This is a genomic window from Candidatus Defluviilinea proxima, from assembly GCA_016721115.1.
Taxonomy (GTDB): Bacteria; Chloroflexota; Anaerolineae; order Anaerolineales; family Villigracilaceae; genus Defluviilinea; species Defluviilinea proxima.
In genome coordinates, this window is sequence record JADKIW010000001.1 from 1,980,662 (window position 1) to 2,211,347 (window position 230,686).

Annotated in this window: 209 protein-coding genes, 4 pseudogenes and 1 riboswitch (2 of these 214 cut by a window edge); of the genes and pseudogenes, 105 read left to right on the forward strand and 108 right to left on the reverse strand. The window is 48.9% G+C overall.

Going from position 1 to position 230,686, the window contains the following annotated elements:
* The 15 genes and pseudogenes from hycH to IPP66_09270 form a co-directional block, all read right to left on the reverse strand.
* Positions 1 to 191, reverse strand: the 5' portion of a protein-coding gene (gene hycH, locus IPP66_09200) for a formate hydrogenlyase maturation protein HycH (GenBank protein MBK9925455.1). Its footprint begins 184 nt before the window's first position; only the first 191 of its 375 coding nucleotides appear in the window; it begins with the start codon at positions 189 to 191; the stop codon falls past the left edge of the window.
* A gap of 3 nt (positions 192 to 194) precedes the next feature.
* Entirely contained in the window at positions 195 to 971 is a 777-nt protein-coding gene (locus IPP66_09205) for an NADH-quinone oxidoreductase subunit B family protein (GenBank protein MBK9925456.1), read from the reverse strand.
* Positions 961 to 1,506, reverse strand: a complete 546-nt coding sequence (locus IPP66_09210; protein ID MBK9925457.1) for a 4Fe-4S dicluster domain-containing protein — start codon at positions 1,504 to 1,506, stop codon at positions 961 to 963. Before IPP66_09210 ends, IPP66_09205 begins: the two co-directional genes overlap by 11 nt.
* Positions 1,507 to 1,614: 108 nt before the next feature.
* Positions 1,615 to 3,345: a hydrogenase large subunit gene (locus IPP66_09215; protein MBK9925458.1), complete on the reverse strand. Its 1,731-nt coding sequence runs from the start codon at positions 3,343 to 3,345 to the stop codon at positions 1,615 to 1,617.
* Positions 3,346 to 3,369: 24 nt separating this feature from the next.
* Positions 3,370 to 4,896, reverse strand: coding sequence for a hydrogenase 4 subunit F (locus tag IPP66_09220; protein MBK9925459.1), 1,527 nt, complete (start codon positions 4,894 to 4,896; stop codon positions 3,370 to 3,372).
* Positions 4,897 to 4,903: 7 nt separating this feature from the next.
* Positions 4,904 to 5,554 (reverse strand): hydrogenase 4 membrane subunit, encoded by a 651-nt coding sequence (gene hyfE, locus IPP66_09225; protein MBK9925460.1) that lies wholly within the window; start codon positions 5,552 to 5,554, stop codon positions 4,904 to 4,906.
* Positions 5,555 to 5,567: 13 nt separating this feature from the next.
* The gene (locus IPP66_09230) at positions 5,568 to 7,010 is read right to left on the reverse strand and encodes a hydrogenase 4 subunit D (GenBank protein ID MBK9925461.1); all 1,443 of its coding nucleotides are present in this window, start codon (positions 7,008 to 7,010) and stop codon (positions 5,568 to 5,570) included.
* A gap of 19 nt (positions 7,011 to 7,029) precedes the next feature.
* Positions 7,030 to 7,981 (reverse strand): annotated as a pseudogene (locus IPP66_09235) (respiratory chain complex I subunit 1 family protein).
* A gap of 10 nt (positions 7,982 to 7,991) precedes the next feature.
* Positions 7,992 to 10,007: a hydrogenase 4 subunit B gene (gene hyfB, locus IPP66_09240; GenBank protein MBK9925462.1), complete on the reverse strand. Its 2,016-nt coding sequence runs from the start codon at positions 10,005 to 10,007 to the stop codon at positions 7,992 to 7,994.
* A 14-nt stretch (positions 10,008 to 10,021) separates the two neighbouring features.
* Complete coding sequence (locus tag IPP66_09245) at positions 10,022 to 10,627, reverse strand: 4Fe-4S dicluster domain-containing protein (GenBank protein MBK9925463.1); 606 nt, start codon at positions 10,625 to 10,627, stop codon at positions 10,022 to 10,024.
* A gap of 358 nt (positions 10,628 to 10,985) precedes the next feature.
* Positions 10,986 to 12,155, reverse strand: coding sequence for an efflux RND transporter periplasmic adaptor subunit (locus tag IPP66_09250; GenBank protein MBK9925464.1), 1,170 nt, complete (start codon positions 12,153 to 12,155; stop codon positions 10,986 to 10,988).
* Positions 12,156 to 12,252: 97 nt separating this feature from the next.
* Complete coding sequence (locus IPP66_09255; protein ID MBK9925465.1) at positions 12,253 to 14,640, reverse strand: ABC transporter permease; 2,388 nt, start codon at positions 14,638 to 14,640, stop codon at positions 12,253 to 12,255.
* Entirely contained in the window at positions 14,637 to 15,350 is a 714-nt protein-coding gene (locus IPP66_09260) for an ABC transporter ATP-binding protein (protein ID MBK9925466.1), read from the reverse strand. Before IPP66_09260 ends, IPP66_09255 begins: the two co-directional genes overlap by 4 nt.
* A gap of 165 nt (positions 15,351 to 15,515) precedes the next feature.
* Positions 15,516 to 16,133, reverse strand: coding sequence for a hypothetical protein (locus IPP66_09265; GenBank protein MBK9925467.1), 618 nt, complete (start codon positions 16,131 to 16,133; stop codon positions 15,516 to 15,518).
* Positions 16,121 to 16,534, reverse strand: a complete 414-nt coding sequence (locus IPP66_09270) for a hypothetical protein (GenBank protein MBK9925468.1) — start codon at positions 16,532 to 16,534, stop codon at positions 16,121 to 16,123. Before IPP66_09270 ends, IPP66_09265 begins: the two co-directional genes overlap by 13 nt.
* Positions 16,535 to 18,869: 2,335 nt before the next feature.
* Between IPP66_09270 and IPP66_09275 the strand changes: the two genes are divergently transcribed.
* Together IPP66_09275 and IPP66_09280 are read left to right on the forward strand one after the other, a co-directional pair.
* Positions 18,870 to 19,655 carry a site-specific DNA-methyltransferase gene (locus tag IPP66_09275; GenBank protein MBK9925469.1) on the forward strand — a complete coding sequence of 262 codons (786 nt, stop codon included), beginning with the start codon at positions 18,870 to 18,872 and terminating at the stop codon, positions 19,653 to 19,655.
* A 1-nt stretch (position 19,656) separates the two neighbouring features.
* Positions 19,657 to 20,175, forward strand: a complete 519-nt coding sequence (locus IPP66_09280) for a hypothetical protein (GenBank protein ID MBK9925470.1) — start codon at positions 19,657 to 19,659, stop codon at positions 20,173 to 20,175.
* On the opposite strand, the gene lysA is transcribed toward IPP66_09280, so the two are convergent.
* The gene (gene lysA / locus IPP66_09285) at positions 20,176 to 21,519 is read right to left on the reverse strand and encodes a diaminopimelate decarboxylase (protein ID MBK9925471.1); all 1,344 of its coding nucleotides are present in this window, start codon (positions 21,517 to 21,519) and stop codon (positions 20,176 to 20,178) included.
* A gap of 14 nt (positions 21,520 to 21,533) precedes the next feature.
* The gene (locus tag IPP66_09290; GenBank protein ID MBK9925472.1) at positions 21,534 to 21,911 is read right to left on the reverse strand and encodes a hypothetical protein; all 378 of its coding nucleotides are present in this window, start codon (positions 21,909 to 21,911) and stop codon (positions 21,534 to 21,536) included.
* Positions 21,912 to 22,063: 152 nt separating this feature from the next.
* On the opposite strand from IPP66_09290, the gene mce reads away from it, so the two are divergent.
* Both mce and tilS read left to right on the forward strand, forming a co-directional pair.
* Positions 22,064 to 22,468 carry a methylmalonyl-CoA epimerase gene (gene mce, locus IPP66_09295; protein ID MBK9925473.1) on the forward strand — a complete coding sequence of 135 codons (405 nt, stop codon included), beginning with the start codon at positions 22,064 to 22,066 and terminating at the stop codon, positions 22,466 to 22,468.
* Between the two features lie 70 nt (positions 22,469 to 22,538).
* Positions 22,539 to 23,966 carry a tRNA lysidine(34) synthetase TilS gene (tilS, locus tag IPP66_09300; GenBank protein ID MBK9925474.1) on the forward strand — a complete coding sequence of 476 codons (1,428 nt, stop codon included), beginning with the start codon at positions 22,539 to 22,541 and terminating at the stop codon, positions 23,964 to 23,966.
* Between the two features lie 39 nt (positions 23,967 to 24,005).
* On the opposite strand, the gene IPP66_09305 is transcribed toward tilS, so the two are convergent.
* The 3 genes from IPP66_09305 to IPP66_09315 all read right to left on the reverse strand — a co-directional run bounded on the left by IPP66_09305 (position 24,006) and on the right by IPP66_09315 (position 28,488).
* Positions 24,006 to 24,905 (reverse strand): site-specific integrase, encoded by a 900-nt coding sequence (locus IPP66_09305; GenBank protein MBK9925475.1) that lies wholly within the window; start codon positions 24,903 to 24,905, stop codon positions 24,006 to 24,008.
* 100 nt (positions 24,906 to 25,005) lie between these two features.
* Positions 25,006 to 26,115, reverse strand: coding sequence for a helix-turn-helix domain-containing protein (locus tag IPP66_09310; GenBank protein ID MBK9925476.1), 1,110 nt, complete (start codon positions 26,113 to 26,115; stop codon positions 25,006 to 25,008).
* 111 nt (positions 26,116 to 26,226) lie between these two features.
* Positions 26,227 to 28,488 carry a hypothetical protein gene (locus IPP66_09315; protein ID MBK9925477.1) on the reverse strand — a complete coding sequence of 754 codons (2,262 nt, stop codon included), beginning with the start codon at positions 28,486 to 28,488 and terminating at the stop codon, positions 26,227 to 26,229.
* Positions 28,489 to 28,607: 119 nt separating this feature from the next.
* On the opposite strand from IPP66_09315, the gene IPP66_09320 reads away from it, so the two are divergent.
* Positions 28,608 to 28,766 (forward strand): hypothetical protein, encoded by a 159-nt coding sequence (locus IPP66_09320; protein MBK9925478.1) that lies wholly within the window; start codon positions 28,608 to 28,610, stop codon positions 28,764 to 28,766.
* Positions 28,767 to 28,842: 76 nt separating this feature from the next.
* A complete protein-coding gene (locus tag IPP66_09325) occupies positions 28,843 to 29,772 on the forward strand; it encodes a polyprenyl synthetase family protein (GenBank protein ID MBK9925479.1) in 930 nt (309 codons plus the stop codon).
* A gap of 18 nt (positions 29,773 to 29,790) precedes the next feature.
* On the opposite strand, the gene IPP66_09330 is transcribed toward IPP66_09325, so the two are convergent.
* The 4 genes from IPP66_09330 to IPP66_09345 form a co-directional block, all read right to left on the reverse strand.
* Entirely contained in the window at positions 29,791 to 30,492 is a 702-nt protein-coding gene (locus IPP66_09330) for a response regulator transcription factor (GenBank protein ID MBK9925480.1), read from the reverse strand.
* 252 nt (positions 30,493 to 30,744) lie between these two features.
* Positions 30,745 to 32,193, reverse strand: a complete 1,449-nt coding sequence (locus tag IPP66_09335) for an LCP family protein (protein ID MBK9925481.1) — start codon at positions 32,191 to 32,193, stop codon at positions 30,745 to 30,747.
* Between the two features lie 3 nt (positions 32,194 to 32,196).
* Positions 32,197 to 32,988 carry a LysM peptidoglycan-binding domain-containing protein gene (locus tag IPP66_09340; GenBank protein ID MBK9925482.1) on the reverse strand — a complete coding sequence of 264 codons (792 nt, stop codon included), beginning with the start codon at positions 32,986 to 32,988 and terminating at the stop codon, positions 32,197 to 32,199.
* 3 nt (positions 32,989 to 32,991) lie between these two features.
* Positions 32,992 to 35,328, reverse strand: a complete 2,337-nt coding sequence (locus tag IPP66_09345; GenBank protein MBK9925483.1) for a GAF domain-containing protein — start codon at positions 35,326 to 35,328, stop codon at positions 32,992 to 32,994.
* Positions 35,329 to 35,443: 115 nt separating this feature from the next.
* On the opposite strand from IPP66_09345, the gene IPP66_09350 reads away from it, so the two are divergent.
* From IPP66_09350 to IPP66_09370, 5 genes are all read left to right on the forward strand, one after another.
* Complete coding sequence (locus tag IPP66_09350) at positions 35,444 to 36,826, forward strand: tetratricopeptide repeat protein (GenBank protein ID MBK9925484.1); 1,383 nt, start codon at positions 35,444 to 35,446, stop codon at positions 36,824 to 36,826.
* Positions 36,827 to 36,908: 82 nt separating this feature from the next.
* The gene (locus tag IPP66_09355; protein MBK9925485.1) at positions 36,909 to 37,553 is read left to right on the forward strand and encodes a hypothetical protein; all 645 of its coding nucleotides are present in this window, start codon (positions 36,909 to 36,911) and stop codon (positions 37,551 to 37,553) included.
* Positions 37,554 to 37,599: 46 nt separating this feature from the next.
* Positions 37,600 to 38,805, forward strand: a complete 1,206-nt coding sequence (locus IPP66_09360) for a DNA replication/repair protein RecF (GenBank protein ID MBK9925486.1) — start codon at positions 37,600 to 37,602, stop codon at positions 38,803 to 38,805.
* A complete protein-coding gene (locus IPP66_09365; GenBank protein ID MBK9925487.1) occupies positions 38,805 to 39,584 on the forward strand; it encodes a nucleotidyltransferase domain-containing protein in 780 nt (259 codons plus the stop codon). The genes IPP66_09360 and IPP66_09365 overlap by 1 nt, the downstream gene beginning before the upstream one ends.
* The gene (locus IPP66_09370) at positions 39,581 to 40,243 is read left to right on the forward strand and encodes an endonuclease III (protein MBK9925488.1); all 663 of its coding nucleotides are present in this window, start codon (positions 39,581 to 39,583) and stop codon (positions 40,241 to 40,243) included. Before IPP66_09365 ends, IPP66_09370 begins: the two co-directional genes overlap by 4 nt.
* A gap of 72 nt (positions 40,244 to 40,315) precedes the next feature.
* Here IPP66_09370 and IPP66_09375 read toward each other — a convergent pair whose 3' ends face one another.
* From IPP66_09375 to IPP66_09415, 9 genes and pseudogenes are all read right to left on the reverse strand, one after another.
* Entirely contained in the window at positions 40,316 to 40,645 is a 330-nt protein-coding gene (locus tag IPP66_09375; GenBank protein MBK9925489.1) for a nucleoside triphosphate pyrophosphohydrolase family protein, read from the reverse strand.
* Positions 40,646 to 40,663: 18 nt separating this feature from the next.
* A complete protein-coding gene (locus tag IPP66_09380; protein ID MBK9925490.1) occupies positions 40,664 to 41,062 on the reverse strand; it encodes a transcriptional regulator in 399 nt (132 codons plus the stop codon).
* Complete coding sequence (locus IPP66_09385; protein ID MBK9925491.1) at positions 41,059 to 41,346, reverse strand: type II toxin-antitoxin system HigB family toxin; 288 nt, start codon at positions 41,344 to 41,346, stop codon at positions 41,059 to 41,061. The genes IPP66_09380 and IPP66_09385 overlap by 4 nt, the downstream gene beginning before the upstream one ends.
* A gap of 108 nt (positions 41,347 to 41,454) precedes the next feature.
* Positions 41,455 to 42,351 (reverse strand): GNAT family N-acetyltransferase, encoded by an 897-nt coding sequence (locus IPP66_09390; protein MBK9925492.1) that lies wholly within the window; start codon positions 42,349 to 42,351, stop codon positions 41,455 to 41,457.
* Between the two features lie 94 nt (positions 42,352 to 42,445).
* Positions 42,446 to 43,051, reverse strand: a complete 606-nt coding sequence (locus tag IPP66_09395; GenBank protein ID MBK9925493.1) for a hypothetical protein — start codon at positions 43,049 to 43,051, stop codon at positions 42,446 to 42,448.
* Positions 43,035 to 44,069: a TIGR03617 family F420-dependent LLM class oxidoreductase gene (locus IPP66_09400; protein MBK9925494.1), complete on the reverse strand. Its 1,035-nt coding sequence runs from the start codon at positions 44,067 to 44,069 to the stop codon at positions 43,035 to 43,037. The genes IPP66_09395 and IPP66_09400 overlap by 17 nt, the downstream gene beginning before the upstream one ends.
* 48 nt (positions 44,070 to 44,117) lie before the next feature.
* Positions 44,118 to 44,615 carry a peroxiredoxin family protein gene (locus tag IPP66_09405; protein ID MBK9925495.1) on the reverse strand — a complete coding sequence of 166 codons (498 nt, stop codon included), beginning with the start codon at positions 44,613 to 44,615 and terminating at the stop codon, positions 44,118 to 44,120.
* A 31-nt stretch (positions 44,616 to 44,646) separates the two neighbouring features.
* A pseudogene (locus tag IPP66_09410) lies at positions 44,647 to 45,697 on the reverse strand (M42 family metallopeptidase).
* Positions 45,698 to 45,719: 22 nt separating this feature from the next.
* Positions 45,720 to 46,145, reverse strand: a complete 426-nt coding sequence (locus tag IPP66_09415; protein MBK9925496.1) for an acyl-CoA thioesterase — start codon at positions 46,143 to 46,145, stop codon at positions 45,720 to 45,722.
* A gap of 174 nt (positions 46,146 to 46,319) precedes the next feature.
* On the opposite strand from IPP66_09415, the gene IPP66_09420 reads away from it, so the two are divergent.
* Complete coding sequence (locus tag IPP66_09420) at positions 46,320 to 47,483, forward strand: WD40 repeat domain-containing protein (GenBank protein ID MBK9925497.1); 1,164 nt, start codon at positions 46,320 to 46,322, stop codon at positions 47,481 to 47,483.
* Positions 47,484 to 47,570: 87 nt separating this feature from the next.
* On the opposite strand, the gene IPP66_09425 is transcribed toward IPP66_09420, so the two are convergent.
* Together IPP66_09425 and IPP66_09430 are read right to left on the reverse strand one after the other, a co-directional pair.
* A complete protein-coding gene (locus IPP66_09425) occupies positions 47,571 to 48,275 on the reverse strand; it encodes a Crp/Fnr family transcriptional regulator (GenBank protein ID MBK9925498.1) in 705 nt (234 codons plus the stop codon).
* A complete protein-coding gene (locus tag IPP66_09430; GenBank protein MBK9925499.1) occupies positions 48,259 to 49,224 on the reverse strand; it encodes an MBL fold metallo-hydrolase in 966 nt (321 codons plus the stop codon). The genes IPP66_09425 and IPP66_09430 overlap by 17 nt, the downstream gene beginning before the upstream one ends.
* A gap of 339 nt (positions 49,225 to 49,563) precedes the next feature.
* On the opposite strand from IPP66_09430, the gene IPP66_09435 reads away from it, so the two are divergent.
* From IPP66_09435 to IPP66_09460, 6 genes are all read left to right on the forward strand, one after another.
* A complete protein-coding gene (locus IPP66_09435) occupies positions 49,564 to 49,800 on the forward strand; it encodes a hypothetical protein (GenBank protein ID MBK9925500.1) in 237 nt (78 codons plus the stop codon).
* Between the two features lie 34 nt (positions 49,801 to 49,834).
* Positions 49,835 to 50,347 carry a CRISPR-associated protein Cas4 gene (gene cas4 / locus IPP66_09440; GenBank protein MBK9925501.1) on the forward strand — a complete coding sequence of 171 codons (513 nt, stop codon included), beginning with the start codon at positions 49,835 to 49,837 and terminating at the stop codon, positions 50,345 to 50,347.
* An 81-nt stretch (positions 50,348 to 50,428) separates the two neighbouring features.
* Complete coding sequence (locus IPP66_09445) at positions 50,429 to 51,292, forward strand: NAD(+)/NADH kinase (GenBank protein MBK9925502.1); 864 nt, start codon at positions 50,429 to 50,431, stop codon at positions 51,290 to 51,292.
* 106 nt (positions 51,293 to 51,398) lie between these two features.
* A complete protein-coding gene (locus tag IPP66_09450) occupies positions 51,399 to 51,926 on the forward strand; it encodes a hypothetical protein (protein MBK9925503.1) in 528 nt (175 codons plus the stop codon).
* Positions 51,927 to 51,950: 24 nt separating this feature from the next.
* Positions 51,951 to 53,681 carry a DNA repair protein RecN gene (recN, locus tag IPP66_09455; protein MBK9925504.1) on the forward strand — a complete coding sequence of 577 codons (1,731 nt, stop codon included), beginning with the start codon at positions 51,951 to 51,953 and terminating at the stop codon, positions 53,679 to 53,681.
* Between the two features lie 83 nt (positions 53,682 to 53,764).
* Positions 53,765 to 55,192: a hypothetical protein gene (locus IPP66_09460; GenBank protein ID MBK9925505.1), complete on the forward strand. Its 1,428-nt coding sequence runs from the start codon at positions 53,765 to 53,767 to the stop codon at positions 55,190 to 55,192.
* Positions 55,193 to 55,254: 62 nt separating this feature from the next.
* Here the strand turns inward: IPP66_09460 and IPP66_09465 are convergent, their stop codons facing one another.
* From IPP66_09465 to IPP66_09480, 4 genes and pseudogenes are all read right to left on the reverse strand, one after another.
* Positions 55,255 to 55,515, reverse strand: a complete 261-nt coding sequence (locus IPP66_09465) for a hypothetical protein (protein ID MBK9925506.1) — start codon at positions 55,513 to 55,515, stop codon at positions 55,255 to 55,257.
* A 4-nt stretch (positions 55,516 to 55,519) separates the two neighbouring features.
* A pseudogene (gene feoB / locus IPP66_09470) lies at positions 55,520 to 57,772 on the reverse strand (ferrous iron transport protein B).
* Positions 57,765 to 58,016, reverse strand: a complete 252-nt coding sequence (locus tag IPP66_09475) for a ferrous iron transport protein A (GenBank protein MBK9925507.1) — start codon at positions 58,014 to 58,016, stop codon at positions 57,765 to 57,767. Before IPP66_09475 ends, feoB begins: the two are co-directional and overlap by 8 nt.
* A 134-nt stretch (positions 58,017 to 58,150) precedes the next feature.
* On the reverse strand, positions 58,151 to 58,804 hold the full coding sequence (locus IPP66_09480) for a metal-dependent transcriptional regulator (GenBank protein MBK9925508.1): 654 nt from the start codon (positions 58,802 to 58,804) through the stop codon (positions 58,151 to 58,153).
* 289 nt (positions 58,805 to 59,093) lie between these two features.
* Here IPP66_09480 and IPP66_09485 point away from each other — a divergent pair, with 289 nt between their 5' ends.
* The 8 genes from IPP66_09485 to holA all read left to right on the forward strand — a co-directional run bounded on the left by IPP66_09485 (position 59,094) and on the right by holA (position 67,704).
* Entirely contained in the window at positions 59,094 to 60,179 is a 1,086-nt protein-coding gene (locus IPP66_09485; GenBank protein ID MBK9925509.1) for an EfeM/EfeO family lipoprotein, read from the forward strand.
* Positions 60,180 to 60,348: 169 nt separating this feature from the next.
* A complete protein-coding gene (locus IPP66_09490) occupies positions 60,349 to 62,694 on the forward strand; it encodes an FTR1 family protein (protein ID MBK9925510.1) in 2,346 nt (781 codons plus the stop codon).
* Between the two features lie 232 nt (positions 62,695 to 62,926).
* On the forward strand, positions 62,927 to 64,231 hold the full coding sequence (locus IPP66_09495) for a BCD family MFS transporter (protein MBK9925511.1): 1,305 nt from the start codon (positions 62,927 to 62,929) through the stop codon (positions 64,229 to 64,231).
* 10 nt (positions 64,232 to 64,241) lie between these two features.
* The gene (locus tag IPP66_09500) at positions 64,242 to 64,481 is read left to right on the forward strand and encodes a hypothetical protein (GenBank protein ID MBK9925512.1); all 240 of its coding nucleotides are present in this window, start codon (positions 64,242 to 64,244) and stop codon (positions 64,479 to 64,481) included.
* 203 nt (positions 64,482 to 64,684) lie between these two features.
* Entirely contained in the window at positions 64,685 to 65,311 is a 627-nt protein-coding gene (locus tag IPP66_09505; GenBank protein ID MBK9925513.1) for a helix-turn-helix domain-containing protein, read from the forward strand.
* 39 nt (positions 65,312 to 65,350) lie between these two features.
* Positions 65,351 to 66,079, forward strand: coding sequence for a hypothetical protein (locus IPP66_09510; GenBank protein ID MBK9925514.1), 729 nt, complete (start codon positions 65,351 to 65,353; stop codon positions 66,077 to 66,079).
* A gap of 74 nt (positions 66,080 to 66,153) precedes the next feature.
* Positions 66,154 to 66,639: a hypothetical protein gene (locus tag IPP66_09515; protein MBK9925515.1), complete on the forward strand. Its 486-nt coding sequence runs from the start codon at positions 66,154 to 66,156 to the stop codon at positions 66,637 to 66,639.
* A gap of 90 nt (positions 66,640 to 66,729) precedes the next feature.
* Positions 66,730 to 67,704: a DNA polymerase III subunit delta gene (gene holA / locus IPP66_09520; GenBank protein MBK9925516.1), complete on the forward strand. Its 975-nt coding sequence runs from the start codon at positions 66,730 to 66,732 to the stop codon at positions 67,702 to 67,704.
* A gap of 40 nt (positions 67,705 to 67,744) precedes the next feature.
* On the opposite strand, the gene IPP66_09525 is transcribed toward holA, so the two are convergent.
* From IPP66_09525 to IPP66_09535, 3 genes are all read right to left on the reverse strand, one after another.
* Positions 67,745 to 68,977, reverse strand: a complete 1,233-nt coding sequence (locus IPP66_09525; GenBank protein ID MBK9925517.1) for a PQQ-binding-like beta-propeller repeat protein — start codon at positions 68,975 to 68,977, stop codon at positions 67,745 to 67,747.
* 100 nt (positions 68,978 to 69,077) lie between these two features.
* The gene (locus tag IPP66_09530) at positions 69,078 to 69,428 is read right to left on the reverse strand and encodes a nuclear transport factor 2 family protein (GenBank protein ID MBK9925518.1); all 351 of its coding nucleotides are present in this window, start codon (positions 69,426 to 69,428) and stop codon (positions 69,078 to 69,080) included.
* Positions 69,415 to 70,425: a zinc-binding dehydrogenase gene (locus IPP66_09535; GenBank protein MBK9925519.1), complete on the reverse strand. Its 1,011-nt coding sequence runs from the start codon at positions 70,423 to 70,425 to the stop codon at positions 69,415 to 69,417. The genes IPP66_09530 and IPP66_09535 overlap by 14 nt, the downstream gene beginning before the upstream one ends.
* A gap of 110 nt (positions 70,426 to 70,535) precedes the next feature.
* Here IPP66_09535 and IPP66_09540 point away from each other — a divergent pair, with 110 nt between their 5' ends.
* Complete coding sequence (locus tag IPP66_09540) at positions 70,536 to 70,919, forward strand: helix-turn-helix transcriptional regulator (protein MBK9925520.1); 384 nt, start codon at positions 70,536 to 70,538, stop codon at positions 70,917 to 70,919.
* Between the two features lie 36 nt (positions 70,920 to 70,955).
* Here the strand turns inward: IPP66_09540 and IPP66_09545 are convergent, their stop codons facing one another.
* The 3 genes from IPP66_09545 to IPP66_09555 all read right to left on the reverse strand — a co-directional run bounded on the left by IPP66_09545 (position 70,956) and on the right by IPP66_09555 (position 73,757).
* Positions 70,956 to 71,789 (reverse strand): SUMF1/EgtB/PvdO family nonheme iron enzyme, encoded by an 834-nt coding sequence (locus IPP66_09545; protein MBK9925521.1) that lies wholly within the window; start codon positions 71,787 to 71,789, stop codon positions 70,956 to 70,958.
* 105 nt (positions 71,790 to 71,894) lie between these two features.
* Positions 71,895 to 72,752 (reverse strand): dienelactone hydrolase family protein, encoded by an 858-nt coding sequence (locus tag IPP66_09550; protein MBK9925522.1) that lies wholly within the window; start codon positions 72,750 to 72,752, stop codon positions 71,895 to 71,897.
* Positions 72,753 to 72,812: 60 nt separating this feature from the next.
* Positions 72,813 to 73,757: a hypothetical protein gene (locus tag IPP66_09555; protein ID MBK9925523.1), complete on the reverse strand. Its 945-nt coding sequence runs from the start codon at positions 73,755 to 73,757 to the stop codon at positions 72,813 to 72,815.
* Positions 73,758 to 73,880: 123 nt separating this feature from the next.
* Between IPP66_09555 and IPP66_09560 the strand changes: the two genes are divergently transcribed.
* Positions 73,881 to 74,456 carry a CGNR zinc finger domain-containing protein gene (locus tag IPP66_09560; protein ID MBK9925524.1) on the forward strand — a complete coding sequence of 192 codons (576 nt, stop codon included), beginning with the start codon at positions 73,881 to 73,883 and terminating at the stop codon, positions 74,454 to 74,456.
* A gap of 177 nt (positions 74,457 to 74,633) precedes the next feature.
* Positions 74,634 to 78,383 carry a TIR domain-containing protein gene (locus IPP66_09565; protein MBK9925525.1) on the forward strand — a complete coding sequence of 1,250 codons (3,750 nt, stop codon included), beginning with the start codon at positions 74,634 to 74,636 and terminating at the stop codon, positions 78,381 to 78,383.
* Positions 78,384 to 78,460: 77 nt separating this feature from the next.
* On the opposite strand, the gene IPP66_09570 is transcribed toward IPP66_09565, so the two are convergent.
* The 9 genes from IPP66_09570 to surE form a co-directional block, all read right to left on the reverse strand.
* Positions 78,461 to 78,937 carry an NUDIX domain-containing protein gene (locus IPP66_09570; protein ID MBK9925526.1) on the reverse strand — a complete coding sequence of 159 codons (477 nt, stop codon included), beginning with the start codon at positions 78,935 to 78,937 and terminating at the stop codon, positions 78,461 to 78,463.
* A gap of 14 nt (positions 78,938 to 78,951) precedes the next feature.
* On the reverse strand, positions 78,952 to 79,335 hold the full coding sequence (locus tag IPP66_09575; protein MBK9925527.1) for an MGMT family protein: 384 nt from the start codon (positions 79,333 to 79,335) through the stop codon (positions 78,952 to 78,954).
* A 69-nt stretch (positions 79,336 to 79,404) separates the two neighbouring features.
* Positions 79,405 to 79,689, reverse strand: coding sequence for a hypothetical protein (locus IPP66_09580; protein ID MBK9925528.1), 285 nt, complete (start codon positions 79,687 to 79,689; stop codon positions 79,405 to 79,407).
* Positions 79,686 to 80,399: a hypothetical protein gene (locus tag IPP66_09585; GenBank protein MBK9925529.1), complete on the reverse strand. Its 714-nt coding sequence runs from the start codon at positions 80,397 to 80,399 to the stop codon at positions 79,686 to 79,688. The genes IPP66_09580 and IPP66_09585 overlap by 4 nt, the downstream gene beginning before the upstream one ends.
* A gap of 16 nt (positions 80,400 to 80,415) precedes the next feature.
* A complete protein-coding gene (gene mgrA, locus IPP66_09590) occupies positions 80,416 to 81,405 on the reverse strand; it encodes an L-glyceraldehyde 3-phosphate reductase (protein ID MBK9925530.1) in 990 nt (329 codons plus the stop codon).
* A gap of 11 nt (positions 81,406 to 81,416) precedes the next feature.
* The gene (locus tag IPP66_09595) at positions 81,417 to 82,094 is read right to left on the reverse strand and encodes a hypothetical protein (protein MBK9925531.1); all 678 of its coding nucleotides are present in this window, start codon (positions 82,092 to 82,094) and stop codon (positions 81,417 to 81,419) included.
* A gap of 27 nt (positions 82,095 to 82,121) precedes the next feature.
* A complete protein-coding gene (locus IPP66_09600; GenBank protein MBK9925532.1) occupies positions 82,122 to 82,583 on the reverse strand; it encodes an ASCH domain-containing protein in 462 nt (153 codons plus the stop codon).
* Positions 82,584 to 82,586: 3 nt separating this feature from the next.
* A complete protein-coding gene (locus IPP66_09605; protein ID MBK9925533.1) occupies positions 82,587 to 83,087 on the reverse strand; it encodes a nitroreductase family deazaflavin-dependent oxidoreductase in 501 nt (166 codons plus the stop codon).
* An 86-nt stretch (positions 83,088 to 83,173) separates the two neighbouring features.
* Complete coding sequence (gene surE, locus IPP66_09610) at positions 83,174 to 83,938, reverse strand: 5'/3'-nucleotidase SurE (GenBank protein MBK9925534.1); 765 nt, start codon at positions 83,936 to 83,938, stop codon at positions 83,174 to 83,176.
* Between the two features lie 73 nt (positions 83,939 to 84,011).
* Between surE and IPP66_09615 the strand changes: the two genes are divergently transcribed.
* The 3 genes from IPP66_09615 to IPP66_09625 all read left to right on the forward strand — a co-directional run bounded on the left by IPP66_09615 (position 84,012) and on the right by IPP66_09625 (position 88,153).
* Positions 84,012 to 85,085, forward strand: coding sequence for a PD40 domain-containing protein (locus IPP66_09615; GenBank protein MBK9925535.1), 1,074 nt, complete (start codon positions 84,012 to 84,014; stop codon positions 85,083 to 85,085).
* A 6-nt stretch (positions 85,086 to 85,091) separates the two neighbouring features.
* Positions 85,092 to 85,793 (forward strand): hypothetical protein, encoded by a 702-nt coding sequence (locus IPP66_09620; GenBank protein ID MBK9925536.1) that lies wholly within the window; start codon positions 85,092 to 85,094, stop codon positions 85,791 to 85,793.
* Positions 85,794 to 85,927: 134 nt separating this feature from the next.
* Complete coding sequence (locus IPP66_09625) at positions 85,928 to 88,153, forward strand: peptidoglycan DD-metalloendopeptidase family protein (GenBank protein ID MBK9925537.1); 2,226 nt, start codon at positions 85,928 to 85,930, stop codon at positions 88,151 to 88,153.
* A 42-nt stretch (positions 88,154 to 88,195) separates the two neighbouring features.
* Here IPP66_09625 and IPP66_09630 read toward each other — a convergent pair whose 3' ends face one another.
* Together IPP66_09630 and IPP66_09635 are read right to left on the reverse strand one after the other, a co-directional pair.
* Positions 88,196 to 89,350, reverse strand: coding sequence for an exo-alpha-sialidase (locus IPP66_09630; GenBank protein MBK9925538.1), 1,155 nt, complete (start codon positions 89,348 to 89,350; stop codon positions 88,196 to 88,198).
* Positions 89,351 to 89,470: 120 nt separating this feature from the next.
* Entirely contained in the window at positions 89,471 to 90,283 is an 813-nt protein-coding gene (locus IPP66_09635; protein ID MBK9925539.1) for a hypothetical protein, read from the reverse strand.
* Between the two features lie 161 nt (positions 90,284 to 90,444).
* On the opposite strand from IPP66_09635, the gene IPP66_09640 reads away from it, so the two are divergent.
* From IPP66_09640 to IPP66_09675, 8 genes are all read left to right on the forward strand, one after another.
* A complete protein-coding gene (locus IPP66_09640) occupies positions 90,445 to 91,200 on the forward strand; it encodes a hypothetical protein (GenBank protein ID MBK9925540.1) in 756 nt (251 codons plus the stop codon).
* Positions 91,201 to 91,292: 92 nt separating this feature from the next.
* On the forward strand, positions 91,293 to 92,210 hold the full coding sequence (locus IPP66_09645) for a transporter substrate-binding domain-containing protein (protein MBK9925541.1): 918 nt from the start codon (positions 91,293 to 91,295) through the stop codon (positions 92,208 to 92,210).
* Positions 92,211 to 92,215: 5 nt separating this feature from the next.
* Positions 92,216 to 97,009, forward strand: coding sequence for a GAF domain-containing protein (locus IPP66_09650; GenBank protein MBK9925542.1), 4,794 nt, complete (start codon positions 92,216 to 92,218; stop codon positions 97,007 to 97,009).
* A 223-nt stretch (positions 97,010 to 97,232) separates the two neighbouring features.
* The gene (locus IPP66_09655; GenBank protein MBK9925543.1) at positions 97,233 to 99,380 is read left to right on the forward strand and encodes a PAS domain-containing protein; all 2,148 of its coding nucleotides are present in this window, start codon (positions 97,233 to 97,235) and stop codon (positions 99,378 to 99,380) included.
* A gap of 27 nt (positions 99,381 to 99,407) precedes the next feature.
* Positions 99,408 to 102,965, forward strand: coding sequence for a PAS domain S-box protein (locus tag IPP66_09660; protein ID MBK9925544.1), 3,558 nt, complete (start codon positions 99,408 to 99,410; stop codon positions 102,963 to 102,965).
* A 112-nt stretch (positions 102,966 to 103,077) separates the two neighbouring features.
* Entirely contained in the window at positions 103,078 to 103,983 is a 906-nt protein-coding gene (locus IPP66_09665; GenBank protein ID MBK9925545.1) for a quinate 5-dehydrogenase, read from the forward strand.
* Positions 103,984 to 104,065: 82 nt separating this feature from the next.
* A complete protein-coding gene (locus tag IPP66_09670) occupies positions 104,066 to 104,941 on the forward strand; it encodes a nucleotidyltransferase family protein (GenBank protein ID MBK9925546.1) in 876 nt (291 codons plus the stop codon).
* Positions 104,938 to 105,498, forward strand: coding sequence for a phosphatase PAP2 family protein (locus IPP66_09675; protein MBK9925547.1), 561 nt, complete (start codon positions 104,938 to 104,940; stop codon positions 105,496 to 105,498). The genes IPP66_09670 and IPP66_09675 overlap by 4 nt, the downstream gene beginning before the upstream one ends.
* Positions 105,499 to 105,545: 47 nt before the next feature.
* Here IPP66_09675 and IPP66_09680 read toward each other — a convergent pair whose 3' ends face one another.
* From IPP66_09680 to IPP66_09690, 3 genes are read right to left on the reverse strand one after another with little or no spacing between them, the layout of a single operon-like run.
* Positions 105,546 to 106,013: a maleylpyruvate isomerase N-terminal domain-containing protein gene (locus IPP66_09680; GenBank protein MBK9925548.1), complete on the reverse strand. Its 468-nt coding sequence runs from the start codon at positions 106,011 to 106,013 to the stop codon at positions 105,546 to 105,548.
* Complete coding sequence (locus IPP66_09685) at positions 106,010 to 106,609, reverse strand: SDR family NAD(P)-dependent oxidoreductase (protein ID MBK9925549.1); 600 nt, start codon at positions 106,607 to 106,609, stop codon at positions 106,010 to 106,012. Before IPP66_09685 ends, IPP66_09680 begins: the two co-directional genes overlap by 4 nt.
* Entirely contained in the window at positions 106,610 to 107,311 is a 702-nt protein-coding gene (locus IPP66_09690; protein MBK9925550.1) for a hypothetical protein, read from the reverse strand. It lies immediately after the preceding gene.
* Between the two features lie 88 nt (positions 107,312 to 107,399).
* Positions 107,400 to 107,492: riboswitch (cyclic di-GMP riboswitch) on the forward strand.
* Between the two features lie 220 nt (positions 107,493 to 107,712).
* On the opposite strand from IPP66_09690, the gene IPP66_09695 reads away from it, so the two are divergent.
* A complete protein-coding gene (locus IPP66_09695) occupies positions 107,713 to 109,935 on the forward strand; it encodes an immune inhibitor A (protein MBK9925551.1) in 2,223 nt (740 codons plus the stop codon).
* A 93-nt stretch (positions 109,936 to 110,028) separates the two neighbouring features.
* Here IPP66_09695 and IPP66_09700 read toward each other — a convergent pair whose 3' ends face one another.
* A complete protein-coding gene (locus tag IPP66_09700; protein MBK9925552.1) occupies positions 110,029 to 110,550 on the reverse strand; it encodes a hypothetical protein in 522 nt (173 codons plus the stop codon).
* Positions 110,551 to 110,727: 177 nt separating this feature from the next.
* Between IPP66_09700 and IPP66_09705 the strand changes: the two genes are divergently transcribed.
* A complete protein-coding gene (locus IPP66_09705; GenBank protein MBK9925553.1) occupies positions 110,728 to 111,120 on the forward strand; it encodes an Hsp20/alpha crystallin family protein in 393 nt (130 codons plus the stop codon).
* Positions 111,121 to 111,228: 108 nt separating this feature from the next.
* A complete protein-coding gene (locus IPP66_09710) occupies positions 111,229 to 112,236 on the forward strand; it encodes a hypothetical protein (GenBank protein MBK9925554.1) in 1,008 nt (335 codons plus the stop codon).
* A gap of 43 nt (positions 112,237 to 112,279) precedes the next feature.
* Here IPP66_09710 and IPP66_09715 read toward each other — a convergent pair whose 3' ends face one another.
* Entirely contained in the window at positions 112,280 to 112,747 is a 468-nt protein-coding gene (locus IPP66_09715) for a response regulator (protein MBK9925555.1), read from the reverse strand.
* Between the two features lie 335 nt (positions 112,748 to 113,082).
* Here IPP66_09715 and IPP66_09720 point away from each other — a divergent pair, with 335 nt between their 5' ends.
* The 11 genes from IPP66_09720 (at position 113,083) to IPP66_09770 (ending at position 122,417) form a co-directional block, all read left to right on the forward strand.
* Complete coding sequence (locus tag IPP66_09720; protein MBK9925556.1) at positions 113,083 to 113,661, forward strand: GNAT family N-acetyltransferase; 579 nt, start codon at positions 113,083 to 113,085, stop codon at positions 113,659 to 113,661.
* Positions 113,662 to 113,711: 50 nt separating this feature from the next.
* On the forward strand, positions 113,712 to 114,281 hold the full coding sequence (locus IPP66_09725) for a GNAT family N-acetyltransferase (GenBank protein ID MBK9925557.1): 570 nt from the start codon (positions 113,712 to 113,714) through the stop codon (positions 114,279 to 114,281).
* Positions 114,278 to 114,850, forward strand: coding sequence for a GNAT family N-acetyltransferase (locus IPP66_09730; GenBank protein ID MBK9925558.1), 573 nt, complete (start codon positions 114,278 to 114,280; stop codon positions 114,848 to 114,850). Before IPP66_09725 ends, IPP66_09730 begins: the two co-directional genes overlap by 4 nt.
* On the forward strand, positions 114,828 to 115,328 hold the full coding sequence (locus IPP66_09735; protein MBK9925559.1) for a GNAT family N-acetyltransferase: 501 nt from the start codon (positions 114,828 to 114,830) through the stop codon (positions 115,326 to 115,328). The genes IPP66_09730 and IPP66_09735 overlap by 23 nt, the downstream gene beginning before the upstream one ends.
* Positions 115,313 to 115,828 (forward strand): GNAT family N-acetyltransferase, encoded by a 516-nt coding sequence (locus IPP66_09740; protein MBK9925560.1) that lies wholly within the window; start codon positions 115,313 to 115,315, stop codon positions 115,826 to 115,828. Before IPP66_09735 ends, IPP66_09740 begins: the two co-directional genes overlap by 16 nt.
* Positions 115,829 to 115,837: 9 nt before the next feature.
* The gene (locus IPP66_09745; protein ID MBK9925561.1) at positions 115,838 to 116,872 is read left to right on the forward strand and encodes a GNAT family N-acetyltransferase; all 1,035 of its coding nucleotides are present in this window, start codon (positions 115,838 to 115,840) and stop codon (positions 116,870 to 116,872) included.
* 88 nt (positions 116,873 to 116,960) lie between these two features.
* The gene (locus tag IPP66_09750; GenBank protein ID MBK9925562.1) at positions 116,961 to 117,365 is read left to right on the forward strand and encodes a hypothetical protein; all 405 of its coding nucleotides are present in this window, start codon (positions 116,961 to 116,963) and stop codon (positions 117,363 to 117,365) included.
* A gap of 124 nt (positions 117,366 to 117,489) precedes the next feature.
* Positions 117,490 to 118,086: an HAD family phosphatase gene (locus IPP66_09755; GenBank protein ID MBK9925563.1), complete on the forward strand. Its 597-nt coding sequence runs from the start codon at positions 117,490 to 117,492 to the stop codon at positions 118,084 to 118,086.
* A gap of 55 nt (positions 118,087 to 118,141) precedes the next feature.
* A complete protein-coding gene (locus IPP66_09760) occupies positions 118,142 to 119,476 on the forward strand; it encodes a GNAT family N-acetyltransferase (protein ID MBK9925564.1) in 1,335 nt (444 codons plus the stop codon).
* 65 nt (positions 119,477 to 119,541) lie between these two features.
* Positions 119,542 to 120,804, forward strand: a complete 1,263-nt coding sequence (locus tag IPP66_09765) for an MFS transporter (GenBank protein MBK9925565.1) — start codon at positions 119,542 to 119,544, stop codon at positions 120,802 to 120,804.
* A gap of 536 nt (positions 120,805 to 121,340) precedes the next feature.
* Positions 121,341 to 122,417 (forward strand): putative metal-binding motif-containing protein, encoded by a 1,077-nt coding sequence (locus IPP66_09770; protein ID MBK9925566.1) that lies wholly within the window; start codon positions 121,341 to 121,343, stop codon positions 122,415 to 122,417.
* Positions 122,418 to 122,475: 58 nt separating this feature from the next.
* Here IPP66_09770 and IPP66_09775 read toward each other — a convergent pair whose 3' ends face one another.
* The 11 genes from IPP66_09775 to IPP66_09825 form a co-directional block, all read right to left on the reverse strand.
* Positions 122,476 to 122,871: a VOC family protein gene (locus tag IPP66_09775; protein ID MBK9925567.1), complete on the reverse strand. Its 396-nt coding sequence runs from the start codon at positions 122,869 to 122,871 to the stop codon at positions 122,476 to 122,478.
* Between the two features lie 6 nt (positions 122,872 to 122,877).
* A complete protein-coding gene (locus IPP66_09780; GenBank protein MBK9925568.1) occupies positions 122,878 to 123,081 on the reverse strand; it encodes a YdeI/OmpD-associated family protein in 204 nt (67 codons plus the stop codon).
* Between the two features lie 27 nt (positions 123,082 to 123,108).
* Complete coding sequence (locus IPP66_09785) at positions 123,109 to 123,573, reverse strand: hypothetical protein (protein ID MBK9925569.1); 465 nt, start codon at positions 123,571 to 123,573, stop codon at positions 123,109 to 123,111.
* A 2-nt stretch (positions 123,574 to 123,575) separates the two neighbouring features.
* Positions 123,576 to 124,148 (reverse strand): DUF4287 domain-containing protein, encoded by a 573-nt coding sequence (locus tag IPP66_09790; GenBank protein MBK9925570.1) that lies wholly within the window; start codon positions 124,146 to 124,148, stop codon positions 123,576 to 123,578.
* 253 nt (positions 124,149 to 124,401) lie between these two features.
* The gene (locus IPP66_09795) at positions 124,402 to 124,554 is read right to left on the reverse strand and encodes a hypothetical protein (protein ID MBK9925571.1); all 153 of its coding nucleotides are present in this window, start codon (positions 124,552 to 124,554) and stop codon (positions 124,402 to 124,404) included.
* Between the two features lie 22 nt (positions 124,555 to 124,576).
* Positions 124,577 to 125,224 carry an MOSC domain-containing protein gene (locus tag IPP66_09800; GenBank protein MBK9925572.1) on the reverse strand — a complete coding sequence of 216 codons (648 nt, stop codon included), beginning with the start codon at positions 125,222 to 125,224 and terminating at the stop codon, positions 124,577 to 124,579.
* Positions 125,221 to 125,943 carry a polysaccharide deacetylase family protein gene (locus IPP66_09805; GenBank protein MBK9925573.1) on the reverse strand — a complete coding sequence of 241 codons (723 nt, stop codon included), beginning with the start codon at positions 125,941 to 125,943 and terminating at the stop codon, positions 125,221 to 125,223. Before IPP66_09805 ends, IPP66_09800 begins: the two co-directional genes overlap by 4 nt.
* Entirely contained in the window at positions 125,940 to 126,680 is a 741-nt protein-coding gene (locus IPP66_09810) for an AAC(3) family N-acetyltransferase (GenBank protein MBK9925574.1), read from the reverse strand. Before IPP66_09810 ends, IPP66_09805 begins: the two co-directional genes overlap by 4 nt.
* A 1-nt stretch (position 126,681) precedes the next feature.
* Entirely contained in the window at positions 126,682 to 127,848 is a 1,167-nt protein-coding gene (locus tag IPP66_09815) for an AGE family epimerase/isomerase (GenBank protein ID MBK9925575.1), read from the reverse strand.
* A gap of 195 nt (positions 127,849 to 128,043) precedes the next feature.
* Complete coding sequence (locus IPP66_09820) at positions 128,044 to 129,003, reverse strand: DUF4434 domain-containing protein (GenBank protein MBK9925576.1); 960 nt, start codon at positions 129,001 to 129,003, stop codon at positions 128,044 to 128,046.
* A 22-nt stretch (positions 129,004 to 129,025) separates the two neighbouring features.
* Positions 129,026 to 129,361, reverse strand: coding sequence for a hypothetical protein (locus IPP66_09825; GenBank protein MBK9925577.1), 336 nt, complete (start codon positions 129,359 to 129,361; stop codon positions 129,026 to 129,028).
* A gap of 90 nt (positions 129,362 to 129,451) precedes the next feature.
* Between IPP66_09825 and IPP66_09830 the strand changes: the two genes are divergently transcribed.
* Positions 129,452 to 129,661 carry a hypothetical protein gene (locus tag IPP66_09830; GenBank protein MBK9925578.1) on the forward strand — a complete coding sequence of 70 codons (210 nt, stop codon included), beginning with the start codon at positions 129,452 to 129,454 and terminating at the stop codon, positions 129,659 to 129,661.
* A 4-nt stretch (positions 129,662 to 129,665) separates the two neighbouring features.
* On the opposite strand, the gene IPP66_09835 is transcribed toward IPP66_09830, so the two are convergent.
* From IPP66_09835 to IPP66_09850, 4 genes are all read right to left on the reverse strand, one after another.
* The gene (locus IPP66_09835; protein MBK9925579.1) at positions 129,666 to 130,286 is read right to left on the reverse strand and encodes a hypothetical protein; all 621 of its coding nucleotides are present in this window, start codon (positions 130,284 to 130,286) and stop codon (positions 129,666 to 129,668) included.
* A 7-nt stretch (positions 130,287 to 130,293) separates the two neighbouring features.
* A complete protein-coding gene (locus tag IPP66_09840) occupies positions 130,294 to 130,968 on the reverse strand; it encodes a hypothetical protein (GenBank protein MBK9925580.1) in 675 nt (224 codons plus the stop codon).
* Between the two features lie 55 nt (positions 130,969 to 131,023).
* Entirely contained in the window at positions 131,024 to 132,013 is a 990-nt protein-coding gene (locus IPP66_09845) for an NERD domain-containing protein (GenBank protein ID MBK9925581.1), read from the reverse strand.
* Between the two features lie 209 nt (positions 132,014 to 132,222).
* The gene (locus IPP66_09850; GenBank protein MBK9925582.1) at positions 132,223 to 134,634 is read right to left on the reverse strand and encodes a hypothetical protein; all 2,412 of its coding nucleotides are present in this window, start codon (positions 134,632 to 134,634) and stop codon (positions 132,223 to 132,225) included.
* Between the two features lie 400 nt (positions 134,635 to 135,034).
* Here IPP66_09850 and IPP66_09855 point away from each other — a divergent pair, with 400 nt between their 5' ends.
* A complete protein-coding gene (locus tag IPP66_09855; protein ID MBK9925583.1) occupies positions 135,035 to 137,032 on the forward strand; it encodes an ABC transporter ATP-binding protein in 1,998 nt (665 codons plus the stop codon).
* A gap of 50 nt (positions 137,033 to 137,082) precedes the next feature.
* Here IPP66_09855 and IPP66_09860 read toward each other — a convergent pair whose 3' ends face one another.
* Both IPP66_09860 and IPP66_09865 read right to left on the reverse strand, forming a co-directional pair.
* Positions 137,083 to 137,877, reverse strand: coding sequence for a phosphotransferase (locus IPP66_09860; protein MBK9925584.1), 795 nt, complete (start codon positions 137,875 to 137,877; stop codon positions 137,083 to 137,085).
* Between the two features lie 24 nt (positions 137,878 to 137,901).
* Positions 137,902 to 138,585, reverse strand: a complete 684-nt coding sequence (locus IPP66_09865; protein MBK9925585.1) for an alpha/beta fold hydrolase — start codon at positions 138,583 to 138,585, stop codon at positions 137,902 to 137,904.
* Positions 138,586 to 138,746: 161 nt separating this feature from the next.
* Here IPP66_09865 and IPP66_09870 point away from each other — a divergent pair, with 161 nt between their 5' ends.
* The 3 genes from IPP66_09870 (at position 138,747) to IPP66_09880 (ending at position 141,704) form a co-directional block, all read left to right on the forward strand.
* Complete coding sequence (locus IPP66_09870; GenBank protein MBK9925586.1) at positions 138,747 to 139,319, forward strand: TetR/AcrR family transcriptional regulator; 573 nt, start codon at positions 138,747 to 138,749, stop codon at positions 139,317 to 139,319.
* Positions 139,320 to 139,376: 57 nt separating this feature from the next.
* Positions 139,377 to 140,189: an alpha/beta hydrolase gene (locus IPP66_09875; protein ID MBK9925587.1), complete on the forward strand. Its 813-nt coding sequence runs from the start codon at positions 139,377 to 139,379 to the stop codon at positions 140,187 to 140,189.
* Between the two features lie 81 nt (positions 140,190 to 140,270).
* A complete protein-coding gene (locus IPP66_09880) occupies positions 140,271 to 141,704 on the forward strand; it encodes a serine/threonine protein kinase (GenBank protein ID MBK9925588.1) in 1,434 nt (477 codons plus the stop codon).
* A gap of 104 nt (positions 141,705 to 141,808) precedes the next feature.
* On the opposite strand, the gene IPP66_09885 is transcribed toward IPP66_09880, so the two are convergent.
* A complete protein-coding gene (locus IPP66_09885; GenBank protein ID MBK9925589.1) occupies positions 141,809 to 141,973 on the reverse strand; it encodes a hypothetical protein in 165 nt (54 codons plus the stop codon).
* 73 nt (positions 141,974 to 142,046) lie between these two features.
* Between IPP66_09885 and rsmI the strand changes: the two genes are divergently transcribed.
* The 3 genes from rsmI to IPP66_09900 all read left to right on the forward strand — a co-directional run bounded on the left by rsmI (position 142,047) and on the right by IPP66_09900 (position 145,587).
* Entirely contained in the window at positions 142,047 to 142,886 is an 840-nt protein-coding gene (gene rsmI / locus IPP66_09890) for a 16S rRNA (cytidine(1402)-2'-O)-methyltransferase (GenBank protein MBK9925590.1), read from the forward strand.
* Positions 142,876 to 143,982: a hypothetical protein gene (locus IPP66_09895; protein MBK9925591.1), complete on the forward strand. Its 1,107-nt coding sequence runs from the start codon at positions 142,876 to 142,878 to the stop codon at positions 143,980 to 143,982. The genes rsmI and IPP66_09895 overlap by 11 nt, the downstream gene beginning before the upstream one ends.
* A 108-nt stretch (positions 143,983 to 144,090) precedes the next feature.
* Complete coding sequence (locus tag IPP66_09900; protein MBK9925592.1) at positions 144,091 to 145,587, forward strand: peptidase S10; 1,497 nt, start codon at positions 144,091 to 144,093, stop codon at positions 145,585 to 145,587.
* Between the two features lie 47 nt (positions 145,588 to 145,634).
* Here IPP66_09900 and IPP66_09905 read toward each other — a convergent pair whose 3' ends face one another.
* A complete protein-coding gene (locus IPP66_09905; GenBank protein MBK9925593.1) occupies positions 145,635 to 150,863 on the reverse strand; it encodes an SH3 domain-containing protein in 5,229 nt (1,742 codons plus the stop codon).
* Between the two features lie 151 nt (positions 150,864 to 151,014).
* Here IPP66_09905 and IPP66_09910 point away from each other — a divergent pair, with 151 nt between their 5' ends.
* Positions 151,015 to 152,079, forward strand: coding sequence for a bifunctional phosphoglucose/phosphomannose isomerase (locus IPP66_09910; protein ID MBK9925594.1), 1,065 nt, complete (start codon positions 151,015 to 151,017; stop codon positions 152,077 to 152,079).
* 162 nt (positions 152,080 to 152,241) lie between these two features.
* On the opposite strand, the gene IPP66_09915 is transcribed toward IPP66_09910, so the two are convergent.
* Together IPP66_09915 and IPP66_09920 are read right to left on the reverse strand one after the other, a co-directional pair.
* Positions 152,242 to 153,204 (reverse strand): aldo/keto reductase, encoded by a 963-nt coding sequence (locus IPP66_09915; GenBank protein MBK9925595.1) that lies wholly within the window; start codon positions 153,202 to 153,204, stop codon positions 152,242 to 152,244.
* Positions 153,205 to 153,231: 27 nt separating this feature from the next.
* Positions 153,232 to 153,627: a MerR family transcriptional regulator gene (locus tag IPP66_09920; GenBank protein MBK9925596.1), complete on the reverse strand. Its 396-nt coding sequence runs from the start codon at positions 153,625 to 153,627 to the stop codon at positions 153,232 to 153,234.
* Between the two features lie 179 nt (positions 153,628 to 153,806).
* Here IPP66_09920 and IPP66_09925 point away from each other — a divergent pair, with 179 nt between their 5' ends.
* On the forward strand, positions 153,807 to 155,486 hold the full coding sequence (locus IPP66_09925) for a DUF2207 domain-containing protein (protein ID MBK9925597.1): 1,680 nt from the start codon (positions 153,807 to 153,809) through the stop codon (positions 155,484 to 155,486).
* 60 nt (positions 155,487 to 155,546) lie between these two features.
* Here IPP66_09925 and IPP66_09930 read toward each other — a convergent pair whose 3' ends face one another.
* The 5 genes from IPP66_09930 to IPP66_09950 all read right to left on the reverse strand — a co-directional run bounded on the left by IPP66_09930 (position 155,547) and on the right by IPP66_09950 (position 159,023).
* On the reverse strand, positions 155,547 to 156,704 hold the full coding sequence (locus tag IPP66_09930) for a glycoside hydrolase family 27 protein (protein MBK9925598.1): 1,158 nt from the start codon (positions 156,702 to 156,704) through the stop codon (positions 155,547 to 155,549).
* 33 nt (positions 156,705 to 156,737) lie between these two features.
* On the reverse strand, positions 156,738 to 157,700 hold the full coding sequence (locus IPP66_09935) for a toll/interleukin-1 receptor domain-containing protein (GenBank protein ID MBK9925599.1): 963 nt from the start codon (positions 157,698 to 157,700) through the stop codon (positions 156,738 to 156,740).
* 186 nt (positions 157,701 to 157,886) lie between these two features.
* Positions 157,887 to 158,126 (reverse strand): hypothetical protein, encoded by a 240-nt coding sequence (locus tag IPP66_09940; GenBank protein MBK9925600.1) that lies wholly within the window; start codon positions 158,124 to 158,126, stop codon positions 157,887 to 157,889.
* The gene (locus tag IPP66_09945; GenBank protein MBK9925601.1) at positions 158,095 to 158,388 is read right to left on the reverse strand and encodes a BrnT family toxin; all 294 of its coding nucleotides are present in this window, start codon (positions 158,386 to 158,388) and stop codon (positions 158,095 to 158,097) included. The genes IPP66_09940 and IPP66_09945 overlap by 32 nt, the downstream gene beginning before the upstream one ends.
* A gap of 41 nt (positions 158,389 to 158,429) precedes the next feature.
* A complete protein-coding gene (locus IPP66_09950) occupies positions 158,430 to 159,023 on the reverse strand; it encodes a lysophospholipid acyltransferase family protein (protein ID MBK9925602.1) in 594 nt (197 codons plus the stop codon).
* Between the two features lie 146 nt (positions 159,024 to 159,169).
* Between IPP66_09950 and IPP66_09955 the strand changes: the two genes are divergently transcribed.
* The 23 genes from IPP66_09955 (at position 159,170) to IPP66_10065 (ending at position 184,212) form a co-directional block, all read left to right on the forward strand.
* Positions 159,170 to 160,018, forward strand: a complete 849-nt coding sequence (locus tag IPP66_09955; protein MBK9925603.1) for a sulfotransferase domain-containing protein — start codon at positions 159,170 to 159,172, stop codon at positions 160,016 to 160,018.
* A 51-nt stretch (positions 160,019 to 160,069) separates the two neighbouring features.
* Complete coding sequence (locus tag IPP66_09960; GenBank protein MBK9925604.1) at positions 160,070 to 160,267, forward strand: hypothetical protein; 198 nt, start codon at positions 160,070 to 160,072, stop codon at positions 160,265 to 160,267.
* Positions 160,257 to 161,642: a class I SAM-dependent methyltransferase gene (locus IPP66_09965; GenBank protein MBK9925605.1), complete on the forward strand. Its 1,386-nt coding sequence runs from the start codon at positions 160,257 to 160,259 to the stop codon at positions 161,640 to 161,642. The genes IPP66_09960 and IPP66_09965 overlap by 11 nt, the downstream gene beginning before the upstream one ends.
* Positions 161,643 to 161,650: 8 nt before the next feature.
* Positions 161,651 to 163,705: a hypothetical protein gene (locus tag IPP66_09970; protein ID MBK9925606.1), complete on the forward strand. Its 2,055-nt coding sequence runs from the start codon at positions 161,651 to 161,653 to the stop codon at positions 163,703 to 163,705.
* The gene (locus IPP66_09975) at positions 163,702 to 164,637 is read left to right on the forward strand and encodes a glycosyltransferase family 2 protein (GenBank protein MBK9925607.1); all 936 of its coding nucleotides are present in this window, start codon (positions 163,702 to 163,704) and stop codon (positions 164,635 to 164,637) included. The genes IPP66_09970 and IPP66_09975 overlap by 4 nt, the downstream gene beginning before the upstream one ends.
* Positions 164,638 to 164,641: 4 nt before the next feature.
* Positions 164,642 to 165,220 carry a hypothetical protein gene (locus IPP66_09980; protein MBK9925608.1) on the forward strand — a complete coding sequence of 193 codons (579 nt, stop codon included), beginning with the start codon at positions 164,642 to 164,644 and terminating at the stop codon, positions 165,218 to 165,220.
* Positions 165,221 to 165,238: 18 nt separating this feature from the next.
* The gene (locus tag IPP66_09985; GenBank protein MBK9925609.1) at positions 165,239 to 165,703 is read left to right on the forward strand and encodes a GNAT family N-acetyltransferase; all 465 of its coding nucleotides are present in this window, start codon (positions 165,239 to 165,241) and stop codon (positions 165,701 to 165,703) included.
* A gap of 57 nt (positions 165,704 to 165,760) precedes the next feature.
* Positions 165,761 to 166,534, forward strand: a complete 774-nt coding sequence (locus IPP66_09990; protein MBK9925610.1) for an alpha/beta fold hydrolase — start codon at positions 165,761 to 165,763, stop codon at positions 166,532 to 166,534.
* A gap of 139 nt (positions 166,535 to 166,673) precedes the next feature.
* Positions 166,674 to 167,339, forward strand: coding sequence for an acylneuraminate cytidylyltransferase family protein (locus IPP66_09995; protein ID MBK9925611.1), 666 nt, complete (start codon positions 166,674 to 166,676; stop codon positions 167,337 to 167,339).
* A gap of 5 nt (positions 167,340 to 167,344) precedes the next feature.
* The gene (locus tag IPP66_10000) at positions 167,345 to 169,306 is read left to right on the forward strand and encodes a hypothetical protein (GenBank protein MBK9925612.1); all 1,962 of its coding nucleotides are present in this window, start codon (positions 167,345 to 167,347) and stop codon (positions 169,304 to 169,306) included.
* A gap of 20 nt (positions 169,307 to 169,326) precedes the next feature.
* Positions 169,327 to 170,292 carry a phosphoglycerate dehydrogenase gene (locus IPP66_10005; protein MBK9925613.1) on the forward strand — a complete coding sequence of 322 codons (966 nt, stop codon included), beginning with the start codon at positions 169,327 to 169,329 and terminating at the stop codon, positions 170,290 to 170,292.
* Positions 170,282 to 171,040 (forward strand): SDR family oxidoreductase, encoded by a 759-nt coding sequence (locus tag IPP66_10010; protein ID MBK9925614.1) that lies wholly within the window; start codon positions 170,282 to 170,284, stop codon positions 171,038 to 171,040. Before IPP66_10005 ends, IPP66_10010 begins: the two co-directional genes overlap by 11 nt.
* Position 171,041: 1 nt before the next feature.
* Entirely contained in the window at positions 171,042 to 171,389 is a 348-nt protein-coding gene (locus tag IPP66_10015) for a hypothetical protein (GenBank protein MBK9925615.1), read from the forward strand.
* Positions 171,386 to 172,201, forward strand: a complete 816-nt coding sequence (locus tag IPP66_10020) for a DUF115 domain-containing protein (protein MBK9925616.1) — start codon at positions 171,386 to 171,388, stop codon at positions 172,199 to 172,201. Before IPP66_10015 ends, IPP66_10020 begins: the two co-directional genes overlap by 4 nt.
* Positions 172,202 to 172,246: 45 nt before the next feature.
* Positions 172,247 to 173,221 carry a glycosyltransferase gene (locus IPP66_10025; GenBank protein ID MBK9925617.1) on the forward strand — a complete coding sequence of 325 codons (975 nt, stop codon included), beginning with the start codon at positions 172,247 to 172,249 and terminating at the stop codon, positions 173,219 to 173,221.
* A 16-nt stretch (positions 173,222 to 173,237) separates the two neighbouring features.
* Positions 173,238 to 174,734, forward strand: coding sequence for a glycosyltransferase family 39 protein (locus tag IPP66_10030; GenBank protein MBK9925618.1), 1,497 nt, complete (start codon positions 173,238 to 173,240; stop codon positions 174,732 to 174,734).
* Entirely contained in the window at positions 174,731 to 175,654 is a 924-nt protein-coding gene (locus tag IPP66_10035; GenBank protein MBK9925619.1) for a sulfotransferase, read from the forward strand. Before IPP66_10030 ends, IPP66_10035 begins: the two co-directional genes overlap by 4 nt.
* Entirely contained in the window at positions 175,654 to 176,466 is an 813-nt protein-coding gene (locus tag IPP66_10040) for a glycosyltransferase (protein ID MBK9925620.1), read from the forward strand. The genes IPP66_10035 and IPP66_10040 overlap by 1 nt, the downstream gene beginning before the upstream one ends.
* A gap of 34 nt (positions 176,467 to 176,500) precedes the next feature.
* The gene (locus IPP66_10045; protein MBK9925621.1) at positions 176,501 to 177,118 is read left to right on the forward strand and encodes a hypothetical protein; all 618 of its coding nucleotides are present in this window, start codon (positions 176,501 to 176,503) and stop codon (positions 177,116 to 177,118) included.
* On the forward strand, positions 177,115 to 178,569 hold the full coding sequence (locus IPP66_10050) for an O-antigen ligase family protein (GenBank protein ID MBK9925622.1): 1,455 nt from the start codon (positions 177,115 to 177,117) through the stop codon (positions 178,567 to 178,569). Before IPP66_10045 ends, IPP66_10050 begins: the two co-directional genes overlap by 4 nt.
* A gap of 85 nt (positions 178,570 to 178,654) precedes the next feature.
* Entirely contained in the window at positions 178,655 to 180,409 is a 1,755-nt protein-coding gene (locus IPP66_10055; GenBank protein MBK9925623.1) for a sensor histidine kinase, read from the forward strand.
* 34 nt (positions 180,410 to 180,443) lie between these two features.
* A complete protein-coding gene (locus IPP66_10060; GenBank protein MBK9925624.1) occupies positions 180,444 to 182,459 on the forward strand; it encodes a hypothetical protein in 2,016 nt (671 codons plus the stop codon).
* Positions 182,460 to 182,502: 43 nt separating this feature from the next.
* Positions 182,503 to 184,212 (forward strand): hypothetical protein, encoded by a 1,710-nt coding sequence (locus IPP66_10065; GenBank protein ID MBK9925625.1) that lies wholly within the window; start codon positions 182,503 to 182,505, stop codon positions 184,210 to 184,212.
* Between the two features lie 63 nt (positions 184,213 to 184,275).
* On the opposite strand, the gene rdgB is transcribed toward IPP66_10065, so the two are convergent.
* Complete coding sequence (rdgB, locus tag IPP66_10070) at positions 184,276 to 184,875, reverse strand: RdgB/HAM1 family non-canonical purine NTP pyrophosphatase (protein ID MBK9925626.1); 600 nt, start codon at positions 184,873 to 184,875, stop codon at positions 184,276 to 184,278.
* A gap of 23 nt (positions 184,876 to 184,898) precedes the next feature.
* Positions 184,899 to 185,951 carry a tRNA epoxyqueuosine(34) reductase QueG gene (gene queG / locus IPP66_10075; protein ID MBK9925627.1) on the reverse strand — a complete coding sequence of 351 codons (1,053 nt, stop codon included), beginning with the start codon at positions 185,949 to 185,951 and terminating at the stop codon, positions 184,899 to 184,901.
* 714 nt (positions 185,952 to 186,665) lie between these two features.
* Between queG and IPP66_10080 the strand changes: the two genes are divergently transcribed.
* Together IPP66_10080 and IPP66_10085 are read left to right on the forward strand one after the other, a co-directional pair.
* Complete coding sequence (locus IPP66_10080) at positions 186,666 to 186,851, forward strand: hypothetical protein (protein ID MBK9925628.1); 186 nt, start codon at positions 186,666 to 186,668, stop codon at positions 186,849 to 186,851.
* A gap of 630 nt (positions 186,852 to 187,481) precedes the next feature.
* Positions 187,482 to 191,279 (forward strand): hypothetical protein, encoded by a 3,798-nt coding sequence (locus tag IPP66_10085; GenBank protein MBK9925629.1) that lies wholly within the window; start codon positions 187,482 to 187,484, stop codon positions 191,277 to 191,279.
* 442 nt (positions 191,280 to 191,721) lie between these two features.
* On the opposite strand, the gene IPP66_10090 is transcribed toward IPP66_10085, so the two are convergent.
* The 12 genes and pseudogenes from IPP66_10090 to trmD all read right to left on the reverse strand — a co-directional run bounded on the left by IPP66_10090 (position 191,722) and on the right by trmD (position 205,490).
* On the reverse strand, positions 191,722 to 192,342 hold the full coding sequence (locus IPP66_10090) for a hypothetical protein (GenBank protein ID MBK9925630.1): 621 nt from the start codon (positions 192,340 to 192,342) through the stop codon (positions 191,722 to 191,724).
* Between the two features lie 23 nt (positions 192,343 to 192,365).
* On the reverse strand, positions 192,366 to 193,103 hold the full coding sequence (locus tag IPP66_10095) for a hypothetical protein (protein ID MBK9925631.1): 738 nt from the start codon (positions 193,101 to 193,103) through the stop codon (positions 192,366 to 192,368).
* A 123-nt stretch (positions 193,104 to 193,226) separates the two neighbouring features.
* On the reverse strand, positions 193,227 to 194,378 hold the full coding sequence (locus tag IPP66_10100; protein MBK9925632.1) for a hypothetical protein: 1,152 nt from the start codon (positions 194,376 to 194,378) through the stop codon (positions 193,227 to 193,229).
* Positions 194,379 to 194,629: 251 nt separating this feature from the next.
* Positions 194,630 to 195,559, reverse strand: coding sequence for a hypothetical protein (locus IPP66_10105; GenBank protein MBK9925633.1), 930 nt, complete (start codon positions 195,557 to 195,559; stop codon positions 194,630 to 194,632).
* Between the two features lie 79 nt (positions 195,560 to 195,638).
* The gene (locus IPP66_10110) at positions 195,639 to 196,778 is read right to left on the reverse strand and encodes a hypothetical protein (protein MBK9925634.1); all 1,140 of its coding nucleotides are present in this window, start codon (positions 196,776 to 196,778) and stop codon (positions 195,639 to 195,641) included.
* Positions 196,779 to 196,998: 220 nt separating this feature from the next.
* The gene (locus tag IPP66_10115; protein MBK9925635.1) at positions 196,999 to 198,090 is read right to left on the reverse strand and encodes an ABC transporter permease; all 1,092 of its coding nucleotides are present in this window, start codon (positions 198,088 to 198,090) and stop codon (positions 196,999 to 197,001) included.
* Positions 198,087 to 199,460 carry an ABC transporter permease gene (locus IPP66_10120; protein ID MBK9925636.1) on the reverse strand — a complete coding sequence of 458 codons (1,374 nt, stop codon included), beginning with the start codon at positions 199,458 to 199,460 and terminating at the stop codon, positions 198,087 to 198,089. The genes IPP66_10115 and IPP66_10120 overlap by 4 nt, the downstream gene beginning before the upstream one ends.
* A complete protein-coding gene (locus IPP66_10125; protein MBK9925637.1) occupies positions 199,453 to 201,006 on the reverse strand; it encodes an ABC transporter ATP-binding protein in 1,554 nt (517 codons plus the stop codon). Before IPP66_10125 ends, IPP66_10120 begins: the two co-directional genes overlap by 8 nt.
* Positions 201,007 to 201,209: 203 nt before the next feature.
* Entirely contained in the window at positions 201,210 to 202,256 is a 1,047-nt protein-coding gene (locus IPP66_10130) for a BMP family ABC transporter substrate-binding protein (GenBank protein ID MBK9925638.1), read from the reverse strand.
* Positions 202,257 to 202,375: 119 nt separating this feature from the next.
* The gene (locus tag IPP66_10135) at positions 202,376 to 203,389 is read right to left on the reverse strand and encodes a BMP family ABC transporter substrate-binding protein (protein ID MBK9925639.1); all 1,014 of its coding nucleotides are present in this window, start codon (positions 203,387 to 203,389) and stop codon (positions 202,376 to 202,378) included.
* 16 nt (positions 203,390 to 203,405) lie between these two features.
* Positions 203,406 to 204,683: an SLC45 family MFS transporter gene (locus IPP66_10140; GenBank protein ID MBK9925640.1), complete on the reverse strand. Its 1,278-nt coding sequence runs from the start codon at positions 204,681 to 204,683 to the stop codon at positions 203,406 to 203,408.
* Between the two features lie 52 nt (positions 204,684 to 204,735).
* Positions 204,736 to 205,490, reverse strand: a pseudogene (trmD, locus tag IPP66_10145) (tRNA (guanosine(37)-N1)-methyltransferase TrmD).
* Between the two features lie 125 nt (positions 205,491 to 205,615).
* On the opposite strand from trmD, the gene IPP66_10150 reads away from it, so the two are divergent.
* The 6 genes from IPP66_10150 (at position 205,616) to IPP66_10175 (ending at position 212,223) form a co-directional block, all read left to right on the forward strand.
* Positions 205,616 to 206,881, forward strand: a complete 1,266-nt coding sequence (locus tag IPP66_10150; protein ID MBK9925641.1) for a tetratricopeptide repeat protein — start codon at positions 205,616 to 205,618, stop codon at positions 206,879 to 206,881.
* The gene (locus IPP66_10155) at positions 206,878 to 208,380 is read left to right on the forward strand and encodes a tetratricopeptide repeat protein (protein ID MBK9925642.1); all 1,503 of its coding nucleotides are present in this window, start codon (positions 206,878 to 206,880) and stop codon (positions 208,378 to 208,380) included. Before IPP66_10150 ends, IPP66_10155 begins: the two co-directional genes overlap by 4 nt.
* Positions 208,381 to 208,529: 149 nt before the next feature.
* On the forward strand, positions 208,530 to 208,832 hold the full coding sequence (groES, locus tag IPP66_10160; GenBank protein ID MBK9925643.1) for a co-chaperone GroES: 303 nt from the start codon (positions 208,530 to 208,532) through the stop codon (positions 208,830 to 208,832).
* A 17-nt stretch (positions 208,833 to 208,849) separates the two neighbouring features.
* Positions 208,850 to 210,496 carry a chaperonin GroEL gene (gene groL, locus IPP66_10165; GenBank protein ID MBK9925644.1) on the forward strand — a complete coding sequence of 549 codons (1,647 nt, stop codon included), beginning with the start codon at positions 208,850 to 208,852 and terminating at the stop codon, positions 210,494 to 210,496.
* Between the two features lie 113 nt (positions 210,497 to 210,609).
* Positions 210,610 to 211,467 carry a peptidylprolyl isomerase gene (locus IPP66_10170; GenBank protein ID MBK9925645.1) on the forward strand — a complete coding sequence of 286 codons (858 nt, stop codon included), beginning with the start codon at positions 210,610 to 210,612 and terminating at the stop codon, positions 211,465 to 211,467.
* Positions 211,468 to 211,491: 24 nt separating this feature from the next.
* On the forward strand, positions 211,492 to 212,223 hold the full coding sequence (locus tag IPP66_10175; protein ID MBK9925646.1) for a hypothetical protein: 732 nt from the start codon (positions 211,492 to 211,494) through the stop codon (positions 212,221 to 212,223).
* A gap of 69 nt (positions 212,224 to 212,292) precedes the next feature.
* Here the strand turns inward: IPP66_10175 and IPP66_10180 are convergent, their stop codons facing one another.
* Positions 212,293 to 213,216, reverse strand: coding sequence for a branched-chain amino acid transaminase (locus IPP66_10180; GenBank protein ID MBK9925647.1), 924 nt, complete (start codon positions 213,214 to 213,216; stop codon positions 212,293 to 212,295).
* Between the two features lie 176 nt (positions 213,217 to 213,392).
* On the opposite strand from IPP66_10180, the gene IPP66_10185 reads away from it, so the two are divergent.
* From IPP66_10185 to IPP66_10195, 3 genes are read left to right on the forward strand one after another with little or no spacing between them, the layout of a single operon-like run.
* Complete coding sequence (locus IPP66_10185; GenBank protein MBK9925648.1) at positions 213,393 to 213,950, forward strand: DUF2087 domain-containing protein; 558 nt, start codon at positions 213,393 to 213,395, stop codon at positions 213,948 to 213,950.
* 1 nt (position 213,951) lies between these two features.
* Complete coding sequence (locus tag IPP66_10190) at positions 213,952 to 214,320, forward strand: GIY-YIG nuclease family protein (protein ID MBK9925649.1); 369 nt, start codon at positions 213,952 to 213,954, stop codon at positions 214,318 to 214,320.
* 6 nt (positions 214,321 to 214,326) lie between these two features.
* Positions 214,327 to 214,884, forward strand: a complete 558-nt coding sequence (locus tag IPP66_10195; protein ID MBK9925650.1) for a metalloregulator ArsR/SmtB family transcription factor — start codon at positions 214,327 to 214,329, stop codon at positions 214,882 to 214,884.
* Positions 214,885 to 214,954: 70 nt separating this feature from the next.
* On the opposite strand, the gene IPP66_10200 is transcribed toward IPP66_10195, so the two are convergent.
* The 4 genes from IPP66_10200 to IPP66_10215 all read right to left on the reverse strand — a co-directional run bounded on the left by IPP66_10200 (position 214,955) and on the right by IPP66_10215 (position 220,930).
* Positions 214,955 to 215,617 (reverse strand): response regulator transcription factor, encoded by a 663-nt coding sequence (locus IPP66_10200; GenBank protein ID MBK9925651.1) that lies wholly within the window; start codon positions 215,615 to 215,617, stop codon positions 214,955 to 214,957.
* A 15-nt stretch (positions 215,618 to 215,632) separates the two neighbouring features.
* The gene (locus IPP66_10205) at positions 215,633 to 219,388 is read right to left on the reverse strand and encodes a GAF domain-containing protein (GenBank protein MBK9925652.1); all 3,756 of its coding nucleotides are present in this window, start codon (positions 219,386 to 219,388) and stop codon (positions 215,633 to 215,635) included.
* A gap of 95 nt (positions 219,389 to 219,483) precedes the next feature.
* Positions 219,484 to 219,894: a c-type cytochrome gene (locus IPP66_10210; GenBank protein MBK9925653.1), complete on the reverse strand. Its 411-nt coding sequence runs from the start codon at positions 219,892 to 219,894 to the stop codon at positions 219,484 to 219,486.
* 1 nt (position 219,895) lies between these two features.
* Complete coding sequence (locus IPP66_10215) at positions 219,896 to 220,930, reverse strand: COX15/CtaA family protein (GenBank protein MBK9925654.1); 1,035 nt, start codon at positions 220,928 to 220,930, stop codon at positions 219,896 to 219,898.
* Between the two features lie 142 nt (positions 220,931 to 221,072).
* Between IPP66_10215 and IPP66_10220 the strand changes: the two genes are divergently transcribed.
* From IPP66_10220 to IPP66_10250, 7 genes are all read left to right on the forward strand, one after another.
* Positions 221,073 to 221,405: a hydrogenase maturation nickel metallochaperone HypA gene (locus IPP66_10220; protein MBK9925655.1), complete on the forward strand. Its 333-nt coding sequence runs from the start codon at positions 221,073 to 221,075 to the stop codon at positions 221,403 to 221,405.
* A complete protein-coding gene (locus tag IPP66_10225; GenBank protein MBK9925656.1) occupies positions 221,380 to 222,477 on the forward strand; it encodes a PD40 domain-containing protein in 1,098 nt (365 codons plus the stop codon). Before IPP66_10220 ends, IPP66_10225 begins: the two co-directional genes overlap by 26 nt.
* 148 nt (positions 222,478 to 222,625) lie before the next feature.
* Positions 222,626 to 223,453, forward strand: a complete 828-nt coding sequence (locus tag IPP66_10230) for an SDR family oxidoreductase (protein MBK9925657.1) — start codon at positions 222,626 to 222,628, stop codon at positions 223,451 to 223,453.
* A 42-nt stretch (positions 223,454 to 223,495) separates the two neighbouring features.
* Positions 223,496 to 224,482, forward strand: coding sequence for a carbohydrate kinase family protein (locus IPP66_10235; protein ID MBK9925658.1), 987 nt, complete (start codon positions 223,496 to 223,498; stop codon positions 224,480 to 224,482).
* 128 nt (positions 224,483 to 224,610) lie between these two features.
* A complete protein-coding gene (locus IPP66_10240) occupies positions 224,611 to 225,771 on the forward strand; it encodes a M20/M25/M40 family metallo-hydrolase (GenBank protein ID MBK9925659.1) in 1,161 nt (386 codons plus the stop codon).
* 27 nt (positions 225,772 to 225,798) lie between these two features.
* Positions 225,799 to 226,302, forward strand: coding sequence for a helix-turn-helix transcriptional regulator (locus IPP66_10245; GenBank protein MBK9925660.1), 504 nt, complete (start codon positions 225,799 to 225,801; stop codon positions 226,300 to 226,302).
* Positions 226,295 to 226,621 carry a hypothetical protein gene (locus IPP66_10250; GenBank protein ID MBK9925661.1) on the forward strand — a complete coding sequence of 109 codons (327 nt, stop codon included), beginning with the start codon at positions 226,295 to 226,297 and terminating at the stop codon, positions 226,619 to 226,621. Before IPP66_10245 ends, IPP66_10250 begins: the two co-directional genes overlap by 8 nt.
* Positions 226,622 to 226,740: 119 nt before the next feature.
* Here IPP66_10250 and IPP66_10255 read toward each other — a convergent pair whose 3' ends face one another.
* Together IPP66_10255 and IPP66_10260 are read right to left on the reverse strand one after the other, a co-directional pair.
* The gene (locus IPP66_10255; GenBank protein MBK9925662.1) at positions 226,741 to 228,444 is read right to left on the reverse strand and encodes a GAF domain-containing protein; all 1,704 of its coding nucleotides are present in this window, start codon (positions 228,442 to 228,444) and stop codon (positions 226,741 to 226,743) included.
* Positions 228,445 to 228,489: 45 nt separating this feature from the next.
* Positions 228,490 to 230,686: the 3' portion of a transglutaminase domain-containing protein gene (locus IPP66_10260; protein MBK9925663.1), read on the reverse strand. 113 nt of this gene lie beyond the right edge of the window; the window shows 2,197 of its 2,310 coding nt (coding positions 114-2,310); the start codon falls outside the window, past its right edge; its stop codon occupies positions 228,490 to 228,492.

The following is a 230,686-nucleotide window of genomic DNA, read 5'->3' on the forward strand; positions in this document are numbered from 1 at the left end:
GGGAGTTGCGAAACCCATTCACGGTACTCATCGAGCGGAACTTCCATCAGGCTTTGGAAACAATCCATCACACCAACATGGTGACCGATTGCAAGCGAGTAATAGACCACCTGTCTGGCGTCCTCTGGGATGTTCTGTTCCTGATTGACGAACTTATGCGTCAACTGATAGAAGACAACCCGCTCGTTCATTTGCTATTGTGCTCCCTGAATTTCTACAAGACGCTTCATGATCTCAGTGAGACGCGGATCGTTTTGCTGATTGAGATGTGCTTGCACATTTTGCTCAATGCTTTTCGGATCGTTCTCATAGATCTCGAAGAATTTTTCTGCGATCTGTTTTCCGTACAGATACCCAGCCATGCGGCGGGACTCACGCTCGACATCCACACGCATCTTTAACGGGACCTCGGGATGCCTCGGCGATACATGCTCATCCTCGCCTTGAATGTGATGCGATGTCTTGAGCTTCTGGCCAAGGATGCCGAGCGCCATGGCGAAGCCATAAATTGTGGCGGCGGGAGTTGGCGGGCAACCGGGGATGTACACATCAATGGGGATGAACTTGTCCGCTCCGCCCCAGACGCAATACAGGTCGTGAAAGATTCCGCCTGAACATCCGCATGCGCCATACGCCACGCAAATTTTTGGATCGGGTGCCGCATGATACGCACGCATCGCAGGGACTCGCATCGAGCGGGTCATCGAGCCGGTGTAGACCAACACGTCCGCATGGCGTGGGGAGGAGACGACCTTGATGCCGAAGCGTTCCACATCGAAGAGAGGTGTGAGGGCGGCGAAGATTTCGATCTCGCATCCGTTACATCCGCCGCAGTCAATGCGGTAGACGTAGATGGAGCGTTGGATATCTTTAAGTAGCTTCCCTTTGAGTTGCGCTGTCTGTTCATCCAAATGGATGGAGTATTTGCTTTTTTCTACAACTACCTGATGGGTGGGTTTATCAATGAGCATCGGAACCCTCCGTTTGGAATAACTTCACCATCTTGGGTACGTCGTTCTTGCGCTTACACTCTGGGCAAATTTCCAACAAGGTGAGCGTGTCTTTTAACGTCTCTTCAGACATATCGCTTTGTTTGAGCAGTGCTGTTACATACTCGATTTCTTTGACCGGGGCAAAGTACGTTCCGCAGACTCGGCAGGCGGCGAGTTTGTAATCAGCCTTTTCGTACAAGTCCTGCTTGTTCATGACAGCTAGTTCAAAGTCTGGGCTGAGCGTGATGGCTCCCGTCGGGCAGACCTCTTCACAGCGACCGCAATAAATGCAACGGCCCATGAAAAGACTCCACGTCTGATATCCCTGATCGAGGTCAGTAGTGATATGCAGGGCGTTTGGCGGACAGGCAATGGCGCAGGCCGCACAGGCAATGCACATTTCAGGGTCGTGGTGCGGCTTGCCTCGAAAGCCCGGCATCTGTTCGATGGGCTCGAACGGATAGGGCAGTGTGGCATTGCCAACCTTCAAAACTTCTCTGATGAGTTTCAGCATAAGTTCTCCTGTCTCGTCATTGCGAGGGCGTTAGCCCGAAGCAATCTCCAAATTGTCGAGGAGATTGCTTCGTCGTCGCTCCGCTCCTCCTCGCAATGACGGGAGAGTTTATTTCTTCAACGGCGAGTCTTTGCGTTCGATGCAGTAGCGTTCCATTTCTTTGTACGGAACGATGGTTGCTTTCTTCTTGCGGACGTCCACAACTGTTACACGTTCGGTGCATGAGTAGCACGGGTCAATGCTGGCGACGATCAATGGCGCATCGGAAATGGTGTTGCCTCGCAACATGTATCGTAACGAGGGCCAGTTGTTGTAACTGGAGGCACGACACTTCCAGCGATATATCTTTTGGTTATCGCCCAACATGCTCCAGTGGATGTCCTCGCCACGAGGGGCTTCCACGTAACCGAGTGCAAATTTATACGGTTGATACTTGAAGCCTTCGGTCAATACCGGACCTTCAGGCATCGAGTCCAGACAACGTTCTACGAGTGAAACCGACTCGAAGAATTCCTCAGCACGGATCAGCGTGCGAGACAGCACGTCACATCCATCTTTTGATACTGTATGCCACGGAACCTTGTCATAGGCGCTATAGGGATGGATGACACGAATATCACGTGCAAAACCAGAGCCACGCAATGTTGGCCCAACGGGGCTGTAGTCACGAGCCACCTGCGTTTCCAACCGCCCAATGTTCTGTGTGCGCTGGACGATATTGGGAGTTTCCAACAACATGTTGACCAGTGTGGTTGCTTCGGCACGCAGTTCTTTTAGAAGTTGTAACGTCGTTGTGCGCTGCTCTTTCAATATGTCACGGCGCACGCCGCCGATCAAGTTGACGCCATAGGTCTTGCGGGAACCTGTCAGCATTTCGGCCATCTTCATCGCCTTCTCACGGACACGGAAGAATTGCATAAAGCCCGTGTCAAAGCCAACGAAGTGACAAGCCAACCCAAGATTCAGCAAGTGACTGTGCAAGCGTTCCGTCTCGAGCAATATCGTGCGGATGAAGTGTGCCCGTACAGGCACTTCAATTCCCAACGCACGCTCTACCGAGTTGGTGTATGCCACGTTGTGAGCATATCCACAAATGCCGCAGATGCGATCCGCAAGGAACGTGACCTGGTCATAGTTCAATCGACTTTCGGCGAGTTTCTCCATGCCACGATGGACATAGAAGAGACGATAGTCCGCATCAACGATGTGTTCACCATCCACATACAAACGGAAGTGACCGGGTTCATCAGAAGTCATGTGCAACGGCCCCAGCGGTACTTGGACGAGTCCTTCGCCCTCCACGTTGATGAAGTCATAGTTCTCGTCCTCAGTAGTCGGTTCAGGGCGGTAGCGGTAATCCATCGAATCTTTGCGCAAAGGATGAAGGTTGTCGGGCCAGTCGTCGGGTAGAACGAGGCGGCGTTCGTCCGGCAGTCCGATGGGTCGCAGGCCGAACATATCCCGCACTTCACGTTCGTACCAGATCGCTGCAGGCACTTTCGGAGTCACCGATGGGAACTCGGGTTGATGGGCAGGTATCTGCGCATGCACCACCACATATGCCTTGTCGTTCACTTCGAGATCGTTTGCGCCTTCCACCGATAAAACATAATAGATCGCAAACTGTCCATTGATCGGGCGCTCGTCATTCGCCACCACGGTCGCAAGCCAGCCGCCCTGTTCGTAATACAACATCTCCACGATATCGGGCACGCTGTTCAACGGCACGGTCACCGTCACCTGATCAGGCGCCTGCCACGCTTCGTCCATGATGGCACTACCAAAACGTGCACGCAGAGCCTCAATGTATTTTGTACCAACCTTCGGTTTCTCTTCCATCAATAAGGTCATAGTGTTTCCTTTCTAGGGCAACAACGATAGGAGATTCGCAGCTTGTCCACCATCTCCCATCAACGTGCTGGCGCCGTTGAGCAATGTCATCAATTGGGATGGGATGTAGAGACCGAGTGCAACGATCAGGATGACCAACACAGCGCCGGGCAGTAACGTTAACCAATTCGCTTCACCCTTGACCGTTGAATCTGGTTTCTGTCCGAAGAGGCTTGGTCCCAGAGCCCGGAAGAATGCCGCAAAAACCACCGTCAGGAACAACAGGCAAAAGACCATCAACCAGATGTGACCGGTGCCAAAGCCCGTTGTGATGATGAAGAACTTGCTGAGGAAGATGTTGAATGGGGGAGTGCCGACCAACGCCATTGCACCGACCATCAACAACACACCGCTGAACGGGATGACCTGTAACAAGCCTTTAACATCATCCAGGTTGCGTGTGCGATATTTGATGAGAATGTTTCCGCTCGTGCAGAACATGAGCGACTTGACCAAACTATGATTGATGGCTTGCAATAAGCCCGCAAAGATTCCAGCCGGTCCGCCGATGCCAAACGCCAGCACGATCAAACCGATATTTTCCATGCTCGAATAAGCCAGCAAGCGTTTGATATCTCGTTGCACGTACATGAAGAACGCCGCCGCACCGATGGAGATCATTCCAAAGACGAGGAAGAGTGTCTGGGCGAATGCAGGTCCAAGCACCAAATTCGAGATCGTCGCAAAACGGAAGACGACCAGCAAGGCGCAATTCAACAACACGCCCGAAAGCATGGCGCTGACCGGACTGGGCGCTTCGCTGTGCGCATCGGGCAACCAGGCATGCATGGGGAACAAGCCAGCTTTTGTGCCAAACCCAACCAGCACAAAGACGAATGCCATCTTGATGAGTGTTGGGTCAAGCGATTGCGTATTCTTGATGATCTCCGTCCACAACACGGCATTATGTGGATTTTGCATCACATTGAATGCATCGGAGTAAACCAACACGGTTCCGTATAAGCCGAACGCCACACCGACCGTACAGATGATGATGTACTTCCAAGCCGCTTCGAGCGAGGCACGATGTCCATAGATGCCCACGAGAAAGGCTGAGCCGAGCGTCGTCGCTTCGATTGCCACCCACATCATGATGATGTTGTTGGCGGTCACCACCAAAAGCATGGTGAACAGGAATAAATTGAAAAGGCTGTAATAGGTGCTTAATTTATTGTCGTCGAACTCGCCAGTTTCCAGATCATGGCGTGTGTACCCGATGGAATAGATACCCACGAGGAAACCCACCACGCCGATGATGAGCAGGAAGATGGCGCTGAGCGCATCCACGTGCAGCCAATCCGCCAATCCAAATATTGGACCTGTTTTGAGCACAGCGCTGACCGTCAATAAAGACATGACTAACACCAAAGTCACACTGATAAGATGCGCCGCTTCTATCAGAATACGTCCCACGCCTTTCAGCCAGCGGGCGGCAAACGCCACCAGCGAGAAGATCAGCGGGATAAGCAACAGCCAGATCAAAACCGTGGTGTCCGTCATATTGCACTTATCCTTTCAACGTGCTCAGGTCGGCGGTATCCAGTGTGCCCAACCGTTTGTATATCTGATAACCGAGCGCCACCATGATGACCACGCCGAAGACTGCGTCGGTGGCGATGCCGATCTCGACGATCTCAGGTGCATTGTAGGCAAGCAGGGCAAGGGTCAGGTGTGAACCGTTTTCCATCAAACAGAAACCGATGATCTGTTTGAACAGGTTGCGTTGGGTCAGGATGCACAACTCGCCGAAGAAGAAGTGAGCCATCGAAACAGCGAGCGCAGGCTTGAACGGTTCCGCCGCCTTGAGTTGGATCTGGTTCACGACGACGAAGGAAACGGTTAACGCAACGGCTGCAAGGAAGAACGAAAGCGTGGTTCCCATCAGGTTGCGAGGTTTTTCAGGGTTGCCCACTTTTGTGAAAGCGGTGTACAGGATCCACGGCACCAAAACGACCTTGGTGACAAAGGCGCTCGCCACCCAAAGATAGAGTTCTTTGGCATCAGTGGCATACGCCAGTGCCGCAAGGATGCCCACCAGCACAAGAGATTGGACTCCATACATGATCGCCGACCAGCGTGGTTGTTTGACCTCGATCACCAGCAATGATGTCAGGATCAATAAGCCACTTAGACTGTTGACAAGGATTACGCTCGACATATCGTGTATCTCCTTAACCCATCCACACTGCGGCAAAATATCCTGAGATGATTGTCAGGACCACCAGTGTTCCAAGAACGAACTGCATTTGGAATGGGAGACGTATTGCCGATGAAACATCAGGCGAGGGTTCGCCGGGCACGGCTTCACCGAAGACCCAGAAGAGCCAGGCAAAACTTCCCACCGTTTCGAGGGCGGCGATCACCATGAGAACCATCAATAACGGTTCAGCCTTTGCCACCATGAAGCCACCCGCCAGAATGCTGAATTTGCTGAAGAATGCGTTGAAAGGTGGCACACCGCTCACCGCAAGGGTTGCAACCGCAAAGCTGATTCCTACCAGCGGCATCTTTTTCATAATGCCTTTGAGCGACGGCAGCATCTTTGTCCCTGCGGCATAACTCAATGCACCCGCCACAAGGAAGAAAAGACTCTTCGCAAAAGCATGGTTGAAGATATGTGCGATCCCGCCATTGAATGCCATTGTGGAACCGAAGATCGAAATGGACAACGCCAGGAAGATATAAGAGAGTTGTGTGATGGTTGAATACGCCAGCAGTCTCTTCATATCTTTTTGCGGGAAGTACATAAAGAAACCATAGAGCATCGTGACGATCGCCATGATCGCTCCAACTGTTCCAACCACCTGAGGCACTTGTCCTGCTGATGCAAGACACCGTGCAAAGATATACACGCCCACTTTCACCATCGAAGCCGCATGCAGGTAGGCACTGATCGGCGTGGGCGCCGACATGGCGTCTGGCAGCCAAAAGTGAAACGGCAACTGCGCCGACTTGCCCCATGCGGCGATCATGACCCCAAAGAAAATAATGAGCTTGACGTTATCGGTCAGGCCTTCCAGCGCCGAGAGATCAAAAGTTTTGCTTGCGAGGAAAAACACCGCTGTTGCAACATACAGTCCCAGCGATGCCACTTGTGTTGTGATGATTGCCTTCATCGCCGCTTTGCGAGCTTTGGCATCATCGTAATAGCCGATCAGTCCCCACGAACAAATGCCGGTTAATTCGAAGAAGATCAACAGCCCAAGCATCGTGGATGAGCACACGACTCCTGCCATGGCTCCTATGAACATCAACAGGAAGAAGTAATACCTGCGCTTCACATCGACTTCGGGATGCTCCAGGTTCTCTGAGCTGAGATACCCTGCTGAATACACCACGATCAGAAAGCCCACAAGGATCACAGCCAGACCGACCAATGCGCTGATCTTGTCGATGACAACGCCGAAGACTGTCACCCCAGCAATGGATGCCAACTCTGCTGTGAAAGGAGCTTGCCGATCCAGCCCCAATTGAATGAGGAGGAGAAGACTGCACACAAAGGCCAGAAATGCCGCACACTGGCTGAAGACCTTGACCCAACTGCGTGGGATGACCAACGTCAACAAGGCGCCCACGAACGGGATCAGAAGACTGGCGAGGAACAATGCGACCATGTTATTTGTTTCTCCTCATCTACACATTGGCCAGATAGAATACGAACGAAAGGATCGCTGCGCCCAAGGCTGTCCACGTGACAGACGATGCTTTCATGAAGCGCACACGGGCCATTGCATTCTCAAACACAGCAATGATGAAATAGAAGGCGATCACTTTCAAAAAGAAAACCGCAATCGAAATTAGTACTGCAAGGATCAAAGGCAATTCAGATTGTCCGGTGACACTTCCAAAAGGCAGGAAGACCGCAATGAACAACGCAACGATGACTACTTGCTTCATATAGATTCCCCACTTCATTAAAGCCAGCGACTTGCCGGAGAATTCCGTCAACGGGCCTTCCTGTAATTCCTGCTCTGCCTCAGCGAGGTCAAAGGGCAGTTTGCCCATCTCCACAAAGGATGCGAATGCAAAGGCTAACATCCCAAGCCACACAGATGTGTATAGCGGGATTTGCCCAGTCGCAACTTTCGTGCTGATCTCGCTCAAATTGGTGGAACCCGCCAGCAAAGCCATCACGAATAACACCAGCACCATTACGGGTTCGATCAAAACGGAGAGGAACAGTTCTCGTCGTCCGCCTATGCCGCCGAACGTACTGCCAGTATCCAAACCCGAAAGGGCAAAGAAGAAGCGGGCGAGAGCGTAGAGATAGACCACAAGGATCAAGTCCCCGACCCATTCGAAGGGTGAGCGGGTCGTAAAGATGGGAATGATCGCCACGATCAACAACATCACAATGAACGAAACATATGGGGTTGCACGGAATACCCAACTGGATTGCTCTGAAATTACTTCCTGTCGTTTCATCAATTTCAAAATGTCGCGATAGTTTTGGAAGATGCTCGGCCCCCTGGCGGCTGTGCATTTTGGCCCGCATCACACGTGAGAAGCCTGCGAACAATGGCGCAAGTATCAGGATCACGAGAGCCTGCAAAAAACCAATGAAGAACATGCTGGTTGAACTCATGGCCTTCTCCCTATTTGAAAACGGCGATCAGAAGAACGATCAACGTCAGGATGATGTACAGGCAGTACATGCGAATGTCGCCCATTTGAAGCGCCTGAATGTGTCGTCCCACATAATCCACAGAGCGTGTCGTCGGTCCCTTGATGATATTTTCCAGAACGGGCTCGGCACGCAAGATCGCATCCCGCACGCGCTTTGACCATGCACCGATTGCATCCAATGGTTTTTGAATAGCCGTGCGCATCTGATAGATCACGCTAAATGTTGTCGTGATGGGTTGGTCAAAGTTGCTGGCCGACACCGACATCTGGCTTGAATATCCATAGCCGCAAGCCCATGGGTCGTTCACCATCTTCGTCCCGGCTTTGCGGTCGCCGTAAATGGCGATCACCACTACAGGCACCAGCAACAACCCGAGCAAAAGGATGGCGATCAACGGTGCAGATAAAACTCCCTGTGCTGTGTTTACATACACCCACGAGCCGTTTGCCACCGTCATGTTTTGGATATGGAATGTGCTTGCAACAACGTTTGCGAGATACGGAGCGATGAGCGGCGTACACAAGCCCAACAGGACGCATCCAATGGCGAGGAACGCCATGCCGCCCAACATTGAATCCGGTACTTCAATTGCCTTGCTTGCCTTTTCGCTTCTTGCTGGACCTGAGAATGCACTGCTGTACATCTTGATCGCCACCATCGCTGACAGCGTTCCGACGAGCGCAAGGATCGCCGCACACAATGGCAGTAATGCACGTATGATGAAATCCTGTCCGTTGCTGGCTGTGAAGAAGGCTTGATAAGTGAACCACTCGCTGACAAATCCATTGAACGGAGGCATCGCCGCAATGGATAAGCCTCCTGCAAGGAACATCAAAGATGTCCACGGCATCAAACGTCCGAGGCCACCCAGTTCATTCAGATTGCGTGTGTGAGTTGAATAATCTATCGAACCAGCTCCGAGGAACAGGAGACCTTTGAAGAAGGAATGGTTCAGGGCGTGGTACAAGGCCGCTAAAAAGCCGATCAGTTCAACGGTCGATTGATGCGTAGCCGTCCCGATCATCCCAGTGCCGATGCCCAGCAGAATGATCCCCACGTTCTCGACACTCGAGTAGGCAAGTATCCGCTTGATATCTTTTTCGGTGAGAGCGTAGAACACACCGATCACGGCTGAGAGTGCGCCGAAAGCAAGTATCAGGATTCCCCACCATAAAGTGGATGCGCCGAGGATCTCCACACAAATGCGCAGGATGCCGTACAGCGCTGTCTTGAGCATCACGCCCGAAAGGAGTGCTGAGACGGGCGATGGGGCGGCGGGGTGCGCGCGAGGAAGCCAGATGTGCAACGGAACCATACCTGCCTTGGCACCGAATCCGAAGAAGGCCAGCACGAAGACTAGGTTGCGAACCACTGGCGAGAGTTGACTCAGACGAAATGATTCAAAATCAAAACTGCCCGTGTTGATGTAGAACACAAAGAACGACAGCATGATCAAGGCGGTACCAGTGTGTGCCACCAGCATGTAGAGATAGCCCGCCTGAACTGATTCTTTTTTCTCGCCTTCAAAGATGACCAGGAAATACGACGCCAGTGTCATCATTTCCCAGAAGATGAGAAAGTAGAAAGCGTTGTCTATGGTCACCACCAGCAACATCATGGCAATGAACATGTTCGTGAAAAAGCCCAATGTGCCAATGTTGCGATCTGGGTAGTGTTTGAAATAGGAGATGGCATAAAAACTTGTCGCCAACCCCAATAGACAGATGATGACCACCATCAAAGTGGAGAGGCCATCCATTTGCAAAGTGAATTGCCCGAAGGGAAGCGGGACGGGTAACTTGAGCGGGGCGGGGGAGTGTGTGATAGCCTGTGCCGCAGAGACAACCCCAGTGAGAGATGCGAGAGTTCCCATCAGCCCGGCAGTAATGCGGGCGGTACGTTGAAACCCGCTGAGTAACAACGAAGCCAGCGCTCCCACCCCGAACAACGACACGGAAAGCAGTAATACCTGAATGGCATCCATACGGACTCCCTCCGCTAAATTTCTTCGAGCAATTTGACAGACTTGATTTCTTCGATGAATTCCTTCGAATGTCCCGACGCCTCATCCACCAGACTCAACGCCTTATGTGGACAGGCGAGCACACAGACGGGACCTTCCGGGCTGAAGTAGCATAGATCACATTTGACGGCGACCGTCTTTTGACCGATGTTCCAGTTCAGAATAGAAAGTTTTTCCTGTATCGCAAATTCACGCAGATACATGGGGTCTGATTGATACGGTGTATTGACATAGGTATATTGCCCCGCATTGAATTCAATCTTTGGAAGTGGCGTGCCTCCCGGTATGATGGCCCCAAATGGGCACGCCAAAGCGCACATCTTACAGCCGATGCACAGGCTTTCGTTCAGAATAACAGAGTCATCACGGGCAGTGATGGCATGCACCGGGCAAACTGCCGCACACGATGGTTCCTCGCAGTGCCGGCACTGAATGGGCATCGTGCCGAGGGGCGGCGTGTGCATGATGTATAGCCTGGGGTATGCCTGTAACCCGACCTTACGATGGCCTTCAACACAACCGGCCACGCAGGCATAACACCCGATACACCGTTTAGGATCAGCGACTACAACGTGTTTCATATTACCTCCGTCGAACTTCGGAGTGCTTCACCGCGTTGGTGTTCAGTTATGTCAACATAGGTAAATGGTTGACCTAACCAGCGGTAAAGATGAATCAGCCTGTAAGACTCTGTTAAATTGTTTAGGGTAAATCACATCCTGTTAGTGAAATTTTTCACTAATTAATTATAAGATAGTTCTTTGGCTAAAGTCAACAGACGAATATCATTGTTTTGTGTACATTTGTAATAGAAGATGAAGAGGATGACAAAATCTCCCCACATGTATGTTCGCGCAAATGGATATATAACATTGCAGGGACAATGGGCAATCATCATTGTCCCTGCATGAATCGGTTTGTTTTCTTTCTTCTAAAGCATCACCCTTCGTCGATTGTTACAGTGGCTGTCATGTTCCATAAAAACCTTGGATCAGACTCGTTGAGCGTGATCGTAACCTTGTAAGTCATGTCACCCAGATATTCAGTTCCGACAGGATCGATCTCCGTCACTGTGCCGAGAAAATCTTCATTGGGAAAAGCATCCAATTTGACCAAAACTGTGTCTCCGATGGTGATATCAGCCATGTAAATTTCGGCGAGATCTTTGGTCTCAACTGTCCAGTGAGATGTATCGGCAAGGAATGCGACTGGCAGGGTCGGTGTGACGGCTTCGCCGACATTCAGGTCGAGACTGAATAATACACCGTTGATGGGTGCACGCAGTTCGTAGAGTTCGATGGCTGCTTCTGCGGCGGTGACATGTGCCTTTGCAGCTTCGAGGCGAGACTCTGCAACGGCGAGTATTTCAGGGTCGAGGTTGGACTCGTCCAGTTTGGATTGCATCTCACGAGCGGCTTCGAGCTCCCCAATAGCTTTCAGCAGGGAAGTAAGTTCTTCATCGAGAGGTTGATCATTTTCAGAGACGGATGTCAACAGATCGGCGTAGGCTTTGGTCAGCGATTCCTTTTCTTTGTTGAAATCTTCTTGGGCATCAATGCGTTCACGATTGGTCTCTTCTTTATCCATCAGTGTATCGAGTTTGTCTCGGGCTTTGGTGTAGTCTTCCTCAGCGTTGACGTAATCATCGAGGGTTAACTCAAGGTCACTGGCTTCATCCGTGTTACCAATATTCCAGCCGTTGGCTTCATTTTCGTAGGAATCCTGTGCATCGAGCAAAGCTTGCTCCGTTTGAGCGGACGTGAGCAGGGCGTTGCGATGAAGTGCATCGAGAGATTGTTGTGCAAGGGTTTGTTCTAATTGGGCGGCAGCAAGCTCTGCCTGAACCGATTCGATGCCGACCAAGCGGGCAATGACATCTCCCTTGGTGACTTTATCACCAGGTTGGACGAGAATCTCCGCCACAATGCCGCCTTGTGCAAAGGCAAGTTCGACAGATGGTGAGGGGATCAATGTCCCTTCGGCGGTGATCGTATTGGGATTGGTTTCCTCGTTTGCTGGTTCTGCTTTTACGATGGGCGTATTTGCGCCACCGCAAGCGGTTAGGAAGATCGAGATAAGAATGATGGTGGAGAGAAGTGCTTTTTTCATGGTGAACTCCTTGTTGTGATTTTCAGTTAATGTAGGGGCGACCCACCCAGCGAGAGTAAAGTACATCAAAGGTATTGAAGGGTCGCCCTTACTGGATTTATTCATATGCCAGTACCTGCGTCACAGTGAGACGCACGGCACGCAGGGCAGGAAAGAGACTTGCAAATATCGAGATGACGATGACGAGAACTGCCCAGATGAGGATCCCGCCAATTGAGAACGAGGCAGGTACGGGGTAGTCCATGAACGAGAGTCCGATCTCACGAGCGAGGAAAGTGCTAATAGGCAGGGAAAAGACAATCGCCAGAACCCAGCTCATCATCCCGATCAAAAGACCTTCGATGATAACGATGCGAAATACTGCCTGGCTTGGTGCACCGAAGGCACGCATCACGCCGATCTCACGGGTGCGCTCGATGACGTTGAGACTCATCGTGCCCATCAAGCCCAGCCCGCCAACCGTGGCAAGCACAACGGTCATGACCATGAGTAGGGCAACGATGATCGCAAAGGCACCGTCAATTTCTTCACGTTCTTCGGCGATGAGGAAGTTCGAGAGCACACGGATGCCCGCACGATCGAACTCCTTTTCAACGGCGCTTGTGACCTGACGTTGTGTTTCGAGATCACGTGCATCGAGCGTGAAGACGATGGCATTGGCACGGTTGGGTTCACGCACATGACGTGCATAGGCGTCGTAATCCATCACGGTGAAATACCCGATGGTGCTGTTGCCCATCATTTGCATCACGCCCGCCACACGATACGTTTCTTCACGTCCTTCGATCTTGATCGTGATGAGACTGCCAATGTGAATGTTCGGTTCGTTGGCGATCAAACCAGGGCTGACAAGAATTGAATCAGCACCGCTTGTTATGCCTTGACCTTCAACAATCGGCGGATCGAGCAAGTCGGTGTTGGCGGGAGGCGCCATGAGATAGAGGTTGTCACTTTCGGATCCATCGGGACGCACGTAACGACCGATGGTGAAACCCCACGCTTCGGCTCTTCCCACGCCTTCAACTGATTCAGCGATATTGATCATCTTCTCCGCTGGGACATGGTCATCCACTGCCAGCCAGGCATCGTAGTTCCAGAAACCAAGCATCTGGTCGAGAGAGTCGTTGAGTGAGGCTTGCAGGTTGACAATGCCCATAAAGATCGCACCTGCGAACGTCAATGTGACGAGTGAGAGGATGAGGCGTCCACGTTTGCGAAATGGATTACGGAGAGCCAGCAACAGGTCACGTGTGAAGCGGGGGAAGCGGTTGAGGATGGCATCCATGAAGCCTGCTCCACGCCAGACTTGGTTGATCCCGTATTCGCTGAGAACTTTTGCAGGTGAAACTTTTGTCCCGCTCAAAATGGAAGGTGCGGCGGCGATCAACGGGACGATCAATCCAACAGCGAATTGGGTCAGCAATGCAGGGAGCGTGTACTGCACTTTGGGTGCATCGAAGTTGACCAACTCGGCTACGAATTTGGCGAGAGCGTTTGCGCCGATATTGCTGAACGGGATGGCAAGCAGACAGGCGGCAAGCCCGAGGAGAATTACCGTGCCGAAATACAAACCGATGATCTGCATGGAACGTGCGCCGATGGCTTTCATGATGCCGATCTGTTTTTCCTGCTGGGCGATCAATGCCGAGATGACGTTGACCACGAGCAAGCCGCTCAGAAACATGGATAACCCAGCAATAAGACCGAGCAAGATCAACATGGTCTCGATGATGAAGTTCAACGGGTGGACTCCCTGATCGGGCATGGTCTTCTGATACACGGGTAAGCCTTCACTTTTGATTCGATCGGAGGCTTTTTCTGCCAACGCACGGACCTCTGTTGGGCTTGTGGCGCTCGCATCAAGATAGAGCTCGTTATAGCCTTCGGGCTGTCCCATCCAGCGGATCGTGTCCATGTTGACGTAGCCATACACCCAACCTTCGATGACAGGTGGAATGCGATACAGATCGTGCACGATGCCTGTCACACGCAATGTATATTTTTTGCCTTCGGGTGTCTTGACCAGAATTTCATCGCCAGGCTCGAGTCCGAGATAGATCATGGTGGCACGTTCGAGCAGGACTTCGCCTTTTTCGGGCGGGTAGTTTCCACTTTGTTCGTAGACTTTCAGCAGGCGTTGGTCTTCGTAATCGGCGAGGGCATACAACGTCAGGTCACGCCATGTTTCGCCTTTGCCGTCGAGTGAGATGCGGAGGGGCAGAGCACGACGACCTTCGGCTTCATCCACACCCTTCATGTGTCGCATGGATGTGACGAAGTCATCGTCGAGCATTGGCTCGGTCTTGAGGATGATGTCTGCGGGGCGCATGTCAGCGTATTGTGCGGCGAGGGAGGTGGTGAGCGCCTGCTGGGTGGAGACGATCATGCCAAGCGCAAAGACGCCGACAGCGATGGAGAGAATCACCAACGTTGTACGTGAGCGGTTGTTCCACAGGTCACGGTAAACTTTTTTCCAGCGGGTCATGATGAAACCTTTCCGTTCACATCGTTCACGATCGCACCATCTGCAATGTGGAGTTGACGCCCTGCACGGCGGGCAAGGTCAGGATCGTGGGTGACCATCAGGATGGTCTTGCCGAGGCTGGTGAGTCGTTCGAAGAGGGAGAAGACAGCAGCGGCGGTTTTCGAATCGAGGTTGCCTGTCGGTTCGTCGGCGGCGAGGATGGGAGGGTCAGTGGCGAGGGCACGGGCAATGGCGACACGTTGTTGTTGTCCACCTGAGAGTTTGGCGGGCAGTTTGTTGGCGTGTTCTTCGATCTCCATCAAGCGGAGGAGTTCCAGTGCCCGATTGCGGCGTTCGGTGAAGATGGGTGTGGCACAGAAGTCCATGGGTAGCATCACGTTTTCGAGTGCAGTCAAGGTGGGAAGTAATTGGAAGAATTGAAAGACCACGCCGATGGTGCGTCCACGCCAGATGGCTAGTTTGTTCTCGCCAAGCCTTTCGACCTTCTCACCACCGACAAGGATCTCGCCATCAGTTGGACGGTCGAGTCCAGTAATCATGTTAATGAGTGTTGTCTTGCCACTGCCCGATTTGCCAACGATCGCCACAAATTCACCTGCGTTGATATGCAGGTCAACGCCTTTGAGCGCCATGAAGAGACCAGCGTCAGTTTGATAAGATTTGGTGACGGCGTTCAGGTCAATGAGAGGGGATGATGTTGTAAGTGCCATGAGTCTCCTTGTGAGAAGTTTTTTGGATTCAAGTAGCTTGCTACTTGCGCAACAGCAAGCTGTTGCATTCCAAACAAAAACTCCTCGGGTGTATCTTTTTGTCTAAGATACTCTCCGAGGAGAAGTTTGTCGGCGCTCAAAAGGAGTAGAAAAGAGGTATTTTTGTTAATCTCCAAATACAAGCTTACAGTAATCTTTATATCCGTCCCATTTTATAAGGTTAGCGTCATAAATTTGGCTTTCGTCAATTGCGTCAACTGCTGTTAATCTTAGTAACAGGACATACTGTGTTTTAGTGATGCCTTTGGATGGCGTGTCAGGATTGTCTATGTGAGCAAAGATACCGTCATCCATAAACCAAAGGTGACTGCCAAGACACTCATTGACGCCATCAACCAGAACATAAGTTGGGTTGCCTAAAACGGATAGTAAATCATCAACACTGATCATTTCGTTCAGAGAAATGTACACCTCTTGAACAACCTCCTTGTTGATACTAAAACTACCTTTGTTTAGCAAATCGTCGTTGTTTGCAGAAAAATCTATCCAATTCTCCTCGATACTAATTCTTTCTTCTCCGTATTTTTCTATCAGTATTTCTTTTGCACTTTCTGAGCTCGTTAGACCAGGTTGAATGCCTTCCCAGCAAAGTGGAATACAGTTATCTGAACGCAGATTTTCCTGCAACTTTAGTGCGCTTTCTGACGATCTCTGACAGGCAGAAATTATCAGAAGTATTCCGACTATCGATAAGATTTTATTGAATGGTTTTACTCTATCCATTCTAATTTCTTTGCCAGCATGACCGCCTGAGTGCGGTTGGCGACTCCCATCTTGGACAAAATATTCCCCACATGTTTTTTGACCGTGTTCAATGTGAGTACACGTTCTTCGGCGATCTCCTGGTTGCTTTTGCCAGCCGCAAGGAGTTGGAGAATGTCGAGTTCACGACGGGTGAGCGGCGAGAGGGGATGGAGTTCAGGTGTTTGATCGGTAGTTGGCAATTGGTAATTGGCAGCTTCCTTGCGAAGAAGATTGGTGATCTCGTCAACGTATATGTGCGGGGCGTGGAGTTTGTTATGGTACTGTTCGAGTATGTGCAAGAGTTGCTTACTCTCATCGGCAAAGACGCGGACGTATCCGCTTTGGGCACCGAGGGTCAACGCGTGAGATAAACTTTCAATTGTGTTCGCATGATCTGATGTGGCATGATACATATACGCTTTCAAAATGGATGCCTCGATAACGGGCGTCACTCGTTCACGACGTTCAGCTTCCGCTATCAGTGTGGATAAAGTTTCGAGAATCGCTGAGGCAGGTTCGGAGTCAGTTTGAAGCGTTGCTATTTTGGCACGCAAAAGCACCAGTTGTGTACATTCCCAAAGATAGGAATATATCCCTCCACTGGTCTTTTCCAGTTCATATGTTTTTATCAATTGCTGTGCTTTGAGCAGATTCCCTTGTAATAGATTCAAACGAGTGAGTTGTATCGCCACAAACGCATCATCGAGTATCGAGACACTGCCTTCTGCAACCTGCATGGCACGTTCGAGTTCATCATATGCTTCATCCCAATTTCCTGTTGCTGCCTTCAAACGAGCGAGCGCTATGCGCCCGTCCATGCTCGAAATGGGTTGCCATACCTGACAATGTGCGATGCCCTGTTCAAGATGACGGGTTGCTTCATCGAATCGATTCAATTCGCGCAACAATTCACCGTAACTGACAAATGGCATGCCAAGTAGAAATGTATGCCTGCCAAGAGTCTCACTTGCGTATTGAATGACCTGTTGGAACATGCGCTCTGCCAACCCTAACGCACCTCGCACTTGCCTCGCCTCACCGATCTGCACCATTGCGACAATGGTCACAAGAATATCGTTTTTGGGCTTGCTGATTGTAACTGTCTCATTGAAGGAATCAAGTGCAAGAGCTGTGTTGCCAAGCATCACATGATGCAAACCGAGATTGAGGTGCAAAAGACTATGAAGCAAATCATCCTGTTCGGCGAGAAGGACGAATGCCTCGGAGATTTCATCTGCTGCGGCAATCCTGCCCGCGAAGATACCTGTCAGGATTCGGAGGGACTTCGCTTCGCCTCTAAGCCGAGGGTTGCTCCCTATTTCATCAAGCGGGATCAGCGCCTCAGCCTTTTCTGCACATGCCTGTGCCTCAGCAGAGTTCAACCCGATGATGCTTGCCCATCCCTTCGCCAACCACAAGCGCGGACGACTCTCCATCAGTGCAGGCGGTAATGTGGACAGCCATTCAAGCAACGCTGAATGTTCGCCACGCTGTACCATATCAAGGTAATGAGCTTCGAGCAAACTGGCGGCACGTTCAAAGTCTTCGGCATGTGTGGCGTAGTGGATGGCTTCATCGAGCAGATTGTTCTCTTCGAACCACAAGCTGGCTTCGTGATACTGTTGGCTTGCCTGTTCGGGCGGAAGCTGGCGACGCAGGAACTCGGTGAAGAGTGCATGATAGCGGAACCATGTGCCTGATGTATCGAGAGGAACAAGGAAGAGGTTGGCACGTTCGATGTGACCAAGAATGTCAGTGGGGGAATCGGTTCTTACATACTGTGTACTGCGTAATACGTAATCCATGACTGATGCACTGAACCGATCGAACAATGCAGAGACTTTGAGAAACTCCTGCACTTCAGCCGACTCGCGTCGGAGAACTTCTTCGGCGAGATAATCAAAGATGTGAGTTTGTCCCGCAGGGATGTTCCAATCAAAAGGCTGACGGGCAAGGGCAAGACCTGCGAGTTGCAGTCCCACCGCCCAACCTTCCGTGGATTGATTCAACCGTTCGACCTGTTCTGGTGTGAGAGATGTTCCCATCTGCTCGAGAAACGCACGGACCTCATCTGCATTGAAACGCAAGTCAACTGAGTTGATCTCCACCACCTGATCGAGCGCACGCGGACGTGTAAGCGAAAGCTCAGGCATCGTGCGTGATGTCACAGCGATATGCATTTGTGGGGGGCAATGCTCCAGAATGGATTGGATGATCGTGTTAACTTCGGCCTCGTTTACAGTGTGATAGTCATCGAGGATGAGGGCAAAGTCGTTTGGTATCTCGCTCAAATCATTGACAAGCGAAAACAGAATGGCTTCCTCACTTATCGCTTGTCCGCCACGTAACATGGCAAGTGTCGTTTGCCCGATTTGTGGGGAAAGTTGTTGCAGTGAGTAAATTACATAGGAAAGAAAGCGTTCGGGTGCGCGGTCAGCTTGTTCGAGTGAGAGCCACGCCACAGGCATGGATGTGTTCCGTGTCCATGTGGCGATGATCGTCGTTTTGCCAAACCCTGCAGGTGCAACGATCAACGTCAACGCACGCTTCATCCCCTCGTTGATGCGCTCGATGAGACGAGGCCGCTCGACACGGTTGGTCCGTGGGGCTGGGATGGATGTCTTGGTGCGAAGAAGCGGGAGCATGGTGGGATTATACATCGCTCGTTACCTTTGTCTGGGTTGGTGTACCCTATGAACTGGTAAAATTCCATCCATGCCGAAGAAGAAAACTCTGTATTACCAAACAGAAAACCTGACCATCCTCAACGATGACATTCTGAAGACAACCACCATTGAGCATGGGTCTGTAGATTTAGTCGTTACGTCCCCGCCGTATAACGTGGACATCCAATACAACTCGCACAAGGACGATGTGTCGTATGCGGAGTATTTGGAGTTCTCCGAAAAGTGGATGACGCAATGTTATAACTTCTTGAAAGATGATGGGCGTTTTTGTTTGAATGTCCCACTTGATAAGAATAAGGGCGGGCAACAAAGCGTGGGCGCGGACTTTACTACGCTGGCCAAGAAAATCGGCTTCAAGTATCACTCCACAGTGATTTGGAACGAAGGCAATATCTCTCGTCGTACGGCCTGGGGTTCATGGATGAGCGCCTCGGCTCCGTTCGTGATTGCGCCAGTTGAGTTGATTATCATCTTCTGCAAAAACACATGGAAGAAAACCAGCGGAAGTAAACAATCCGACGTCACTCGCGATGAATTCATGGCGTGGACGAACGGCCTGTGGACGTTCAACGGCGAAAGTAAAAAGAGGATCGGTCACCCGGCGCCATTTCCGCTTGAGTTGCCAAGGCGTTGCATCAAATTGTTTAGTTATGTCGGAGATACAGTGCTCGATCCGTTCATGGGGAGCGGTACAACGCTTGTTGCCGCAGGAGCGCTTGGGCGTAAGGGGATCGGCGTGGATGTAGATAAAGGCTATTGCAAGCTGGCGCAGGCTCGTATTGAGAAAGAAGCGGGGCTCGTCCAATCAGAATAAGATGTTCACACGAAACAAACGCAACCAGTACGATAAAAAGGATTCGCTTGAGTTGGGGCAAAACGCGGAGAGTCAGTTTGTGTTTGTTGCGCGGCGAAATGGTTGGAAAGTTGTCGAAGCATCGAAAGAGGGGAATATCGAGGATCACTATGATTATGAGATCTCAAAAGACGATCAACATCTCAAAGTCGATGTAAAAAGCAAGAAACGTGTTTCGAGGAAAGAAAACGTTCAAGATGATTTTATTTGGGTTGAATTTAGAACGGTGAGAGATACGAAGGGCTGGCTGTTTGGAAGTGCCGATCTCATTGCTTTTGAAAATCAAAAAGGATTCAAGATCGTCGAGCGTAAAGCATTGGTGCGTCTCATCAATAAGCTTGTAGATGTGGGGGGAGTCAAAGTCAAGTCGCCTGAAGATGCCTTGTATAAAACGTACACGCGTAAGGGACGCCCCGACGAGATGACGTTGATCAAGGCCACAGACCTTGATTCCATTCTTTGGGCCGAGTGGCCTTTATAATTACGCGTCGCGCTTAAAAAGATCGTCTGTTGTTTCCCTTCGCACGATCAACTTCGCATTCCCCTCGTCCAACATCAACACGGCTGGCCTGCGTGCGCCATTGTAATTCGACGACATGCTCAAGTGATACGCACCCGCCACAGGGATCGCGATTAATTCTCCCTCTTCAACTTTTGGCATGGGCAGGTTCTCAAGGATGATATCTCCCGACTCGCAATATGGCCCCGCGATCGACACACGCTCGCTTCTTTCTCTCCCGACGCCTGCTACCGTTAAACAAGAATATCTCGCCCCGTATAACGCAAACCGTGGATTGTCCGCCATGCCACCATCGGTGAGTAGCCAGGTTTTGTCACCACGCCTTTTGATCGCACCAACGCGATAGATCGCTACGCCCGCCCGCGCAATAAGACTTCGCCCCGGCTCTAGATGCAAATGAGGGAGGGAAAGTCCGCGTGCCAGACAGCCTTCAACAACTGCTTCCGCGATTCCGCGCACATAACTTTCAATGGACGGATTGGGCAATTCGTCTTCATGATACGCCACACCCCATCCGCCGCCGGGACAGAAATGCCATTCGCCTTTGAAGCCGATTTCTTTGGCAAGGTCGAGTGCCATGTCAATTGCAGGGATCAATGGTTCCGGGTCGCGGAAGTTGGAACCTTGGTGGAAGTGAATGCCTGTGAGTGGGAGATCGTGCTCTTTGCAATACTTCGCCGCTTCAAGAATCTCTTCTCGCGTCATGCCGAACTTGCTGTCGTGTTGACCGGTCTGTGTATGGGCGTGGTGCGTGGAGACAGCAACGCCCGGCAGAAGGCGAAGCCAGATAGTAATGTCACTCTGAGGGAGCGATTGTTGCGACCGAAGAGTCTCGCTCGTTTTTGGTAGAGACCCTTCGCTACCGCTCAGGGTGACATAAAGTCTTTTAAGCTCTGTTAAATTATCTACAACAATTGTTCCTGCGTACTTGATCGCGGATTTCAGATCGTCAACCGATTTATTGACCCCATGCACAAGGATGTGTTCGCGCGGAACGCCTCCAGCCACTGCTATAGCGATCTCTCCTTCACCGGTGCAATCTACAAAGAGATCGTGTCCCTGAGTCCATTCGGCGATGGCTTTGCAGAGAAAAGCTTTGCCCGCATACGTGATGTGAGAGGGAGCGGGGTAGTAGGCGGACAAGGCGTCCGTGTAGGATTTGACGGAAGAGGCCAGGGTGGATAAATCGTAAATGTATAACGGAGTCAGGTACTGGTCCACGAGAGAGGCGAGATCGTGTCCGGCGATGGTCAGTTTGTCGTTTTGGATTTTGGTCGAGTCGGGGAAGAGCGCAAGGCGATCCATGAATTGAGTCGTTGTTATTTGCCGAAGAAGAGTTCCCACCACGCTTCCCACTCTTGCATGGGTGTTGGGGCTGGGATGGGCGTGCTCATTTCAATGGGTGCGGCGCCGGGCGCTCCCACAGGGACGACCGGTAGATCGCCATCTTTGATGTAATGCCCGTCAGTGCGTGCCCATTCTTCAACAGACAAGGTCGAATTGGCAAATGTCACAGCTACTTGCAGGGCCGCCTGAGTTTGTAGCGCTTGTGTAGCTTGCGCCTGAACAATATGGGCCTGCTCGTTCAGGAGGCTGAGTTCTTCGAGACGGCGGTTAAAGCCCAGAACGACGAAGACCAGCATAACGATACCGATGGCCACAAGCACACGGCGCACATTAATGGGAATGGTTGGCATGTGCCAATCTTAATCGTTATCGAACTCTCTGGCAAGCGACGACACCCAACATGGTCGTAAAGTGTGTTTTTAAATTGTGGGTGCGGATATTATATAATCGGGCCTCGGGAGTTATGGGGAAGCCCAAAGTCTTTGTATTATTGGAGAATAAAATGCCTCAAGTTAAACAGATCAATCATGTGGCCGTTGTTGTAGACAATATGGAAAAGGCGCTTTCCTTCTGGCGTGATGCCTTGGGAATGGAATTACACGAACTCCGCGATGTGCCTGCCGAAAAATCGCAGGTGGCTTTCCTTCCGCTTCCCGGCTCAGAAGTAGAACTGGTCATGCCCACTACAGACGACTCGGGTATCGCCAAATATCTTGCCAAGCGCGGGGCGGGTATGCATCACATCTGCCTCGAAGTGGACGATATCGAAGGCATGATGGCGCAATTGCGCTCGAAGGGTGTGCGCCTCATCAATGAGGAGCCGCGCACTGCCGCCGACGGAAAGAAGTACGCTTTTATCCATCCCGAAAGCACATCTGGTGTCTTGGTGGAGTTGTACCAGATATAAAGTGACCTTGTAACTTATTGACCAAAACAATTAAAGAACCTTTGTTGATTTCTGTGTTGTAATTGATGCAATGTTTGAAAACATCGAATCCGTCTTAAGTGAGCAATGCGGCCTGACCAAAGATCAGCCGATCATTGCAGGTATTTCTGGTGGCCCTGATAGTATGTGTCTCCTTGGTATTCTGCGGGAGACCGGCTACCGGGTTATTGTTGCGCATTTCAACCACAAACTGCGTTCTGATGCAGATGCCGACGCCAACGCTGTTGAACAAGCTGCCAGCCGCATGAACTTTGCCTCCGTGATCGAGAGTGGGGATGTGCATGAGTACGCCCGTACTGAAAAATTGTCCATTGAAGAGGCCGCGCGCAATATGCGCTATCGTTTTCTCTTGGCGCAAGCACGGCGCTTCAAGGCGCAAGCCTTGGCGGTCGGGCACACAGCCGATGACCAAGTGGAAACCGTCCTCATGCATTTCATTCGTGGTGCTGGGCTGGCTGGGCTCAAAGGCATGAACTACCGCACGATCCTCCCGATGTTCGACGAAACGATACCCATCGTCCGTCCGTTGTTGGATATCTGGCGCGAGGAGACAGTGGTGTATTGTGCGGCGCATGGACTTCGTCCGCGTCATGATCCCAGCAACGATTCGCTCGACTTTTTCCGCAACCGCTTGCGTAATCAGCTCATCCCTGTTTTGGAATCTTATAATCCGCGCTTTCGTGATGCCATCTGGCGCACCTCGCGCTCTCTAACGGGCGATCATGAGATTCTTTCCTATGTTTTGGATGATGTGTGGAAGGCTTGTGTTGTCCAACAAACATTGGACTACGTCTCGTTTGATTCGGCCTCCCTGGCCAAGCAATCGCTCGGACTCCAACGACACCTGATTCGGCGTGCTATTGAGCTTCTTCACCCCGAAGGCTTAAACCTGACTTTTGCCACTCTCGAACGTGCCACAAAGTTTATCAACTCTCCTGAACAACAACGCACCGATCTGGCAGGCGGCATGCACCTTTTGCGTGAAGGCTCGTCGATCTATATGCTCGCTGATACTTCTGATCTGCCCATCGAGCGCTGGCCCCAAATGCCTGATGTAAGCAACACGATCCCTTTGCGGCTTCCGAATTCAATCATGTTATCGGGTGGGTGGAAGTTAACTTGCGAACGTTGGAACATCGCTTCTCTGGCCATGGAACAAGCGCATGCGAACAGTGATCCCTTCCAAGTCTGGCTTGACGCCAAGTTGGTCTCCGATGAGCTTGAACTGCGTGCCCGTCACGATGGTGACCGTTTTGAGCCTTTGGGCATGGACGGGCACGAGATGAAGATCTCCGATTTCTTTATCAACGTCAAATTGCCCCATCGTGCACGTGATCGCTGGCCCTTGTTGTGTATGGGATCAAAAGTGGTATGGGTGCCCGGTTATCGCCCCGCGCATTCTTTCCGCTTGACAGAGTCATCCCGGCAAGCGTTGTATTTTTCAATGACACGAGGCTAAAAAAGAGACGGTCACTTTGTGACCGTCTCTTTTTTGATCTTATTCTTTACTTCCCGCTAACTGTTTTAACTTAATGAACAACTCTCGCCACTGGATCTTGGAAACTCCCAGCTTCTGGCGGATTTTATCTGGTTCTTCGCCTGCATTGAAATCGTTCAAGGCGCATGTCCAGCGACACATATCAAAAGAAAGATGTTTTGTCAGACCGGCTTCGTTGCTGATATCTTCAAGTAGATATTCCAATCTACGAGGTGACCAAGGGAAGAGCTTTTCTTCGGGCTTGTATTGGGCAAGATACTCCTCATAGGCGGTTACCCAATCCTCGGGCAGGATCAGCTTTCTCTCTTTGTAACGATTCGCAGGAGTCGGATACTTGATGAATATCTGAGGCCCGTTGGGGGAATCCAATTCAAGGTGTTCGAGCAAAAGCCCCAATGTTTCGCTCTTTTTGATACCGGTGGTCAACAAAAGATATACCAACGCATACGGACGGGCGTCGGGCTTTGTGGCGCGGCGATGGCGGTCTGCGACGAGCAGGACTTCGTCATATTCCTTGGGCGTAAGCACAGTGGGGAGGGGACTGATGGCAGAGCGTTGTGCCACCTTTTCAGCAGGGTCAACGACCAGTACACCGTATTGATGCAACCAGCGGAACAATGACTTGACCGCCGTAATGCGCCGAGCGAGGGTTTTGGGACTGCACGGAACATCGCGCTCTTTTTCCATCCACTCGAAGTAGCGGTTGAGGTCTTTGGTAGTGACCTTGCCGATCGCTACACCATCGGAAAGGAAAGTGGTCAGCAAACGCACATCCGAAAGGAAGGCTTTGATCGTATTGGGTGAACGCCCCTGGTCTGTAAGGAACATTTCCCACGAGTTAATGGCAGAAGTGAGCGAAGTGTTTTGGTTTAGGTGTGAAGTTAACTTGTTATCAGGCATGACATGCTCCAATTCTTTCTTATCTGCTTTCGCATAGTTTAGCGGGAAAGGGAGGAGATGTCAACTGGGTGAATGCCTCACCGCTTGAGAGATTTGATAATTATTTTCCCCTACTCTTGGCTTGTTGTGCTGAAATGAAGATTACCCCCATAACAGCAAGAACGATAATGGTTACGCCCAGAATTGGTGTAAGAAATACAGGGTAATACTCAAGGAAAAAGAAGCCCCACATAGGGCCGATGAAGGCAACGATAAAGAAGATCCAACCGTCTTTGATGGATAATCTTTTATACGCCAACCATAAATTGTGGGGTACTACATGCGCGGCCATGTTCCCTAGAATTAGCACTAAGGTAGCCGCCGCAATTTCCATCCACACCACATGTCCCAGATTTAAGTAATACGATGCCAGACAAAAAGGGAAAATAAGAAAGTATCCCAGATTGAATCCTATACCAGCACCTTGATAGGTATACAGACGAAGCAAGAATGGACTTGCTGTGTTTTGTTGTTTCCAGTATTCATTATTACTGGTATTGACCAATGCCCCTATCAACAGAGGGATTATGAGAGTGGCACATCCATACATGACGATGGCAGTCAATGCTGAATCTCGGTTTGCGAAAGGCCAATGCAATGACGGACCGATCAACCAAATGCTACTTACCCAAACCACACCCCATAGGACCGTTTTTATGGAAAGTGAAAATCGGTCTGTGATTTTTCGGAGCAACGCGGCGAGAATGCGAGGCCAGGAGGGAGGAGGTCCTTCCTTCGCTTTTTCGACAATTTCTCGAAACTCTTCCTTCGAAATGGGAAATATGCTTTGAACGAGAAGCAATGTGAAAGGAATTTCTTGTTCGTTTGCAGGTGAAGCATATTCCGCCTTCCCGAAGATCTTCTGAATTTCTTCGGAATGAAGAGCATGGTAATTTCCTGCTTTTAGCAATTGATCGGCTTGATCAAGAGTTTGTATCCCGCCACATGTATGTAGAACTTGAATTAGTGCGAGCAATACCTTCCTGTCTTGTGCATTGATCGCACTTTCCCCTCGTTCCCAGTCGCTGATTGCCGCTCCACTAAATCCCAGATCTCCCATTTCATGACCTATCAGTTCGCCCAGACGTTCTTGTGTGAGACGCCTATTCAGGCGATCTGGGTCATTGCTGGTTTGCCGAAAGGAGCGGAGCGTATCACCGAAGGTGGTCACTGATGAATCCCTATTTTAGTAAGCACTTAAGAAAATTCAAGTAACGCTTGTGGATTTTTATCTCGTGCAATTGTATAAAGTCTTCAACAACGAAGTTTTGAACTTTAACAATTAAATAGTATCTTTAGCTTCCCACGATACCTGAATGCGAGTGCCGTGCTTTGGTTTTGAATCGATACGGATCGCGGCACCGATCAAGTCTGCACGTTCATGCATTCCAGCCAGCCCGAAATGTTTGTTAGCCAACATATCGTCTAATTTGAGGCTGATCTCGTCTCGGAATCCGATGCCGTCATCGATCACTTTGACCTCGATCCTTTTTTCGAAAAGTTTGCCTTCAATAACGATGGACTTTGCACGAGCATACTTTGATGCGTTTTCGCAAGCTTCCTGCACAATGCGATAGATGTTTTGCTCCACGATTTCGGGGTATCGAGGCTCACCATCCGCCTCGATATCAGCAATGATATTTACCTTGTCGCGGTGCCTTTCTGAAAGGTTATCGGCCAGCCCATTGAGCGCAAACTTTAACCCATATAAAAGCATTGGGGGTCTAAGATCACCAACGATCTCTCGTACACGGTTGATCAATTCATCATATGATAGTTGGAACTCTGGCGGAAGAGACGCTGGGTCAAGTTTCATCTTCATGGCCGCCATCTCGTTTAGAACGCTATCATGAAGATCGTGAGCAAGATTAACCCGTTCCTGTTCATAACGATGGATGTTGGCACCGTAGACCGCTTTGAGATGCTCCGTTTGAATAATGTTACTCAGAGCTACTGCTGTCTGGTTGGCGAGCGATTGTAGGGACGGGAATTCTACTGGTGAATAGTGATCATCAGGATCGCGACGCCCTAATAGCCATATACCGATCAACTCTGAACCGAATTGCAACGGCAAGGTGAGACGGACCCAGTCAAAGGGTGGATTGTGCTTGGAGAATGGGGACAGATTCCCCTTCGATGAAGAAGCGAATAATTCCATCAACGCATCTTCCGTGACCAGATCCTGAGTCACGTTTTCTGACAGTATCACCTCTGCTGACGTCTTCAAATTTCGAACGAAGGCATATTGTCGTATCAGCAAACTTGGAAACACTTCATCGCGTAATAGTTTTAACAATATGGGCAGGGAGTCGCTTGTGATGATGCGAGCAGAGTAGCTCTCAGCCAGACTTTCATTGGGCAGTTTGATGCCTAGAATACGCTTCTCAACAAATGACTGGAACTTGGGAAATGCCAATATGCTGGCAAGTGCGGTAAACAAAGCGATGATAACTGTGGTGATCGCGATCACATCACGGTTAATCAAAGCAATCTTCGAATATCCAATGATTAATAGAAGCACGAAGCCAAGCGTGATCAGAAAGAGATAGATGGAAATCACGCGGTTTGTACGAATTTCCAGTCCGCCTAGGTTGCGCCGATACAAAATGTAAAAGTATGTTGCTGGAAGGATTGGCAGAGGGAGGAGCGCGAGTGGGCCGATCTTTGAGACGTCTCCTCTGATTCCGATCAGACTGATCAGGAACGTAAAGAACGTGGATGAAAAGGCGGCAATTGCCAGAGTCATCACTTCGCGGCGGTGGTTCGGCTGAAGTAGATAGTGCGCAGCCAAGAGAAGGATGCTTCCACCAAATGCAAGTGCAATGGCGAAAAAATATAAACCGCTAAAAGATTGCGAAAACAACTGCCATATGGTGATTCCTCCGCAAATGACGTAAAAGACGTTTTTCAGCCATTGTGGAATACGACGGAATGACTTTGGAAAAATCCAATGGAAATGCAGGTATGTTGGAAGGATTAACCAGGTAACCGCTCGTAGTAGGATGGCGCTACCGAAAACACGCAAAGAGGAGACACTGCCAAGCATAATGAATGCCCCTGTGAGGTAGTTCGCCGCGACAAACAATCGCCATTGTGTATCCTTGGGTCTCATGAACAATTGGGTGGACATGCCAATGAACCAGAATACATAGGCAAGCCACCATATGTTGAAAAAACGGGCTTGGAACTCGCTTGTGTTGTAACCGGGATATTCCCAGAGAATGGTCACGGACTTTTGGTCGCGCAATACCTCGATCTCAATTTGTTGTCCCGCTTGCATTCCGTCAAAAAAGCTGATCCACTTGTTTTGGCGGTAAGTCTCTATGGAAATGGAGCCTACGCGCTGAATGAAATCACCTATTTTGAGAGGGGGATTGGCCGGTTGGTAGATTTCCAGCAACTCGCCGTTTGATGGATTGAAATAAAAACCAGGATAGGGGGTCTTGAAAAGTAAACCGTACGTGTAAAGGAACAAAAAGAAAAGAACGACGTAAGCGATCAGAATGTCATGCAGGCGCCAGCTTTTTAAGGGGGGATTTTTCATGGCGTTACTTTTTGTTCCTAACTCTAAAGGAGGTGGTTCGATTATAGCGTAGGAATAAAATTCTCTTCAAAGTTTGTTAACAAAAAAGTTCGTTCAAAATACCTAATAGGAGATTCCCCATGAATATGCAAGCATTTTACAAAAGGTTGTCAGTCAAGCCGTCTCGCAAACGCGATGCTCGTTTGACCAACCTGACAGGCGTTTCTCGCTCCCAGATTTTGCAGGCCACACAGGCTGGTACCTGGCTGATCTGGGACCCTGAAACGCCCAAAGCCTGATCTATATCAGGTGAAAATCAACCGCCCACAGAAAGCCCTGTTTTCTGTGGGCGGCAAACTTAAACAAGGAGGTAGGATGAATATTTTTGCTCAAATCGGTCAGGAGTTTTCTGTGTTGCCTCATGTCGCGTCCTGGGGAGATGCACAAAACATATTTCAAAATACATTATCTGGCAGACCTAAACATTGGCTCTTACCGGTGCATGCCTGTAAGGCTGTGGGAGGAGAGCCAAAACAAGCTGTTCTTGCTGTGCTGGCAATTGCCTGTGCGCACATTGGAATTTTGCTGGTAGACGATATGTTGGATGCAGATCCACGTGGTGAATATCACAGGCTTGGGATGGCGGCCTCCGCTAACTTGTCGAGCACGTTTCAGGCGGCCGCTGTATATGCTGTTGCTCGCAGTATACGTGATGATGCATCTAAGCTAGTGGCAATCGAGAGCTTCAATGAGATGTTTCTTTCCACCTCATTTGGGCAATTTTTAGATGTGCAATCACCTGTGAATGAATCTGCTTATTGGAAAGTTACCCAGACCAAGAGCTCACCTTTCTTTGGCGTGGCTTTGCAAATTGGAGCATTAGCCGGTGGGAGTTCGTTGGAAACCGCGAAACAATTGAAGCAATTGGGATGTTTGTACGGGGAAATGATCCAACTCCATGATGATATGCATGACTCGATGGAAATCCCAGCCAACCCAGATTGGCTTCAAGGCAGAAAGCCGTTGCCGATTCTTTTCGCGTCGCAAGTGGAACATCCAGAACGGGAACGCTTCCTTCAATTGAGTCAATCCATTATGGATTTGGATACGCTACAGGAAGCACAGGAGATTTTGATCCATTGTGGAGCGATCAGTTATTGTGCCGACCAGTTGATCCGCAAGCACCAAACTGCAATGAACCTCTTGAAGCACGCCTCTTTAATCGACCCTAAGCCTGTCTCTGAATTATTGGACGAGATCATCGCCCCGGTACATGCACTGCTTAAAACAGTAAACGTGGATTAGTGTTCGTTAGTGGAGATATTACGCGTTAACTTTTTGACGTGGAACGGTAGGGTTGGGAGGGGAGATCAATCCCATTTGACGGGCTTTAGTGACAGCGGCGATACGGGTATGTACGCCAAGTTTGATATATGCCCCTGAGAGTAAATTGCGGACAGTGGAGTTGGAGATCGACATTTTCTTTGCGAGTTCTGCTGTAGAACTGTCAGGGTAGGAAAGGCACAGGGACAACACTTCCAACTGTCGTTTGGCGAGAGGCGGTTCATTTCCCACTGTTCCACCTCGCAGGAGGATGTCGTTTGCCTGACGGCTAAGATGGATCCCGCCACTGAAGATAGACGCCACTACATTTTCTAAATCCCGAAGCGTGGATTGATCGTCTTTGAGGACGTAACCACTGGCGCCTGCCTCCATCACAGCGCGGATCAAACCTCGCTCAGCATGCATACTGATGACGAGAATCGCCAGACCGGGATATTTTTGTAATAGATCAGGCATAACGTGCAGAATTGGATAAGGGTTGGGATTGTCTTCTGAAACGGGAACATTTATATCGAGTAGAAGTACATCAGTAGGATGCTTTTCCAATGAGCTTTGTATTTCATCCCCATAGCTGATAGCTGCCACCACTTCCACCCGGGGGCTATTCCCAAGGCGAAAACGATATCCATCGATGATGGACTGATGATCATCCAAAATTGTCACACGAATCTTTTGTCCCATTTTCAACCCTTTTACTAGTGCCTCAAGGTTATCAGAATAGAGGTGGTAATTCAAGCCCTTCGTACAAAAACAGTACAAATGTCTATGCTTGACTTCTAATTGACCGTTGATGACTGTTGCTGTGAAGTATAAAATATATTTATCTTTAAGGGGGCTGCAGGGGGGACGAATTATGAAGGAGTGAGCACCAAGTGTGTTCACTCCTTTTTGTTTGTTGTAATGAATATGTTGGCGTAAGGAATTTAATGATTTTCACTCTACCAACTTCTCTGGTCTAAAGCACGGCTGATAATCATATCCCAAGATCAAAAGATACTGTGCGGTGCTATTTCCATCCGGTGAAGGGATCAATCCTCCGGGCAGGATGCCCATGACGTTCAAAATCGAGTCGCTTACGGAGCGGTCTTGCACAACAGATTTATCGATCAGAACAGAATAGGCATAATCTTGTCTGTCTGATGGGACGATCTTTGTTTCGTAGCCTGCATAGTTGAGACGGGTGGATGCGAGAGTCTCGTAGCCGGGGATGGATGTGCCGTTCATCACTTCGATGGTGACGGCTTGTCTTTGTATCGTGCGTGTGGACGGTGACACTGCTTCCGTGAGCATTTGCCCGAGCAGGTCTTGATTGGGGGAAAGGACATACGCGCCGCCATCGGTGATCCACGATGTGACGTAAGGCGGGCGGATGTAGTAACTGCGGATGTCGGCACTGGTCATTTTGGGGGCGTAGAGGGAGAGTTGTACCATGTCGGCTAGGCCGAGGTCGGTTTCAACGGAGTCTTTGAAGTTGTTGTAGAGTTCTGGGATACGGGTCAATGTTCCGGCTTGGAGTGCTTGCGTGAAGATCGAGCGGAGCACTTCTTGTTGTCTTCTACCACGGTCAAAGTCACTGGATTTTTGACGGGAGCGGGCGTACCAGAGGGCGAGGTCGCCGTCCATGTGGATGACGCCGGGGCTGACCGTGTAAAGTGCCCAGTTGTTTTCGTTTTGCGGATCATAACTCGGATCTATCAAACGCCAATCTGTGTAGGGGCATACAACAGGAACATCTACGCCTCCGATAGTGTCTACGATCTTACGAAAGCCGTCAAAATCTACCATGGCAGTGTGGTCAATGCGGATGCCGAGGTTGTATTGAATGGTGTCTTTGAGCAGACCAGGTCCGCCACCGGGGTAACCGACAGAGATACCGTGTTGATAAGCGGTGTTGATGCGTTGATTTTCCCAACCGGGGATGAACACCCACAGATCGCGAGGGATCGAGATCAGAGAGACTTGTCCCTCGTTGGGGCGCAGAATGGCAATGACCATTGTGTCTGTGCGGAAGGATGTGCCGGGGCGTTTGTCGGAACCGATAAGCAGGAAGTTGATGGTCTCTTGCCCATTATTGAGGATCTGACTGCCAGATGTATCAATGGTGGGAAGTGGCGCAACCGTATTGATAAGGAAGTTCGGATCAATCGTCGGGGCGATTGTTGGAGTCGCTGCGAGGGGAGTGGAGGTCAGGGATGATGAATCAACTATCGGCTGAGAAAGAAGCGAGCCGGTTGGCGTCCATGAAACAGGCAGGAAGGGAGTCGGTGTGGGAGATGGGTTTGGTGCGGATGTCACCATTGCGAAGGGTAAGGGCGCGGGCGCGTTACTTCCGCATCCAGCAAGCAATATTGCCGCGATGATGATTGGCCGTAGTGATTTCATTAGTTATTGAGCTTGTATAGTAGGTAATGGTGTGATGGATGGTGTTTGTGTAGCCGGTATGGGAGAAGCGGTCACCATAAAGGTGGCGGTGACGGTTGAGTAATCGGGCGTGTTGGTGGCGGTATTTGTAGGTGTGGAGTAGTTGACAGTGTTCGTAGCAGTGGCAGTGACGAACGGCGTGAAGGTTGGTATGTTTGGCGCCCAAAGGATTTGGCCGGCAAAGATAGTTACTGATGATCCCATGCAATTACCCGCTTGCAGTTGTGGGTACGTGATGCCATACGAGAGTGCGATGCGATAGAGGTTATCGCCTTTTTGCACTACGTGTCGTTTTACCCAGCCAGCAGGCGGAAGGCATGGGGCAACCACTTTCGTTGGCACGGCCGGTACATGGATGATCGCGCCGGGGGCGGGGTTGAGAAAGTTAAGACAGTTCTTTTCGTTCAGTTCGTCTGTGGTGGTGTTGTATTTTTGTGCGATGGTGTAGAGATCTTCGTTCACACCAACAGTGACCGTGATCCAATTGGCAGGGAAAACACAATTCGTCGCAACCTGCACCTCAGTTGTAGGGCTTGGGATGAGAGTGTCAGTAGGGAGAATGGGAATAAGTTCTACTGTGGGAGAGGGAAACGGTGATGCAAATTCAACTGCAAAATCTGTGGGTATGGGCGATGGTGTGGGCGGTAGGGCCGGGGCAGATGTTTCAGCCAAGGACAATGAAATGCCCCCAATGACAAGTAAGAGCGAGAGTATCCCAATGATGAATCCACTGCCCATTTGGCGCAGGGCTTTCATTGCTTAATGCTCCGAACCTGGTTTATTTGTGCCGATGGGCAACAGTACGCTAAAGGTTGAGCCTTTCCCCTGATCGGTCTCCACCCAGATGCGTCCATTCTGCGCTTCGGTGAGTGTCTTTGCAATGGAGAGACCCACGCCTGTATCGCCAACGCCTTGAATAAGGACGTTATCAGCGCGATACAAACGAGTAAACACACGTGGCAAGTCTTCTGCGGGGATGCCTCCGCCGGTATCGGTCACTTGTAGAAGGATATATTCCTTGCCATCTTCTATTTTTGTTTGGACTTTCAAATGCACGGTTCCCTCATTCGGGGAGGCGGCTCCAGCGTTCTGCAAGAGGTGGATCAAAATTTGTTGCAGAGCTTCGCGGTCGGCATGGATGGATGACATGTTCTTCGGCAGATCCAAATGCATCGAGATGTTTTTCTCGCGCACCTGACTGCTCGTGTATGACATGGCGTTATCAATGATGAGGTTTAGGTCCACGGCTTCTGGCTTGAGTTCGTGAAGCCCGGTTTCAAGCGTTGTGACCTGGATCAGGTCGTTGATCAAGTTGTCAATGCGCTCGGTGGATGATTTGATGCGTTCGACGAATTTTCGTTGCAGTGCACCGAGGATGCCTACGGATTCACCCAACAGCAAGTCGGTGTATCCAACAATGGAAGACATCGGTTGTCGCAATTCTTGTGATATAGACGCAACCACTTCGGCTTGTTCGTTTGAACGTGCGGCCGATTTGCCTTTTTCCGCTTCGATGATCTTGACATTGGCTTCTGCCAATTGATTTTGCAGGCGGGCTACTTCTTCAAGGGTGGAGCGTAATTCCGATTCAACTTGGGTGTTGGCACCGCTCTTGGCTTTGATGCCTTTGGTGGAGCGCAAGTGTTCGTTTTCTGACCTCAACTTATCGACAAGCTTTTGGGTCTCTTCTTGCATGCGAGTCAGTTCAGCCAGATTTTCGGCTTGCGACAACCCCTCTTGGGCATCGGTTTTGACCGCTTCCATTTGTTTGAGTAGGTCATTGTTGCGGCGTTCGAGATCGTTGATGCGGGACTGAGCAATGTCCAGTTCCTGTTTTGTGTGTTCTGACTTGATCTCAAGGGCATTCAACCTCTGTCCACGTTGAATGATGGGGACGAGGGAGTTAGCGATGTTTGCAAGGAAAGCTTGATCTTCGGCGCTCCATAAACGATTGGAGTATGGCGAAAGGACGAGGACGCCACCGATGGCTTCTTTGTCCGGTGTGACGATGGGAACGCTCATCAAGTGACCGGGGTTGGTCAGGCCAAGTAGATCGCTCAGCCCTTTGATGTCTGCTGATGTACTACTCGATGGCAAGCGCAGGGGACGTCCGCGTTGGATGGAGTTCGTGAGCATGGGGATCATGCTCTTGTTCATGCTCCCGCCCTCGAGGTTTTCTTCGCGGATCAGGTCGTAACCGCTGGCAATCTGTAACTGGTTATTGCCATCTGTCATGTAGATGAGGAAAGAAAGATCGGCCAACATGGTCTGTGCGATGGCGCGGGTGATGGCCTGACTGACCTTGTCCACGCTGGATTCGGCGGCGAGCGCCAACAGTGCATGGAAGGTCTTCGGGTCAGTGCTATAGCGACGGCGCTCCTCGGAAGGAGCGACGGGTTTGATCGTTGTTGGTGTGGAGGGAGGGACAGGGAAGCGCTGGGCCAGTGTCATCAAAACGGGGTAAGCCGCCATGTATGCCAAACGTACTGCGCCGGGAAAATCGCCGCTTGTGTGACCAAAGATCAAATGCAGGAGGTGACCCACAAAAGCCAACACAAAGATGACCATGCCATTGCCCCATCCATTCGGGCGACGGACGAGAAGCAGGAACAAACCGAAAACGGCAATGGCGATACTGCCGATCTGCCAGTAACTATCGAAGGTTGTCAGGTTATACGGAGTTGTGGGTGTCTGGGCGTATGTGATCAGGCTCAAGGCGAAGGCGGCGGCCACAAGCAGACTGACCAAGGCGGTCGCCACATCTGCTGGGCGGCTGGGTTCCGGGAAGGTCCAGAGCCAGATCATCCAAACCAGTGCAAAAAGGGTGAGCGCACGATCCACCGGCGGAAGGAAGAGTGACAGGTTGATAAAACCTTCATTCCCCAATGCGCTTAAAACGAAAAGAGCAATTTGTGCTGAAAGCAGGAAACTCAGGCCAAACACCGTACGTCGTGCCTGGGGAAAACCGCTGGCGCGCAGATGAAAGATGGCCGATTGCAATGCGCTGACGATGGAGAATACCAGCACCAAGTGATAGATCACACTCCCCGTTGGTTGTGTGAAGAGATTGAACATTTGAAGCAGAGACTCAACCATAAGCAATGTGATTATACTTCTACTTGAACAAATTTGACCTTACTCATTAATAAAGTGATGGTTTTGGAATGTTCTCGCGCAAATATCCAACGCGAGCATTATATAATGGAACACCATGCGTCCCCTCCTCCGCAATACACTGATCCTTACTTTGATCCTGCTTTCGATCCTCGTGCCTTATATTGCATCGGGATATTCTGAACTACGTAAAGCGGAAACGGCTCGCACACATCTCGAGGCCGCGGAACATTATCAAGCCGCCGCGCTACGCATTCCGTGGCGGGCTGATCTCTATGAACTGGCCGGACATCATTTTTATTATGCCGAAGAATACGTAAAGGCCGATGCCGCATATCAAACTGCATTAAAGAGAAATGCACTTTCTCCGGAAGGGTGGGTAGCGTGGGGTGATGTCACTTATTTGAATGGCGACCTCGAACGCGGCTCTGAAATTTGGGCGCAAGGCATTGAGCAACCTAATTCGTCTGACAAATTGTATTCGCGCCTCGCACAAACCTATCAAGACCGCGGCGAGTATTCGAAAGCCGCAGAATATCTTCAACTATATGTGAACGTTCATACGGAGGATGCCCCCGCTCAATATCGTTTAGGCCTCCTGTTGACTATATCCAATCCGAATGAAGCTTTATCTCACCTGTCGAACGCCTCTCAACTGGACCCTCAATTTGATTCGGCCTTCCAGATCCTTCGCACCGCCTTGAATTTGTCCGCGTTAAGCAACTCGCCCTCTGAGCAAAAGGTGCTCATCGGGCGTGGACTTGGTCTCGTGCAGGAATGGGAGTTGGCGCGTGTCGCGTTCGAGCAAGCCGTCCAATTAGATGAGAAGAATGCTGAGGCATGGGCATGGCTTGGAGAGGCGGATCAGCAAACGGCTAAGAACGATGCGTTGACGTCCCTTGATCGCGCGTTGAGTCTGGATCCCAATTCCGCCATCGTGCATGGCTTGCGCGGACTCTACTTCCAGCGTATTGGGAATCATCGTGAAGCGTTGGCCGAATTTCAAGAGGCCGCAAAACTCGACCCAGAGAATCCATCCTGGTATGTTTCGATCGGACAGGAATTTGCCGGGCTGGGAGATTTAATTCGTGCGGTGCAGGCGTATCAAGTTGCGATCGCGCTCAAGCCAGATAGCGCGGAGTATTATCTTTTGCTTGCGAACTTTTGCGCGCAGAGCAATGCCAATGTGCGTGATGTGGGGATACCTGCCGCGCAGAAGGCCGTGCAAATGGAGCCGACAAATCCATCTGCGTTGGATACGCTTGGCTGGTTGTTGACGTTGGATGGTCGTACCTATGAGGCCGAGAGTTTATTGCAACAGGCTTTGACTCTGGACCCCAAACTTGCCTCGGCACATTATCATCTGGCGTTGTTGTATCTTCAAGCGAATGATTTCGATGCGATGCGTATACACCTCGTTGCCGCACGTGACTTGGGGAGTGCTGAAGCCGAAGCGTTATTGCAACAGTATTTTCCATAAAGTGGAAGTCAAAAGGCTTTTTCTTGGTCAGGTGGCAGAGCCATCTGATTCTAAATCCATGCGCATGATAAAATCTCAGTCTATGAAAAAATCATTCATCCCCTTGTTCTCATTCTTTATCCTTGTTCTTGCCTCCTGCCTTCCCGCCCAGCCCACAGAAAAAGTTACCACGGGCAAATCAGGCGAGATGCTGTACAAGGAGGATTTTTCCAACAACACCTCTGGCTGGGACCGTTTTATCAACGATGGCGGCATCATGGATTATGACAGCGGTGGCTTTCGCATTTTAGTGCGACAACCAAAGGTGAACTTTTGGTCCACGCCTGCGGGAAATTATCAAGATGTACGCGTGGAAGCCGATGTGACCAAGTTGAACGGCCCTGATGCGAACCGTGCGGGGCTCATGTGTCGCTATCGCAACGGCGATTATTACTTCTTTATCATCTCCAACGATGGCTTTTACACCATCGGTAAATTTATCGGCGGTAATGCAATCTTGCTCGGGCAGGAAGCCATGCAACCGACGGAGTTCATCAAGGCTGGCGAAACGAATCACTTGCGCGCAGATTGCATCGGCAGTACGCTGACTCTGTATGTGAACTTCAACCAAGTCGCCTCGGTGCCTGATACTGACTTCCCGACAGGCGGTGTGGGTGTGATTGCCGGTACGTTCGAAGAACCCGGCGTGGATGTGTTGTTCCAGAATTTTGTGGTCTTGCAACCGTAAATTTCAAATGTAGGGTAGGGCAGCTGCCCTACCCCACATAAAAATAATGTATCTCAAACACCTTTCCCTCACGAACTTCCGCAAGTTTACGCGATTGGATATTGATCTTCCAAAACGCGTTGTTTTGCTTACGGGGGATAACGCACAGGGAAAGACCACGGTGCTGGAAGCCATTTATTTCCTCGCGGCATTCACATCCTTTCAAACACATGCAGATCGTCAGATCGTCAACCTTGAAGAAGCAAAGACAGGTTCGCTTACGGTCACACGCCTTGTGGCAGATTATCAACGTGGCAAGAGCAAGCATCGTATCGAAGTGCGACTTATCCTTGAGCCGGTCGGTGTGTTGAATGGTCAACGTTTGCGAAAAGAGATATTGCTCGATGGCGTGAAGAAACCTGCCAATGAGGTGATCGGTCATTTCAACGCGGTCATCTTTGTGCCGCAGATGTCGCAGATCATCGAAGGTGCGCCGGATGACCGTCGGCGATATCTCAATCTTGCGTTGGCACAATCCGTGCCTGCGTATGCGCGTGTGTTGAGCGAATACAACCAGGCACTGACCCAGCGTAATGCGTTGCTCAAAGCGTTGAGCGAGAACGGGGGAAACAGGGACCAGCTCGAAGTGTGGGATGATGCGCTGAGTCGCCTCGGATCACAACTGATTTTGTGGCGCATCCAGGCCATCCAGCGCATCGAACACCTCGCTTCGCGCGTTCATCACGAGCTGACTCACGGAACCGAGATCCTTCGTCTCGCCTATGAGCCTGCTTATGATCCGTTGCCGAAGCCAAGCGGACAGTTGGGATTGAAGATCGATACAGCCGTTGACCGTTCTGGTTTTGAGTTGGACGATATTCAAAATGGTTTCCGTGAGAAGTTGCGTGACCTGCGTAACGAAGAAGTTGCCCGTGGCGTGACCACGATTGGTCCACATCGCGATGAGTTGCGTTTTCTCGCGAACGATATTGATCTGGGTGATTACGGCTCGCGTGGACAGATCCGCACGGCATTGTTGGCGTTGAAACTCGCCGAAGTGAATTGGATGAAAGAACGCACGGGCGAATGGCCTGTGATCTTGCTCGATGAAGTGATGGCCGAACTCGATGTGCAGCGCCGCGCCGACTTGTTGAAATACGTGGGCGAAAGCGAGCAGGTGTTGTTCACGACCACAGACCTGAATTTGTTCGCTCCCGAGTTTGCGGAGAGTGCGGAAGTGTGGAAGGTGGGAAGTGGTAGAGTGGAGAAGTGATGACCCTATCAGACTCATTTATCAAATCCGTCCTTGAAAAAATAGACTCGCCTGATGTCCTTGGTGTGGGCATTGTAGGCAGTTATGCGCGCGGACAAGAGTCGAAGTATAGCGATGTTGACTTCGATATCTTTGTCGGCAAATTACCTGAGAACGAGTATGACCGGTACAGTCTGCAGTATTTGGATGGAAAACTTGTCAGTTTGAAATATGTTCTGTTCGACGATGAACTTTCGACTTTATCGAATCCACGGCAGGCGATCTGGGCAGTGCCGGGCCTAAGTGGGATGAAGATCGTTCTTGATAAAGATGGCTCACTGGCTGAATTACAGAAAATGGCGCAGAAGTTTGATTTCTCCCTGTTCCAGCGCGAAGCGGATGAATATGCCGCAGAAGAGATCATGCGCTGTACTGAAGAAGTGCACAAGATATTGAATGGCCTCACACGCGGACATGAATCAACAGTCCTTTATGCAACGTGGGGATTGGTGAAGAATATATTGGAAGCGATCGCTGTACAGAGAGGCATCATGATCGTCAGCGAGAATCGCTACTTTGATCTGATTCAGGAATCGGTGGGACGTGATACGAAGTGGGTGAGTGCGTTCCGTACAGCTTGGGGACTCGACTCCACCTCGTCACAATATCAATTGCGCGGTTCGGCGGCGTTGACGTTGTACCGTCTCACCGCGGCGATGTTCGATGGCTTGATCCCCGAAAAGCATCGTGAAGTTGTGAAGACCACATTACGGTTGATCAAGGAGTCAGGCATCGTATGAACGAATTAACGCAACGAGCGATAAAAGTCCATGAGAAGTTACTTGAATTTTACGGCGAACCGATATGGCGCAATCCGTTACCGGCCATCGACGAATTGGTCTCGACCATCCTTTCGCAGAACACGAACGATGTGAATCGCGACCGTGCCTTTGATGCGTTGCGCGCGAAGTTTCCCACTTGGGAAGCCGTGCGCGATGCAAGAGAAGATGACGTGGTGGCGGCCATTCGCCCAGCAGGACTCGCAAATCAAAAAGGCCCGCGTATTCAGCAGGTGTTGAATGCCATCACTGCCGAGCGCGGAAGTTTGGATCTATCGTTTCTCAAAGAGATGTCTGTGGATGAAGCACGCAGTTGGCTGACGAAATTCAACGGTGTAGGACCGAAGACTGCCGCTATCGTCCTATGTTTTTCATTGGACATGCCCGCCTTCCCCGTGGATACACACGTCTATCGAGTGACGGGCCGCATCGGACTCCACCCAGATCGGATGACCGTTGAACAGGCCCATCCTCATTTGGAAGCTTTATTTCCTCCCAAAACCTATTACGCCGCACACTTGAACATCATCCGCCTGGGACGTGAAATCTGCACAGCGCGTAAGGCGATGTGTGAGAAGTGCCCGCTGAAGAAGTTGTGTGATTACGGGAAAAGCCATTAGTCTTCTTGTTATCTCGTCCGCTAGTCTCATGCAGGTTTGACTAGCAGACGAGATGACTAACTGACTAGAAGACTATCTATTATCCCCATCCCCCCGGATCTTTCCTCTTTCCAATCGATCATATAACTTAGCGATATTGTACTCAGCGACCTCGTCGAGCGTTAAGCCCAACTCGGTAGTGACCTGCGCAATGTACCACAACACATCGCCGAGTTCGGCTTTGAGCGCATCGCGAGTCTCGTCGCTGATTTGGCCGTCCTTATCGCGGAATACTTTCTTGATCTTGCCTGCCACTTCACCCGCCTCGTTGACAAGTCCCAGCGTGGGGTAAATGATGGGATGTCCAATAGCAGGGTAGCCTGCGGTCTTGCGTGATTTTTGTTGATAGTCGTTGAAATCCATGTTGTTCTGTATGTTTTCCTATACAAACGCCGCAGGGGAAATTTTGAATTTTTTAGCCAGTATACGAATCTGGCGGACATTCAACTCGCGCTTGTTGTTCAATATTTCTGAAACCACACCTTGAGACCCTACTTCTGGCAGGTCGGATTGGGTCATTCCGTTTTCGTCCATGAGGAAACGTAATATTTCCGCACCGGTGGATTCGGGAATCGGAAAGTGTTCTTCTTCGTAGGCGTGGATGAGTGTCCCAAGCGTGTCGAGTAGGCTATAAAGCGGGTGCTTTTCGTTTGTGCCGATCTCATCAAGCAATTCGTTCATCCGTTTGACTGCCGCGTTGTATTCACGTTCATTACGAACGGTGAGAAGGGGAGCGATATTTGTCCAGTGAGCTTGGATTTGGTCATTTACAAGGGTCATTTCTTCCAATCTCCTCGGTCATATTCCGCGTGCGTAAGGACATGCCGAATATAAACCTTGCCACGGTTGAAGTGAACCGACACGATCAACCGATACTTGTTCCCGCCGATATTAAAAACGATCCAATCCTGTACCTTATCTGCTGAAGGGAAAACATCTCGCAACTCTGCAAAAGTGTGAAACTCTGTTGTTTTGACCACTTTAAACCAACGAGACAGGGACGTTTTACTATCGGGATATTTTTCCCAGAATTGGATCAGTGCTTTGCGGGAGATGATATGCACGTAATTATTTTATCTCAATTTGAGATATTTTGCAAGCGCGGGATAATAAATGGCGAGATAGCCCGCTGTCCTGCGTGATTTTTGTTGATAGTCGTTGAAATCCGTGAGTTAATTTATTTCCTTTGAGAACCAGATGGTCGTGTATTCTACTTTAAAGTCGACAGATTCTGCGGTCTTTTGCATGGCGACGTTATCTCCGCTTGTGCCCAAATGAGCGGATGCCATTCCGCGTTCCTTAAGCAATTTCATCCCTGTGAGCAGGAGCGCACGAGCCAGCCCCATACGCTGATAGTTGGGATGAGTGGCAACAGGATCGGTCATGCCGGTCTTTTCCTTTTCGTTGACTGAGCAAGTGCAATATGCGGTGACCGTTCCGTCCGGTGCAATGGCGAGTAGATCCAGTGATGGATCGTATTCGCTTGTATTCATAATGGTGAGACGATTTTCGGTGGTCATGTAATCTGTGCCAAAGGCGGCGCGATGCGTGGATGCGACCGCTTCCGCTTCTTCCATCCCTTGGATCGGGCGGATCGTGAATCCTTGTGGCAGTTTGGGTTCAGGAATTGATACGGAAAGGTCACGTGTCATTGCAATGCTTGTCCCCTCTGTTTGATGAAAGCCATGTCGCTTCAAAAACGAGATTCGCTCTGCGTAATCTTCCCTGCAACTTGCATCCAGCGTATTCGCTTCACCGTCTGTGGACGTCCTTCGAATACAAGACTCTCCCCATGCAACCAACTCCGCGCCGATCAATTCATCGTATTGACTGTCGATCTCCCAACGAAGATTGTTGAAATCATCTAAATAAGCCCAAGCTATAGGTTGACCGTCATTAAACCATATCCGCGTATTTGCTTGGATATTTTCGGCCGCAAGGTTTTCTTCGATATCCACTTTGACAGGATAATCATTGAGATGCTTTGCAGGTCGGAGTTTCGTTAGCAGATCAATGATGGTATGAAAGTCTTTTTCGCCTTCGTAGATGCGGCTTGTGATTTGACTCATAATATGGAACGTGCGGCATTCCGTGATTTTGTTTGGTAGTCGTTGAAGTTCATAAATATAGGTTCCTATACATTTCGTTTATATTCAGAATATGTCAACACCTTCGATAAGGAGGAATTTCATGATGTGTTCTCTTTTGCCCTTGCTTCTGAAGATTAATATCTAATTTTTCATAATAAAGGCGAAAGTATTCCTTCAAAAAATTAATAAAGTCGTCCCACAAATCAGGGCGGCGTAGGTCGAACAATTCAAAAAAACGCAGTCCATAATGTTCCCAAACCATGGCGTGCCTCATAAATTGAAGTTCAACAGAATTGATTTCTTGATGTGATGCTGATACGGAAGCCTCAAAATCTTTATATAGTTTAAGTCGCTCTCGGGAAGTTTTGTATGCTTCTTCCGATGTGAGTCCATCAAGGAATTGGAGAAGTATTCTAGATTCACGAGATTCATTAATCCAGCAAAAATAGTCTTCTCCCATCCACTTTATGGTAGCTTTGTCGTCCGCAGCATGAAGTCGCCCATAGCTGATAAATAAAGATTTATTGTGATGATCAACATTGATATTAAACCGAAGCCGACACCATTGCGAGTTATAAATGAGAAACGAGTCTGTTCGTGCGGATTCTACAAATCCCCATGTCTCGAGTGGCAAGAGACGCTTTGCGAGGCTTTCTACGTAATCAATGTTCAAATCCATTTTTTAATCCCTTCCACCACTCATCCTTCTCGCCCGGCACAAAGGGAGTGTACAACGTCAGGCGGTCGGCGATACCTTCATAGCGTTTCTTCAATTCATCAGCCAATTTGGCTTCTTCTGTCACCAAACAAAATTCGCTTAGCATTTCATCGGTAATAAGCATCGGCATCTCGGACCATTCACCTTTTGCCGCGTGCATGGACAGTGTTTCCGCGATGCCGCTCCAGCCGTGCAAGTCCATGACGGGGCGGTAGGAGGGGGTGGATGCGTAAAACGAGACTTGTGCCCGTGCGAAGTTCATCTCTTCGGGAGAGGTCGCGATGAACGCGCTGACTGAGACGGCAATATCCTTTTTGCTTCTGCCTTCTTTTGTCGCGCCTTCCTCGATGGCTGGGAGAATGACCTCTTTCAAATATCGCACGCTATGAAATGGATGGGCATGGAATCCCTCACACACTTCGCCTGCGAGTTTGGCGAGTCCCGTTTTCACGCCTGCAATGTAAATAGGAATGGGGCCACGAGTCCCCTCTCCCTGTGGGAGAGGGTTAGGATGAGGGAGAGGTCCCGGGTTGAAGAAAGGAGACATAAGAGTTATTTTGTAATACTCCCCGCGATAATTCAGCTTCGTGCCGTTTTGCCAATTATCCCAAAACGCGCGGATGACTTCGATCTGTTCACGCAGTTTCTTGACGGGCGACTCAGGCCACGGTTGACCGAACCTGCGCTCGATGTGGGCTTTGACTTGTGTGCCCAGCCCGAGGATGAAACGTCCATTCGATTGGGCGGCCAGATCCCAGGCGGTGTAAGCCATATTGGCAGGAGAACGAGCAAAGGAAACCGCAATAGCCGTCCCGAAGTTGAGACGCGTTGTATGTTCGGCGATCAAGGCACCCGGGAGAAACGGGTCATGTTGAGTCTCCTGAGTCCATAGAGCGTCGAATCCAATTTCTTCCGCGGCTTTTGCAATTGCGGAAACATCTTTCAATCCAACAATAGGGAGTGCGGCATCGAGTTTCATAGCGCTAGTATACAGCAAATAAAATGCCCCGTTGTGCGGGGCATTGGGTTATTCGTTCAAACTTAGGATGAAGCCGTAAAGCTCGCGGCTTTCCTGCAACCAGATGTTCGGGATGGTGGTGCGTTTGAGATAACGGACGATACCGTATTTATCAACGACCAGTGATGCCGTGCGTTGGAAGAGCAGAAAATATTTTTCCAATTCATACAGGTGATACACGGCGCGGTCTGGGTCGGCAAGGATCGGGAACGGCAGGCCGATCTCCTCTGCATACTTGCGCGATGTTTCAACATCCTCGCCGAGGATGACGATGATCTCTGTGCCAGCATCACGGAATTGGTCGTACATTCTCCCGAGTTGCGCTACATGTGTGCGGCACTGTGGGCAGGTCGTCTCGCGGATGAAGAACACGATCACATTCTTTTTGCCGCGAAACTCTTTCAGCGAAATAGTCTGCCCGTTGGTGGCGGCCAACTTGAAGTCTGGCGCGAGCGAACCGATCTTGGCGTCAATCGAATCAACCGAGTTGTTAGTTTCCATCGTCATGCCTTTCTTGATGGGTGGTTGGTCCCATTCATTACCCTTCCAACAGATATGCAAGGATCCAATTTGTCGTGGCGTTCAAACCATCCATATGGGCGCGCTCGTAGTTGTGCGAAGCGTCGATGCCGGGGCCGATCAACGCCAGCGCCACATCGCCGCCCGCGCGCCAGAATGCTTCACCATCCGAACCATAGAACGGGTACACATCGGTCTTATAGGCAATGTTGTGTTTCTCGGCCAGTGCGCGCAATTTGTTATTCAAGCCAAAGTGATATGGCCCGCCGCTATCTTTGATGCACAATGTCACACTGAACTCATCGGACTCCTGACCTTTGCCCACAACCGCCATATCCACAGTGACTAACTCCGTCACTTCAGATGGGATTCCCGCCGATGCGCCGTGACCGACCTCTTCATAATTGGAGATGTGAAAGTACACGCTTCTTTTCGGACTTTGGCCTGATTCAGCCATCGACTTGATCGCCGCTACAAGATTTGCCACACAAGCCTTATCGTCAAGGAATCGCGAGCGGATGAATCCATTCGTCACTTCAACTCTTGGGTCAAATGCCACGCAATCGCCAATATTGATCCCCAACGCGCGCGTTCCTTTTTCGCTGGTCGTCTTCACATCGAGGCGCACCTCCATATGATCGTCATCGCGTGGAGTCTTTGGCATCTCTGCGCCATGGACATGTCCCGACGCTGTATCGATCAATACCGAACCGCGAACCTTTTCGCCTTTTGATGTGAATACCCATACGCCTTCTGTCTCAACGCTCGGCCATTGAATCCCGCCAACGCGACTCAACTTTAATCGTCCGTTTGGCTTAATCTCTTTGACAACTGCACCAAGCGTATCCACGTGCAGTCAATGCAACGGGAGGCAGTCCATTGTCTACATGCCACTTGGCAACGAGCGCACCTTTACGCGTGCGCGATAATTGCAATTGCTTATATGGCGAAAGCTCTTTTTCAACGAAATCAATGGCAGGGTCCGCGAAGCCGGTGGGGGATGGGATGTTGAGTAAGTCCACGAGAAATTTGGTGAAATGTTCAGTATCGATTTTGGGTAACTGGCTCATTTTGTCTCCAACGTTTTGACGTTCAAACGTTTAAACGTTCGAACGTTGTTATCTTTTTCCTCCACTCCTGCGGAATGGAGATTGTCTTCTCGGCACGATAATCGTATGTGACCATCACAACTTCACCCTTGGCTAATACTTTGTCCGTATTGGCATCCACGATGTTCTGCTCCCAAGTCATGGATTTGTTTCCCAACTTCGCGGCATGAACTCCGATTTTGATGTTCTGTCCAAAGTAGATAGGTTCAAGGTAGGTGATGTGCACATCTGCAAGGATCACGCCAATTTCCATGAAGGACTGATCTTTGGTGAACAACCCCAGTTCGATCATGTAGGCGATGCGTGCCTGCTCGAAGTAGGTGAGATGTTTGGCGTTGTTGACATGTCCCTGCGGGTCCAGATCCCCGTAACGGACTTCGATGGGATGATAGAAGTTGAATTGTGCCATGGCGTGATTATACCGTTAGCCATCAAAGCGCTGACATTGCCTGCTAGCAGAGCTATGAATTGACATAGGAAGAATGTGCTATCTCCTTTTTAGCTTGGTTTTGGAACAGAGATTCAAGTGCATGCGTTACAGTCATTGTTATGAATTATTCAAATTGAAAAGAGAGAGTATGTAATGAAACAAAATAAATGGTTTTTACTAATAGTTGCTAGTGTAGTAGGTTCGCTATTGCTTGGTGCATGCAGTATCTCGGTTGAACTGTTGTCCACGCCCACGGCTTCTGCAACTGCTGTTGCCTCCATTCCTGCAACAGATACGCCAGTACCGGTAGCGTCGTCAGTGCCTGCGACTCCCACGTTGACTCCTACATTCATACCGATCCAGTCGGATACCGCTCAAATGCTCAAGAATTTCATGAGCGTCACAGAAGATGAAGATGTACGTAGTGTAGCTTTTTCACCGGATGGAACCGTCCTTGCTGCGGCGGGAGGAAATGCCAACGATTTCAACGTCCATGTATGGGATGTGGCGACAGGTCAACTTGTAGGCGTGTTGAACGGACACACCGATATTGTTTGGGGTTTGGCCTTTTCGCCAGATGGAAAATTGCTTGCGTCGATATCTCGGGATCATAAAGCGATCATCCGTGATTGGCGTAATGGAGATATCCTAAAGATTTTAGATTTCCCTGGTGAAGTTACCAGCGTAAGCTTTTCACCGGATGGTCAGACTCTGGCAGTGGGCGGAGTCAATAAGCCGTCTGAACAAGGTCACACGGCTGCCATCTGGACCTATTCGGTGAGTACATGGGAACTATCGGTGAAATTCCTTGAGTACATCAACATCACAGCTATGGCGTATTCTCCCAATGGCGATATTCTGATCGGTGGTGGAACTTCACGGAATATTCAGGTATGGAGCGTAAGCGACGGTGCTTCCCTTTTTACCCTCAGCCATACGCACCAAGTTTTAAAAGCTGTCATTTCACCAGATGGCTCCACTCTGGCAACAGGGACATGCACAAAGGTTGTGAACTCTGTATGTGCTGATGGTGGTATCTGGTTGTGGGATTTGCCTACGGGGAAATTGATTAAGAAGTTGAACGGTTTTCCTGACTTTGTGGAGAACCTGGCATTCTCTGCAGATAGCTCATTGTTGATCGCAGGTTCACGTGATGGAACGTTGCATGTTTATGAGACATCGAACTACGGCTCCATCTTTGAAACAAAATCCCCAGATGGAATCAATGCCATGTCCCTTTCATCGGATGATAAAGTCCTTGCCATAGGCACGTATAATGGCGATATTCACTTTTGGCGGATTGAGCCTCGTCCGTAATTCTGTGACTTGATACTACTGAAGTAAAACAAAATTGTCCTGATGTGCTTTTTTCACATCAGGACAATTTATTCATTTGTTGGGTTTTTAGTTGCAATACCTCGCCAAGCCGTCGCCATCCATGATCGAGATTCTCCCGTCTGTATCGTCGAGCAATCCCTGTTCCTTGAACAACACCATCGCCTGATTGACTCGCTTGCGCGAGGCACCGACCAGGTCAGCGATATCACCTTGTGTGAGCGTGATGCGGATCTGGGTCACGCCGTCTTTCTCGCGTCCATATTTCTCAGCAAATGCTAGCAGTTGACGGGCCACACGTCCGTTCACATCTAAAGTGGCCAGCGCTTGAATGAGTTGATCGGATAACCGAACGCGCGCGGAAAGTATCTTCACCAAATTGCGCGCCACCGGCGGGAAGTTATCGAGCATGTACGTGAACGTGGACTTGTCCATCCACAGCATCAGGCTGTTCTCCAAGGTCACTGCGCTGGCTGAGCGGCCAATGCTATCGATCAGGCTCATCTCACCGAGCATATCGCCTGTGCCCAAGATCGCAATGATCACATCCCGTTCGCCCTGCTCGATGTGGATCTTCACCGTCCCATGCAGGATGATGAACACCGCTTCACCGGGCTGTTCAATGGTCATCACATTGCGTCCCGCCTCGAACACGCGGCGATGCGCGTTCTGTGCCACCCAATCCAACTGCGAGGGAGTCAGCCCAACGAACAAGTCAATGTCCGCGAGCAAATTGCGTGTACTGTCTTTCTTTATTTCAACCATTTTGAGCATATTGTACTTCCCTTTCCTTCGCGCTGAGCGGAGCGTTAGCGTAGTCGAAGCGGGGGGATAGCGTAATCTCCAAGCCTTCATGCGCTGCAACCGAATCGGCGAACAGACTCTTCGCGGTCCGCTCCATGCCTGCCAGCATATTATCAGTGTAGGCTGGGTCATGATGGAACAGAACCAGCTGTCCCGCAAGAGAAGAAGCGGCCACTTCGCAGGCCATCGTAACGGTCGAGTGCCCGTATCCTTGCGTGGCGGGGAACCCCTCCAGTTGTCCCCAATAGTGCTCATCCAAATATTGCGAGTCGTGGATCAACACATCCGCATCTTTTGCAAACTTGACGAGACGTTTATCTGTGCCCACGTAGCCTTCTGTGTCGGTCGCGTAAACGATGGATTGACCGTGCCAGGTGATGCGATAGACGAAGACGCCGCCGGGATGTGCATACGATTTGTGAATGCGGATGACGACCGCCTCATCACTTAAGCCGACAGCTGATTCAGCGACACGGACTCCAGCTTCATCCCAAACAATGACCTGCGACTCGCGCACTGCCTGAATCTCCTTCGAAGAAGACATATCGCGCAAGCTGATGGGAAATGTCTCGGAAGACTGGTTGTGCTCCAGTACATTTTTCAACGACTCGTGCGTGCCATCGGGACCGTAGATGTGCAACTTTGCATTCGGCATATAAGCAGGGACGAAGAAGGGAAACCCCTGTGTGTGGTCGTGATGCAAGTGACTGAACAGTAAGAGCAATTCACCTGCGCGCTTTGTGCGTGCCAATTCTCGACCCAACGGAATGATGCCCGTTCCAGCATCGAGGATGATTGTGCGGTTCCCAGCCTGCACTTCTACACTTGGTGTATTGCCACCGTATTTCACCGTCCCTGCCCCGGGCGTAGGATAGCTCCCACGCACACCCCAAAACCTGATTTTCATTTCGTTCGACATCCTGCACCTCCGATATTCATCGCGCTGAGCGGAGCGATAGCGCAGTCGAAGCGTTGCTCGGCTCAACATATTCTCGTTTCAATTTCTACTTGTATTATCCTCACTATAAAAATTCTCTCAAGGAAACTTGTCGCTAGGGGAGTGGGAAATATTTCACAAGAGCTAATCTCCGCCCTGAGCGGAGTGAGCCCGAATGGGCGAGCGCAGTCGAAGGGCACATAACTGAGAATCTAGTGTTCCTATGAAACTCCACCCTTCGACTGCGCTCCTCGTTTCACTCGTCGCTCCGCTCTGGGTGGAGTGACTGGTTTTTAGAAAATTTGTGCTATACTCCGCCGTATGCCCATAATCCGCTCTTCTGACATTGGAACCTACCTCTACTGCAACCGTGCCTGGTGGTACAAGAAGCAGGGAGTTGAATCCATAAATCAGGCTGAACTCGCGGCAGGGACCGAGCTCCACGCCCGGCACGGACGCCAAGTGCTCGCCTCGTCCATCACGCGGACGGTTGGGTTGATCCTGTTGATGGTTGCGTTAATCATGCTCGTGGGATATTGCACGGTGCAAATCGTTTAAACGTTTCAACTTGTAGACCTTCAAACGAAAATCTATGCTTTATTTAGCCCTCGCCCTTCTCTTTTTCGCTTTCGTCTTCTTCTGGCAATCAGGTCGCCAGCGGAAAGCCGCAGGTTTGCCCGGCGGGCGTATCATCTACACCGATACGCGCGGCTGGAACAAGCTTGAGAAGCCTCTCTTCCATGCCGGGCTTGAGTTAACAGGAAAACCTGATTACCTCATCGAAAAAAATGGACAGATCATCCCTGTGGAAGTGAAATCGGGGAAGGCTCCCGATGCTCCGTATGATTCACATATTTATCAACTGGCATCCTATTGTTTGCTGGTGGAAAAGACCTATAACAAACGCCCACCGTATGGGATCATCCATTATGAAGGCCGGGATTTTGCAGTCGATTACACACGTGAGTTGGAATCTTCTTTGCTCGACCTCCTAGCCGAGATGAAAAGAGACGAACGCAAGAAAGAGGTCGATCGGTCGCATGAGCAGGCATCCCGTTGTAAAAGATGCGGGTTTCGAGAGTCCTGTGAGCAGAAACTGGGATAAATCTGGAAACAGGGAAACACGTAGATAAGTCAAACCAGAGAACATGTTTACCTGTGTACCTGTCTACCTTATAATCGAACCATGGCTAATCCCTTTCTCCCCAAACACCCTGTTGTGACCGCTTATCCTCGTATGCCCCAAGCGTTTGCAGAGGCCGAGGCGATGTCTGGGTACCTCAAGGAATTGGGTGTGGATGCGCCTTTTGGCTCGCTGTATGATGAAGGTTTGCGGGCGCGAGTGAATAACCGCGAATTTGACATGTTGATCGTTGCCGGTGGTGATGGGAGCGTTCTGCGGGCAGGACATTTATGTGCCCCTTTGGGAGTTCCCATTCTCGGCGTAAATCTGGGAAGACTTGGGTTCATGATCCAGGTCGACCGGGACGAGTGGCGTGAGTACTTTGATAAGTTGTTGAATGGCGAAGCGTGGATCGAGAATCGCATGATGCTCCATGCAAAACATGTCCGCGCAGACGCCTCGTTGGGAGAGTGGGACGCCTTGAACGAAGTGGTAGTGGGGCGCGGGCACAACCTGCGGCCTGTGCGCCTTTCCGCTTCGGTGGATGGGCGTCACCTGACGAGTTATGTGGCAGATGGATTGATCGCTTCGACCGCTACCGGTTCAACGGCGTACGCGCTCGCGGCGGGTGGACCGATCTTGCCGCCGGAGTTGCGTAATATTTTGCTGGTGCCGATCGCACCGCATCTTTCGGTGGATCGTGCGGTTGTTCTCGCTGAAGGTTCGATGGTGAGCATTCGAGTGAAAGGTGAGAACGCGGTCTTGAGCATCGACGGTCAGCCTGCCATTTCGTTGATGGATGATGACCATGTGGATATCCATGCCGCTGAAGTGACCGCACAATTTGTACGTTTTGGAGACCCGGGTTATTTTTATCGAAACCTGACCGCGCACATGAACGAAAATTCTTTAGGATTGCCGAGATAAAGACTGACCATGGACTATAGACCATAGACGATTACACGTTGCAAATGGTCTATGTTCCACGGTCAATGGTCTGTAATAAAACATAAACTTAATCGGATACTTTGACATGACCGAATCAACAACCAATACACTCTATTGCTATGTTCACCCCAACCGCGAAACATCCCTGCGATGCAATCAATGCGAACGCCCTATTTGTGCTTCGTGTGCTATCCGCACACCGACGGGGTATCGTTGTAAAGAATGCGTAAAAGGACAACAGCAGATATTCAACACCGCTGAGTGGTACGACTATGTTTTGGGCGGTGTCATTGCGGCGTTTCTTTCCGGCATTGCGTCAGGGCTTGTGACAGCGATCAGCGGCATTGGCTTCTTCGGCTGGTTCATCATTGCGGCAGGTGCGCCGACAGCAGGCGTCATCATCGCAGAAGCAGTTCGTTTGGTCACAAAGAAGCGACGTTCCCGTTCATTGTTCATCACAGTGGCGGTTGGCGTTGTTCTCGGTGCCTTGCCTTTGATCTTGTTCAGGCTTTTCTTTTTTGATCCATTTGGAATTCTCTTTCAACTGATCTATCTTTTTCTTGCCACACCCGTTGTATATACACGACTTTCTGGAATTCAATTGTTCAGATAATACAAATTTAAAAACTGGTGAATCATGCTAACTGAACTCCACATTCAAAACTTTGCGATCATAGATAAACTCGATTTGCGCTTTAACTCGGGTCTCATCATCCTCACAGGTGAAACAGGCGCGGGTAAATCCATTATTCTCGATGCCGTGGTCATGCTTATTGGCGGCAAAGCGGATGCCACCTTCGTACGTGCTGAGTCAGAGTCAGCGTTGGTCGAAGGGGTGTTCCAGCTCAAAGGTCCAGAAAGAGAAGCGGTGCATGAAGTTTTGAACCGTGAAGAGCTGATGGACGACCCCGACTATGTGATCCTATCGCGTGAGATCCGCAATGGTGGACGCAGTGTGGCACGCATCAATGGGAGGACGGTCGGCGCTTCTCTCTTAAGGGAGATCGGGTCCATCCTCATTGACATTCATGGACAAGCCGAACATTTATCTCTGCTCGATCCACGCTCACACTTGGGCCTGCTCGATCGCTACGCCGAAGTCGCGAAGCCTCTCAATGAGTATCGCCAGACTTATCATGCATTGCTCAATCTGCGTCATGAATTGAGCGATTTGCGAAAGGCTCAATCAGATGCCGATCGCAAGATCGAGATGCTTACCTATCAAGCCGAAGAGATCGAAGAGGCGCGTTTGAAAATAGGGGAGGACGAAGAACTGCGCAAGGAACGTGACCGATTGGCGAATGCCGAGGCGCTGGCACAGAATGCACAAGAGGCGCTTGCCATTCTTGACGAAGGCTCGCCTGAAATGCCCGCCGCAAGTGACTTGATCGGACAGGCGGCTCAGGCTTTGGGTGCGCTCGCAAAAATCGACTCGGCGCAAAATGAATTATCGAACCAAGCCGAGCTGTTGCTTGATACCATGTCTGATATCGTGCACACGTTGCGCGATTACTTGGAAGAGATCGAATTTAATCCAAAGCGGCTCGATGAAGTGGAAGAACGCATCGACCTGATCCACTCGCTCACGCGCAAATATGGCGGAAGCATCCCCGCTGTCATTGCTTATGGACAGGATGCACGCAAGCAATTGGAAACCATCACGGGTGCGGCAGAACGCATTGACGAACTCGAAATGGAAGAGGCGAAGCTGTTAAACAAACTTGCCAAACAAGGCGGTGCGTTGAGCGAGAAGCGCAAGTCTGCGGCCGTTTCCATGGCAAAGGGAATCGAAACAGAGTTGGGCGACCTGAAGATGTCCTCAGCGAAATTCAAAGCGGACTTCCAAACGAAGACTGACCCGAACGGCGTGCCACTTGAAGATGGAACACGCGTTGGTTTTGATCAAAACGGATTCGACAAAGTGGAATTTCTAATCGCCCCGAACCCCGGCGAAGGGCTCAAGCCCTTGGTCAAGATTGCCTCGGGCGGTGAGACCTCGCGTTTGATGCTGGGATTGAAAAATGTCTTAGCAGGTGCTGACGAAGTCCCATCCCTTATCTTCGATGAGATCGATCAGGGGATCGGTGGCCGTGTGGGTATGATCGTGGGACAGAAACTCTGGAATCTCTCACGTTCGCATCAAGTCTTCTGTGTGACACATCTCCCACAACTGGCTGTCTTTGGTGATGAACATTATCAGGTACAGAAACTTATTCAAACCAACCGCACATTGACGCGCGTTGAGCGTCTCGATGGTGAGGCTCGTTTACTTGAACTTTCGCAAATGCTCGGGGAAGTCGGCGAAGGAACTCTCCGCTCTGCACATGAGTTGTTGCAGGTGGCAAGAGAGATGATCAAAGGAAAGTAAATTCATTGTCGCAGTAGAACATGTAGGTAGCAAAGTAACCCATCCTTGCAGTTACTATTGCGATGATTTAAACAAGGAGAAAAATGAAAACAAGATATACCCCTATTTTATTAGCCGCTGGTGTTTTGGTGCTTGCCAGTCTGGCATGTCAGGCAGCGTCTAGCACAGGACCTGCTGATGACAATACATCGCAGTCCCCAACCTCAGAATCACAATCACCAGCCTCTACAGAGGCTCCATCACAGCCTGCTCTGGAACCCGCGACCATGGAGACTAAAGGCGCTGGTATCTTGTGTGTCGGAACAAAAAATGGTTTGGGTTGTTTGAATGAAAACGGCTGGCAGATCTATACAGATGAAAATTCTGATCTCCCCAATAACTATTTATATGCCGGAGCTATTTGCCCGGACGGTCAGTTCGCGATTGCACATATTAACGGTGTGGTCTTGTTCGATGGCAAAAGCTTTAAACAGATCCCTGAAACCAAAGATTACTCATCCCCAGAAGGCGTTGCTTGTGATGCTGATGGTGGCGTTTGGGTGGCACACTTCCAGGGTGTGAGCCATTACTCCAGCGGACAATGGAAAACCTACGGCGCTGAAAATCTGGCGAGTGGTGCATCTTCCAATGAATTGATCTCTGACGTGCAGGTGGCTCCTGATGGGAAGGTTTGGGTGCTCACTTCACGCAGTGTAGCATTGTTCGAAAATGATACGTGGACTGTCTATCAGGAGGGACAGGGTTTCGATGGAAGTCGATTCTTCGATGCGCTCACACTCGATGCAAAGGGACGTCCATGGGTGGCGCACAGTGGTGGTGTGGATATCTTTGAAAATGGTGCATGGACTTCCGTGGAAAAATCAGATTACAACTCCTCTCAAAGCATAGCCGTGGACGCGAAAGGTCAGGCTTGGCTTGGGACGTTAAGTGATGGCGCGTATGTATTTGATGGCAATACATGGTCTCACTATGACCGCGCTTCTGAAAAATTACCGAGTAATGATGTTAGTTTTATTTCCGCCGATCATGGTGGGCGTGTCTGGATTGGTACTTCCTACGGGCTCACGGTCTTTGATGGCTCGAACTGGCAGAACCTGTTCATGAGCAATTCCGGTTTGCACGATAACGACATTTCATTTTTGATCGTGTCTAATGATGGTCCGGCTCTCCCTGCCGTGGAAGAAAAAGCGAAAGGCTCACTAACCGGTAAACTCATGGATGCGAACAATGCTCCCCTTGCCGATATGCGCGTGGAGATCTGTGTGGAAACACTTGGCACCAGTTACTCTGGCGAAACGCCCTGTTCTGACCAGCCTTTCTCGCTCTCTTCCAAAACGGATTCAACCGGCGTGTTTTTGTTTGAGAATGTTCCTGCTGGTTATTACGTCATTGTGGCAGAGACCGGCACAGGCTGGGCGCAACTCACTGACCAGTACGGTATCGGCTCCGAACGGACGTTGATCGAAGCAGGTGACAAATATGATATCGGAACGCTGACCTTGGAAGAGTAATAACCACAGAAAATAAAAAAAATCCGAAGTTGTACACTTCGGATTTTTTTATTTAGGTTGTATCAAATGACATCAGAAAGAGGTTTGTCCGTTTTGATTGCATATCTCTTCCCTCTCGCCTTGAGTAAATTGCAATCAGACTGAACTCCGCATGTGGTGCAACATTGACCGTCAGGCCCGATCTCGAGTAGCTTCCCTTTTTGTACTAACAGATCAATCATAGAAAGCACTGCAGAAGGCTGAGCCTTCATCTCGCGGCTGATCTCGGAGAGGCTCAAGCCGCTCTCTTTGCCTTCGAGGAGTTGGACTAATTGACTCAGCACAACATTATCCTAATCCGAGCAGGAGTCCGCCTTGGTAGACGATAAAGGCGACGAGCCACGCAACGGCAGTTTGATAGACTGCGGATGTGACTGCCCAGGACGTGCCAAACTCATGTTTGATCGCGCCCAGTGTGGCGACGCAGGGTACATATAACAAAACGAACACTAGAAATGCGGCGGCGCTCAATGGTGTGAAGCGGTCGCGCAATGCAAGGCTCAGAGCAGTATCTTCTCTTTCAGATTCTTCATCGACCAAATTCACACCGGGGATGATGCTCAATAGGATTTTTCCTGAACTGATCGTCGCGTCCACAAATCCCTGACCGATACCGACCAACTCTTTGCCAAGAGTGGTGGGTTCGGATACTTCCGCTTCTTCACCGCCAAGATAGATCTGGCTCATCGTACTGACGACGATCTCCTTCGCCATGAAGCCCGTTACGAGCGCACCACCTGTTTCCCAGCCATCAAACCCAAGCGGGGCAAAGACGGGTGAGATCGCACTACTGACTTTGCCAAAATATGAGTCGCGTTGGTTGCTTACGCCGAATGGCAGATTGAGCAGAAGCCACATCACTAAGGATGCATACAAAATCGTTGTCCCCGCCTTGCGGACAAATTCGCTGGTGTTCTCCCACATGTGGATGAGAACACTCTTCACTGCGGGTTGGCGATAGGGAGGAAGTTCCAGTACAAAAGCGGATGTTGCATCGGGTTTGAGAATTGTTTTCGTGAAGACCATTCCAGCCAACATCGCGATAACGATGCCCAAGGCATACATGGCCCAGATGACTGTCCCTGCACGGGCACCGAAGAAAGCGAGGCCGAAGACAACATACACAGGCAGACGTGCCGAGCATGACATGAGTGGCACAAGCAAGGCTGTCAGAACTCTGTCACGGCGGCTGGCGATGGTACGAGTCGCATAAATGGCAGGGACGGCACAGCCAAACCCGAGGATCATCGGGATGAACGATTTGCCATGTAAACCGACAACGCGCATGAAACGATCCATGACGAACGCGGCGCGGGACATGTACCCTGAGTCTTCGAGTAATGCGAGGAAGAAGTACAAGATCAACAGGCCGGGGACAAAGACCAGCACGCCTCCAACGCCTGCGACGATTCCGTCAATGACGAGAGAATGAATCCACGCGGGAGCAGATATAAGGTCCAGTATGAAGCGGAAGAGGTTGGCGATGGGGCCGTTGATAACGGCATCCGTCCAATCGAGGAAAGGCGATGAGACATCGATCACTAGTCGAAATACGATGTACATCACCGCGAAGAATACAGGCAGGCCGAGCCACTTGTGTGTGACGATGTCGTCGATGCGATCTGTGAGGGTGAGGCGGTCAAGTTGTGGGCGGTGTAGGGACTGGCGCACGATACCGTTGATGTACCCGTAGCGGCGGTCGGCGGTGAGGAGGTCGAAGTCATCGCCAAGCATGGACGAGACATGGTCCGCGCCTTGTTTGGCGAGCGCGATGATCTGTTCGCCTTGGGGCATTTGTTGTACACGGGCGAGGATATCGGCATCGGCTTCGAGAAGTTTGAGGGCCAGCCAACGTTGTGAATACTGACCGGTGTCGAATTTTATTTCTTCAAATGCGGTGATGAGCTTTGCGATCTCGCGCTCGATCTTGCCGCCGTAATCAAGTTTGAATAAAGTGTTTGTTGTAATGGTCATGTCGTTTGTCCTGCCACGGAGATGTAGAGACTCGGTTATTTAAATTTCTCTGCATCTCTGCGGCTAATTTTTTCTCGCCATTCGCACGGCTTTATTGATAAGTTCAGTAATACCTTTGCCTTTGTTTGCGGCTGTTTCCACAACAGGGATGTTCCCAAGCAGTTGTGATAAGCCATCCATGTTGATCTTAGCTCCGTCCCTGTGCAGGTCATCGGACATGTTGAGTGCAAGGATGACGGGCACGTCCAATTCCAAGATCTGAACAGTGAGATACAAATTGCGTTCGAGGTTGGTGGCGTCGATCACATTGATGACGACGTCGGGACGTTCCTGAATGATGTAATCGCGCGCGATGATCTCTTCCGGTGAATAGGCAGTGAGGCTATAGGTGCCGGGCAAGTCCACGATGTTGATGGTCTTGCCATCATGTTCGATCTCACCTTCTTTTTTCTCAACGGTCTTGCCGGGCCAATTGCCTGTGTGTTGACGTAACCCCGTGAGCGCATTGAAGATCGTCGTTTTGCCTGCATTGGGATTTCCTGCAAGTGCGATGGTCATGTCAGCCATTGTCGTTTCCTTGCAGGGAGACTTCGATAAATGCGGCTTCCTCTTTTCGTAGGGCAAGGTGATAGCCTTTGATGAAATATTCCACGGGGTCACCGAGTGGGGCGTTGCGCTCGATCAAGATCGTCTCGCCTTTGACGATTCCCATTTCAACGAAGCGCCTGCGTAATGCACTGGCTCCATTGACCTTGGTGATTGTCGCCCGTTGTCCCGGACGTAGTAAATGTAATTGAGTTGATTCAGACATGGTTTCCTTTTCAAAAATACTTCGTTGGTTGAGTAGGGGCGGGGTCTTTCCGCCCCGTATCGAAACCAACAAGTAACAAGAGTTATTTTGCTTACTGGTGGTTTCGACTGCTTGCGTCTCAACCACCGATATATTTATTCCACGATCACAAACTTTGCCAGCGATAATCCCAGCGCAACTTCTTTTCCTCCCACTTGCAAAGTAAGAGGTCCCTCCATCGGTGCGGCTTCGATCACTTTTATTTTTTGACCGGGCAGAATATTTTTATCTTGCAAATACTTCAACACATCAGTTGCCGTGGCATTCACTGCCTGTACTTTCACTGTCTTGCCGATCTCTACCTCGCTCAACGCTATCCCGCTTAATGGCGTGAACACACCTTTCACGTCAGGGATCGGGTTTCCGCGTGGGCAAGCTTGTGGATGTTCGAGAAACTTTGCCAGCGCCTCGGTCACTTCTGGCGCGGTGGCATGTTCCAGGGAACACGCCAGTTCATACACTTTCGACCACTCGATCTTTAAATGTTCATACAGAAACACTTCCCACAACCTTTGCCGACGGATCACGTTCGAAGCCACCTCGCGTCCTTTTTTTGTCAGCGTCACACCTTTGTATGGTGTGTGGGTCACGAGTCCCTGTTCGCTTAGTCGCCGCATCATCTCGTTTGCAGAGACATGTGTCACGTTCAAACGCTCGGCAAGGCGCGCGATGGCCACATCCCGATCTCCTAATTCAGACATCGCCTTCAGATACATTTCTGTGCTTTCGCTCAAATGTGGAACAGACATAAGGTAATCCTTCGCAAAATGTTATGGCTAACCTTATTATTTCACCGACCCTTAATTCTGGACAATGACTTATGTCACATTTTTGGCGGAAGGAAATACTCCGCTTCTTTTCGCCCTGATAATTGGTTCTGTCGTCATTTATTTTTTTTCACCCTGGTTGAAAACTGTTTTAAACATTAAATAAGACAGATTTCATCCGCATTACTAGATTTTGTTGGCCAACGTCAATATACTGTGCGCCGTAGTAATGCAATAGAGAAATCAAATTACCCAAAGGAGAGAACCAACAATGGTTCGTAAGACAAACATTTTTATCGGTACACTCATTTTCATCCTGCTTGCCAGCGCTTGTGCGCCTGCTGCAACAGAAGCGCCTGCTGTTGAGCAAAATATACCCGCCACCGACTTGAGCGGAATCAAAACATACTTACTTGGTAAATCATCTGAGCTGACAAAGAGCAGTCAGGCATTGAAAGATGCTTCAGATACGTATTATGAGTTGGCAAAAGCCTCGGGCTTTGATTATGCCGCTTTAGCTGAATCAAATTCAGGTGAAGTCAGTGAAGCGCTCACGTCCGCAAAGAATGCGTGGTTGGCGGCGAGTCCTCTGTATGAGCAGATGGAAGGCATCGTGGCGGGAACTCCCAGCCTGGCCGAATATGATGTGATCCTCGACGCAGGCACATCGGGCGAAGAGGACCCCGAAGGTGCAGTGCCATTTGATCTCACATTGCCTGATGGACGTGTATTGGCCAAGCCTGGTAATTTGTTCGGCGTGTTGGAAAGCACATTGTGGGGAACATATGCCGATTTCACTTCAGGCGTTGAAGTTGATTTGGATAGCAACGGCTCAATCGACTTTGGCGAGAAACTGCCCGACGCAAATGTGTTGAAATCTGCCGCCGATGCACTTCATTCTTATTCGACTGAACTTGGTGCTTCAGCCCAGGTATGGGTGCCTACTGAATCAGACGCTTTCACATCGTTGGTTGTGATGGTACCGACCATGAGCGAATACTTCAACTCGTGGAAGAACTCCCGTTTCATTTTGGGAGATGCCTCTGAGCAACGTGACTTTGTTGTGATCTCGCGCCTTGCTGATATTCAAAATATTCTTGGAAGTTTACAAGTGGTATATGGTGAGGTCAAACCGCTCGTTGAAGCAGAAAATGCCGCGCAAGCCGCACAGATCGAAACTTCTCTTGAAGACCTAAAGCAGTTTGTCGCTGATGTATATGACAAAGAGCAGGGTGGCTATCAACACACACCTGAAGAAGCCGATGTGCTCGGTGCCGAAGCGCAGAATCGTGCTACTGCCATTGCAGGCCAGGTGGCGCAGATCGCCGCAAAGTTAAACATTTCGATTGAGGAATAACTGCTCTGGTGGTTGAGTAGCTCTGAGCGATTGTTGCGAAGAGCGTATCGAAACCACTAATAAGAAAAACTATTTACTTGTTGGTTTCGATACGGCGGCGGAGTTCTTACGAGGAAATCTTCTTTTCAAGACCCGCCACCTACTTAACCAACGCACAATACATATGCCTATGAAAAAAATTATATTTGCATTTCTCGTTGCCATGCTTGCGGCTTCCAGTATTTTTGGAGCCGCATTTGCAGTTTCTGAGTCTCCTGCACAAATTGCTGAGTCGATCCGTTCTTCGCTCGTGCAGGCGCAATTGGATTTGACATCTGACCCCGCTTCTTCTGCCCAATTGGTGGCGGACGCAAAAACCTCGTATCAAAGCGGACTTTCAAGCTGGTTCTCCAAATATGACGCTGAGTCTCAACTGCGAATTGGCTCCGCTTTTGATGCGCTTGACGAAGCTGTTACCAACAGGGATGCAGTTTCATTTGCTGTTGCCCGCTCCCAAATATGGACGGGTATTCTTGCTGGCAGTTATGCCATCGTGGAACAATCCATCCAAAGTGGAGACGGGGTCACAGCGCAAACATGGTTGCCTGTGCGTGAGTTCCGTATTGCCAGTCGTTTCTCACGCCCGAATGTAGGAGCGACTCTTGCGGTGCAAGGTTTCATCGCTGGCAATATCTCTGCTGAAGATGCTTTGCAATCGATCCGTGCAGATGTGTTGGATACCTACCAGGCACGCATGACTGAATCCCTGCGTGATTTGGCAACTGCTGACACCAATGGATTTGCATCACGCCGTGCCGAATTGGCAGCGTTGGCGGATGGGTATTTCTTGATCCTTTCACCTGCTTATTTGGAGCAACGTGGCAGTGAATCGCTTTCGGTTGCACAAACAGCATTTGCTGATCTACGGACCTCCGCTGTTGCAACTCCTGAGCTTTTGAGTCAACAACTTTCGACTGTTGAAGCAAACTTGAATAATTTTCGTGCCGCTCCTCTCAGCCCTGCCGAGCAATCCCGCCGTGCGGGACAGTTGCTTCGTTTCCTATCACTCGTGCCCGTAGAGTATGGACGAGGCGTTGTAGATGGACGTGTGACCAAAGACCTTGAGATTCAAGAAGCCATCACATTCCATGCGGGGGCGTACGCCGCATTTACAGACTTGAAGGATTTGCTCGATGTGTTGAACCACGAGCAGACAATGAAGGCGGATGCGTTGTTTACGTCAATGGGGGAGATGCTGATCGAAACAGGAACAGGCAAATCGGTCGCAGGAGTCGAGGTGATCGAGTCTCAGACAAAAGAATTGACCGAAGTGTTGAATATCATGTTGCCCGATGCGTGGCTTAAATCCAGCGCACAAAGCGACTTTGATGTGATCGCGTCCATGTTGGATCAGATGCAGACAGCGGTGCGGAACGGTGAATACGAACTTGCGGAATCGTCACGCCTTGATGCGTATGCCATCATGGAGACGGGACCCGAAGCGAAGCTAATGGTCTTTGCGCCGCAGTTGAAATTACAACTGGAAGAATTGTTCTGGAATGGACAAGGTGAGAATAAAGGCCTTGCGTATTTGATAAAGAACCGTGCGCCATATGCGGATGTAAAATCTTCACGCCTCGCCTTGGATGAACACTTGGAAGAGGCGCAAAACGAATTAGGTCGTAACACCGCGCCCGCCGCCATTGCGACGAATGCAGGCATCATCGTTTTTCGTGAAGGGCTGGAGGCGGTGGTTATCATCGCTTCGTTGATGAGTAGCTTGAAATCTGCTGATGAACGTAAATATCGCCGACCGATGTGGTGGGGCGTGATCCTTGCGTTGATCGTAACGGCGCTGACTTGGTTGTTGGCGCATGAGATCCTTCAATCTTTAGCGCGTTACGGTGAAAAGCTTGAAGCGGTTGTATCTGTCGTTGCGATTGCTGTCTTGCTTCTCATCATGAATTGGTTCTTTCACAACACCTATTGGACAAGCTGGCTGGCAAATTTCCATACGAAAAAGAAACGCTTGTTGTCAGGTGAGGCGGGACTCTTGTTAGGACTCGTCACGCTTGGATTCACCAGTGTGTATCGTGAAGGCTTCGAGATCGTTTTATTCATGCAAGCACTTGTGCTTGAAGGCGGTGTAACGGCCGTCTTGACCGGTGTATTGATCGCGCTTCTCGGTGTGAATCTCGTTGGCTTGATCATCTTCCGTTTGCAAAGAAGCCTGCCGTACATGAAGATCCTTGTTGTTACGGGCATCATGATCGGCGCAGTACTTTTGCAGATGGTTGGTAGTACGGTTCATATTATGCAGGTGGTGGGCTGGCTTCCGATCCATGTGATTACAGGGTTACAAGTTCCATACTGGCTTGGTACGTGGTTTGGCGTGTATCCCACTTGGGAGGGCGTTGTGCTCCAATTCATCGGAGGCTTTTATGTGATCGGGACGTACTATCTTGCTGAAGCCATGCGTAAGAAGAAGATATTTGCACCCAAACAGAAGATGGTGAAATCGGCAGCGGAGTCGTAGATTAGACGGTAAGTATGTAGACAGATAATCAGGTGTCTATGTACTTACCTTTCCCACATTCATCGCTCACATTATTCTAGGGGAATTCTAAGCAAATCTACATTGTCTTACGTAAAATTACATATACAATTACAATCACTAAAGACGAGGGCGTTCCCAACGCCCTCACTTTGTGTAAAAAACTATGCACCTACAACCGACTAAACTACCCAACGAATAAGCCAACTAACCCATGTTCCTCAAACGTCTCCAGCTTGCCTTAATTCACACCGCCGTCGCCATGACGCTCGTGCCCATCAACAGTACGCTCAATCGTGTCATGATCTTTGACCTTGGTATTTCCAAAACCCTTTTCACGCTCCTCGCGATCTTTCCCTATCTGCTTTCCCCAATTCAAGTTGCCATCGGCTCCTTCTCAGACCGCCATCCCATTTTCGGATATCGCCGCACACCATATATCTTTGTAGGTCTCGTCCTTTGCGCTATTGGCGTCGCAGTATCTCCGCAAATTGCCGTACTCATGAGTCTGAATTTCACTCTCGGCATCATTGCTGGTATTCTCGCGTTCGGCGCATGGGGCATGGGGTACAACCTCTCCGCGGTTTCTTATCTCTCGCTGGCATCTGAACTCTCCGGTGAAAAAGAACGAGGCAAGACGATAGCGACCATGTTCACGATCATGGTTATCGGTTTGATAGCGACAGGTATCAGTCTCAGCCGTATGGTCCCGACGTATGATCCCGCTACACTCCAGCGCGCCTTTCTCATCGTCGCCGCCTCAGCCCTGACTTTGGGCCTGCTCAGCCTCATCAAGCTTGAGCCTCGCTTTGACATCTCAGCCTCAACTACCAAAGCGGATACCTATACCGTCAAACAAATGACAGCCGCCATCACAGAAAACCCCATCGCAAAGATTTTCTTCGTCTATTTGTTTTTGCTCCTCGCCGCCATCCTCAGCCAGGATGTGTTGCTCGAACCCTTCGGCGCCCAAGCCTTTGGCATGACTTTGAAACAGACATCGCGCATCGTCTCCATTACCAATACGTTCACGCTCCTGGCCTTCATCATCGCAGGCTTCCTCGATGGACGTGTCAAAAAGAAATATGTGGCTCAATCAGGAAACCTTGGGGCATTGATCGGATTTGTCATTATCGTAGTGAGCGGCATCGTTGCTAATAAGCATGCTTTCTACGTTGGTATTACTTTATTGGGGTTAGGCACGGGTCTTTCCACCATCGCCAACCTCTCGTTGATGTTTGATCTGACCGTCCCCGAAAAAGTTGGTTTGTATATCGGCGCATGGGGATTCTCGAATGGACTTTCCCGTTTGATCGGTTTGCTCATGGCAGGTGTTGTTGCCGATGTCGCTACACAGCTCACGGGCAATCCGCTCAATGGATATCTTGTTGTCTTTGGCATCGAAGCATTGATGATGCTTATTGCTTCCATTATGCTCTATCGTATTGATGTGCCTGCCTTCCAGAAAAAAGCACATGAGCCATCTTTTACAGATAAAGTTGCACTCATTGGAGATTAAATAAGGAACCATGACAGACAAAATTGTATTTAACCCCGAAGGCTCAGGTGGTGGTGACGTTTGCATCGCCAATATCAGCCCGAAAGAACGCCAGATCCGCATGCGGTTTGGTATCACACAATTAGCGATCACCCTTGTTATCTTGACTGTGTTGGTTGCGTTGGATGTCAACCCGCTTTGGCGGTTGCCTCTGTTCTTCATGTTCTCAGCCGCGGCCGCTGGGTACTTCCAAGCCAAGGACAAGACCTGAGTATCTCTTGCCTCACGCAGTTTGCGTAAACTTGGTGATACAGAAGAAAAGATCGAAGATAGTGCCGAACTTCGGCAGGTGAAACGTCAGGCGCTTAAAGTTCAACTCAAAGCCAGTCTCGTAGGGTTGGTTCTGACTGCGCTTGCATTTTTAATCCCATAACAAAACAGGTGTTCAATATCTGTGAATTCTGGATATAAACAATGACTGACGAATGGCTTTCTCTCAGCGATGCGGCAAAACTGCTTGGAGTGCATCCGAGCACGATACGGCTTTGGTCTGATAAAGGATCGATACCTGTCCATAAGACGCAGGGTGGCCATCGCCGCTATAAGCGAGGAGAAATCCTCCTTTGGGCAGAAGCAAATTCAAAGTCCAAGAATGAGGCGATTGAACCTGAAGGCATGATGAATGAGGTGGTGAAGAATGTCCGCATGCAGATCTCAGAGGGACGTCTTCAAGAAGAATCCTGGTATCAGAAATTGGATAATGATGCCCGCATCCAATATCGCATGAGTGCGCGGTCGTTGTTCCAGGGGTTGATGACCTATATGGCGACCAATGGGGCGGAGGCCGTCACCGAGGCCTATGCCATTGGGTATGAGTATGCCTCGCGCGCACGTCGATACCAACTCAGCTATGTGGATGCCGCGAAGGCTTTTTTATTTTTTCGAGATACGTTGGTCGAGTCGGTCATCAAGGTGTATACGGAAGCCAACGTCCCTTCCAAGAAGGCGACTGAGATGTATGCAAAGATGCATACGTTCACGGATGATATTCTGATCAGTTTGTTGGAGACCTATAGCAAATTGGAAAATGCCAATCATTAGTGGATTGGCATTTTTTATTTTGAACATAAGGAGTTCATAATGAACATCATTCTCTACATCCCCATCATTCTCTACATCCCCATCCTCACCACCATTGTTTCATTCTCGTTCACGGTTGCGTTATACAAGCATTGGCAACGCAAGCCAGATGCAAAATACCTCATGTGGTGGACGATTGGCACGCTCTGCTTCGGTGTCGGCACATTGACCGAATCGGTCAATACGCTGTTTGGATGGAGCGTGTTCAACATGAAGGCCTGGTATATCGCAGGTGCATTGCTTGGTGCCTTCCCATTGGCGCAAGGCACAGTTTATCTTTTGCTCAAAAAGAGAACCGCCGATATCCTCACATGGTTCTTCATTGTCTATATTGCCGTCGCGGCTGTCGCGATCACACTCTCGCCTGTGGACATGTCCCTTGTTGACCCTGACCGTTTGACAGGTGCCGTGATGACGTGGCGTTGGGCACGCCTGTTCTCGATCTTGCCGAATACGTATTCGCTCATCTTTCTCGTCGGGGGTGCCGCATGGTCTGCGATCCAATATGCCCGAAAACAGGGGAGTGGTAACCGTGTGCTCGGCAATTGGTTGATCGCCATTGGGGCACTCTTGCCTGGCATTGGCGGCTCCTTTACCCGCATGGGATATGTTGAGGTCCTCTTTGTCACTGAGTTCATCGGTATCATCTTGATCTGGGCTGGTTATCGTGCCATGACCGCGAGCCAGACCGAATCGATTCATGCGACACAAAAATCAGCGGCTGATTAACCCCATCCTTGTTCGAGCATACGTACTGCGTGGCAATTACGTGGTACGTATGACTTTAACGCTATAATCGCTCCATGATCCTCGACCTTCCCCTTATCCTTGAAACAAGACGCAACCATGCGCTTGAACATGCCACACTTCACATTCTTGCGCGCACATATAAGATCCCCATGGCGGGACATTCCAACCCGACAGGTTTTTTTCTGTTGGGCGATATTCAGCTTGAAGATATAGCGATTGCATCCACTGAAGCATTGTCGCGACTCAAAGCCGGTGAAAGTGGACTTGCCGTTCACGAGGGATGTGGCACCAACCTCGTTACTGCGGCGCTTCTCCCTGCGGCTTTTGCCTGGGCGCCGCTTCAAGGAGCAAAATCCACCCGTTGGCGACTCTTCCTCATTCCTCTCGCTGTGGTCTTTGCTGTCTTTGGATATTTTCTCAGCAAGCCGCTGGGTCCCTGGTTGCAAAAATACATCACCACCGAAGCCGACATGGGAAATATGCAAGTCACAAATATTCTCTTCGTCCGCAAAGGTGTGCATCGTATCATCACGAAGTAAATTTGTAGGGGCGGGGTCTCCCCGCCCAATGTTGTTTTATCCAATAATGCGGGGCGAGAGGACCTCGCCCCTACGTGCATAAATAACTTCATGCCCAACATCTACTTCCTCTTCGGTAACGACGAATTCGCCATCAATCGCAAACTCAAAGATTTTGAGTCCGATTTCACCGACCCCACCAGTGCCGACATGAACACGGCGCGTCTCGATGCACGCACCGCCAGCGATAATGACCTCAACAACGCCATCAATGCCATGCCCTTCCTCGCCAAGAGACGTCTGGTATTGTTGTCCAACCCATCTGTGAAATACAACAACGCTTCCTCAAGAAAGAAATTTCTCGAATATATCGAGAAAGCGCCAGATACAACTCGGCTTGTGTTGTATGAATCCGTTGAACCGAAAGAAGCTGAGAAACATTGGCTTAATAAATGGGCTGAGAAGAACGATAAGCTGATTCAAACCAAAGCCTTCATGCTCCCGCGTTTAAAAGAGATGACAGGTTGGATCGTCAACGAGACCAAGAAACAAGAGGGTCAGATTGAGCCGCGTGCCGCCGAAATGCTCAAGGATATGGTCGGTGTGGATACGCGTCAGGCAGGGATGGAGATCGCCAAATTGCTGGCGTATGTCAATTGGGCGCGACCCATCAACACGAACGATGTGGAAGCGGTCTGTATCGTCACCTCGCAACAGTCCGTGTTTGACTTTGTCGATGCGTTATCCAACGGCAATGGTAAATCTGCGCAACATCTCTTATATCGCTTGTTGGAGAGCGAAGATCCATTTTCGTTATGGGGGATGGTCATACGTCAATTCCGTTTGCTGATTCAGGCGCGTGAGATATTGGATGGACGCGGCAACAAAGATGATGTTGCGCGTGCTTTGGGAGTCCATCCCTTTGTAGCAGAAAAAACGACCCAACAAGCGGGTCGCTTTTCCATCGAAATGTTAGAGTATGTGTATCGTAAACTGCTCGCCATTGACGAAGGTGTCAAAACGGGACAATTCACCCTCGAACTTGCATTAGATACGCTGGTAATGGAATTAGCCGGGCAGCGTTAAAATCTGTTTTATTCCGTGAGTCCGTGACAGAGTCCGTTTATTACTTCAGCGCGTACAAATACCCATCCAAACTCCCAAAATAGATCACGCCATCTTTATCCACAAACGGGGATGAAACAATATTGCCGCCTGTCTTGAATCTCCACAGTTCAGTACCTGTCTTGGTGTCTATGGCGTACATATAACCCCAAAGCTTACTGCCATTCTCATCTGTGATGTTGCTGAAGTTCCAATCGCCAACATACAATACATCTTCCACAAGCGCAGGCGAAGACCAGACCGTTTCGCCTGTCGTTTTAAATCTCCACTTCATTTCACCAGTTGTTGCATCCAGCGCGTTGAGATATGAATCGTCTCCGCCGATATACACCATGCCATTTGCAATCGTTGCGGTGGATGTCACCCAATAATAGGTGATGCGATTTTTCCACTTCTCAACACCCGTCTCACTATCAACTGCATAAATGTTCGAGCCGCTATCACCGAAGACCACAATCCCTTCGCCAATCGACGGCGATGAACGAGTGATGGTGATCGCTTTGTATCTCCATTTCTCAGCGCCTGTCTTCCGATCCAATGCAAGGAGTGTGCTCTCGGCAGTGAAGTACACCGTATCACCATCAATCGCAGGCGAACTTCGCACTGCGTTGTATCCCAGTGCATCCACTGTCCATACTTCCGCGCCTGTATCGGCGTTGAGCGCATAGAGTTTGCCATTGTTCCCGCCGATGTACACAATCCCATCTTGCACAGCAGGTGATGAACTGATATTGTCGTAATCCGTGGGTCGTTCGGGGCCAGTATCAACCTTCCACTTGAGTTCACCGCTTTTCGCATCTAGTGCATATGTGAACCCATCGTTGCTTTGGAAATATACAATCCCGTTCGCAACCGATGGTGTGGAGTTAATCGGCTTCTCCGTGTGAAAACTCCAAACTTTCTCACTGTTTTTGTTCACCGCATATAAATTGCCAGTCTGATCGCCAAAGTAGGCGATGTCATCTGCGAGCACAACCGAGGTCGCAATCGCTCCCTCCGCTTTGAACTTCCATTGGACTCCTCCCAGCTCGCGGACCACTGGCGCATCATAGATACCTGTATGATCGAGGCTTCCTCGAAACATGGGAAGCGCCTCACTCTGTAAGGGGACATCTGTCACAACAACAGGGGTTGCTTCCACGCTGACAGTTTCTTGTGTGGCAACAGATGTACATGCCGATAAGAATATAAAAAATATGACGCCGATAATTTGTAATGCTTTTATGGATTTCATAGTGTATAACCTTTCTTGATTGTTAGACGCCCTTCTCTGGTAAGGAGAAGGACTAACCTTCTTGTAACAGAACCAACTTCCAGTTAAGAATGAAGCGACCTTATTTGAATCCCCACAACACATTGACGATCATCCACTCGCCATTGAATTTGCCAATGTGGACATAATCCAAATATTGCGCTGATTCAACTTTGACAGCGGCGATTTCGTTGAACACATCCAGCACTGTAATTTGGATCTGCCTATCACCTGTGAATTTTGCGCCCTCCCGTTTGCGGATGAGGTCGAGCATGTCAACAGTGCCCATGCCGTGAAGTGTGTTGTCAGCGATGAATCTTTTGACGAGCTCAGGGTGAAGTGCTTTGCCCACACGGGACTCGTCACATTCATACCAGCCCTCGATGTAATCAAGCGCGGTTTGACTGATGGCATTCAAGTCAGTTTGTGTCATGTTGCTTTCCGATCTGCATAACTACTTTGCCAAATCGTTCACTGTTCTTTTGGCGCGCGAGGGCTTCATTGATTTTTTCGAGAGGGTGGAGTGAATCGACCACAGGTGTGATGTTGTGTTTGGAAACAAACGCGAGCATATCTGCAAAATCAGCGGGGCTTCCCATCGTGGAGCCGATGATCGTCAATTGCCGCCAGAAAAGGTCCTGCATATCGATATTGGAAAATTGATTCGCTGTACTTCCATAACTGACCAGTCTGCCGCCTCGTCGTAACAAACCCAAACTGCGCGATGTAAATTCTCCGCCAAGGTTATCAACTACAAGATCAACTCCGCCTTCGCCAAGTTGCTCTTTGATTTTTTGATCCCAATCTGAATTGTTCGTGTTGATCGTGATCGTTGCGCCAAGTTCTTGAGCGCGTTGTAGCTTTTTGTCACTTGTTGATGTGGCGATTACCTTTGCACCGATAGCAAGTGCAAATTGCATAGCGAATACTGCCACGCCTCCGCTGATGCCATGGATTAAAACTGTCTCATCCGCTTTCAGGTCCGCTTTTTTGAACAGCGCACGATATGCTGTAAGCCCAGCCAACGGGAGTGCTGCGGCTGAGTCCCATGAAAGGTGAGTGGGCTTTTTGAAAACATTTTCTTCGCGGACCAAGATCGCTTCGGCAAATGTGCCGTTGTTTCCCCACCCTAGAATCACGAATTTATCGCCATAAGCATCCTCGCGCTCACCCCAATGCAGAGATGGGTGGATGATGACCTCATCACCTTTCTTCAATTTTGTAACATGTTCACCGACCGCTTCAACAACTCCACTGCCATCTGAGCCGAGGATGAAAGGTGGTGAATCTTTTTCGTTTTCTACCAGCCAGATTTCATGATGATTGATCGCCGCAGATTTCAAGCGGACCAACACTTCTCCGGGCTTTATAGTGGGTAACGGGACGTCTGATAGGGTTGCTTTAGTTTGTGGAAGTATGAATGCTTTCATAATGACCTTTTGTTTACGGTAAAATCAAATCGTTGGTTCACTATATCAAAGCGAACTTATCACTACAAGAACGCACTTTAAAGTGCCTTGGTTACCCGGAGGAAACCTACATGCTTCAATATAACGATGAGATCAATGTGTTGGACGAGACTTGTCCTGCACGACAGGCATTGAATCTGGTCGCTAATAAATGGACCGTGTTGATCATTTATGCGCTTTCAGGCGGGCCTGTGCGCTTCAACCAACTCCAACGGACAATTGGCGGCATCACGCAAAAAATGTTAACGCAATCCCTTCGTCAACTCGAACAGGATGGCGTGCTGAAGCGCACGGTGTATCCCACTGTCCCGCCACAGGTGGAGTACGAATTGACCGACCTCGGTAAGACATTGATCGGGCCCCTCAATGCGTTATGTAATTGGGCAGAGACGTATTACGCTGACATCGAAAGAAATCGCGATGAGTTTCGAGGGGCGAAACGACTTGACGAATAAAAGAGAGCCAGTTCAATTTGAGCTGGCTCTCACATTTTATGGCGTGACGATACGAAAGCCGATGTGCCCATCTCCATAATCGGGGGCGTCTTCAAAATGGCGATAGGCAGAGCGTGCAACAAATAATGTGCTACCCCACCAACCGCCTTTTTCAACTTTCTTTGCGCCTGTCTCAGGTCCCGTTGGGTTTTCCACTGCGCCCGATGGATACTCACCCAACCAATCGTTGACCCATTCCATGGCGTTCCCTGCCATATCCATAGCGCCAACCCAACTCGCGCCGTTTGGATAACTGCCAACAGGTTTCAAGCTTGTGCTGTCAACCACGTTACAGCGATCGAGATCAAATTCATTGCCCCACGGATATACCAATGATTCAGGGCCTCGTGCCGCGTATTCCCACTCTGCTTCAGTGGGGAGGCGTCCGCCGCGCCATTTTGCATAGGCTTCGGCCTCATACCAGGTAATACATGCCACGGGGTTATCAGGCAGGTTGCCCGCACAATACTGCGGTAGTTGATCAACGAATTGATGGCTTAACCATTCCCAGCCTTCTGCTGACCAATATGTCTGAGTTGTGTATCCGCCATCTTTGACGAAAGACTGAAAGGCTTTGTTGGTGACCTCGTACTTGTCGATCCAATAGCCATTTGTGATGGTCACTTCATGCTGTGGTATTTCACTGAGCATGGCACCTGCCACAAAACTGGGTGGCTTGAGAGCAATCAGTGCATCGACCGTTGCCTGATCGGTTCCCATTTTGAATGAACCTGCTGGCACCCAAACTTGTTCGATCCCTTTTGCATCGGTTCGGGTATCGCCTTGGGATGGTGCGGGAATGGAAGTTACTGTCGGCGGAATAGCGGTCATGGTTGGAGCAGCTCCTGTTGGTGTGCAAGATATCAAAAGTGCTGTTGCCAAAACGAGGAGGATTATTTTTCTACTCATGAGGTTGATATGCTCTCTTTTCGGTATTTATTTCAAATCAAGATGCTCGATGAGCCATTGTTGACGATCTCCCCGTGCGGACTCGCTAAGCATTTGATGGTTATCGTCATACCACTCGATTCTTTTCGGACTGCTGGCTGATTCGTAAAAACGATTTGCCTGCTCCTCAGGGACGGTTTGGTCCCTGCGCCCAAATTGAAAGAAGAGACTCGCAGGGTTTGCATTTGCTACATAGTTGATTGGGTCAAGGTCTGGAACGTTGGACTTGAAATTCCAATACGGATCTAGATCGCCAAAGCTGGGTGAGCCAGCGATCAAGATATAAGTTTGCATACGCTGGTCAGTACCAGCCAAAACTCCGCCGTACAGCGCACCATAGTCGTGACCAATATATCCGAGACGATTTGAGTCGATGTTGGGTTGAGTCAACAGAAAGTCGATTGCGCGGCGCATCTCGATGACTTGCCCCACGATCAAGGGACGATCATCATTATCCTGTGAAGGGAAAGACATCCACGGATAATATCCCTGCGGCAACAGACAGATGACTCCGTGTTGCGCAAGTTGTACAGCTTCCTCTAAAAATTCCTTGCGACTGCTGTTTGTATTGCCCAGCCAGTGCATATAGATCACGCCTGCAAATGGACCATTCCCTTGTGGTGTGATCAGATAGGCGACGGTACGTCCCTGCATGGACACAGAATAGTTCGGGTCATAGCTGGCGTAGCTCAGATCGGTGACAATCACCCCGTCCCGTTCGGTTTGCGAGTTGATCGTTACATCGAACGGGACGGAGCTATCGTAATCAAAAACAGATTTTGGATGTGATGTACAGGCAGATAGAAATAGGAGCAGGCTTGTGATGAAAGTTAGGAGTCGTTTCATGATGCGATTGTACAGAGTGTCGCTCTATTTTATAAGCCTGAACTTTGGTTTCTATCGTATTTACTTTGGTACCGATAATCCAAGTTGCTCTGTTAGCCATGCAAGGCGATCTGCGCTAGCGGTCTCGTTTGCCATCTGGTGGTGATCGTCGTACCATGTGGCTTTCTTAGGTTCACTGGCCGCATCTGCAAATTGATTTGCCATCTCTTCAGAGACAAATTGATCATTCTTGGCAAATTGGAAGAAGATACTGGCTGGCGATGCCTTCGATACATAACGGACAGGATCGAGGTCTTCGATGAACGACAAGTATCCATCAGGAAGCTTGATACCGACTTGCTGGAAATCCCCGAGAGTGGGAACGCCCGCGATCAACACGTATGTTTTTACACGTTTATCGACACCTGCGACTGTGCCACCAAAAACGGCTCCGTAATCGTGCCCGACAAATCCAAGTCGTTGAGGGTCAACATTGGGTTGCGTCAGCAAAAAGTCAACGCCTCGGCTAATTTCTTTGATCTGCCCGAGAATGCGTGGACGATCCGTTTCGTCGAGTGTGGTTACCGTCATCCATGGGTAGTATCCTTGCAATAACAAACTTACTACGCCGTGTTGAGCAAGATTTACAGCTTCCTCTAAAAATTGTTTGCGGCCGCCGTTTGGGCTTCCAAGCCAATGCAGAAACACCACGCCCGCAAAAGGGCCTTCACCTTTGGGCGTGACCAGATAAGCGATGGTACGTCCATTGACTGAAAAACCTGGGTCATGACTGGCGTAGCTCAAATCGGTGATCGTGACGCCATCTTGTTCACTCTGTGAGTTGATCTGTACATCAAATGGGCGTGATGTGTCGTAATCAAATATGGAGGCAGGTTGGGTGGGCGCGGCAAGCGTGGGTGTTACCTCAATGGTTGGCGCAACTGCCTCCGGTGTGGTGGTTGCTTGTGGGGTGCAGGCAGAGATCACCAGTAGCAAACTTATGAGAACAAAAAAATATCGTTTCATTTCTTCAATCCTTTATAACCAGTATGTGTTTTTATAGGGGTTATAGTAATGGATTGTTGCTAACCTGTCAATAGTGATATACTGGTTATATATTCTGACGTCAGAATCTGCATGGAGAAACACATGAGTGAATTTCAAACTTTCTTTGTTGGTGGCGAGTTTTGTCTTGATCTTTGCAATACATTCGATCATTTGCATACGCCTCCTGAACAGGAATTTCTCACGGACAGTAATGTAGCTTTGCGTTGGGCTCAGGCCGCTGGAGTTTTACCAGTGGGGAAGAAGATCGCTCCGCCAGCGGACGGGCAGTCGTTTGAAAAATTATTGCAGACCCGTGCGCTGTTATTTGAATTATTTGCCCCGTTTGTTCGTTCGGCTTCTCCTTCTAAAAAGACTTTGGATTCATTCAATGCGCTGTGGCAGGAAAAGGCGGCAAAGTTAAAAGTCGTTTTCAGCGATAATCAATACTCCATGGCGTTTACTGCTGATGATGCTTTGGAACAGATCGAGTATGAAGCTATTCGCTCCGCGATGGATTTGTTACTGTCCATTACGCCGGGCAAGATCAAGCAATGTGAAGGGTGTGGGTGGTTCTTCCATGATACGAGCCGTACCCATGCCCGTCGTTGGTGTTCGATGGATTTATGTGGAAACCGTGCCAAGGCGCGACGTCATTATGAACGAGTTAAGCAAAAGTGATCGGTAAGCCCATCTGTCAGCTGAGTAAGGGCTTGGGATAGCGGACCCAGCTATAAGTTAAGGATGAGGCGTTTGTTGTCGCGATTCGTAATCTTCTAATTTGGGTGGGGTTTATCGTTTAGGGGGGTATAATTTTGTAGTTCAATTTTTGGTAGTGTGCCAGATAGGAGAGGATGTATGGAACGTAGTGATATTTTCATCTCATATCGCCGTGCTGATGTCGAGTTTGCCAAAAAGTTTTATCATGGCTTGAAAGAAACGGGCCGTAATATATGGGTGGACTGGGAGAATCTGCCGCCGGGTGTGGAGGGCTTTTCTGATGAGATCCAGCGCGGCATTGAGAGTTCTGATGCGTTCATTTGTATCCTGAGCCCGAGTTATTTGGAGTCAGAATATTGTTTGATGGAGTTGCGTGAGGCGCTCAAACTGAAGAAACGGGTGATCCCTGTTGTTTTCAAAAAATTTGAGCCGATGCCTGCGCCTGAGGGGATTGGGCATATCAACTGGGTCTATTTCACGCCTCATGCTGGACAAAAGAATAAATTTGAGGATTCCATTCTCAAGGTGACGCAAGCGCTTGAAGCGGATTATGAACATGCTCGTGAGCATACACGGTTGTTATTGCGTGCTATTGACTGGCAGAAAAACCAACAGGGGAAAAGTTATCTTTTGAAGGACGCTGAAATTGATAAAGCCGAACGTTGGCAGGTTTCTGGGATCGGTAAAAACCCGGCACCTAATGAATTGCAAGGCGAATATATCCTCACCAGCCGAACACATCACCGCCAGCAACAAAGGCGGTTGATGGCAGGGATCGGTATCTTGCTTGCATTCGCTGTGTTTGCGGCGATTGTGGCTGGGTTCCAGTGGCAGGCTTCTGTTCGTAGTGAGAAGACAGCCATCGCGGCGAAGAATGATGCGCTGACCCAAAAGGCCATTGCAGATAATCAGCGCGCTACAGCTGTGGCGGCGGAGTCAACTGCGGTAGCCGCAAAAAATGAGGCGGATACACAAAGAGGAATTGCGGAAGAGCAGGCTCAGAATGCATTGATCTCTGGTTTGGCCGCTCAATCACGGTTGACGCAGAGCCGTCAACTTGGGATTCTGTTGGCCCTTGAATCTTATCGGACCAGTTTGAAAAAAGGAACGATACGACCATCTGTGCAAACTTCTCTGCGTGAATCATTAGTGGGCTTTAGTGGCATTCCCATGCAGACATATTCTTCCATTGCCGGTTTGGCGCTCTTTAGCCCAGATGATCATTGGTTGGTGGGTGTTAGCGACGATGGAGATGTTCAGGTGAGCGACCTTTCCAAGGGATTAAATGTTCAGCCTGTCACCTTGATGTCTAAAGATAGCAGACTAAGTTTAGTTCGTGATTCATATACATCTGACCTGGAAATTGCCTTTAGCCCGGATAGTCAATGGCTGGGAGTGATCTATTACGATAGCGACGCACAAAAAAGTGGAGTTCGGGTTTGGGCGTTGAATGATCTCGAAGCGGGTTCACAAACACTTGATCTACCGGCAAATGTTGGCTTACCAATATCCATGGCCTTTAGTTCTGCCCAAAGCAAACAACCTTTGTTAGCAGTGGGTTTGAATGATGGGAGTATCTATACTTGGAACGTGGCAGACCTGCCGGATGGTCAACCAACCCTTTTCAGCAAGAAGGATAAATTTGGAAGAGGCGCTATACCCATCGTATTTAGCCCAGAAGGTAACTGGCTGGCAGTGGCGTTTCAAGGTCCTTCTACTATCTCTTCTTTTAGCAACTCGAATCCGTCTGCCGGCCCTAGCATGTCTGTATGGAATGTAAAAAATCAAGTGACAGAACCGATCGTAATAGACCTGCTCGGTTCACCGATCACACACCTGACTTTTAGCGATAAGGGGAAATGGTTGGGCGGCTTTTCCACGTCTCAATCGGATGGGTTGAACAAACTCCGCTTGTGGAATATGAGCACGTTGACTAAAAATGCTACATCAGCGAACAGCCTCGATTCCGATACTGGCGGGGGGCTGATTGCATTCAGTTCCGATGAACGTTGGGTGGCATCTGTTGGCGGAATTAGCGCAGAAGTTTGGAGTTTGAATAGTTTTTCCCGAATCAAACTGCCTGGATACAAGGATTCTATATTGACGGTTCGTTTTAGCCCGGATAGTCAATGGCTGGCGACTGGCGATTACGATGGTCAGGTCCGTTTTTGGAAGACAGCGGATTTTGCTGGAAAGACGTTAGTGGAAGCGCAAGCACGCACCTATAACAGCTTTGATGTGATTGTGACTTCGTTGGACTTTAATTCTGATGGTAGTCGCTTGGTGGCGGCTGGTGACCAACAAGTGCGTTTATGGAATTTCCCGGTTCCTTTATCGGCTCCGATCAAGTCCCCTTATGCGGTAGACTATCGCGTCTTTGGGAACTTCATTCTGGTTCAGGATACTCCGGACAGTGTCTATGTAATGGACTTGAGTGGAGATGAACCATCTGTTGTTATGCAGACTACGCAGAAGGGACCACTATCGTATTTCACAAGCACAGATAAACGGTATCTGGTTGTGACCAGTGCAAAACAGATACAGCTTTGGGATATGCAACACCCTGAAAAACCATTGTTCGAGAACACACTGGATAATGGACAATATCTATCGCCGTCTTTTACGAATGATGATCGTTGGTTTGTCTATGTGGTGTATGGTCAGATCTTTGCGCTTGACCTGCAAAACCCAGGCGAGCCCGTCATACTTTCAGGCAATCGGACGGGTGTTCCACTTACAGGCTTGTATCAGATCGATCATTGGTTGATCAGTCAGAGTAGTGTCGAGATCCTTGCCTGGGATACAGCCAAAGGGTTGAGTGATGCGGTGAAGTTATCCAATGTGGCCGGGGCGTATGTTGCGCAAATCCCTGATGCCAAACCAAAATGGTTCTCTATCCAAAGAACAGACAGTTTTGATCTATGGAATGCCGAAAAACTTTCAGAGGCTCCTCTTGTTTTCAATGGTTCCGTCAGTGGGCTTTACCTTGATTCCTGGCTGTTGACGAGCGCGTTGGACGGTACAGTAAAGCTGTGGGCTCTTTCCAAGCCTGACGCGCCAATAGCTGAGTTTTTTAGTTACGGTGTTTCCGAATCGCAAAACACGTTTTATTATTTTGATGACAAGAACATGTTATGGTTGTTGGATTTGAGAAGCCCGGACTCTACGCCGGTCAAAGTGGGTACGTTCGATCAGGGACAATCTCCGATCTTTAGCGCTGATGATCGTTGGATGACGATTTTGTCTAATGATGGGCAGGTTACTCTTCTCTATGATCTGACGGATGGCTTGTCCAAGGCTGAGTTGCCTGATGTGGTGCATTTCAATTTCAGCTCTGGTAGCCGTTGGCTGGCTTTGCAAACCGTCGAGAACAACATGGCGTTATACGACCTTCAGACCCATAAGCAACTGGACGTGAAGTACCCAAATAGTTATGGCTTTCAGCAAAGCAGTCCGGATGGTAGATGGGCAATTGGCGGGTTATCGAGCAATGCAAATACAGATATGTTGTTGATCGACCTCAATGACCCTGAAAAATATTATGTTTTGACGGGGCATACCGATCAAGTGGCTGGGAAACTTTTTACATCTGATGGACGTTGGTTGTTGACGTACGGTTGGGACGGGACGATCCGTATTTGGAACTTGGAGAATCCTGCCGATGAGCCGGTTGTTCTTTCTCATGAGAATCTGGTCTTAAGCACTCAGCTATCCAAAAATGACAAGTGGTTGATCTCTGCCACCGAGAAGAGCGTATACGTCTGGCAATGGGACTTCAACGCCGTACATGATCTGGCTTGTCGCCTGGTAGGACGTAACTTGACACACAATGAATGGAACAAGTATATCGGCGGCGAATATCAAAAGACGTGCGAGCAGTGGCCGTAGGTTGAGTAGCTAAAACCATTAACAAAAAATGGACTGCACATTGTGTAGTCCATTTTTTTTATGACAATGGGTTGGATTTACTTTAGCATGGTTGTGATGTAGCTGTACCGAAAGAAACTCCCATGATCGACCATCTCTGCCAACTCAGGTTTAGAAACCCATTTACAATCGGCCACTTCATCGCCGGGGATGGGCTTGATCGAATCTTTTATGACATTTGCCACCCAAACGTCTTCAACGCGATTGTCGAGAGTGTGTCTATCCATTCGCGTCAATTGTCTAAGGGACAGCTGGATCCCCAACTCTTCTTTTACCTCACGGATGGCTCCATCTATACTTTGCTCGCCAGCCAGTACATACCCTGCTGTAGTTGCCCATATTCCCGGACCTGATTCGAGGTGCCGTCCTCGTTGCTGGATGAGGTAGTTGTTGTGTTCATCCTGAATCCACACTTGGACGACCAGATAGAATTCGTCTGGAGATAATTCAGTGCCGCGCTCAACGATGCGGCCTGTGGGTGTTCCATGTTTATCAAAGATGTCGCAGAGTTCCATGATGATTCTTATTTCTAAAACAACGTTTCTTGTCTTGGCTCATCCGCCTCACTGGGACCTTTCCAGCCGTACTTCTTCATGTCCACCTTGTCTTTGACGAAGATGATGCCCTCTTCCTCGAGTAATTGACGTTGCCGTTCTGCACCAGCGCGTTCGCTGATCTTGCCTTGTGAGTTGATGACTCGTTGCCACGGTACATCGTCGGGGCAGGCCGCCATCGCGCCGCCCACCCAACGCGGACCGAATGTTTTATACGCCTCGAACTCCACACCATTGGGTGGGGGCAACATCAACGCAATTTGACCATACGCCGCAACCTTTCCGTGTGGGATCTGGCGGACAAGGTTCCATACTTGTTCGTAATAGGCTTGTTGATTGGGAGGGGATGAGAATTGCATGATGCCTTTCTGACCATGGACGATGGACCATTGACCGTGAAATATTGTCCATCGTCCATGGTCTATCGTCTATTCCACGAACGTCCCGCCTTGGATCTGTTCATCCATCACAGCGCGTGTGGATGAGAATTTCAATGTCACTTCGATCTGTTGAAAGCACTTGCCGCCACTGCCCATCAATACTTTGCGGGCAAAGTAGACATTGCGATTGTCTTCGAATTCAATGCTTAGATCATTATCGAGGTCGGTGCGACCTTCGATGATCTCGCCGCAACGATTGCATTTGACCTTGAATGTGTAATATCGTTTTTGAGCGGCGGTAGGTGTACTGAATAGTTTTTTGAGAAAACTCATTGGATCTCTTCTCCTAAAGATAATTCTTCTGTGCTATTCAAATGACGAGATGGCAGGTCAATGTGTGCAAGATAATTCTTGCCATTTGAACGATAAATGACTAATAGTGTATTGCCATTTTTAAATGCGGTGCCGAGTAGATCGTCTACATCAGAAATAATTTCAGTATACCCTCTGCCTCCAACATCTGATATGGCGATGGTTTGTTTATCAAGGGATGAAAGTTCCTCATCTTTATCCGTGTCCGCTTTGGCTATGGAGAAAAGCCACCAATCTATAGGCTTGGTCGGTTGCTGTGGATCGGGTTGGTTATTGAAATTCAAAACTGGCTTTGGAAAACCTTCCATGGTAATGATTTCAAAATCATTGGTCGTTAAAAGTGGATACACTTCTTCTGTTGTAATATCAAGAAACACCAAGTTAAATTGGTTGTATCCATACCCACTGCCGTACCATCTACCAGACGAAAATAGCTCGTTAAGAACACTGGAGTCATTATTTTCACCTGTGACAGATGCGATCAGGTAATTCGTTCCATCAATCGAGCGGAAATCCCCGAGAACCTTGGTAATTGGCTCCGCCTCTTTTTTTGCAGGTAAGGTTAATGTGTTCGAGGTTTGTGCTCGTACAAAGAACAACCCCACACAAACAACTCCCACTAACAAGGTTATGGAAACTGCTAACAGTATTTTCTTTGTTCTTGATGACATTTTATACTCTGTGATTTTAGCTTAATATCTTTTCTATATTGTTTAACTCATCAGCGCTGAACTTCAGATTGTTCAACGCGCCGAGACTTTCTTCCAATTGTTTGACACTGCTTGCGCCGATCAATGATGATGTGACAACGGGATTTCGTAACGTCCATGCGATGGCCATTTGCGCGAGGGATTGTCCGCGCTGTTCGGCGAGTTCGTTGAGTTTCTTTACCTTGGGCAAATTCTTTTCAACAGTATCCGACGTCAACCACACACGTTCGGTTTTGCTGGCGCGGGCGTCAGAGGGGATGCCGTTCAAGTATCGCTGAGTTAGCTGTCCCTGCGCGAGAGGCGAGAAGACGATGCATCCGATTCCTTCGTTGGACAGAACATCCAACAGCCCGCCCTCGATCCAACGATCGAACATGTTGTATGACGGTTGATGGATGAGGCAGGGTGTGCCCATCTCTTTTAGGATTTGCGCTGCGCGCCGCGTCTGTTCTGGACTGTAGCTTGAGATGCCAACATATAAAGCTTTGCCCTGGCGGACGGCGGAGTCGAGCGCGCCCATCGTCTCTTCGAGCGGGGTGTCGGGGTCGGGGCGGTGACTGTAGAAGATGTCGACGTACTCGAGCCCCATGCGTTTGAGGGATGCATCGAGGCTGGCGAGCATGTATTTGCGAGAACCCCATTCGCCGTAGGGACCGGGCCACATGTCGTAGCCCGCCTTGGTGGAGATGATGAGTTCATCGCGGTAGGGATGGAAATCTTGTTTGTAGAGTTGACCGAATGTGACTTCGGCCGAGCCGGGAGGGGGACCGTAGTTGTTGGCGAGATCGAAGTGTGTGACACCGAGATCGAAGGCGCGGCGTGCGATGGCACGTCCGTTCTCAAGCTTATCGACGCCGCCGAAGTTGTACCACCAGCCGAGCGATATGGCGGGCAGTTTGAGGCCGCTTTTGCCTGTGCGGTTGTAGGTCATAGTGTCGTAACGGGTGTCTGATGCGAGGTAGGGCATTATTGTTTTCCTTATTGAAGCAATGATATGTCAAGATAAACGTGCAAAATATATTTTGATAGTTTGTGCTGTACGGGTAATCCCAAATAATTTCCTAGCTCATGAATTGATGTTTGCCATTCTGCTTTGCTAGTTGGCCCTTTCATCTCTGTGTCATTGATGAAGTAAAGGAATATAAGATAAGCAGGGATTTGGTTAAGTTCACGCAACAAATAGAGATGTGCAATTCGATTGGTGTATTGATAATATGTGCCAGACCAATCTTTCTCTGGGTTGATGCCAAGAAAAGATTTGACTTCATCTAAACTTTTGCGAATTAATTCCAATGATGATGCACTTGCTCGTGAAGCAGGCGACCTCATTTCAGAGAGATGTGCTTTTGCCTCGACCAACAATACTTTCCCGTCTTCCATTTTTGCTAACCCATCCCATTGTGGCCCCTTACGAGGCCAAAAAGATAACAGGGGGTGGTGAGAAAGTTTGATGTTCAATTGTTCAAGGAATTCATTGTCTCTGTATTCAGCATATTCGTCTGATTTGATTGGAGATACCCAAGTAATAGAACGACGTTCTTTTTCTGGTAAGCACTCCAAAACCTCTGAATCAAGAATAGGCTGTTTTTCATTTATAGCAAATTGAAGCCATTTTTGACTTCCACGGCTTGCAGGGCCTGAAGCAAAACGTGTCATAGATACTTAGCCAATAGAGTTTTTATGTTATTTATATATCACCCGAAACCTCATGCACACCAACGGCATATCTTCTGAAAATTCTTTCCCGATCTTGGGAAGCGTACGTGAAAAGAAATCTTTGTGCAATTCGCGCCAGTATTGCAAAGATAGGTCGCCTTCCGCTTCTTCGCGGGCAAAGTCGGCGTCCACTTCATTGTAGTTACGGATTGCTATTTCCACGGCTTCGATAATGCACAGCGGTTCATCTTGTCCGTTCAGTACAATCGTAATGAGTCCCGCCTGTGGAAGGGGATTCTCTCCCCATTCCCAAACAGAGCCACAAGTTGCGGTCTTTGTCCCTTGAGCGATCAAAGCACCAAGTTCATCTGCCATCTCAGGGCTATCCCCCCAACCTTCGGCAGCGTAACTCTTTGAATGGTAGGGAGAGTCCGCTGGGAGGGTAGATAGGAATTTCTGCCAATAGGCTTGGATAGTTTCTTCGGTCATGGTTTATAACTCTTTGTCCATTATAAAATGAACGATACGATATTCCTTCGAAAGAACATCCAATTGTTCATCGTTCACTTTCTTCGGGTCAATCCCAAACAGCGGAGCTACGAAGCCTGATGCGATGAGCACTTGCCTCAACAAAAACAAACGGTTTTGTGAATCGGAAACATCTTCCGCGTGCGCCTTCCGTTTCCCTTCAGGAAGCCATAATTCTATATCGGGGTTTGCCTGCATATTGCGATACCAATCCGAAATGGATCCGAAGCCTGCCGTGCAATAGATCTCACCGTCAACAATTGCATAGTTGACCGGCGTGAGATACTCCTTGCCGCTCTTTCGTCCGCGATGTTTGATGACCATAATGCGGCCCACCACCGCAGGCCAAGAGTTAATCATCTTTCCCCAGCCCATCTTCCACATCCATACCATGAAGCGATTTAGCTTGTGAAAGACTTTTCGCAGAGTATTCATCTGCTCTTGTGTATAACTTGCGACATTCATGTTCCCTCCCCGGAACTTGATCATGGACCAATGACGGTGGACCGTATTCACTCACAAACGGTCGACTGTCCATTGTCTACGGTCTATTAAAATTTCCATTTCCTCAACACATCCAAAGCCTTGTAACTCGTTAAGTCCAATTGCAACGGTGTGATGGATACGTACCCATCCTGCAACGCGCCGAAATCTGAACCTTCTTCGAATACACCGGTGGGCGCTTCGCCACCGATCCAAAAATAGGGTTTGCCGCGCGGGTCGATGCGTTCATCGAGTGCATCGCGGTAGACGCGCAATCCTTGCCGTGTGACCATATACCCCGCCAGTTCATTTTCTTTTCGATATGGGACGTTGACATTCAACACAACGCCATCAGGCAGCCCATCTGCGATCACTTTTTCCACAACACGCCTGCCCACAATGGCGGCAGTGGAATATTCCAATTGACCTTTGTATCCCTCAGGCGAATCCATTGAGACTGCGATGCCTTTCACCCCAGCAATGACAGCCTCCATCGCGGCAGTGACCGTCCCTGAGTAGGTGATGTCATGCCCGATATTGGCGTTCGGGTTGATCCCCGAAACTACAATATCAATTTCCTCTTGAACGAATCCCAGCAAAAGAATAGCGACACAATCTGAAGGCGCACCGTCCGATGTAAAAGCGGATGTCCCATCTGCGAGCGTCACCTCCTTCACGCGCAACGGACGTTCCATCGTCTTCACATGTCCCGATGCCGACCAGTTCTTATCCGGCGCGAACACGGTCACCTTGCCGAGTTTACGCATTTCCTGTGCGAGAGCCAGAAGACCTGGCGCTAATACCCCGTCGTCGTTGGTTACGAGTATATGCATTTTGATTTCCGATTTTGGATTTATGATTGACGATTAATGATTAGATTATAACCCCGCCTGTATAATATCTTTCATGCGCCGTCAATTACGAATTACGCAATACGCAATACTTTTCCCTTTCCTCTTTCTTCTTTCCTCTTGCAATTCATCTCCACCTCTCACAACCTCCTTAATCCTCTACCGCTTCGACCCTCCTGCCTTCCTCGAATACTCCGCAGACCTTCAACTCACAAAAGAGATTCCCTTTCACATTCCTCCTTCTTGTGGACTCTTCAACACGTTCCCTGCTCCTAGCGGACAGTTTCTCCTCATCGAATTAAATTGTCCCAACGGGCAGACGGTTCTTTTCCTTAACACCGAAACTGATTCTGTTTCTCAACCCATTTCCTCCTCTGATGCCCACTTCCTCGCATGGACGAGTAACGGCAAGTCCGCATATCTAAAAATAGATTCGCTCGGCAGTCCGCAAATCGTCCGCGTGGATACGGATGGCGCACAAGATATTCTGTCCATTCCCGAATTCACCTACGATCTCTCCGCCAAACCTGATTCAAAAGATCTCATCTTCACCCTCTCGCGCGGGCTTGGCGCCGGGAGTGAACTCTACTTTACACGAAACGATGGAAGAACAACACAGTTGCTGTATTCCGATCAATTCAACTATATTTCCTTCGCACGTTTTTCTCCCGATGGAAAACAAATCGCTTTTATCAAAACCCCCGATACACAAACTCCCTTCACAGTAGGGGAGTTGTGGATCATGGATGCCGACGGTGTGAACGCGCGCAAATTGGCCGATGCAGATGCAGGTCACGGATATGCGGCGAACTGGTCACCGGATGGGAAGCAAATTGCGTTCGTCCTACGCGAGAATCCAGAAGACGAAAACGCGAATCGATCCAGCGATGCATTGATAAGCAATATATATATCGTTGATGTCGCAAGCGGGAAGTTGACTCAAGTCACGCATTTAACAGAAGGCCATGCAGAGACTCCGTACTGGTCACCGGACGGGAACACTTTGGTATTCAATATAGTCGTAAATGGTAGAATACTAGTGCACATCGCGGACACAAATTCTGCCAACCTTGAGATAAAGCCTTTCGGAACGGAAGCAACTTGTTGTCCCGCGTGGATGCGAAAGTGAGTCGAATTGATTCGTCGAATCATCATTATCCTGATCCTAACTTTAATGGTTACCTCCTGTGGCTCCGCTGCGGCTCCTACAGAGGCGGCGGTCGCATATACCCAGGCGGTGGAAGCTCCTGCACTGGCAGACGTCACGGCTACGGCTCAGCCTATTATTGTAGAAGATACGCCGACAGCTGAACCTACTCTGACCTTTACACCCGAACCTACATTTACACCTTCTGTCACTCCTACAGAAACATCTTTACCGCCGCTTGAACTGCCAACGGAAAATCCCAACGCGCCCGCACTGCTCGCATGGGACGGCACACCAACATACCTCGGTGATTCTCAACCCGGCTTTGATTTCCGTGTTTTTTATGACCCGCAATTGTGGGCGCTTACGCAAGATCAATTCGGCTACTTTGCCATCGGTCATCGGAATATCCCGTACTGTGTGATCTCGGTCACATCGGGTCGCGGCCTGCCTGCCAACATTTCGGTTGAGCAGGATATGATGTATGGAGATAAAGTCACGTTCTCTGTTGGAACCGCTTTTGAGAATGGAGTAAAAAAGTTCGTGACGTATACAGGCGGCGATGGAAAGATCATCACTGGCTTTCAAGTCTCGTTCGAAGAACAAGTCGATGCATGTATCGCCGACGCGGAAAAGGTTTTGACCACACTTCAGTCCATTCCTTCTTCGCGAGCCACACCGGAACCTTGATGTACTACAATGTAAGGGCGACCCGTCAGGGTGTAGCGATCAGGATTGTTGGCAATGCGCTACTCCAAACGGATATGATGGATGGTATTGAAGGGTCGCCCCTAACAAAAGAAAAATTATTATTTGAGTAACTTGTGACCCGTTCCATCAAAAACTTCTTCACAGCCATCCTCCTTTGCGGAATCCTGCTCAGTGCGCGCGGCGCCTCTGCGGAACGTGACGTTGCGCCTGCACAGGTGGTCACGCCATTTTTATATCCGCCTTACCCGGGCTCGGCTTCACAAGAATCCATCTTCGATCATTCCACTCCCAACTATACCTACGATAACAAAGTCATTGCATACTCTGGTGATGTAGCCAACAAGAATTGTCCATCCCCTCAACCTTCCGGCACTCGTCCACCGCAAAGCGGGGTTTGTAATGCGGGCAGTGGCGGGTACTGGTCGTACAGTCTCGGCGATTGGGTTTATTACGATGGGCACGATGGCGTGGACTATGGCATTTCCTATCGTCCTATTTATGCCGCCGCGGATGCCGATCAGGTTGTTTACGCCGGTTGGTGGGACCCGCAAAATCACAAGACCAACCTCGGCATTTATGTTCGCTTGCATCACTCGAATGGTTACAACACCTACTATGGACACATGAGCTCTGTCGCTGTGCAGGCATGTTCTTCGCCGGGTTGTACGTTCGTTCCGCATGGTGAAATGTTGGGTATTAGCGGCACCACAGGTAACTCATCCGGTCCGCATTTGCATTTGCTTGTGCGCGATGTCAACAACAAATCGGTTGATCCTTATGGTTGGAAGGGGAGCGGATCAAGCCCGTGGGTGCCGCAACAAAAAGAATCCTTATGGGTGGCGTATCCGTCACTTGCATATTATGGTGCGGCCATTTATCCATCAGGCCAGGAATTGGCCTATCCAGCCAGACCCAGTGGCGGCATCATCATCGATGATGGCTCGCTGGAATTCGATGAAACTCCCGATAGTTGTTGGATTCAAACTTCTGCGGGGAGCGCACAGAATGGAAGCATGAGTTATTCCAAGCCGCGCACCTCTGCGGCAACCTGTTCTGCGCAATGGGCATTCCCGCAAGGCTCGCGAGACGGTGTCTATTCAGTTTATATTCGCATCCCTGCCATCAAAGCCACAAGTCAGGGCGCCCTGTATACCATCAGCCATGCAGGCAAAAACGACCAGGTTGTTATCAATCAATCGGTATTTCCGAACATTTACTACGTCACCGATGGATGGGTCTACGTTGGTAAATACAACTTCACAGGTGCAGGAGGCGAATACATTGAGATCTCAAATCGGACTCAGGATGAATCCGCCAGCATCGCCAATTTGGAAGTTGGTGCCGACGCTGTTCGTTTCATCCTCCAGGGAGACGCGACTCCGACTCCGCCCGCGCCTGTCACTGTCACCCCAACTTTTACGCCAACACTGACAAAGACTCCTACGAAAACCTTTACACCGACTGTCACTCGTACGCCGTCCAGCACTCCCACCTCGACAGTGACACGAACGCCGACGAAGACGCCCACGCCTACGGTCACGCGGACACCGACCAAGACACCAACGCCAACGTTCACACGCACACCGACCAAAACCCCGACTGCAACCTTTACACGTACGCCAACACGTACTGCTACATCTTCACGCACGCCTACTAATACGCGTACACCCACTGCAACACGTACTGCGACCAATACCCGTACGCCAACGAAAACTCCAACGCCGACCAAAACTCGAACCCCAACTCGGACAGCTACTCCTTCACGTACCCCTACTGCCACGCGTACGCCAACTGTAACACGCACACCGACAAATACGCGTACGCCTACCGTGACCCGCACACCGACGCCTACTCGTACATCGACATTCACTCGCACGCCCACACGCACACCAACGCCTACACAAACTCGGCGGCCAACCGCTACGCCGTTGTATGTCAAAGTCAATGTGTACTTTGTGGGTAACTATGCTTACACCAACAACATCCCTCCCTTCGAGCGGACCGGAGTCCGTTGGGCGCGGACGAGCAATGTCATTGGTTCAGTACTGGATGAATATTTCAAAGGCCCCGGTGCAACCGAAAAATATACCTACGGCTGGATCAACCTAAAGAATGGCTTCACAGGCTACAGCAAGTTTGAAGTCATTGATAGCGTTGCCCACCTCTACCTCAAAGGGACATGTAACCGCGCTGGTGCCACCTACACCGTCGCTGACTTACTCACCTACAATCTCAAGCAGTTCTCTGAGATCAAGTTTGTGAAAATTTACGATGAAAATGGGTCAACACAAAATCCAGACGGATTGAGTGATTCCATCCCTGCGTGTTTGCAACCGTAAAAAATGTAGGGGCGACCCATTGGGTCGCCCCTACAAAATCTATTAAATGACAGCCGCTTCTACCGATTGGATCGGTGGCAAGTAATCTGCCAACAACTCCCAACTGTCTCCTGAATCCCGCGAGTAAAACAATTGTCCGGTATTTGTGCCAACATATATCCCGGCATCTTCGAATGTGTCGGTTGCCATGGCTTCGCGCAGAACAACCAGATGGGCTTTCTCCGGTAAGCCTTTTGTCATGCGTTCCCACGAATCACCTGCATCTCGACTACGCCACACAGAAAATTTCCCGTCCACGCTCATGCGGTATTCATCGCTTTCTTCAAGCGCAATGTAAATTGTTTTCGGGTCAGTGGGATGTACTGCTATGGGAAAGCCAAATCGAGCCGGTAATTTCCCTTCACCAATATCGATCCAGTCTTCACCTGCGTTGTCACTGCGATAGACACCACAATGATTCTGTTGATAGATCACATTGGGGTTGGATGGGTGCATGTCCATTTTATGCACGCATTGACCGAACTCAGGAAACTTGATCGGCGAAAAATCGGCACGCACATTCTTGTTATAAGGTGCCCATGTTTTTCCACCATCATCAGTACGATAGCAACCTGCGGCAGAGACGGCAATATACATTCGGTTTAGATTTGTGGGGTCCAATAAAATGGTGTGCAAGGTCAAGCCGCCTGCGCCGGGATTCCATTGTCCGCGTTGAGGGTGGTCGAACAGACTCTCGTTCAAAGTCCATGTTTCGCCGCGGTCTTTGGAGACGAAGAAGGACGCAGGTTGTGCACCAGCATATAAAACATTCGGTTCATTTTCGCGTCCGGGCTGAATGTTCCACACCTTGATCATTTTTTCAGGCTTGTCTGCGATGCTCTCACCGCCTTCGGAGCGGAAGGCTTCGTCCACAGTGCTGGCGGGTCTGCCAGAATTTGACGAGCGCGTAAGGAGAGGCACCTGTTTGGCTTGAGTCCACGTTTTGCCAAAGTCATCTGAATAGTGGGTGGTAGGACCATACACAAAGTGACTCGTTGCCGCATGCAAGCGCTGGTCACGCGGGTCCATTTGGATGTGCATCACGTTCCAACTTTTAAATTGAATATCGCTTCTTTGCCACTTCTTGCGTTTCTCGTTGCTTTCGAAGATAAAGCCGCCCTTGCTTGTTCCGACGAAGACCAAAACTTTTTTGCTCATGATCGTCTCCTTTTTAAAACAGAAAAAATGTTCTAAAACATTTTACCATAATCGGAGACGAACTGTCAGATTACGAGATGTGTCAGAAAGCTGAAACAAATCAATGGAAGCGTGAAGCGGCTATTTCACTTCAATCTCTTCATACTTGAAGTTGTCAAAGGCAACGGTCATCGAGTGGAAGCTCATTCCCATCCCTGCACTTGTAGGTGTGGCTGGTTGAGAATACAGAACGTACAGAAGGCCATTGTTGATCGTGAAATAGACATCCACAAGATTGGGCTGGGCAGATGGCTTGACTTCCATCACGATGTTATTGGTAGCCACGCTTGGGTTCAAATATCCGCTGACGTTTCCGTTCAGGTCTGTTAGAAAGCCCTTCTTATAATCGTAATCACGAACTATATACACCTGCCACGTGGATGTGCCAAAGTAGATCACTCGATCAAGGTTATTGGAGCTGGCGCTGATCAATCCCGTGAGACCAAAGTAGCGATCGGTGGGGCCATCTACGTATGTGGCATCCACGCTCACGCGATAGTAAGTATGTTTGCCGCAGGCTTCACAGACGATCAGGCTGAATTGTTCGCCGAGGTTATCTACAGGCTCGAAGGGGCCGAAGACCAACCTGCCATCTTTGACAGTGCATTTATTGCAACTGTAATTGCCGAGCGCGTTGGCGTTGGAAAAGTCATCGCTGAATGAAAATGGCCCTGGGGTGGGGGTGATCGTTGGTGTGTCTGTGGGGATGGGGCTTGGCGTCAACGTTGGTGTTTCTGTCGGGGTGGCGGTTGGTGTCAGTGTTGGCGTAAAGGTGGGTGTCGCGGTAGGGGTATCTGTTGGGAAAAAGCCGCCGATCACGGGCGCAGATTTTAAGTCGCAACTGCTAAGTGTAAGTATGACCATGCATAGTATTAGGATATGAATGCGTTTCATTTTTCCTCCTGCTGAGATAGTGCTATTATACTCAGCGTAATCACATCGTATAAGTTTTTTAAAAGTGAGGCCGTAACCTGTTCCTTGTGTTCTGAACATATCCAAAGAGCTATTGTGGTAAATCCATCAAGTGGTTAAGATTTTGACCCTGCAAAGGAGGAATGATGAGATTTTACTTATGGATTGGCGTGTTCGCTCTGATTTTGACATCCTGTAACTTACAAGCGATCCCCGCGACAACCACGCCTCTTCCCTCGCCGACACTTGATACGCCGACATTAAGTGTCGCTACCCCCACGCTTGTTCCGATCGAGACTCTGCTGGCAGTGGATACGCCTACGATCGCACCATCGCCAACAGCCAATGTGACATTAGCATCTCCCAAAGACCAGCCGGTCAACTGTCGTTTTGGACCGGCTGTTTCGTATGCTGTGACCGGTGCGTTGATCGTTGGCCGTCAGGCGGAAGTGATCGGTAAAAGCATCGACGAGACGTGGTGGTATGTCAAAAATCCCAGTGACCCTTCCAGAAATTGCTGGCTTTCCACTGACTTCGTGACTATTGAAGGAAATATAGCTTCGCTTCCAGTGGTGAGTCCGCCCGAGATTGGGGTGAACGATATCAAGGTCCAGGTTGACCCGGTGTTGATGAATGTGGGGTGTGATGCATTCCCGCAAACGGTCAGCGTGACGGCACAGATCACATCCAATGGTCCAACACTGGTCACATGGAGGTGGGAGACGAGTGCTGGGGATGTTTCAGATGAGAAAGTCTTGTTATTCGAATCAGAAGGGAAGAAAGAAGTCAGAGAGATCATGAACGTGTGGAGTGCGAACGACTATTGGGTCAATCTCCATGTGCTTGTTCCTAACGATAGGAGTGGTGGTGCATTATTCAAAGTGACGTGTGTGCCATAGTGGTGAAAATAGTTTGCTTTGAGCATTAGTATACGTGTTTGCAAGTTTTCCTTTATAGGACATGATATATAATCACTGTCAAGGAGACCTTTATGAGGTATATGTTTGTTTGTATCGCGTTGCTCCTTGCGGCTTGTGTACATCAGAATGGTCAGCCTGTTACTCAGGTAGGTGATAAGCTGACTGAGATCAAGGCAAGAGGCACATTAATTATTGCAACTGATCCAGACTATGCTCCACAGTCACAGTTGTTGAAAGATATGTCTCCCGCTCTGGGGACGAAATGTGAACCGACACAATATACGGCGAACCAATTTATAGGTTTTGATGTAGCGGTAGCCGTTGCTGTAGCCAATCAACTTGGTGTTGAGCCATGCTTTGTGACTCCGCCGTGGAGTCAGTTGGTTGCAGGGAATTGGGGCGATAATTGGGATATCCATGCCGGTTCGATGGCGATCACATTAGATCGTATGAACTCCTTGTATTTTTCACAGCCATATTATGCTCCACCTATAGTAGCCCTTGTACATAAAGAGAATACAACCTATCAAAAACCAGAAGATCTTTCTGGCAAGCGTATTGGCGTATGTGTGGGTTGCACATTCGAAGAGTATTTGAAGGGAACATTAAAGTTACCAGGAGACGGAGTCAAATATCGTATTCGAGATGCGCAGATTATTGGGTATGAAAATGAAGACCCTGCCATCAGAGATTTGCTTCTTGGCGATGGCGCCAAGTTAGATGCCGTGCTTACACTCCTTCCGATAGCAAATCAGGCCATTGCTTCGGGACAATCGGTCAAGATACTGGGTGAGCCATTGTTTTTTGCTTATGCATCCATCACAGTTGACCGTTCCAGCCAAAGGGACTTAACGAGTTTGATGAAAGAGATCGATTTGGCAATCAAGGATCTTCATCAAAGCGGGATACTGAAACAGATGTCTGAAAACTACCATAAACAGGATCTAACCCAGGAAGCCGCCCGTTTCGACCTTTCATCCATCAATTGATTTCTGTGAAAACATTTAATCCTTTTGAAGGCTTTCGAATAACCAAAATACAAACTCGTTTGGTTTGGTATTACATTGTCTTCGCAGTTTTTACTGTGGCACTGGTCACCTATCTGACCTATACTCAGGCGGCCCGGTCGCTTCGCCTTACTTTGGAAGATAAACTAAGTACGATCGCTACCTTGAAAGAAGGCACCCTCAACCAATGGGTGGACGATCAACAGGGAACAGCGATCTTTCTAGCAAGCCTTCCGGAGTTACGCAGACTTGCCGGTATCATGTTAGATCCTGATGTCCCCCCGCAAAATCAGATGTCGGCCCGTGACGAATTGACGGCGCTTGTTACATTGATCGCCCAGCGAGCATCGGACTATAAGGATATCCAGATACTTGACATGAAGGGGAGCATCGTCGTCTCAGTTTCTCCTGGATATCTTGGAGCATCACAAGCAGATCAACTCTTTTTTATAGAGGGCCAAAAAAAGAATTTTGTTCAGAGCTTTTATGAATCTGAACTGTTCGGAAATACAACTCTTACTGTTTCTACACCACTGTTTAATGCAGATAATAAAAGGGTCGGTGTCTTAGCTTTGCATTTCAACATGAAGCGGATCGACGCAATCATTCGCGAGGGCCAAGAACTGGATGGAGATATTCAAAGTTATCTTATTGGCCCGAACGGTCAGATCATTACAGATGATCCCATTATTCTTTCAGGTACACCAATCTTTAAATCGTTCGCAATCGACGCCGCATTGGCTGGGAATAATGGTGTTGCTGAGTATGTTAACCATAACAGCGTGCCGGTTATCGGCAGATATCAATGGATTGGAAAAAGAAATGCAGCTTTTATTATTGAGATCAATGAACGAACTGCGCTTTGGCCTGCGCGTCGCCTCGCAGTGAATGTTGCATTGATCGGACTTCTCTTTTCGATTGGCCTTGTGATCGTTGTAGTCTTCATGGCCCGCCGCATAACCGCTCCTTTGCGGGCCCTTACCCGAACTGTGACCAACATCTCAGAAGGAAATTTGGACGCTTCAGCTCCGGTTCTTTCTAACGATGAAGTTGGTACGCTTGCCCGGGCCTTTAACTCCATGACGGAAAAGCTTCGCCAAACCATGTCTGGGCTGGAATCGGAATTACGTGAACGAAAACAAGCTGAAAGTGCCATGCGCGATAGTGAGGAGAAATTTCGCACCGTTTTTGAATCCAGTCCCATCGCCATTTGTGTCACTGCTATGGAGGATGGGCGCATATTGGATGCCAATTATGCCTTTTGGGATTTGACAGGCCTTACGTCAGAAAAAGCTATTGGCAAGAAAGCTGAAGAACTAAGACTCTGGGACGCCCGCGAAAAACGAGACCAGTTTATAGAGAACTTAAAGCAAAAAGGCTCACTTTATAACTCTGATGACACGATGTTCGATCAGGATGGCAACAAGAAGCACACCATCAGTTTTTTCCGTTCTGTAAAACTTGGTGGTGAAGAACGCGTCATCTCCATGTTCTATGACATGAGCACCCAAAAGCAGACCATGCAGGCACTGCAACAAAGTGAGGCACGGGTCCGTGCCCTGCTTGAAGCCGTGCCAGATATGATCGTCGAATTGTCGCTGGATGGGTTGGTGACTAGCATGATCCCTCCCAAAGGTATGGAGCAAGCCATGCCAGCAGGAGATTTTGTAGGGAAGCAGGTATATGAAATTTTTACAGAGTCTGTAGCTTCGCAAACTCTGTTTGCAGTGGAACGGGCCATACAGACCAATCAGATGAATGTTTTTGAGTTTGAAGTGACCATGGGCGCTACGAAACGGATAATGGAAGCACGTGTGGTGGCGAATACATCAGACACTGCCCTTATGATGGTCCGCGATATTACCCAACGCAAGTGGATCGAAACAGAACGTGAAGAACTTATCAGCCAATTGGAAGCCAAGAACAGGGAATCGGAAACTCTGCGTGAAAGTTTGACCAGTATTGTTACCACTTTCGACCTGAACATCGTCATGGAACGCGTCCTTGACCAGATCAAACTTGTGATCCCCTACGATACAGCTTCCGTTTGGCGTTTAGATGGTGAATTGCAAATAGCGATCACGACTCGTAATCTCCCGCCTGAGATCCCCATTGATACTCTTAAGTTCAGAATCGATCTGGATAACTCGTCACGACCGCTCGTCTATGAAGAAAAAGCTTTTGTATTGAATAACAATGTTCAGGATGAGTTGCCTGATTTCAAAGGGGTGCATTCCTACATCAATTCCTGGCTGGCGGTTCCTTTAAAGACCAGAGGTAGAGTAATTGGTCTGATTGCTCTGGATGGGAGACGAAAAGATCAATTCACTCAACATCATGCAGAGTTGGCGATAACATTTGCAGACCAAATGGCGGTCGCGTTGGAGAATGCGAATCTGTTTAACAGTCTTCAATCTGAGTTGGAACAACGACTTAAGTTGATCGATGAATTGAAAGCCATCAATGCTGAAGCCGAGACCATGCGTGAAAGTTTGGCGACCATTGTTGGCACTTTTGAATTTTCTGAGATCGTCGAAGAAATGCTTGATCAGATTCATCGTGTGATTCCTTACGACAGCGCTTCGGTCTGGCGCGTGGATGGCAAAATTCAAAGGTTTATGGCTGGGCGGAATCTTTCCGCAGACTTATTGAAAACTGTTTTGGAGTTTCCCATAGACGAACGGAATCAATCCACGCCTTTGATTACCGGTGAAAAGCCTTATATCATCAGTCAAGATGCGCAAAATGAACTGACTCAGTTGCGGGAGGAACGGTTTAACTATATAAACTCCTGGTTGGGGTTACCTCTCAAAGCACGAGGAAGGGTCATTGGTGTAATTGCTTTGGATGGCAGGCAAAAGTATCAATTCAACGAACACCATGTTGAGTTGGCAGTGGCTTTCGCTAATCAAGTTGCCATTGCGTTGGAAAATGCAGACCTGTTCTCCAATCTACAGACCGAATTGGCAGAACGCAAAGATTTGATAGAGCAACTCGAACGGAAGAACGCTGAGGCCGAGACTCTGCGTGAAAGCACTTCCATCGTTGTCGCTACATTGGATATTCCCCAAACTGTCCAACGCATTCTGGAGCAGATCAAACGTGTGGTGCAATATGACAGTGCCTCAGTTTGGTTGTATGAGGGCGATGATGCGGTTATGTTAGGGTCCAATGGTTTGCCGCCGGGTGTAGGGCTGGTTGGGAGATTCCCCATCAGTGAAAAAGAACCCGATTATGCATTCTTCGATGATCGGACAAAATACATCTTGCTCCATGATGTACAGGATCAATATTCCGTATTTCGTATCCCGCCTCAAAATTATATTCATGGTTGGTTGGCAGTTCCACTGCGCGCGCGTGGGAAGTTGCGTGGGTTTATATCCATGGATAGCCGCCAGCCTGGAAAATTTACTGAACATGATGCAGAGATCGCCTTTACATTTGCTGAGCAGGTTTCCATTGCTATAGAAAATGCGCGTTTATTTTCCAACCTTCAAACTGAACTGGATGAACGCCAGAAATTGATTGTTGAGCTGGAACTAAGAAACATAGAGTCTGAAACATTACGTGAAAGTACAGCTATTGTTGCCGCTTCATCCCTTGATATTAAAGAGACTGTTCAGCTTGTTCTTGAGCAACTTAGGCGTGTTGTTCAATATGATGCCGCCTCGGTTTGGCTGTATCACGGTGAAAAAGCAGTTATTGTAGGCTCGTATGGTTTACCTCATAATGTAAACCCGTCGGGTGAATATGTACGCAGTACAGATGCACCGGATCACCTCTTCTGGCAGAATGAGGAAAACCCTCCATCCTATAAGATCTTTGAAGATGTGGGAGAACACTACCCCATCTTCCGTGCCTATCCGCTCGACTATGTCCATGGTTGGTTGGGAGTTTCTTTGCGAGCACGCGACAAGCTACTCGGATACATTGCTCTCGACAGTCGTACTCGCGGAAAATTTACTGAACATGATGGTGAGATGGCTGTTTCATTGGCCAAACAAGTTTCGATTGCCTTGGAAACAGCGCGCCTCTTTTCGGACCTTCAAACTGAGTTGGCCACCCGCAAAGAGCTTATCACCGAATTGGAAACCAAAAACGCAGAGCTCGAACGTTTTACTTATACTGTTTCACATGATCTAAAATCACCTCTGTTTACCATCCGTGGATTCCTTGGCTATCTTGAAAGCGATGCTTTGAGCGGTAATCATGAGCGGCTTAAGAACGATGTGAAACGCATCGTGGATGCCACTGATAAAATGCAAAACCTGCTGAATGACCTGCTTGAATTGTCACGTGTTGGTCGCGTGGGGAACGAACTGGAAGTTATTCGGTTTGGAGACCTCGTGCATGAAGCAATTGAAATTGTGCATGGGCGCATTGCCGAACGTGGTATTGATGTTCACATTGCAGATAACCTTCCGATGGTTTATGGGGATAAAGTACGTTTAATTGAGGTAGTGCAAAACCTGGTGGATAATGCCGCTAAATTTATGGGCGATCAACCTGAACCGCATATTGAGATTGGGCAGATGGGGGAGGAGAACGGTAACCCTGTTTTTTATATTCGTGATAATGGTATTGGTATAGCACCGGAGCATCATGAACGTGTATTCGGTCTTTTCAACAAATTGGACGTAAAAGCCGATGGTACAGGGATCGGGCTTGCCCTTGTGAGACGGATCATTGAAGTTCACGGTGGCAGGATTTGGGTTGAAAGCGAAATAGGAAAGGGGGCTGTATTCTGTTTTACGTTACCCACTCCGCCTCATCAAACGTAGTTAGTGCTAGTCAGTAAGGAAACATAATTAACTGTTCACCATGCATGTGGATTATGTGGGCAGGATATTCGCTTGAAGTTTTGAAAAAAGCTATCGGATGCCGAAAGGCAGGTTTGGGTCCAGAAAGAAGCGAGATGCCTCTCAAATTTTATAGTTGTTGTTCGAGTGCATCCTCTTAATTGTTTTAAGTGATGTGGAAATGGTAGGCAACATGCGTAAATTTATGGACACGATAAAACGAAAAAACGAGTCACAGATTCGAGCGTCTGACCCGCTTGAAATCATGATGGAGGCTGAACAACGCCGCCTGTTCCTGCGTTATATCACTTATGGTTGGCTTATATTCGGCGTTATGGCACTGGCCGTTTTGCCATTCTTCCCCGAACAGCGTGTTGAACTTAGTTACCTTGTTATTGTTATATTTCCTACATGCCTGATAACTCACTTGCTGAATAGGCTAGAGAGAGCACAGTTGGCCGGGATCGTTTTTACGATCATGGTTGATGTTTCTTTTTATGGCCTTTTCCTGGTGCTTGCAAGGACAATGGGGGTTGAAAAGGTATTCGATACTCAGGTTTCGGTGTGGATGTTAATGGGGTTGGCAATTCCTTTTGCCGGTGCATTTATTCACCGGCGAGCTTCTTTAATTTTTGCCCTCATTAATACGGTTCTATTTATTACAACACATCTTGTTCTTGCGCCATCTGCGAATCCACGTCTTGGTACTATTGTATTTTGGTGGATGTTGGCTTTTGTGATTTTTCTCTATGAACGGACTCTTAACATGGCACTTACGCGTGTGCTGGATGAATTGGCCACGCGTAAGCAGATAGAAACCGCTTTGCGGACGAGTGAAGCACAATATCGATCTCTGGTTGAAAAGATCCCTGGTGCGGTCATGTTACATTTCGTAGCTCAACCTCGTAAGGTTGTGTATGTTAGCCCTGGGGTTGAAGACTTGTTGGGGTATACCGTCGATGAATGGATGAACGACAAGGTGACTTGGAAAAAAGTGATTCACCCGTTGGATACTGAACGCATTCTAGATGAAGATGTTCATAAAAAAACAAGGAACGATTTTTTCAAGGCTGAATATCGCATGTTACGCAAGGACGGTTCTTGGATATGGGTGAGTGAGCATTCATCCATGATTACGAACAGCGCTGGACAGCCGTTGTATTGGCAGTGTCTGTACCTCAACATCACCGAACGGAAAGAGGCCGAAAACGAATTGTTGAATAATGTGAGCAGGCTTCGTCTGGCAACACGGCTTGCACGTTTGGGTGTTTGGGATTGGGAGATCGCTACTGATAAGACATCCTGGCATGGTGAGATGTTCAATATCTATGGTGTGAAGCCTGATGAGTTTACGGGTAAATGGAGTGATTACATTCAATTCACACGAGAAGATTACCGTCAACGACAAAACGATGGCATTACTGCTGTGTCTAACAATAGCCTTACACTAGAGCAAATACAGAAAGATTATGTTGTTCCATTTAACCCAATAGAACTTTGTATTGTTCGACCTGACAACACAGAGGTGTACACTCTTGGCGAAGCAATAGCAGTTGCTGATGAACAAGGTCTGCCTGCACGAATGATCGGCGTTACTATTGATATCACTGAGCGTAAACGATCTGAACAGGAGCGGGAAAAGCTGATCGCCGAATTAACTTCTAAAAACGCAGAACTGGAGCGTTTTGTTTATACCGTATCACATGATCTTAAGTCGCCTCTTGTCACCATTAGGGGATTCATGGGTTATCTCGAGCAAGATGCTACAAGCGGGAATATGGAACGATTGAAACACGACTTGTTGCGTATCTCCTCGGCGGTGGAGAAAATGCAGGCACTCTTGAATAGTCTGCTTGAACTTTCTCGCATTGGCCGTTTTGTCAATCCGTCCCAACTTGTTCCGTTTGAAGAATTGGCGCGTGAAGCAGTATCTCTGGTAGATGCACGTGCCCGTGAAGGCGGTATTACTATAAAGATATTACCCGACCCATCCACACCAGTTATTTATGGTGATAAGTCTCGCCTTATTGAGGTTTTGCAAAATTTGCTTGAGAACGCTGTGAAGTATATGGGCGGCCAATCCGAGCCTTGGATCGAGGTCGGTCAACGCGGTATGGAGACAGAACACGGCAATCCAATTTTTTATGTTTGGGATAATGGCATGGGCATTGCTCCTGAATATCATGAAAGGGTTTTTGGTTTGTTCAATAAATTGGATGCGCGCAGTGAAGGGACCGGTATTGGCCTGACGCTCGTGAGGCGGATCCTTGAGTTTCATGGATGCAAGATATGGGTTGAGAGTGAGGTGGGTAAGGGGGCTAGATTCTGCTTTACGTTACCGCGCTCCCCGTGAGAAATAATGATGAATTGGAATAATGATATGAAACATATGATACAGGCTGTTGCAAGTTGGATCAAACAGCCAGACTTTGATGATCCTGACAAAAATCTTTCGGCTTTATATCTCCAAGTGATGTCATTGATCGCTGCGTTGATTATGGCGATCATATTTGTGATGTATATTGTTTATGGGGATACCACTTTTAGTGTGTTCCATGCTGGGGCTGTTTTGGTATATGTCCTGGTGGTTGTTCTGATCCGCAATAAAAGATTGCAACTTGCATCGAATATTTTTGTCTTTGCCATTCTGATTTTGTTGACCTTTGGAATATTGGCGGCAGGCAGTATTCATGCCAGTATGGCGTTGGTTTTCCCCATTCTGCTCGTATATGCCAGCCTGTTATTGAGTAGGAAGGGGTATATCTGGTATGGCATCTTGTGTGTATCCAATATCGCACTCATTATTTATGCCGAGAACCAGAAACTCATCCCTCCATATGTGGCGGACCCTCCCGAGTTGCCTTTGTTCTTATCCTATGCATTGTTACTGGTTGCCGTTGGGGTAATCATTCGGTTTATTACGGAGAATTTGCAAAACAATTTACGTAAAGTCCGTCAATATGCGGATGAGCTCTCGGTACAAAAGTCTATGCTTGACCGGGTGGGACAGGCAGTGATCGCGTGTAGGAAGGATAATACGATCATCTATTGGAATCAGGCTGCTACAGACTTATATGGTTGGCAGGCGGCGGAGGTGCTTGGTCGTTCTTATTTTGATGTGCTCCCTGTGCAATTACCGATCGATGTAGGAGCGATCCGTGATACGTTACGTGAAGGGAATATCTGGTCGGGTGAGATTATGGTTCAGAAGCGCTCTCAAGATTGGGTGCGCATACTGGGTACACTTTCTCCGCTTCATGACCGGAATGGAGTGACTACAGGTTGGATCGGTGTAGCCGCAGATTTGACGACGCGTGAGCGTGTTGAATTTGAATTGCGGCAACGTGAAGCTGTGTTGGAAGTTGTAGCAGATGTTGCGGGTCTGTTCTTGAACAACCCGAATTGGCGAGACAATATCAATATTATGCTTGAACGTTTGGGGAGAACGATCCATGCGACACATGTGTATTTATTTGAACAGTATCCATGGTTGAACGGGGATAATGTATCTTCAGTGCGTTATGAATGGACGGCTCCTGGCTATTCCAGTGAGCCACATAAGACAGAGTTCCATGATGCGGCGTTTCAAAAAGAAGGGCTTAATGAATATACTCGTACATTGTTAAGTGGAGGGCCTTTCTGGGGCAATACATCTTCTTTCACTTCGGCAGAGCGTGAATTCTTTTCAGGGCAGGGGATCAAAGCTATTGTTGAGATGCCGCTCTTTGTGAATGGTCTGTGGTGGGGCACGATCGGATTTGATGATTATGAACGGGAGCGTAATTGGAACAATGCAGAATTGGATGCGCTCAAGATCTTGGCTGGAATTTTAGTCGGGGCCATTCAGCGTCAGAACGCTGAATCAGCTGTTCGTGAGTCTGAACGGATCTATCGTCAGTCAATTGAAGCGGCGGATGCGGTCCCGTATTATCAGGATTACGATAGCAATAGCTATTTGTTTATCGGTGAAGGTATTTATCAATTGACAGGGTATCGTTCGGAGGAGATAAAGCCAGAGGTGTGGCTCAATATCGTTGAGGAAACGATCATGTTGGGCGATGCGATGGGTATAGAGGCGAGCGAGGCCGTCCAGTTGGTGCGAAATGGGAAGTTGAAATCGTGGCAATGCGATCAGAAAATACGAACGCGTGATGGCAAAGTCCGCTGGCTGACTGACCGTTCCATTGAGATCATTGGGAGTAACGGTATTCCACGCGGTTCCATTGGTATGTTGCAGGATATTACCGAAAGAAAACTGATCGAGGATGGGTTTCGGCAACGCGAGACGTTTCTTGAAGCAATGGCGTTTTCTGCTGAACAGTTCATCAAATCGTCAAATTGGCGTGGGAATATCAATGTTGTTTTGGAAAGACTGGGTAGAGCATTGGGCGTTACGCACTCGTATCTTTTCGAAAAACGAAGTGACGAGGTTGGCAGGTCTGTTATGACCATGAGTTATGAGTGGACGGCAGCGGGCTTCTCTTCAGATCTGAATAACCCGCTTTTTCAAAATTATGAGTTGCCACACCCCAGTCTGAAACGATTTCGTGAAACACTAGAACGCGGTGAGCCTTTGATTGCAAGTCCATCTGTTGTTACAGAAGATGAAAAAAATTATCTGGCATCCATCGGTGTTAAATCCCTGCTTGAAATGCGGATTGTGGTGAATGGCGAGCAGTGGGGCACGATCGGGTTCGATGATATGGTGAATGAGCGGGAATGGACTGTGGTTGAAGTGGATGTTATCAGAGTGGCCGCGAACGTTTTGGGGGCCGCCATCAAGCGACAAATCGATGAGGAGATGTTGCAAAGTGAATTGTCTGAACGCAAGCGGGCGGAACAGGCATTGCTCTTTTCAGAGAAAAAGTTTTTCCAAGTATTCCACACTACACCGGTCTTGATGACGCTTGAAGATGCGGATGAAAATTTTGTAGAGGTCAACGACGCTTTTGTGAAAGCCTTGGGGTATACCAGAGATAAACTCATTGGGCATCATCCAGCAGAATTCGATCTCATTCCTTTGCCTGATGACAAGCAAAAGGCGCAGAAAAATATGAGAGAGAAGGGAGGCTTTAGAGATCTTGAAATTCGTGTTCGCCGTAAATCTGGCGAGCTGTTCACTACTCTCATGTCTGTTGAGCGCCTCCATTTAGACAATACGCTTTACATTTTGACATCGGCCCTTGATATTAGCGAACGCCAACAGTCTGAGGCTGAACGTGAAAAACTCATTGCCGAATTGGAGTCGAAAAATAAGGAGTTGGAGCAATTTACTTACACAGTCTCTCATGATCTCAAGTCCCCGCTCGTTACGATCACTGGTTTTCTTGGTTACCTTGAACAGGACGTTGCGTCGGGCAACATTGTGCGACTGAGAAAAGATATGCAACGTATTCATGAAGCTGTTCTGAAAATGCAAAGATTGCTCAATGAACTCCTTGAACTTTCTCGCATTGGACGTATGATGAATCCGCCTCAGAAAGTATCGTTTGATGAACTTGTAAATGAAGCTGCGGAAATCGTCCGTGGGCGACTTGATGAAAGAAATGTCACGCTTCATACTCACCCGAACCTGCCCAGTGTATATGGAGATCGTCCACGTCTGGTAGAGGTTCTACAAAACCTGATCGATAATGCGGCAAAGTACATGGGCGATCAACCCTTTCCTCATATTGAGATCGGTCAGCGTGGAGTTGATGCCGAGCATGAGTATCCCATTTTCTACGTGCAGGATAACGGCATTGGCATTCTCCCTGAATATCATGACCGTATATTTGGTCTCTTCAATAAATTGAACGCCACCAGCGAAGGCACGGGAGTGGGCCTTGCCCTCGTAAAGAGGATTGTCGAGATTCATGGAGGAAGGATCTGGGTTGAAAGTGAATTGGAGAAGGGATCTACATTCCTTTTCACGCTTCCCACCGGACCTTCAGATTGATTCCGTTATATAAAATGCCCACGGCCACAAATTGCGCTTCCTGCTTTTGAAAAAGCGCAATTTGTGACTGCACTGGGTATAATAGCTCTATCGTATCTTTAGGAGAGCTCTCATGAAAAAGGCCGTCAGCATTAGTATTGGTTCATCAAAACGCAACAAAGCTGTGGAAGTAACTTTGTTGGGTGAAAAAGTGAGCATCGAACGTATTGGCACAGACGGTGATATGGAAGCCGCCGCCTTGAAATACAAAGAACTCGACGGCAAAGTGGATGCATTTGGTGTGGGCGGCGGGGACCTGAGCATGGTGATCGACGGGAAAAAATATGAGTTTCATTCCGTAAAGCCGATGGTGCGCTTCATCAAGAAAACCCCGGTAGTGGATGGTTCTGGCCTGCGAAACACGCTTGAAAAGAAAGCCGCGCCATTTGTTATGGAAAAGCTTGGTGATTACATCAATGCGAATGGCAAGACAGCCATGGTGATGACGGGCTCTGATCGTTGGGGGCTCACGAGTTCCTTTCTAGACGCGGGGTTTAAGTGTACCTTTGGCGATATGTTGTTTTCATTGGATATTCCGATTCCATTGCATACTGCCAAGCAGATCAAATTTGTAGCTTCACTGTTATTACCTATCGCTTTGCGCCTGCCCTTTGATTGGATTTACCCGACCGGTGAGAAACAGGAAGAACGTAGACCTAAGTATCCTCAATATTTCAAAGATGTCACAGTGGTTGCCGGTGACTGTCATTACATCAAACGTTATATGCCCGATGATATGAAAGGCAAGATTGTCGTTACCAACACGACAACCCCTGAAGATGTGGAATTGTTCAGAAAATGCGGCGTCAAATATCTCGTCACGACCACGCCTGTATTGGAAGGTCGTTCTTTTGGCACGAACATGATGGAAGCCGCCTTGGTCGCTATCTCTGGTAAGAACCGTCCGTTGACGTGGGACGAATACAATGAACTGCTTGCAAAGCTCGGTTTCGAACCGCAGTTGCAGGAACTAAACTAATTTACGATTTTTGATGGACGATTTACGATTGGCGAATAACCCAAACTTGTAAATCTGAAATCGCAAATCACCAGGAGAATTTATGGATGCAGTTGTACTTGCGGGTGGAATACCCCAGCCTGAAGACCCACTTTACAGTTATTCCCGAGGCGATTCGAAGGCGCTGATCGATGTGGCAGGTAAGCCCATGATCCAGTGGGTTCTTGATGCATTGGGCGACGCGAAACACGTTGACAATGTCATTGTGACCGGCCTTTCACCCAAGGTGGGGCTTACATGCAAGAAGCCCATACACTTTATCTCCAATCAGGGACGTATGCTTGGCAATATTGTGGCAGGCATCGGTAAATCTTTGCAATTGGATAAAAAGAGCAAGTACGTGCTTGTCGTTTCTGCTGATATTCCTGCTCTCAAACCCGAAATGGTGGATTGGCTTGTAGAAACAACAATGCAAACCAAGGACGACATCTATTATGGCGTTTGCACACGTGAAGTTATGGAAGGGCGTTACCCTGGTTCCAAACGTACGTACACAAAATTAAAGGGCATCGAACTCTGTGGCGCTGACATCAACGTTACACACGTCCGCATGGCTACAGAACACCTTGATCTGTGGGAGTCGTTGATCGGCAATCGCAAGAGTCCGCTCAGGCAGGCGAGCCTCATTGGGTTGGGAACTTTGCTACAGGTCGCCACGCGCAGTATTACCTTGGAAGACCTCGTCACAAAAGTCTGTGATCGCATAGGCATTAAGGGACGCGCCATCATCTGGTCGCATGCCGAAGCCTGTATGGACGTGGACAAGCCTCATCAATTGGAACTTTTACGTGAGGATATCGCGAAGTTACAACCCGCACCGCTTGCAAAACCAAAGGCTACAACAAAGAAACCTGCGGCTAAAAAAGCCGCGCCTGCAAAAACAAAAACCACATCGAAAGTAGCACCTAAAAAGAAATGAACCTGCGTCCTATTCTTGAATTGGATGCACGACTCTCAAACAAAATGCGCGTGGCTGAAAAGCCAGGCGCATTGCGTTCCATTGCGGCATTCTTCGCGCATTCCGGTGACTCATGGTTTTGGGCCATCGGTCTCTTTTCATTATGGGCGAGCGGCGATGCGTTTTGGAAGAAGTGGGCTGTCGTGCAATTTGTCGGCATCAGCGTACTGGCAGTTTTGGTGATGGGAACCAAATTCCTCGTGCGGAGGAAGCGTCCAGAAGGCGAGTGGGGAGGTATTTATCGGAGCACCGATCCACATTCGTTCCCATCCGGTCATGCGGCACGATCCTTCTTTATCGCATTTATTGCTTTAGGGTTGGGCCCTGCCGGTTTGGCAGTAGCTTTGTTGATCTGGGCCCCGCTTGTTGCACTGGCACGCGTTGCCATGGGCGTGCATTATGTTTCGGATATTGTTGCCGGTGCTGTGTTTGGCATCGCGATTGCGTGGATCGGTCTGCAAATTTACGAGCCTTTGTTTCATTGGGTTTTCACCCTAATTGGCTTTCCCCTTTGGTAGCTCCATTACGTGTTACAAGCTGTGCGTGTGCTTGTAACACGTAACTTTTATTCCCCTTTCTTTACGATCTTCAAATGCTCCTCGATGTGGGCGAGATCGCGTTCGATCCATGTTTGCAGTGTAAAACCACTTCCCAGTGTGACATGACGTGATGTTCGTGACCAAGCCTCCGCTGGCAATCGGCCCAAAGTTATGAGCAATGATTCCACACTGGCAACGAACCCATCCAAAAGTTGTTTGAGCGGTTTGTTTGCATCATAATGCTCCGCCATATAGGCATCACCGTCAAAATTCTGGAATTCCGGGTCTTCATCCTCAGCAGTTCTTTGCGCGCGAAACCTGTATACCAGCATGTGAACATCACGTGTGTGTGTAGCGATCTGGTGAACGTTCCAACCGCCCTCATCAAGTGGCGCTTGGAGATCTTTTACAGCCAGACATGCATCGCGAAATTCTTTCGTCGCAGAAAGCAATCTGTTCATTAAGTGCCTGCGGTATTCATTCAACTCTTTCATTTTTCCTCCAACAGCGCAAAGACCCGTTCAACAACCCCATCTCCTGTCTCTACTGCATACACTTGAATGCCATGCGGATTTAATTCACGCGCCGCTTGACGGGTGAATCCAACCAGACCATTCATACTGGCGACAAAAGCCGCTTCATTCTTGACTGGATCTTGATTCAGCGTAAGGAGATTGATCATCACCCCTGAGCTTTGTTTTCTCATTAACCGTCCCACAGTTTGCGTCATCAAAAACACGCCGGTCATATTTACATCCAATACACGATGCCAATCCCATTCATCCATTTCCAACAATCCAACATGCGGTTCGACCGATGCATGGTTGATTAGGATATCAACGCGGCCAAAGTCATCCTCTACCTGCATGATGAGATTCTGTGCTCCCACCTTCTTGGCGACGTCTTCGACATAGGCCTTGGCATGACCGCCTGATTGATTGATCTCATCGACAACTTCTTCCACATTGATCGGTGAAATGTCATTGGCCGCAATGATCGCGCCATGTTTTGCCAATGCCTGGGCAAGCAGGCGTCCACTTCCTTTGCCAGCCCCGGTGATGAGTACAACTTTATCTTTGATATTGTTCATTTATTTACACAAGGGAACTTGGTCGCGGTTTTCGTATCCATTCAACGGTAATCCCAAATAAGGTGAAGGGTCAATGGTGTTCTTGATATCTAGTTCGTTTTTGAATTGCCCGTTACCATCATCTTCCACAATGGAGAAATGCAGATGGAGGCCGACAGGGTTACTTGGATCGCCAGAGTAATCACCTTGATAGCCAAGAAGGGTTCCCGCCTCGATATATTTTTCCGAGGTGCCGGGCGGGAAATCTTCAGAGATAAAGGAATCTCCATTCTTGTCTGCCATGTGAGTGTAATAGAGCCATATCTGGCGGCCGGGTTTTAGCGGGTCTTCGGGCACACGCACAATGACTGATGATTTCCAGTCTGGCAGGCGAGTGAGATACCCTGGGTAGGCAGAAATTACACGCGTGATGTTGACATCTGTCCCTGCGAAAACATCTATTCCTTGATGGGTGTGAAGTCGTCCCATGGAGTCACCCCAAAGAAAGCCGACAAATCCATCGGTGGGGAAGAGGAAAGGCGCAGATCCGCATTGGGTACCGGCGACCAGTTTCCAGTCCGGATGAGAGGCGGGGTTATTCATCCATGTGCGAAAAGAGAGCATACGTCCCGCATTGGGGCTGTACCAGTAGTAAATGCCCGCACCGATTGTGGCTAGGATAGCCACCACAACGATAGAAAGTGTGAGAAAGCGTTTGGACATAGGGCACGATTATACCGCTGTAACTTTTTCAGAACGAATGCCCCGTTTGACTTCTTGCCTTTTAATGCAAACTAATATATTATTAATATTGTCGTAAAGGCAAACCCGTCGTGAGGCGGGGACGCAAAGTCATGGATCTGCCAGTTGGTGCGTACAAGTGACAGACCGCCAGACCGCCGAATTTTTTGTTCGGCGGCTTTTTGTTTAATAAAGGAGGTGGCGAGTTTTAAGTACAGAAACTTTTGAGCAAGTAGTGTCTACGTAAGCCTAAACTAGTTAAGAGGAGAAAATAGTTTATGAAAGCAAAATCGTTTAGTATTCTTTTGATTGTAGCGATTTTAATTATCGCAATTGTCCCTGTTGCTGGCGCTGCACCTACACCGCCTCCATCACCGGATCCAATGTTTGCTTCCGATGTTGATAATGCGGCTCATCCGCTCGGAACTGTTCAGTTGGCACAGAGACTTCAGGGTGTGAATGCCAAACTTCAAGGAAAGGTAGATCATCATGATGGGCCTTATGAAGCTTATCGTGATCGCTATGTGGAGTTGGAACGCGAAGGTGAAGATACCATCTGGACCATTATTGGAGAGTTTGGAACCCAAATTCATCCATCATATGGAGGTGTAGCTGGCCCCCTTCATAATCAAATTCCACAACCCAACCGTGCAGTAGATAATACAACCATATGGACTTCGAATTTTAATAAGGCCTATTATGAGAATATGCTTTTCTCAGAGGCTCCTGGAGCTGTCTCGATGCGCAATTACTACATCGAGCAATCATCGAACCGCTATACAGTTAATGGCGAAGTAACTGATTGGGTACAGGTCCCTTATAATGCATCTCGATATGGCTCAAATTACTGCGGATCTATTGTTTGTGCAACAACATGGCTGTTTGTTCGTGATTCAGCAGCGGTCTGGTATAACGCGCAAATCGCGGCCGGTAAGACTCCCGCAGAGATCGATGCATATCTGAGTCGATTTGATGTTTGGGATCGCTATGATTACGATGCCGATGGTGATTTCAATGAACCCGATGGTTACATCGACCACTTCCAGGCAGTTCATGCCGGTGAAGGCGAAGAGACCGGTGGTGGTTCACTAGGTGAAGACGCCATTTGGAGTCATCGCTGGTATGCTTACTACAATAACATTGGCCTCACTGGTCCGGGCTTCAACCCGCTTGGTGGTGTCCAGGTTGGTGGTTCCAGCTATTGGATCGGCGATTACACAGTTGAACCTGAGAATGGTGGTGTAGGTGTATTTGCACACGAGTTTGGCCACGATCTCGGTTTACCGGATCTTTACGATACTTCTGGCAACACTGGTGGCGCCGAAAACTCAGTTGGGTTCTGGTCTCTATATGCTAGCGGTTCTTATGGTAGCACCGGAAAACCGCAAGACGGTATCGGTTCAAAGCCGGTCCACATGAGTGCTTACGAGAAGATCTTCCTAGGTTGGTCAAATTACAAGCTTGTGGATTGGGCATCCGAACCCAAGAAAAAGACAAATGTAAAACTTGGTGTTTCTGAATTCAATACCAATGATCCTCAAATGTTGGTTGTGGCGTTGCCCGACAAGCAAGTTGATTTCCCTGTCGGTGATCCATACTCTGGCGACTTCTTCTATTTCTCAGGTTCTGGAAATGATCTTGTCAACAGCATGTCCCGCTCAGTAACCTTGCCCGCTGATGCGGCATCTTTCTCAGCCAAGGTCCGTTATGATATTGAATTAGACTGGGATTATGCCTACCTGACTGTTAACGGGACCCCGGTTAATACGAACCTGTCAACTTCTGATGATCCGAATGGCCAAAACTTTGGTGAAGGTATCACCGGCGCGTCAGCTGATTGGGTGGATCTGACTGCAGATCTTACAGCGTTTGCAGGTCAAACAGTAGATATCGGTTTCCTCTATTGGACAGACAGCGCAGTTGCTAACCCTGGTATCTTCGTTGATGATATTAGCATCTCTGGTCAGCCACTTGACGATGCAGAGACCGATGCAGGCTGGACCTATGTTGGCTTCATCCGCACAGGTAGCACGGTGACCCAATCATTCCCCAACTACTATGTTGCAGAGTATCGCAAGTATGTTGGATATGACAAATCACTTAAGACTGGTCCTTACAACTTCGGCTTCCTGGATAATCCAAACCTGCAAAATTGGGTAGAACATTACCCGTATGATGACGGTTTGTTGATTTGGTACCTGGATTATTCCTTCCCGGATAATAATGTTGGTGATAATTGTGCTTCCGGGCGTTGTGGTGGACTCTTCCTGCCGATCGACGCGCATTCTGATTTGATGATCCGTCCGGATAACGGGCAGGCATGGCGTCCGCGTGTTCAAGCCTACGATTCAACTTTCAGCGTTGATCGAACTCCAAAGATCTGTTTGAACGCCAATAGCATCAAGAAGTGTTATGGTGGTTTGCTAGGTAACTCACTCTTTGATGATACGATCAGCTACTGGAATCCGCCCAACCCGGCCATTGGTCACTATGGCTGGTCAAGCGTACCTCTGCCTGCATTCGGTGTCGAAATTCGCATCTTGAGCGAGTTCGATGGCTGGATCTGGGTTAAAGTTGGTCCGTCAACGTTCAATACAAAGAAGTAAGTAAGAATAAGCTGGTGAATATCAGCTGAATGTAAGTAAAGCTCCCCGCAAGTATTTCTGCGGGGAGCTTTTTTTGACAGCCAATTTGCTAGCTTAATTAATGGGTACGCCGATCTGAGGGGTAGGGTTGGTTAACCCTGGAAGGGGCGGGTTGGCGTTGTCCGGGCTTGGGTCGGGGCAATAGATAACCTGTCCGTTGGTTCCGGCGTGATACACATATTCAACATTCTCCGCTTTTAGCCAGATGCGATAACCTGGAATTTTCATTTGTGTATACGCTTTACCGGGGCTTGGACATCCCATTGATGAGTCGGGCCAAACAATTTCTGAAGTTTTTATTATTTCGATCTGGTCTGTAGATGTATTAAGAAGTTTTGCAAGGTCTAGTTGGGCAATGTCAATAAACTTGTTGACCGATACATTTGATGTGTCAGGATATGTCTGTGATGTAGGGGCCTGCAAAGGGTCTTCAGTAGGTGCAAGCGTTTCTGTAGGTGAGAGGGGGTTATTATCACTGGGGGATGAGTTCTCATTGCCCCCACCAGTTTGGTTCGTTTCGCAACTTGCCAAAACGATTGCAAATAGGACAAGCAACGAAATCCATGGGGTCTTCATAACGCAATCTCCTTTTGAATATTGGGGAACTTTCACCATATTCAATTTTACTTATTAGACGATTACTGCTCTAGAAAGTTCCCCGATTTCTTATAAATTTTCTATCTTTTTCTGCCGTTTTGTTTATACCTCAACTGTATCATATACCCAATCAATCAACAATAAAGGAGATAAAACATGACCTTCTATCTACAAACTTACCCGTATCAGAGACCGTATCGCCGTGTGGCCCGTAGTTGGGCTGGTAACGATCAGCGCGCCCTTGGTGTGAACGTCCGTGAAGAGGACGAAGCTTACATCCTTTCGGCGCTCGTGCCTAGCCTCACTGCCGATGACTTGAATATTCAGGTGCTGGATGATGTTGTCCGCATTGAAGGTGAGTACAAGCAGGATGAGAATCAGTACCTGATGCAGGAACTGCCTCACGGCTCTTTTTCGCGGACCTTGCGCCTGCCAGCCGCCATCGAAGCGGACGCTGTCGAGGCGAAGATCGCAGAAGGCGTATTAACGCTGACACTGCCAAAGGCAGTATCGGCCCGGCCGAAGAAGATTCAGATCAAAGTTAAGTAAGAAGCGATGTTTTAGAATCGACCAGCAATTTTGCTGGTCGATTCTTGGTTTAAGCCCATACTCAATCCACGTGTATAATTCATCCATTCTTAGTTTTGGAGAGTTCCTGTGCGTCTTAAATTGATCATTCTTTTGGTTGTGACCGGGTTGTTGTTGAGCGCGTGTGGTGCAACTGAAACACCATCTGTTACTGCAACCCCTGTGCCGACCGATACACCTGTGCCGCTCCCAACTCTGACAGCTACTCCGACGATTCCGCTTGCGATCCTCGTGGTACCTGCCGATATGGATGCGGAAGTTTCGAACTTATACCAAAAGACAGTATATGATCTGGCACAATCTGCTGGAATGAGGTTTCAGGTGCGCAACTCTCTGGCAGCTGCCGATCTTGAACCAGGCCTACGGATCGTGATCGCGCTTTTGGCTGACCCCGGCATAGCGGCTTTGGCCGCGACCGCACCGAATGTGCAGTTCCTTGCGATCAACATACAGGGCATAACCGCCGGGGGAAATGTCAGTGTTTTGGGGAGTAGTACACAGACAGAGATCGCTGGGTTTTTGGCAGGGTATACGGCCGCCATGGTCACAGACGATTATCGTGTCGGTATGCTTATGCCAAGGGATGATGCTGATGCGATCCGTGCATTCAATGCGTATGCAAACGGCATGAAATTTTATTGTGGTTTTTGCCGTCCATTCTATTATTTCAATTGGACATTTCCTCAATATCTCGATATCGGCGCCGATGAAGATAAGGCTAATTATCACGCGTATGCCGATATTTTGATCATGCAATACAAAGTACGGACGATCTTTATCCATCCGGGTATTTATACTCAGGACCTTGTGAATTACATTGGCACAACTGGCGTATCTATGATCGGGACGGTGAGCCCTGAGCAGCGGCCCGGAGGATGGATCATGACGATCCAGCCGGACACCATCAAAGCGATCCAAACTGCTTGGCCTCAATTGGTTGCAGGACAGGGCGGAGTAACGGTTCAATCTCCCCTTGGGCTGGGTGACGTGGACCCGCTCCTTCTCTCCCCCGGAAAACAAAGACTCGTGCAGAAGACATTGGATGATCTACAAGCAGGTTATATCAACCCGCAGTAGATTTATCAGGTCCACTCTTTTTGAAAAAAATAAGCCGCCCATCCTAGGATGGGCGGCTTGTGGATTGCCGGGGGCTTTTGGGAATACGGTAGGGTTGAGTTGGGCGGTCATGACGTTTTCCGTGCCCAAGCCATGCCATGGCTTTTACGATCAATACGGCTGGGTTGACAGGCTTGAAAAGACATTCATCTGCGCCCGCCTTATTTGCTTCGAGTACATCTTCCACTGAATTTGCAGATGCAATCAAAATGATGGGGCCGCGGCTTGCGGTACGCAATTCCTTCAAGAGGAAATTACGTTTATCTTTTGAAAGTTTCATATCAACCAACATCAAGGATGGCCCTACGAGGCGCGCGGTTTGCAGGGTGTTGGCAACATTCGATTCAGAAAGAACAATGCAGTTCCTTTGCTGAAAGAGGGTTTCCAAAGCAGAGATATTTTCTGGGTGATCGGAAGCGATCAGCACCGTATGGAGGGGGATCGTGTCAACATCTGTGTTCCAGGTAGCCATAGGGATAAACCTTTCTGCTGTTAATTACTTGACGTGATACAAACCTGCGTGTTACACTCGAAACATACAAATCTGCAAAGAAAGGAGGCGCACGACCAATGGCAATGAACACCAACAAACTCACTATGAAATCATTCCGTTCTCAAGACGGTGGTGGTTTTGTTCCTTATCGTAGTGCGCCTGCTCATCGTTAATTTACACGAAGTCATGTAGTTAACAGCCGCGGTGCACTCGCCCGCGGCTGTTTTATTTTCTTTTCTATTCAGCCATGGGCAAACGCCTGTGGCTGTTTTTGTTTATAACGCCCCTATAGTATTTGAAAGAGGAGAGATGCCATGTTCGATATACAGACTCAATTGTTCGAAGGTCAGGATGTTCGTTTGGGCCCAATGGATTATGAAAAAGACCCGGAGATCGAATCGAAATGGACGCATGATTCAGATTTTATGCGTATGTATTCGGTTGAGCCTGCGCGTCCCATGTCGGCGGCGATGGTGAAGAAGCAGTATGAGAAACTCGAAAAAGAAATGGAAGAGGATAAGAATGTCTACCATTTTGCCATCCGTGCCAGGACCGATGATCGTTTGATCGGTAAGGCAACCGTGCAATGGATCGAATGGTCCAATGGGAATGCTCACATCCATTTGGGGATCGGTGCGGCGGATGATCGGCGCAAGGGATATGGTTCACAGGCATTGCAAATGTTGCTCCGTTTTGCATTTGCCGAGTTGAATTTGTTTCGTGTGACAGCGCGCGTCCCTGAATACAACGAAGGTGTGATCGCACTTTTAAAGAAGTTCGGCTTTGTCGAAGAGGTGCGTAGGCGTCAGGCGCTCGAACGGGATGGGCGTTGTTGGGATCTGTTCGTTTTCGGCTTGTTGAAAGATGAATGGCTGAATCAGCCTCGGGCTTAAGAGTGAAGCGTTCTGAAGTCGGAGATGGATTCAAAAGGAGAAGGAAGGAAATGAAAGACTTATTTCGCGGAGAGTTAGTCCGTTTTGTAGCGGAAGAACCGGCGACACGTGCCAAAGCGGAAGTTGGTTGGCAACGTGATTCGGAATTCCATAGGCTTGCGGACGATACTCCCCCTATGCTTATATCCGAGACTAAATTAAGGGAATGGGTTGAGAAACAGATGGAAAAAGGTTTTCAACCCAAACGATATTTCTTCTCGATCCATACATTGGATGATGATAAGCACATCGGCTTTCTGTCCATGTGGGTAGATCTGGTCCACAGTGAAGGGTGGGTGGGCCTCGGCATTGGTGATCGTGAGTTTTGGGGCAAGGGTTATGGCACCGATATGATGAGACTTTGCCTGCAATATGCCTTTACCGAGTTGAACCTTCGTCGCATGTCGCTGGGCTTGCTGGAATATAACCCGCGTGCATTGCGTTCGTATGAGAAAGCAGGGTTCTATCTTGAAGGTCGAACCCGAAGCGATATCTGCCGTGATGGTAAACGATATGATTCGCTTTGGATGGGAGTCTTGCGGGATGATTGGTTGCAAATGCAAAATGGAGAAATCTCATGAATGATATTTTGCAAGGCAAGCTTGTTCGATTGAGCGCGATGGATGCTGATGAGGTAGGCAAAGCCTTTTCCCGCTGGAGTCGTGATTCAGAGTTTATACGCCTTTTCAATAGTGACGCGGCGCGTATGACATCTACAACAAAGGAGAAAAAATGGATCGAAAAGGAATTGGAAGAGCAGTCTGCCAGCCTTTACTGGTTTAGTATCCGTAAATTGGATGACAACATACTGCTCGGCGATATTGACCTGTATGTACACAACTGGTCAGCGCGCGATACATTCGTCGCGATTGGTATTGGTGAACGCGATTTCTGGGATAAGGGATATGGCACAGATGCGATGAACGTGATTTTGCGTTATGCCTTTACCGAGATCAACATGAAACGTGTATCGCTTGGCGTATTTGAATACAACCCACGTGCTATCCGTTCTTATGAAAAGACGGGCTTTCGCCACGAAGGCCGCATACGTGGATTACTCAATAGAGAAGGAAAGCGTTGGGATATGCTCTCGATGAGCATCCTGCGCGAAGAATGGATGGAACAACATGACAACAAAACTACAAACTAAAGACGCGGTTCTGGATCCAACGATCAGCCTGCGTTTTGCTCAATGGGCCGACCTCTCCGCTGTGACTCAACTTGTCTACGATGTGTGCGAAGCGGATGGTGACACCACAGTCGCAGTGACCGAGGAAGAGATGAAGCTCGAATGGCAGACGCCTGGCTTCAACATTGAAACAGATGGCATTGTCGCTGTCACAAGTGATGGACGCATCGTCGGTTTCGAAGAGTTCGGAAATGAATACGAACATTCCAAGCTCCGCACGGACGGATACGTTCACCCACAATTCAAAGGATTGGGCATTGCCACCTCGATGATGAAGTTGATCGAGGAGCGGGCACGCAAGGAAATTGCGCTCGCTGAACCAGATGTCCGCGTGTATTTGCACAGTACATTGGATAATCATGATGAAAGCGGCAAGAGCGTCCATGAAAGTTGTGGATTTGCCCCATTCGGTATCACTGGCGCATGCATATTGATCTGACGACTCCTCCGCCTGTTGTTGTTTTTCCCGATGGCATCGAATTACGTCCTTTTGTGCGAGAGGAACATTCTCTTGCAGTATTGGCCGCACAGAATGAAGCCTTCCGCGATCATTGGGGAAGCCATGACATGACGCTTGAACAATTGGAATTGCGCAAATTTGCCCGCGAGGATTTTGACCCGTCGCTGTGGATGATCGCTTGGGATGGCGATCAGGTCGCGGGCTTCTCGCAAAATCGGTATCGCATGGGAATTGGCTGGATCGGCACATTGGGCGTTCGTCGTCCGTGGCGTAAAAAGGGATTGGGGTACTCGTTGCTGGTCCATTCCTTTGGCGAGTTCTACAAACGTGGCACAAAGACAATTGGTCTCGGTGTTGATGCGTCTAATCCCACCGGGGCAACACGTCTATATCAAAAGGCGGGTATGCATGCCGCCAGTGAGTTTGTGACCTATGAAAAAGAGTTGCGCCCCGGGCGCGACTCTAATGAGCATGAATAGGAGAATCAAATGAACGTATCTTTGCAAGAACAATTGAAAGTTTCACTTCCCGAAGGTTTCACTGTTCGTGGGGCAAAATTGGAAGATGTGGAACCCGCCCTCGTGTTGTTCAACCGTTGGTCGCGGTCAGTCATTCATGAAGATGAGATCACAGACGCAGATGCGATTCGCACGGAATGGAAATCGCCTGGGTTCGACCCGATGGAAGACATTCGTTTGGTGTTCGCACCGAACGGAGAGATGGTCGGTTACATCGAAGTGTGGACAACCGCCAACCCGCCTGTCCATCCGTGGACTTGGGGGCGTGTACATCCCGATTATGAAAACAAAGGCATCGGTACATGGCTCCTCACATGGGCAGAAGAACGCGCTAAAAGAGTCATAACTAACCTTCCCGCTGATCTACGCTTTGCGCCTCGTGTCGGTATCTATCAGCAGGCAGATACATCACAAAAGTTGTTCGTAGGAATGGGCTTTCAGCGCATCCGCAGTTCATATACCATGCGCATCAACATGGAAACCCCTCCTCCGGCACCACAATGGCCGAATGGCATTACTTTGCGTACGTTCAACCCCGAAACGGATATGGTCTCCGTCTACCGTGTTGTGGATGAAGCGTTCAGTGACCACTTTGGCCATATTGACACACCCTTTGAAGAAGGGCTGGAGCGTTTCAAACATTTCTCAACGGGAGACGAAAATTTCGACCCCACGCTCTGGTTCCTTGCCATGGATGGCGATGAGATTGCAGGGATCAGCCTATGCCGCAAAAATGCGTTTGACAACCCAAATGTTGGATGGGTAAACACACTGGGTGTGCTGCGCCCGTGGCGCAAACAAGGACTTGGCCTTGCGTTGCTTCGTCACTCATTTGGTGAGTTGTATCGGCGCGGGCAACGCATGGTTGGCCTCGGCGTCGATGCCGAAAACCTGACCGGTGCACTGCGCCTCTATGAAAGTGCAGGCATGCATGTCCATTTGGCATTCGACCTTTTTGAAAAGGAACTCAGACCCGGCAAAGAAATCAGTGTACAATCACTTTAACGAATATGACCTTTTGCAGAAACCTTTACGTCACTTTTTCAAAGGCTCTTCTGCAAAAGGTCAATAACACAATATCAAGGAGTTCCACATGAACCTTCGTTGTTCTTTTTGCCAAACCCCCTACACCATCGGACGCGTTGAAAAACTGGATGCATTGCAACACATGGATACCAACAAGCTGACCCACTACGATGCGCATTGTCCACGTTGCCGCAAAGCTACGCCGGTGTTACGCCAAAAACTGGAGATGACTTTCCCCAACTGGCGCGATGCCCTAAAGGAACTGGAACAGGAAATGAGCGCCAACCCGCAAGCGGAGGCGCCTCTTCCCAAGCCGGAAGCTGATCCTGTTTCTGAAACCGAGTCCAAGCCTGAGCATCATAGAACACGGGCTGGTAAAGCCGCAAAAGAAGAAGAGAAGCCAACGGCGAAACCAAAAACTGCCGCCAAACCCAAAGCGACCACTGCCAAGGCAACAAAGAAGAGCAAGTAACCCAATCCCAAAGGGATGGCATGTTTTGTACTAAAGCCATGACATCCCTTCGGCGTTCTAAATGGAATTGATAAAGATCTACGACCATTGCACTTCTTCGGAGTTGTAACGAGGCAACAAACATATGAGCATAAAGGCAGTTATCTTCGATCTGGGAGGGGTGATCCTTCGTACCGAATATCAGGCGCCGCGTCAGCATCTCGCGGAGCGATTGGGCATGGAATATGATGAACTCGTCAAGATCGTCTTTGACAGCCCAACGGCGAAACAGGCAACTGTTGGCGAGGTGACTACCCCCGCGCACTGGCTGTCCGTGATGAAGCGTTTGAAACAACCTGCTTCGGAGGCCGAGAAGATCCGCGAGGAATTCTTTGCAGGCGATGTGCTTGATCGTCAATTACTAGACTTCTTGCGTTCATTGCGAAGTACGCATAAAACCTGCCTGATCTCCAATGCATGGGATGATTTGCGAGAATACATTCTCAAAGAGAAGTTCGAGGATGCTTTCGACCATATGGTCATTTCGGCGGAGGTCAAGGTGGCGAAACCGTCAGCGAAGATCTACCAGATTGCGCTGGACCAGCTCAAAGTGAGTCCGAACGAAGCGGTTTTTGTCGATGATTTTTACGAAAATATCGAAGCTTGTGAATCACTCGGCATCAAGGGAATCCATTTCAAAAATCCCGAAGACGCCCTACGACAACTCAAAGCCTTACTCTAACGGCAAACATCCTGCGCGGGCATTCCCCGCAAATGTTTGCCCGCACAGGATGAAAATGAAAACCACACAAAAAATAATTTTACGTGACCTTGGGAATGGTCTTGTCATGCGCCGTTCCTCCGCCGAAGATGTGGATGCACTTTCGGCGTTTAATGGATTGATCCACGGTGAGGACGAAGCGGATACTAAACGCCTCGGCGCATGGACCCGTGACCTGCTTACCCGTCAACACCCCACATTCCACGCTGATGATTTTCTGATCGTCGAAGAATCTTCAACAGGACGAATTGTCTCGTCTATGAATTTGATTCCGCAAACATGGAGTTATGAGGGAATTGAGTTCGGCGTAGGGCGACCCGAACTCGTAGGCACATTGCCCGAATATCGCGGTAAAGGATTGATCCGTGTGCAACTCGATGAGATACACAAGTGGTGTGCTGAGCGGGGATTGCTTGTACAAGCCATTACAGGCATTCCTTATTTCTATCGTCAATTTGGATATGAAATGGCGCTCGATTTTGTGGGGCGGCGCGTGGGGTATGAAGCACAAGTTCCAAAACTGAAAGAGGGGGAGAAGGAAAAGTATATTGTTCGCCCTGCGGTAGAAGCTGACCTGCCCTTTATTGCCAATTTATATGAGCGTGCCACGCAACGCCATATGATGAAGTGCATGCGTAACTTGGATGTGTTCCAATATGAAGTGTTCGAGCAAAGTCGGGATGCGGTCCATTATTTCAACACAAACGTGATCGAAGATCCAACAGGTGAACTGGTTGGATATGTTCAACATTCAGATTATCTAAACCGAGCAGTGTCGATCGCCGTCTGGTATGAGTTAAAGCAGGGTATTTCATGGTTGGATGTGACGCCGAGCGTTATCCGTTACCTTTGGAGTACAGGGAAGGAATATGCAAAACGTGATGGTGGGGAATGTACAGCGTTCGGTTTTATGGGTGGCGCACATCATCCTGTATATCAAGCGCTTGGTAGGGGTCTACCCACTGTGCATGAACCATATGCTTATCAGGTGCGCGTCCCTGATCTGGTGGCCTTCCTAAATCACATTAAACCCGTCCTGGAAAAGCGACTTGCTGAATCGGTTGCCGCTGGTCACAGCCGTGAGATCAAGGTTAGCTTTTATCGTGATGGCCTGCGGATCATGATCGAGAAGGGTAAACTATCCATCGAAAAATGGATACCCGTCCCCAAAGATGATGAGGGCGATATTGCCTTCCCCGACCACACATTCCTGCAAATGTTGTTCGGCTATCGCAGTTTTGAGGAATTGAGTACATCCTTTGTCGAGTGCTGGTGGTATGGGGAAGATGTTCGAATTCTGATGAGTATCCTTTTTCCAAAGAAACTGTCAGATGTATTCCCGATAGCGTAGTATACCGTCATTGCGAGGATAGCTATCACCCTCGCAATGACGGGCCGTGAGTTTACAAGGTATATATGTTTTCCAATTTAAAGTTAAACGCAAAAACTGTTTATTTATTCATAGAATTTAGTGCGGCGATGTTCTTTGCGATGATGTTCACTGTGACGTCGTTGTATGAGGCCACTGTCGCAGGGCTGACGCCTGTTCAACTGATCCTCGTCGGCACAACGCTTGAAATTTCGGCGTTTGTCTTTGAAGTTCCCACAGGCATCGTCGCGGATGTGTACTCACGCAGGCTTTCGATCATCATCGGCTATATCTTAATGGGTGTAGGTTTTCTCGTCGAAGGTTTCTTCCCTGCCTTTCTGCCCATTCTGCTGGCACAGGTCATCTGGGGTTTAGGCTACACATTCACCTCGGGCGCCACACAAGCTTGGATCTCGGATGAGATCGGCGAAGATGATGCCAATAAGCTTTTCATCCGTGCCACACAGATCGGTCTATTCGCATCACTGATCGGTATGGGGCTCGCTACTCTCGTTGGTGCAAATAATGTCGCCATGCCATTACGTGTTGGCTCGGCAGGTGTGTTGTTGATCGGGTTCATTCTTGCGATCATCATGCCCGAAACTGGATTTCACCCCACCCCACGCGAAGATCGCAATACGTGGCAACATATGTGGTACACGTTCAAACAAGGCGTGGATACCGTCCGTGCCAAACCGCGCCTCATGAACATCGTCTTCATTGGCTTGTTCTACGGTATCTACAGCGAAGGCTTTGACCGTCTGTGGGTCAAACATCTGCTCGACACGTTCGAATTACCTGTCATCTTTGGGAATAACCAAGTCGCTTTCTTTGCGGCGTTGCGCGTGGCGGGCACGATCCTCACCATCTTTGCTGTCCGCTTTGTGGAGAAGCGTGTGGACTCGTCGAGTTCGTTGGCGATTGGGCGTGCTGTGCTTGTTGTGACGGCGGGCATCTCGCTGGCGATGTTTGGTTTTGCACTTTCACAAATCCTTATCATCAGCTTGATTCTGTATCTCATTATTGACGCCTTGCGTGATGTTCACATTCCCCTACAAACTGCGTGGGTGAATCAAAAACTGGATTCCAAAGTCCGTGCCACGGTTCATTCGATGTTTGGACAAGTGGATGCCATCGGGCAGATGTTGGGAGGTCCTATCGTTGCGGTGATCGCGGCAACGGGTTCTGCTGTCGCTTCGCTCGTGACCTCAAGTCTGCTTCTCTCTCCCGCGCTTTTCTTTATCAGGCGCATAAACACCCAATCGTTGGCAGAATCAACTCAAGGGTCCGAGAATGAGGCGATTGGTTGAAGCGAATCTATAATGGAGCATGAGGAGTAGTCCAATAGCCCTTGCTCCTTCATGATCGCTTTATCTAATTGGTACTGTTGATAGATTGCATGTTGATTCTCCTATCCATATAATTCTGCAAAATTTAGACCAAGGAGATGAGCATGGTGCAAAAAAGGTTGTTTTCGCTATGGATGGTGTTTGTTTTTTTTCTAAGCGCGTGTAATGTTCCGGGCGGGGGAGATATGGCGCTCCCGCGCCCGCCAACTGCTACAGCCAACCCAATTACTGATTCTGTTATATCTCGTCCGCCGACTGCCACAGCCAACCCGATCACTGACTCGGTTGTTCCTGGCCCATTGCGTATTGCGATCTTGCCTGCCAGAGATGTAGTTCTTTTTGGCGTTTGTGCTCGTCAATTCACGCGCATGAGTGTCAATGCCCGGTTATCTGGCTTGACTGCCGATGTGAATAGTGTGGAAATGTCTTGGGGTTTTAGTAACACAGATGGGTCTGCCCCGGCAGTAACAGGCCCGAATGGGGAAGATTGGCGCCCGATGAATCCGAATCCGTCTTTGGGGCCCGGTGAATATGTGATCGAAGATATTCCATTTGGCGAGGTTGTTTTAGGCTGGGGCTTATCTTCCAATGTTGAACACACACTCACTATTGCAGTACGCGCCTTGGATGCCGCTGGAAATGAATTGGGCATCAACCGCAGACAGATCCAGTTTCAGCCATGTGCCTTGCCTGAAGATTTTGTCGAGAATACTTTGTATTTACATGGTTTGGTGGAACCGGAAACTGTTTGGCAGTGCCCAGATGATCCGGGTGCTTCGCTCGCGTATATATACGCCGAGCTGTTCGATCCGTCGGGTGTGGTGAGCCGTGTGACTGCTTCCAGCCGCCTGACCGCGGCTTCGGGAGCAAATTCCGGGTCTCTCCCAGCCTTGGAATTGGAACGAAGCCCAATCAGAACTCCGGCGGGTGGTTGGTACTATTATGGCACCCTTGATACTCATGGATTCGATCTGTCACGGTTAAGTGATTTTGACTATGGTTTGTGGGTCTATTTACAGGCATTCGATGCATCAGGCAGTCCCGTATATTCCGTGCTGGATCCTTACATAATCCGTTTCCGTACGGACTGTTATACCGATGAAACATACAATGGGGGCACGGGCAAGCAGGATGTGGCAACAGAAACTCCCGAACCATCTGGCCCGAAGACTTTTGTATTGTCACGTAATGCAGTTTGCCGAACGGGGCCCAGCCTTGATTACAAGGTTGCAGAGTATATTTCTGCTGGGGCAAGCGTCCCTGCACAGGCTCGAAGTGCAAATAGTGCTTGGTTGGTGGTTGTGTTGCCAAACGGTGTACGTTGTTGGGTAGGGGTACAGTTAGGCACCTTGGATGGCGATCCGAATGAACTGCCAGAAGAGAAGGCTCCCGATATTACGGTGCCTCCTACAAAATCGAGTGGTGGAGGCGGAGGGAGTGCCGTAGACGCTGATGGCGATGGCTATAAAAGCGATGTGGATTGTAACGATAGTTCAGATAAGATCAACCCGGGTGCACCAGAATACCCGGACGATTACACGGATTCCAACTGCAACGGTGAAGATAATTCTTAGAGAATAGTTTTGTCCGATTAAAACCGTAGGGTCAGGTCTAAGACCTGACCCTACATGTTTATTTCGCGATCTCCCAAATGTGACCACCGGGATCTTTGAAACTGGCGGTTCGGATTCCCCAAGGACGATCTATGGGACCGTTCAGTAATTCGACACCTTGAGCGGTTATCTTTTTACACATAGCATCAACATCGTCCACGTGGACTGTGAATACCAGGCGGGCTCCATCAGCGGGACTTCCCACAGTTGCAGGGGCAACCAACTCGCTTGCGGCTGTAGCTTTCAATAAGTTGATAAGTGTTTCCCCGATCTTGTAAACAGCGGAGTTGCCATCTTCGAATACTAACGTTAAGTCAAAAACTGATTCATAGAATTTTTTTGCCTTGTTGAGATCTTCGGTAAATAATGTAATGGCAAAAATGTTTTGGGGCGGATATTCTGTTTTCTTGTTCATAATTTTTTATTTTGGATTCCATTTCATCTTCATGTAAACATTCCCTTTTTTCAACTCATCCAATATTTGATTCAAACGCTTCTGCTTTGTAGTTTCTAGCCTGGCACGTTGAATCCAGCCGATGTAATCGTTCTGTTGATAGGGCGGACGTGAAAGATAGGCGTCCATCAATCCATGTGCACTAAGTGCATCACGGAAAAAATCGGGCATCGGGTAGCGTGGACGGGTTGGCACTTTTTATCCTTTCAACGTGCACAATGCCTGACGAATCTCGCCAAGGTGATATGCCGTATGGACGACAATTGCCATCGAGCCGCCGATGGAATCTTCGTTCCACACTTTATTGTCACGGAACATTTTCTCAATGCGGTGATACGCATCTCTTAATTTATTTTTGTAATCATCCCACTCCACTGGCGTGACTTTTTCCACGGTGCGCCAGATGTGGCCCCAGTCTACTTTGCCGGGGTTTTCGCCTCGGGAGTATTTTTCCAACACTTCGAGGTAAAAAGTCACGTGTGCGACTTGGGCGGCAAGTGAGGCGCATTTGCCGCCAACAGGGATCGATGCTTCTTGAGACGACACAGTCTCCAGCGTGGTAAGAAGCGATGTGTTTTTGTCCAGAAAGATGCCGTGGTGGTTCTCGAAGGTCTCATCCAATAGGGCAAAGAGGTTATTGAGAAAATCTTCTGGTTTGATCATTTCTATTCATCTGCACTTTCATAGGCAGATTTGAGCCATTTGATGAGATCAACGTCCACTTGATTCACATCGGTCAAGTTGACGATGTAATTGCACATGCTACCCTTGGGTTGTTCGACCAAGCGCGGATTCTTTGGGAGTTCTTTTGCGTTGATGCCGACCTCGAAACGTGTATTGGTTTTGGGGCCGATCATTGCAAATTGTTTCTTGCGCCGCAGGCTGACATAGCCTTTCTTGGGCGCGATCTCAAATTCACCGAACCGATCCATGTGTTTCATCAGCGTTTCGTGAATGGGGCGGAAGCCAGCTTTGGGGCCAGTGTAGATTTCATCCAATACAGTATCTGCACTTTTGCCTTTTGCCGCGCGTGCGCCATCCGATTCAAAAATGGCATGCACCAATGCATTGGCATCGCCGTGACCGAGCCCAAGCTTCTCTTTGAGCATGTCACGAATCTCACCATGTTTGGAGAGGCCGCTTTTCTTCACAAAAGCGGATAGTTCTGCCAGCGACATACCTGTTTTCTTTTGGATGTTGGCAAGTTGGGTAAGAACAGCTTTTTCGAGTGAGGTCATCATGGGGAATCTCCTTTAGCAAGATCGAATAGAGACGATTGATTATAGAACATATTTTCTAAAAACGCAAATAGCAAATATGTGGATTAAAAGCCTCCTACGCGGATAACGCCCCGCGTCTTTCGTGAAAATAGCTGAGTCGTCAGACAAATAGCCTTAGTGGCGTCTGACACCTTGCCACGGGAAGGGATCTTGCGTAGTTGGACGGGTTATTTTGAAAAAAGGTTCCAGGTTGATGGATAAGGCTGGCAGTTCATTCCCTTTCTGCTAATCTCACGAGAAAGAGACCGTGAATCCCACCGACTACTGCGCCTGCGACAAATAAGGTCCCTGCCATGAGCAATACCGATTGCCATAGTACAGACACCTTGAACGTCATATCAATTCCCCAAAAAATGACGGGCATGCTGAATGCCCGTCTGAGTTGTTTATTTTTGTACGGAGACTTCCTTCAGATGTTCTTCCATATCCTTGCGACTGCGTACATCGATGGGGGAGTTGAGATACCGTTGTAACGTCTCTTCTGTATATCCCTTTGTGTAGTGGTCGCGATACATCTGCACAATGGAAACTGTTTCCTTGGTGTATTTTTCGACTCTTACTTCGTCGCCTGCTTTGATCGTGCCTTGTTTGATAATGCGGACATACAAGCCAGGGCGTTCTGCGGCTTTGAACTTTTTCACCCAGTGCGGATCATCCATACGAGTGGCAAATGTGCCACACGGAATGCGCGGCGAAGTGACTTGCAGGGTCACCTCACCGACATGGATGTAATCGCCGACATTGAATTTGGCACTTTCCAGATCGCTGATGGTCAGGTTATCGCCAAAGGTGCCGGGAGCGAGCTCTCTTCCGATCTCTTTCGACCACCACACGTAATCTGCGCCACCGTAGATGTAGAGCGCCTGATCAACGCCGCCATGGTGCTTGGTATCGCAGATGGCGTCGCCATCGATGCCAAGGGACTTGATCTCCACGGGTCTGTCCACGGACATTTTGTAGATGCCCGTCGTTTCAATATAATCTTTTCTTTGCTGTTGTCTTTCTTTGCCGATGTTGATACTGAGTAACTTCATTTGTGTTCACCTTTATTTTGGAATGCAGGAGCTTGCTCCTGTGTATTCGCCAGCGAGCTGGCTGATTCCATACTGTGTATTTGTTCAATTGTAACAAACTGAAATTTCATGGACTTGAGTTTGGGGATGATGACTTCCAATATCTGCGTGACCTTCCTCCCGTGTCCATGCCCATCGTGCAAAACGATGACCGCACCAGGGACAGTTTCGTCGAGCACTTGTCTGACGGTCCAATTTGTGGGTTGCATCCAATGTTGGGGAATACTGCTCCACATCACAAGATGGTAGCCCCATTCTGTGAGATAGGAGAGTGTGCGTGATGTGAATATCCCATATGGCGGGCGGATATCTCGTATTGTGTCGGGAGAAATGCCGCAAGCGTTGGCGATGGCATTTCGTGATCGATCCAACTGTCCCTTTAGGGTTGAAGCGTTTTCAAGTGGAAAGGGAAGATGACGATAACAATGGATCCCGATATGATGTCCACTCTCATGGATGCGTTTGACGAGTTGTGGATATTGCTCCACATATTGCCCCACCAAAAAGAACGTTGCGTGGATTCCATGCTTTGCCAACACGTCCAACACTTGCGGTGTATCGCGCGGGTGAGGGCCATCATCGAAGGTCAACGCGATTTCGTGGCGGGTTGGGTCGCCGTAAAACAAAACGCTGGGGTGGCGCCTTTGCATGTTGCGATAGATGTCTGTAATGATACTCACTCGGTTTTACTCACAAAACACAAGGGATCATGGCGTAATGCATTCAATGCAAAATCCCACAAAGACTTTGCTTCGATCAGATAACACTCTGCGTTGAGCACGCGTTCATGGCGCAAGCCTTGTGTCATGATTTGTTCGATACGTTCATACCGTTGTTCGTAACCACGGAAGTTGTGCGGTTTGTATGTTTTCATAATGACCGCGCCATCTGTGAGTGTTAGGTGATATTCCATTGGCGGTTTGTAAAGATAAGGCGGTTCGACCAGTTCTTCGATGGCGTGCATGGATGTGTTGGGTTCGAGCCCGCAACCGAGCATAAGGATTTGTCCATCGTATTTTGGCAACAGATGAAATGGAGAATTGGGCCCGCAGGGCGTTGTATCTTCGATGTGGCGTTCGATGATTAGCGAAGCAAATTTCCCAGCCGCACCGACCGAGTGAGTAGGATGAACTGACCGTAACGTTCCTTTTCGCAATCGAAAGAATTCTGGAAGCGCACCTACATTCGATGGCGTTTGATTCACATCGAAGTATGGATGATCAGGTGTGACGTGTTCATAAGAAAGCGCAGGCATGAGCAATGTGCCATCATCTCCCAATACATTCAGTATGCCGGTGATAACTGTCTCTGCTCTGCCGAGGATATTTCCCAATGAACGGAGTGAACTATGCACTAGCAATACGCCGCCCCGCCGCACACCTAACGCCAACAAGTCATTTTGAAATCTGTCGTTCAAATTATTTCATTCCTTCAAATATCTTCCAGCACCGATATAAACCACGCGGCACATGAAAGCATCCCTTCCACTTACCACCCTTGAGCGGAAGCAACACATCGCCGCGCCGATTGAGATATCCAAACCATTCACCATGCTCAGAGTCGGGGAAATGCTCCCACGTGTATGCGTGCACGCGCTCATACCATTTCCAGCAATCTGTGCGCTGTGTCAGCGAATACCCTAAAGCCAATGCGATCAACGTCTCCATATGTACCCACCACAATTTTTGATCCCACTCCAATTGCTGAGGCGGATGACCAAGTCGGTCGAGAAAGTAAAAGATACCATCGTATTCCTTGTCCCAGCCAAACTCAAGCATGGATAATGTCACATCGACGGCTTTTTCGATCAAAGCAGGATCATTTCGACGACGGGCAATATCCATGATGAACCACATCGCCTCAATGGCGTGACCGGGGTTGATCAAGCGTCCTTCGAATGAATCCACCCTGACGCCGTTTGGCGCGATGTTTTCCACGACAATGTTCGTTTCAGGATCGAGGAAGTCGTTCATTACCGTATTGACGCACACATCCATCGTGGATTCAACTTCATCACACGTCAACAGATGTTCCATCTCAAGCGTGAGATTGCACAAGATCATCGGCAAGGCAAAATTCTTAAGCGGACGTGCCCCCGGTACAAGCTTGTTGTAGATGCCCTTGGGGTTATCCTGTCGTTTCAAAATATTCCGATATGTAGATTGTGCCAGTGATGCGGCTTCATTATCTTGTGCGGCGAGTGCATATTGACCGAATGCCATCGCGGCGAAACAATCAGAGAAGATATTGTACGGTTGTACAAGCGGATTCCCCTCACGAGTCAGCGAGAAATACCAATTGCCGTTGGGAGCCTGTCCATGCGTGCGGAGGAAGTCCGCGCCGTGTTTGGCGAGCTCCAGCCATTCGGGCCGATGTTCAATGCGGTTGTACAACATCGAGAACGTCCACACCTGACGGGCTTGTAGCCAGATGAATTTGTCTGTGTCGAAGACAGAGCCATCACGGTTTAAGCAGGTGAAGTATCCGCCGTGTTCGCGGTCAGGAGAGTGACGTTCCCAGAAGGGGATCACGTCATTGAAAAGAGAGTCGCGATAGAGAGTGGAAAGGCCGGAGAAGATGGACATAGCAACTTCCGTAATTACTTTTATGTTTCTGCAAAATTACAGATCCTGTGGCGTCATCTGCAATCCCGAAGGGATGACATGATCTCACGCAAACCTATGACATCCCTTTGGGATTGATAAAAAACATTTCGACCATCTATAGTCATTTCACTCCTTCGGAGTTTTTAGCTACCGTCATTGGCAGTGATTTACTGATTAGCCCTGCGCCGAGGACGGCGCAGGGAGCGATAGCCCAAAATATTCACAATAGCGATCAAACAGATGATGCGCCTGTGGGTAGCATGAGTTGGGACTCAAGAAATGCGAGAACTCAAAGGTGATGGCTTTCTCAACGCCGATGCGTTGGGCGGCTTCGAGTTTGAGCAGGAGTTTTTCCCATTTGATGGGAAGGAATTTGATGGGCATATCGCGGTCGAAGGTTTCGCTGTTCGTCCAGCAATGCAGACCGTACTTGTCGGCGAGAGCCTTATTGACTGCGAGGAAGTCAGAGAGTTCATGGTAATCCACGTGTCCATCCTGAAATGCGACTGCATCTACTGCGCCGCGGATGCCAGACATCACTTCGCCCCATTCGGCTTCATGTTCTGCAAGCGTGATGCCGTCCGTCTTTGTGATCTCGGCGCTGTGAGAACTCACAGATTTTGCACCGTCGATCCACGGGGAGATGAGCACGGGTAGATTATTCGAGATGCTTTTGCAGTGACGTCCCATTGTGGCGTAGAGATCAATGATGCCCTTTGTGCGGCGGCTGACTTCTTGCGTAAGATACCAGCCCTTGAATGCAGAACGATTTCCATACTTCTTCCAGACTTCATCCACGACGGCGCGATTGAGATCCACTTCTTTTTGGAATTCATTGTTCGCCCAGTAGTCCCCTGAGTCGTAGGTGCCGAAATAAAAAGACATGCCGTATTTTTCGGCGAGCGTGAGGAACATGTCCACCAGATCCACGGGCGGACGGTGACAGCCTTCACGGGTCATTAATACTTCAGATGGATAGGTGATCCAGCGTCGGTGGCCGGAACGTATCAGGATAACCGTATCAATCCCAACGTTACGCATGACGCGAAAGTCTTGATCCCACTCATCCAGCCCCCAGTTTTGATGCGGGATGTCGTGTGAGATTTCGTCCAGAAAAGTTCCAGAGATCAACATGGTTCACCTTTGCTTTCGGAAGTTATTTTATGCCAACTGCCAATGTCCCTACGATGATGGAAACAAATAAAAGGGATGCACCCAACCCTACAGATGCAATGATGGCAACGATGACCGCTAGAAATGCGTTCCAATTGAACTTTGTCATGAGGAGCTTTGTCAGCCAGCGGGCAAGGATGACGGCTGGAAATAACGAGACGCTCTGGCATATCACGGCGATACTGATGGCATTGAAGCCCTGACTTTCACTGACGCCGTTGAGCATAACGACTTGCCCGAAGACAAGTAAAACTGCGGTTGCGATCAGAAGGAAGAATGTGGATAAACCTGCGATAGCGGATGGGATCTTGGTGGGCACGTTGTTACTCCTAAAGGGATTTTTATCGATTATATCTTTCCGTGAAACGATAGTGGCAAGTTGTATAATGAATTAGCCAAGGAGAATACAATGGAAACTCAAACCTGCCCCAAATGTAATGAACCCATGGATGAAGGTGCATTATCCGCAAGCGACCCGACCGGGTATGTATCTAAAAAGCAGACGGGAATGTTGAAAAATGTGACAAAGATCAGTCAGGCGCGGGCCTGTCTGAATTGTGGTTATGTGGAACTGTATTTGAACCCACAGGAATTGAAGTCGAAATTAGCCAAGGTTTGATGAACTATTTCGCTTCGACGAGAAAACCGTAACTGACATCTCCTTTGCCATCCCATACTGCGAAGACATAGAAAACATACAAGCCTGGTTGTAGGTCTTGTTTGATTTCTTGAGATGTTTGCAGGGCGAGTGTGGAGACATAGCCCTCGATAAAATTCCACCAACGATAGTTGCCCGCGTCATTGGGAAGTTGGATCTCGTTCGCATCGGATGCAGGGAAAACTGTCAGGACTAATTGTGTTGGCGGATCGTTCAATGGCAGGGTAAGAGTTCCGCTGAATGGCAACGAAGACTTCAATGGTTCAGTTGCGGTTGGAACGCCGACCATATCCACGCAGACTTCTGCAGAGTTGGCGGATGATGTTGCCGCTTTCCAGCAATACGTTCCTATACCTGCTGTTTGTGTTGTGCCGTTGATGGTCAGCATTGCAGGCGGAGGGGCCTCGTGCGATGGAGTTGCTGCAAGTGCAGGCGAGCCGTTTGACGGTGGTGTTGCAGATGATTGAGGATCACCGAATAAGGACTCTGCAGGTGGTTCTGTTGGAGGAAGTGGCGTCCCTGTGGTGCAGGCGGAAAGAACAGCGATCAATAGAACGGTAAAGGTTTTACGTATTGTTTTTTTCATGATGGGATTAACTACCGTATACCTGCATCAATTCCACTTCTGCATCTGGTGCCACGACCAGCACGTAATCGCGCATATCTTCCAGATGTTTCGTGATTAACGTTTCTTCGATCCCCGCTGGTGTATAGACCGTGAAAACCACATTACGCGTGGACTCGGTGATCTGCGTCCGCTGATCGGGGCCGTAGATGATGTCTGAGATGATGCCGATCTGGTCGCTGATGATCATATCGCCTGCTTTGACGGTTTGAGTCTCGCCGCGCATGACCGTATAACTTTCTGTCCCTTGTGTGACATCGAGAGTCAACGGCAATTGTAGTTTGTCCAGATCATGGCCCGCTGTGAGAAGCATGTTCTTCACTTCTGCCATGAACATGCACTCAACCAGTGACGCTACAGTGGGAATGGACTTGCCTTTCAAGACGATGGACTCGAGTTGCAGTTGAACGTGATAGGTTTTCTTGAAGCGTTTGTAATACTCCGCATAGACTTTCAAAACGGGATGACTTGCGATCGCGGCACGATCTTGCCCTGCGAATTGAGCGCGGAGTGATTCTTCGAGTTCCGCTTTACGCTTTTCCAATTCGACGTGATGCGCGGGGTTGGATGCGTTGCGCATGACCAAAATCCCTGCATGGGCGGAGGGGAAGGATGATTTCCAGGATGATGTTAGGTAGAGCATTTGATGAATTTCCAATCGACTTTTCTGCAGCTATACGGCTCATTGGTTAATGATGCTAACTGGCAAGCCAATTTGCAACCTTCTCAACGATCTGGTCGGAAACATTTGAATTTTTGAACCATGAAATATACCCTTTGACTTCATCAATAGATAAAACTTTGGCATTACTATAGGTTGGTTTGTTAGGAATGTAACCTTTGTGAGCAAGGATACTTTTTGTGCTTAAATTATATCTTTCTCCAATAAGTCTGTAGCATAAATATGAAGATCGTTTAATTTGTTGGTATGGATCAAAATAATCGCCATCCTGAGAAAATTTTTTACTCCAGTTCTTAACCTCAATTACAAAAATATGCGCAGGTGTAACAACAACATGGTCAATTTGCGCGGATTTCAGCCACAAACCATCGAAGCGAATAGCTCTAGGCATTTCTAGCGTGACATCATTAATAACATAATAATTGTCCGGCAACGACTTTAGACTCTCTATCAATTCTAATTCCGCAATCCCTCCTGCAAGTTCTGGAGATTTTAGGACATTTTCCAGCAGGTTAACTTTGTAAGCAGTTGCTTGGCATTGCTGATCAATAATAGTCTCAAAATTCCTTTGTGTTTTTTCCAAAGCATCTTTTAATTGGTCTATTCTTTTTTGAACCAAGCGTGGAAATTTGTTGTATTTGGTTTTTAAATATCGGATTCTTTCTCTGTGTTTTCTTATTGTGAAATAATGGAATATTTTTTGAATAAAGCTACCTTGAAGTGATCGTAATAGTATTTGAGTTGATTTAATGTTTACAGATATTTCATCTCTCCCTCTCTGGATTTCGATATCGAAATTTTTTTCGCGCTGTTCTATATCTTTCTTTAGCTCATCGATTTTGTTTTGGATCTCTTGAGTTGCATTAGCCTTTGCCAGTGCATGTTCTTTTTTAGTTGCTTCTAAAAAGACATGAATGTCCGAAGGCTTTTCTGGTTTGAAATTTGCACGATTGAGTGCTAAACAGACAGATTTCCACGCATCGCTGGTTCCAATGATTTTTGCCATGTTTTCTTCTCAGAGTTGTTTTCTTTCCCGCTTCGATTATACCTTTCATGCAACATCAGGCTTTCATTACCATCCCCCTTTGTCTAGTTGCGGGCATAACAAAAAGGTGACTGCCACCCGCTTCGCGAAAGTGACAGTCACCTAATTTCTTGCATTAGATTTACTCACTGGCTATCACTACGAAGCCCGTGAACGTTATACGAATCAGCTTATTTCACCGTGATCTGTGTGTAAACAGGATACTGATTTCCATCGAGGTCTTCGATGATGAAGCCAACGACATAGTCACCTTGAGCGGCGTAGAGTTGTTCCCATTTGAAAGGCTCGGCGCCGAAGGTAAGGGTTTTGCCGTTTTCATAAACGATCTGTGGAGTGCCGCTGGGGTCGTCGATCCACTTTTCAATGAGGGTAAAAGTATCTCCTTGTGTGGGGGTGATCTCGCGCGGCGCACCGGTTTCCTTGTCGCCGGTAATACCGAAGATCTGTACCAGATTTCCGTTTTGGAAATACAAACGAGCGTTGACCGCATCGCCCGATTCGACGAAGGTGTAGATACCGTCCACGGCGTAGGTGGCTTCGTCAGAGTTGACACCGTAGGCTTGCGGTGTGAAGAGGGCGGTGGTGCTGTCCTGTCCGTTATTGATGGCGAAGACGGTTGGCTCCCAGTTGAAGGATAAGGTGAAGTCATTGCTCCAGACCGGGTAATAGACTCCGCTCACTTCGCGCGTATCCTCGCTTTCGAGATAATCGGTATCCAACACAGCGATGGAATTGGATGTAGAGTCGTAATATCCAACAAAGAGGTAAATATAGCCAACGTTCTCTCCGCTGACATTCATGCTCAAACGGACAGGTTGATTCGGCGCGGCTTCATCGCTGGATTTTGTGATCTCTGAGACGTTGATATTACCCTGTCCCGGTGCGCGGACCGAGAAGCCTGCGCTGGGGACAACTGGCTCGCGCGTTTGCGCCTCAAAACTTTGGTCTATGTAGTGATAGGCGAGGAAGTCATCCCACAAGGATTCAGATGCGAATCGGTTTGCGATGGCGGTGTAGGACTGAGGTCCAGTGAGAGGCGAGGAATATAAAGTGGAGTTGGGGAAGTAGATGGCGAGCCCCGTCGAGCCTTTCTTCCCTGATCCATGTCTCTCTGCGATGACAGCGTTCTGCAGGTCAGCTACCAATTGCTGTGCGGCCTGTTTTACGCGCGGGTTGGATGTGTTGTTTGCGAGCAATGTGGCGAAGTGACCGAGGTCAATGTATGCGGGCGGCACCTCGCGTCCGAAGATGCTTGTGTACGATTGAGCGTATCGGCGGGCTTCTGCGATCAACTTTTGATCTTCATCTTGCAATGCGAAAGCGAAGTCATTGGCGCTTTTCATCAGAGAGGGGAGTGCATCGAGATCTATGGCAGAGATGGTGATGTTCTGTTCGAGTTGCGCAATGACCTGGCTTGCCGAAGTGCTGTTGTTGTAAATTCCGCCGAGGGGTGAGCCCTGATTCAGAAAATCAGCACGCGCGGCGGGGTCGGTGATGCGCTGGTCGTCTTCGATATAACTTTGCACAACCAGTTTGCTTAATTGCGCACCGTCCATATCGGGATTGGTGACAAGATCGCCAAGGAACGAAGCATACGCCCAGCCCAGAGCGGGTTCTGTTTCTTCAGATGCAACGGCATAGTGTGCATGTGGTTGCATGGCCGCCATCACTTCGAGTTGCGCCATGAGACAGGCGTCCATGCCGACAATTTCAAACTTGTCGATCCCTGCCACTTCACGGCTTTGACGAAGCGCTTCGTCCAATTCCATGAGATACATATTATTGCCGATGCGGGAAGCCAAAGGCGCGCGCTCAGAGTTACCCTGATGAGAAGGGTCGCTCCAACCGCCGGGCCAGCCCATGCCGTGATCTGAAAGGATCAGCACATATTTATCGGCGGGATAGTTCTGCACAGACCATTGCACAAAGTCAACCAGCGATTGTCCGTCTGCCATGTTCACTTCGCCAAGGTTCTGCACTTCCTGCGAGTTGATCGTGTTCAGGTCATTATCTTGTGTGACAAAATACCGACGCGTCTCTGTCCAGTTCCCATCTCCCTGAAAGGCGCCGTCGAAACGGTCCACTTGTGCCACGATCTTTACGCGATCACTGGAGCCGACGCGCTCAGCTTCGTTCAAATCTACAAAGATATCTTTTTCAAGGATCTTGTCGTCGGCATCTTGATACAACATCACCGTCCATGTTTGGCCGGAGCCTGAGGCCGGTACAGGCGGTGTGAAATTTGAAACCGGGGCGGAGTATGAGTCATTGGATTGTTGCGGTTGCTCAACGTAGGGTTCCTGTTCAAAAGATGAATCAGAACCGCCGCCCAATTGACCATTGGATAAAAAGAAGAATGCAATGAAAATGATCACGATCACAATGGTTCCGCACCCACCGACTTGTTTACCGCGTGACGAGAACCCTCCGCCAGATGGAGATTGGAATCCGCCACCGGAAGAAGATGAAAATCCACCGCCTCCACCCTGACCTCCGCCTGATTCGCGACGAGGGGCCTCTGCCCTCCCTGTTGGTGTTGCTCCCTTACGACGACGTTGCGCTTCAATATTATCTGGACTCATGTGTTTTCTCCTTCAGCGATGTACATCTTGCTACGATTCAACATACCCATAACAAAGCAGGCAAGACGACGTTATATGGTTTTGATTCATTATAATCATTTCTGATATTCGAAATGCGCTCCCCTTGATTCAACTTCATAATTATTGTTGATCGTGAAAAGTGACTCTCACCTAAACTATACATCAGACTTTTATTAACCTCCCCTTTTGTTTAGTTGCGGATTTAGTGTTCTGGTCTTATAGTCTTATTTCCATGTAGGGGCGACCCTACACGGCATGTCGAGAAAATCGTCAAGCAAAGATAATTGACTTATCATGGCGTTCGTTAGCCCCTGACGGGTCGCCCTTGCCCTTGTGACAAGCAGACAAGAAGACAAACAAACCAGGAGACTAAATAACAATGCACGGATACGGCTGGTGGATGGCAATGCGTCAGGGCGACGAAAAGCCTAAAGTAACGAGAGAACTTTTACTGCGCGTTCTCACCTATGCGCGCGGATATTGGTGGCATATCGCGGGCATGCTCGTGACCATCACCATAACAACGGGCTTATCACTTTTAACACCGTTAATTTTCCGCAACATGATCGACGTGGTTCTACCCGCCAAGGACGTGCAACGTCTCATTTGGATGGGGGTGGCCTTGTTGGGAATCCCATTGCTTGAAGGCGGGATCAACGTCATTCAACGCAGACTCAACTCCACGGTGGGTGAAGGCGTCATCTACGATCTGCGTTCGACGCTTTTCGCGCGACTGCAACACATGTCCCTGCGTTTCTTCACCAATACCAAAACTGGTGAGTTGATGTCCCGCCTCAACAATGATGTGGTCGGCGCACAGAACGCCATCAGCAATACCATCGTCAACATCGTCACCAATATCATCGAAGCGGTTGCGTTGCTTTCCGTCATGCTTACACTTGAGTGGCGGCTGACCGTTGTCAGCGTTTTGATCCTTCCACTTTTCATCATCGCCGCACAAAGGCTTGGCAATATCTTGCGCGATATTGCCCGCGAAGCCATGGATCACAACGCCAAGATGAACGCTCACATGAACGAGACTCTTAATATCGGTGGCGCACTTCTTGTCAAACTCTTTGGCCGTGTCAACGAAGAAGAGAAACGTTTCCGTGAGCGCGCCGCCAACGTGCGCGATATCGGCATTCGGCGTGCAGTGGTTGGGTCAACGTTCTTCGTCATCTTTGGTCTCGTCAGTGCGGTGGGCACGGCATTGGTCTATGGCCTCGGCGGCTATTACGTTATCAGTGATGTCTTCACCGTTGGAACTATTGTGGCCTTCAGTTCGTACCTCGGTCAGCTTTACGGCACGTTGCAAGGTCTCGCCAGTGCGCCCGTTGATTTTTCCACATCCATGGTCAGCTTTGAGCGTGTCTTTGAGATCATTGACCTTCCGCAAGACATTGTCGAAAAAGAGAATGCCATCGTTTTGCATGATGCAAAAGGTGAACTCGAATTCGATCACGTGGATTTCAACTATCACATCGACGAATCCAAACTGCTCAAAGATGTCAAGCGGTATGGACGCATGGAAGACGTGGGCGCGGTCTTGTCTTTATCAAAACCGACTACAGACAATGGACAACAGACCAAGGCTGTGGGGAAGAATGGTCAATCGTCCAAGGTCAATCGTCGGGATGAAGGAAACGGTTCTGACTCATCTGAGGTTGAATCTTCATCCCAAGCCAGAGATGTCGCTTTAGAGGGAGTCTCCTTTATCGCCCGTCCCGGACAATTGATTGCATTGGTCGGTCCCTCTGGCGCTGGCAAAACAACGATGACGTATCTCATCCCAAGATTGTATGATCCCACGAACGGAGTCATCCGCATCGATGGGCATGATCTGAAAGATCTCACGCTCGAATCGCTTTCACAGATGATCGGCATGGTGACGCAGGAGACGTACCTCTTCCACGATACCATCCGCACGAACCTAACCTACGCAAAAATGGACGCGACCCAATCTGAGATCGAAGCCGCCGCGCGTGCCGCGAACATCCACAACTTCATCATGGATTTGTCCGATGGTTACGACACGATCGTAGGTGAACGCGGTTATCGTTTGAGTGGTGGCGAAAAACAACGCATCGCGTTGGCAAGAGTGATCCTCAAAGACCCACGCATTCTCGTGCTTGATGAAGCTACGAGTTCACTCGATAGCGAGTCCGAAGCATTGATACAAGATGCATTGAAGCGCGTCATGGCTGGGCGGACGAGTATTGTGATCGCGCATCGCTTATCCACGATTCTTGCGGCTGATTTAATTCTGGTAATGGATCGCGGAAAGATCGTTGAACGTGGAACGCATGAGGAGTTGCTCGCGACAGGCGGATTATATAGTCAGTTATATGAGACGCAATTTAGGGGAGAACGCGTTTAGCCACAGATAATTTTGTAGGGCGGAGCATCGCTCCGCCCTTTTTTTATTACTTAAACATTTTCTGCCAATTCTACCAACCACTTTTCCAATTCTGGCATTCCCTCTGTCAATCGTGCGCCTGCTACAAGCGGAAGCCAGTGACGATATTCGTGTCGTCCTTCAGGGCGCAAGCGGAAGTATTCGCGCAGGTATGAAGTATGGAACAGCCTAACGAATACCCTCAAGAATGGATTAGGAACTTGTTTGCCTGCAATCGAGCCAAGTACGATGATGCTTGTCCGTGCTACATCAGCGAGCGGGTTGCCTTGTGACGCATCCATCCAGTCGATGATGGTCGTTTCATTCTCTGTGAGCAGAATATTGTCAGGATGAAAATCTCCATGGCAAACACGGTTTCCTTTGGGCATGGCGTCCAGGGCCTTGATGAGAGAATGTTTGACAGAGGAGGAAAGCGCATCAGCTTGGTTTATTTTGTTTTGCAAACGTACGTGTTGTTGAGGAACGTCCGCATCGAAAACACGTCCATGCATGTCCGCGTGGAGCCTGGCAAGCGTGCGGGCATATTGGAATACCCTGTTAGGTCTGTGTTGGAACATGGCCAACATGGTCTTGCCCTTTGCTCGTTCGTACAGCAGGCCACTTCGACCTTCCACTTGGATCAACTCATGCACCATGGGAGCTTTGATCCCGCTGGCATGGACAGCGCGAGCGATCTTGAATTCATATTCGACGCTCTTAAGATCGAACCAATTGTGGAAGAGTTTGAGAACGCGTGTATCGTCCCATAGATATACATCAGCAGTATGTCCATGTGCGATGGGTTTATCGAGTGTCGGAATGTTCATAAGGTAACTGTTTGATGATGCAGGTCATTTTTCATTAAAACTACTCAACACAGAAAGAATAGCATCAACTGTTCGTTTCTGTTGTTGTTCACGAGTGATACTTGCAGGGTTGTCTCCCAATTGCGTTCCGTAATAACCGAATTGACCGTGGTTCCCGCCTTCTATCAATATCCAATTTGTATTATCTGGCAGATACACTGCGTTGGCTTCCACTTCTTCCACGCTGGCTAACCCGTCATTAGATGTGTAGATCTTTGTTGTCGATAAATTTGTATCGGACAGATCAAATACCGCTTCTTTGGGGTGTGAAGTGCCGATCAATATTAGACCATTGAATGAGTCGCCGTATGAATAAGCGAAACGCGATGCAATGGCCGCACCGCGCGAATGTCCACCCACGACCCAATGTTGAATGGACGTTTCATCTTCAATGATGGATAAGGCCTGATTCATCACGTCCATTTCTTGTGATTGGAGTGGGGCAGAGCCAAATGGAAGTTTGATGATGAAGACAGAATATCCCTGCTCAGCGATCGCCCGCGACATGGGCGCATACGCTTCAGGCTGGACGAGTCCGCCTGGGAGGAAGATAAAGCCTGTAGAGTGTTGATTCAGGTTTGGGGTAAAGGTAATGAGGCGGCTTGTCTCTTCGATAACGATATTTGAGTCGCTTTCAAGGATTGATTTGTCAAAACCCTGGGCACGCATGGAATTTATCATCCACAAAAGAAATAGAATACCAAACGAGGCCCAGATGATACGAAAGATTTTATGGAAGTTTTTCATGGGATGTTGAAGGATTATAGCATTTAGATGTGATGCAAAATTACCTTGACAAACTTACTACTTAGTAAGTAGAATCCTCGACCATGGTCAAGATCGAGAACTCCAAGCGGACAATATTGAACCTGGCTGAAGCCTTGTTGCAGGATAAGGGCTATAACGGATTCAGTTATGCTCATATCGCATCTGAGTTAGGGGTGAAGAATGCCGCCATCCATTATCACTTCCCAACCAAGGAAGATCTGGGAATCGCTGTCATTCGCCGCTATCGTGACCGTTTCAAATTGTGGACCAACAATTCACGCGTTAAAGACCTGCCTCATGCGGAGAAATTGGATTGGTTCTTAAGCATTTATAGTGATTGGCGCGCAGACCAGGGCAAGGTTTGTCTGGTTGGTTCATTTGAGACAGAGTTCAATACAATTCCAGAAGGGTTGCAGTCTGAAGTGCAGGCTTTGCACAAGGAATTGCTTGTCTGGCTGCAAGCCACTCTGACAGAAGGCAGGGATGCAGGAGTATTTCATTTCAACGGCGAGCCCGCGAACAAGGCGGCATTGATCGGGTCTACGTTACAGGGTGCATTACAACTGGCGCGCGCTTTGGGGACGAAGAAATTCCGTGACGTGCTGGAACAGATCAAGCTCGATCTGCTCGGCTAAATTTTTTTATCGTCAAAACTTACTAGGTAGTAAGTAAAACTTTAATGAGGAGAAAAAATGACAACGTTAGAGACCAACACGCAACTGCAAGGCATTGTAAAGAAGGCATATCGGGCGTTTTTCAGCCCCACGAAATATGAGGTCAAGCCAAAGGACAGAGAAGTCATCGAATGGGGAAACAGCTATCGGGTCCCGTATGGAGGCGGTGAATTGGCTGTCACAACTTGGGGTGAATCGAGTCGTCCTGCTGTCCTGCTTATGCACGGATGGGGAGGTGCCCGTGCGCAAATGACAGGCTTTGTTGATCCTTTGTTGTTTGCCGGGTATCGTGTGGTTGCGTACGATCAGCCTGCGCATGGCGAATCCGATGGAAAGATGACGAACCTCCTTGAGATCGCACCTACAATGGATTTAGTACGAGAAAAGGAAGGTGACTTCGACGCGATCATCGCGCACTCCTTTGGGGCTTTGATCACATCGTATGCCTTGGTCAAACGAAACTTCCCGCCTCCTTCCCGACTTGTGTACTTTGGCGCTTTCAACCGGCTTTTAGATTCCCTTCCGCGTTTTCAAGTCATCGCTGGTTTGCCCGATGAGATCATCGCAGGCTTACTAAATATGATCTACGAAAACTTTGGGCACGGCGTATTGGACGAGATCATCAATGAAACGTTGGTGCCGCAGATCAACATCCCTGCGTTGATGTTCCATGATGTGGCAGATAACGTCACGCCTATAGAAGATAGCCGCGCTATTGCCCGTAATTGGAAATCTGTGCGATTCATCGAAACAAGCGGACTGGGTCATCGCGGTGCGTTACAGTCACAGGATATTCATGAGCAGGTGATTACGTTTTTGAAGAGCCGATGATAATTTTCAATTTTATTGGTTGAAGCCTTTTCGATCGGGTTTACCTTTTCAGATACTCTCTGTCTGGTTATACTATGCCGCATGGAACTCACAAACATTGGAAGATATGAGATCAAAAAAGAACTGGGACGCGGTGGCATGGCGACGGTCTATCATGCGTTTGATACCAGCTTTAATCGCGAAGTGGCCATCAAGATATTGCCGCGTGAATTTCTTCATAACCCACAATTTTTAGATCGTTTCCAGCGTGAAGTAAAGACCATCGCGCAATTGGAGCATCCGGCGATTGTGCCGGTCTATGATGTAGGTGAGCATGATGGGATTCCCTATTTTGTCATGCGGTATATGCCCGGCGGTTCACTGTCCGATATGATCAAAAAGGGACGTTTCAGTCCTGAAGATACCGCGCGAATTGTGGAGCGGTTGGCTTCGGCGTTGTCGTATGCCCATCGCAAGGGTGTCATTCACCGTGACCTCAAACCCGATAATATTCTTTTTAATGAAGATGCTTATCCGTTCATTTCGGATTTTGGGATCGCGAAAATCTCAGAGTCCCAAACCAACCTGACAGGGAGCGGGATCATCGGTACGCCCGCATACATGAGCCCTGAACAGGCCACGGGCGATGCTCTCGATCATCGCAGTGATGTGTACGGGCTGGGCGTGATCGTCTATCAAATGTTGACCGGGCAACAACCCTATAATGCAGATACTCCCATGGGTGTGGCGATCAAACACGTCACCGACCCTGTGCCCGATATCCGCTTGATCGCTTCAGACCTCTCTGAAGAATTGGCTGATGTCATGAAGAAAGTACTTGCCAAAAATCGTGACGAGCGATATTCGAGCGCTGTGGAATTTGCGCGTGCGTTGAATCAGGTTGTCTTTGGTAGTCCCGGCGCGATCCAAGAATCCTCACCGACCATCCGCTTGATCGAAAAGGAAAAAGAATCTCCTGCGAAGAATAAAATGTTATATATCGCTGGTGGGATTGTCGTTGGGATGCTTTTGTTGGGCGCGTTGATCTTCGGTGGAATCAAGTTATTCGGAAGCCAGAATGCAGTAGTTCCCACAGCTACGCAACAAATTGTCCCGGTGACGGAAGCTCTTGCAACCAATACAGTCGCCGATGCCTTTTTGCCGATGTGCAAGCCACCTCAAAAACCACCCATTGAATCCATGATCAATGAAACAAATAGGGCTTGTACGCGTGGCGTTCCCTACACAACCTATGAGATTCCCAAAGGTGCTACGTTCGAGACCCTGAACAGTGAATTCAAGTGTTCCGTTGTAGGAAGCAAAGGTGATAAGGACCTAATCGCCTGCACAGGGAAACCCTTGTTCACTTTTGACCTCAAGGTATGTATACCCCAGGTTGCGCCTGCCCTTGTTATGGATTCGGGCAAGTGCCCAGCCAATGCAGGTCTTAACGAAGCGGACCAGTGTTGTGCGCCAGCCCCCAAAGATGATGCCGGGTGCATAATTTTCCAAGCGGAAACAACAGGTTGTAATTAAACAAAACAGAATGGATCGGGCGGCGCACATGCTGCCCGATTTTCATTTAAAAATAAAACCAGCCCGCATGGGGCTGGTCTGCTTGGTGCAAAAAGGGAAGTTGACTACTGTTCCTGGCTGACTGTCTGTTTTTCTTCGCTTGTTTCTTCCGTCTTTACTTCAACTTCCTCTTTGGTCTTCTCCAGTTTGCGCTTTAGCTTTTCCTCTTTTTTCTTCTGCTTGGCGATTTCTTTTTGACGTTTTTCGTATTTGTAGTTTGGCTTCGGCATTACGCGCTCCTTTCAAGGCGGATTTTTGAATGCTTAAAAATCATTATAGCATCAACGATGATAAAATCATTGCATGGGCACACTTTATCTTATTGCAACCCCCATCGGCAATCTCGAAGATATGTCACCACGTGCGGTTCGCATTTTGAAGGAAGCGACCCTCATCGCGGCTGAGGATACACGTCACACCGGCAAGCTTCTCAAACACTTTGAGATCGAAACTCCTCTCACAAGTTACTTCGAACACAACAAACTCAATAAATTGGATTTCATCCTCGAAAAGCTTTCACTGGGAGATGTGGCTCTGGTCTCGGATGCAGGGACTCCCGCGATCAACGACCCCGGCTACGAACTCGTCAAAGCCGCCCTCGCCTCGAACTTTAACGTTGTGCCTGTTCCCGGCCCATCGGCCCCTATCGCCGCCTTGACCGTTTCCGGCCTGCCCACGGACTCATTCCTGTACCTCGGTTACCTTCCAAGCAAGACCAGTGAACGCCATAAGTTCGTGGAGCAGATCGCCAGCCTGCCTTACACATTGATCTTTCTCGAATCCCCTCATCGCATCGTTGAATCGCTTGAAGATATTTTGTCTGTGTTAGGTGACCGTCGCATCTGTGTGGCCCGCGAAATGACCAAGATGTTCGAAGAATACTGGCGTGGGACGTTGAACGGGGCGGTGGAATATTTCAAGTCCCAGCCTGCTAGAGGGGAATTCACATTGGTAGTGGAAGGCAAGCCAAAAGACACGAACGAAAAATGGACCGAAGAACAATTGCTCGAGGCCATTAAAGAGGAATTGCTGGAAGAAAAATCAGCAAAGGATATTTCAATTGAATTAGCTAAACGAAGCGGGTGGAATAAAAAAGAGATCTATCGCATGGTAACTCATCGTGGTGATGAAGATGAATCTTGAAATTAAGCCTGTGGAAAATGATGCAGAGAGTGCTCCTGTCTCTTTACCGGTCCCGCTTATGTGGTGGGGACGGGTTTTATATGGTCTTTTTGTAACGATTACAACTGCGCTTGCTTTTTGGGGCACTGATTTCTTCAAACCCGAATGGCAGGATGGACAATTCAAATCGTATCTGACCCTGTTTCTCTTCCCTGAAGCTTCTTTGTTGTTCATTTTGTTATTGGCGTATTCTATTATCTGCTATTTACTTCTCCTGGTTGCTCCCGCTCGTTTCTCAGAGTCGTTCATTGTCCGTTTGGGAATTTATACAGGCGCTTTTCTTGCTTTGCAGTACAGTATCATCACGTTGATCTGGTCTGTTGCATCTTCTGTTTCAGTGATCATCGTTCTTCTGCTTTGGGCATCTCCCTTCATTCTCTTATTCTTATACCGACTAGCCATCACAAAGTGGACATCTCGTGATGTAAATAAGTTCTTGCTAATCTTGGTGTTAATCGGTTTCCTGCTTGCCCTCGTGCTCACAAGGGGTAGTGCCTTGTTGTTGATGTTGGCAGCGTTTGCGCTGGCTTCACCGTTCTGGTCACTCATGATCTCTTCGCGGGCCGCAATCTGGTTATTCAAAAATCACGAAACGAAATTCACCCTCCCGCACGGACTTGGACTTGTTGCATGGCTTTCTGCTTACGTGGCTGCGTGGCGTTTTGATATCCTCAAAATGTATGAGCTATACACGGCCTTGCCTCCACAGCCGCCTCCTGATTGCTATATCGCCACTGCCGCCGCACACGGACATCCGCGATTTGTCCGTTCGTGGACTGTCAAACGTGCGGACGGAAAATTGTTGAAGGTGAACGCTCAATTGCAGATCCTGAAGTGTGCCGAATTGGCATTAGCGGCAACATACCCGAATATACACAAGCATCTTCGTAAACTGTATGATGTCATTGGGAAGTCTTTGGCGCGCAGGATTCAGAATCCATTTCTGGCAGATGGTGCGTATTTGTTGTTAAAGCCTTTTGAATGGGCGTCGAGAAAAGTTCTACGATTGATCGTCCATGAGATTGATGTGGTTGCCAGGTCCATGTATATTATGTAGTCACAGCTGGATACACTTTTCCAGACCCTTCTCCAGAACCATGACTTGTTTTTGCAAGTGGTTGTACAATCTAAAAGTCATATTCAATTTATAAGATGAGGTACAGTTATGGCAGAAGCAAAGAAGCAGGAAGAGAAACTTGCCCTGAGCAAGGCCGAAGGGAAGGAAGAAAAGACAACACCGAAAGATAACCTTGTCATTACCAAACACAAGGTGACCATCGGTGGCAAAGAGATCAAGTACACGGTCACAGCGGGGACGATGATCTTGAAAGAGGAAACAGCTGATCGTGAGAAAGAAGCGGAGGGGGAGAAGCCGCGTGCACAGATCTTCTTCATCGCATATACCAAAGATGGTGTGACCGATAAGTCCAAGCGTCCCATCACGTTTTCATTCAATGGCGGGCCGGGCTCATCGTCTGTGTGGCTGCACCTTGGGGTGTTGGGTCCACGCCGCGTGGTGTTGACCGATGAAGGTGAATTGCCCAAGCCGCCATTCAAGTTGACGGATAATCAATTTTCCATTTTGGATGACACCGACTTGGTGTTCATTGACCCGATGAATACGGGCTATACCCGCCCTGTGGATGGGGTGGCGCCGAAGGAATGGCACGGCTTCAAAAAGGATATTCAACTGGTGGGTGATTTCATTCGCCTGTATACCACACGCAACAACCGCTGGCTTTCGCCGAAGTTTCTGGCGGGTGAATCGTATGGTACAACGCGCTCGGCCGGGCTCTCGGGTTATTTGCAAGAACGGCATGGCATGTATTTGAACGGCTTGATGTTGATCTCGGTGGTGCTTGATTTCGGGACGATTGATTTCAATCTCAATAACGATCTGCCGAATATTCTGTTTGTGCCGGGCTATGCCGCCACGGCCTGGTATCACGATGTGCCCAACCCCAAGCGGACTTTGCAGGCATGGCTCAAAGAAGCGGAGGAGTTTGCACTCGGCGAGTATGCCCATGCTTTGCTCAAAGGGGATTCGTTGAGCAAAGACGAACGCGCGAAGATCGTCAAGAAACTTTCTTATTACACGGGCATCTCGGAACAGTTTATCGAGCGTGCAAATTTACGTCTCAACGATCAACTGTACTTCAAGGAACTTCTGCGTGAACGCGGACAAACCGTTGGCCGCCTCGATAGCCGTTTGTTGGGACGTGACCGATTGGGAGTCACACAACACGCGGAATATGATCCGCTGTTGACGAACGTGCTGGGCCCATATACTGCTACGTTCTACGATTATGTCCGTGCGGAGTTGAAATACGAATCAGACCTGCCTTACGAGATCTTGAGCGAGTTCGTGCATCCGTGGTCATATAAAGAGTTTGAGAATTCGTATGTCAATGTGGGAGAGACGTTGCGCTCTGCGATGTCCATCAACCCGTATCTCAAGGTGTTGGCGGCCAATGGATATTACGATCTTGGTACCCCATACTTCGCAACGGAATATACGTTCGATCATCTTGGCTTGAACGAAGACCAGCGTAAGAATGTCACAATGGAATATTATGAAGCGGGGCATATGATGTATATCCATATGCCCTCGCTCAAGAAGATGAAGAAAGATCTTTCGAAGTTTTTGAAGAGCGCGATGTAGCTTTGATGTTCTGGCGAGGGCTTAGCCCTCGCCAGAATGTTTAATAGTTATGGCTCCCAGACAATATTCACCATGCCGTAGACGTACGGCTGGCCGTTGACATACTCGATGCCAACCAACAATGTACGGAAATCGAGATTCTGGCCAGTGGCGGGTTTGTATACATGATAGAAGCGAATGTTCGGGTAAGGCCAAGGCCGTGAAAGATTGAATACCTTTGTAAGATCATCGCAATAGGTTTCGCGGTTCGGGGCATTCAACGCATCTACATACTTTGGTTTCACCACATCGTTGAACGTGCCGGTATCCGGTATTCCGCTTGGGCCGCCACCCCAATTGTAGACCGTGCTGTTTGTGTAAATGTTCGCGGATGTTGCCTGTGTGAAGTTAACGCCGGGGCCATATGCCCACAAGTGCATGTTCACGCCGTGTGTTGCGCTGACGATCGGCCCAAGCAAACTCCCATTCGATTGCACCATACTTTGCTTGACCTGCTCGATCAAAGGCAGGATGCGGCTATCCGCGCAGAAGGCGGCGTGCGTGACGTACTCCGTCAGATAATAGGAATTGACCCAGCCCGTCACTCCGTCACTCTTGCGGACTTCAACCCACACGGCTCCATCCGCACTGGCAGTTGCTCCGGTTTCCATGACATCTGTCGCATCTGAAGCAAAGTACCCAACAATTGACTGGCTGACGCCAGCCGCCGAGCGGATGTTCAACACATCGTTTTGTGCCACATTCACCACTGCATACGGCCCGATTAAGGTTGAGGGAGTCACGAATCCTGTTGGCGCGATGAGGGTACTGTGCCAGTACAGGCTTCCATTCGCGCGTTGTGTCACATAGAGGATTGCCTCTGACCGGCTATCGGAACCCCAGCCTGAAACGAATAAACCATACGATTTAGCCGGGTCGAGTCCCATGATCGAATAGGGATTCGATCCGCCCAGTAGAGTGGTCAAGTCCTTGCTGGCATTCGGTATCAATGTGACGGTAAGCCCGGTCCGTAAGGACTCAATGGCCTGATCGGACGGGTACGAAGTTCCTTGTGATTGCCAGTAGGCGAATCCGAGAGATGCATCCATCATGGGCGGCAATGCGTTGAAGTTGCGCGCGTTCAGTGTATCCACAAGTGTTTGCGCGAAAGCGGATGGGCTTTGAGCGGGCGTGGATGTGGTAGATTGAACTGGCTGTGGCCAGGGCGGTTCGACGGGTCCAGCGTACCCATGCTTTTCCTGTACGTATACACGTCCATGTGATGGGACACTACAACCCGGCTCATCCTTCGCGACAACGATAGACGTGGTGTTACTGCCAAGGGTTTCAAAGATGATCTTCCCGGCTTCACACCTCCATACTTCGAGGATGTATTGGTGCATGGATGAGTCTTCATAGTCTCCGACGCTTATCGGGACCGGCGCCCAACTGACCCCAACGCTGTTCCCGTTTCGAGACGCACTTGCCCACGCTGGAGCCGGGTAATACGGTGACACAGGTATTTTTGCAATGCCTGTTGGATAGACGATGGGCAGGGCATTGCGGTCACCGGTTATGGTTAGATAATTAGCGTTGACCCAGCACTTGTTCGTGCCGCTGACCCAGACCCAGTTGTTGGCATCGGTACGTCCGATGAGTGTGATGTTCGCACCCAAATTGAGTGCGTACAGATAGAGATATTCCACGCCCGGGCCATAGCGGCAACTGAGCTTGTCAGCGGTCACTTTGGCCTTGAGGCTTGTGACCGGTGCAGTGGGGGTAAAGGTCGGCGTCGGTGGGACAGGTGTAAAGGTCGGAGTGGGAGGCGGGTTGCCAGAGAGAAGTGTCCACGTGCGGCCACCGTCTGATGTCCGATACAGAGCCGTGGCTCCGCTATCGGAATATTGAGTCAACCAACCTGTCGTTGTCGACACGAAGTCGAGGTTGTTTATATTGTCACCAAAGTTGATGTTGGGGATCACATCCACCCAACTGGCACCGGTGTTGCTGGTGGTGCGGAACTTGCCATTGCGACCCCATGTGATGGCATTGGTGGCAGTGATAACATCTGCGGTGTAGCTTGGGCGCACGAACGATGAAGAGATCGTCCATGTGGAGCCGCCGTTGGTTGTGCGATAGAGGAACAAGTCTGGCCCACTTGCATCGATACCCATCCACACAGGAATAACACCGCTCGTAGAACTGAAGAATTTTGGAGCGTTGGTATTTACGTAAGCATTCGTATACCCTGATGGGATCGTCATGCTTTGCTTTGTCCACGTGACGCCACTGTCGGTTGTCTTGTAGAGATAGACAGACCCGCTGAGTGGTGAATCACCGCTTACCCAACCTGTGGTCGCGTTGATGAAGGTCATGCCGGTCTTATGTCCGCTGAGTGGCAGGGTGGTGCCGGTACCGGATGTAGTTGGATCATTGTTATATTTTGCCGTCCATGTTGCGCCGCCATCGGTTGTCTTATACAGGATGACAGATTGTTTGTTCATGGCCGCGCCGGTGATCTCAAGCATATAGCCAGTATTATTGTCAACGAATCGGAGATGACCACTGTTGAGGAACGGAACACTGAACGACGACCAGTTCAAACCTCCATTGGTTGTGCGATAAAGCACACCGGATGAATACGCCCAAGCCGTGGACGCGTTCGGGAAGAATCCGCCGGTGATCGAGGTGACTCCGGGCAGCATACTGTACCAAGTCGCGCCGCCATTCGTGGTGCGTAACAGATAGGAATTACCAATTGCCCAGCCATTGGATGCATCGATCATATATAGTGAGCTGATGTTCGGTGAACTGATCAATACGCCAGTGTTAGGTGTGATGGTGGGTGGTACGGGTGTCAATGAAGGAGGCAATGGCGTGAAGGATGGCGTGATCGTTGGTGGCGCCGGGTATGTAAATGTGGACATCATCTGATCGAATATAGCCGACTCAGCTACACGGTCAAATTCAGGTTTGGGTGGGTCAAAGCTCCCTGCATTCAAATAGTGCAATACGAAGCCCATGCTTATACAATTTGTATCTTTGACAGTTGAGTAAGCAACCCAATCGTGGAAATTACCAGCGCCGGCGTCTCCACCAGTCTGTTTGAGGAAGGCGATGCCGTTGATCGTCACTGTTTCAGTTGAGCTCAACATGGAACTTGTTGCAAACGGGCTTTGACATGTGCCAGTGTTGGGAGCGACACCCGCCAGGAGATATTTCTCAGTGAGGTTCGTGCCTGCTGTGATGGGCAGGTTCATCAACAACGATTCAGGGAATTGATTGAAGATCTGTGCCTGAGGTGGATACTTGAATTGGAATCCGTAGGTGGGGTTGTTATACGTCAACCAATTGTTGGTAGGTGGTGTGATCGTCGGCGGGGTGGGATTCACATACGTGCGAACGATGACTGGAGAGCCCCATCGTACGAGGTCGCCTGTCGCACTGCCTGCGGCCAACACGGTCAGGATAAAACGCACGCTTCTCCCCGCCAATGGAGTCAGGTCCACATCCACCATGTTGTTCTTCTTGTCGTTTTGTTCGCGCCACGTCCAGAAGTTGAAGATACTTCCATTGGGAGCCATATAGTCGAGACGCAGGGTGGCATAACAACTGTAGCCATACTCGCATCCAACCACTGTGCTGAAGTGGTCGCCGGGTTGCACGGTCAATGCGGGATATGTCCCTTGAATGTAGCCGTTATATTTATTTTGAGGGGCCATCAACAATGTGGGGAGTGGTCCCATTGTCCCATCTTCGAGATGCGAGAAACCATCCGCGATGATGAGGCCGTTGATATCGCCCACTTTACCTGGGCAGGGTAATGGGCCAGCACCACTCTTCCATTGCGCAGAGCAGACATTCTGCCAGAAGTTGTAGCCGTTCTCTTGTGGTGCATCACCGGCCACGTTGATCTCGATCCAGAACGGATTCGATGCGTTCGTGCCGATGCCAAACATGGTTCCGCTGGCGTTGGCAAGGATCCAGAATCCACGATATTGGCCGGGGGTGCCGGGGGCGACCATGTTAATGGTCAGGTCAACGGTTGCGCCGGGTGCTACTCGTAACGGCATGTTGACCGAGGTGGGGGCACTCATTTGTTCGCCGCTGTAATACATGGCTTTGTAGTCGGTTGTCCATGCGCAGGTGCCGGTATTTTTTAGCCGCCATGTTTTGCTGAACACTGCGCCGGGGGCAAAGATCGTTCCATCCGGCACGTTGACATCGGTGACAAAGGATGCACGGTCGCAGCCTGTTGGCGCGATGGTGGGAGGTGGAGACTGTATCGGCGTTTGAGTCGGTGTGAGAGGTGGAAGCGGAGTCAAGGTCGAAGGAGGCGCGGGTGGTTGTCCTGCTCCCGCACGCACGATGCGAGGCGATCCCCAAATGGCGCGGTCACCACTGGCTGATCCGCTTGCGAGGAGCACGAGTACGAATCGAACCTTTTGCCCGGCGAGTGCGCTCAAGTCAATGTTTGCGCGATAGAAACGTTTGTCGTATGATTCTTTCCATGTCCACAATGTTTTTTGAACGTTATTCGGCAGGATGTAATCAACGCGGAACGTGGCATAACAGCCCGTTGCGCCAAACTCACAACTGACAAGTGTTTGCAGTTTATCGCCCTGCTGAATTTGGAATTCGGGATACGTAGCCTGAATATATCCGTTGAGTTTGTTTTGCGGGACAGTTAAAAGCCCGGGCATCGAATCGTAAGAATCATCTTCAAGGTGAGGCTGATTCACTTGATAAGCATAGCCACGATAATCGCCACTCGCGCCGGGGTAGGGGAGCAGGCCTGCGCCACTCTTCCATTGTGCATAGGTGGCGTTGGCAACGAAATCATAGATCACCGCGCTGGCATCGATCACATTGATATCCACCCAGAATGCATCGGTACCTGAATCGCCAATACCAAACTGCACGTTAGATGCGTTAGCGAATTTCCACAACCCCTTGAAATGCCCAGCCGTTGTCGGCGCTTTTAAATTCACTGAGATGTCGAGCATCTGCCCCGGCGGTACGCTTACAGGAACCTTCACTGAGGTCGGCGCGCCCATTGCATCACCACCTACCTGTAAGATCTTGTAGGATGTTGTCCACGTGCAGGTGCCAGCGTTCAAGAAGCGCCATGTTTTCGTAAATGTTGCACCTGGTACAAATGCCGCTCCATCGGGCACGGTGATGTCAGAAACAAATTGCGCCTGGTCGCAAACTGTTGCGGCGTAGGCATGTGGCACGGTCTGCCCCAGTAAGAGCGTTGCCAGTAAAACCATGCTCAAAAGTTTTTGCTTGAACATGGGAACCTCCTTTGGACTCCCAACGGGGAATCGAGTACATTGACGTCACTTTATCATTACACTTCCTGACCCTCCGTAACCTATCAATTTCAATGCAAATTTCGCGGGATTTGTTGTAGAATCCAGTTAAGTACACTATTTGGGAGAAATCATGAATCTTGATGACTTGGACCGTTTCAAACAGATCGACAGCCTTAATATGCTTGGGGAAATCGACAATTTACCCGACCAGCTTGGTTACGCCTACCGGCTGGGCCTAAAACACCAACTCCCTGATTGGAAGGACTTTCGCCATGCCGTGATCGCAGGCATGGGATCTTCTGCCATTGGGGCTGATCTGCTAACCTCGTATTGCGCGTCTTTCTCCCCGATACCTGTTTCCGTCCATCGAAACTATGACTTGCCCCTCTTTGCGCGCGGCGCAGAGACGTTGGTCATTTGCTCCTCACACTCCGGCAACACCGAAGAGACCCTCTCCGCTTTTGAAGCCGCGCGCAAAGCCGAGTGTCGCCTCATTGTCGTGACAACAGGCGGCGAACTCGCAAAACGCGCCAAAGAGAACAATATTCCTTTGTGGGCATTCGATCACGCCAATAAATCCCATACGGCTATTGGATTTTCATTCGGGTTGTTATTGGCAATGTTCCAACGCTTGGGTTTCATCCCCGATCAAAAAGAAGCTGTGGACGATGCTGTTGTATCCATGAAACGTTCGCAAGGATATTTGAAAGCGGATGTGATCGCTGCGAAGAATCCCGCCAAACGGTATGCAGGTCAATTGATGGGGAGGTGGGTCACGATCATGGGCTCAGACTTAATGGCTCCCGTGGCCCGTCGCTGGAAGGGACAGTTGAACGAGATCGCCAAAGCAGGTGCAAACTTCGATTTCATTCCCGAAGCCGACCACAATTCTTTGGCTGGCACACTGAATCATCAAGAGACTCTCAATGCGCACACGATTGCTCTCTTCCTGCGCGCAGATTCAGACCACCCTCGTAACAGATTGCGTTCCGATATGACCCGTCAGGCCTTCATGCTCGAAGGCTTGAACACCGATCACGTGGATGCACGTGGCAACACACCGCTCGCTCAAATATGGACAACGATCCTGTTCGGGGATTACATGGCCTATTATCTCGCAATGGCCTATGGCGTTGATCCCACGCCGACAGATGCAATGGATGAGTTCAAAAGGATAATGGCGGAGGCAAAATAATAAGCGGACTCTGAAACGGATTCACGGATCGAACGGATGAATGCAAAACGGGAAGGTGAAACACACCTTCCCGTTTTACTTTTGGAATCAGGGAGCTTGCTCCCGTTATTTCAACCAGCATACTCTAAAGAGTACACGAGCTGGTTGAGTCCAAAACAGAAATCATCTCCCCAACAACGAATTGATCTCTTTCATCTGCCCTGTTGTCAGTGGACCAAACTGCATAGCTTTTGCGTTCTCTTCCACCTGTGCGATAGTCTTGAAGCCTGGGATGGGAACTGTCTTTTCACTGCGCGCCCAGATCCATGCCAGCGCGCCCTGCACCAGTGTGCGACCGTCGCTCGTGAGGATCTCACGTATCTTTTCCAGTTGATCAAGCGTTGGAGCAAAGAAATGATCTTTTGACCAATCATCATTGCGGACATCATTCTGCGGGAAAGCGGAATTCTTGGAATACTTGCCGCTCAAGGCTCCGCGTGCCAATGGACTGCGGTTCACACTTGCCAGATTTAGTTCGTCACATAACGCCAGCATTTCTGGAGCATCGAGAACAACATTTAAGTCGTGTTGGATGGCAACACAATGTTTTCCTTGTGCAAAAGCTCTTGCACCTTCAACAGAATCGGTGCTCCAACCATAGTATCGGATTTTCCCGTCCTTCACGAGCGACTCCAACAGGTCAACCATCGCAGGCACTTTCTTGATGGGATAATCCCACACATGTAGTTGATACAGGTCAATGACATCTGTGTTCAGGCGGCGCAGGCTGTCTTCGCATTCCTGCCGAATATATTGGAGATGATCATCCGTACGAAATGTCACGTGCTTTTCGGCTACATTGACGTTGAAACCGAATTTTGTCGCAATGACAACCTGATCCCGTTTCCCTTCCAGGGCACGCGCCAGGATTTGTTCACTATGTCCTGTTCCATATGTTGCGGCGGTGTCGAAGAAGTTGACGCCGAGATCGAGCGCGGTATGAATGGCACGCACCGACTCGTTGTCGTTAATATCACCCCAACCACCTTCACTATCTAGCCACTTCCACGGACCGCCGATGGCCCAGCATCCCAGCCCCATCGGGCTGACTTTTAATCCAGAGTGTCCTAACGTCCGTTGAGACATTGTAGTTATTGTGTTCATTTTATCCTTTCAAGCCTTTTCAAGCATTTGTTCTTCAACAACCTTTGAGTAATAATCAATCTTGTAGTGGATCAGTTTCAAGTGTTCGTTCATCTCATCAATATGAGACTCGACCTTATCCCGAAGCGCCATCAGCATCTCCACACGTTCAGGGAGAGTTTCATCGCCCTGCCGTTGCAGTTCCGCATACCGTTGCATATCCTTAATGGACATGCCTGTGGCGCGCAGTTTGAGAAGGAAGTTGATCCAGCCGACATCGTCTGCGGTGTAACAACGGCGGGTGTTTTCCTCTCGATTGATGGGGTGGATCAGCCCGATACGCTCGTAGTAGCGGAGCGTGTGGGGCGTCAACCCCGTCGCTTTGGCAACTTCTTGAATGGTGAGTTTTTCTTTTTGGATATCCATGCCCCTAATATACATCTTAGAGTGTGCTCTAAGTCAAGGGTTTTCAACAACAAAATTGGACATGATCCAACCACGGATACTTATGATTCCACCATGATGACCAAGTTAACAGCAGGTAAACTATTTGAGAAGCCTCCAACTTTTATGCTAGGATAGCGTACATCTTCATAAGAGGAACCATGAACCATAAATTTCTTGTCTCTTTCAGCCTTGTGCTTTTGCTCTCGCTCTGCCTCGTCAACCCGGCGCTGGCCGAGAAGTCTTATTATGCCGAACGCTTCGATGTGCAAGTGGATGTTCAGGAGAATGGCTCTGCACTTATCACGGAAACGGTTGAATTCCGCTTCAGTGGTGATCCCTTCACCTTTGTCTTTCGTGATGTTTCGGCTGACAAAACAGATGGCCTAACGTTTGTGGATGCCAGTATGGATGGCAAGCTTATGCCGCTCGGTGTTGGACCTGGACAAGTGGAGGTCGAGGCGGGAAATCCGCTCAAGCTGAAGTGGCATTTCTCCCCGATATCTGATTCGGCGCATATTTTTGTGGTTCGCTATCAGGCCGATGGAGTCATCCGCAAGGGCGATGCTGACTCGCTAATCTGGTTTGCCGTTCCTACGGACCATGATTATCGAATCAACCAATCCACGATCACGTTGACTTTCCCAACGGGAACGGCGCCTCTCAACGCCCCGACTCTCAGCCGTGACTTTGAATCCACCTCACGAGACGGACGCATCGTTCTCACCACGAGCGGACTCGTGTCCGAAGAAGCTTTGGTCATCACTGCAAACTTTCCGCTAAACAGCCTGACGCAAGCCGCGCCACAATGGCAGATACAAGCTGAGCAAAAAGCCGCCGCGACCTCAAAAGCACTGCCATTTGGGATATTCACAAGTCTGGCTACCCTCGTGCTTGGTGGGTTGGGACTATTCACGTATGCCCGCAACAATCGCCGTGAGTTGATGCTCAGCCCGGTCGTTTCCACGCCTACACCGCCAGCGGATGTGCCGCCTGCGGTGATCGGCAAGCTGGTTGGCATGTATACCTTTATGGGCACGATCTTCGATCTGGCTCAGCGCGGTATTCTTGAAGTGATAGAGGAAAAGGGTACATGGGGCACCAAAACATTTATGTTGACTCGTAAAGACTCTACAGCTCCGCTTAACTTGCACGAACAAAGTTTATTGGAAGCTGTGTTCAAGAACGGCGAAACACAGGTCAATATGAGCGAAGTGCCAACACGGATGACCTACAAGAAGAATCTTTTTGAGGAACGACTTGAACAGGAACTTATCCAGCGTGGTTGGCTGGATGTTGAACTGAAACAAAAACGCACACAACTCATCGGCTTGGGTGTGATCGCGATGTTCGTTGTGTTGGTAGTGTTTATCGGTACACTCCTGCTAGGGTTTGGCGTTGCCACATCTGTGAACACAGCCGTATTAACTGCCATCTTTGCGGGTGTGTGCATGGGATTGTTTATCCTTTCTCTGGCTTTGTTCATCTATGCTAGTGCGTTCTCGATTCTGACTCCCAGCGGAGAGGAGCAAGCCGTTCGTTGGAAGGGATTTGCTGAATACCTCAAGCAAGCCAGCAAAGGCAGGGAGCCTGCCATCAGTCCCGATTACTTTGAAAAATATCTGGCATATGCCGCAGTATTTGGTTTAGGCACTCCATGGGCCAAGTACTTTCAAGATTTGGGTGGTGTGCCATTGCCGTTCTGGTTCCATACCATGGCAGGAAGCCACAGTGACTTTGGTGCCATGGTCGCGGTCATGTCTGCCTCAGATGCCAGTAGCGTTGGCGGTGCAGGGGCGGCCGCAGGTGCCTCAGGCGGGGGATCCAGCGGGGCTGGGTAAAAAGTAACAACCACGGACTCAATTGTCCGCGGTTGTTTTTATTTAATAGGTAGGTATGATTTAGTGAGAAGAAATTTTTAGCAGAAGCGTTTCGTGTGGTTTGACCATGAGTGGCAGTTCTGTTTTGAAATCGGCGATGTCTTGACCGAGCCAGAGATTGCGGGCGAGTTTGGGCGTATCGAGCAGACCGATATCGCGGGCGCGGAGGGAGATGTCTTGGGCGAAGGAGCCGCGATTCGTGACTGAGACAGCTGTCCCGTTATCTGCGAGGCGTTTGATCCAGATGTCGCATGAGCCGATCTGTTTGATCCGTCGCGCGGGAATCCCAAGTGCGTCCTGATTGATCGCAAGCACTTCACGGTTCATCAAAAGGGAGGCGGAGTCGGAATCCAATTTGCGGATGTCACATCCGATCATGAGCGGGGAGCAAGCCATGACCCACACGGACATGTGCGTTTGATATTCGAGGAACGACATGCCTGTGCCGCCGATCTGCCCCTTGCCTTTGAGACCGACGACGAGCATGTCGAGGTCGTTCCAACCACCGGGGCCGCCGTGCGTGTGGACGTCTTGTGCGATGTCGATGGAGACATCGATGCCGATGGCGTTCCAGCCGCCTTCGGTGTGGACGTTGACCCACGAATCGAACACATCGCCAGAGACGCGCCACATGTGACCGCCGACTTCGCGCCCCCACAAATGCGGACTCTGATTGCCCCACTCGCACAACGAGTAGAGAAACTCACGCCCTGAATTGCGGAGCGCTTCGCCCATGCGCGTGTAGCGTTCGATGGCAATGGCTTGATCGAAGAGTGGCGCGTGGCAGTAATCATATTTGAGGAAGTCGAGATCCCACGATGCCCAGAGCTTTGCATCCTGATCTTCGAAGCCGAGACTGCCGAGATAGCCGCCGCAGGTTTTCTCTGCCGCATCGGAATAGATGCCGAGCTTGAAACCTTTCTCGTGGACATACTCTGCCAGCGCTTTGATTCCGTTGGGGAATTTTTCGGGGTCGGGGATGAGGTCGCCGTTGCTGTCGCGGCGATCTTTGACCGACCAGCAATCGTCAATGACGATGTAGTTGTAGCCGCAGTCTTTGAGTCCCGATGTGACGAGAGCATCCGCGGTTTCACGGACAACGGTCTCGTTGATGTTGTGTCCGAATGTGTTCCATGAGTTCCAGCCCATGGGTGGGGTGAGGGCGAGGGAGGATGGCATGATGATGATTTCTTTAATTTCCCTTTCTATAGTTCATTTTCGAGATTTTTTTATTCGAATTGATTTAGATGTTGTATTTTTTGTTTCACCAATCTCACATTCTAATATTATGTAAAGAATATTTAGTGCGTGAGAAATGACTTGCCCTGCTCTTGATGTCCAAAGATTTGCAAGTGAAGGTCCAATTTCATTTAGAACACGCCAACGGAATTCCTTGACAACCTTTTCTTGAAACAGAGCCAAGTCATCAAGGAAGAGTTTTTCTTTCTCTTTCAAGATTTCCCTAGCTATTATCTCTGTCTTATATTCCAAAGTGTCTCGCCAAAATGCATTGTTGCCTTTCTCGTTATCCAACTCCAAAGACAAAGTTTCATGATCGGCTCTTATTGATCTTTCTGATTGTTTTATAGCATCATCAATCTTTTTCTTTATTTGCAAAAACACTTCCAAGTTAACTTTGTTATTTCTAGGGATGTATCTAAGAGAATATCTATTGTAGGCACTAGAATATATATCCCATTTTGCCTTAATCTTAGGGTCACTATATTGTTCAAGCGCTTTTGCAAGTTGGAATACCATGTCGTCATCGGTTTTAGCTATTCCGAAAACAGTTAGTAATTCTGCCAAACCCTTCTCGTAAGCCCCTGTGAAGTTCGCATATCGCTTTGTCTTTAAGACTGATGGTATTTCAATTGGTTGAAAAAGTAGTGGTAATACAATGGTTCGTTGTTCCTCAATTTCCCGTAATTTTGCCAGATTCAATTCCTCTGTTACCCACTTTGATTTAAGTGCGTTTTTAGTAATGACTAATGCAAGATAATCTGAAGACCTTATTCCATCATAAACTCCCTGAATGATGTCATGCCCAACTAGTATTTCCCAACTGTCATACCAAACATAAAGTCCGTTGATAAGCAAGTCATGAGCAAGTTTATCAACAATAGCCTTGTCTTTGCTTGAATAGCTAATAAAAACTTTCTGACGATCCTCAGGCATAAATTCCATCTCCTATATTTTGCAGAAAAACTGAGTATCAAAATCGATAAAACATCAACTCTCCAGTGTAATATACTTCCGCCTCGGATTGATCCCCGCCATCCCTGTGAAATACCCTTGATCGGTTTTGCCCTCACCCCGTTCCTCTCCCGCAGGGAGAGGGGGATGTTGCGTTGGTTATGGTAATTACTTCGCAGGCGTTTTTATTTTTCCTTCTGGCATCGCTGAGATCAAGGCGCGCAAAGCTTTATTGACTTGTTCCGTTGTGCTAAAAACTTTTGCCACATCGTCGTCAAGCAAAACCACAACAGGACCGTCTTTCATCTTTTTGGCAAAGCGGTTTGGCTTCGCTTTTTTGTAGTCAAAGCGATATTCGGAAGCCATTTCCTTGATTTTATGGGGTTTGGGAGTGGGCGTTTTCTTCATAATCTTTTTTCTCTTGGTTGGTGGCGGGTCGCGCCGTAATGATGCGGACTACATCTTCATATCGTTCTACGAAACAAACAAGCAATAATTTACTCAATGATGAAATCCCAATAATGATCTCGCGATGTTCCTCTTCCGAATGTTTTTCATCGTCAAAGATGAGAGCGAGTGGGTCTTTGAAGACAGTTACTGCTTCATCAAAGCTGATGCCGTGTTTTCTCAGATTGGCTTTTGCCTTGTTGGGATCCCATTGAAATTTCATAAGCAAAGTATAGCCCTAAATTTTACTGAACTCAACAGCAATTATCTTACCAGCGTTATATACTTCCGCCTCGGATTGATCCCCACCATCCCTGCGAAAAATCCCTGAATGGACTTCATGTCCGTTTCGATATCATCGGTGGGATGAAACACCTGTCCCACATGGACAGTTTTGTTCTTACCATCTACAACTGCCATCACGATGGGAATCCCTGCGTTTTTGGCGATGTGATAAAAGCCGCGCTTCCATTCGGTGACGTGGTGACGTGTCCCTTCGGGGGCGATGGTCAGGATGAAATGTTCGGACTTATTGCAGGCTTCCACCATTTGGTCAACCAGCCCTGTGGATTTTTTGCGGTCAACAGGCACGCCGCCGCAATAGCGGAAGAAGAATCCATGTGGCGGGCGGAACAACTCCACTTTGCCCATGTAGCGCACGTTTGCCCGTAGCGTGAAGATGATCCCAAGGAAGAGAACAAAGTCCCAGTTGGAGGAATGTGGCGCACCGATCAACACGTATTTCGGCAGGTCTGGGAGAGTCCCGTCCACGCGCCAGCCGACCAGTCGCATAATCAGCCTGGCGATGTAGTGCAATATCCTACTGAGAATGGGGGTGTTGAAGATGGTTGTTTTCATGGTTACACTATATAACCCTGAGTATCTGTGAATGCGTCGCACCAGACGGGTGGATTTTTCCTATTAACTGGCACAATTTACGCGGGTAGATTTATCACATCGAATAAGGTGCGACGCATCCTCGTAAACTGTGGTTAAATATCCGCATGTCATTGAAATCATCGCTCCGCTCCATTGTATACCAAACCGAAAAGGGGATGCAACAAATCCGTTTTGTTTCTCAGCCTCAAAATTTGCCAACCCTGCTTGGTATTTCCTTCCCCAAAAGCGGAACGCACCTGCTTGATCAGATCCTGCTCGGCTTTGCGAACGTCGCTCCGTATGCCAAGCGTCTGCATTCTTTTTATGCTGAATATGAAGGCGAAAGCGGAGTCAAGCGTGCACCCGAGCAGGCACTTCGCTGGCTCGATTCACTTAGCCCACGTGATGTAGCGTCCGCGCATTTGTTTGCGCGGCCCGATGCCGTTAAACGAGTTGTTTCGCCCAACTTCATTCCCTATTTCATCTTTCGTGACCCGCGCGATGTGGTTGTCTCACATGTTTTCTACGTCACCGATATGGAAGCGCGCCACGTCCATCACGCGTATTATCAGTCCCTGCCTGATTTTGACGCGCGGCTCAAGGTCAGCATTTTGGGGCGACAGGACACCGATATTGAATTCCCCAACGTCGCTGAACGCTTCGCTCCGTATTTGGGTTGGCTCGATCAGCCTCAAGTGTTGACCATTCACTTCGAAGACCTGATCAATGACCGGGTCCAGACTTTGACGCGCATCATGGATCACTTCCTAGCTCGCGGGGCGCTTCAAGCGTCCCGACAGTTGATTCTTGATTCGTTAGAGTCATCCATCAACCCGACAAAATCCCCAACCTATCGCTCGGGAAAAACAGGGGAGTGGAAAAAACACTTCACCAGCGAGCATAAAAAGATATTCAAAGATGTTGCAGGGGATTTGTTGATAAAATTGGGCTTCGAAATGGGTTTGGATTGGTAAATGTTTCCGTTTGTTGAAATTGCTTGAACGTAATCTATATTTGGAGAAAAAATGATCATACTTGCTTCACAACTCTTGAGTCATCGACTCTATCTCGATCCTGGTTCTGGGTCCATTTTGTTGCAGATCGTGTTGGCGGCGCTTCTTGGCGCAGGAGTTCTTATCCGCTCGCAATGGGCGAAGATCAAATCCCTGTTCAAGGGCAAGAACACAGACTTAGCGGAGGATGATTCGGACGATGAAGAATAATGTCCGTTTAGCCGCATCCTTCCGTGACCCGAACGGTTTCATCTTTAAACGGGATGGCGTGCTGTATCGTCAAGTTAACCAATCGTACTCCGCAGAATATTCCCTGTTAATGGAATCTGGCTTATATGCCAGATTGGTCAAGGCGGGCTTGTTGGTTTCTCATGAAGAAGTGAACGTAACGCCTGCCGAGTCTGCACAAGCCTTCAAGGTGATCCAGCCAGAATATGTACCTTTCATCTCTTATCCGTATGAATGGTCATTTGGCCTTTTGAAAGAGGCCGCCCTCGCAACACTCTCCATTCAAAAGCGCGCGCTCAAAGCAGGCATGACCCTCAAAGATGCCAGCGCGTACAACATCCAATTTGTCCGTGGCAAAGCGGCGTTGATCGACTCGTTGTCGTTTGATATCTATCATGAAGGCGAACCGTGGGTGGCGTATCGTCAATTCTGCCAGCACTTTCTTGCGCCTCTGGCTTTAATGTCTCATACGGATGTTCGACTCAATCAGCTTTTACGCGTCTATATCGACGGCGTCCCTCTTGATCTTGCTTCCCGTCTGTTGCCCTTCGCTTCTCGTCTCGACTTTGGCCTGCTCACACACATTCATCTTCATGCGCGTCTGCAAGCGGGTTCCGCCGATCAAACCAAACCGCAAAAGAGTGCGTCTGGCACAATGACAAAGCAAGCCATGCAAGGGTTGATCGAAAATCTTGAGGCAACCGTAAAGAAATTAAATTGGAAACCCGCAGGTACTGAGTGGGGGAATTACTACGACATCACCAATTATTCCGACAAAGCCTTTCAACACAAACAGACTCTTGTATCGAACTGGATTTCACGTGTTGCCCCCAAGTTGGTTTGGGACCTTGGCGCCAACGATGGCACCTTCAGTCGTCTCGCAAGCGACAAAGACATTCTCGCGGTCTCTTTCGATATTGACCCTGCCGCAGTGGAACAAAACTATCAAAAGGTCAAAGCCAAGAGCGAGAAGAGTATCGTCCCTCTCTTGCTCGATCTGACCAACCCAAGTCCTGCCATTGGCTGGCATAACCGTGAACGAGAATCCTTCATCGAGCGTGCTCCCGCAGATTTGGTGCTTGCGCTGGCGTTAATCCATCACTTGGCGATATCCAACAACGTGCCCCTGCCTCAATTGGCTGATTTCTTCGCCGATGCAGGGAAGTGGCTGGTGATCGAGTTCGTGCCCAAGTCCGATTCACAGGTACAGAAATTATTAACAAGCCGCAAGGATATTTTCCCGAACTATACGCGTGAGTCCTTTGAAGAAGCCTTTGCAGAACGGTTTACGATCCGTGAAAAGGTGGCTGTTGAAGAATCGGAACGGTTTCTGTATTTGATGGAAAAAAGAGATTGATACTATCCATGATCGGTAACGTGAAGAAATTAACCCAAACCCGCTGGTTCGAAGTCATTTTTCTGGCTTTGATCTCTGGGTTTACCTATCTGCCTCGTATTGGCGAACTGACCTATTACCGCGACGATTGGTACTTCCTCTATGATGCGCTCGTCTTTGGTCCCAAGGCCTTGATCGAGGTCGCGCTTCACACCCGTCCCATCCGCGGACCGTTGTACGCACTGTATTTTTCGTGGTTTGGGTTAAATCCGTTTCCGTATCATGTTGTCATGTATCTCACTCGTTTGTTGGGGGGGATTGGTGCTTTATGGCTATTCAACTTGATCTGGCCGAAGCGTCATCGCGCCAATTTTTTCATGGCCGTGTTATTTGTGCTGTTCCCGGGGTTCCTGTGGTGGGTGGCAGGATTTGAATTTCAACCTTACGTATTGAGCGTGGGGCTCCAAGCGTTTTCCATTGCCTTTACCTTGAAAGCGATTGCTTCTGAATCCATGCCCAAACGACTCGGTTGGACCGTTGCCGCCTTGTTTTCGGGCTGGGCCTATCTGGCTTTGGTGGAATATGCCATCGGTATGGAAGCTTTTAGGCTCATCTGTGTTTATTTATATATCCGGCGGAGAAACGCGCAATCAACTTTTATAGCGTCTGTTCTTCAAACGCTGAAAACCTCTGGGCCTCATTTGTTAGTCCCTGTTGTATTTTTGGTTTGGTATCAATTCCTGTTTGATAATTGGCGTAAGGCACAGGATGCCGGTACGCAACTTGGCGCTTTGTTCTCTTCACCAACAACCATGCTGTGGCGCACGATTGATGTTGTTCGAAGTTTCTTGAATGTGTCCCTTTTTGCGTGGATCATTCCCTTTTATCAGAACTTTTATGGCAATCGCCTCAAGGACATTGTCACCGGCTCGGTCTTCGCTGTTTTTGTCCTTGTCCTTATTTATCTTGCGAACCGATATTTGACCACTTCCTCGTCTGACGAGGAAGAACCCGTAGTATCGCAATATACCTGGCAACGGGAAATGCTTTGGGTGGGCTTGCTCGGTACACTTGGCGGAGTTCTTCCCGTTGTCCTTGCCAATCGTCTTGTGACGTTTGAACGCATCTCTCAATACACACTCCCTGCGTCTTTAGCAGGTGTTATCTTTCTTGGTGGGCTGATCTATTCGGTCTTTCCAAAAAATATTCGTGTGATGTTGTTCTCCGGGCTGATCGGTTTGGCGGTCTTGTCGCACCATGGACTTGCCGCACAAGCGGTCAATGAGGAGGCGACCATTTCCGATTTTTGGAAACAGGTCGTTTGGCGCGCACCAGATATCAAGTCCGGCACGACGCTGGTGATTGTATATCCTGATATCAATTACCTTGATGGGAACGATGTTGCGTGGGGGCCTGCTAATTTCATCTATTACCCTGATAAGCAGAAACAGATGCCTGTTGTTGTTCCCTTGCCCGCTTCACGCTTGGAGCCGGATAGTATCTTGCAGATCATCAACGGTAACAAATCTTTTGAGCAGACAGACCTTGTGATCAAATTTATTCAAACTGAAACGAATTACAAAAATCAATTGATCATGACGCAACCTTCACAGGACTCCTGTGTCCATGCACTTGATCCTCGCTGGCCTGATCTGTCAACATCTGAACTGCCATTCATCCATGCCGCTTACCAGAACTCGAAGATCGAAAATATTGTCACAGATGCAAAGGCGCATGAATTGCCGGTGTATGGCTTTGGCCCTGCGCTTCCTCAAGAGTGGTGTTATTACTATCAAAAAGCTGATCTCGCACGCCAGCAGGGCAATTGGGAGGAAGTTGCGCGTTTGGGGAATGAAGCGCAAAAACTTGAGTTACATCCCAATGACCAAATTGAATGGATGCCGTTCCTGCAGGCCTATGCATTTCTGGGCAACAAAAAACAGGTCAACGGAATTTCCACCCGCATCAATACGGAACCATATTATCGCCAGCTTGCCTGCAAGAACCTCAATGCGATGGCGGATCACGGTTATCCTCTCACTCCCGATATGCAAAGCCAGGTGGACGAATTGTTTTGTCAATGAACTGCTCCATAGTTATCCGTGCCTATAACGAAGAAAAACATATTGGACGTTTGCTCGAAGGGATCCGACAACAGACCATCAAAGATGTCGAGGTCATCCTCGTCGATTCAGGCTCGACCGATAAAACTGTTTCGATTGCAGAAGCCTTTGGCGCACGCCTCGTGCGGATCCCGTCAGCGGAGTTTACGTTTGGGCGGTCTCTCAACTTCGGGGTCCGCGAAGCGACGCGTGAATTCGTCGTCATTGCCAGTGCGCATGTATATCCCGTCTATCCCGATTGGTTGGAGAGTTTGTTGCGTCCATTTGAAGATGAGCGTGTAGCTTTGACTTATGGCAAACAACGTGGGTATGACCGGTCAAAATATTCAGAGCATCAGATATTTCATCAATGGTATCCCGATGCAAGCACAGCTGAGCAACTAACGACATTTTGTAATAATGCCAACGCCGCCATCCGCAAAAGTCTGTGGGAGAAAAACCCTTACGATGAAACTTTGACTGGTCTCGAAGATGTTGCATGGGCGAAGTGGGCAAAGGAACAGGGATATAAAATTTCTTATACTGCCGAGGCAGAGATCATCCATGTACATGATGAAGCACCGCATGGAGTGTACAACCGCTATCGTCGTGAAGCGATGGCCTTGAGGAAGATCTATCCCGAAGCGCATTTTAGCTTTTATGATTTTTTGCGCCTGACCACAACCAATATTTTGAGCGACCTATGGCATGCAACTCGTGAGCATGTGTTGTGGAGAAATGTATCTTCGATCTTCTGGTTTCGCTTTATGCAGTTTCACGGTACACGTATGGGGCACCGCGAGACGAGTTTGATCACACCGCAGTTACGTGAGACGTTCTATTATGCACGGGAACGCAAACAAGAGAATGTACGTCAGAGGGATGTAGCACCGATTCAGTACAAAAAGGAATAGCGCCATGCCAAAACAAAAACAGCAATCTTCTGTAAATCCAGATTTTGTTAAGCCCATTATTCTGGCAGGAGTGTTTTTGATTATTTACGCGATCATCAATGGCTTTTTCACGTTAGCGAATACAAGAATAATACATCCATCTCCTTCTGCTGTCCCTGCTTTGGAAACTGTGTTCGTGTCAACTGAACTGATAGAAATGCGCGCCAAAGTCCATGTGGATGCACACGAAGCCTGGCAAAACACAAATATATTTGTAGAAAAAGGGACGACGGTTCAGGTCAAAGTGTTGGATGGTGAATGGACCGAATGGGACGGCGTACGGGGCGATAACTCTGGCAACGGATCTGGTTATATTTGCGCCAAAACCATGAAATCTGAAAATTGTATCGAGCCTGTACCTGATTTCCCGTCAGGGGCTTTGATCGGCAGAATTGACAGACAAACCCTGAAGATTGGGTTTGGCGGAACATTTACTGCTGATCACTCTGGTGTATTGCAGTTGCGAATGAATGATGCGGATACAGGTTTATACGATAACAATGGGGTATTAACAGTTGAAGTTGTGCTCAATAAAGGGAAATAGGACAGTTATAATCATTCCATGACTACATTAATCCCCATGACCCCAACTGAGTTTGATGCTTTCCTGGATGTGGCTATTCCTGAATATGCCGCGGATAATGTTGATGCAGGATATTGGAACGAATCAGAAGCCTTGGAGAAATCGCGCAACGAGTTCGAAAGGCTTTTGCCTCAGGGTGTACAGAGCGAAAACCATTATCTCTATACGATCAATGATGGAGACAATATGGTCGGTGTGATATGGTTGCGCGCAAATGTAGACCGCCCTACTAAAAACGGTTTTATTTTTAGTTTGCGTATTGATGAAAAGTTTCGCGGCAAAGGATATGGCAAGCAGGCAATGTTATTGATCGAAGAGAAGGCGCGCAAACTGGGGTTGAAATCTATCGGCTTGCATGTGTTTGCGGTGAATACTGTGGCGCGGAAGCTGTATGAGAGTGTTGGGTATGATGTCAGTAGTTTGAACATGAACAAAAAGTTGTGATCTGTAACTTCAATTATTTTTAGTCGCCCCATAATTTAAAGGTAGAAGGAATATCAAATGAAAACCAAAACCATTGTCCTTATTCACGGCATGTTCATGTCTCCTTTGTGTTGGGAGAAGTGGATTCCTTATTACGAATCCAAAGGCTATAAGGTGGTTGCACCTGCCTGGCCTGGGCGGGATAAGCCTGTTGGTGAACTTCGCAAAGCGCATCCTGACCCTGAATTAGCGAAATTGAAACTTGGCGATATTGTTGAACATGTTGAAAAGGTTTTTCAAACATTAGATGAAAAACCTGCCATCATTGGCCACTCCATGGGTGGGTTGGTGGTACAGTTATTGCTTCAACGGGATATCGTTGTTGCGGGTGTGGCAATTGACCCTGCGCCACCTGCGGGTGTATTTACCACCGAGTTCTCTTTCTTGAAGGCAAACTTTCCTGCGATCAATCCGTTCTTACTGCGTCAGCCTGTGCAAATGTCGTTTGAGCATTTTCAGTATGCATTCGTCAATACACTTCCACTTGATGAACAGCGCGCCGCATATGACCGTTATGTTGTTCCTGAATCGCGCGGTGTACCTACATCATCGCTTGGCGATGCAGGTAAAGTGGACTTCCAACGTCCACGGCGCCCGTTATTGATCACGGCAGGGGAGAAGGATCATATTATCCCAGCCTCATTGAACCGCTCGAATTATAAGAAATATAAAGGGCCATCGATCACCGATTTCAAAGAGTTCTCCGGGCGTGACCATTTTCTGATCGGCTCAAGAGGTTGGGAAGAAGTGGCAGATTATTGTTTGGAATGGCTGAAACAAAAGGTGGAATAAGTTGCAGGTCTCGTCCTTCTGAAGCCATTCCCCCCAAACTTTACATGATCTGGTGATAATCGCTCAAGATGACAGTCTCTTAATTAAAGGGGCTGTCATCTTTCATAGAGTGGGAGTCAATTCGGTATAATCACAAGATATGAAACTCATTGCCCTTGTCCCCATGCGACACCATAGCCAGCGTGTGCCTGGCAAGAATTACCGTAACCTTGCTGGGAAGCCGTTGTATCAACATATTGTTGAAACGCTCCTAGCCGTCCCTGAGATCAATGAGATCGTTGTGGATACAGACTCAGATCCCGTCATGAGCGGGTTGCGTAAAAACTTCCCACAAGTAAAGATCATCAATCGCCCTGAGCATTTGCGTGCAGACGATATCCCTATGAACGAAATATTGATCCACGACACAGAACAGTATCCTGCCGATTTTTATTTGCAGACACATAGCACGAATCCATTGCTCAAAGCTGAGACAGTCTCAAAGGCAATTCAAGCATTTCGTGCGAGTTACCCTGAAAAGGATTCGTTGTTCTCCGTCACGCGTTGGCAGACCCGTCTGTATTTTCAAGATGGACGTGCCATCAACCATAACCCGAAAGAACTTATTCAAACACAGGATCTACCGCCTGTATATGAAGAGAATTCATGCCTGTACATTTTCACGCGAGAAAACCTCGTTAAAAAACATCACCGTATTGGGGATATGCCCTTGATGTTTGAGATGGACGCTGATGAAGCCTGGGATATCGACGAAGAGTTGGATTTTGTCATTACCGACTATCTGGCACAAAGACAGCGTAGTTGATTGCGATGAACGCGGGGCATGATGTGGTTTTAAAGTATTGCAAGATCGCTATTATGATCGTAGCGGTTATCTTTGTGGCATTGACCCTCGTGCCTTTTCATGAGGTGAAATCCATTTTAAATGGATTGTCACCTGATAATAATTCTTCCATCCTCACGCCATCCACAATTGTGGTTTTTCGGGCGTTTTTTATTGTTACCGCCCTAATATTGCTTGCCTATGTTCATGGGGAAAAGGGATGGGCGAAGCTATACGCGCTTTTGTTGGCATCTCTTTACGGAGTTATATGTTCGGCACAGATCTTGGGGATTTTTGGGGCGTATCGCCTCGTTTTGGTTTTACCTCTTACTGTTGGTATTGTGCTGTTCTTATTTGTCTTGTATGAAAAATACTGGTCAACGGGGTTTTACGATTCTGTATTTCATCGTTCTGCTAACACCAAAGACAGATTTCTGGATTATGGTTTTTGGACGGTGGGGACGATCCTCCTCCTGTTCCTAATCCTTGCGCCTCTTGTGCTTTGGCCCTTTTCACAAGTTAATCGGACATTGGCATGGGATGTTGGGATATATCACTTCCCTAAAGCATTGGAACTTGCCAATACCGGCTCGGCCTGGGATTTGACGATCTCCTACGGCGAATATCCTTTTGGGTATGAATCATTATTCGCGTTTGCGGCATTGTTCAATCGAAGCGGTATGTTGTTTGGTTCCATGCATGCCATTGGCGTTCTGTTTTTTATGCTGACCTTTTGGCTTCTCTTGTGTAGATATACCAATCTACCTGTTGGGTTTAATTTTCTAATAATCGTCTGTCTTTTGATTAGCGGGCTGTTCTGGCGGGATAAACTATACAATATTTGGTGGATCTATCGCATTGTTTTGTATAACACGATCGGCAAGAACGATCTTTTCCTTGCGGCGGGTATATTAGCGATCTTGTTGCACGTTCCGTCTGATCTAAAAACTAAGATCAATACATGGCATTTATTAGGTATGGCATCTACAACGATGATCGCATTAAGCGTAAAACCTAATGCCATATTTATTATTGCTCCATCCTGGGTGCTAGTGTTTTTTGTTTATTTCCGAGGGGAAAACCGCGTAGATATTCTTCCAAAGATTGGAAGTTTATTACCTTATGCTTTCATGATCGTACCAGGCTCCCTATGGATAGGGCGGAATCTGATCGGTCAAGGTACTGTCTTTTCATCGGGTGTGTTGCAATTGCAAGAGCAGAGCATTTTAAATAACCTGACCAACCCGAAGTTGTACTCCGGTATGTCACCTACTATGATCGTAGTGTTGATCGTTATGGTTGGCTCATGTTTTATGGTATTTCGTCATAGTCGAATGTCTTGGATATTTATTTGCGCTTTCCTTATTCTTTTTTTTAGCTTTATTTCAACCCCTGCTTCTGGCTTTATACATGCTTCAGACGAAACAGCCAATTTCTCGTGGCGCTTTGGCGTGGCATTATTAACTTTTACATGTGTCGCCATCATCATATGGATTGAACCGTGGCTTGCTAAAGGTCTCCAGTGGCTATTTAATAGGACGGATATAATTCATTTGATTCTATCTGCGCTTATGGTTGGTTTAGCCTTGTGGACAACCTGGAACTGGCGTTGGTTTTTCTGGCCCGATCTATCAAACAGCATTGTGCTGGAAGACCAGTATAGTAAGCCAGTTGGCGCAGACGGATATAATAGTGCATTCGATTATCTTCATAAGAACGTAACTTATTCTGTTGTATGGGTTGAGAATGGCCTGCCATATTATGCATACGGAGATGGCTTTACAAACTCGACCACCCGAATCAAGTCTCCCGATTACTATGTCTTTCTCCAGACGGAGTGGCAAAAGGGTATCTACGGTTACCCGCCCGATCTAAATTCTGAAGAGTGGAACAATACATGGCAACTCGAATATGAAGATGGCGAAGGTCGCGTATATAAACGAAAATAAATCCATATGGGAATACAACTATGACATATAAAATTCTTTTCACTGCCCCTTACATGATCCCGTTTGCGGATCGCTTCAAACCTGTTTTTGATAAATATGGTGTCGAACTCATCATCCCTGATGTGCGTGAACGCATGGAGGAGGAACATCTCCTTCAGTATGCTGGCCAATTCGATGGGACTATTTGTGGGGATGACCGCTATACTTTGCGCGTCATCCAAGCCTGTTCCCCGCGCCTCAAAATTATCTCCAAGTGGGGGACTGGGATCGATTCGATCGACGCCGAGGCCTGCTCCCGGTATTCAATCAGCATTGGACGCACCTTGAACGCGTTTACCACCCCTGTAGCGGACTCTGTCCTTGCCTACATGCTTGCCTTCGCCCGTCGTCAGCCGTGGATGGATAAGGAAATGAAATCTGGCAAATGGGAAAAAATTCCAGGGAAGACTTTGAGCGAATGTACACTGGGTGTTGTCGGTGTTGGTAATATCGGCAAGGCAGTGACGCGCCGCGCACGCGCTTTTGGGATGAAAGTCTACGGCAATGATATTGTAGATGTTGACCATGTCTTTATTTCTGAAACAGGCATCGAAATGACGTCACTAGAGAACCTGTTGAAGAACTCCGATTTTATATCCATCAACTGTGACCTGAACCCGACCAGCCATCATCTGATGAACGCCAAAACATTTGCGTTCATGAAACCTAACGCTGTCATCATCAACACCGCCCGCGGACCACTCATCGATGAGAAAAGTTTGATCGAAGCGTTGCAGGCTAAACGTCTGGCAGGAGCCGCGTTGGATGTCTTTGAGGTGGAACCGTTACCGTTGGAGAGTCCGTTAATGAAGATGGATAACGTCATGCTCGCTCCGCACAATACCAATTCCAGCCCGACCGCGTGGGAGCGAGTGCATTGGAATACGATCAAAAATTTGTTGGATGGGCTGGGGATTGATTCGAGTGACTTGAAAAATGACAAATAAAACTGTTCTCATCACTGGGGTAGGTGGAGGCATTGGACGTGCCTCTGTGTATCATTTTGCAAAAAAAGGCTGGCAGGTCATTGGTGTGGACCGTTCGGATTTTGGCGATGGCTTTCCTGCTGACGGACGATTCATCAAGGCGGATATTTCACATCCCGCTTCTGCTGAGTTGATCTTTCAACAAGCGAAAGAATTCAGTCCCACGTTGGACGTGCTGGTGAACAATGCCGCTGTTCAGGTTGCCAAGCCGCTGATCGAAACAACCGTTGAAGAATGGGATGCGGTTATGGCGTCCAATTTACGCTCGGTGTTTTTGTTTGTGAAGTTGGCGCATCCGTTGATGAAGGCGGCAGGGGGCGGGGCGATCGTAAACGTTTCGTCTGTGCATGCGATACAGACTTCTGCGAACATCGCTGCGTATGCCGCATCCAAAGGCGGCTTGCTCGCGTTGACCCGCGCCATGGCGATCGAGTTCGCGCCGGATAACATCCGCGTGAATGCGATTTTGCCCGGTGCCGTGGATACTCCCATGCTCCGTGCAGGACTTGGCCGTGGACATGTGGGCGGTAGCGATGTGCAGGAACGACTCGATAACCTTGCGCGCAGAACTGTAAATGGAAAAGTGGGCAAGCCTGAAGAGATCGCCAGTTCGATCTATTTCCTTGCTGATAACGAGCAATCTTCGTTTATGACGGGGCAGGCGCTGGTTGTGGACGGGGGAGCGACGGCGCGACTAAGCACGGAGTGAAATGAAACCTTCACAGATCGTTCGTCTTCTATTCTTTCTGACAATTGCGATTCTGTTTGTGTTTGGGATCGGTTCGCTTTTGCGGATCGGTGAGAACCCTGATCGAAAGGTTTTGTATATCTTCTATGCCCTCGTCATGTTTGGCGATGCAGTTGCGATGTTGTTTTGTGTTTTGCAGTTGGATAAAAGAAAGAAATGGATCTACTATCTAACGGTGTTCGTACTTTGCTTGAACATCTTTCCAACGATCTTTGATCAATTCGGCCTTGTGGATTTGCTCTTCCTGTCCTTGAATCTGATCACGTTGATCGTTTTGATTATGGCTCGTAAGGAATTCCTTCCTGTATGAAACAAACTCTGAAACAAATCATCCCGCAACCCGTTTGGCATTTTGCGCGTGATACCTATGACGCATTCCGGCGCATCCCTGAATTACCCGATGCGTATCTCCATCCGTGGAGACGTGAGAGCATCAGGCGTCTTGCTGATCTGAAGGACATTCACAAAGGCAAGCGTGCCTTCATCATTGGCAATGGACCGTCTCTCAAGCAGACTGACCTCAGTAAGCTAAAGGGCGAAGTCACCTTTGCGATGAATCGCTTTTACCTCGCATTCCCTGATCTTGGCTTCGCAACATCCTATATCTGTGTGACGAATGATCTCGTCGTCGAGCAATTTGCTGATGATCTTGCTAAGCTTCCAATTCCCAAGTTTATCGCATGGAGATCGCATAGGCACTTCAAACCTGAGATTTCACTGAAGGACATTCCAACCTTCGTCTACACTTCCTACACTGGCCCGCGGTTTACGACTGACTCGCGCAGACGAGTCTGGGAAGGTGCGACAGTCACCAACTTGGCACTGCAACTTGCGTATCACATGGGCGTCGAGAAAACGATCCTTATTGGCGTGGACCACAACTTTAAAGACAAAGGCGAAGCGAACAAGACTGTTGTTTCAACAGGTGATGATCCCAACCATTTCGATCCGCGTTATTTTGGCAAAGGGATCAAATGGCAACTGCCAGACTTGGACACTTCTGAGATCGGATATACCTTTGCACGTGAAGCCTATCGTAAGGCAGGCCGCGAAGTGGTGGACGCCACTGTCGGTGGTAAATTGGCGATCTTTCCTAAAGTGGATTACAACACCTTATTTTAGATTTACGATTTTGGATTTGCGATTAACCTTGAACTCCCTAACCCTGTGAAACTGAAACCTTTGCCAAACCATCCCATCGTTTCGATTGTGACTCCCTCCTACAATCAAGCATCCTATCTTGAACAGACTCTGCGTTCTGTTTTGGAGCAAGATTATCCGCGTATTGAATACATCGTGATTGATGGCGCATCCACGGATGGGTCAGTTGATATCATTAAGAGCCATGCGGACAAATTGGCCTGGTGGGTGAGTGAAAAGGACTCAGGTCAAGCCGAAGCCATCAATAAGGGATTGACCCGTGCGACGGGCGAGATCATCGCCTGGCTCAACTCGGATGATTATTATTTCCCGAATGCCATTTCAAACGCTGTAAAAGTTTTCGAGGAAAACCCCGATGTGGTCATGCTCTATGGCGATATGCTGGCTGTGGATGAATACGGGCAGACCATCAACGAGCTGAAATACAAACAGCTGACTCTTGAAGACCTGTTGTGCTTTCAGATCATCGGTCAACCAGCGGTGTTTTTTCGGCGCGAAGCGTATGAGAAAACAGGTGGACTTGATATGTCCTTTCACCTTTTGCTCGACCATCAATTTTGGATCCGCATTGCACAACACGGAAAGATATTGCATGTGGATCAAACGTGGGCGGCGGCGCGTTATCATGCGCAGGCAAAGAACCGTGCCAAAGCCGCAGAGTTTGGGCGTGAAGCCTTCCGCATTTTGGATTGGGCGAAGACTCAGGCTGGTTTGGCCGAAGCAGTTTCGGGCGTGGAAAGACGCGCGCGCGCATCCGCGAACCGAGTCGATGCGCGGTATCTTCTTGATGGAGGAAAGTCCGCGTCTGCATTGGCGGCGTGGTTCCGCGCGCTGTTCATCCATCCACCTACAGCTTTGACGCGGATGAATATTCTGGTTTCGGCGTTGTTACAACTTAGCGGGTTGAGCAGGTTGCGTGACCTGATCTTGCGCCGCCGCGCGCACTCATTTTCGAGCGACAAGCAGAAAACTCGAATCTGATAAAATACACGCGCATATGTCATCTATATTCTCAAATCGATTCGTACGAATCGCCGCGCTGGTCATTTTGTTGGGCGCGGCGATTACCATTCGCCTGTATGATCTCACAGACCTGCCGTTTGACTTTCATCCCACGCGACAATTGTTATCAGTGATCCGGGCACGTGGCTTGTTTTATGAAACCCAGCCTGATGGCTACCCCACGTGGAAATTGGAAGCGGGTATTCAACACATGCAATCCAAGGCGGATATCGAGCCAGTTGTGTATGAACGTTTGGTTGCGTTCACCTATCGCTTCACAGGTGAACAAATTTGGGTTGCGCGCATCTACTCATCTCTCTTTTGGTTGATCGGTGCAGTTTTTCTTTTTCTACTGGTGCGCGAGCTTGTTTCTTTCGAAGGCGCACTCGTTTCAACCGCGTACTTTTTATTGTTTCCTTACGCGGTTATCGCGAGCCGTAGTTTTCAACCAGATATCTTGATGATCGCGTTGACAATCTCCTTTTGGTGGATGTTGCTACGCTGGACTCGTTCGCCATCCTGGATGAATACGCTTCTTTCTGGACTTTTGGGCGGGTTCGCCATCTTTATCAAATTCCCCGCTGCATTCTTTGTCATCGGCGGCGCACTCGGACTTGTGCTGAGTCGTTATACATTTATCGAGTTGTTCCGAAACATAAAGATGTGGGTTCTCGCTGTGATCGGCGCACTGCCTCCGTTGCTCTATATCTTCTACGGTGTATTTATCAACGGACGTTTGGGCGTGGAGTTCACGGGAAACTTTGTCCCATCATTGATGTTTAGCTTGTTGAACTACGTGTATTGGGAAACAAAAGCCAGCATTGCGGCGGGCGGTCTCTTCATCATGCTTGGTCTGCTCGGACTCTTTCTCGTCAAGAATAAACAACTCCGTTCGATGTTGTTAGGGCTGTGGATCGCTTATTTTATTTTTGGCATGTATTTCAACTATCACGCTGGCACACATGATTACTATCATCTGCCACTGATCCCCATCGTGGCGATCTCGCTGGCGTCGCTTGGGGATGTGATCTTTGCTCGTTTGGCAGAATCAGCTTCAAGTCGATGGATGCGAAGCGCCGTGTATCTCATCCTGCTCTTGGGTATGTTCTCTGTCGTGTGGGATGTCCGTAACAAAATGAAGGCTGTGGATTATCGTCCCGAAGCCGCGATGTGGGAGGAGATCGGCGAGAAGCTGAATCACGAAATGACGGCCATCGCGCTCACGGCAGATTATGGCTCGCGCCTGCAATACTTCGGCTGGACGAGTACAGCCTACTGGCCTGCTTCTGGTGATATTTATGCCGCAGGTTTACATGGCGAAGATTTTGCGTTCGATAAAGAATTCAATCGGCGCGTACAGAGCAAACGATATTTTCTTGTGACCGATTTCAAAGACCTGAAAGCACAGCCTGAGTTGCAGGCTCGGTTATCTACGTACCCGATCTTCGCGCAAGGCGAGGGGTATGTAATTTACGATTTGGAGAACCAATGAGTGATATTCTGCATCCCATTCTTGTCACAGGCGCGCATCGAAGCGGGACCACATGGGTGGGTAGGATGCTTGCCGCTGATTCAGAAACAGGCTACATCAGTGAACCGTTGAATGTGTTGCATCGCCCCGGCGTGCTTCGTGCGCAAGTCAAACATTGGTATCAATATATTTGTGATGAGAATGAAGACGAATATTTAACCCCGCTACAAGAGACACTCCAATTTGATTACCATCTTTTTTCTGAGATACGTTCTTTACGGTCATTTAAAGATGTTTTGCGCATGGGACGTGATTTCACCCTCTTTTATCGTGCGTTACTAAGTGGTCAACGTGCGCTGGTAAAAGATCCGTTTGCGGTGTTTTCAACGCCGTGGTTTGCGAAAAAATTGAATTGTAAGGTTGTCATTACAGTGCGCCATCCCGCCGCATTTGCTGGCAGTTTACAACGCCTCGATTGGAGTTTTGACTTCAACGATTTATTGGGCCAGCCATTGCTGATGCGTGATCATCTTGAAATATATCGGAATGAAATGCAGGCCGTGAAAAAAGATGACATCATTGGGCAGGCTTCATTGTTGTGGAAGATGATCTACGCTTCGGTTCATTCCACCCGTAAGCTGAATCCTGATTTCATAGTTGTTCGCCACGAAGACATTTCCCGTGATCCCATTAACGGATATCGCGATCTGTACGCAAAGCTCGGCCTCGACTTTAGTTCGCGTGTGGAACAATTCATTCTCAATTCAAGTAGTTCAGAAAACCCGAAAGAACTCTCAAAGAAAAAGACGCATTCCGTTAAATTGGATAGCGCCGCTAACATCAAGAGCTGGAAGAAACGCATGCCCGAAGAAACTGTCAAACGGATTCGCGAGATCACAGACGATGTTTCTCGTCTGTATTATTCCGATGAGGAATGGTAATGCCCAACCAGCCTTTGGTTTCTATTGTTACCCCATCTTTCAATCACGCCCGTTTCATCGAAGCAACGATGCAATCCGTGTTGACGCAAGATTATCCGCGCATTGAATATCTGGTTGTGGATGGCGGCTCGAACGATGGAACGGTGGATGTTATAAAAAAATATGATGGTAGGGGCGGGGTCCTCCCGTCCAATTCTGGTAGTGGCATAACTTGGTGGGTGAGCGAAAAGGACAAGGGGCAAACCGACGCGATTAACAAAGGATTTGCGAAAGCGACAGGTGACATCCTTGCCTGGTTGAATTCGGATGATACGTATGCGCCTGGTGCCATCAGTGCGTCGGTCAAATACTTGCAGGAACATCCGGAAGTGGGAATGGTCTATGGGGATTGCAATTTCATCAACGAACAGGGAAATGTGATCGGCCAATTCAACTCTGCCCAAACGGATTATCATCTGCTCCGTCAGGGATATGTCCACATCCCACAACAAACCATGTTCTTTCGCAAGGAATTGTGGGAACAGGTCGGGCCGCTTGACCCGTCTTTTTATTTCGCGATGGATTACGATCTGTGGACGCGCATCGCCGCGCGTAGTGAGATCAAATACGTGCCGCAAACTTGGGCGAACTTCCGATTACATACCTCGGGCAAAACCATTGCCGCCGATGATCGCTGTTGGCCTGAGATGGTACGAGTCCATTACCGCGATGGCGGTTCGTTTTTTTCGGTTATTGTGGCGAAGTATTACATCCGAAAATTGATCGCGCCACTCTGGAATTGGCGCAGAAGAAAGATGTTGAACATATCGTAGGGGCGGGGTTTCCCCGCCCAAAGAATTGGAATGTATGAAATTATTATTCTCTCCTCCCTCCATTGATGATCTCATTCGCTTGTTCAAGGCGTGGCGTTATTGGTCTGTAGGTGCTCTGATCGGCGGTCTCATTGGCGCGGCAATTTATTATGTTGCTCCGCCGCCATACCGCGCGCATGCCGTTGTCCTTGTGGATTTCAACCTTGAGCAAGCCTGGCCACAAGAAACAGACCGCGAGCAGTTCTATTATCTTGAGCGAGAAGTTCGTAAACTGGAAGAGATTGCACTTTCCGATACGGTTATGGAATCCATTGCAGAGCGGAGCGGAAATACATCCACAACTGAACTTCGCAATGGAATGCTTACCCTCAGCCAGCCTGCTGAAGGTGGCTGGAACTTCTATGTGGAGGATAATGACCCGCAACGCGCCTCGTCTCTTGTCGCTTTGTGGGCGCAGAATTTTGCCGAGCAGGTCAGTCTGCAAAAACGGATGGAGGGCGGACCTAATTCCTTTATCGAGGCCAAAGTGATACGGACCTCGCAATTTATTTCTGAACGTAGCGTGCCCATCAGCACATATCTGTTTGTTGGTGCAGTTGTCTTCCTTGTTCTTGGTTCGATCGTTGTATTGTTTGTGTCCAAACCGCAATGACCATCACAGCAAAATTTGACGAACTCTTTCCAAAGTTGGCGCGCATTTTATGGGGCGCAGTTCTATTCACCATGCCGGTGACGAGCTTTCGCTTTTTCCCATTCATGGGTGAAGGGACGTATGTCCGACCACTGGCGTTTTACCCTGTTGCTTTATTATTGCCTTTGTTGTTGATCCAATGGATGCGCGGGAAACTCTCCTTGCCGAAAGTGGGGACGTTGATTCCGCTTCTCGTGTTCGTATTGGTCACTTTGGCCGCATCAGTGATCGGGTCCGTTCTTGACCCGTTGCCATTGCGTGGACAAGACTACTTCGGAAGAGTCATCCGCGCATGGGCAACGCTTGTGATCGGACTGTCCTTTTTCATTACGGCAGTTTGGATGAATAAGGATGAGGATGATCTGCGATTCTCCGTCCGTTGGTTGTTGGCAGGCTTTGTTGTGGATGTGTTGTGGAGCGGTGTGCAATCGCTCGCGTTCTATACGCCTTTACTCAAAAAAGTGACGGTGACCCATTGGCAACGCTTGTTCTCGATGCGTGAGTTGGTGAAGACCAATCGTGTTTCAGGGATGGCGTATGAACCTGCGTGGTTGGCGGGGCAGATCGGAACCGTGTATTTGCCCTGGTTGTTCGCGTCTCTTCTGACCCGTGTGCGGGTGACTCGTTTCAAATGGCTTGAGATGATCCTTTTGGGTTTTGCTCTGTTGCTTCTGCTCGCCACGTATTCGCGCGGCGGATTGTTGACTGCCGGGGTTGCATTGGTTCTCACTTTCCTTTTTACTGGGCGTAAAGAATTGCGTGAGATATGGGCTTGGTTCATCTCTGGGTTTCGCGGCGGCATGGGATTGTTGTTGCGCGTGGGTGTGATCGTGATCGCCCTCGGCGCAATGGTTGGCGCGGGAGTCTTTCTCAGCCAAAAAGAATATATTACGCGTTTGTTCGATACAAACGCCGAAAGTGTTGAAGATTTTATTGTCCAAAACTCAGCGGGCGCACGCGGAGCATATACCTTTGGGGCGTTGGGTGCATATGAAGAAAGCCCGGTTACTGGGGTGGGATTGGGTGCCAGCGGGTTTTATATTTACGACAACCTTCCCGATTGGGCCATGACTTTTGTGCCGGAGATCGCACGTCAACTCAGCCCTAGTAATAATCTGTATCCCAACCCAAAGAACATGTATGCACGTCTGCTGGCGGAGACCGGGTTGGTTGGTTTTTTTGTATTCTTTGCCTTTCTATTTTCAATACTTGGAGATGCGTTGATCGCCTTGAAGAACGGCTCCGCTTTCATGCGTTTCCTGGGTGTGATGGGCTTGTTCTCATGGATCGCTATTTTGATCTATAACGCCACACAGGATTCGTTTGCCATCCCCAACATCTGGATCAATTTTGGCATTCTGGCAGGTATTACGGCGCACGCGCTCGAGCGAGAAAATAACCCTGTTCCCTGATTCTCTGTACATTGTCACATTAACTTTAGTCTATTTGTAACCCCTTCCATGAGGGGTATTTGCGATTTTCGGGTATCATTGAAACATGCGCAGGTTTGAATCTCCTTACGTAGCCGATTGGTTCGCCTCATCGTTGCGCTGGCTCTTGCTGGTGGGCATGATGCTGTCCCTGTCGATCCGTGGACAGGTGGCAACAAAGGCGTTTTGGGTGTTAGTGTTCATGATCTTGTGGAACCTTGCGATGAGCGCACTCGCCACCCTAAATTTCCGTATGCCATATCATCGTTATATTGTTGTTGGTGTTGACCTCATACTCTCAGCAATTTATTTTGGAGCACAAAGTGCACACCCTAGCGGGGCATCTGTCTGGTCGGGGACAATTCCCATCTTAACCGGCGCGATCTATTTTGAAATGTGGGGAGCATTCCTCATGGCAGGTCTCTTCGCGCTTTGGCAGGGCTTTACTCTGCGCGACACGATCTCAAGCGGCTTTGCATTTTTTATTTCCAGTGGCATATTGTTTTCCTTGTTCGTTGGCCTTGTAGGCGGATTATTGGGACGTTTTGGAATGGTGCGATTGCGTTCTTCACGTCAGGTCCGTTTGGATGCGGAAGAACGCCGCCGCCGCGCAGAGACCGAACGCCTGCGAGCCATCTATGAACTTTCTTCCACGTTGACAGCGACTCTCAGTTACAAACGTGTGCTTGATTCTGCGCTTGACCTCGGATACAACGCCCTCCATCCAAACTTTGATCCTGATGAACCACGCGATGAACGGTTGGTGAGTGCTGTGTTGTTGTTCAAAAATGACGAACTGACCGTTGGTTCTGCGCGTCGCTTTACCAACTCAGATATGCGCGCTACTTTGCATGGGAACGATGGCATCCTCAAGAGGGTGTTGGATGAAGGGGAAGCGGTCTTCACACAGGATATCGGTTACGACCCCGAACTCGGACGCATCATTGCGTTGCGTTCGTGTTTATCCGCCTATTGTTTTCCGTTACGAAGTGGTTTTAATGTATATGGCGCAATGTTATATGCCCACCCCGACATAAATTATTTCACACAAGAACGACGTGACCTGCTTGATATCATCGGTCGCCAAGCGGTTATTGCAGTGCAGAATGCAAGTTTGTATCAAGATCTTGTAGAAGAGAAAGAACGCATGATCGAAGTGCAAGAAGAAACGCGCAAAAAATTAGCCCGCGACCTGCACGATGGCCCTACCCAATCTGTTGCGGCGATGGCGATGCGTATTAACCTTGTCCGCCGTATGATGGCGAAAAGCCCGAAAGACGCGATGGAAGAATTGCAGAAGATCGAGGATCTGGCTCTCCGTACCACGAAGGAGATTCGCCACATGCTATTTACATTGCGGCCGCTCATTCTTGAGTCACAGGGCTTGACCGCAGCGCTCCAGGCGATGGCCGAAAAGATGCGTGAGACCTTCACACAGAATGTAATCATCAATGTAGACGAGAATGTTCTCGAAAATATGGAAATGGGCAAACAAGGTGTGATCTTCTACATCATCGAAGAGGCCGTCAACAATGCCCGTAAACATGCCAGTGCAGCACATATTTGGGTACGTCTACGTTCCTTTGAGACAGAGATCGCACTATTAGAGATTGAAGATGATGGGGCGGGCTTCGACGTAGCGGCAGTCCATAAATCTTATGATAAGCGCGGAAGTCTTGGCATGGTCAACTTGCGCGAACGCACAGAACTGGTCACTGGGTTATTGAATATTGACTCTTCCATTGGCAAGGGGACGAGAATTCAAGTCTATATTCCGCTTTCTGAAGAAGCCGCAGATCGTCTGCACCATGCCCGACGATAGTGGGATTTTATTTTATATAAATGAGAGTTCACCATTGAAAGAAAAAATCAAACAACTAGGTAACAGTAAATTTACCGTTCCCATATTGTTGCTCGTTCTCATTGTTATTGCTTATGGATTGCTCACTCCGTGGATGGGTTTCTATTGGGATGACCTTCCCTTTGCCTGGATATCTCGATTTCTCGGCCCGACAGAATTTATTGAAGCGTTTCGTCCATTTCGCCCTCTGCTTGGATATATTTTCACCATCACTACTTCGCTGTTTGGGGAACATCCTATTACGTGGCAAATTCTTGGGCTGATAACGCGCCTCTTTCTCGGACTGGAAGTTTGGATCTTGCTTAAACAAGTTTGGCCTCGCCAAAAGCATTTAGTCCTTTTTACAACATTATTATTCACTCTCTATCCAGCGTATCAACAACAGGCAATTGCGTTTACACATATCAATCAGGAATGGATTCCATTCTTATTTCTTCTCGCTTCGTTTATTCTTACAACTTGGGCTGTACGGCATGATCGATCAACAATATGGCTGATCGTACTTTCCATTGTTTTTCAAATATTGGGGCTGTTTTCGACGGAATATTTTTTTGGCTTAGAGATTCTGCGATTCTTGTTTGTTCTCGCTGTTCTTTCAGAAACGATACGAAATAGAAATACCTTGCTGAAAAAGGCGGCTTGGATTTGGCTTCCGTATTTCATTGTTTGGGTAGCTAATGCTATATGGACGTACAGTTATCATCGCTCTACGGCTTATAACTCGTATGATATTAATGCCTTTTCTGCCTTAGCTCCGATAAATATTATCAATGAATTTTTGAATACACTAACTGTTTCTGGCTTTACCTCTTGGATAAATCCATTTAATCTTTTTAAAGTCGTTGATGGCTCTGCCACTCAAATAATTTCGATCTTTATACTTTCTCTTGTAGCTATATTAGTTTTTCTGGTAACACAAATAGTTGGCGATGTAGATGATATCAAAGACGATACGTCACATCAGTTTGGCTGGTGGGCGATATCCATAGGTTTAGTGGGGATCTTTGCAGGGCGTCTTCCTTCTTGGGCGGCAGGGTTACCTTTAAAGATAGATTTTGATTACGACCGATTATTTATTTCTATTATGTTGGGGGCAAGTCTTTTCATCGTAGGGCTGGCAGATATCCTATTAAGAAATGGACGCGTAAAACTCGTTCTCTTGAGCGTTTTTATTGGTGTATCAGCGGCTAGTCAGTTTTCAACGACAAATACGTTTCGTCGTGATTGGGCAAACGAGCAGGATCTATTCTGGCAAATGGCTTGGCGAATGCCTGCTTTGAAAGATGGCACTGCCATATTGGCCTATGACCTGCCGCTGAAATATGCTTCGGATCTTCAGCTTACTGCCCCTTTAAATTGGATGTACACTCCTGATTTTAAAGGTCATGACCTTTCTTATGCCATACTGTATTTGAAGACAAGATTTACCCCTTCAAATCTAAAAGTAAATCAACCAATTACACTTCCATACCGAACTGCCAGCTTCACAGGAAACACATCTAATGTGGTCGTGATTTTCAAAGAGGCCGATGGGTGTTTACGTGTGCTTGACCCCATTTATAACAATGTTGAGACGGTCCCCGTAGAAAACAATTACCTTGCCCCGGCGATCCTCCTATCCAGACCTGATCTGATTCTGGTTGATGCTGACCTTCCGTCAATGGACAGGACTATGTTTGGGGATGAACCTGCTTATGGCTGGTGTTATATATACACACAAGCTGAAATTTATCGTCAAGTGGGGGATTGGGCTGAGATAGCAAAGCTATACAAGACATCAAAAAAATCTGGTTTGTATCCAACTTTGCCTGTTGAATATTTTCCCTTTATCGAGGCCCTTGCTCTGACAGGGGATTCTGACAAGGCTTTGGAGATTACCAGTCAGATCATAAAAGAGCAAAAAACACTTTGTCCCGCTCTTTTTACTCTTTGGGAAAGAGTATTGAAAACTCAACAAGATATCCTTCTTGATCCAGACAGTGTTTTACAAAAAGCATGTCAAAGCGGCTAAGCTTATAACAAATAAGGTTGAAAAATCTTGGAGATGCCGTTTCATGCGTCAACAACCATTAATTCCAAACATCATTATCCTAGCTTTACTACTTATTGATGGTTTACTATTTATATGTGTAGCCATTTTCGCTTACTTCATCGGAATTGATCCCAATCCGGGGTGGGGGGCCTCGCGGTATGTTCTTATGGCTTTAGGGGTGAGCCTTTTATTGGGAGTATTGTATTTCGCAAGAAAAGAAATACCCAATAATGCTTTTGTTGACGGAGTGAAAACCATTTATCTGTTTGGGCATATATGGTTGTGCGTCTTTATGGTGTACGCATGGTTTATCACATATGGAAACTTCACGACTTGGGACAATTCGACTCGATATTATGCCCATCAGGCAGACGCATTTAATGCAGGTCACTTATATTTAAAAATTAAGCCGAATATCGAATTGGCCGAGGCAGCTGACCCTTATGATCCCAAAACTCGCCCACAGTTCGATGACGAGATATGGGACATGTCCCTGTATAAGGGAAAGTTATATACCTACTGGGGTCCTATACCTGCTTTGCTGATGATGCCTTTTCAGGCTCGTTCTAATAAACTTCTGCCTGATATATACTCCGTCTTCTTTTTTTTCTGCGTTTTATTTGTTGTTAATTCCTTGATTATCCTAAAATTGCGGCAGTTGTTTTTCTCAGATATTCCTTTGCGGAATGTTGTAGTCTCAATTTTTCTGGTGGGATTTATATTGCCCGTTTTATGGTCGTTAAATATACCGGAAGTGTATGAAGCAGCCATTGGGGCCGGTCAGTTCTTTTTGATGGGCGGTGTATATTTTTTTCTTCTCGCAATGACCAAACAAAAAAACGGCTATTTATTTCTTGCTGGCCTCTTTCTAGCTGGGTCAGTCGGTTCCAGGGCGATCAATGTCTTTTCTGTAATCTTCGTGTTTATTGTGATATGCATTTGGATAATAAAGTCCAACCCTGGGGCGGTTGATCGAAAAAAGACCTTCATGTCTCTTGCTTGTTTGAGCATGCCTCTTGTAGTCGGTGCGATCTTTATTGGTTGGTATAACTGGGCAAGGTTTGATTCACCATTTGAGTTTGGCCTGCGTTATCAGATCACAATCCACAACCTGAATCGCGATATGCCCCTCACGTTCCTGCCTGATTACTTCCTGTTGAATTTCTATGCTTATGTTTTACAACCATTTGAGATGATTGCGCGATTTCCGTTTGTTCAGCCTGTAAAATTTTCGGCTTTACTGGCTGAAATGCAAATTAATTCGCCTAAATTATATGGGGCTGGTCCCGTTGTGGGCATGCTTTTTTACGGACCGTTTCTTTTGCTTGCGTTCCTGCCTTTTTTCTCTAAATTTAGAAAAAAGAGTGATTTACAAGAACAAGGAATAAACTTGAAACAAGCCGAAAGCTATTTGCTGGTTCTTTTGGCAGGCTCATTCTTGATCAATTTTATGCTTTCCCTGTTTTTTTTCTATGGGCAAATGCGTTATATCGGTGATTCTATTTTCCCAATTACATTTCTTGCGATTATTGGCTATTGGGAGCTTGTTCAATCAGCTCGCAGATCTCCATCTGGTCGTATGCGATTATTTGTCCAAATATCAAATGCCCTTTTGGTTATTACTATTGTTCTTAGCTTTCTACTTTCCTTTTCAAGTGAGAGGAATCGTATGGAAAAATTTAATCCTTTGCTGATGGAGAAGCTGAATTCTTTATTTACGCTTCAGTATTGAATTCATTTTGTTCTCTATTGAAAACGTAGGTTTTTGTCTTATGTTAGTAGTATTCCCTTAGTGTCAATCAAAGATTTTTTCCAGAATTCCCTTTGCATTCATCACCGCCTTGGCTCGATGGCTTAGGCGGTTTTTTTGTTCCATGGAAAGTTCAGCCATGGTTTTCCCCAACTCTGGTACTAAGAATATGGGATCATAGCCAAACCCGCCTGTGCCGCGTTCTTCGGGGATGATCTCGCCTTCGCAGATGCCTTCACTGAGTTGTACTTCATCATTCTTTGCGATAGCGATCATAGCGCGGAAGCGGGCCGTCCATGGATGGGATTTGCCTTGAAGTTTACTGACCAAGTATTTACGACGTTCGGCATCTGAAAGCTTATTCCCATTGATAGAACCATAGCGTGCAGAATATAAGCCAGGTTCGCCATTGAGTGAATCTACTTCGAGACCAGAGTCGTCGGCAAGGGAAACGAGGCCACTGGCTTGGGCGAAGGCGATGGCTTTTTTTGTTGCATTCTCAGCGTAGGTGAGTCCATCTTCGATGACATCGAGGTCGAGACCGATTTGAGCTGGGGTGATAAGTTCCACATCCATGTCTGTGAGAAGTTCTTGGAGTTCTTTGATCTTGCCTTGATTATTAGTAGCGATGAGAAGTTTGTTCATAATTGATTTTTTACCATAAAGCGTTATGAAGGTTTGTTTGAGATTTTATTTATTGCCCATTGGGCGTGTTCTCTTACCATGGGCTCTTCGTCGTTGAGCGCATTTTGTAGGACAGGAAGGTGGTGCATAGTCCCTGTGTTGCCGATGACAATGGCAACATTCCTCAGGTAACCACGTCGCTTTGTTCGCTTGACTGGATTCTGCTTGAAGCGTTGATTAAAGGCTTGGGGTGTAAGCAACAGTTCCTCGGTCAGATGTTGAGGCGGGGCCTTCGATTGAAAGACAGAGTCGCCCTCGGGTGCGAATCGATTCCATGGGCAGACCATTTGGCAGATGTCGCATCCGAAGGCCCAATCTCCGATCTTATCGCGCAGTTCCACGGGAATCTCATCCTTGAGTTCAATGGTGAGATAGGAAATACATTTGGTTGCGTCAAGCGTGCGGTTTGGAAGAATACATTGCGTGGGGCACGCTTGGATGCAACGTGTGCATGTGCCGCAGTGGTCGGTGGTGAAGGGCAAGTCGGATTCAAGTTCGATGTCAAGCAGGATCTCGGAGATGAAAAAATATGAACCGTGTTTGGGATTGATGAGACAAGTATTTTTGCCGATCCATCCGATGCCTGCACGCTGGGCGAGATCGCGTTCAAGAATCGGGCCAGTATCTGTGTAATAACGGTTCTTTACTGGACCTCCAACCTGCTCCTCGATAAATTGAACAAGTTCTTCCATTCGAGCGGGGAGGATGTCGTGATAATCTGCGCCTTGTGCGTACGCAGCAATTTTGATTTCATGCTGTTTTGTTGAAGGAGGGGAGTATGGGGTGGCAAGCACTAAAATCGATTTACATTCAGGAAGAATTTCGTACGGGTTTGCGCGACGCGTACGGGAACGATCATTAGCAAGGTAATCCATAGTGCCGTGATGACCTTGTGCGAGCCAGCTTTCGAATGTAGTGTAGTGTGTGGGATGCGCAGGAATCGTCACGCCAGTTAGGGAAAACCCTAACTGTTTTGATTTTATCTTTATTAGTTCTTTCAAGCCATTGGGGATGTTTGGCGCTTTTGTCGGGGTCATCTCTTGGGGGTGGGTCATCAGGGAATAAGTTTAGCAGATTAATACTAATCTCTACGTGTAATTGGCGATCACGATCTATTGTAACCCGCTTGACCAATGTATTTATAGCCTGCTTTTTGAGCTCAAATATTTCCAGCCGCTCTTCATCATTTTGAGGTATGACATTTAATGAGTCGAGCCCCGCTTGCAAATCGGCTAAATATTCTACGACTCTGGTTTCCCAATCACCCAAAGCATAGATATTTACTGCTTGCCCAATCTCTGCATATTCTCGCTTCAGGCTTAATTCTTGTAAAGCAATTGCGCCTAATTGATAATCCATATCGCTTTCAGTTATCGCGCCTTTGCGAGCTTGAGTGATTATCCATTGCCGCTCCATAGTGAGAGTGTCAATTTCTTTTTGTATTCAGTCTTGTTCAGCGTCCAATGTCACTGCATTATCCTGCAATTCGGCAACAATTTTGCGAGCTTGGGCTAAAAGGATTTCAGGCTTATCGATAGCCTTACAAACAGAGTGTCTAAAGTCAAAGGTGAGCTAGAATAGTTTGTATGAAATATCCAAGATGTAGTTCAAAAGAAAAACAATGTAAGGTGGGGTTTAATCCATCAGGTAGTCAGAAATATCGTTGCTACAAATGTGGCAAGAACTACACACCGAAACCCAACTTGAATGGATATCCCGTTGAAGTTTGACTAAAAGCAATTAAACTATATTTGGAAGGTAATAGTTTCAGGAGCATCCAACGACTTTTGAGAGTCAACCACCAAAGTGTGGCCAACTGGGTCAAAGCATACTCAGAGCAGTTGCCCAATGCACAAGTTCCTGAAAAGCCCAAAGTAGTCGAATTAGATGAGCTTTTTACTTTTGTTGGCAAGAAAAAAACATCTTCTATGTCCTGACGATCGTAGATCGAGAAACTCGCTGTATTTTGAGTTGGGATGTTGTCAAAGAACGAACTTCTGATGCAATACAAGCTTGCTTGGATCGTGCTCCCCAAGCCAGACAATATTACAGCGACGCCTTTCTTGTATACGACACCTTGTATTATGGTGCGCCATATGAAGTACGCAATGACAAGAAGGAAACCTATTCTGTGGAAGGAGTAAACGCCGAGTTGCGACATTATCACAAGCGTTTAGCGCGACGGTCGCGATGTTTCTCACGTTGTCCTTATGCTTTGAAGTGTGCAATTCGTTTGCTGGTTTTCTGCTACAACCAACGTCAACTCCGAAAATGTCTTTACCCTGCTTATCCCGCCAACCTCATCGACTTCATTCACTTTCAAGTTTAGACACTCTATAATAAAAATGTAACATAATTCCAGAGTTGGATTGATTTTTAAACCATTCTTGATTATCGTTCCAGAAATAATCATAAATTCAGCCCGCTAACTTGCTTTACATGAGGTTAACATAATGACAGTCTTCTTCCATTCAATTAGCCAGCCCTACTCAATGAAGGTGAAAAGAGTCTTTTGTCTTCTGCTTATTTGTCTTTTGTTTCTTTCACAAATATTCATACCAGTTATCATGGGAAAAGCATCTCCGAATTTGGCTGGATCATCCTCCCCTGTTTATACAGACGGATTAAACGGAAGTTGGCAGGATTGGTCTTATGGTGGAGTTACGGTCAATTTGGGAAACAGTTCTCCGGTCCATGGTGGAAGCGCATCGGTTTCTGTCCATTACACCGGCGGGTGGAGTGGCTTCCAAGTAGGATATGTCGGTAACACTCTGGATGTAAGCCCATACGACACATTGCGTTTCTGGATTCATGGTGGTTCAGCAGGTGGGCAAACCGTCCAATTGCAAATCCAAAATCAAAATGGAAGTACGGCTCTCACTCAAGATATCACTCCCCCTCAGGCAAATACTTGGAAACAGGTGGATATCTCGTTGACATCCATGGGGTCGCCGCGCAGTGTTTATGCAATTGCCTGGTTCAATAATACAGCTGGCAGTCAGTCAACGTTTTACCTCGATGACATTAGTTTTATCAATTCGAGCGCGACACCACCTACTTCGGTACCCGGCATAGGTCCCGCTCTAAGTGTAGATGTAAGCGCGGGTCACCATGCCATCAGCCCATATATTTATGGCATGAACTATGCCACGGCAGAGATCGCAAATGCGATCAACCTTCCGGTTCGGCGTTGGGGTGGAAATTCCACATCACGTTACAACTGGCAGATCAACGTTCATAACACTGGCGCAGATTGGTACTACGAAAATATTCCAGATGATAGTTCAGACTCTGCCGATAGTTTTGTTACGCAAAACAACACCACCAACACTGAAACCCTAATGACCATCCCTCTCATTGGCTGGACACCAAAACGACGCCTTGAGAATCATCCATACGATTGTTCTTTCAAAGTGTCGCTGTATGGAGCGCAAGATTCGGTGGACCCGTGGGATACCAATTGTGGCAACGGACTTCATAACAATGCAGAGATCACTGGCAACGATCCCACTGATACCAGCATGGCTATTACACCAGCTTTTGTCACCAACTGGGTCGATCACTTGACCACCACCTTTGGAACAGCCGCGAATGGTGGCGTCCTGTTCTACAATCTCGACAACGAACCCGGCATCTGGAATGGCACGCATCGGGATATTCATCCACAAGCCACCATCTATGATGAAATGCGCGATCGGACCTACGCCTATGCTGCCGCGTTGAAAACGGCTGATCCATCAGCCTTGACCTTGGGTCCCGTGGAAGATGGCTGGTGCCGTTACTTTTTCTCCGGTGCAGATGAATGCAACCCGAACGGCGCTGACCGTGCCGCGCATGGGGATATGGATTATGTAGCCTGGTATCTGCAACAGATGCATACCTATGAGACGAATAACAATGTCCGTATTCTGGATTATTTTGATCTACATGTTTATCCCCAAGGGAGTGGTGTCTTTTCAGATTCTCTCGGTGACGCGAGTACACAAGCATTGCGCTTACGCTCCACACGTCAACTGTGGGACCCGACTTATGTAGACGAAAGTTGGATCGGTGGAACAGGCTGGGAAAATGGTACGGTCATGTTGATTCCGCGTATGAAGTCGTGGGTCAATAATAATTATCCCGGAACCAAGTTGGCAATCAGTGAGTACAGTTGGGGCGCATTGGATTATATGAATGGAGCGCTTGCCCAAGCCGATATCCTCGGTATCTTCGGGCGTGAAGGGCTTGATCTGGCTACGCTATGGGGTCCACCTACCAATGTCAATGCACCGGGCATCTTCGCCTTTCGTATGTATCGCAATTACGATGGGAACAAAAACCAGTTTGGCGATACCAGTGTTAGCGCCAGCAGTGCGGATCAATCGAAGTTGGCAATCTACGCCGCCCAACGAACCAGCGACTCAGCCCTGACCTTGATCGTTGTCAATAAGACCTCCCAAAACTTGACTAGCACAGTCTCCCTGACAAATTTCCAATCTGGCGGAATAGCCCAAGTTTATCGTTATAGTTCCGCAAATCTAACATCAATAATTCATGAGCCCGACCAGACAGTCACATCATCCGAATTTACCGCGGGATTTCCTGCGAATTCAATTACGCTATTTGTGTTATCTTCTGCGGCGCCTGTTACTATTTCCGGCAATGCAGGTATAGCAGGTGCAACGTTATATTATGTGGACGGCACTTTCAAGTTTGTGACGGCCGATGGTAGTGGAAATTACTCCTTTTTAGTACCGGCTGGCTGGTCTGGAACGGTTACGCCGTATAAGCCAGGTTATACATTTACACCATCAAATAAATCCTATGCCAATCTTCAAGCTGATCAAACATCACAAGACTATACCGCACAAACTTGTGGCAGTTGTTCCGTACCAGTTGTGTCTCTGATTCTGCGAGCGGCGGTAAATCCCAGCAGTGCAACCAGTGTGGATTTCGTTGTCTTTTTCTCGAAGCCAGTGACAGGTGTGGATACAACTGCGCCGTTCAGTGATTTTGCCCTTACTACAACTGGTGTGACTGGTGCAGCCATTACAGGTATCAGTGGCTCAGGTACTACCTATACGGTCACAGTGGATACCGGGGCTGGCAATGGTACAGTCCGCTTGGATGTGGTGGATGATGATAGTGTCAAGGATGCGTCGAATAATCCGCTTGGTGGGGTAGGAAATGAGAACGGGAACTATACAAGTGGTGATGCTTATATAATAAAAAAGCCATCTAATGTTACAGTAACGATCGGGAATAACCCACCAAAGAACTACACCGTTGCACCAAGCGGACGACTAACGGATCGGTACGGGATCAACGGTGGACCAGTACGAGTGAGAAGCACGAACGGGGTGAACATGTTCACGAGTCAACGAGCGATCTACGGGAGCAGCTTCAACTCGATCGTCGGGTTCCCCGCGGATCAACTGACGACCGAATACTGGTTCACCTCATTGGACGATGCGGGGATGATCACGTATTTGGTGATCGGGAACCCGAGTGAGACAGAGACAGCGTTAGTGGATGTGTACATCGGAGGGGTGAAGAAGAACACAACACCATACTCGATCCCGCCTGGGCAGAGAGTGTACCCGCGCTATGGGATCAACGGCGGACCGGTACGGGTAGTGAGCACGAACGGAGTGAGTGTGTTCACGAGCGAGAGAACGAAGTATGGGAACAGCTTCAACGAAGTGATGGGGTTCCCCTCGACCCAACTGGACACAGAGTTCTGGTTCACGAGCTATGACGATGCGGGGATGATCACGTACCTGGTGATCGGGAACCCAAGCGAGACAGAAACAGCGGAAGTGGATGTGTACATCGGAGGCGTGAAGAAGAACACAACACCGTACTCGATCCTACCTGGGCAGAGAGTGTTCCCTCGGTATGGGATCAACGGAGGACCAGTACGAGTGGTGAGCACGAACGGAGTGAAGGTGTTCACGAGCGAGAGAACGAAGTATGGGAACAGTTTCAATGAAGTGTTGGGGTACCCGATAGCTCAAACCTCGACCGAACTCTGGTTCACCTCATTGGATGATGCCAGCATGATCACGTACCTGGTGATCGGGAACCCAAGTGAGACGGAGACAGCGGAAGTGGATGTGTACATCGGAGGAGTGAAGAAGAACACGACACCGTACTCGATCCTACCTGGGCAGAGAGTGTTCCCGCGGTATGGGATCAACGGAGGACCAGTGCGAGTGGTGAGCACGAACGGAGTGAAGGTGTTCACGAGTGAGAGAACGAAGTACCTGAGCAGTTTCAACGAGATCCTGGGGATCCCGGCAGAGGGTCTGACGACCGACTACTGGTACACTTCGTTGGATGATGTGGGGATGACCACAGAGTTGGTGATCGCGGTACCGTAAATCAGCACGGAAGAGTTTAAGTTAGTATACCTAGATAAGGGTGGGCGTTCAAGCCTGCCCTTGCCTAGGTTTAGCTCTTAGGTTGTTCATCTATCGCCATGTACTAATCGCCGATTCTTTAGAGCAAGGGTAACTGACGAATCCGAGTACTAAATTTGACAAGACTTTTTCCTTGAAGTACAAGGCGAAGGAAAAATCACGAATATCGCTAATAAACTTTGATGAAGAAATAGGCCTATGGGAGGAGTTAGAACACAAGCAAAAGCGGAGATTAGAAATCGTGCCTGTTGAGTAAAAGCAGGGCAAGCCGTAAGGCCTGCCCTGCTTTATCATAGAGTTACTGTCAGGTAAACAGGTGTGATTAAATCTGATTTATTGGGATGAACCCTAACTGGCGTGCTTTGTCTTTGGTGGTTTGTTTGAGGTTGTGTGCCACGGACTCTTATTGCACGATGATCTTGACGAAGACGATCTCGGGGAATTCAATACCCTTCGGGTTTTGCATGGTCCATGCGCTTAAGTACTCACCTGCTTTTTCTGGGGCCTTAAATTGCACAGAAACATCCACTTCTTGTCCGGGCTGAATGACTTCAGTCATTGCGATGAATTGGCCAGACATTGAAGACGAATACCCTGCATAAGTTAGCACATACCCAGCTCCCCATGGACAGACACCTGTGTTCTTGACTTTCCAGGTTTTGATGAAATCCTGCCCTGGTGACATCGTGGTGCCATCTGGTATGGTCACATCTACTGTAGCGAGGTCATACCCAAGACTATCGCAGAGTTCTACTTGAGTCCCTGCGGCGTTTGTGATCACGCTTACCGGCTCTTCGGTCTCTGTGGCGGTGGCCTCTGGTGCAGGAGTTTCCGTTGGTGGTGGCGGTGGGAGGAAGGTTGGTGTGAAAGCGGCGGCAGTGAGAGTATATTTGGCTTCCACTGTACTGACGGCTGAGGTACGTACAGCCGCCACATCTGGGGTGGGTTCGGGCGTGGTTGCTGATCCGCAAGATGTGGCAAACATGGTGAATACAAGCAAGAGAACGATGATTTTATATTTCATGGAGTGTGTCTCCGGTTTAGAAACTATTTACACTTATCTTTAACTTCAATGTAGACGGATAACAACGTGCCGAAATAGTAGCCGCCATCGTTACGCATACGCCAATGTCCCTCGTATTTTCCGGGTGTGCATGGTGCTGTGAGGTTGATACCAATATCAATGGCCTCACCACCGTCCACAAAGTCGCTGCTTTTCTTGAATTCAAAGTTATATGGGTCAAGATCAGGTTTACTACCGCCAATATAAACAAGGGTAAAACCTTCATCCCATGTGCAGGTACCAGTGTTGCGGATTTTCCAAACCTTTTGGAAATCCTCGCCGCCTTTGAGAACCGTTCCATCTGCTATTGTTATATCGCCTTCAAAGACACTGTTGAAGCAGGAATCTCCGAGTGCTTGTGTGGCGGCTTTGGTTGGTGCTGCAACTTGTGTGAAAGCAGGTAAAGGACTTGCGGCACCTTCAATCGTAGGCGTGGTATCAAACGAGACTGTCGGGAGTGCGCCTGAAGCATCTGTAGTAGGTTGGGCGAAGGTTGGTAGTTCCTGTGGTGTATCAGTGGGCATTGGGGTGGGCGGTATTGCCTGCGCAGTTTGTGTAAACTGTGCCGAGTATTGTGCAATTGTGGTGCCGACAATTGCAGTATTAACCGCATTAATATCCATTGTAGGGGCCGGCGCAACGCCGACATTACAAGCGGCAAGCATTAAAGCGACAGTGAATAGAGTGATCAAAGTGTGCCGCGGGGACTTTCTAACGAACATAAGATTTACCTCCGAATAGTAAACGAACTGTAATTTGGTGAACTCGCAACTTTTGTTTGAGAGTTCCCAATCTCATTATACTGCAAGGCAGTATCAACGTATTGCTGATGATATGTTTTTACATTATGGCCCAATAGTAGCAGTTTCTGTGGGCGTTTGAGTGACGGTTGGTGTTAATGTTGGTGTATATGTGGCCGTTGGTGTATAAGTGATGGTTGGGGTAAAGGTCTGCGTGGGCGTGGCTGTTATTGTTGGAGAGAGGGTTGGGCTAGGAGTTTTCGTAGGAGGCTGAGCGCTCTGACGCGTAATTCTTGGGTTACCCCATAGAGCGTAATCCTCATGTGAAGAGCCATTAGCTAGTATTGTCAATATAAATTTGACCTTTTTGTTATTAAGGAAACTCAAGTCAATATCGATTGGATAGTATTCTCCCTCGTAAATTTCATGCCATTGCCCAAGTGCATTAACCGGATCGGTTCCGATCTGGTAATCGAGTTTAAAGATCACATCACAATCGTTGGCTTTATTTACACAGCCGATTAATGCCTTGAAATGGTCTCCTGTCTGAATGTTGATGGGTGAATATTTACCTGTGATCATACCGTCCTTAACCATTTGTGGGTGTGTTAACAATCCTGTACCTCTCACTTTACTATCTTCCATTTCAGGAGCATTTATCGCTACCGCAAATCCATCGCTTGAACCATTATTTCCGGGACAAGGTAGTGATCTATCGTCATTCCTCCAGGATGCTTCGCACAGATTTGCGGCCAAGTCATACCCAGTAACCGTATAACCGCTTACGTTCACATCCACATAGATACTGGAATTTCCCTGTGACCCGAACCCAAATAGAACACCAGATGCGTTACTGAGCTTCCAAAATCCCTGATAGCGACCGTTCTGGTTTGGCGTTTTCAATTGGACGGAAATATCCACGCTTCCTCCTGGCCCGACACTTGCTGGTAGCGCAACGGCGGCTTTTCCCCCGAAACCTTCACCTCCTACAAAAACCAGATTGTAAGAAGTTGTCCATGTGCAGGTACCAACATTTTTAACGCGCCATGTCTTTGTGAACGTGTTGTTGAGCCCGAGCAGAGAACCATCGGGATAGGTTACATCAGTGATAAAGGCCGCTGCATCACATTTCACAATAGTTGCCAGTGGCGGCACCGGTGTATACGTTGCAAATGGAGTTGGGCTATTTGTTGCTATGGACAAGGTAGGCGTAGCCGAAGATTCCGCTGACTGACTGGCCGCTCCCTGTGTAGACATAACACTCAATGTTTGTGCTGCGGATGTATACAAAGAATTTAGGGTTGCCGCAGGTTGAGGGGCAGCTGGTACAAATAAACTACAGGCTAGCATGAATACAAGCGCAGCAGATGTGATTAGGATATTTCTGAAATGGTTAAACAACATTCGAACCTCCGATTTTTCATCATAAAGACGGTTTAAGTGCTTCCCGTGTTCCAACAAAAAAGCCGAGGCTTATGACCTCGGCTTTTATTCATGATTACCTGAATTTACTGGACGAAACAATTATGGAGAATGTCCACTTTGATTTCGCGTGCGTCAGACCCTGTGACAACAAACTTGATCCAGCGTGGATTGGGGTTATCATTTTTACTGATTAACCAGCTTCTATCGAAAGTGACACTTCCTGCTTGTTTGGTTTTATATTTGATAACACCACTTTCATTGCCATCGCTTTGATCCCAGTAATAGCTGAACTCATGTGGTCCGTTCGTTGTGACAGTGGCATATACGTAATAGCGTACATTTAAGGGACAGCCCTCTTCAGGGTCGCGTACTAGTTTAGCTGTCAGGTTTGTAACACCATAATCAAGCTTTGTCGCAGTAGAAACAGCAATTTGTACGTAGAACGCCTCACTCGTTGCTCCAACGCCAAAGTTTTCGCCCCAAGGCGATTGAAGACGCCAATAACCTGTAAATGTCCCTTCGGTATCAGGGGCTTTCAAGAAAATGGAAATATCCTTGGATTCGTTCGGTGCAACAAGTTCAGGAAATTTGTATGTGGTCAAGCCTCCCAGTAAGTCGCCCGACCAAAAGATAATGCTATAGGAATTATCCCATGTGCAAGTACCAGTGTTGAGTAGTGTCCATGTTTTGAAGAAGGTCTCACCAGGACGAAACAAAATATTATCTGGCGGGTTTTCGCCGATCAAATTAGCAGAGACGACACAACCCGGGTTTCCGGAAATTGCTGCAGGAGTATTGGTGAGAGTCGCCTCTGGGGTGAGGGTATTTTCAATAGGTGGAACAGGCGTAAGCGTTGGAAGAGCTGCTATTTCTGTCAAAGAATTCTGAGCTTGCACAGTCAGCGCGACAGCTGTTGCTATCTCTGATTCGTTTTTTGCAGGGCTTCCACAGGATGATGCAAGCAAAGCAATGCAAATGAGTATGGGAAAGATGTTTTGTCTTTTAAAGAGCATTCAATATCCTTTCTTGTTGTATCAGTATTATACTGTTTTCAAGAAAGCGCCCGAGTTGTTCATCCGGGCGCTTTCTTGATTATTTCGGGATCGCTATTTGTGGAGCGATCCAGACTGCCCAGTCTTGTGCCGATGAGCCGTTTGCCAGGATTGCCAATATAAACTCCACACTCTTACCTTTAAGTGACGTCAGATCAACATCAACGTTTTTCATAGTACCATCGCATGTGTCAGACCATTCACCTAAAGGTGTTACAGCTCCGCCACTTTCTTTGTAGTTCAATTGGAATTTCACATTGCCTGTACCGCACGTGCCATCGGCTTGTGCTAAGAAACCGATCTTTGCTGTGAAGTGTTCACCTACAACTACATTGTAGGCGGGGAAGCGACCGGAGATAACACCGTTATCTACAAATTGGGGATGTGTTTCTAAAACCTTTGCACCAGGTGAACTGCCATCCTCCATCCGTTGGCCATCTCTGTACATGGTAAAACCGCTTGTGTTTGTATCAGGTCCGCCAAACGTGATGGTACCTGCACCAGTGATCCATGTTGCAGAAGGGGCACGTGTATAAAAATCATAGCCAGAGCTGAATACTCCAACTTTAATATCCGCAAAGAAGGATGTCCCTTGATATCCGCTTAAAATGGGAATCAAGACGCCGGAAGCGTTTCGTATACGCCAATAACTTCGGTAAGAGCCATTTGTTGCGGGAGCTTTCAGGTTTACAGAAAGATCTACTTCTTGGCCTGGGCTCAAAGTTCCGATGGCGATCGGGGATGTAGCACTCATTGAATCGCCACTATCGAATACCAGCGAGTATCCACTCCATGTACAAGCTCCTGCGTTCTTGATCCTCCATGTTTTTGTGAAGGTGTCGCCAGGCGCGAACAGGGTTCCGTCAGGAATGGTCACATCTTTTACGAACAAGCCCTGATCGCAGACCGGCGTGGCAGAAGCGAGCGGGGTGGATGTAACAGGTGGCAACGTAGGAAACGATACGGCGGTATTCGTCGGTTGTGGGGGCGGCAGGGTTGGGGCGCTAAATGTAGTGGGGGTTGCCACTAAATTCAACTGTGCCTGCAAGGTTAGGGCCGCCTGCGTGTAAATGGCATTGGGGTCATCGGTTTGTGGTCCGTTTGAAGGCAGGTTGCATGCTGAAACGATAAACATGAACAAAGTGCCCAAAATAAAAGTGTTACGGATGAATTTAGACATGATCTTCTCCTCAAGATGGAACAATTTTACTTCAATGGAGACGTGCCTGCATTGTCCTTTGTTCCTAGCGCAGATAGGACTCTCGTCCCAATCAACGCATCAAATCGGACCTCAAGCTGGTTCGTGGTTCCCCGGCTTTTTCTCATCTTGAACAGAATCAAAAACAGGAGTTGAGAAAACTCCTGTTTTGTTGAATCAGGCTTACTCTGAGAAAGATGCGTTATTTCTCGTAAGGTTTGCCGCCTGCGGCAGGAGGTGTCGCACGTCCTACAACGCCGGTCAGCACGATGATGGTCAAAATGTAAGGGAGCATTTGCGGGAACTGTGATGGAATGTCTGGGCGGAAGATGCTGATCGTGGCGGTGACGCTGGAACCAAGACCGAATATCAGGGCGCCGATCAGCGAGCCGAAGGGAGTCCACTTGCCGAAGATCATTGCGGCCATGCCGATAAAGCCTAGGCCGTTTGTCATTAATGGATTGAATACATCTACCGCTTCGAGGGTAAACCATACGCCGCCCAATCCAGCCAATACGCCGCCCCACATCACATTGATGTATCGCATACGATTAACATTTACGCCGAGGGTATCTGCGGCACGCGGATGTTCACCGATGGCGCGAGTGCGCAGACCCCAAGGTGTGTAGAAGAGCATGTAGTGAATGAACGCTACAAGGATAAGCATCAGGTAGGTGAGTGGCTTTTGAGCGAAAAAGATCGGGCCGATGAACGGTATTTTAGAAAGGAATGGGATGGGCATCAATGGGAATGTGCCCGGCCCGGCAGGTAGGTTTTCAGCAAGAAAGGCGCGATACACGTACCCCGTGACACCAATCGCAAGGATGTTGATGACAGTGCCGCTGATGATCTGATCTACTTTGAACTTGATGGAAATCAGCGCGTGCAACCATGCGAAAAGAATTGCCGCAAGTACACCCAATAGTATTGCAAGCAAGCGGCTGATATTCCCTGCATTTTCAACACCGATAGTGTCTTTTAAGAGTTGATAGGCAAACAAGTTAACAGCGTAACCGACCATGGCCGACATCAGCATTTGTCCTTCGATACCGATGTTGAAGATACCAGATCGTTCACACATGACACCACATAGTGCGGCAAATGCAATGGGCGTAACCACACGCAGAGTTTGTGCGAGAGTATCGATCACACATTTTTCTCCACACTGTCCGCCGATGATAAGGTTTAGTAATACCCAGACGGCAACCAAGCCAAATACGCTTAAGAGAATGGTGACCCAGGCTCCGCCGCGCAGGTTGAAAAGCGACTTGTTCGTTTTGGGCGCGGTTGTCATGGGCGACCTCCCCAGCCGGTGGTCAAGGATGCTTGCGCCTCGGTCTTTTCATCCTTCATGCGATAGATGTAGCGCACGATGGCTGGTGCGGCAACGAAGAGCAGTACCAGCGCCTGAATGAGTGAGATGATGTACTTTGAAACGCCGGATGTCAATTCCATCAAGTCTGCGCCATTGCGCATGGCACCGAACAAAAGCGACGCGGCAAGAATACCGAAGGGGTTGTTCTTGGCAAGCAATGCAATGCCGATGCTATCCCAGCCGTATCCGCTGGAGAAGAACAAAGGTAGACAACGGCAGATCGAAACACCGATCACTTCAACCGTACCGGCGATACCAGCCAATGCACCGGAGATAGCCATTGCAACGACAATATTGCGTGTGATGTTGACACCAGCATATTGCGCCGCATTGGGGTTTGCTCCGACCATACGCAGTTCAAAACCGAGCGTTGTTTTCCACATCAGCCACCACACACCAATTGCCGCGAAAATGGCAAGGAAGATGCCCGTGTGCAAGCGGTCATATTGATCCGTGAAAGGCCACCAGGCTTGTGTAAGAGGAGGTAACGCCACGAAAGCAATCACTCCGAAAACAAGGCCAGTTACAAGGTATACGGTACGTCGCTGTGTTGCAGTTTTCACTCGAGCGGATAAAAATCCACCGGCCAGCATGGTGCGTACAGATAAGGCTACAACTACAGCAATAATGATGGCCACAAGCAATGCGTTGAGCGGATTTTGTAATTGTTGTGGAAATGCCGACATTGTCCACAACTCAGCCTCGGGGGAGATACGAAGCGTTTGAACGCCGGAGGATAAATGGTCACGCAGGGGATAGCTCACCATGTATTCGCCAAGCCGGAACGCTACGTAGTTCATCATCATTGTACTGATGACTTCATGAGCGCCAGTGCGGGCTTTTAGATAACCCGGGATGACCGCCCATATCATGCCACCTAATGCACCGGTCAAGATTGTCAAAGGCAGATGGATGATGCCGGGTAGACCACTGAATGCCACGCCAGCCCATGCCGCACAGATTGAACCGATGGTGAATTGTCCTTCTACACCAATGTTGAACAGACCAGTCTTGAAACCCACTGTAACCGCCAGACTCAATAATACATAGGGAATGGTGGCGACAAGCGTTTCTGAGAATCCACGTTGTTTAAAAAAGGCACCGCGCAACAAACCATAATAAGCTTCGCCTACGGTGACCAGGCTTCCTTCGGTAATCCAAATGACCAGTGCACCGATAATGAAAGCCATTAAGATCGCGAGCATAGGCATTTTTAATGCCGCCCAGATGTCTTTGGTGATTTGACGGAAATTGAATGAAGTTCGCCGTGTGGCGGCAACATTAGACATGTGCGCCCTCCTTCTCTTTTGTGATGCCTGCCATGAGTAAACCTAACTGTTCTCGTGTTGCATCTTTGGCATCCACGGTATCCAGAATTTTCCCTTTGTACATCACGGCGATGCGGTCTGAAAGTGCCAAGATCTCGTCCAATTCTGCGCTGATCAACAGCACGGCCGCACCTTTATCGCGCGCTTCGATGATCTGTTTGTGAATGAATTCGATACTGCCCACATCCAATCCACGTGTGGGTTGGCTTGCGATCAACAATTTGACCGGGCGAGTGAGTTCACGAGCCACGATCACTTTTTGTTGGTTTCCACCAGAGAGCGCGCCAACAGCGGTTTGTATACCGGGTGTGCGGACATCGAACATTTTGACCAGTTCACGTGCGTGATTTTCGATCACGTCAAAATCCATTTCAACGCCGTGTGCGTAAGGCTCCTTGTAATAGGTACACATGGCGACGTTGTCGCTTACTGAAAAAGCCAGCACCAATCCATGTTTGTGCCGATCTTCAGGGATGTGAGATGTTTGGGTCTCTGTCACCTGACGCGGAGTTGCGTGGGATGTGTCCTTGCCCAGAATGGAGATTTGCCCACTGGCAGAGGGGCGGAGACCGGTCAATGCTTCAGAGAGTTCGGTCTGTCCGTTGCCTTGCACGCCAGCAACACCGAGGATTTCGCCTGCCCGCACTTCAAAGGTAACGCCGTTCACGGCCGGGTGTTTGCGATCATCCAACACATGCAGGTTTCCTACTTCCAAAATTTTCTCGCTGGGATGCGCCTCGGCTTTGTCCACCATGAGAATGACATTGCGTCCTACCATCATCTCTGCCAGCAATTCTTTCGTCGCATCTTTCGGGCGGACGGAGCCAACCATCTTCCCTGAACGCATCACGCTGATGCTATCGGCAACAGCAAAGACTTCTCGTAGTTTATGTGTGATGAAAACGATGGATTTGCCTTGCTTGACAAGAGCACGCATGATGACAAATAACTCATCCGCTTCCTGTGGAGTCAAGACAGCGGTGGGTTCATCAAGAATAAGGGTATTAGCTTCACGATATAAAGCCTTGATGATCTCCACACGTTGTTGAGCACCGACCGTTAGATCGTGTACAACAGCATTGGGTTCCACGGCAAGGCCGTATTGTTCACTTAATTGTTGCACGCGCTTTGCCACACTTCGCCGGTCGAGAGTGGCTAAATGTTTCAGAGCACGTGAGCTTTGCGTAAGTGCTTCCTGCCCAAGCATAATGTTCTCGGTGACAGTGAGAGGGGGGACAAGCATGAAATGTTGATGTACCATACCGATGCCTTTGGCAATGGCATCGTGTGGACTTGTGATCTTGATGGGTTGTCCGTTAATTTTGATTTCCCCGGCATCCGGCTGATACAGCCCATAAAGAATGTTCATCAGCGTGGATTTACCTGCGCCGTTCTCGCCTAATAAAGCATGAATTTCGCCCTGCTCGAGCGAAAAATTCACATCACTATTGGCGAGTACACCGGGGAAACGTTTGGTGATACCGGTGGCTTCCAGAGCAAACGTCATGTAGGAAAACTCCTTGTGCGGTGATTCCCTCGACTTGCAAAATACTTTGGGACTTTAGATAGATGTCAAAAAACAAAATCAGGATTTTGTAATAACTATATGCAACTGTGTAAAGTGCGTTGGCGATCCCAAGAGGGCTTTAGACAAGAGAGGGTGCTGTACTTCTGCACAGCACCCTCTGTTCTTACTATTTGTTCAACGGATTACGGTTGGTAACCAGTCTTGATGGAGCCGTCCTTCAAGCCAGCTTCAGCTTCAGAGATCTTGGCTTTGAGTTCAGCAGAGATCTTGCTGTCCCAATCGTGGAAGGGGGCGAGACCTACGCCACCGTTCTTCAAGTTGGCGGTGATCATACCGGCCTTTGAAGTTCCACCGTTGACGGCCTTGAGATATTCATAAACGGCTACGTCTACGTTCTTGGCGGCGCTGGAGAGCAACGCAGAGGCAACTTCAGGATAGGTGTTGTATTGATCAACATCCACACCGATGGCCATCAAGTTGTTTTCCTTTGCGGCGAGAAGACCACCGTTACCGGTGTTACCACCCACGCCGAAGACCACATCACAACCCTGACCGATCATGCTCAAACCAGTTTCCTTGCCCTTAGCGGGGTCAATGAAGGAAGGAACATAAACGTTCAAAGCTTGAGTCTCAGCCTTGTACCACTTGGCGCCGGTCTGATAGCCGGTGACGAAGCGCACAACGGGCGGGATCTCGATACCAGCGACTGAGCAGATGGTGCCAGTCTGGCTCATGCCAGCGGCGAGCACACCAGCCAAAAAGCCAACTTCATCTTCCTGGAACATCAAGCTAGTGACGTTGGTCAAACCGCCATCGGCGTAACAATCCTTGGCAGTTGCACCACAGGCCGCAGAGCCTTCAGTGGGGAAGTAGGCGTTATCGATGATGGCAAACTTGATATCAGGATACTGCTTGGCCTTGGCGGCGGTTGCATCACCCATCAAGAAACCTACGGTTACGATTACGTTGTATCCTTCAGTTGCGAACTGATCGATATTCTTCTCGTAGTCGGTCTGTTGCTTGGATTCGATATAGTTGGCTTCGAAACCAAATTCAGCAGCAGCCTTCTGAACACCGGCCCATGCAGACTGGTTGAACGACTTATCGTTCACACCGCCGGTATCGGTCACAAGACCGATCTTCAGCTTTTTCGCTCCACCACCACCGCAGGCAGAAAGCGCCAGCGACGCGATGATCAGCAGAGCGATGATCGAGTACAGCTTTTTCATGTGTTCTTCTCCTATTGAAAACAGAAAATTTGAAGATATGCCTTTCAGCAATACCTTACGACTTTGCAAGTATAAAGCGTAAGGATTTATTGTGCAAGCCAGCACATGTTAACGCCGTTTCAAGGTTTTTCTGAAGATATATTGGTCGTGATTTCCCCATTTTCCAAATCACTCAACAAATCTTTCAGTTCTCCCAATACACTTTGAGAGACAAGCCTATCGAATGGGACATACCCAATCGGACTCATTCTTGCATCTGGAAAATTCCCGCCTCTCAAACTTCGCATCAATATTTGGACTGTGGAACTGGTCTGCCCCAAAACAGAGGTGGCAACGCTCGAACCTTCTTCTCCCAATGCCGCCCGTTGATCCCTCTCCGCCCCAATGGCTTTGATCTTGGCCTCATTGGCCGCTCGTAACGCGCCAACCGCAGTCTCTCCGCCTACTGCAAAGAGTACATCCACATTTGCTTCTTTGATGAGTTTCTGTGCATTGTCGTAACCCCATGCATCGTCAATGAACAACTTGCTACTGCTTTCTCCATCCCGATACACCACAAGGACTTTGACCGAAGCGTCCATGTGTTTTGCACCTGCACGAAAGCCCTCGCAATACCGCCACATGGCATCAATGCCCGAAGTTTCACATACGGTGCCAATATTTTTTGATCTTGTTAATTGTGTGGCCAATGCCCCGGCAAAGAATCCCATTTGGTCTTCGGGAAATAGAACCGGGATGAAGTTGGGTGTAGGTGAGTCCTCGTCAGGTTGATTTATGCCCATAAAAACAGAATCAGGATACAGGTCCGCACTATGAAGCGTGGCATCGCGTAGACCAATGCCTGAGGTGACGATCACGTCGTAGCCTGAGTCCGCCAAGTAGGAGATATTCTTTTCGTAATCTTTTGGGTTTACAGATTCGATGTAGGCCACTTGATCAACAATCCCATCTGCGTGAGATTTTTCCAATCCCGCCCATGTGTTTTGATTTGGACCAAGGTCGTGCAGGCCGCGTGTGTCTGTTACCAAACCTGCACAGAACACATCTTTTCGAGAACAATCTGGCGATTGTGCACAGGCGGTGACGCCCAGTACCACAATCGCCAGAAGAAAATATATTGACTTAATTTGCAAGCTCTAACTCCCGTGCTTACAAAGGTTGTGCTTCGCCGCGTTTGACGCCCAACATAATGACGAACGCGATGACAAAAAATACCGGTGCAAGGATCATGATGATGTTGTAGTTATTGTCCGTCAACTGGATCGCCCAACCGTTCACGTTTGGGCCGATGATCGCAGAAAGCGTGGAGAACAGATAATACAAACCCGTGTAGGTTCCGATGCGTGCCGCGCTGGTCAGGTCCACGATCATGGGCAGGGAGTTAATGTTGATGAATGCCCAGCCGATGCCGCCGATGATAAGAAGCACACCGGCGAGTGTCAGCATACGTGTGCCACCTTCTACAAGTGGAATGCCGACGAGGGGTAGGGGAGCGATGCCAGTGAGCAACGCACTGGCGGGTGTGATGTATAACAGGATCATCATGATGATGAGCGTGATCAAACCAATGGAGATGGTTGTGCGTCGCCCGATCTTGCCCGCGATGAAACCAGATGGGATGGCGAAGATCACGAAGAATAGAGGCAACACGGAAAGCAAAGTCGCGCCATCGCCGACCTCCAGCCCGAGGTGATGTTTGGCGTAGAGTGTGAAGAAGGTCTCCACTGCCGAGAAACCGATGAACCAGAAGAAGATCGCAAACAAGATGCGCAAGCCGCTTTTTTCTTCTTCACTGAAGACTTCTTTGATGCTGGCAAGCATACCGGGTTGTTCTTCAGCCTGTTCATATTCTTTTGGCTCTTCAATGAAAAGATACACGATCAATGCCGCAACGATCACAAGCGCCGAGCCAAGCCAAAAGGGAAAGCTTGGACTCATCTTGTAAAGAAGGCCGCCGGTCTGTAATGCTACGATCGTGCCAACCCCGCCCATGAAGTTGATGATGCCATTTGCCTGTGAACGAAATGCAGATGGAGTGATGTCGGGCATGAGGGCAACGACTGGAGTGCGCCAGATGGCCGCGCTAAGTAGTAATGTGCTGGTACATGCCACAAATAAGGGAAGCACAGCTGCCAATGGGATCAACCCAAACGCTAGGGCCGAGATGGGCGCTCCGATTAGGATAAAAGGAATACGGCGGCCTAATGGCGTGCGCACTCGATCTGACCACGCGCCGACAGGTGGTTGGATGAACAAGGCCGCGATATTATCGAGCGTCATAAAGAAGCCGATCACACCGGGGGCGATGTGGAATTTATCTGAGAGAAAGACAGGGACAAAGGCATTGTATACGCCCCAGATCACACTTACGCCAAAAAAACCGAAGCCGAGCAGGAAGGTCTTGCCGTAATTGAGTCGCGATGTCATGGTTGCCTCCAGTTTTCAAGTCTAACGTTAAAGGTCGTTGACTTCTGACCCTTCATGGTTGTTTTAAACTCTTGATGAACTTTAAATCTTTGTCGCTGAGTTCTGCTTTTTCCAACATATCGGGTCGTTTGTTGAAGGTGCGGGTTAGAGCTTGTTCCCTGCGCCATTTTTCGATCTTGGCATGGTCACCTGAAAGAAGAATATCTGGTACTTTCCAGCCGCGATACTCGGATGGCTTGGTGTAGTGGGGGTATTCCAACAAGCCCATTGAATGTGAGTCATCGTCTGCGCCGGTGGGGTCACCGAGCACGCCGGGGATGAGACGGGAGACGGCGTCAATGATCATCATGGCAGGCAGTTCACCGCCGGTCAAAACATAGTCGCCGATGGAGATCTCGTCTGTGACTAGATACTGGCGGATGCGTTCATCCACGCCTTCGTAGCGGCCGCAGAGCATGACAATGCGTTCGTAACTGGATAATTCCTCGGCGATGCGTTGGTTAAACACACGTCCTTGTGGGGTGAGGAGAATGATGGGGATTTTGAATCAGGCGTCGGGTCGGAGGGATGCGGAGCAAGTCCTACAACAGTTTCGACCGCTTCAAAGACCGGGTCAGGTTTCATCACCATGCCGCCTCCGCCTCCGTAGGGAGTGTCATCGGTGGTGTGGTGCTTATCGTGTGTGTAATCACGAATGTTGTGAACGCTCACGCTGATCAGCCCTCGTTGCGCGGCGCGTTTGAGGATACTCGATTCGAGATAGGTGGGAAAAACCTCAGGTAGAAGGGTGAATACATCGAACTGCATGAGGCGATTCTATCATCATCTTTCTGTCATTCAACAAACTGAGGGTGTATTTTCCTTTCATTTTACGCTTAATATTTTCATGGTAATATGAATTTATGTACTTACCAAGAAGTAGCAAATGGAGCATGAATCGCCGTAAACGGCGTCCAAATTATTTTGGATGGCTGATTTTTGTGTTGGTTGTGGTCTTTGGATATTTATTCAACCAAGTGTATCTGCCTTCGCAACCGAATCCATTCGAAAATACGCCTACCCCTACACGTTCGCCCGAATCGTTTGTGACGGAGGCTGAAGCGCTTTATAAAGAAGGGAAATTAACCCAAGCGATCGAAGCATATCAACAGGCGATCAATTCGGCGCCACAGGATTCGACCTTGTATGTCGCGTTGGCTCGTGTGCAGGTATTTGCAGGACAGTATGAGGATGCGCAGAAAAATGCGGAAAATGCGATCTTGCTAAACAACGATAATGCATTGGCGCACGGCGTCCTTGCCTGGGCTTTGGATTTTCAGGAAGGTAAGAATGGTGATGCGCAAATATCCATTGAAAAGGCATTGGCGCTTGACCCAAACAATGCATTGCTCCATGCCTATAACACTGAGATCCTGATCGATTCAGGATTTGATGGATATGAAAAGGCTATTGATGAATCAAAAGTAGCGTTGGCGCTTGACAGTAATATTATCGAAACTCGCCGTGCACGCGCTTTAGTTTATGAAGCCACAGGGAATTATGCGGAAGCTATTCTCGAGTATCAAGCGGCTATCAATATCAACCCGAATATTCCGATTTTGTACATTGGCTTGGGTCTTAATTATCGTAGAACTCTGGTATATGAAGATGCGATTACGGCTTTCATCAAGGCCAACTCTTTGAACCCTGCTGATCCGCTTCCAGACCTTTATATTTCACGTACATTTGCTACTACGGGCCAATATGAAAAAGCTGTGCAATATGGTCAAGAGGCTGTCAACAACCGTCCTGATTCTGCCAGTTTACGTGGCAACCTTGGAGTGATGTATTTTCGTCAATATATGTGGCCCGAAGCTGTCAAAGAGTTAGGCTTTACGATCTACGGCGGTGTTACAGAAGATGGTGTGAAAATTACCGGTATCCCCTTGGTCAATGAGCCGTTGGTGGCTGAATATTATTACACGTATGGGTTGGCTTTGGCGCGCACAAACCAATGTGGTGAGGCGATCCAAATGGCTCAAACGGTTCAGACACGTGTGCCGTCGAATGAGGACGCCGCATTTGCCGCAAGTGAGATCATTCGTATTTGCCAGGAGCAACTGTCCAACCCGCCGACGAGTACGCCTGCTTTTGTTGATCCTTTGGCTGTTACCTCCACATCCACGCCAGTGGAAACCCCAACGGTTGCTACACCATGAACGTTTATCCTCGCCGTCCACTTTTTAATCGCAGGCCACAATCGAACATCTATCGCATGTTTTTGTGGGTGATCCTGATCCTTGTCATGGTTTGGGTTTTGCAGGAAGTTAACAAGGGTGATATCCGACCCTTGTTTCAGGCTACGCTGACTCCCACACGTGCGGCGGATTCCTTCGCTTTACAAGGAGATGCCAATTTCACCGCTGGCAATTTGGATGACGCGATTCTTGCCTACCAGGAAGCTGTACGCGTGGACCCAAGCAATGCCGCCACTTGGACCAAGCTTGCTCGTATTCAAACGTATTCATCTGCATTTCTGATCAATGACGCGGATAAAAAAGAGCGATTGCTCCAGGCACTTGAGTCCGCTCGTAAAGCAGTAGAGCTGGCCCCGGACGATAGCACTGCGCATGCCATCCTCGCATTCACATTGGATTGGAATGCCGATACCAATATTTATAGTAATGATCCACAACAGGTACAGAAGTTCCTCTCTGAAGCCGAGTTGGAGGCGGTGAAAGCGTTGAATTTGGATAGTTCCAATACGCTGGCACTGGCTTTCTATGCTGAAATTTTGTTAGATCAACAAAAATGGGATCAAGCCCAGCAAAATATCACATTGGCTTTGCAACGTGAAGATGCCGACCAGATCATGGATGTGCATCGTGTCAATGCTTATCTGCTTGAAACGTTGGGGCAATATAACCTAGCCATCTCAGAATACGATAAGGCAATCGCTATTGAACCGAAGTTTACATTTCTTTATAGACGTGCTGGGGCAAACTATCGTCGTCTGGCATTTGAAATCCCTAATATCGAGGAAGCGCGCCCGGTATACGAAAAATCCCTTGAGTATTTTGATAAAGCCGCAAATATCAATAAGACACTTGAAGTTTATGATCCTGGCCCATATCTGTCCATTGCAAGCACCTATTCGCAAATGGGTGAGTTCTTTGCTGCGGCTAGAAATGTTCAAAAGGCGCTGGAATTTGACCCTACGAAAGCCGATATTTACGGTCAGTTGGGAATCGTATTCTTTCGTTCTCGTAACTATGAGGGCTCGACTTATGCGTTGAAGTGTGCCACTTATGGATGTTCAGGTGAGGATTCTTGTTTGGGGCGCGGCCTTGAGGCCTGTTCCGAAGCGCCTGGAGAGGGACCACAAGAGATACAAGGGCTCGAACTTTCGCCGAATTCTATTGTCTACTACTACACTTATGGTTCGGTGTTGGCCGCGTTGAGTCGCCCGGCCAAAAATAATTGTGACGAAGCCATGGCGGTGTTTGGGGATATTCGCGATGAACTTGCGTCCAAGCCTGAGCAATATGCAGATAGTTCTACAACGGTTTTGAGCATCGTTCGGGATGGTGAGTTCATCTGTAATTCTCTGGCTAAAGGTAAAACACCAACTGCCTCGGTTACGGATGAAGCGGGAAATCCGATAGTAGATATCACGCCAACGCCTCTGTTGATCGAAACGATGACGCCATCTCCATAGGTGGTGTCTGCATCAGAGAAGTGTAAGAGTTTTTACAATCCCCTTGACTTGACCCTCTGAAATAGGTAAGATTGGAATTAGCACTCAGGCTTTTAGAGTGCTAATTTCGTGATTATCCAAAAAACCAAATCCTATCAGGAGGTCTAGCAATGGCAAGTAAGTTGAAACTCAAGCCCCTTGGCGGACGTGTGATCGTGGAACCGATCGAGCAGGAAGAAATGACTGCTGGCGGCATCATCCTTCCCGAAACCGCTAAAGAAAAACCCCAGGAAGGCAAGATCCTGGCATCTGGTCCGGGCGAACGTGATGAAGACGGAAAACGCATCGAGATGGAAGTGAAAGTTGGCGATAAGGTGCTGTATGCAAAATATTCCGGCACCGAAGTAAAAGTGGACGGCAAGAAATTGCTCATCCTGCGCGAAAGCGACATTCTAGCCGTGGTCGAAGGCTAATTCTGGAGGAATGAAAAATGGCTGCTAAACAAATTGTCTTTTCAGAAGATGCCCGCCGCAAGCTCAAGAACGGTATGAATACCGTTGCGAATGCGGTTGGTGCAACTCTCGGTCCCAAGGGCCGCAACGTGGCGATTGACCGCAAGTTTGGTTCTCCCACAGTTACTCACGACGGCGTTTCCGTCGCGAAGGAAATCGAACTCGAAGATCCGTTCGAGAACATGGGCGCCCAGCTCCTCAAGGAAGCCGCCCAGAAGACCAATGATATTGCCGGTGACGGTACAACCACCTCCACCGTTTTGGCTCATGCCATCGTGAACGAAGGCCTCAAGGCCCTCGAAGCTGGTTTCAATCCGATGTTCATCAAGCATGGCATCGAATTGGCGACCGCCACGATCGTTGAAGAACTCCGCAAGATGTCCGTCAAGATCGACACCAAGGAAGAGATCGCTTCCGTAGCCACCAACTCTGCGGCTGACGAAGAGATCGGTAACTTGATCGCTGACGTGATGGACAAAGTCGGCAAAGACGGCGTAATCACCGTCGAAGAATCCAAGTCCATGCAGTTCGAGCAGGAATTTGTGGAAGGTATGCAGTTCGATCGCGGTTACCTCTCCGCGTACTTCATCACCAGCGCAGACAAGATGGAAGCTATCATCTCCGATGCGTATGTGTTGATCAACGAGAAGAAGATCTCCGCCGCACAGGACATCGTGCCTTTGCTCGAGAAACTCGTCCAGATCGGCAAGCGCGAACTCGTCATCATCGCTGAAGATGTTGACGGCGAAGCTCTCGCTACCCTCGTGTTGAACAAACTGCGCGGCATGCTCAACGTGCTCGCCATCAAAGCCCCTGGCTTTGGTGATCGCCGCAAGGCCATGTTGCAGGATATTGCCGTCCTCACTGGCGGTACCGTGATCTCTGAAGAAACCGGTCGCAAGCTCGAGACCGCTACTCTGGCTGACCTTGGTCGCGCTGAGAAGGTTGTCTCTGACAAAGAGAACACCACCATCATTGGCGGCAAGGGCAAGAAGAGCGAGATCGATGGCCGTGTGAAAGAAATCCGCGCTGAGATCGAGCGCTCCACCAGCGACTATGACAAGGAAAAACTGCAGGAACGCCTTGCCAAGTTGAGCGGTGGCGTTGCCATCATCCGTGTGGGTGCCGCAACCGAAACCGAAATGAAGGAAAAGAAGCACCGCGTTGAAGATGCTCTCTCTGCCGCTCGCGCCGCAGTTGAAGAAGGCATCGTGCCTGGTGGCGAAATCTCCCTCATCAACGCCTCCACCAAACTTGATAAACTCAAGGCTGATGATGAAGAAGCCCAAGTTGGCGTCAACATTGTCAAGAAGGCGCTCGAAGCCCCGATCCGCAAGCTCGCTTCCAACGCTGGTCAGGATGGTTCCGTCATCATCGACACTGTCCGCCGCACTGCCGCCGAGAAGAAGAACAAGAACATCGGCTACAACGTGCTCACTGGCAAGTATGTCGATATGATCGAAGCTGGCGTCATTGATCCGGTCAAGGTTGTGCGTGGCGCTCTCGAAAACGCCGCCTCCATTGCCGCGATGATCCTCACCACCGATGTGCTCATCACTGACATGCCCGAGAAGGACAAGGCTCCTGCCATGCCTCCTGGCGGCATGGGTGGTATGGATTACTAAAAAGTACCCCAATAATTTTGTAGGGGCAGGTCTCAGACCTGCCCCTACACTTTTAACGTATAATCTGGGCGATGTTTCACCATAGAAAAACAATCATCTGGATATCTCTTCTATTGACCGCACTCGGACTCTCCGCGTGCGCTTCTCTTTCCACGCCCGAGCCTGCCACATCCACCCCCGAGCCGACGTTTACACCCGCGCCTCCTACTGCCACCCCTGAACCGATGGCGCTCACTGTGAACGGCGAAGGGATCACTGTCCTTGCATTTGATGCGGAAGTGCAACGTTATATTGCCGCACAAACTGCCTTGGGCAAAACGGTCCCTTCGGCTGATGCCGCAAGCGCAGTCATTCAAGATTCCATTGCGCAGTTGCTATTGGCACAATCGGCACGCGCGAACGGCTTCACCCTCGATGATGCGGCTTTACAAGCACGAATCGATGCACTCGCGGCCCAAGTTGGTGGGGCGGATGCGCTGTCAGCGTGGGAAACAGCCCATGGATACAGCGAACAGACTTTTCGGTCCGATTTGAAGCGTGCGGCAGAAGCGGCATGGATGCGTGACAAAATTATTTCAAATATCTCCAGTACTGCCGAGCAGGTACACGTCCAGCAAATTCTGCTCTATAATCAAGACACGGCTCAGAACTTTCTCACGCAGTTAAATGGCGGAGCCGACTTCGATGAACTTGCATTGCAAGCTGACCCATTGACACGCGGTGACCTGGGTTGGGTGCCGAGAGGATATTTGCTCAACGCAAAGATCGAAGAGGTTGCATTCACCTTGCAACCTGGACAGTACAGTGATGTGGTCGCGACCGATGTGGGGTTTCATATTGTGAAGGTTCTTGCGCGTGACCCGAACCGTCCGCTTTCACCTGATGCATATCTTGCATTGCAGGAACAAACTTTGAAGAAATGGGTCGAAGAACAAAAACAGTTCGCAAATGTGGTGCTTGCACCGCAATAGACCGATAATGGAGTTATCTGGAGCATGAATAATTTATTCAAGGGAAACGGTTCGCGATCACCCATGCAGATATGGGATATTCTTTCGATCATTGTATTGATCTTGACTGCCTGTATCGTTGGGTACTTTGTATTGATTTATTTCAACGAGGATTCGAAACTGAATATCCTGCCTCCCAGTGGAGGTTTGCTTTCCCCTAAAATTCCGACCGCCACGCCAGCACCAGCCACCCTTGTGCCCACATGGACTGCCAGCCCTACACTTGAAATGACTGCTACGAGAACGCCGGTGCCAACATGGACGCCGCTCTTTACCGATACGCCTTTCTCACTTGTACCCCCAACACGCACGCCCAAACCGACCAACACTCCCAAGGCGCTTTTTGGTGTGACTGTAAAGGCCATTCCGAGCACGATCTTTTATCCTGAACTGGCTTGTTCATATTTCGGTGTCGGTGGCGAGGCCGTGGACGTGAAAAATGGTCCGTATAAATTCGGTATCATAAAGGTTGGCGGAACATTGAACGGGCAAACGATTGACCCGACCAAATATACAACTGTCACCGGTGTGGCGACAAAATTTGGTCAGGCTGGCTTTGAGATCGTATTTGCGATGCCGCCCACGAACTCTAACAAGACCCTCTGGATCCAAATGTTCGATGTCTCCGACATCCCGCAATCGGACAGGATCTATTTCAACACATATAGTGACTGCGAAAAGAACCTTATTCAAGTGCGCTTCAAAGCGACGCGATAGCGTGTGAAATAGCCTGTAGGACTTAAATAAAAAGTGGCGGTCAACCTGATCGCCACTTTGCTTTAATCGTTAGACTGCTACGTTCCAGTTTTCGTACTTCTTATTCTTCCCACGGACGATATCTTCATAGGCGGCGCGTAACTTGCTCGTGATGGGACCCATTACACCCGAACCGATGGGGCGGTGGTCCACTTTGGTCACGGCGGTGATCTGTGCGGCGGTGCCTGTCAGGAACATCTCGTCGCTGATGTAGACTTCGGTGCGGTCAATGGAGCGTTCCACAACTTCAAGGCCCAAGTCGTTGCGAGCGATCTCGATCACTGAACGGCGCGAGATGCCTTCGAGAATATTGTCTGTTACAGGCGGGGTGATGAGCGTCCCATTGCGCACCATGAAGACATTCATGGCAGAACCTTCAGAGACATGCCCGTAGTTGTCCAGTACAAGGGCCTCATCGAAACCGGAGCGGACTGCATCGGTCTTGATGAAAGCCGAGTTGACATACGCGCCTGCGATCTTGCCGCGTGCTGGGATGACGTTATCGTCAATGCGCCGCCAGGAGGAAACGGTCACATGTGCGCCTTCATCGTTCTGAACATATTTATCGAATCCGATCACGAACAATGAAAATTCATCTTTCAGGCCATGCAGTTTCACACCAATGCCGAGATCAGATTTATAGAAGGACGGACGCATGTACACATCCTGCTTCCAATTATCGGCGCGCAGCACATCAAGTGTGATCTGGATCAGGCTCTCTTCATCGTAGCCTGCGCTCATGTCCATCATTTTGGCTGAGTTCAGCAACCTGCGATAATGATCGAAAGGGCGGAAAAGGAAAAGACGTTTTTTATCCTCGTTCCAATATGCCCTCATGCCGCCGAAAACAGATGTGCCATATAAAAAGGCATGAGTGGTTATATTGAGATTTGCTTCAGAAAGGGGGACGACCTTCCCCTGAAAGAACGCATGTTTTGAAAGATCCACATCCATAACAAAGCCTCCAATATTTGAAATACGACGAATAGATTGTTCGGCATTATACCTGATGCGCTCCGATTCATTCCAACCCGAAAGCTGATTCTGTCCGATAAAACGGCCTTGACATTTGACGGAATTTCATTAGAATCTAATTCGATAACCATCGAATTAGATTGAGAGTGTGAAATATGGAAACCCAACCCGAAGTTTTATCCTTTGTCAAAGCCATGGCCTCCGCCGAGCGGTTGCGCGTCATTGGCGCCCTCGTGCGTGGACGTGCCACGCAGGCCGAAGTTGCCGAGCAGTTACATGTCCCTGTACGGGATGTGTTCGAGCACCTGTCCTTTCTTGCGCATGTCGGTATTGTCAGCGAAACGGACGGAGTCTACGAGTTGAACGAGAAAGCCATCGAAGCCCTAGCACGTGGACAATTCGAAGGCAAACGTCCCGCATATGAAGCGAAAGAAGAAAAGCAGGATGATGTCCGCAAAGTGTTGAAGAACTACCTCAATGCAGATGGAACACTCAAGCAACTCCCGCCCATGGGAAACAAACTGCTTATTATCCTCAATTTCATCGTGGATGCGTTTGCATTTGACACGAATTACACTGAAAAAGAGGTGAACACGATCCTGCGCCGTTTTCACGCAGATACAGCTGCCCTACGCCGTTACCTTGTAGACCACAAATTGATGGATCGCGAAGGCAATGGCACCAAGTATTGGAGAGTCAAACATGGAGAATAGTGTGAAGTCAAGAAAAGACATCCACAGAGAATATAAGGAGCGCGTAAAGCCATCCGGTATCTTTCAGGTAAAGAACATGGGGAATGGCAAGGTGCTTCTCGGTAGCAGCTTGAATCTTGAAGGCTCTTTGAACAAGCATAGATTTATGCTCAAGATCGGCAGTCATACCAACAAGGTTTTACAAAAGGATTGGAATGAGTTTGGCGCTGACCAGTTTGTTTTCGAGATATTGGAGGAAGTGAAGGTTGTGGATAGTCCGAACTTCAACTTGAGCGATGAACTGACTTTGTTGGAACAGATCTGGCTGGAGAAACTTGAGCCCGTTGGTGAGCGTGGTTACAATGTCAACGAACGGATTCGTGAGGCATGATTTAACATGAGCGAGGAACTTGTCAACTTTTTCAAAGCACTTGCGGATTCGAGCCGCCTCAAGATCGTTGGCTTGCTCGCTGAAAAGTCCTATAGCGTGGAGGAGCTTGCCGCGTTGCTGAATTTGAAGCCATCCACGGTCTCGCATCATCTTTCCAAGTTGTCGGAGGCGGGGTTGGTGCAATCGCGCGCAGAAAGCTATTACAGCGTCTATCAGTTGGATCGTAAAATGCTCGAGGAAAAATCACGCACTATTTTTTCGAGCGAAGAACTTTCCACTGTCGCCGCTGAGGTGGATGCCGATGCCTACGATTCGAAAGTGGTCAAAGACTTCACAAAGCGTGATGGGAGTTTGAAGACCATCCCCGCGCAACAAAAAAAGCTGGAAGCGATCCTGCGGTATGTTGTGAAATCGTTTGAAGTGGGAAAACGTTATAGTGAGAAGCGTGTCAACGAGATCCTCTCGAAGTATCACGAGGATACGGCAACCTTGCGCCGTGAATTGATCGGTTATGGATTGATGGCGCGTGAAGGTGGTGGGGGAGAGTATTGGCGGGTCGAATAAACCCAGTTTAAAAATAAATCAGGGTCGCAAAGAATTTTTCTTTGCGACCCTGATTTTTATATGCTGTTCGCTATTTTTCTCTGTTGACCAAACCGCTTTGCCAGGCATATACAGCCACCTGGGTGCGATCTGCAAGATGCAACTTGCTCAGGATATTGCTCACATGTCCCTTGACCGTGTTTTCACTGATCACAAGATTCTCTGCGATCTGACTGTTGGTCATGCCTTTGGCGATCAGGCGCAACACATCCAATTCCCGTTCAGTCAACTCGGTGAATAAAGCGGGCTCCTCGCTGGCGTCGCCGCGAATATTTTCAAGGACACGTTCTGCCACCAGCGGATGCAATGTCACTTCATGGCGTACCGCGCGTTGCAGTGTATCTGCCAGTTTTTCCATCTTCATGTCTTTGAGAATATAAGAGATCGCTCCGGCCTTTAGCGCAGGGAAGATATGCACGTCCTCATGATAGGAAGTTAACACCACCACCTGTGTGCGCGGACTGATCTTCTTGATCTGACGCGTTGTTTCCACGCCATCCATCCCCGGCATGATCAGGTCTAGCAATACGATGTCTGGGATCAATTCCGCAACCAGTTTGACCGCCGCCTCCCCTGACTCGGCCTCGCCCACCACTTCAAATGTCTTAATGGTTTCAAGATAGGAACGGATACCGTTGCGCACGACTTCGTGATCGTCAACGATCAGGATGCTGTAAATGTTGCTCTTTGCCATGTTCTCGCCTCTTTCTTAATCTTTGATCGGAGCCTGCACAATGATCTTTGTTCCCTGCCCCGGCGTGCTTTGGATTTGTACTGTCCCGTGTATGCTGGCCACACGTTCGCGAATGGAACGCAACCCCAAACCGTGACTCTTCAACTTGACATCGAACCCGCGGCCATCGTCACTGACAGAAAGTTGCAGTGAGTCGCTATTGTACATCAAGGAGAGTTCCACATGCTGTGCCTGGCTGTGACGTGCCACATTGGCAAGCGATTCCTGTGCTACACGGTAAATGGCCTGCTCGATGCCAAGCGGTAAGGGACGTTCGTTTCGCATGGAGAAATCAACTTTGATGTCGTTGCGGTTTTCCCATTCATACATATATTCACGAAGGACAGTGGGTAATCCCTTTTCTTGCAGGGCGATCGGGTAGATCTCCTGTACAAGGAAGGTCAACTCTTGGATCACATCCGAAACGAGATTTTCAGCCTCATTCAGGTGTAAGTAAGCAGGGTTTCCGTTTCCCTTTATGATGCCACGCGCCGTGCCGAGTTGTGCAAGGGCGGCAAAGGCTTTTTGTTTGGCGCTATCATGCAGGTCCCGTGCGAGGCGGTTTCGTTCTTCCATCACAGCCAGATCTTTCGTTTGCTCGAAGAGTTCCATATTCGCGATGGAGATCGAAGCACGGTGCGTCAATGCGGAGAATAGGCGGGTGATATCGTCGCCGATTAGATTTGGTTTCGTAAAGCCCACGTTGAAAACACCGACGGTCTTATTGTCCACGATGATGGGCAGATGCACAAAGGAGCGGATGCCCTCAGTGATTAACGCTTCGCGCACATCCTCGCGGAATTCGTTCATATCCATATGTCGCACAATGGCTGGGACGCCGGTCTCCAGCACTTTGCCGATGTATCCCTCGCCTTTTGCAAATTGCAATACTTTGAGCGTCTCCGGAAGGTAACCGCGACTCACACGTGGACGGACCTTTGTCCGTTTTTCATCCCATGCGAAGACGATACTGCGGTCGGCATTGAGTGTATCCACTGCCACATCCACCAATGTCTGGAAGACTTGTTGCAGACTTACGTTACGAAGGATGCGTTCGTCGGCCTGATAGAGCGCCTGGATCTCCTGGCTTCGTTTTTCGAGGGCGCTTGTTCTGTCACGGACAAGTCGTTCAAGTTGGCGGTTGCGATCCTGAATGGACCTTGTCCTCAGGCCAATTCCGCTTGCGACCGCTCCAAGGACTAAGAACACGAGCAGAATGCGAAACCATACCGTCGCCCAGAAGGGAGGCACAACGGTCACGTGGATACGCACCGGCGTTTCGTTCCACACTCCATCACTGTTTGTGGCTTTCAATAGGAGTGTGTAACTCCCGCCGGCGAGGTTGGTATAACGGCCGTTACGTTTTGTGCCTATATAGTTCCAGGTGTTGTCGAAATCTTCCAGCATATAAGCATAATTATTCTTAAGCGGCTGGTTATAACTGAGCGCGGCATATTCAAATTCGAACGAATTGTGCGGCCATCGGAGAGTGATGTTCTTTGTTTCCAGTGCGGGATCGATCTTAATGGGCACACCATCTTGTGAGATGGAAAGCAGTGTGATCTGCGGTGCTACCGGGTTATCGACGATGTTGCGCGGGTCGAAAACAGTCAGCCCATTGATGCCCCCGAAATGGAGCTTTCCGTTAATGCCTTTTGCATAGGCTCCCATATTGAATTCATTGCCCTGCAAGCCATCGCCGACATCGAAGTTTCGAAATGCATTGGTCTCAGGGTCAAAGCGAGAGAGACCATGATTCGTGCTCATCCAAAGATATCCGTTTTCATCTTCGAGAATGCTATAAACAACCCCGTTGGCAAGTCCGTCCTTTTCGAGAAGATACGTGAATGAATTGGTCTCCGGGTGATATTGGTTTAACCCTCCTCCCGATGTGCCGATCCAAAGGCGGCCCTTGCTATCCTGATAGATGGAGAGGATCGAGTCGTTGTTTAAGCTCTTGCTATCCAATTGGTTATATTGATAGTGTGTAAATATACCGGTATGACGGTCGAACCGGTTAAGGCCATTCTCTAGTGTGCCCACCCATAGAAACCCCTGATTATCTTCGCGGATCACTGTTACATTGCCGCCGCTCAATGACGTCAGATTGTTTGCATCAGGGAAATAATGTGTGAAGTTGTTGGTTGCCCGGTTGAATCTCTCCAACCCTGCGCCAGTACCCACCCATAATACATTTTGACTATCTTCGTACAGAGTGTATACCGTGTTGGAGCCCAGACTATAGGACCGTTCACTATTGGAATGATAGTGCGTGAAGGTATTTTCTGTTGGGTCCAGCCTGTCGAGCCCATTGGCTGTTCCGATCCATATCATGCCTTCATGATCGAAGGCCAGCGAAAGGATCTCATTGGAAGCCAGGCTATTCGGATTTTGCGGGTCAGCAGTGTAGTGGGTGATGTCTCCAGAAAGCCAGTTGATGAGATTCAACCCCTTACCATTTGTCCCAACCCAAATACTCCCATAGCGGTTGACCAAAAGCGCAGTGACATAATTCCCGCTCAAACTGTTGGGGATTCCGGGTTCGTTACGGAAGTAGGCGAACTTGTCACGTCCGCGGTCGTATTTGTTAACGCCGCCGTATGTGCCGAACCACAACACACCTCCACGATCCTCGAATATGGATAGGACCGTGTTGTTACTCAAGCTTTTGGGGAAGGATGGATCGTTATAGTAATGGATGAACCGTGAACCATCGTTGCTTAATCGATCAAGCCCAGCGTTCGTTCCCACCCATAGATTTCCGGAATGGTCGGCATACAATGTATTGATCGCATTGTTGATCGGGCTTAATGGTTCCAAGCCTCCAGCCATAAAGCGGGTGACTACACCGGTGATCAAATTGAGCTTATTCAATCCCTTTGCAGTGCCCACCCATAACGTGTCAGCAGTATCTTCCACCAAAGATGTCACACGATTGTTGCTCAGCGTGTTTTCATCGTCTGGGTTGTGTTGATAAGAAATGATGACGCCTCTACCCGGTTCGAAACGATCCAGACCACCATCTGTACCGACCCAATACCGTTCTTTTTGATCCTGATAGATCAATGAAACTTTTTGTCCGCTCAAACCGGTGGGGTTATTGGGTTCATACACATAATGGACAAAGGTCTTCTGTACTGGTTGAAACAGGTCCAAGCCACTGGATGTGCCAACCCAAAGGTTGCCTTTTTTATCCACGTAAAGTGTATTGACCCGGTCATCGCTCAGGCTGGATGGGTTGGTTTCGTCGTGTCGGAATGGAGTAAATTGCTCGGTATGCGGATCGTATCGGTTCAACCCGCCGTGACGTGTTCCGAACCATAAGTATCCCTCACGGTCTTCCACAATGGATGTGATCCAACGATCACTCAAACTATTGATATTGTCCCGGTCTGGTTTGAAGGTCTTGAATGTATATCCATCATAACGATTCAAACCATCCTCTGTACCGAGCCATAGAAATCCGCTCTTATCTTGAAGGATGGCATGTACGGAACTTTGGGAAAGACCTTGTTCGATGCTGATCAGGTCGAAGCGCAAGACGCAGTTGCACATTTCGGGCATGGGGATGGATTGAACCCGGCTCGGGGCTTCGGGGAGGCTGGTCGCGACAGAATCAGCTTTAGGCGTCGCTGGAAGCGAGTTCCCTGTCTCACATGAGGCAAGAACGAGGGCAAGGATCAGCCCGAGGAGGATGAAAGTCCTGCTTTTCATAGCCACAGTATAGTACATATAATACCCACGGTCACGCACCTGCCCTGACGGGGGTGCCAGGGAATTGTGCTTTATGACCATGTGGGTATAACTGTCGCTTGTTTTCCTGCTGGTTACTTCAAGGTGCGGAGGAACGCAACCACCTGCCAGATCTGTTCCTCTTTGAGGACGCCTTTCCATCCCACCATGGATGTGCCGTACTTGCCTTCTGAAATGCGCCAGAACAAGTACTCATCTGTAGCAACTGTTTGCAAGGCGGCTAGATTCTGTGGCCTGGGGTCAATTGCCTGTCCGGCGGGACCATCGCCATGACCTTGTGTTCCGTGACAAGCCTCGCAATTTGCGTGAAATACATTTGCACCCTCTGTCGCCGCCTCTGCGCCAAGCGGATTGGTCTTGCCCGCATATTCCGCAGGAACAGATTCAAGCGTACCAATCGCTTGAGGAGAACTGCTTTCATTGCTTGAGCAAGCTGTTAGTAGAAGAATACTCAAAACGAGGATAGTGATGGATATTTTTCTCATTTTATAGACCTTTGGCATCCAATGCTCTGAACCGATGAATAAAGTACACTGCCAGACCAAATAATACGATGGCATTTGCCTGATGGAGCAATGCAATGACGATATTTACATTAGAGATGACAGTCACTATGCCCAACACGATCTGCAAAATGACCACACCGATCAACCACTTGAGCCCCGTTTGAAGGTCTTGTGGAAATCCCTGTTTCTTTGAAGCGGAATAGATCAATGGGACAGCCAACAAGACCACAAACGCAAACCAACGATGGATGAATACGATGGCTTGTGGGGATTCGATCAGGTTGATGGCAGAGTTGAAAAGGTTGGGCGGAATAAGCTTGCCGAGCATCAACGGCCATGTATTTGATACATGCCCGGCCTTGAGGCCCGCTGTGAATCCGCCGTATGTGATCTGAACGATCAGCAAAACGAAATACACAACAGACAACTTCGAAGGCAGAGACCACTTGGCCTTTGCCCCCGAATTGTCGAAACCGAATTTATGTCCAAGGGCAGTCCAGTAGGCGAGGCCGAACAAGGTTAGTGCGAGGAGCAAGTGTATCGTCAGGTTGAAGTGACTGACGGATGGGCGGTCTACCAATCCGCTGGCGACCATGATCCAGCCCGCGAGAGCTTGTGAAATGAAAAGGATTCCCATCACGAAGTAGATGCCGAACTCTTTCCAAGGGATCGCCTTCTTGAAGAGGAAATAAAAAACAGGGATGGCATAGATCAGCCCAGCAAAGCGCGCGATGTTGCGATGAAACCATTCCATGTAAAAGATGAATTTGTATTCATCCAATGTCATGTTCGAGTTGACCTTGATGTATTCAGGCGTCAACTGATATTTTGCAAACTCTTCCTGCCAGGCTTGTGCGCCGATAGGCGGCATCGACCCGCTGATGGGGTTCCACTCCACGATGGATAAGCCCGAACGTGTAAGACGTACAAATCCCCCGAAGACGACAAGAAACGCAACGACAAAGACGAAGATGAAAAGCCAGTTCATCACCGCACGATTCTGAGTTTGAGGCATGTTTGCCCTCCCAATTGAGTTTGGAATCAAGAAGCTTGCTTCCTGATTCCAAAACGGGATTATAGCATCGGGGAATAAGAGGCCGATTAAGCCGGAGCAACCGTCAGTTAAGTGCGAAGCGCATGTCGTATAATCCCACTCTATGCATGAACAGCGATCCGCAAAAATACTTTTCGATAAAGCCATCCAGCATCCACATGCGGAGGACATCAGGCAAATTCAAGTCGCCATCGGTGAAATATCAGAACTCGATCAAGGCATCATTCAACAGCAGTGGGTTGAGTTGAGCAAAGGCACAGCCCTGGAACGCGCGCAGATTCGTTTTCGTCTTATCACTGCCGAAGCACAGTGCATGGCCTGCTTCAAAAAATATTATCCCGTGAACGGAACCATCCATTGCCCGCACTGCGGAAGTTTCGGCGCAAAAATTTTATCTGGTGAGGAATTTTATGTTGAACACATTGAGACAAAGTAGATTTGGATTTGCATCTGCAGCTTTGATCCTGTTTTTGATCGCTGGATGCAATATGCCAGCCGCCTCCACCCCGACCCCGGACCTGTTTGCCACGCTCCAAGCCTCCACGCCGCTGACGGCTTTCACGCCCAACCCGTTGGAAACACCAACGCCTGCTCCGTTGATCTCCAACCCGGTGGACTTGCCCACCGCCACGGCCAGCCCTATCTCAACAGATGGCGTTCCATCGCCTACTGCCGCTGACGGTTTGACGGGTCATATTGTTTTCACATGTCAGATCTTCAAGGTGCAGGCCAGTAATCAGATTTGCATCATGAATGCGGATGGCACCGGCTTTAGAAGGCTGACCACCGACAATAACAGACAACACTTCTATCCATCCCTTTCACCGGATGGCAGGAGCGTGTTGTATTCGGGGTTCTTTGAAAAAAATAACTATGAGATCTATGAACTGACGATTGCCGATGGAGCCCTGAAACGGTTGACCAACATCTTCACGATCGAGACCGCGCCTGAGTTTTCACCGGATGGTGAGCGTATTATTTTTGCGCGTGAAAACCCATCCACTCAGAGGTTCCAACTGATTATGATGAGTAGCAATGGTAAAGAAGAAGATAATGTCCCCAACGTTACGGGCTGGGACCCGACCTGGTCGCCGGATGGAAGTCAGATCCTGTTTGCCTCCGATAAGCGTGGACCGGTGCAACTGTTCAAAGTAAATCCCAATGGCAAAGGCTTGAAAGTTATTACTGACTTGCCCGCCATTCGTGGGCGCAGTGACTGGTCTGCTGACGGACGTTCGATCGTTACGTATTCCGGTCCCGCATGGAATCGTGAACTCTACATCATGTCCGCTGATGGGACGAATTCCCATCAACTCACACCGAGTGGTGGCAACAGTCAGGGGCCATCCTTTTCACCGGATGGCAAGTGGGTGGTCTTTACCTCATACTTCGATAATTATGGGGATGATAACGGTTGCGAGATCTATGTCATACGTGTAGATGGCACAGACCTGCGGCGCTTAACGAACAACGATTATTGTGATTATCAGCCGAGATGGGGGCCGTAAGAATAAAAACTTCCTCGCTGAGCGGAGCGTCCTTCGACTACGTTCGTCGCAAAAGGCGCTCCTCACTCCGCTCAGGATGGAAATAACTCTTGGAAAGAGCGAAGTCGAAGCGTGATTGTTTAATAGCCATAAATGTAAGGAAGTTTCTATGAACATTAAAGGTAAAGTGGTCATCGTTACCGGCGCATCATCGGGAATTGGTGAAGCGACGGCTCGTCAGTTTGGCAGGGAGGGGGCGAAGGTTGTGCTTGCCGCCCGCCGCGTGGACCGACTCGAGGCATTGGTGCAGGAAATTGCCGCGCTCCACACCGGCGCAGAGACGTTGGTGGTACAGGCCGATCTCACAAAACTTGATGATATTCTGAAACTCGTCAACGAATCAATGACAAAGTTTGGGCGCGTGGATGTGCTGGTGAACAACGCAGGCTTTGGTCGATTGGACTGGTTGGAGAATCTCGACCCGATTAAAGATATTCAGGCGCAGTTCGATGTCAATGTGATGGGCGTTATTCAAACGACGCGGCAGGTTTTGCCGATCATGATGAAGCAACGTTCCGGTCACATTATCAATATGGGTTCGATGGCGGGTCTGGTCGGTACGCCAACTTACACGATCTATGCCGCTACTAAACATGCCGTGCATGGATTCACCGAGGCCTTGCGGCGCGAGGTCAAACCGTGGGGCATTGATGTCTCGATGATTTATCCCGGCGGCGTGGTGACCGAATTCACGCAACATGCCGGTATCAAACGCAAGACGAAAACAACTACTCCCAAAGCTTTGTTGTTGACAGCCGATCAGGTGGGTGATGCGGTTGTGCAGTTAGTGCGAAGTCCGCGTGCGATGCGAATCCTTCCGTGGGTGTGGACGTTCACCGTTTGGATGAACCGCAACTTTAATTGGCTTGTAGATCGCACTACGATCAATAGCTTTACGATCCCCGAGCGTGAGGATGAGTTGAAGGCGAAAATATAATCTGATTAACCATGAAGGATCGCCCTTGCTTATAATAACAATATGGATATTCACTTCATCGTTTTTGGTCATCTCACGCGTGAATTTTTACTCCCTCCGCAAGGACAGCCTCGCCTCGATGTGATGGGCGGGAGTCTGCTTTATGCGGCGGCGGGGCTTGGGATCTGGGAATCAGGTATCGGGTTGGTGGGACGCGTGGGAGATGATTATCCGCGCGCATGGTTGAACGAGGTCAAGTCACATGGATTCGATACGAGCGGCATCCGCATCCTTGAAAAGAATCTGGATGTGCGTGAGTTCATCGCGTATACCGAAGCGTTCGAGGCGAATAACGTTAATCCCGTTTCGCATTTTGCGCGGCGCGAGATGACCTTCCCGAAATCATTGCTGGGATATCAAGTGGAGCGCCTTGTGGATGAAGAACACAAGTTGATCGTGACAGATATTCCCAACGATTATCTGAGCGCACGCGCCGCCTACCTTTGCCCAATGGACCTGGTGACACAGACTCAATTGATCGCGGGACTTAAACGGGGCGATGTGCACTCGTTCATTCTGGACCCGTCGCCTGTTACCATGAATCCAACTTCGAGGCGCGAGTTGCCTGCTCTGCTCAACGGCGTGACAGCTTTCCTGCCGTCCGAGGAAGAGATGCGGAATCTGTTTCAAAGCGAAACGCATGATTTGTGGGAAATGGCTGAAGCGGTTTCGTTATATGGATGCGAATACGTGGTGATCAAGCGCGGCGTCAACGGACAGTTGTTGTATGATGCCGATACAAAACGCAAATGGGAGATCCCTGCATACCCCACACGTATGGAAGATGTGACAGGCGCAGGTGATGCGTTTGGTGGCGGATTCATGGCTGGCTTTTGCAAAGACTATGATGCTTTGGAAGGTGTGTTGTATGGGAATGTGTCCGCTTCGTTGAAGTTGGAGGGGCATGGTGCATTTCATCCATTGGATGTACTACCAGGGTTGGCAGATGCGAGGTTGAGTGCTTTACGGGATATGGTAAGACAAGTGTAGGTAAAGGTAGAATGCAGAAGGATGAAGCGGGGAATGTGGAAGATGGTGATTGAGGGAATGGGCTGCAAGTTGCAAGTTTCCCTGTCTACGTATCTACATGTCCCCTCTTTCCCTGCTAAAATAAACACATGACAAACACTATTCAACGTATCATTGATCTTGCGATTCAGATTCAACAAATCCCTGCGCCGACATTTGATGAAGGGCGGCGGGCAGAGTTTATGCGGGCATTGTTCCTGCAAGAGGGTTTACAGGATGTTTCGGTAGATGAAACAGGGAATGTGTATGGACGCTGGACAGTGGACGGTGGACGGAGGACAGAGGCAAAGCCACTGATCGTTTCAGCGCATATGGATACGGTCTTTCCGTTGGATATGGATTTGATCGTTCGGCGCGAAGAGGGGAAAGTGTTTGGGATCGGTATTGGTGATAATTCGCTTGGGGTGGCGGCATTGGTAGGGTTGTTGTGGATGTTGAGGGAGCGTGTGCTATCGCCCGGACTTTCACCCTCACCCCAGCCCTCTCCCGAAGGGAGAGGGGGACTCGTGGGCGACATTTGGTTCGTGGCAAACACTTGCGAGGAGGGACTTGGTGACTTGCGTGGGATGAAGACTGTAGTGGAACGATTCGGTTCGGATGTGTTGATGTATCTTGTCCTTGAAGGGATGGCGTTGGGACATGTGTATCACAAGGCTGTGGGTGTGAAGCGGTATCGCATCACAGCGCGGACTCAGGGTGGGCATTCGTGGTCGGACTATGGCCAGCCTTCGGCGGTGTTGGAATTGGCAAGGTTGATCGGAGAGTTATCCGCTTTGCGATTGCCGTTGAGGCCGCGCACGACGATGAATGTGGGCAGGGTTAATGGCGGGACTTCGATCAACGTCATCCCGGCCGAAGCATGGATGGAGTTGGACTTGCGTTCAGAAGGTGTAGGGGAGTTGGCGGAATTGGTCGCAGGGGTGGAAATGCTGATCGAAAGTGCGAACAGGCCCGGGGTCCGTTTTGAGGCGGAGGTGATCGGGGCACGCCCGGCCGGGGAGATGAGTCCGAGACATCCACTTGTGAAGCTGGCGCAGAAATGTCTGCGTGACCAAGGACTCGATGCGGTGTTGACTTCGGGTTCGACGGATGCGAATGTGCCGTTGAGCAAGGGGTATCCCGCTTTGGTGCTGGGTGTTTCGAACGGTGGTGGGGCGCATACGAAGAATGAGTTTATTGAGACCGAACCTGTGGGGAAGGGAATGGAGCAGTTGGTGAGGTTTGTTAGTTCAGTGGTCAGCGAATCGTAACAGGGATTGGTGTTGAGGAGTTGTGTGATGATAAAAAGTTCAGATTTGAGCAAACGCGAAAATGAAGTTGTTGAACTTTTATTGCGAGGAATGAGCAATAAACAGATTGCTCATTCGTTGGGAATTTCGGCGAGCACTGTTGAGTTCCATTTGAAAAATGTGTATGCCAAGTTTGGCGTGCATTCACGGACCGAAGTAATTTTAAAGCTGGGGAAATCCATAGGTGCGATAGAAGCCAAACCACAGGAATCCATAGTTGAAATAAAAAGCGAGGCCGACAATACTAGAGAAAACTTTTCCTTCAAGGAGCTTGAAATGCGAAAACGAATTCTCTATTACTTTTTAACTGGATTACTCTTCGGTGCTGTATATTGGGGTTACTTGAATGTGACAGCTGGTTTCTTTGGTGAGATTAACACGAACATGGAACCGGGCGCAGTCAGCGGTATGACGCTCTGGGTGTTGATGTCTGTTATGTTCCTTGTTGTTTTCGGCGTATGGTTGATCCCGACGATAGCCCGCTGTGTATGAATATCGCCGTTCAGGGAATGTGGGTAGATCGGCATTAGCTGTTGTTGTAGTATGGGTCAGTGGGGTATTTGGATATTACCTGACCTATGTTGTCTTGTTAGCTTTCTTTGGCCTCCCCAACATGGATCATCTACTGGTCTTAGGAAACCACTCATCCACATTTTGGAGTGATTGGGGTAGGATATTTAATAAACTAATCTTATATAGCTTTTTTAGATGGTCGATTGTTGGGATTGTCGTTGGTGGGGTTGCGGGGTATGTGACAAGTTTGATCTATTCATTTTGGGTGAAGAGAACGGGTGTGGTAGTGCAGATGTGATGGGCATGCGATGGGGGAAACATGCACCCATGGAAATAAAAACTTCCGAGGCCCATAAACCTCGGAAGTCTCACCAATTACCAATTACGATTTACCAATCCCCATTCATCCTTCATCATTTATTTCAATCCCACTACCTCAAACACTTCCAATGGAGCGGTCTTGCCTTTGGCGGCGACGGGTGCGATGGGTCTCACTTCAATATCATCTTTTACGCGCGCATAGGCTTCGCGGCTGATGATGATCTGGTTCTTCCCAGAATTTTCCTGCAAGCGTTTGGCCGTGTTGACGCTATCGCTGATGGCGGTGTATTCCAGTCTGCGTTCGGTACCGATCAAACCGAGGATCGCGTCGCCGTAGTGAATGCCCACACCGAAGGCTAAATGTTCTGCTTCGGGCAGTTCTTTATATAAACCTTCCACTGCATCACGCAAAGCAAGCGCGGCTTTGACGGCGCGCAAGGTATGGTCCGGTTGTGGTACCGGGGCATTGAACCACGACATGATCGCATCGCCCATGAACTTATCGATCGTGCCTTCTTGCGAAAGCACCGACTCGGCCATGGCGGCGAGATAGCGGTTCAATATCTTCACCAATTTTTCTGGTTCTTGTGATTCACTAAATGATGTAAACCCGCGCACATCTGCAAACAGCACGGTGATATCCACACGTTTGCCGCCGAGTTGTAAACCGTTCGGGTCGAGTTGGTCGATCACAGCGGGCGAAACCATGCGTTCGAAGAGTCTGCGTTGCGCTTCAAGTTTCTTTTGTTCGGTCAGATCGTCGAGCACGATAGCCACGCCCTGAGTTTTCTGCCCAGCATCTTTGAGTGGGGAGAGGTTCAAGCGCCAGTCCACGTTGCCACGCGCGGGCAGGTTCTGGCTGAACTCAAGCCCCACAATGGGCTGATCGCTGGCGCGCACCGAATCCATTTGTGATTGGATTCCGCTTGCCAACATGGGGACGATCTCTTCCAACTTTCTTCCGACGATCTCTGCGGAGGCCTGCCCTAAAATGGACGCGGCGGCTCGATTACAAAGGGTGATCTGATCCTGCACATCAGCCGTGATCACCCCTGACACAATGGACGCAAAAACATCGTCCATCAGGTTCTTGAGCTCGGTCACTTCTTCAAGAGTCCGTTTGAGGGAGGAGAACAAGCGCGCATTCTCAATGGCAACTGCGGCCTGATTTGCAAATGCGATCATTAAATCACGGTCTGCTTCAGAGAAGATGCCGGTGCGGATGCGGTTATCCGTGTAGATCACGCCGATCAGATCGGTCTTGACCATCAACGGCACACATAGGATCGAGCGCAAGTTGAAGGCAATGATGGATTCCTGCCCACCAAAGCGCGGGTCTTCGCGTGCATTCGTGGTGAGAACGGCCTCGCCTCCATTGATGACACGTTCGACAATGGTGCGGCTGATGGCGAATTCACTTTTGTTGATGGATTCTTGTTCCCAGTTGCGTGCGATACGGGTTTCCATCTCGCCCCGTTCGTTGCGGAGCATGAGGAAGCCGCGTTCAGCCTCTGTCAGGCGCACGATGGTGTCCATGACTATCTGTAGTACTTCATCGAGTTCAAGCGTGGAGTTGACGACCTGCCCGATCCCTGCGAGGGCTTGTAAGTGGCTAAAGCGTTGTTCAAACGGGATCAGTACTTCGCTGATGCGCGAGAGAGAATTCTCAAGTTCTTTAATCCCCTCGATGGCTGGACCTGCCTGTTTGGCATCCAATGAGGCGCGCAATTTCCCAGCGTTTTGAGTTGCTGAAACAAGTTGGTCGTTGATCGAGATAGGTTTTGATTTGGATGTGGCCATTGTCTGTCCTTTGCCCTTTCATGGCTCATCCATGGAAAGGACAACTTATGGAGTCTCGGTGGGGTTGCCTTCAATCAAATAACGGATTCGTTCGGAGATGACCTGAACACGGATGTTGAAGGCGGCGCGCCGCGCGCGAATGACATCTGCCTGTCTGGAAGTATAAAGGGATGTTTGATGTTCGTCCAGAAGAGTATTGATCTCATTTTCGGCTTTTGGTAGAAGCTTCACCAGTCCGTTTGCACGCTCGATGGGGGTAGCATACACCGGCATGGGGTTTTGTAAGAGTCTCAAGCCGAAGTTCACGCTGTCGAATGCTTTTTCGATCGGAGAAATCTTTATCCACTGTTCCCAATTGACGATCCATGCGGGGGTTCGCATACCATTCCGTTCGTAGGCGTTTCGTAACAGCGTTGGAATGCGTGTGGGCAAGTTATATCGTCGCCCGAGGAAAACCGTCAGCGTGGCGAATATGATGAATAACGGAATCAGATACAGGCTGGGAGAGACGCGGGGTTTTACTTCTGGGATAACAACTTGTTCTTGTGGCTTCGGCGCTTCAGGAAGCGGCAGGTCGTTTCCCAATCCAGAAGGGGTGAGCGCCAAGGGGTCGAGATTGTTCTCTTCTTCCACGGGGCGATCCAATTCAGGTTGGTTGCCAGTGGGCTCGAACTCCACCCAGCCAATGCCGGGGAAGTACGCCTGTGGCCAGGCGTGCGCATTCAATTTGCGAACCGTGTATTGATTTGTTTCAGGTGAATATTCTCCCTGTGAAAACCCAACTGTCATGCGGGCCGGGATGCCGATGGAGCGAAGCATCATTGTCTCTGCTGTGGCGTAGTAGACACAATATCCTTTTTTATATTCAAAGATCAACCATTCGAGCGAGTCGGTATTCTCAGGGGCTTTTTCAACTGAGTCGCTGTATTCGATTTGGGTTCGTAAGTATTGTGTGATGGCTGTTGCTTTATCATAGGGAGTCTGTGCATCTTTGGTGATCTCTAATGCGAGTCGATGCACAGGGCTTGAAAAATTCTCGGGGATTTGCAAATATCTATCAGTGACCCATGCGGGGTAATTGGTTCCCGCGCTTTTTAATCTGTTCACGCCGGGGTTGCTGATCGCGGACTCGACTTGATAACTTTCTCCAGCTTCCAGTATTGGCGAGGCAAACCAGGCAGAGACATCCTCACCATCTTTTGTGCCCAATAATTGAATTGAACTGGCGCGGCTGACCCACACGGGTTGGGTGGGGGCGTACAACAACGAAAGTGGATTCTCACCGGCAAAGAACGTAAATCGGAAACGTGGTTGTCCGTTTGTGTTTAACACTGCCAACGAATCAGCAGAGGGAGTAAATTTATCCTGGGTTGTATTGGTGGCGCTCCATTGTCCGTTTTCGTAGTGGTCATAAATACGTCCCTGCCAATAGAAACGCGGAGGGTTTTCTTCATCGGGTATTTCAGGTGGTTGGACATTGAACACGATGACATCAGATAATGAGAAACCTGTTCCAAGCGATAACTCAGAACCGAAGAGGTCAACCCGTCGTCCGTTTCTGGTGGCTTGGATCGCGTCGAAGGCATTCTCGATGTTGTGTGTAAATTCTCTCCAAGGTTTCGTCATTCGATTCCATCGTTCCACAGCGGCGTTCAAGCTGGATGCCGATGGGGGAATGGTCCACGAAACCAGAATGATCAGGCCTGTCACTGCCAGCATCATACTTGTCAGATCCACGCGGCTATCGGGTGGAAGGAACACTCGCCGTGCCTGCCATGATACAAGATGTTGCAGGTGATTCAGCCTTCCTAATAAAAGCAGTGCAACAAATGTAAAGAGCGCCATTGACCAAAGTCGACTCAAAACAGCGTTGTCATAATATTGGATAAATAATAATCCGATGGTGGATGGCAACACTGCACCAAGATAATCCTGCTTGCGGATGAGTGCATATCCGGCCCATGTGCTGATTCCCCAAAAAGCAATCAACATGATCGTTACAAAAAAGATCGGGTCCTCTACAGGCTTTTGGGTGAAAAAGTTTCCGAGCGAAGCCATTAACCTTCCGCCCACGCTCATAAATTGTTCTTCGAGTGAAGCCTGTTGATCTATGACTCTTGTCAATTGCAGGGGAAGCAACGCCAGCATATATAAAAAGGTCAGCCAGCGTATAACCCGCGTTTCAAAACGACTATATCCCACTGCACAACCGATGAAACAGCCCATGAATGTGATCGTTCTG

What these genes read in the sequence shown, in the direction of transcription:
- IPP66_09205 (MBK9925456.1), bottom strand. Translation starts at nt 971, where the DNA reads ATGCTCATTGATAAACCCACCCATCAGGTAGTTGTAGAAAAAAGCAAA.
- IPP66_09210 (MBK9925457.1), bottom strand. Translation starts at nt 1,506, where the DNA reads ATGCTGAAACTCATCAGAGAAGTTTTGAAGGTTGGCAATGCCACACTG.
- IPP66_09215 (MBK9925458.1), bottom strand. Translation starts at nt 3,345, where the DNA reads ATGGAAGAGAAACCGAAGGTTGGTACAAAATACATTGAGGCTCTGCGT.
- IPP66_09220 (MBK9925459.1), bottom strand. Translation starts at nt 4,896, where the DNA reads ATGACGGACACCACGGTTTTGATCTGGCTGTTGCTTATCCCGCTGATC.
- hyfE (MBK9925460.1), bottom strand. Translation starts at nt 5,554, where the DNA reads ATGTCGAGCGTAATCCTTGTCAACAGTCTAAGTGGCTTATTGATCCTG.
- IPP66_09230 (MBK9925461.1), bottom strand. Translation starts at nt 7,010, where the DNA reads ATGGTCGCATTGTTCCTCGCCAGTCTTCTGATCCCGTTCGTGGGCGCC.
- hyfB (MBK9925462.1), bottom strand. Translation starts at nt 10,007, where the DNA reads ATGGATGCCATTCAGGTATTACTGCTTTCCGTGTCGTTGTTCGGGGTG.
- IPP66_09245 (MBK9925463.1), bottom strand. Translation starts at nt 10,627, where the DNA reads ATGAAACACGTTGTAGTCGCTGATCCTAAACGGTGTATCGGGTGTTAT.
- IPP66_09250 (MBK9925464.1), bottom strand. Translation starts at nt 12,155, where the DNA reads ATGAAAAAAGCACTTCTCTCCACCATCATTCTTATCTCGATCTTCCTA.
- IPP66_09255 (MBK9925465.1), bottom strand. Translation starts at nt 14,640, where the DNA reads ATGACCCGCTGGAAAAAAGTTTACCGTGACCTGTGGAACAACCGCTCA.
- IPP66_09260 (MBK9925466.1), bottom strand. Translation starts at nt 15,350, where the DNA reads ATGGCACTTACAACATCATCCCCTCTCATTGACCTGAACGCCGTCACC.
- IPP66_09265 (MBK9925467.1), bottom strand. Translation starts at nt 16,133, where the DNA reads ATGGATAGAGTAAAACCATTCAATAAAATCTTATCGATAGTCGGAATA.
- IPP66_09275 (MBK9925469.1), top strand. Translation starts at nt 18,870, where the DNA reads ATGCCGAAGAAGAAAACTCTGTATTACCAAACAGAAAACCTGACCATC.
- IPP66_09280 (MBK9925470.1), top strand. Translation starts at nt 19,657, where the DNA reads ATGTTCACACGAAACAAACGCAACCAGTACGATAAAAAGGATTCGCTT.
- lysA (MBK9925471.1), bottom strand. Translation starts at nt 21,519, where the DNA reads ATGGATCGCCTTGCGCTCTTCCCCGACTCGACCAAAATCCAAAACGAC.
- IPP66_09290 (MBK9925472.1), bottom strand. Translation starts at nt 21,911, where the DNA reads ATGCCAACCATTCCCATTAATGTGCGCCGTGTGCTTGTGGCCATCGGT.
- mce (MBK9925473.1), top strand. Translation starts at nt 22,064, where the DNA reads ATGCCTCAAGTTAAACAGATCAATCATGTGGCCGTTGTTGTAGACAAT.
- tilS (MBK9925474.1), top strand. Translation starts at nt 22,539, where the DNA reads ATGTTTGAAAACATCGAATCCGTCTTAAGTGAGCAATGCGGCCTGACC.
- IPP66_09305 (MBK9925475.1), bottom strand. Translation starts at nt 24,905, where the DNA reads ATGCCTGATAACAAGTTAACTTCACACCTAAACCAAAACACTTCGCTC.
- IPP66_09315 (MBK9925477.1), bottom strand. Translation starts at nt 28,488, where the DNA reads ATGAAAAATCCCCCCTTAAAAAGCTGGCGCCTGCATGACATTCTGATC.
- IPP66_09320 (MBK9925478.1), top strand. Translation starts at nt 28,608, where the DNA reads ATGAATATGCAAGCATTTTACAAAAGGTTGTCAGTCAAGCCGTCTCGC.
- IPP66_09325 (MBK9925479.1), top strand. Translation starts at nt 28,843, where the DNA reads ATGAATATTTTTGCTCAAATCGGTCAGGAGTTTTCTGTGTTGCCTCAT.
- IPP66_09330 (MBK9925480.1), bottom strand. Translation starts at nt 30,492, where the DNA reads ATGGGACAAAAGATTCGTGTGACAATTTTGGATGATCATCAGTCCATC.
- IPP66_09335 (MBK9925481.1), bottom strand. Translation starts at nt 32,193, where the DNA reads ATGAAATCACTACGGCCAATCATCATCGCGGCAATATTGCTTGCTGGA.
- IPP66_09340 (MBK9925482.1), bottom strand. Translation starts at nt 32,988, where the DNA reads ATGAAAGCCCTGCGCCAAATGGGCAGTGGATTCATCATTGGGATACTC.
- IPP66_09345 (MBK9925483.1), bottom strand. Translation starts at nt 35,328, where the DNA reads ATGGTTGAGTCTCTGCTTCAAATGTTCAATCTCTTCACACAACCAACG.
- IPP66_09350 (MBK9925484.1), top strand. Translation starts at nt 35,444, where the DNA reads ATGCGTCCCCTCCTCCGCAATACACTGATCCTTACTTTGATCCTGCTT.
- IPP66_09355 (MBK9925485.1), top strand. Translation starts at nt 36,909, where the DNA reads ATGAAAAAATCATTCATCCCCTTGTTCTCATTCTTTATCCTTGTTCTT.
- IPP66_09360 (MBK9925486.1), top strand. Translation starts at nt 37,600, where the DNA reads ATGTATCTCAAACACCTTTCCCTCACGAACTTCCGCAAGTTTACGCGA.
- IPP66_09365 (MBK9925487.1), top strand. Translation starts at nt 38,805, where the DNA reads ATGACCCTATCAGACTCATTTATCAAATCCGTCCTTGAAAAAATAGAC.
- IPP66_09370 (MBK9925488.1), top strand. Translation starts at nt 39,581, where the DNA reads ATGAACGAATTAACGCAACGAGCGATAAAAGTCCATGAGAAGTTACTT.
- IPP66_09375 (MBK9925489.1), bottom strand. Translation starts at nt 40,645, where the DNA reads ATGGATTTCAACGACTATCAACAAAAATCACGCAAGACCGCAGGCTAC.
- IPP66_09380 (MBK9925490.1), bottom strand. Translation starts at nt 41,062, where the DNA reads ATGACCCTTGTAAATGACCAAATCCAAGCTCACTGGACAAATATCGCT.
- IPP66_09390 (MBK9925492.1), bottom strand. Translation starts at nt 42,351, where the DNA reads ATGAGTCAAATCACAAGCCGCATCTACGAAGGCGAAAAAGACTTTCAT.
- IPP66_09395 (MBK9925493.1), bottom strand. Translation starts at nt 43,051, where the DNA reads ATGGATTTGAACATTGATTACGTAGAAAGCCTCGCAAAGCGTCTCTTG.
- IPP66_09400 (MBK9925494.1), bottom strand. Translation starts at nt 44,069, where the DNA reads ATGAAACTCGATGCCGCACTCCCTATTGTTGGATTGAAAGATGTTTCC.
- IPP66_09405 (MBK9925495.1), bottom strand. Translation starts at nt 44,615, where the DNA reads ATGACGATGGAAACTAACAACTCGGTTGATTCGATTGACGCCAAGATC.
- IPP66_09415 (MBK9925496.1), bottom strand. Translation starts at nt 46,145, where the DNA reads ATGGCACAATTCAACTTCTATCATCCCATCGAAGTCCGTTACGGGGAT.
- IPP66_09420 (MBK9925497.1), top strand. Translation starts at nt 46,320, where the DNA reads ATGAAACAAAATAAATGGTTTTTACTAATAGTTGCTAGTGTAGTAGGT.
- IPP66_09425 (MBK9925498.1), bottom strand. Translation starts at nt 48,275, where the DNA reads ATGCTCAAAATGGTTGAAATAAAGAAAGACAGTACACGCAATTTGCTC.
- IPP66_09430 (MBK9925499.1), bottom strand. Translation starts at nt 49,224, where the DNA reads ATGTCGAACGAAATGAAAATCAGGTTTTGGGGTGTGCGTGGGAGCTAT.
- IPP66_09435 (MBK9925500.1), top strand. Translation starts at nt 49,564, where the DNA reads ATGCCCATAATCCGCTCTTCTGACATTGGAACCTACCTCTACTGCAAC.
- cas4 (MBK9925501.1), top strand. Translation starts at nt 49,835, where the DNA reads ATGCTTTATTTAGCCCTCGCCCTTCTCTTTTTCGCTTTCGTCTTCTTC.
- IPP66_09445 (MBK9925502.1), top strand. Translation starts at nt 50,429, where the DNA reads ATGGCTAATCCCTTTCTCCCCAAACACCCTGTTGTGACCGCTTATCCT.
- IPP66_09450 (MBK9925503.1), top strand. Translation starts at nt 51,399, where the DNA reads ATGACCGAATCAACAACCAATACACTCTATTGCTATGTTCACCCCAAC.
- recN (MBK9925504.1), top strand. Translation starts at nt 51,951, where the DNA reads ATGCTAACTGAACTCCACATTCAAAACTTTGCGATCATAGATAAACTC.
- IPP66_09460 (MBK9925505.1), top strand. Translation starts at nt 53,765, where the DNA reads ATGAAAACAAGATATACCCCTATTTTATTAGCCGCTGGTGTTTTGGTG.
- IPP66_09475 (MBK9925507.1), bottom strand. Translation starts at nt 58,016, where the DNA reads ATGTCTGAATCAACTCAATTACATTTACTACGTCCGGGACAACGGGCG.
- IPP66_09480 (MBK9925508.1), bottom strand. Translation starts at nt 58,804, where the DNA reads ATGTCTGTTCCACATTTGAGCGAAAGCACAGAAATGTATCTGAAGGCG.
- IPP66_09485 (MBK9925509.1), top strand. Translation starts at nt 59,094, where the DNA reads ATGGTTCGTAAGACAAACATTTTTATCGGTACACTCATTTTCATCCTG.
- IPP66_09490 (MBK9925510.1), top strand. Translation starts at nt 60,349, where the DNA reads ATGAAAAAAATTATATTTGCATTTCTCGTTGCCATGCTTGCGGCTTCC.
- IPP66_09495 (MBK9925511.1), top strand. Translation starts at nt 62,927, where the DNA reads ATGTTCCTCAAACGTCTCCAGCTTGCCTTAATTCACACCGCCGTCGCC.
- IPP66_09500 (MBK9925512.1), top strand. Translation starts at nt 64,242, where the DNA reads ATGACAGACAAAATTGTATTTAACCCCGAAGGCTCAGGTGGTGGTGAC.
- IPP66_09505 (MBK9925513.1), top strand. Translation starts at nt 64,685, where the DNA reads ATGACTGACGAATGGCTTTCTCTCAGCGATGCGGCAAAACTGCTTGGA.
- IPP66_09510 (MBK9925514.1), top strand. Translation starts at nt 65,351, where the DNA reads ATGAACATCATTCTCTACATCCCCATCATTCTCTACATCCCCATCCTC.
- IPP66_09515 (MBK9925515.1), top strand. Translation starts at nt 66,154, where the DNA reads ATGATCCTCGACCTTCCCCTTATCCTTGAAACAAGACGCAACCATGCG.
- holA (MBK9925516.1), top strand. Translation starts at nt 66,730, where the DNA reads ATGCCCAACATCTACTTCCTCTTCGGTAACGACGAATTCGCCATCAAT.
- IPP66_09525 (MBK9925517.1), bottom strand. Translation starts at nt 68,977, where the DNA reads ATGAAATCCATAAAAGCATTACAAATTATCGGCGTCATATTTTTTATA.
- IPP66_09530 (MBK9925518.1), bottom strand. Translation starts at nt 69,428, where the DNA reads ATGACACAAACTGACTTGAATGCCATCAGTCAAACCGCGCTTGATTAC.
- IPP66_09535 (MBK9925519.1), bottom strand. Translation starts at nt 70,425, where the DNA reads ATGAAAGCATTCATACTTCCACAAACTAAAGCAACCCTATCAGACGTC.
- IPP66_09540 (MBK9925520.1), top strand. Translation starts at nt 70,536, where the DNA reads ATGCTTCAATATAACGATGAGATCAATGTGTTGGACGAGACTTGTCCT.
- IPP66_09545 (MBK9925521.1), bottom strand. Translation starts at nt 71,789, where the DNA reads ATGACCGCTATTCCGCCGACAGTAACTTCCATTCCCGCACCATCCCAA.
- IPP66_09550 (MBK9925522.1), bottom strand. Translation starts at nt 72,752, where the DNA reads ATGAAACGACTCCTAACTTTCATCACAAGCCTGCTCCTATTTCTATCT.
- IPP66_09555 (MBK9925523.1), bottom strand. Translation starts at nt 73,757, where the DNA reads ATGAAACGATATTTTTTTGTTCTCATAAGTTTGCTACTGGTGATCTCT.
- IPP66_09560 (MBK9925524.1), top strand. Translation starts at nt 73,881, where the DNA reads ATGAGTGAATTTCAAACTTTCTTTGTTGGTGGCGAGTTTTGTCTTGAT.
- IPP66_09565 (MBK9925525.1), top strand. Translation starts at nt 74,634, where the DNA reads ATGGAACGTAGTGATATTTTCATCTCATATCGCCGTGCTGATGTCGAG.
- IPP66_09570 (MBK9925526.1), bottom strand. Translation starts at nt 78,937, where the DNA reads ATGGAACTCTGCGACATCTTTGATAAACATGGAACACCCACAGGCCGC.
- IPP66_09575 (MBK9925527.1), bottom strand. Translation starts at nt 79,335, where the DNA reads ATGCAATTCTCATCCCCTCCCAATCAACAAGCCTATTACGAACAAGTA.
- IPP66_09580 (MBK9925528.1), bottom strand. Translation starts at nt 79,689, where the DNA reads ATGAGTTTTCTCAAAAAACTATTCAGTACACCTACCGCCGCTCAAAAA.
- IPP66_09585 (MBK9925529.1), bottom strand. Translation starts at nt 80,399, where the DNA reads ATGTCATCAAGAACAAAGAAAATACTGTTAGCAGTTTCCATAACCTTG.
- mgrA (MBK9925530.1), bottom strand. Translation starts at nt 81,405, where the DNA reads ATGCCCTACCTCGCATCAGACACCCGTTACGACACTATGACCTACAAC.
- IPP66_09595 (MBK9925531.1), bottom strand. Translation starts at nt 82,094, where the DNA reads ATGACACGTTTTGCTTCAGGCCCTGCAAGCCGTGGAAGTCAAAAATGG.
- IPP66_09600 (MBK9925532.1), bottom strand. Translation starts at nt 82,583, where the DNA reads ATGACCGAAGAAACTATCCAAGCCTATTGGCAGAAATTCCTATCTACC.
- IPP66_09605 (MBK9925533.1), bottom strand. Translation starts at nt 83,087, where the DNA reads ATGAATGTCGCAAGTTATACACAAGAGCAGATGAATACTCTGCGAAAA.
- surE (MBK9925534.1), bottom strand. Translation starts at nt 83,938, where the DNA reads ATGCATATACTCGTAACCAACGACGACGGGGTATTAGCGCCAGGTCTT.
- IPP66_09615 (MBK9925535.1), top strand. Translation starts at nt 84,012, where the DNA reads ATGCGCCGTCAATTACGAATTACGCAATACGCAATACTTTTCCCTTTC.
- IPP66_09630 (MBK9925538.1), bottom strand. Translation starts at nt 89,350, where the DNA reads ATGAGCAAAAAAGTTTTGGTCTTCGTCGGAACAAGCAAGGGCGGCTTT.
- IPP66_09635 (MBK9925539.1), bottom strand. Translation starts at nt 90,283, where the DNA reads ATGAAACGCATTCATATCCTAATACTATGCATGGTCATACTTACACTT.
- IPP66_09640 (MBK9925540.1), top strand. Translation starts at nt 90,445, where the DNA reads ATGATGAGATTTTACTTATGGATTGGCGTGTTCGCTCTGATTTTGACA.
- IPP66_09645 (MBK9925541.1), top strand. Translation starts at nt 91,293, where the DNA reads ATGAGGTATATGTTTGTTTGTATCGCGTTGCTCCTTGCGGCTTGTGTA.
- IPP66_09655 (MBK9925543.1), top strand. Translation starts at nt 97,233, where the DNA reads ATGGACACGATAAAACGAAAAAACGAGTCACAGATTCGAGCGTCTGAC.
- IPP66_09660 (MBK9925544.1), top strand. Translation starts at nt 99,408, where the DNA reads ATGAAACATATGATACAGGCTGTTGCAAGTTGGATCAAACAGCCAGAC.
- IPP66_09665 (MBK9925545.1), top strand. Translation starts at nt 103,078, where the DNA reads ATGAAAAAGGCCGTCAGCATTAGTATTGGTTCATCAAAACGCAACAAA.
- IPP66_09670 (MBK9925546.1), top strand. Translation starts at nt 104,066, where the DNA reads ATGGATGCAGTTGTACTTGCGGGTGGAATACCCCAGCCTGAAGACCCA.
- IPP66_09675 (MBK9925547.1), top strand. Translation starts at nt 104,938, where the DNA reads ATGAACCTGCGTCCTATTCTTGAATTGGATGCACGACTCTCAAACAAA.
- IPP66_09680 (MBK9925548.1), bottom strand. Translation starts at nt 106,013, where the DNA reads ATGAAAGAGTTGAATGAATACCGCAGGCACTTAATGAACAGATTGCTT.
- IPP66_09685 (MBK9925549.1), bottom strand. Translation starts at nt 106,609, where the DNA reads ATGAACAATATCAAAGATAAAGTTGTACTCATCACCGGGGCTGGCAAA.
- IPP66_09690 (MBK9925550.1), bottom strand. Translation starts at nt 107,311, where the DNA reads ATGTCCAAACGCTTTCTCACACTTTCTATCGTTGTGGTGGCTATCCTA.
- IPP66_09695 (MBK9925551.1), top strand. Translation starts at nt 107,713, where the DNA reads ATGTTTGCTTCCGATGTTGATAATGCGGCTCATCCGCTCGGAACTGTT.
- IPP66_09700 (MBK9925552.1), bottom strand. Translation starts at nt 110,550, where the DNA reads ATGAAGACCCCATGGATTTCGTTGCTTGTCCTATTTGCAATCGTTTTG.
- IPP66_09705 (MBK9925553.1), top strand. Translation starts at nt 110,728, where the DNA reads ATGACCTTCTATCTACAAACTTACCCGTATCAGAGACCGTATCGCCGT.
- IPP66_09715 (MBK9925555.1), bottom strand. Translation starts at nt 112,747, where the DNA reads ATGGCTACCTGGAACACAGATGTTGACACGATCCCCCTCCATACGGTG.
- IPP66_09720 (MBK9925556.1), top strand. Translation starts at nt 113,083, where the DNA reads ATGTTCGATATACAGACTCAATTGTTCGAAGGTCAGGATGTTCGTTTG.
- IPP66_09725 (MBK9925557.1), top strand. Translation starts at nt 113,712, where the DNA reads ATGAAAGACTTATTTCGCGGAGAGTTAGTCCGTTTTGTAGCGGAAGAA.
- IPP66_09730 (MBK9925558.1), top strand. Translation starts at nt 114,278, where the DNA reads ATGAATGATATTTTGCAAGGCAAGCTTGTTCGATTGAGCGCGATGGAT.
- IPP66_09735 (MBK9925559.1), top strand. Translation starts at nt 114,828, where the DNA reads ATGACAACAAAACTACAAACTAAAGACGCGGTTCTGGATCCAACGATC.
- IPP66_09740 (MBK9925560.1), top strand. Translation starts at nt 115,313, where the DNA reads ATGCATATTGATCTGACGACTCCTCCGCCTGTTGTTGTTTTTCCCGAT.
- IPP66_09745 (MBK9925561.1), top strand. Translation starts at nt 115,838, where the DNA reads ATGAACGTATCTTTGCAAGAACAATTGAAAGTTTCACTTCCCGAAGGT.
- IPP66_09750 (MBK9925562.1), top strand. Translation starts at nt 116,961, where the DNA reads ATGAACCTTCGTTGTTCTTTTTGCCAAACCCCCTACACCATCGGACGC.
- IPP66_09755 (MBK9925563.1), top strand. Translation starts at nt 117,490, where the DNA reads ATGAGCATAAAGGCAGTTATCTTCGATCTGGGAGGGGTGATCCTTCGT.
- IPP66_09760 (MBK9925564.1), top strand. Translation starts at nt 118,142, where the DNA reads ATGAAAACCACACAAAAAATAATTTTACGTGACCTTGGGAATGGTCTT.
- IPP66_09765 (MBK9925565.1), top strand. Translation starts at nt 119,542, where the DNA reads ATGTTTTCCAATTTAAAGTTAAACGCAAAAACTGTTTATTTATTCATA.
- IPP66_09770 (MBK9925566.1), top strand. Translation starts at nt 121,341, where the DNA reads ATGAATCCGAATCCGTCTTTGGGGCCCGGTGAATATGTGATCGAAGAT.
- IPP66_09775 (MBK9925567.1), bottom strand. Translation starts at nt 122,871, where the DNA reads ATGAACAAGAAAACAGAATATCCGCCCCAAAACATTTTTGCCATTACA.
- IPP66_09780 (MBK9925568.1), bottom strand. Translation starts at nt 123,081, where the DNA reads ATGCCCGATTTTTTCCGTGATGCACTTAGTGCACATGGATTGATGGAC.
- IPP66_09785 (MBK9925569.1), bottom strand. Translation starts at nt 123,573, where the DNA reads ATGATCAAACCAGAAGATTTTCTCAATAACCTCTTTGCCCTATTGGAT.
- IPP66_09790 (MBK9925570.1), bottom strand. Translation starts at nt 124,148, where the DNA reads ATGACCTCACTCGAAAAAGCTGTTCTTACCCAACTTGCCAACATCCAA.
- IPP66_09795 (MBK9925571.1), bottom strand. Translation starts at nt 124,554, where the DNA reads ATGCCCGTCATTTTTTGGGGAATTGATATGACGTTCAAGGTGTCTGTA.
- IPP66_09800 (MBK9925572.1), bottom strand. Translation starts at nt 125,224, where the DNA reads ATGAAGTTACTCAGTATCAACATCGGCAAAGAAAGACAACAGCAAAGA.
- IPP66_09815 (MBK9925575.1), bottom strand. Translation starts at nt 127,848, where the DNA reads ATGTCCATCTTCTCCGGCCTTTCCACTCTCTATCGCGACTCTCTTTTC.
- IPP66_09820 (MBK9925576.1), bottom strand. Translation starts at nt 129,003, where the DNA reads ATGTTGATCTCTGGAACTTTTCTGGACGAAATCTCACACGACATCCCG.
- IPP66_09830 (MBK9925578.1), top strand. Translation starts at nt 129,452, where the DNA reads ATGGAAACTCAAACCTGCCCCAAATGTAATGAACCCATGGATGAAGGT.
- IPP66_09835 (MBK9925579.1), bottom strand. Translation starts at nt 130,286, where the DNA reads ATGAAAAAAACAATACGTAAAACCTTTACCGTTCTATTGATCGCTGTT.
- IPP66_09840 (MBK9925580.1), bottom strand. Translation starts at nt 130,968, where the DNA reads ATGCTCTACCTAACATCATCCTGGAAATCATCCTTCCCCTCCGCCCAT.
- IPP66_09845 (MBK9925581.1), bottom strand. Translation starts at nt 132,013, where the DNA reads ATGGCAAAAATCATTGGAACCAGCGATGCGTGGAAATCTGTCTGTTTA.
- IPP66_09850 (MBK9925582.1), bottom strand. Translation starts at nt 134,634, where the DNA reads ATGAGTCCAGATAATATTGAAGCGCAACGTCGTCGTAAGGGAGCAACA.
- IPP66_09855 (MBK9925583.1), top strand. Translation starts at nt 135,035, where the DNA reads ATGCACGGATACGGCTGGTGGATGGCAATGCGTCAGGGCGACGAAAAG.
- IPP66_09860 (MBK9925584.1), bottom strand. Translation starts at nt 137,877, where the DNA reads ATGAACATTCCGACACTCGATAAACCCATCGCACATGGACATACTGCT.
- IPP66_09865 (MBK9925585.1), bottom strand. Translation starts at nt 138,585, where the DNA reads ATGCGTGCCCAGGGTTTTGACAAATCAATCCTTGAAAGCGACTCAAAT.
- IPP66_09870 (MBK9925586.1), top strand. Translation starts at nt 138,747, where the DNA reads ATGGTCAAGATCGAGAACTCCAAGCGGACAATATTGAACCTGGCTGAA.
- IPP66_09875 (MBK9925587.1), top strand. Translation starts at nt 139,377, where the DNA reads ATGACAACGTTAGAGACCAACACGCAACTGCAAGGCATTGTAAAGAAG.
- IPP66_09880 (MBK9925588.1), top strand. Translation starts at nt 140,271, where the DNA reads ATGGAACTCACAAACATTGGAAGATATGAGATCAAAAAAGAACTGGGA.
- IPP66_09885 (MBK9925589.1), bottom strand. Translation starts at nt 141,973, where the DNA reads ATGCCGAAGCCAAACTACAAATACGAAAAACGTCAAAAAGAAATCGCC.
- rsmI (MBK9925590.1), top strand. Translation starts at nt 142,047, where the DNA reads ATGGGCACACTTTATCTTATTGCAACCCCCATCGGCAATCTCGAAGAT.
- IPP66_09895 (MBK9925591.1), top strand. Translation starts at nt 142,876, where the DNA reads ATGAATCTTGAAATTAAGCCTGTGGAAAATGATGCAGAGAGTGCTCCT.
- IPP66_09900 (MBK9925592.1), top strand. Translation starts at nt 144,091, where the DNA reads ATGGCAGAAGCAAAGAAGCAGGAAGAGAAACTTGCCCTGAGCAAGGCC.
- IPP66_09905 (MBK9925593.1), bottom strand. Translation starts at nt 150,863, where the DNA reads ATGTTCAAGCAAAAACTTTTGAGCATGGTTTTACTGGCAACGCTCTTA.
- IPP66_09910 (MBK9925594.1), top strand. Translation starts at nt 151,015, where the DNA reads ATGAATCTTGATGACTTGGACCGTTTCAAACAGATCGACAGCCTTAAT.
- IPP66_09915 (MBK9925595.1), bottom strand. Translation starts at nt 153,204, where the DNA reads ATGTCTCAACGGACGTTAGGACACTCTGGATTAAAAGTCAGCCCGATG.
- IPP66_09920 (MBK9925596.1), bottom strand. Translation starts at nt 153,627, where the DNA reads ATGGATATCCAAAAAGAAAAACTCACCATTCAAGAAGTTGCCAAAGCG.
- IPP66_09925 (MBK9925597.1), top strand. Translation starts at nt 153,807, where the DNA reads ATGAACCATAAATTTCTTGTCTCTTTCAGCCTTGTGCTTTTGCTCTCG.
- IPP66_09930 (MBK9925598.1), bottom strand. Translation starts at nt 156,704, where the DNA reads ATGCCATCCTCCCTCGCCCTCACCCCACCCATGGGCTGGAACTCATGG.
- IPP66_09935 (MBK9925599.1), bottom strand. Translation starts at nt 157,700, where the DNA reads ATGCCTGAGGATCGTCAGAAAGTTTTTATTAGCTATTCAAGCAAAGAC.
- IPP66_09940 (MBK9925600.1), bottom strand. Translation starts at nt 158,126, where the DNA reads ATGAAGAAAACGCCCACTCCCAAACCCCATAAAATCAAGGAAATGGCT.
- IPP66_09945 (MBK9925601.1), bottom strand. Translation starts at nt 158,388, where the DNA reads ATGAAATTTCAATGGGATCCCAACAAGGCAAAAGCCAATCTGAGAAAA.
- IPP66_09950 (MBK9925602.1), bottom strand. Translation starts at nt 159,023, where the DNA reads ATGAAAACAACCATCTTCAACACCCCCATTCTCAGTAGGATATTGCAC.
- IPP66_09955 (MBK9925603.1), top strand. Translation starts at nt 159,170, where the DNA reads ATGTCATTGAAATCATCGCTCCGCTCCATTGTATACCAAACCGAAAAG.
- IPP66_09960 (MBK9925604.1), top strand. Translation starts at nt 160,070, where the DNA reads ATGATCATACTTGCTTCACAACTCTTGAGTCATCGACTCTATCTCGAT.
- IPP66_09965 (MBK9925605.1), top strand. Translation starts at nt 160,257, where the DNA reads ATGAAGAATAATGTCCGTTTAGCCGCATCCTTCCGTGACCCGAACGGT.
- IPP66_09970 (MBK9925606.1), top strand. Translation starts at nt 161,651, where the DNA reads ATGATCGGTAACGTGAAGAAATTAACCCAAACCCGCTGGTTCGAAGTC.
- IPP66_09975 (MBK9925607.1), top strand. Translation starts at nt 163,702, where the DNA reads ATGAACTGCTCCATAGTTATCCGTGCCTATAACGAAGAAAAACATATT.
- IPP66_09980 (MBK9925608.1), top strand. Translation starts at nt 164,642, where the DNA reads ATGCCAAAACAAAAACAGCAATCTTCTGTAAATCCAGATTTTGTTAAG.
- IPP66_09985 (MBK9925609.1), top strand. Translation starts at nt 165,239, where the DNA reads ATGACTACATTAATCCCCATGACCCCAACTGAGTTTGATGCTTTCCTG.
- IPP66_09990 (MBK9925610.1), top strand. Translation starts at nt 165,761, where the DNA reads ATGAAAACCAAAACCATTGTCCTTATTCACGGCATGTTCATGTCTCCT.
- IPP66_09995 (MBK9925611.1), top strand. Translation starts at nt 166,674, where the DNA reads ATGAAACTCATTGCCCTTGTCCCCATGCGACACCATAGCCAGCGTGTG.
- IPP66_10000 (MBK9925612.1), top strand. Translation starts at nt 167,345, where the DNA reads ATGAACGCGGGGCATGATGTGGTTTTAAAGTATTGCAAGATCGCTATT.
- IPP66_10005 (MBK9925613.1), top strand. Translation starts at nt 169,327, where the DNA reads ATGACATATAAAATTCTTTTCACTGCCCCTTACATGATCCCGTTTGCG.
- IPP66_10010 (MBK9925614.1), top strand. Translation starts at nt 170,282, where the DNA reads ATGACAAATAAAACTGTTCTCATCACTGGGGTAGGTGGAGGCATTGGA.
- IPP66_10015 (MBK9925615.1), top strand. Translation starts at nt 171,042, where the DNA reads ATGAAACCTTCACAGATCGTTCGTCTTCTATTCTTTCTGACAATTGCG.
- IPP66_10020 (MBK9925616.1), top strand. Translation starts at nt 171,386, where the DNA reads ATGAAACAAACTCTGAAACAAATCATCCCGCAACCCGTTTGGCATTTT.
- IPP66_10030 (MBK9925618.1), top strand. Translation starts at nt 173,238, where the DNA reads ATGTCATCTATATTCTCAAATCGATTCGTACGAATCGCCGCGCTGGTC.
- IPP66_10035 (MBK9925619.1), top strand. Translation starts at nt 174,731, where the DNA reads ATGAGTGATATTCTGCATCCCATTCTTGTCACAGGCGCGCATCGAAGC.
- IPP66_10040 (MBK9925620.1), top strand. Translation starts at nt 175,654, where the DNA reads ATGCCCAACCAGCCTTTGGTTTCTATTGTTACCCCATCTTTCAATCAC.
- IPP66_10045 (MBK9925621.1), top strand. Translation starts at nt 176,501, where the DNA reads ATGAAATTATTATTCTCTCCTCCCTCCATTGATGATCTCATTCGCTTG.
- IPP66_10050 (MBK9925622.1), top strand. Translation starts at nt 177,115, where the DNA reads ATGACCATCACAGCAAAATTTGACGAACTCTTTCCAAAGTTGGCGCGC.
- IPP66_10055 (MBK9925623.1), top strand. Translation starts at nt 178,655, where the DNA reads ATGCGCAGGTTTGAATCTCCTTACGTAGCCGATTGGTTCGCCTCATCG.
- IPP66_10065 (MBK9925625.1), top strand. Translation starts at nt 182,503, where the DNA reads ATGCGTCAACAACCATTAATTCCAAACATCATTATCCTAGCTTTACTA.
- rdgB (MBK9925626.1), bottom strand. Translation starts at nt 184,875, where the DNA reads ATGAACAAACTTCTCATCGCTACTAATAATCAAGGCAAGATCAAAGAA.
- queG (MBK9925627.1), bottom strand. Translation starts at nt 185,951, where the DNA reads ATGACCCCGACAAAAGCGCCAAACATCCCCAATGGCTTGAAAGAACTA.
- IPP66_10085 (MBK9925629.1), top strand. Translation starts at nt 187,482, where the DNA reads ATGGGAAAAGCATCTCCGAATTTGGCTGGATCATCCTCCCCTGTTTAT.
- IPP66_10090 (MBK9925630.1), bottom strand. Translation starts at nt 192,342, where the DNA reads ATGAAATATAAAATCATCGTTCTCTTGCTTGTATTCACCATGTTTGCC.
- IPP66_10095 (MBK9925631.1), bottom strand. Translation starts at nt 193,103, where the DNA reads ATGTTCGTTAGAAAGTCCCCGCGGCACACTTTGATCACTCTATTCACT.
- IPP66_10100 (MBK9925632.1), bottom strand. Translation starts at nt 194,378, where the DNA reads ATGTCTACACAGGGAGCGGCCAGTCAGTCAGCGGAATCTTCGGCTACG.
- IPP66_10105 (MBK9925633.1), bottom strand. Translation starts at nt 195,559, where the DNA reads ATGCTCTTTAAAAGACAAAACATCTTTCCCATACTCATTTGCATTGCT.
- IPP66_10110 (MBK9925634.1), bottom strand. Translation starts at nt 196,778, where the DNA reads ATGTCTAAATTCATCCGTAACACTTTTATTTTGGGCACTTTGTTCATG.
- IPP66_10115 (MBK9925635.1), bottom strand. Translation starts at nt 198,090, where the DNA reads ATGACAACCGCGCCCAAAACGAACAAGTCGCTTTTCAACCTGCGCGGC.
- IPP66_10120 (MBK9925636.1), bottom strand. Translation starts at nt 199,460, where the DNA reads ATGTCTAATGTTGCCGCCACACGGCGAACTTCATTCAATTTCCGTCAA.
- IPP66_10125 (MBK9925637.1), bottom strand. Translation starts at nt 201,006, where the DNA reads ATGACGTTTGCTCTGGAAGCCACCGGTATCACCAAACGTTTCCCCGGT.
- IPP66_10130 (MBK9925638.1), bottom strand. Translation starts at nt 202,256, where the DNA reads ATGAAAAAGCTGTACTCGATCATCGCTCTGCTGATCATCGCGTCGCTG.
- IPP66_10140 (MBK9925640.1), bottom strand. Translation starts at nt 204,683, where the DNA reads ATGACATCGCGACTCAATTACGGCAAGACCTTCCTGCTCGGCTTCGGT.
- IPP66_10150 (MBK9925641.1), top strand. Translation starts at nt 205,616, where the DNA reads ATGAATCGCCGTAAACGGCGTCCAAATTATTTTGGATGGCTGATTTTT.
- IPP66_10155 (MBK9925642.1), top strand. Translation starts at nt 206,878, where the DNA reads ATGAACGTTTATCCTCGCCGTCCACTTTTTAATCGCAGGCCACAATCG.
- groES (MBK9925643.1), top strand. Translation starts at nt 208,530, where the DNA reads ATGGCAAGTAAGTTGAAACTCAAGCCCCTTGGCGGACGTGTGATCGTG.
- groL (MBK9925644.1), top strand. Translation starts at nt 208,850, where the DNA reads ATGGCTGCTAAACAAATTGTCTTTTCAGAAGATGCCCGCCGCAAGCTC.
- IPP66_10175 (MBK9925646.1), top strand. Translation starts at nt 211,492, where the DNA reads ATGAATAATTTATTCAAGGGAAACGGTTCGCGATCACCCATGCAGATA.
- IPP66_10180 (MBK9925647.1), bottom strand. Translation starts at nt 213,216, where the DNA reads ATGGATGTGGATCTTTCAAAACATGCGTTCTTTCAGGGGAAGGTCGTC.
- IPP66_10185 (MBK9925648.1), top strand. Translation starts at nt 213,393, where the DNA reads ATGGAAACCCAACCCGAAGTTTTATCCTTTGTCAAAGCCATGGCCTCC.
- IPP66_10195 (MBK9925650.1), top strand. Translation starts at nt 214,327, where the DNA reads ATGAGCGAGGAACTTGTCAACTTTTTCAAAGCACTTGCGGATTCGAGC.
- IPP66_10200 (MBK9925651.1), bottom strand. Translation starts at nt 215,617, where the DNA reads ATGGCAAAGAGCAACATTTACAGCATCCTGATCGTTGACGATCACGAA.
- IPP66_10205 (MBK9925652.1), bottom strand. Translation starts at nt 219,388, where the DNA reads ATGTACTATACTGTGGCTATGAAAAGCAGGACTTTCATCCTCCTCGGG.
- IPP66_10210 (MBK9925653.1), bottom strand. Translation starts at nt 219,894, where the DNA reads ATGAGAAAAATATCCATCACTATCCTCGTTTTGAGTATTCTTCTACTA.
- IPP66_10215 (MBK9925654.1), bottom strand. Translation starts at nt 220,930, where the DNA reads ATGCCTCAAACTCAGAATCGTGCGGTGATGAACTGGCTTTTCATCTTC.
- IPP66_10220 (MBK9925655.1), top strand. Translation starts at nt 221,073, where the DNA reads ATGCATGAACAGCGATCCGCAAAAATACTTTTCGATAAAGCCATCCAG.
- IPP66_10225 (MBK9925656.1), top strand. Translation starts at nt 221,380, where the DNA reads ATGTTGAACACATTGAGACAAAGTAGATTTGGATTTGCATCTGCAGCT.
- IPP66_10230 (MBK9925657.1), top strand. Translation starts at nt 222,626, where the DNA reads ATGAACATTAAAGGTAAAGTGGTCATCGTTACCGGCGCATCATCGGGA.
- IPP66_10235 (MBK9925658.1), top strand. Translation starts at nt 223,496, where the DNA reads ATGGATATTCACTTCATCGTTTTTGGTCATCTCACGCGTGAATTTTTA.
- IPP66_10240 (MBK9925659.1), top strand. Translation starts at nt 224,611, where the DNA reads ATGACAAACACTATTCAACGTATCATTGATCTTGCGATTCAGATTCAA.
- IPP66_10245 (MBK9925660.1), top strand. Translation starts at nt 225,799, where the DNA reads ATGATAAAAAGTTCAGATTTGAGCAAACGCGAAAATGAAGTTGTTGAA.
- IPP66_10255 (MBK9925662.1), bottom strand. Translation starts at nt 228,444, where the DNA reads ATGGCCACATCCAAATCAAAACCTATCTCGATCAACGACCAACTTGTT.